The 161,761-nt window shown below is 63.8% G+C and carries 159 protein-coding genes and 1 pseudogene (1 of these 160 cut by a window edge); 89 read left to right on the top strand and 71 right to left on the bottom strand.

Features of this window, described 5'->3' with window-relative positions; translation table 11 throughout:
* Nucleotides 1-258: hypothetical protein (locus V0R59_RS10490; RefSeq protein WP_330073010.1), on the top strand; the 258-nt coding region annotated here is incomplete at its 5' end.
* Between the two features lie 149 nt (nucleotides 259-407).
* Here the strand turns inward: V0R59_RS10490 and V0R59_RS10485 are convergent.
* Entirely contained in the window at nucleotides 408-1,628 is a 1,221-nt protein-coding gene (locus V0R59_RS10485) for a CaiB/BaiF CoA transferase family protein (RefSeq protein ID WP_330073009.1), read from the bottom strand.
* A gap of 16 nt (nucleotides 1,629-1,644) precedes the next feature.
* Entirely contained in the window at nucleotides 1,645-2,826 is a 1,182-nt protein-coding gene (locus V0R59_RS10480; RefSeq protein ID WP_330073008.1) for an acyl-CoA dehydrogenase, read from the bottom strand.
* Between the two features lie 164 nt (nucleotides 2,827-2,990).
* On the opposite strand from V0R59_RS10480, the gene V0R59_RS10475 reads away from it, so the two are divergent.
* The 10 genes from V0R59_RS10475 (at nucleotide 2,991) to V0R59_RS10430 (ending at nucleotide 12,683) form a co-directional block, all read left to right on the top strand.
* Nucleotides 2,991-3,917 (top strand): LysR family transcriptional regulator, encoded by a 927-nt coding sequence (locus V0R59_RS10475; RefSeq protein ID WP_330073007.1) that lies wholly within the window; start codon nucleotides 2,991-2,993, stop codon nucleotides 3,915-3,917.
* 407 nt (nucleotides 3,918-4,324) lie between these two features.
* Complete coding sequence (locus V0R59_RS10470) at nucleotides 4,325-5,446, top strand: Re/Si-specific NAD(P)(+) transhydrogenase subunit alpha (protein WP_330073006.1); 1,122 nt, start codon at nucleotides 4,325-4,327, stop codon at nucleotides 5,444-5,446.
* A 10-nt stretch (nucleotides 5,447-5,456) separates the two neighbouring features.
* Nucleotides 5,457-5,774 carry an NAD(P) transhydrogenase subunit alpha gene (locus V0R59_RS10465; RefSeq protein ID WP_009403440.1) on the top strand — a complete coding sequence of 106 codons (318 nt, stop codon included), beginning with the start codon at nucleotides 5,457-5,459 and terminating at the stop codon, nucleotides 5,772-5,774.
* A gap of 2 nt (nucleotides 5,775-5,776) precedes the next feature.
* Complete coding sequence (locus V0R59_RS10460; protein WP_330073005.1) at nucleotides 5,777-7,213, top strand: NAD(P)(+) transhydrogenase (Re/Si-specific) subunit beta; 1,437 nt, start codon at nucleotides 5,777-5,779, stop codon at nucleotides 7,211-7,213.
* A gap of 178 nt (nucleotides 7,214-7,391) precedes the next feature.
* Entirely contained in the window at nucleotides 7,392-8,885 is a 1,494-nt protein-coding gene (locus tag V0R59_RS10455) for an acetyl-CoA hydrolase/transferase family protein (protein ID WP_330073004.1), read from the top strand.
* A 335-nt stretch (nucleotides 8,886-9,220) separates the two neighbouring features.
* Nucleotides 9,221-9,436, top strand: coding sequence for a DUF1127 domain-containing protein (locus V0R59_RS10450; protein ID WP_330073003.1), 216 nt, complete (start codon nucleotides 9,221-9,223; stop codon nucleotides 9,434-9,436).
* Nucleotides 9,437-9,666: 230 nt separating this feature from the next.
* Complete coding sequence (locus V0R59_RS10445; RefSeq protein ID WP_330073002.1) at nucleotides 9,667-9,984, top strand: DUF2388 domain-containing protein; 318 nt, start codon at nucleotides 9,667-9,669, stop codon at nucleotides 9,982-9,984.
* Between the two features lie 103 nt (nucleotides 9,985-10,087).
* On the top strand, nucleotides 10,088-10,378 hold the full coding sequence (locus tag V0R59_RS10440; RefSeq protein WP_330073001.1) for a DUF2388 domain-containing protein: 291 nt from the start codon (nucleotides 10,088-10,090) through the stop codon (nucleotides 10,376-10,378).
* Between the two features lie 29 nt (nucleotides 10,379-10,407).
* Nucleotides 10,408-10,728 (top strand): DUF2388 domain-containing protein, encoded by a 321-nt coding sequence (locus V0R59_RS10435; RefSeq protein ID WP_042127693.1) that lies wholly within the window; start codon nucleotides 10,408-10,410, stop codon nucleotides 10,726-10,728.
* On the top strand, nucleotides 10,725-12,683 hold the full coding sequence (locus V0R59_RS10430; protein WP_330073000.1) for a DUF7844 domain-containing protein: 1,959 nt from the start codon (nucleotides 10,725-10,727) through the stop codon (nucleotides 12,681-12,683). The genes V0R59_RS10435 and V0R59_RS10430 overlap by 4 nt, the downstream gene beginning before the upstream one ends.
* 2 nt (nucleotides 12,684-12,685) lie before the next feature.
* Here the strand turns inward: V0R59_RS10430 and V0R59_RS10425 are convergent, their stop codons facing one another.
* Nucleotides 12,686-13,087, bottom strand: a complete 402-nt coding sequence (locus V0R59_RS10425; RefSeq protein WP_330072999.1) for a GFA family protein — start codon at nucleotides 13,085-13,087, stop codon at nucleotides 12,686-12,688.
* 326 nt (nucleotides 13,088-13,413) lie between these two features.
* Between V0R59_RS10425 and V0R59_RS10420 the strand changes: the two genes are divergently transcribed.
* The 9 genes from V0R59_RS10420 to V0R59_RS10380 all read left to right on the top strand — a co-directional run bounded on the left by V0R59_RS10420 (nucleotide 13,414) and on the right by V0R59_RS10380 (nucleotide 23,493).
* Nucleotides 13,414-14,721: a CitMHS family transporter gene (locus tag V0R59_RS10420; RefSeq protein WP_330072998.1), complete on the top strand. Its 1,308-nt coding sequence runs from the start codon at nucleotides 13,414-13,416 to the stop codon at nucleotides 14,719-14,721.
* A gap of 68 nt (nucleotides 14,722-14,789) precedes the next feature.
* The gene (locus tag V0R59_RS10415) at nucleotides 14,790-15,566 is read left to right on the top strand and encodes a TerC family protein (RefSeq protein ID WP_330072997.1); all 777 of its coding nucleotides are present in this window, start codon (nucleotides 14,790-14,792) and stop codon (nucleotides 15,564-15,566) included.
* A gap of 193 nt (nucleotides 15,567-15,759) precedes the next feature.
* Nucleotides 15,760-17,418 carry a Na/Pi cotransporter family protein gene (locus V0R59_RS10410; RefSeq protein ID WP_330072996.1) on the top strand — a complete coding sequence of 553 codons (1,659 nt, stop codon included), beginning with the start codon at nucleotides 15,760-15,762 and terminating at the stop codon, nucleotides 17,416-17,418.
* 37 nt (nucleotides 17,419-17,455) lie between these two features.
* The gene (locus V0R59_RS10405; RefSeq protein ID WP_330072995.1) at nucleotides 17,456-18,829 is read left to right on the top strand and encodes a M16 family metallopeptidase; all 1,374 of its coding nucleotides are present in this window, start codon (nucleotides 17,456-17,458) and stop codon (nucleotides 18,827-18,829) included.
* Nucleotides 18,830-18,911: 82 nt separating this feature from the next.
* Complete coding sequence (locus tag V0R59_RS10400) at nucleotides 18,912-19,931, top strand: DUF5924 family protein (protein ID WP_330072994.1); 1,020 nt, start codon at nucleotides 18,912-18,914, stop codon at nucleotides 19,929-19,931.
* A 53-nt stretch (nucleotides 19,932-19,984) separates the two neighbouring features.
* Nucleotides 19,985-21,127: an ABC transporter permease gene (locus V0R59_RS10395; RefSeq protein ID WP_330072993.1), complete on the top strand. Its 1,143-nt coding sequence runs from the start codon at nucleotides 19,985-19,987 to the stop codon at nucleotides 21,125-21,127.
* Entirely contained in the window at nucleotides 21,124-21,918 is a 795-nt protein-coding gene (locus tag V0R59_RS10390; RefSeq protein WP_330072992.1) for an ABC transporter ATP-binding protein, read from the top strand. The genes V0R59_RS10395 and V0R59_RS10390 overlap by 4 nt, the downstream gene beginning before the upstream one ends.
* A gap of 1 nt (nucleotide 21,919) precedes the next feature.
* Complete coding sequence (locus V0R59_RS10385) at nucleotides 21,920-22,858, top strand: MlaD family protein (protein ID WP_330072991.1); 939 nt, start codon at nucleotides 21,920-21,922, stop codon at nucleotides 22,856-22,858.
* Entirely contained in the window at nucleotides 22,855-23,493 is a 639-nt protein-coding gene (locus V0R59_RS10380; RefSeq protein WP_330072990.1) for an ABC-type transport auxiliary lipoprotein family protein, read from the top strand. Before V0R59_RS10385 ends, V0R59_RS10380 begins: the two co-directional genes overlap by 4 nt.
* Here V0R59_RS10380 and V0R59_RS10375 read toward each other — a convergent pair.
* From V0R59_RS10375 to V0R59_RS10355, 5 genes are all read right to left on the bottom strand, one after another.
* A complete protein-coding gene (locus V0R59_RS10375) occupies nucleotides 23,475-24,704 on the bottom strand; it encodes a nucleoside recognition domain-containing protein (protein ID WP_330072989.1) in 1,230 nt (409 codons plus the stop codon). The two genes, V0R59_RS10380 and V0R59_RS10375, sit on opposite strands and share 19 nt — an antisense overlap.
* A gap of 177 nt (nucleotides 24,705-24,881) precedes the next feature.
* Nucleotides 24,882-26,213, bottom strand: a complete 1,332-nt coding sequence (gene gltP, locus V0R59_RS10370; RefSeq protein WP_330072988.1) for a glutamate/aspartate:proton symporter GltP — start codon at nucleotides 26,211-26,213, stop codon at nucleotides 24,882-24,884.
* 724 nt (nucleotides 26,214-26,937) lie between these two features.
* Nucleotides 26,938-27,408, bottom strand: coding sequence for an inhibitor of vertebrate lysozyme family protein (locus tag V0R59_RS10365; RefSeq protein WP_330072987.1), 471 nt, complete (start codon nucleotides 27,406-27,408; stop codon nucleotides 26,938-26,940).
* Between the two features lie 4 nt (nucleotides 27,409-27,412).
* On the bottom strand, nucleotides 27,413-27,577 hold the full coding sequence (locus tag V0R59_RS10360) for a DUF1328 domain-containing protein (RefSeq protein WP_042127667.1): 165 nt from the start codon (nucleotides 27,575-27,577) through the stop codon (nucleotides 27,413-27,415).
* A gap of 39 nt (nucleotides 27,578-27,616) precedes the next feature.
* On the bottom strand, nucleotides 27,617-27,889 hold the full coding sequence (locus tag V0R59_RS10355; protein ID WP_330072986.1) for a hypothetical protein: 273 nt from the start codon (nucleotides 27,887-27,889) through the stop codon (nucleotides 27,617-27,619).
* Between the two features lie 324 nt (nucleotides 27,890-28,213).
* Here V0R59_RS10355 and algB point away from each other — a divergent pair, with 324 nt between their 5' ends.
* Together algB and V0R59_RS10345 are read left to right on the top strand one after the other, a co-directional pair.
* Entirely contained in the window at nucleotides 28,214-29,560 is a 1,347-nt protein-coding gene (gene algB / locus V0R59_RS10350) for a sigma-54-dependent response regulator transcription factor AlgB (RefSeq protein ID WP_330072985.1), read from the top strand.
* A complete protein-coding gene (locus tag V0R59_RS10345) occupies nucleotides 29,557-31,344 on the top strand; it encodes an ATP-binding protein (RefSeq protein WP_330072984.1) in 1,788 nt (595 codons plus the stop codon). Before algB ends, V0R59_RS10345 begins: the two co-directional genes overlap by 4 nt.
* Here V0R59_RS10345 and V0R59_RS10340 read toward each other — a convergent pair whose 3' ends face one another.
* The 7 genes from V0R59_RS10340 to V0R59_RS10310 all read right to left on the bottom strand — a co-directional run bounded on the left by V0R59_RS10340 (nucleotide 31,345) and on the right by V0R59_RS10310 (nucleotide 38,502).
* Entirely contained in the window at nucleotides 31,345-32,964 is a 1,620-nt protein-coding gene (locus tag V0R59_RS10340; RefSeq protein ID WP_330072983.1) for an EAL domain-containing protein, read from the bottom strand.
* Nucleotides 32,965-33,037: 73 nt separating this feature from the next.
* A complete protein-coding gene (locus V0R59_RS10335) occupies nucleotides 33,038-33,823 on the bottom strand; it encodes an N-acetylmuramoyl-L-alanine amidase (protein ID WP_330072982.1) in 786 nt (261 codons plus the stop codon).
* Between the two features lie 55 nt (nucleotides 33,824-33,878).
* Nucleotides 33,879-35,861 carry a GGDEF domain-containing protein gene (locus V0R59_RS10330; RefSeq protein ID WP_330072981.1) on the bottom strand — a complete coding sequence of 661 codons (1,983 nt, stop codon included), beginning with the start codon at nucleotides 35,859-35,861 and terminating at the stop codon, nucleotides 33,879-33,881.
* A 15-nt stretch (nucleotides 35,862-35,876) separates the two neighbouring features.
* The gene (locus V0R59_RS10325; protein WP_330072980.1) at nucleotides 35,877-36,731 is read right to left on the bottom strand and encodes an endonuclease/exonuclease/phosphatase family protein; all 855 of its coding nucleotides are present in this window, start codon (nucleotides 36,729-36,731) and stop codon (nucleotides 35,877-35,879) included.
* Nucleotides 36,732-36,743: 12 nt separating this feature from the next.
* Nucleotides 36,744-37,373 (bottom strand): thiol:disulfide interchange protein DsbA, encoded by a 630-nt coding sequence (gene dsbA / locus V0R59_RS10320; protein WP_330072979.1) that lies wholly within the window; start codon nucleotides 37,371-37,373, stop codon nucleotides 36,744-36,746.
* 174 nt (nucleotides 37,374-37,547) lie between these two features.
* Complete coding sequence (locus tag V0R59_RS10315) at nucleotides 37,548-38,165, bottom strand: c-type cytochrome (RefSeq protein ID WP_330072978.1); 618 nt, start codon at nucleotides 38,163-38,165, stop codon at nucleotides 37,548-37,550.
* A 46-nt stretch (nucleotides 38,166-38,211) separates the two neighbouring features.
* The gene (locus tag V0R59_RS10310; protein WP_330072977.1) at nucleotides 38,212-38,502 is read right to left on the bottom strand and encodes a c-type cytochrome; all 291 of its coding nucleotides are present in this window, start codon (nucleotides 38,500-38,502) and stop codon (nucleotides 38,212-38,214) included.
* A 192-nt stretch (nucleotides 38,503-38,694) separates the two neighbouring features.
* Between V0R59_RS10310 and yihA the strand changes: the two genes are divergently transcribed.
* Entirely contained in the window at nucleotides 38,695-39,327 is a 633-nt protein-coding gene (gene yihA, locus V0R59_RS10305) for a ribosome biogenesis GTP-binding protein YihA/YsxC (protein ID WP_330072976.1), read from the top strand.
* Nucleotides 39,328-39,619: 292 nt separating this feature from the next.
* Here yihA and polA read toward each other — a convergent pair whose 3' ends face one another.
* Nucleotides 39,620-42,433: a DNA polymerase I gene (polA, locus tag V0R59_RS10300; protein WP_330072975.1), complete on the bottom strand. Its 2,814-nt coding sequence runs from the start codon at nucleotides 42,431-42,433 to the stop codon at nucleotides 39,620-39,622.
* Between the two features lie 74 nt (nucleotides 42,434-42,507).
* Here polA and V0R59_RS10295 point away from each other — a divergent pair, with 74 nt between their 5' ends.
* Together V0R59_RS10295 and V0R59_RS10290 are read left to right on the top strand one after the other, a co-directional pair.
* The gene (locus tag V0R59_RS10295; RefSeq protein ID WP_330072974.1) at nucleotides 42,508-42,795 is read left to right on the top strand and encodes a DUF2782 domain-containing protein; all 288 of its coding nucleotides are present in this window, start codon (nucleotides 42,508-42,510) and stop codon (nucleotides 42,793-42,795) included.
* Nucleotides 42,796-42,858: 63 nt separating this feature from the next.
* A complete protein-coding gene (locus V0R59_RS10290; protein ID WP_330072973.1) occupies nucleotides 42,859-43,809 on the top strand; it encodes a homoserine kinase in 951 nt (316 codons plus the stop codon).
* Between the two features lie 94 nt (nucleotides 43,810-43,903).
* Here the strand turns inward: V0R59_RS10290 and V0R59_RS10285 are convergent, their stop codons facing one another.
* A complete protein-coding gene (locus V0R59_RS10285; RefSeq protein WP_330072972.1) occupies nucleotides 43,904-44,833 on the bottom strand; it encodes a zinc ABC transporter substrate-binding protein in 930 nt (309 codons plus the stop codon).
* A gap of 66 nt (nucleotides 44,834-44,899) precedes the next feature.
* Here V0R59_RS10285 and zur point away from each other — a divergent pair, with 66 nt between their 5' ends.
* From zur to V0R59_RS10265, 4 genes are all read left to right on the top strand, one after another.
* Nucleotides 44,900-45,382 carry a zinc uptake transcriptional repressor Zur gene (gene zur, locus V0R59_RS10280; RefSeq protein WP_330072971.1) on the top strand — a complete coding sequence of 161 codons (483 nt, stop codon included), beginning with the start codon at nucleotides 44,900-44,902 and terminating at the stop codon, nucleotides 45,380-45,382.
* Nucleotides 45,382-46,149, top strand: a complete 768-nt coding sequence (znuC, locus tag V0R59_RS10275) for a zinc ABC transporter ATP-binding protein ZnuC (protein WP_330072970.1) — start codon at nucleotides 45,382-45,384, stop codon at nucleotides 46,147-46,149. Before zur ends, znuC begins: the two co-directional genes overlap by 1 nt.
* Nucleotides 46,142-46,924 (top strand): zinc ABC transporter permease subunit ZnuB, encoded by a 783-nt coding sequence (znuB, locus tag V0R59_RS10270; protein ID WP_330072969.1) that lies wholly within the window; start codon nucleotides 46,142-46,144, stop codon nucleotides 46,922-46,924. The genes znuC and znuB overlap by 8 nt, the downstream gene beginning before the upstream one ends.
* Nucleotides 46,925-47,046: 122 nt before the next feature.
* Nucleotides 47,047-47,766, top strand: coding sequence for a PA5502 family lipoprotein (locus V0R59_RS10265; RefSeq protein ID WP_330072968.1), 720 nt, complete (start codon nucleotides 47,047-47,049; stop codon nucleotides 47,764-47,766).
* Nucleotides 47,767-47,871: 105 nt separating this feature from the next.
* Here V0R59_RS10265 and katE read toward each other — a convergent pair whose 3' ends face one another.
* Nucleotides 47,872-50,010 (bottom strand): catalase HPII, encoded by a 2,139-nt coding sequence (gene katE, locus V0R59_RS10260; RefSeq protein ID WP_330072967.1) that lies wholly within the window; start codon nucleotides 50,008-50,010, stop codon nucleotides 47,872-47,874.
* 225 nt (nucleotides 50,011-50,235) lie between these two features.
* On the opposite strand from katE, the gene V0R59_RS10255 reads away from it, so the two are divergent.
* Genes V0R59_RS10255 through V0R59_RS10245 form a run of 3 tightly spaced genes read left to right on the top strand, consistent with a single transcriptional unit; the run spans nucleotide 50,236 to nucleotide 52,744 of the window.
* Nucleotides 50,236-51,243: a methionine ABC transporter ATP-binding protein gene (locus V0R59_RS10255; RefSeq protein WP_330072966.1), complete on the top strand. Its 1,008-nt coding sequence runs from the start codon at nucleotides 50,236-50,238 to the stop codon at nucleotides 51,241-51,243.
* The gene (locus V0R59_RS10250; protein WP_330072965.1) at nucleotides 51,243-51,914 is read left to right on the top strand and encodes a methionine ABC transporter permease; all 672 of its coding nucleotides are present in this window, start codon (nucleotides 51,243-51,245) and stop codon (nucleotides 51,912-51,914) included. The genes V0R59_RS10255 and V0R59_RS10250 overlap by 1 nt, the downstream gene beginning before the upstream one ends.
* Nucleotides 51,915-51,970: 56 nt before the next feature.
* A complete protein-coding gene (locus V0R59_RS10245) occupies nucleotides 51,971-52,744 on the top strand; it encodes a MetQ/NlpA family ABC transporter substrate-binding protein (protein WP_330072964.1) in 774 nt (257 codons plus the stop codon).
* 126 nt (nucleotides 52,745-52,870) lie between these two features.
* Here V0R59_RS10245 and V0R59_RS10240 read toward each other — a convergent pair whose 3' ends face one another.
* The 5 genes from V0R59_RS10240 to V0R59_RS10220 are packed head-to-tail and all read right to left on the bottom strand — an operon-like array spanning nucleotide 52,871 to nucleotide 56,781.
* Nucleotides 52,871-53,503, bottom strand: coding sequence for an SCO family protein (locus V0R59_RS10240; protein WP_330072963.1), 633 nt, complete (start codon nucleotides 53,501-53,503; stop codon nucleotides 52,871-52,873).
* A complete protein-coding gene (cyoE, locus tag V0R59_RS10235) occupies nucleotides 53,500-54,399 on the bottom strand; it encodes a heme o synthase (protein WP_330072962.1) in 900 nt (299 codons plus the stop codon). Before cyoE ends, V0R59_RS10240 begins: the two co-directional genes overlap by 4 nt.
* Nucleotides 54,384-55,466 (bottom strand): COX15/CtaA family protein, encoded by a 1,083-nt coding sequence (locus tag V0R59_RS10230; protein WP_330072961.1) that lies wholly within the window; start codon nucleotides 55,464-55,466, stop codon nucleotides 54,384-54,386. Before V0R59_RS10230 ends, cyoE begins: the two co-directional genes overlap by 16 nt.
* 9 nt (nucleotides 55,467-55,475) lie before the next feature.
* On the bottom strand, nucleotides 55,476-56,069 hold the full coding sequence (locus V0R59_RS10225; protein ID WP_330072960.1) for a hypothetical protein: 594 nt from the start codon (nucleotides 56,067-56,069) through the stop codon (nucleotides 55,476-55,478).
* The gene (locus V0R59_RS10220) at nucleotides 56,035-56,781 is read right to left on the bottom strand and encodes an SURF1 family protein (protein ID WP_330072959.1); all 747 of its coding nucleotides are present in this window, start codon (nucleotides 56,779-56,781) and stop codon (nucleotides 56,035-56,037) included. The genes V0R59_RS10225 and V0R59_RS10220 overlap by 35 nt, the downstream gene beginning before the upstream one ends.
* A gap of 60 nt (nucleotides 56,782-56,841) precedes the next feature.
* On the opposite strand from V0R59_RS10220, the gene V0R59_RS10215 reads away from it, so the two are divergent.
* Nucleotides 56,842-57,045 (top strand): twin transmembrane helix small protein, encoded by a 204-nt coding sequence (locus tag V0R59_RS10215; RefSeq protein ID WP_330072958.1) that lies wholly within the window; start codon nucleotides 56,842-56,844, stop codon nucleotides 57,043-57,045.
* Nucleotides 57,046-57,054: 9 nt separating this feature from the next.
* Here V0R59_RS10215 and V0R59_RS10210 read toward each other — a convergent pair whose 3' ends face one another.
* Genes V0R59_RS10210 through coxB form a run of 4 tightly spaced genes read right to left on the bottom strand, consistent with a single transcriptional unit; the run spans nucleotide 57,055 to nucleotide 61,282 of the window.
* On the bottom strand, nucleotides 57,055-57,942 hold the full coding sequence (locus V0R59_RS10210) for a cytochrome c oxidase subunit 3 (RefSeq protein WP_330072957.1): 888 nt from the start codon (nucleotides 57,940-57,942) through the stop codon (nucleotides 57,055-57,057).
* Between the two features lie 12 nt (nucleotides 57,943-57,954).
* On the bottom strand, nucleotides 57,955-58,524 hold the full coding sequence (locus V0R59_RS10205; RefSeq protein ID WP_330072956.1) for a cytochrome c oxidase assembly protein: 570 nt from the start codon (nucleotides 58,522-58,524) through the stop codon (nucleotides 57,955-57,957).
* 15 nt (nucleotides 58,525-58,539) lie between these two features.
* On the bottom strand, nucleotides 58,540-60,132 hold the full coding sequence (ctaD, locus tag V0R59_RS10200; protein ID WP_330072955.1) for a cytochrome c oxidase subunit I: 1,593 nt from the start codon (nucleotides 60,130-60,132) through the stop codon (nucleotides 58,540-58,542).
* Between the two features lie 22 nt (nucleotides 60,133-60,154).
* Entirely contained in the window at nucleotides 60,155-61,282 is a 1,128-nt protein-coding gene (gene coxB / locus V0R59_RS10195) for a cytochrome c oxidase subunit II (protein WP_330072954.1), read from the bottom strand.
* 368 nt (nucleotides 61,283-61,650) lie between these two features.
* Between coxB and V0R59_RS10190 the strand changes: the two genes are divergently transcribed.
* A complete protein-coding gene (locus V0R59_RS10190) occupies nucleotides 61,651-62,304 on the top strand; it encodes a hypothetical protein (RefSeq protein ID WP_330072953.1) in 654 nt (217 codons plus the stop codon).
* A 132-nt stretch (nucleotides 62,305-62,436) separates the two neighbouring features.
* Here V0R59_RS10190 and V0R59_RS10185 read toward each other — a convergent pair whose 3' ends face one another.
* The 6 genes from V0R59_RS10185 to V0R59_RS10160 all read right to left on the bottom strand — a co-directional run bounded on the left by V0R59_RS10185 (nucleotide 62,437) and on the right by V0R59_RS10160 (nucleotide 70,327).
* On the bottom strand, nucleotides 62,437-64,869 hold the full coding sequence (locus tag V0R59_RS10185; protein WP_330072952.1) for a TonB-dependent siderophore receptor: 2,433 nt from the start codon (nucleotides 64,867-64,869) through the stop codon (nucleotides 62,437-62,439).
* Nucleotides 64,870-64,962: 93 nt separating this feature from the next.
* Nucleotides 64,963-65,931, bottom strand: a complete 969-nt coding sequence (locus V0R59_RS10180) for a FecR domain-containing protein (protein ID WP_330072951.1) — start codon at nucleotides 65,929-65,931, stop codon at nucleotides 64,963-64,965.
* A gap of 4 nt (nucleotides 65,932-65,935) precedes the next feature.
* Complete coding sequence (locus tag V0R59_RS10175) at nucleotides 65,936-66,445, bottom strand: sigma-70 family RNA polymerase sigma factor (RefSeq protein ID WP_330072950.1); 510 nt, start codon at nucleotides 66,443-66,445, stop codon at nucleotides 65,936-65,938.
* A gap of 116 nt (nucleotides 66,446-66,561) precedes the next feature.
* Nucleotides 66,562-68,094, bottom strand: coding sequence for a SulP family inorganic anion transporter (locus V0R59_RS10170; RefSeq protein WP_330072949.1), 1,533 nt, complete (start codon nucleotides 68,092-68,094; stop codon nucleotides 66,562-66,564).
* Between the two features lie 205 nt (nucleotides 68,095-68,299).
* Complete coding sequence (locus V0R59_RS10165) at nucleotides 68,300-69,022, bottom strand: carbonic anhydrase (protein ID WP_330072948.1); 723 nt, start codon at nucleotides 69,020-69,022, stop codon at nucleotides 68,300-68,302.
* Nucleotides 69,023-69,268: 246 nt separating this feature from the next.
* Nucleotides 69,269-70,327 (bottom strand): PA0069 family radical SAM protein, encoded by a 1,059-nt coding sequence (locus tag V0R59_RS10160; protein WP_330072947.1) that lies wholly within the window; start codon nucleotides 70,325-70,327, stop codon nucleotides 69,269-69,271.
* 169 nt (nucleotides 70,328-70,496) lie between these two features.
* Here V0R59_RS10160 and V0R59_RS10155 point away from each other — a divergent pair, with 169 nt between their 5' ends.
* Nucleotides 70,497-71,006, top strand: a complete 510-nt coding sequence (locus tag V0R59_RS10155; protein ID WP_330072946.1) for a hypothetical protein — start codon at nucleotides 70,497-70,499, stop codon at nucleotides 71,004-71,006.
* Between the two features lie 46 nt (nucleotides 71,007-71,052).
* On the opposite strand, the gene V0R59_RS10150 is transcribed toward V0R59_RS10155, so the two are convergent.
* Both V0R59_RS10150 and prlC read right to left on the bottom strand, forming a co-directional pair.
* On the bottom strand, nucleotides 71,053-71,319 hold the full coding sequence (locus tag V0R59_RS10150; RefSeq protein WP_330072945.1) for a YheV family putative zinc ribbon protein: 267 nt from the start codon (nucleotides 71,317-71,319) through the stop codon (nucleotides 71,053-71,055).
* Nucleotides 71,316-73,367 (bottom strand): oligopeptidase A, encoded by a 2,052-nt coding sequence (gene prlC / locus V0R59_RS10145; RefSeq protein WP_330072944.1) that lies wholly within the window; start codon nucleotides 73,365-73,367, stop codon nucleotides 71,316-71,318. Before prlC ends, V0R59_RS10150 begins: the two co-directional genes overlap by 4 nt.
* 91 nt (nucleotides 73,368-73,458) lie before the next feature.
* Between prlC and V0R59_RS10140 the strand changes: the two genes are divergently transcribed.
* Both V0R59_RS10140 and V0R59_RS10135 read left to right on the top strand, forming a co-directional pair.
* Nucleotides 73,459-74,007 carry a gamma carbonic anhydrase family protein gene (locus V0R59_RS10140; protein ID WP_330072943.1) on the top strand — a complete coding sequence of 183 codons (549 nt, stop codon included), beginning with the start codon at nucleotides 73,459-73,461 and terminating at the stop codon, nucleotides 74,005-74,007.
* A gap of 26 nt (nucleotides 74,008-74,033) precedes the next feature.
* On the top strand, nucleotides 74,034-74,684 hold the full coding sequence (locus tag V0R59_RS10135) for an HAD family hydrolase (protein ID WP_330072942.1): 651 nt from the start codon (nucleotides 74,034-74,036) through the stop codon (nucleotides 74,682-74,684).
* A gap of 44 nt (nucleotides 74,685-74,728) precedes the next feature.
* On the opposite strand, the gene V0R59_RS10130 is transcribed toward V0R59_RS10135, so the two are convergent.
* Nucleotides 74,729-75,829, bottom strand: coding sequence for an aminopeptidase (locus V0R59_RS10130; protein WP_330073018.1), 1,101 nt, complete (start codon nucleotides 75,827-75,829; stop codon nucleotides 74,729-74,731).
* A gap of 82 nt (nucleotides 75,830-75,911) precedes the next feature.
* Between V0R59_RS10130 and V0R59_RS10125 the strand changes: the two genes are divergently transcribed.
* Nucleotides 75,912-76,325, top strand: coding sequence for a PA0061/PA0062 family lipoprotein (locus V0R59_RS10125; protein ID WP_330072941.1), 414 nt, complete (start codon nucleotides 75,912-75,914; stop codon nucleotides 76,323-76,325).
* A 56-nt stretch (nucleotides 76,326-76,381) separates the two neighbouring features.
* Entirely contained in the window at nucleotides 76,382-76,795 is a 414-nt protein-coding gene (locus tag V0R59_RS10120) for a PA0061/PA0062 family lipoprotein (RefSeq protein WP_330072940.1), read from the top strand.
* Between the two features lies 1 nt (nucleotide 76,796).
* On the opposite strand, the gene V0R59_RS10115 is transcribed toward V0R59_RS10120, so the two are convergent.
* Nucleotides 76,797-77,030, bottom strand: coding sequence for a DUF1161 domain-containing protein (locus V0R59_RS10115; RefSeq protein ID WP_330072939.1), 234 nt, complete (start codon nucleotides 77,028-77,030; stop codon nucleotides 76,797-76,799).
* 81 nt (nucleotides 77,031-77,111) lie between these two features.
* Entirely contained in the window at nucleotides 77,112-77,537 is a 426-nt protein-coding gene (locus tag V0R59_RS10110) for an OsmC family protein (protein ID WP_330072938.1), read from the bottom strand.
* Between the two features lie 172 nt (nucleotides 77,538-77,709).
* Here V0R59_RS10110 and V0R59_RS10105 point away from each other — a divergent pair, with 172 nt between their 5' ends.
* Nucleotides 77,710-78,714, top strand: coding sequence for an LLM class flavin-dependent oxidoreductase (locus V0R59_RS10105; protein ID WP_330072937.1), 1,005 nt, complete (start codon nucleotides 77,710-77,712; stop codon nucleotides 78,712-78,714).
* A 197-nt stretch (nucleotides 78,715-78,911) separates the two neighbouring features.
* Here V0R59_RS10105 and V0R59_RS10100 read toward each other — a convergent pair whose 3' ends face one another.
* Together V0R59_RS10100 and V0R59_RS10095 are read right to left on the bottom strand one after the other, a co-directional pair.
* Entirely contained in the window at nucleotides 78,912-79,130 is a 219-nt protein-coding gene (locus V0R59_RS10100) for a DUF1161 domain-containing protein (protein WP_330072936.1), read from the bottom strand.
* An 82-nt stretch (nucleotides 79,131-79,212) separates the two neighbouring features.
* Nucleotides 79,213-79,428: a dodecin gene (locus V0R59_RS10095; RefSeq protein WP_042121737.1), complete on the bottom strand. Its 216-nt coding sequence runs from the start codon at nucleotides 79,426-79,428 to the stop codon at nucleotides 79,213-79,215.
* A gap of 158 nt (nucleotides 79,429-79,586) precedes the next feature.
* On the opposite strand from V0R59_RS10095, the gene V0R59_RS10090 reads away from it, so the two are divergent.
* Nucleotides 79,587-79,913 (top strand): DUF883 family protein, encoded by a 327-nt coding sequence (locus tag V0R59_RS10090; protein WP_330072935.1) that lies wholly within the window; start codon nucleotides 79,587-79,589, stop codon nucleotides 79,911-79,913.
* Here V0R59_RS10090 and V0R59_RS10085 read toward each other — a convergent pair.
* Nucleotides 79,886-80,806: a LysR family transcriptional regulator gene (locus tag V0R59_RS10085; protein ID WP_330072934.1), complete on the bottom strand. Its 921-nt coding sequence runs from the start codon at nucleotides 80,804-80,806 to the stop codon at nucleotides 79,886-79,888. The genes V0R59_RS10090 and V0R59_RS10085 overlap by 28 nt on opposite strands.
* A 110-nt stretch (nucleotides 80,807-80,916) precedes the next feature.
* Here V0R59_RS10085 and trpB point away from each other — a divergent pair, with 110 nt between their 5' ends.
* Nucleotides 80,917-82,143, top strand: a complete 1,227-nt coding sequence (gene trpB, locus V0R59_RS10080) for a tryptophan synthase subunit beta (RefSeq protein WP_330072933.1) — start codon at nucleotides 80,917-80,919, stop codon at nucleotides 82,141-82,143.
* Nucleotides 82,140-82,952 carry a tryptophan synthase subunit alpha gene (trpA, locus tag V0R59_RS10075; protein ID WP_330072932.1) on the top strand — a complete coding sequence of 271 codons (813 nt, stop codon included), beginning with the start codon at nucleotides 82,140-82,142 and terminating at the stop codon, nucleotides 82,950-82,952. Before trpB ends, trpA begins: the two co-directional genes overlap by 4 nt.
* Nucleotides 82,953-83,069: 117 nt before the next feature.
* Here the strand turns inward: trpA and V0R59_RS10070 are convergent, their stop codons facing one another.
* The gene (locus V0R59_RS10070) at nucleotides 83,070-83,399 is read right to left on the bottom strand and encodes a DOPA 4,5-dioxygenase family protein (protein WP_330072931.1); all 330 of its coding nucleotides are present in this window, start codon (nucleotides 83,397-83,399) and stop codon (nucleotides 83,070-83,072) included.
* 38 nt (nucleotides 83,400-83,437) lie between these two features.
* Complete coding sequence (locus V0R59_RS10065; RefSeq protein ID WP_330072930.1) at nucleotides 83,438-84,352, bottom strand: choline sulfate utilization transcriptional regulator; 915 nt, start codon at nucleotides 84,350-84,352, stop codon at nucleotides 83,438-83,440.
* A 114-nt stretch (nucleotides 84,353-84,466) separates the two neighbouring features.
* On the opposite strand from V0R59_RS10065, the gene betC reads away from it, so the two are divergent.
* The 3 genes from betC (at nucleotide 84,467) to V0R59_RS10050 (ending at nucleotide 88,562) form a co-directional block, all read left to right on the top strand.
* Nucleotides 84,467-85,978, top strand: coding sequence for a choline-sulfatase (betC, locus tag V0R59_RS10060; RefSeq protein ID WP_330072929.1), 1,512 nt, complete (start codon nucleotides 84,467-84,469; stop codon nucleotides 85,976-85,978).
* Nucleotides 85,979-85,995: 17 nt separating this feature from the next.
* A complete protein-coding gene (choX, locus tag V0R59_RS10055; protein WP_330072928.1) occupies nucleotides 85,996-86,919 on the top strand; it encodes a choline ABC transporter substrate-binding protein in 924 nt (307 codons plus the stop codon).
* A 71-nt stretch (nucleotides 86,920-86,990) separates the two neighbouring features.
* Nucleotides 86,991-88,562, top strand: a complete 1,572-nt coding sequence (locus tag V0R59_RS10050) for a SulP family inorganic anion transporter (protein WP_330072927.1) — start codon at nucleotides 86,991-86,993, stop codon at nucleotides 88,560-88,562.
* A gap of 180 nt (nucleotides 88,563-88,742) precedes the next feature.
* On the opposite strand, the gene aroE is transcribed toward V0R59_RS10050, so the two are convergent.
* Together aroE and hemF are read right to left on the bottom strand one after the other, a co-directional pair.
* Nucleotides 88,743-89,567, bottom strand: a complete 825-nt coding sequence (gene aroE / locus V0R59_RS10045; protein ID WP_330072926.1) for a shikimate dehydrogenase — start codon at nucleotides 89,565-89,567, stop codon at nucleotides 88,743-88,745.
* Nucleotides 89,568-89,607: 40 nt separating this feature from the next.
* The gene (gene hemF / locus V0R59_RS10040) at nucleotides 89,608-90,534 is read right to left on the bottom strand and encodes an oxygen-dependent coproporphyrinogen oxidase (protein WP_330072925.1); all 927 of its coding nucleotides are present in this window, start codon (nucleotides 90,532-90,534) and stop codon (nucleotides 89,608-89,610) included.
* A 134-nt stretch (nucleotides 90,535-90,668) separates the two neighbouring features.
* Here hemF and V0R59_RS10035 point away from each other — a divergent pair, with 134 nt between their 5' ends.
* Entirely contained in the window at nucleotides 90,669-91,646 is a 978-nt protein-coding gene (locus V0R59_RS10035; protein ID WP_330072924.1) for an NADPH:quinone reductase, read from the top strand.
* Nucleotides 91,647-91,752: 106 nt separating this feature from the next.
* Here V0R59_RS10035 and V0R59_RS10030 read toward each other — a convergent pair whose 3' ends face one another.
* Both V0R59_RS10030 and dprA read right to left on the bottom strand, forming a co-directional pair.
* A complete protein-coding gene (locus V0R59_RS10030; RefSeq protein WP_330072923.1) occupies nucleotides 91,753-92,310 on the bottom strand; it encodes an L-threonylcarbamoyladenylate synthase in 558 nt (185 codons plus the stop codon).
* Nucleotides 92,311-92,349: 39 nt separating this feature from the next.
* Nucleotides 92,350-93,447, bottom strand: a complete 1,098-nt coding sequence (dprA, locus tag V0R59_RS10025) for a DNA-processing protein DprA (protein WP_330072922.1) — start codon at nucleotides 93,445-93,447, stop codon at nucleotides 92,350-92,352.
* A gap of 207 nt (nucleotides 93,448-93,654) precedes the next feature.
* Between dprA and def the strand changes: the two genes are divergently transcribed.
* From def to V0R59_RS10000, 5 genes are read left to right on the top strand one after another with little or no spacing between them, the layout of a single operon-like run.
* The gene (gene def / locus V0R59_RS10020) at nucleotides 93,655-94,161 is read left to right on the top strand and encodes a peptide deformylase (protein WP_330072921.1); all 507 of its coding nucleotides are present in this window, start codon (nucleotides 93,655-93,657) and stop codon (nucleotides 94,159-94,161) included.
* A 58-nt stretch (nucleotides 94,162-94,219) separates the two neighbouring features.
* The gene (fmt, locus tag V0R59_RS10015) at nucleotides 94,220-95,152 is read left to right on the top strand and encodes a methionyl-tRNA formyltransferase (RefSeq protein WP_330072920.1); all 933 of its coding nucleotides are present in this window, start codon (nucleotides 94,220-94,222) and stop codon (nucleotides 95,150-95,152) included.
* Nucleotides 95,149-96,459 carry a 16S rRNA (cytosine(967)-C(5))-methyltransferase RsmB gene (gene rsmB, locus V0R59_RS10010; protein WP_330072919.1) on the top strand — a complete coding sequence of 437 codons (1,311 nt, stop codon included), beginning with the start codon at nucleotides 95,149-95,151 and terminating at the stop codon, nucleotides 96,457-96,459. The genes fmt and rsmB overlap by 4 nt, the downstream gene beginning before the upstream one ends.
* Nucleotides 96,460-96,484: 25 nt before the next feature.
* Nucleotides 96,485-97,858 (top strand): Trk system potassium transporter TrkA, encoded by a 1,374-nt coding sequence (trkA, locus tag V0R59_RS10005; RefSeq protein ID WP_330072918.1) that lies wholly within the window; start codon nucleotides 96,485-96,487, stop codon nucleotides 97,856-97,858.
* Between the two features lie 13 nt (nucleotides 97,859-97,871).
* On the top strand, nucleotides 97,872-98,186 hold the full coding sequence (locus V0R59_RS10000; RefSeq protein WP_330072917.1) for a hypothetical protein: 315 nt from the start codon (nucleotides 97,872-97,874) through the stop codon (nucleotides 98,184-98,186).
* Between the two features lie 118 nt (nucleotides 98,187-98,304).
* On the opposite strand, the gene V0R59_RS09995 is transcribed toward V0R59_RS10000, so the two are convergent.
* Nucleotides 98,305-99,192: a lysophospholipid acyltransferase gene (locus V0R59_RS09995; protein ID WP_330072916.1), complete on the bottom strand. Its 888-nt coding sequence runs from the start codon at nucleotides 99,190-99,192 to the stop codon at nucleotides 98,305-98,307.
* 39 nt (nucleotides 99,193-99,231) lie between these two features.
* Nucleotides 99,232-99,783 carry a DNA-3-methyladenine glycosylase I gene (locus tag V0R59_RS09990; protein WP_330072915.1) on the bottom strand — a complete coding sequence of 184 codons (552 nt, stop codon included), beginning with the start codon at nucleotides 99,781-99,783 and terminating at the stop codon, nucleotides 99,232-99,234.
* A gap of 82 nt (nucleotides 99,784-99,865) precedes the next feature.
* Here V0R59_RS09990 and glyQ point away from each other — a divergent pair, with 82 nt between their 5' ends.
* The 4 genes from glyQ to V0R59_RS09970 all read left to right on the top strand — a co-directional run bounded on the left by glyQ (nucleotide 99,866) and on the right by V0R59_RS09970 (nucleotide 104,238).
* The gene (gene glyQ / locus V0R59_RS09985) at nucleotides 99,866-100,813 is read left to right on the top strand and encodes a glycine--tRNA ligase subunit alpha (protein WP_330072914.1); all 948 of its coding nucleotides are present in this window, start codon (nucleotides 99,866-99,868) and stop codon (nucleotides 100,811-100,813) included.
* Nucleotides 100,810-102,864 (top strand): glycine--tRNA ligase subunit beta, encoded by a 2,055-nt coding sequence (gene glyS, locus V0R59_RS09980; protein ID WP_330072913.1) that lies wholly within the window; start codon nucleotides 100,810-100,812, stop codon nucleotides 102,862-102,864. The genes glyQ and glyS overlap by 4 nt, the downstream gene beginning before the upstream one ends.
* A gap of 3 nt (nucleotides 102,865-102,867) precedes the next feature.
* Nucleotides 102,868-103,401 carry a D-glycero-beta-D-manno-heptose 1,7-bisphosphate 7-phosphatase gene (gene gmhB / locus V0R59_RS09975; protein ID WP_330072912.1) on the top strand — a complete coding sequence of 178 codons (534 nt, stop codon included), beginning with the start codon at nucleotides 102,868-102,870 and terminating at the stop codon, nucleotides 103,399-103,401.
* A 63-nt stretch (nucleotides 103,402-103,464) separates the two neighbouring features.
* On the top strand, nucleotides 103,465-104,238 hold the full coding sequence (locus V0R59_RS09970) for a lysophospholipid acyltransferase family protein (RefSeq protein ID WP_330072911.1): 774 nt from the start codon (nucleotides 103,465-103,467) through the stop codon (nucleotides 104,236-104,238).
* Nucleotides 104,239-104,412: 174 nt separating this feature from the next.
* Here the strand turns inward: V0R59_RS09970 and V0R59_RS09965 are convergent, their stop codons facing one another.
* Together V0R59_RS09965 and V0R59_RS09960 are read right to left on the bottom strand one after the other, a co-directional pair.
* Nucleotides 104,413-106,035, bottom strand: coding sequence for an MFS transporter (locus V0R59_RS09965; protein ID WP_330072910.1), 1,623 nt, complete (start codon nucleotides 106,033-106,035; stop codon nucleotides 104,413-104,415).
* 106 nt (nucleotides 106,036-106,141) lie between these two features.
* Nucleotides 106,142-107,791 (bottom strand): GMC family oxidoreductase, encoded by a 1,650-nt coding sequence (locus tag V0R59_RS09960; protein ID WP_330072909.1) that lies wholly within the window; start codon nucleotides 107,789-107,791, stop codon nucleotides 106,142-106,144.
* A 138-nt stretch (nucleotides 107,792-107,929) separates the two neighbouring features.
* Between V0R59_RS09960 and V0R59_RS09955 the strand changes: the two genes are divergently transcribed.
* The gene (locus V0R59_RS09955) at nucleotides 107,930-108,817 is read left to right on the top strand and encodes a LysR family transcriptional regulator (RefSeq protein WP_330072908.1); all 888 of its coding nucleotides are present in this window, start codon (nucleotides 107,930-107,932) and stop codon (nucleotides 108,815-108,817) included.
* Here V0R59_RS09955 and V0R59_RS09950 read toward each other — a convergent pair.
* Genes V0R59_RS09950 through V0R59_RS09940 form a run of 3 tightly spaced genes read right to left on the bottom strand, consistent with a single transcriptional unit; the run spans nucleotide 108,803 to nucleotide 111,816 of the window.
* Nucleotides 108,803-109,624, bottom strand: a complete 822-nt coding sequence (locus tag V0R59_RS09950; RefSeq protein WP_330072907.1) for a sulfite exporter TauE/SafE family protein — start codon at nucleotides 109,622-109,624, stop codon at nucleotides 108,803-108,805. The two genes, V0R59_RS09955 and V0R59_RS09950, sit on opposite strands and share 15 nt — an antisense overlap.
* On the bottom strand, nucleotides 109,621-110,892 hold the full coding sequence (locus tag V0R59_RS09945; RefSeq protein ID WP_330072906.1) for an NAD(P)/FAD-dependent oxidoreductase: 1,272 nt from the start codon (nucleotides 110,890-110,892) through the stop codon (nucleotides 109,621-109,623). Before V0R59_RS09945 ends, V0R59_RS09950 begins: the two co-directional genes overlap by 4 nt.
* A gap of 39 nt (nucleotides 110,893-110,931) precedes the next feature.
* Nucleotides 110,932-111,816 carry an MBL fold metallo-hydrolase gene (locus V0R59_RS09940; RefSeq protein WP_330072905.1) on the bottom strand — a complete coding sequence of 295 codons (885 nt, stop codon included), beginning with the start codon at nucleotides 111,814-111,816 and terminating at the stop codon, nucleotides 110,932-110,934.
* A 243-nt stretch (nucleotides 111,817-112,059) separates the two neighbouring features.
* Between V0R59_RS09940 and V0R59_RS09935 the strand changes: the two genes are divergently transcribed.
* The gene (locus V0R59_RS09935) at nucleotides 112,060-113,349 is read left to right on the top strand and encodes a sigma-54 interaction domain-containing protein (RefSeq protein WP_330072904.1); all 1,290 of its coding nucleotides are present in this window, start codon (nucleotides 112,060-112,062) and stop codon (nucleotides 113,347-113,349) included.
* A gap of 89 nt (nucleotides 113,350-113,438) precedes the next feature.
* Here the strand turns inward: V0R59_RS09935 and gyrB are convergent, their stop codons facing one another.
* The 4 genes from gyrB to dnaA are packed head-to-tail and all read right to left on the bottom strand — an operon-like array spanning nucleotide 113,439 to nucleotide 119,667.
* Nucleotides 113,439-115,856 carry a DNA topoisomerase (ATP-hydrolyzing) subunit B gene (gene gyrB / locus V0R59_RS09930; protein ID WP_330072903.1) on the bottom strand — a complete coding sequence of 806 codons (2,418 nt, stop codon included), beginning with the start codon at nucleotides 115,854-115,856 and terminating at the stop codon, nucleotides 113,439-113,441.
* Between the two features lie 4 nt (nucleotides 115,857-115,860).
* Entirely contained in the window at nucleotides 115,861-116,964 is a 1,104-nt protein-coding gene (recF, locus tag V0R59_RS09925; RefSeq protein ID WP_330072902.1) for a DNA replication/repair protein RecF, read from the bottom strand.
* 19 nt (nucleotides 116,965-116,983) lie between these two features.
* Nucleotides 116,984-118,087: a DNA polymerase III subunit beta gene (gene dnaN / locus V0R59_RS09920; protein WP_042121660.1), complete on the bottom strand. Its 1,104-nt coding sequence runs from the start codon at nucleotides 118,085-118,087 to the stop codon at nucleotides 116,984-116,986.
* A gap of 35 nt (nucleotides 118,088-118,122) precedes the next feature.
* Nucleotides 118,123-119,667, bottom strand: a complete 1,545-nt coding sequence (dnaA, locus tag V0R59_RS09915; protein ID WP_330072901.1) for a chromosomal replication initiator protein DnaA — start codon at nucleotides 119,665-119,667, stop codon at nucleotides 118,123-118,125.
* A 600-nt stretch (nucleotides 119,668-120,267) separates the two neighbouring features.
* Here dnaA and rpmH point away from each other — a divergent pair.
* The 22 genes from rpmH to V0R59_RS09805 all read left to right on the top strand — a co-directional run bounded on the left by rpmH (nucleotide 120,268) and on the right by V0R59_RS09805 (nucleotide 141,399).
* Entirely contained in the window at nucleotides 120,268-120,402 is a 135-nt protein-coding gene (gene rpmH, locus V0R59_RS09910) for a 50S ribosomal protein L34 (protein WP_002551315.1), read from the top strand.
* Between the two features lie 13 nt (nucleotides 120,403-120,415).
* Complete coding sequence (rnpA, locus tag V0R59_RS09905) at nucleotides 120,416-120,820, top strand: ribonuclease P protein component (RefSeq protein ID WP_167335838.1); 405 nt, start codon at nucleotides 120,416-120,418, stop codon at nucleotides 120,818-120,820.
* Nucleotides 120,813-121,058 (top strand): membrane protein insertion efficiency factor YidD, encoded by a 246-nt coding sequence (gene yidD, locus V0R59_RS09900; RefSeq protein WP_009402541.1) that lies wholly within the window; start codon nucleotides 120,813-120,815, stop codon nucleotides 121,056-121,058. Before rnpA ends, yidD begins: the two co-directional genes overlap by 8 nt.
* A 2-nt stretch (nucleotides 121,059-121,060) precedes the next feature.
* Nucleotides 121,061-122,734 (top strand): membrane protein insertase YidC, encoded by a 1,674-nt coding sequence (gene yidC / locus V0R59_RS09895; protein WP_330072900.1) that lies wholly within the window; start codon nucleotides 121,061-121,063, stop codon nucleotides 122,732-122,734.
* A gap of 81 nt (nucleotides 122,735-122,815) precedes the next feature.
* Nucleotides 122,816-124,186: a tRNA uridine-5-carboxymethylaminomethyl(34) synthesis GTPase MnmE gene (gene mnmE / locus V0R59_RS09890; protein ID WP_330072899.1), complete on the top strand. Its 1,371-nt coding sequence runs from the start codon at nucleotides 122,816-122,818 to the stop codon at nucleotides 124,184-124,186.
* A 519-nt stretch (nucleotides 124,187-124,705) separates the two neighbouring features.
* A complete protein-coding gene (mnmG, locus tag V0R59_RS09885; RefSeq protein WP_330072898.1) occupies nucleotides 124,706-126,598 on the top strand; it encodes a tRNA uridine-5-carboxymethylaminomethyl(34) synthesis enzyme MnmG in 1,893 nt (630 codons plus the stop codon).
* A complete protein-coding gene (gene rsmG, locus V0R59_RS09880) occupies nucleotides 126,595-127,239 on the top strand; it encodes a 16S rRNA (guanine(527)-N(7))-methyltransferase RsmG (protein WP_330072897.1) in 645 nt (214 codons plus the stop codon). Before mnmG ends, rsmG begins: the two co-directional genes overlap by 4 nt.
* Nucleotides 127,240-127,257: 18 nt before the next feature.
* A complete protein-coding gene (locus tag V0R59_RS09875) occupies nucleotides 127,258-128,049 on the top strand; it encodes a ParA family protein (RefSeq protein ID WP_330072896.1) in 792 nt (263 codons plus the stop codon).
* 9 nt (nucleotides 128,050-128,058) lie between these two features.
* On the top strand, nucleotides 128,059-128,931 hold the full coding sequence (locus V0R59_RS09870; protein ID WP_330072895.1) for a ParB/RepB/Spo0J family partition protein: 873 nt from the start codon (nucleotides 128,059-128,061) through the stop codon (nucleotides 128,929-128,931).
* Nucleotides 128,932-129,080: 149 nt separating this feature from the next.
* A complete protein-coding gene (locus V0R59_RS09865) occupies nucleotides 129,081-129,488 on the top strand; it encodes a F0F1 ATP synthase subunit I (protein WP_009402534.1) in 408 nt (135 codons plus the stop codon).
* 16 nt (nucleotides 129,489-129,504) lie between these two features.
* A complete protein-coding gene (gene atpB / locus V0R59_RS09860; protein WP_330072894.1) occupies nucleotides 129,505-130,374 on the top strand; it encodes a F0F1 ATP synthase subunit A in 870 nt (289 codons plus the stop codon).
* Between the two features lie 145 nt (nucleotides 130,375-130,519).
* Nucleotides 130,520-130,777 carry a F0F1 ATP synthase subunit C gene (gene atpE / locus V0R59_RS09855; RefSeq protein WP_003097235.1) on the top strand — a complete coding sequence of 86 codons (258 nt, stop codon included), beginning with the start codon at nucleotides 130,520-130,522 and terminating at the stop codon, nucleotides 130,775-130,777.
* 57 nt (nucleotides 130,778-130,834) lie between these two features.
* Nucleotides 130,835-131,305, top strand: coding sequence for a F0F1 ATP synthase subunit B (locus V0R59_RS09850; protein WP_028942553.1), 471 nt, complete (start codon nucleotides 130,835-130,837; stop codon nucleotides 131,303-131,305).
* Nucleotides 131,306-131,317: 12 nt separating this feature from the next.
* A complete protein-coding gene (locus V0R59_RS09845) occupies nucleotides 131,318-131,854 on the top strand; it encodes a F0F1 ATP synthase subunit delta (protein ID WP_330072893.1) in 537 nt (178 codons plus the stop codon).
* A 21-nt stretch (nucleotides 131,855-131,875) separates the two neighbouring features.
* Complete coding sequence (atpA, locus tag V0R59_RS09840) at nucleotides 131,876-133,420, top strand: F0F1 ATP synthase subunit alpha (protein WP_330072892.1); 1,545 nt, start codon at nucleotides 131,876-131,878, stop codon at nucleotides 133,418-133,420.
* Between the two features lie 50 nt (nucleotides 133,421-133,470).
* Nucleotides 133,471-134,331: a F0F1 ATP synthase subunit gamma gene (atpG, locus tag V0R59_RS09835; protein ID WP_330072891.1), complete on the top strand. Its 861-nt coding sequence runs from the start codon at nucleotides 133,471-133,473 to the stop codon at nucleotides 134,329-134,331.
* A 27-nt stretch (nucleotides 134,332-134,358) separates the two neighbouring features.
* Nucleotides 134,359-135,735 carry a F0F1 ATP synthase subunit beta gene (gene atpD / locus V0R59_RS09830; protein WP_330072890.1) on the top strand — a complete coding sequence of 459 codons (1,377 nt, stop codon included), beginning with the start codon at nucleotides 134,359-134,361 and terminating at the stop codon, nucleotides 135,733-135,735.
* A 44-nt stretch (nucleotides 135,736-135,779) separates the two neighbouring features.
* Nucleotides 135,780-136,199: a F0F1 ATP synthase subunit epsilon gene (locus V0R59_RS09825; RefSeq protein WP_330072889.1), complete on the top strand. Its 420-nt coding sequence runs from the start codon at nucleotides 135,780-135,782 to the stop codon at nucleotides 136,197-136,199.
* A gap of 112 nt (nucleotides 136,200-136,311) precedes the next feature.
* Complete coding sequence (glmU, locus tag V0R59_RS09820) at nucleotides 136,312-137,679, top strand: bifunctional UDP-N-acetylglucosamine diphosphorylase/glucosamine-1-phosphate N-acetyltransferase GlmU (RefSeq protein ID WP_330072888.1); 1,368 nt, start codon at nucleotides 136,312-136,314, stop codon at nucleotides 137,677-137,679.
* A 187-nt stretch (nucleotides 137,680-137,866) separates the two neighbouring features.
* Nucleotides 137,867-138,643, top strand: a complete 777-nt coding sequence (locus tag V0R59_RS09815) for a DeoR/GlpR family DNA-binding transcription regulator (protein WP_330072887.1) — start codon at nucleotides 137,867-137,869, stop codon at nucleotides 138,641-138,643.
* Between the two features lie 3 nt (nucleotides 138,644-138,646).
* Complete coding sequence (gene glmS / locus V0R59_RS09810) at nucleotides 138,647-140,482, top strand: glutamine--fructose-6-phosphate transaminase (isomerizing) (protein WP_330072886.1); 1,836 nt, start codon at nucleotides 138,647-138,649, stop codon at nucleotides 140,480-140,482.
* A 371-nt stretch (nucleotides 140,483-140,853) separates the two neighbouring features.
* Complete coding sequence (locus tag V0R59_RS09805; RefSeq protein WP_330072885.1) at nucleotides 140,854-141,399, top strand: hypothetical protein; 546 nt, start codon at nucleotides 140,854-140,856, stop codon at nucleotides 141,397-141,399.
* A gap of 263 nt (nucleotides 141,400-141,662) precedes the next feature.
* On the opposite strand, the gene V0R59_RS09800 is transcribed toward V0R59_RS09805, so the two are convergent.
* From V0R59_RS09800 to V0R59_RS09785, 4 genes are all read right to left on the bottom strand, one after another.
* Nucleotides 141,663-142,079: a DoxX family protein gene (locus V0R59_RS09800; protein ID WP_330072884.1), complete on the bottom strand. Its 417-nt coding sequence runs from the start codon at nucleotides 142,077-142,079 to the stop codon at nucleotides 141,663-141,665.
* A 39-nt stretch (nucleotides 142,080-142,118) separates the two neighbouring features.
* On the bottom strand, nucleotides 142,119-142,742 hold the full coding sequence (locus tag V0R59_RS09795; RefSeq protein WP_330072883.1) for a DedA family protein: 624 nt from the start codon (nucleotides 142,740-142,742) through the stop codon (nucleotides 142,119-142,121).
* 33 nt (nucleotides 142,743-142,775) lie between these two features.
* Nucleotides 142,776-144,365, bottom strand: a complete 1,590-nt coding sequence (locus tag V0R59_RS09790) for an MFS transporter (RefSeq protein WP_330072882.1) — start codon at nucleotides 144,363-144,365, stop codon at nucleotides 142,776-142,778.
* Between the two features lie 105 nt (nucleotides 144,366-144,470).
* On the bottom strand, nucleotides 144,471-144,701 hold the full coding sequence (locus V0R59_RS09785; RefSeq protein ID WP_330072881.1) for a hypothetical protein: 231 nt from the start codon (nucleotides 144,699-144,701) through the stop codon (nucleotides 144,471-144,473).
* 101 nt (nucleotides 144,702-144,802) lie between these two features.
* Here V0R59_RS09785 and V0R59_RS31880 point away from each other — a divergent pair.
* A pseudogene (locus tag V0R59_RS31880) lies at nucleotides 144,803-145,915 on the top strand (cache domain-containing sensor histidine kinase); the annotation flags it as partial.
* 87 nt (nucleotides 145,916-146,002) lie between these two features.
* Complete coding sequence (locus V0R59_RS31875) at nucleotides 146,003-146,770, top strand: methyl-accepting chemotaxis protein (RefSeq protein WP_375547338.1); 768 nt, start codon at nucleotides 146,003-146,005, stop codon at nucleotides 146,768-146,770.
* A 105-nt stretch (nucleotides 146,771-146,875) separates the two neighbouring features.
* On the opposite strand, the gene lpdA is transcribed toward V0R59_RS31875, so the two are convergent.
* On the bottom strand, nucleotides 146,876-148,276 hold the full coding sequence (gene lpdA, locus V0R59_RS09775) for a dihydrolipoyl dehydrogenase (RefSeq protein ID WP_330072879.1): 1,401 nt from the start codon (nucleotides 148,274-148,276) through the stop codon (nucleotides 146,876-146,878).
* Nucleotides 148,277-148,488: 212 nt separating this feature from the next.
* On the opposite strand from lpdA, the gene cfaB reads away from it, so the two are divergent.
* A complete protein-coding gene (cfaB, locus tag V0R59_RS09770) occupies nucleotides 148,489-149,673 on the top strand; it encodes a C17 cyclopropane fatty acid synthase CfaB (RefSeq protein ID WP_330072878.1) in 1,185 nt (394 codons plus the stop codon).
* A 1-nt stretch (nucleotide 149,674) separates the two neighbouring features.
* On the opposite strand, the gene cls is transcribed toward cfaB, so the two are convergent.
* A complete protein-coding gene (gene cls / locus V0R59_RS09765; RefSeq protein WP_330072877.1) occupies nucleotides 149,675-151,114 on the bottom strand; it encodes a cardiolipin synthase in 1,440 nt (479 codons plus the stop codon).
* Nucleotides 151,115-151,243: 129 nt separating this feature from the next.
* Between cls and V0R59_RS09760 the strand changes: the two genes are divergently transcribed.
* Entirely contained in the window at nucleotides 151,244-151,771 is a 528-nt protein-coding gene (locus V0R59_RS09760; RefSeq protein WP_330072876.1) for a DUF3617 domain-containing protein, read from the top strand.
* Here the strand turns inward: V0R59_RS09760 and V0R59_RS09755 are convergent.
* From V0R59_RS09755 to V0R59_RS09745, 3 genes are all read right to left on the bottom strand, one after another.
* Nucleotides 151,768-152,328: a gamma carbonic anhydrase family protein gene (locus V0R59_RS09755; protein ID WP_330072875.1), complete on the bottom strand. Its 561-nt coding sequence runs from the start codon at nucleotides 152,326-152,328 to the stop codon at nucleotides 151,768-151,770. The genes V0R59_RS09760 and V0R59_RS09755 overlap by 4 nt on opposite strands.
* Nucleotides 152,329-152,346: 18 nt before the next feature.
* On the bottom strand, nucleotides 152,347-153,234 hold the full coding sequence (folE2, locus tag V0R59_RS09750; protein WP_330072874.1) for a GTP cyclohydrolase FolE2: 888 nt from the start codon (nucleotides 153,232-153,234) through the stop codon (nucleotides 152,347-152,349).
* 75 nt (nucleotides 153,235-153,309) lie between these two features.
* Entirely contained in the window at nucleotides 153,310-153,693 is a 384-nt protein-coding gene (locus V0R59_RS09745) for a glutamine synthetase (RefSeq protein ID WP_330072873.1), read from the bottom strand.
* A gap of 126 nt (nucleotides 153,694-153,819) precedes the next feature.
* Here V0R59_RS09745 and zigA point away from each other — a divergent pair, with 126 nt between their 5' ends.
* Genes zigA through V0R59_RS09730 form a run of 3 tightly spaced genes read left to right on the top strand, consistent with a single transcriptional unit; the run spans nucleotide 153,820 to nucleotide 156,688 of the window.
* Nucleotides 153,820-155,031: a zinc metallochaperone GTPase ZigA gene (zigA, locus tag V0R59_RS09740; RefSeq protein ID WP_330072872.1), complete on the top strand. Its 1,212-nt coding sequence runs from the start codon at nucleotides 153,820-153,822 to the stop codon at nucleotides 155,029-155,031.
* Nucleotides 155,031-155,666 carry a DUF1826 domain-containing protein gene (locus V0R59_RS09735; RefSeq protein ID WP_330072871.1) on the top strand — a complete coding sequence of 212 codons (636 nt, stop codon included), beginning with the start codon at nucleotides 155,031-155,033 and terminating at the stop codon, nucleotides 155,664-155,666. The genes zigA and V0R59_RS09735 overlap by 1 nt, the downstream gene beginning before the upstream one ends.
* Nucleotides 155,667-155,710: 44 nt before the next feature.
* The gene (locus V0R59_RS09730) at nucleotides 155,711-156,688 is read left to right on the top strand and encodes a CobW family GTP-binding protein (protein WP_330072870.1); all 978 of its coding nucleotides are present in this window, start codon (nucleotides 155,711-155,713) and stop codon (nucleotides 156,686-156,688) included.
* Here the strand turns inward: V0R59_RS09730 and V0R59_RS09725 are convergent.
* Nucleotides 156,682-157,074 (bottom strand): DUF3301 domain-containing protein, encoded by a 393-nt coding sequence (locus tag V0R59_RS09725; RefSeq protein WP_330072869.1) that lies wholly within the window; start codon nucleotides 157,072-157,074, stop codon nucleotides 156,682-156,684. The two genes, V0R59_RS09730 and V0R59_RS09725, sit on opposite strands and share 7 nt — an antisense overlap.
* 116 nt (nucleotides 157,075-157,190) lie before the next feature.
* Here V0R59_RS09725 and pdxY point away from each other — a divergent pair, with 116 nt between their 5' ends.
* Complete coding sequence (gene pdxY / locus V0R59_RS09720) at nucleotides 157,191-158,057, top strand: pyridoxal kinase PdxY (protein WP_330072868.1); 867 nt, start codon at nucleotides 157,191-157,193, stop codon at nucleotides 158,055-158,057.
* Between the two features lie 23 nt (nucleotides 158,058-158,080).
* Here pdxY and V0R59_RS09715 read toward each other — a convergent pair whose 3' ends face one another.
* Nucleotides 158,081-158,572, bottom strand: a complete 492-nt coding sequence (locus V0R59_RS09715) for an acyl-CoA thioesterase (RefSeq protein ID WP_330072867.1) — start codon at nucleotides 158,570-158,572, stop codon at nucleotides 158,081-158,083.
* A gap of 318 nt (nucleotides 158,573-158,890) precedes the next feature.
* Here V0R59_RS09715 and V0R59_RS09710 point away from each other — a divergent pair, with 318 nt between their 5' ends.
* On the top strand, nucleotides 158,891-160,651 hold the full coding sequence (locus V0R59_RS09710; protein ID WP_330072866.1) for a cation:proton antiporter: 1,761 nt from the start codon (nucleotides 158,891-158,893) through the stop codon (nucleotides 160,649-160,651).
* On the opposite strand, the gene V0R59_RS09705 is transcribed toward V0R59_RS09710, so the two are convergent.
* Both V0R59_RS09705 and V0R59_RS09700 read right to left on the bottom strand, forming a co-directional pair.
* Entirely contained in the window at nucleotides 160,645-161,457 is an 813-nt protein-coding gene (locus V0R59_RS09705; RefSeq protein WP_330072865.1) for an alpha/beta hydrolase, read from the bottom strand. The two genes, V0R59_RS09710 and V0R59_RS09705, sit on opposite strands and share 7 nt — an antisense overlap.
* A 166-nt stretch (nucleotides 161,458-161,623) precedes the next feature.
* A protein-coding gene (locus V0R59_RS09700) for an SMI1/KNR4 family protein (protein ID WP_330072864.1) crosses the window boundary here: on the bottom strand, nucleotides 161,624-161,761 show its 3' portion. The gene runs 270 nt beyond the window's last position; 138 of the gene's 408 nt are visible here — the last part of the coding sequence; the start codon falls outside the window, past its right edge; its stop codon occupies nucleotides 161,624-161,626.

Raw genomic sequence — 161,761 nt, 5'->3', positions numbered from 1 at the left:
CTTGATTCGATTGTTAAAGAGCGTTTGGCGAAGCGTTTCGCTTCAACCGAGGCGCGCATTCTACGCTTTCCTCTAAGTCTGTCAAGCGTTTATTTTGAAGTTTTTCAGAATTTCTCGTTCAACTTCAAACACTTGACTCGCTGCGATCTCTCGTTAGCGGGAGGCGAATTCTACAGCGTTACAACCTGCTGTCAACTGCCTTTTTCAACCGCCTTCGTAAACGACCGAAGCACTTCCGATACCACCTGGAACGCCTAACTCGTTGATATTCAAGGAGTTTTCCGTTTCGACTGCGCCGGAAGTGGGGCGAAGTATAGACAGATAAAACGGGGCGTCAAGCACTAATTTGAAATTGATTCAAATCAGTGCCGACGCCCCGTTTGCCTCTATATAAGAGAAGCGATCCTTCAGAGCACCCCAGCCTCGCGCAGTCGCTGGATATCCTCCACCGCCAGGCCCAGCACCCCACCGAGGACCTGCTCGGTATGCTCGCCGAGCAGCGGCGGTGCATTGCGGTACTCCACCGGCGTAGCGGACAACCGGATCGGACTGGCCACCTGCGGCACACTGCCTGCCAGCGGATGAGCGATATCGATCGCCAACCCACGCGCCTTCACCTGTGGATCAGCGAACATCTGCGCCAGATCGTTGATCGGCCCGCACGGTACACCCGCCTGCTCCAACTGGCTGACCCACTCGGCCGTGGTCTTGAACACAGTAGCCTGGCGAATCAGCGGAATAAGCTCGGCACGATTGGCCACCCGCAGCTTGTTGGTCGCAAAGCGCGGGTCATCCGCCCACTGTGGCTGGCCCGCCACCTCGGCGAACTTGCGGAATTGCCCGTCATTACCCACGGTCAGGATGAAATCCCCATCCGCAGTCGGAAAGTCCTGATAAGGCACGATGTTCGGATGCGCATTGCCCAGCCGACGCGGTGCATTGCCAGTGGTGAGGTAGTTCATCGCCTGGTTGGCCAGGCAAGCCACCTGAACATCCAGTAACGCCATGTCGATATGCTGCCCGCCACCATGCTGGTCGCGATGGGCGAGGGCAGCCAGGATAGCCACCGTGGAATACAGCCCGGTAAGAATGTCGGTCAGTGCAACACCGACCTTCACCGGCCCGGCACCTTCATCACCCTCGGGACGGCCTGTCAGGCTCATCAGCCCGCCCAGGCCCTGGATCATGAAGTCGTAACCCGCACGCTTGGCGTAGGGCCCGGTCTGACCGAAACCGGTAATGGAGCAATAGATCAGATTCGGATTGATCTGACGCAGGCTTTCGTAGTCCAGCCCGTAGGCTGCCAGCCCGCCGACCTTGAAGTTCTCGATCACCACGTCCGACTTCGCCGCCAGCTCGCGCACCAGGCGCTGGCCTTCGGCCTGGGTGAAGTCGATGGTTACCGAGCGCTTGTTGCGATTGGCAGACAGATAGTAGGCCGCCTCGCTGGTGTTCTCGCCCTTGGCATCCTTGAGGAAGGGCGGGCCCCAGGCGCGGGTATCGTCCCCGCTGCCCGGCCGCTCGACCTTGATGACCTCCGCCCCCAGATCCGCAAGGATCTGGCCGGACCATGGCCCGGCCAGTACCCGCGACAGATCCAGGACCCGCAAATGAGAAAGCGCGCCCATGGACTGTTCCTCTCTATTAATAGAAGGCCTGGATGCCGGTCTGTGCACGACCGAGGATCAGCGCATGCACGTCATGGGTGCCCTCGTAGGTGTTGACCACTTCGAGGTTGACCAGATGACGGGCCACACCGAACTCGTCGGAGATGCCGTTGCCGCCCAGCATGTCCCGCGCCATGCGCGCGATATCCAGGGCCTTGCCGCAGGAGTTGCGCTTCATGATGGAGGTGATCTCCACCGCAGCAGTGCCTTCGTCCTTCATCCGGCCCAGGCGCAGGCAGCCCTGCAGGGCCAGGGTGATCTCGGTCTGCATGTCGGCCAGCTTCTTCTGGATCAGCTGGTTGGCAGCCAACGGGCGACCGAACTGCTGGCGATCCAGGGTGTACTGCCGCGCAGTGTGCCAGCAGGCTTCGGCGGCACCCAGGGCACCCCAGGAAATGCCGTAGCGCGCCGAGTTCAGGCAGGTGAACGGGCCTTTCAGACCCCGCACATCCGGGAAGATGTTCTCTTCCGGCACGAACACGTTGTCCATGACGATCTCGCCGGTGATCGATGCACGCAGGCCGACCTTGCCATGGATCGCCGGGGCGCTCAGGCCCTGCCAGCCTTTCTCCAGGACAAAGCCGCGGATATCGCCGGCATCATCCTTGGCCCAAACCACGAACACGTCGGCGATCGGGCTGTTGGTGATCCACATCTTGCTGCCGCTCAGGCGATAGCCGCCGTCGACCTTCTTCGCCCGGGTGATCATCGAGCCCGGGTCGGAACCATGGTTCGGCTCGGTCAGGCCGAAGCAGCCGATCCACTCGCCACTGGCCAGCTTCGGCAGGTACTTCTGCTTCTGCGCTTCGGTACCGAATTCGTTGATCGGCACCATCACCAGCGAAGACTGCACGCTCATCATCGAGCGGTAGCCCGAGTCGATGCGCTCCACTTCACGGGCGATCAGGCCGTAGCACACGTAGTTCAGACCGCTGCCACCGTATTGCTCGGGGATGGTCGCACCAAGCAGGCCGACTTCGCCCATCTCGCGGAAGATCGCCGGATCGGTCTGCTCGTGACGGAAGGCTTCCAGAACACGTGGCGCGAGCTTGTCCTGGGCGAACTGGAAAGCGCTGTCACGCACCATGCGCTCTTCTTCAGTGAGCTGCTGATCGAGCAGCAGCGGGTCGATCCAGTTGAAGCTTGCTTTGCCGGCCATGAGCGAATCCTCGAATGGGGAAGTGGGATGTTTTTCTCGTGCATTGATCCTAGGCCCGAACGGGGAGGGCGACAAACGAGGATTGCGCAAGATCTTGTGATAATTTCTCACTCCGTTAGGGCCATTAAGGCCATTTTCACGATTGATTAGTGAGGTTGATGGATATGCGGCGCAAGATCCCCAGCACCACGGCCCTGGTCTGCTTCGAGGCCGCGGCTCGCCACGAGAGCTTTACCAAGGCAGCGCAGGAACTGTCCCTGACCCAGGGCGCCGTCTGTCGGCAGATTGGCGGGCTTGAGGAGTTCCTCAACGTCGAACTGTTTCGCCGCTCGCGGCGCGGGGTGAAGCTCACCGAAGCCGGCCTCTCCTACAGCCGGCGCGTGGCTACGCAACTGGATGCGGTAGAGCGCGACACCCTTTCGGTGATGGGCCAGCAGGGCGCCAATGTCATCGAGCTGGCGGTGGTGCCGACCTTCGGTACCCAATGGCTGCTACCGCGCCTGAAGCATTTCCAGCAGCGCCACCCGGAGGTCACGGTCAACCTGACCAACCGCACCCGTCCGTTCCTCTTCGCCGATACCCACTTCGATGCCGCGATCTACTTCGGCGACGCCGACTGGTCCGGTACACAATCCCACCGGCTGATGGGAGAAAACCCGGTCCCCGTGTGCAGCCCGGCCCTGCTTGAACGACACGCCACACTCAACCCGCACGCCATCGCCCAGCTTCCGCTGTTGCAGCAGACCACCCGGCCCTACGCCTGGCGGCAATGGTTCGACAGCCTGGACATGAATGTCGCCCGCGACATGACAGGGCCGCGCTATGAACTATTCTCGATGTTGGCTCAGGCAGCCATGCACGACATGGGTATAGCACTGATCCCGCCGTTCCTGATCCAGCGCGAACTGGCAGAAGGGCGCCTGGTCATCGCCAACTCCCACGCCTTGTCGAGCATCAAGGCCTACTACCTGATGATCCCGGAACGGAAGGTCGAATCAGCGTCCTTGCGGGCTTTTCGTGATTGGCTGGTCAGCGAGGCACAGCGCTATGCCGCGGCCCACAAGGACGAAACGGGATTGCTGACCCAGTAGTCAATTATTTTCAACACCTACAGATATAAGTAAATGTCGCTTTGGCGACAACTGTTTCACTTGCCCGCAAAACACTGCCAAACCCCTTTATTTGCAAGGTTTTCCCCGCCTCAAAGCGACCTTTTTCGTCTCATCCGCGAAAATTGTCAGAAAATTTTTAATTTTTATCTTAATGTCGCTAAAGCCCGTGTTTGACGGGGTCTGGCCGTTTCGGTGCGACATGCGGTCACAGGGTGACTTGTAGTTTGTTTACAGTTTCCAATCAGAACCCATTGATACGACTAAAGATCGCTTGCAAAATGCCGCGCCCCGCCTGATTTCAGACGGGATCGTGCTGATCGGCCGCCCCAGACGCACCATCCGCAGTGCGCTGGCTCAACAAAAAAAGATCACGCAGGAGAAATGACGTGCACATTGGTGTTCCTCTCGAAACGCAGACGGGCGAAACACGGGTCGCTGCCACTCCCGAAACCATCAAGAAACTGGTGGGCCAGGGTCATCAGGTCACCGTCCAGCGCGGAGCCGGCGTCAACGCCAGCATCCCGGACAGTGCCTATGAAGCAGCCGGCGCCGTACTTGGAAGCGCCGCCGATGCGTTTGGCGCGCAGCTGGTGCTGAAGGTTGTGGCGCCCAACGACAGCGAACTGGGCCAGATCAAGAACGGCACCGTGCTCGCGGGCATGCTCAACCCGTTCAACAACGACCTCATTGCCAAGATGGCCGAATGCGGCATCACCGCCTTCGCCCTCGAAGCCGCGCCACGCACTTCCCGGGCCCAGAGCCTGGACGTGCTGTCCTCGCAGGCCAACATTGCCGGCTACAAGGCCGTGTTGCTCGCCGCTCACCACTATCCGCGCTTCATGCCGATGCTGATGACTGCCGCCGGTACGGTGAAAGCCGCCCGCGTGCTGATCCTCGGTGCCGGTGTGGCTGGCTTGCAGGCCATCGCCACGGCCAAGCGCCTGGGCGCGGTGATCGAGGCCTCGGACGTGCGTCCGGCGGTGAAGGAGCAGATCGAATCCCTCGGTGCCAAGTTCATCGATGTGCCGTACGAGACCGACGAGGAGCGCGAGTGTGCCCAAGGCGTCGGCGGTTATGCCCGACCAATGCCGGCAAGCTGGATGCAACGCCAGGCGCTGGCCGTGCACGAGCGCGCCAAGCAGGCGGATATCGTCATCACCACCGCGCTGATCCCGGGCCGCAAGGCACCGACCCTGCTCAGCGCGGAAACCGTAGCGCAGATGAAACCCGGCTCGGTGGTCATCGACCTGGCCGCAGCCCAGGGCGGCAACTGTCCGCTGACCGTGGCGGACCAGGTCGTCGTCGAGAACGGCGTGACCATCGTCGGCCCGACCAACCTGCCGGCCCAGGTCGGCGCGGACGCCTCGGCGCTGTACGCCCGCAACCTGCTGGACTTCATGAAGCTGCTGTTCGACAAGGACGGCGCCCTGACCATCAACCTCGAAGACGACATCGTCGCCGCGTGCCTGATGTGCCGCGACGGCCAGGTCATCCGCAAGAACGGATAAGGAGCAGGCAATGGAAGACATGCTGATTTCCCACGGCGTCTATAACCTGATCATCTTCGTGCTGGCGATCTACGTCGGCTACCACGTGGTCTGGAACGTCACCCCTGCGCTGCACACTCCCCTGATGGCGGTGACCAACGCCATCTCCGCCATCGTCATCGTCGGCGCCATGCTCGCCGCGGCCCTGACCGTCACCCCGCTGGGCAAGGTCATGGGCACCCTCGCGGTCGCCCTGGCGGCGGTCAACGTGTTCGGTGGATTCCTCGTCACCCGGCGCATGCTGGAGATGTTCAAGAAGAAAGCCGCGAAGGCTGAGGGGCAGAAGTAAAAATGAGCATGAACCTGGTAACGCTTCTCTACCTGGTGGCGTCGGTCTGCTTCATCCAGGCCCTGAAAGGCCTGTCGCACCCGACCACCTCCCGCCGCGGCAACCTGTTCGGCATGCTCGGCATGGCCCTGGCGGTGGTCACCACCGTCGGCCTGATCTACAAGCTTGGCGCCGAACTCGCCACTGACGGCATCGCCTACGTGATCGTCGGCCTGCTGATCGGCGGCAGCGCCGGCGCGATCATGGCCAAGCGCGTGGAAATGACCAAGATGCCGGAGCTGGTGGCGTTCATGCACAGCATGATCGGCCTGGCTGCGGTGTTCATCGCCATCGCGGCAGTGGTCGAGCCACAGTCCCTGGGCATCGTCAGCGCCATCAGCGACCCGATCCCGACCGGCAACCGTCTGGAACTGTTCCTTGGAGCGGCCATCGGTGCGATCACCTTCTCCGGTTCGGTCATCGCCTTCGGCAAGCTCTCGGGCAAGTACAAGTTCCGTCTGTTCCAGGGCGCGCCAGTGCAGTTCGCCGGGCAGCACAAGCTCAACCTGGTGCTGGGCCTGACCACCATCGGCCTCGGCCTGGTGTTCACCTTCACCGGCAACTACACCGCCTTCGTGGTGATGCTGGCCCTGGCCTTCGTCATGGGCGTGCTGATCATCATCCCGATCGGCGGCGCCGACATGCCGGTGGTGGTTTCGATGCTCAACAGCTACTCGGGCTGGGCGGCTGCCGGTATCGGCTTCTCGCTGAACAACTCGATGCTGATCATCGCCGGCTCCCTGGTAGGTTCGTCCGGTGCGATCCTCTCGTACATCATGTGCAAGGCGATGAACCGTTCGTTCTTCAACGTGATCCTCGGCGGCTTCGGTGGCGATACCGATGCCGGCGCGGCGACCGGCTCGAAGGAACAGCGCCCAGTGAAGTCCGGCTCCGCCGACGACGCCACCTTCCTGCTGAGCAATGCCGACACCGTGATCATCGTTCCTGGCTACGGCCTGGCAGTGGCTCGTGCCCAGCATGCGCTGAAGGAACTGACCGAGAAACTGACCCACGCCGGCGTCACCGTGAAGTACGCGATCCACCCAGTGGCAGGGCGCATGCCCGGCCATATGAACGTGCTCCTGGCCGAGGCCGAAGTGCCGTATGACCAGGTGTTCGAGATGGAAGACATCAACTCCGAGTTCGGCCAGGCCGACGTGGTCCTGGTGCTCGGCGCCAACGACGTGGTCAACCCGGCGGCGAAGAACGATCCGAAGTCGCCGATCGCCGGCATGCCGATCCTCGAAGCCTTCAAGGCCAAGACCATCATCGTCAACAAGCGCTCGATGGCCAGCGGCTATGCCGGCCTGGACAACGAACTGTTCTACCTCGACAAGACCATGATGGTCTTCGGCGATGCCAAGAAGGTCATCGAGGACATGGTCAAGGCAGTGGAATAAGGCTGTTTTCCCGCTGTGACAATAAGCCCCGGTTCGGCAACGACCGGGGCTTTTTCATGCCCGCCGCGCCGACGGAAGGCTCTATTTCAGGGGCTTACATACGACCTTGGTCGCGGGACGAGTTTTCGCGAAAGCAATAGACTGCGCACCTAGCTTCAGTAGCCCGAGATAACAATCCATGTACCGTGATCGTATTCGCTTGTCCTCGCTGCACAGTAAAGTCATGAGCGCGGCCGACGCCGCCGGCCTGATCCAGGATGGCATGACCGTTGGCATGAGCGGCTTCACCCGCGCCGGTGAAGCCAAGGCCGTTCCTCACGCCCTCGCCGAGCGGGCCAAGCAGTCGCCGCTGAAGATCAGCCTGATGACCGGTGCCAGCCTGGGCAACGACCTGGACAAGGAACTGACCGAGGCCGGCGTACTGGCCCGGCGCATGCCTTTCCAGGTGGACAGCACCCTGCGCAAGGCGATCAACGACGGCAAGGTGATGTTCATCGACCAGCACCTGTCGGAAACCGTCGAGCAACTGCGCAACGCGCAGCTCAAGCTGCCGGACATCGCGGTCATCGAAGCGGTGGCGATCACGGAACAAGGCCATATCGTGCCGACCACCTCCGTGGGCAACTCGGCGAGCTTCGCCATCTTCGCCAAGCAGGTGATCATCGAGATCAACATGGCGCACAACGCCAACCTCGAAGGCCTGCACGACATCTATATCCCGACCTACCGTCCGACCCGTACGCCGATCCCGCTGGTGAAGGTCGACGACCGCATCGGCAGCACCGCGATCCCGATCGACCCGGCGAAGATCGTCGGCATCGTCATCACCGAGCAGCCGGACTCGCCGTCCACCGTGCTGCCGCCGGACGACGAGACCCAGGGCATCGCCAACCACCTGATCAACTTCTTTAAAGAAGAAGTGGCGGCGGGGCGCATGACCAACAAGCTGGGCCCGCTGCAGGCCGGCATCGGCAGCATCGCCAACGCGGTCATGTGTGGCCTGATCGAATCGCCGTTCGAAGACCTGACGATGTACTCCGAAGTGCTGCAGGACTCGACCTTCGACCTGATCGACGCTGGCAAGCTGGGCTTTGCCTCGGGCAGTTCCATCACCCTGTCGAGCCGGCGCAACGCCGATGTGTTCGGCAACCTGGAGCGCTACAAGGACAAGCTGGTGCTGCGTCCGCAGGAAATCTCCAACCACCCTGAAGTGGTGCGGCGCCTGGGCATCATCGGCATCAACACCGCCCTGGAGTTCGACCTGTACGGCAACGTCAACTCCACCCACGTCTGCGGCACGCGGATGATGAACGGCATCGGCGGCTCCGGCGACTTCGCCCGCAACGCCCACCTGGCCATCTTCGTCACCAAGTCGATCGCCAAGGGCGGCGCGATTTCCAGCGTGGTGCCGATGGTCAGCCACGTCGACCATACCGAGCATGACGTCGACATCCTGGTCACCGAGCAGGGCCTGGCTGACCTCCGTGGCCTGGCGCCGCGGGAGCGGGCACGGGTGATCATCGACAACTGTGTGCACCCGGATTACCGCGATGCGCTGAATGACTACTTCACTCGCGCCTGCGAGCGGGGTGGACATACCCCGCATATCCTGCGCGAAGCGCTGGCGTGGCACGAGAACCTGGAAGAGACCGGGCGGATGCTGGCGGTCTGAGTCCCTCCTGAAAAGCCGGGGGCCTGCTTCGCAGGCCTTCGCAACAGGTCAGCAAAACAGTTTGCGGCCATCATCAATCGAAAACTGTTCTACTGTACCGGTAAAAATCCCCCTATTTTCCGCCCCACACCCCATCCCACACTTAAAAACGCACCATATTGGCGCAGACCAGTACAGTTACGTCCATTTCGAGTGCAACAGCGCCCTTAAACAGTTAACTGGACCATCACAATGTTGGTGAACTGTATCTACTGTTATGGACGGCACAGGAGGATCATTAGCACCAGTCAAGTTAATCACTCCTCAATGCCGCCATAAGCGGAAGGATGCACATCATGGAACGTACCCTCAGTTCCGGTCTGGTTTTCGAAAGCAACGTTGAACAATCCAAGGCTTCCCTGCCTCTGCGCCTGCTGGCCAACCTGGTCCTGTGGCAGCGCCGCATCTCCAGCCGCCACCAACTGGCTCGCCTGGATGCCCGCCTGCTGGCCGACGCCGGTATCAGCGAAGCACAACGCTACGAAGAGCTGAGCAAGCCTTTCTGGCGTTAATGCAAGGCCCGCCGGCCACGGCCGGCACCGAATTCCGAAAAACCCGTCGCAGGTGACTGCTGACGGGTTTTTTCGTTCTGGAAGGCGCGAAATAGAGCGCTCGCCTTGAATACCAGTACAGTTTCAGAAAATACAAAAACAACCTTAACAGTTGAACTAAAGAGCGTTTCGCTTGTTACGTGTTACGCTTTTTTCAACCGCCTGATCGTCCCACCCCGAGGAAATCGACCATGAACCGCACCCGCCTGCTTGGCGCCGCCCTGTTGCTGGCCCTGGCGTCCAGCGCCCATGCCACCAGCTTCGTCGTCACCACCGACGCCGTCGTTGGCGCAGTTGCTGCATCCACCGATGCCACCTCCGACGTGACCTCGTCGTTCCGCGACGACAAGGTCGTGCGTGCTGCCCGTGACGACGCGGCCAGCTTCGTTGCCAGCCGCGGCGATATCCGCGGTGTGAAACTTGAAAGCGCCTTCGCCCATATCCGCCAGCAACTGCCGACCCTGCAAGCCAGCGACGCGCAACTGGCCCAGGCGATCCTGGCTATCTGACGTACCGGCAACAGCCTGCAAAACAGCCGGGCCAAGCGCTCTGGCCCGGGGTGATGCATTGGGATAGCCTTGGCCGTTTCGTTGGCAAGGCAACCGTTTCCCCATGCGTTATCTGATCCTGCTGTTTGCACTACTCGGGTCCGGGACTGCCCTGGCGTTCGACATGACCACCGCCACCAGCGTCATCAGTGGCTACGCCACCAGCCAGGTGACCAGCGCCCCCTTCGACCGCAAATGGGTGCGGGCCGCCCGGGATGACGCCGCCGCCTTCGTCGCCAGCGATGGTCTGGTCCGCGGTGCACGACTGGAGTCGGTGATGCGCCGGCTGCACCAGGAAAACCCCGATCTTCATGCTGGCGACCTTGAACTGGCGCAGGCAATTCTCGTCCAATAAGCACACCTGTTTTTCCCCGGAGAAGTTCCATGCGTAACCCGCTGATCGCCGCCACCCTCGGCTTCCTCCTGCTGGCCGACGTGGCCCAGGCGCACACCCTGGTGGCTACCAGCAACATCATCGTCCGCGCCTTCGGTCGCTCGATCGATTTCACCTCCGACACCACCACCTCGATCCGTGACTCGAAAGTCGTCCGCGAAGCCCGTGACGACGCCGCCAGCTTCGTCGCCAGCAACGGCGATATCCGTGGTGCCCAGCTGGAAGCCGCCTTCGACACCCTGCGTCAGCGCGTGCCTGAAGCACGCCAAGCCAGCGACCAGGTCCTGGCCGAAGCCATTCTCGCCCTGTGAAGTCACTGCGTGCCTGGCTGCTGGGCGGCGTATTCGCGCTGCTCAGCCTGCCCGCCCTGGCCGACCTGCAACTGCGCTTGCAAGACGACGGCCTGAGCGCGGCACAGCGCCAGGCCAGCCAGGCATTGCTCGATGAGGCCCTGCAGAAGCTTCCCCCCAGTTTCAAGACCCATCTGGACCGCACCGTGGTGGTCAGCTGGAGCGACAGCATGCCCGAGGACGTATACGGCCAGGCCTCGCTGCTCTCCACGCTGCAACTCAACCGCCGCCTGCTGCCAGGCCTGACCGACGGCAGCGCCGCCACGCAGCAGACCGGCCGCCCCCATGGCACCGTGCGCGAGGAATTGCTCGCCACCGTCCTCCATGAAACCACCCATATCTACGACCGCGCCCGCCTGTGGCCCGCCGACCAGCGCCGCCTGATCGTCCAGTGCCGGCGCCAGCAGGAGACCCAGGGCAAGGTCGGCCTGCGCGATGAATGCCGTGGCCAGCCGGAACGCCGCTTCACCCTCAGCGACGACCCACGTTTTCTCGATCTTGCCGGCTGGCCGCAATACGTCGGGCGCCGCGGCGAACGCGAGCAGGACAATCACCAGGACGTACGCACCCCGGATAGTTACGAACTGAGCAGCCCCAAGGAGTTCGTCGCGGTCAACATGGAGTACTTCCTCCTCGACCCCAGCTACGCCTGCCGCCGTCCGGCGCTGCATGCCTACCTGAGCCAGCATTTCGGCTGGAGCCCGACGCATCCGCCATGCGAAACAGCCTTGCCCTACCTGAATGCGGGGAATGACTTCGCCAAGCAGCCCCTCGGCCAGATCGATCCTGAGCGGGTCTATTCCGTGGACTACCTGCTGGCCGAGGCCAACCAGAATTGGGTCAGCCGCTGGGGCCACAGCATGCTGCGCCTGGTGATCTGTGCCCCGGGCCGTCCGCGTGGTCCGGATTGCCGCCTGGACCTGGACCAGCACCTGGTGCTGTCGTACCGAGCCTTCGTCAATGACGTGCAGCTGTCCAGTTGGGACGGCCTGGTCGGTGCCTATCCGTCCCGGCTGTTCGTGTTGCCCCTGGGCCAGGTCATCGACGAATACACCAAGACCGAGCTGCGCAGCCTGTCCTCGGTGCCACTGAAGCTGTCCCGCGCCGAGCTGGAAAACCTGGTGCGCCAGGCCCTGGAAATGCACTGGAGCTACGACGGCAACTACTACTTCCTGTCCAACAACTGCGCGGTGGAAACCCTCAAGCTGCTGCGCGCAGGCACCGCCAACCCGCAGCTGACCAGCCTCGACAACATCATGCCCAACGGCCTGCTGGAAGTGCTCAAGGGCCGCGGCCTGGCCGACACCAGCGTGCTCGACGACCCGCGCGAGGCCTTGCGCCTGGGCTACCGCTTCGATTCCTACCGCGACCGCTTCGAGGCGATGTTCAAGGTCCTCAAGCAGCAGTTGCCGATTCCCCAGGACAGCGTCGAAGCCTGGCTGGAGCAGAGCGCCGAGCAACGCCGCGCGTGGTTCGACCACGCCGACCTGCGCACCAGCGCCGCCATGCTGTTGCTGGAACAGGCCGCGCTGCGCCGACAACTGCTGCTGGCCCAGGACGAGGTCAAGCAGCGTTACCTGAGCGGCCGCGCACGTAGCGACGGTGGCGTCGACAAGGCCAACCAGACCTTGCAGCAGATCCTCGCCAACAGTGGTTTCCTCAGCAAACCGGCGGAATTGCTGGGGCAGGGCGGATATGGCTTGCCCCAGGCGGACGAGCGGCGCGAGCTGGAGGACAGCAGCAGCAAGCGCCAGGCCCAGTTGCAGAGCTTGAGCGCTGATCTCGACAAGGAAGCCCGGGCCCTGCTGGGGCCGGAGCGCGATGCGCAGATCCGTGCGGTAGAGGCCAACACCAAGCTGATCGGCGACCACCTGCGCGCCCTGCACAAGGCAGCCGGCGGTCTGGAACTGCCCTGAGCTCAGAGCGTCTCGTGGGGCTCGCCGGGCAGGTGTTCGTCCAGGTGCAGCCAGGGCAGGCGGCTTTCGGTCCAGATATGCCGGTCGGGGCGGACAGAGGCCGGGTCATCCAGGGTCGCAATGGTGATATCGATGGTTTCCGGGCTCAGATCTGTGGTCAGGGCCAGATGGGCGCCGCAGCGACTGCAGAAATAGCGCACGCAACTGGCGGACGAGTCGTAGCGCTGCGGTGTGCCGGCCAGCCACTGGAAGGCGGAGCAGGGCACCGTGGCCCAGGTAATCACCAGGCCGCCCGAGACCTTGCGGCAGATCGAGCAGTGGCAGTGGGCGACATCCGTCAACGGACCCTCGACCCGATAGCGCAGGGCACCGCAGTGGCAGCCGCCTTGCTGGGATTGGCTCATGTGTTCGGCACTCCTTTCGCTGGGTTCTTCAGGGCGACACGCCCCGAGAGATCAAAAAACAACCACCCGTCAGCTTTCAGCCCTCGAAAGCTGGCTGAAAGCTTAGCCCCTTAGCATCGCCTCACCACCGGCATAGCGACCGGCGTGCCAGGGCATCCCGAAATCGATGGAGCCCGGCCTGATCAACAAAAACAATGGTGATTCTGATGTCCTTCCGTACCTACCTGCGCCCGCAATTCCCCTCGCTACTCCAGCCCCGGCGATCCACTCGCCACTGATCCGTCCGTCACGTCCCCGTCCCGACGCACCACGCCTGGAGTACTCCCATGCTGACCTTCCTCGGCTTCGCCATGGTCATCACCTTCATGTACCTGATCATGACCAAGCGCCTGTCGGCCTTGATCGCGCTGATCCTGGTACCGATCCTGTTCGCCCTGTTCGGCGGCTTCTCCGCCAAGATCGGCCCGATGATGCTGGAAGGCATCAGCAAGCTCGCGCCAACCGGCGTCATGCTGATGTTCGCCATCCTCTACTTCGCCCTGATGATCGACTCCGGCCTGTTCGACCCGGCCGTGCGCAAGATCCTCAAGCTGGTCAAGGGCGACCCGCTGAAAGTCTCGGTCGGCACCGCCGTGCTGGCCCTGGTCGTCTCCCTCGACGGTGACGGCGCCACTACCTACATGATCTGCTGCGCCGCCATGCTGCCGCTGTACAGCCGCCTGGGCATGAGCCCGCGGATCATGGCCGGCCTGATCATCCTCGCCGGCGGGGTGATGAACATGACCCCCTGGGGCGGCCCGACCGCCCGCGCCGCCAGCGCCCTGCACGTCGACCCGTCGGACATCTTCGTGCCGATGATCCCGGCCATGCTGGCCGGCGTCGTGGCCATCCTCGCGATCGCCTACATGTATGGCAAGCGTGAGCGCGCCCGCCTTGGCGAACTGCACCTGCCGGGTGACGAGATCGACCACAGCGAGATCACCGTGTCCCAGTACCCGGATGCTCGCCGTCCCAAGCTGCTGTGGTTCAACGGCGCCCTGACCGCTGCCCTGATGGTCGCGCTGATCGCCGGCCTGCTGCCGCTGCCGGTGCTGTTCATGATCGCCTTCAGCATCGCGATGATCGTCAACTACCCGTGCCTGCAGCAGCAGAAGGACCGCATCGCCGCCCACGCCGGCAGCGTGCTGGCCGTGACCGGGCTGATCTTCGCCGCCGGCATCTTCACCGGCATCCTCTCCGGCACCGGCATGGTCGAGGCCATGTCCAAGAGCCTGCTGGCGGTGATTCCGGATGCACTGGGCCCGTACCTGGCGGTGATCACGGCGATCGTGAGCATGCCGTTCACCTTCTTCATGTCCAACGATGCCTTCTACTACGGCGTCCTGCCGGTGCTCTCGGAAGCCGCCAGCCACTATGGCATCTCGCCAGTGGAGATGGCCCGCGCCTCGATCGTCGGCCAGCCGGTGCACCTGCTCAGTCCGCTGGTGCCGTCCACCTACCTGCTGGTCGCCCTGGCCGGTATCGAGTTCGGCGACCACCAGCGCTTCACGCTGAAATGGGCAGTGCTAGTCTGCGTGTGCATAATGTTCGCCGCGCTGCTCATGGGAATTTTCCCGCTGTTCAGCAGCCTGTAACAACAGAACCACCCAACCCGTTCGCGCGCTGATCCAGCGCGCGACGTCTTACGCTCGAAGGAACAAACATGGAATGGCTGACCAGCCCGGAAATCTGGGTTGCCTTTTTCACCCTGACCGCACTCGAAATCGTGCTCGGGATCGACAACATCATCATGATCTCGATCCTGGTCAGCCGCATGCCCAAGCACATGCAGCAACGCACACGGATCTTCGGCCTGGCCCTGGCCATGGTCACGCGGATCATGCTGCTGCTCTCCATCACCTGGGTCATGCGCCTCACCGACGACCTGTTCCACGTGTTCGGCCAGGGCATTTCCGGGCGTGACCTGATCCTGTTCTTCGGCGGCCTGTTCCTGCTGTGGAAAAGCTCCCAGGAGATCTACCACGGCCTCGAAGGCGAGGACGAAAGCAACGACGAGCCAGGGTCGGGCAAGGGTGGCAAGTTCTTCTACACCATCATCCAGATCGCCATCATCGACATCGTGTTCTCCCTCGACTCGGTGATCACCGCGGTGGGCATGGTTTCCCACGTGCCGGTGATGATCGCCGCGATCATCGTCGCCGTGCTGGTGATGATGCTCTGCGCCAAGGCCATCAGCGACTTCATCGAGAAGCACCCGTCGCTGAAGATGCTCGCGCTGTCGTTCCTGATCGTGGTGGGTACCGTGCTGATCGCCGAAGCCTTCGAAGTCCATGTGCCGAAAGGCTATGTCTACTTCGCCATGGCCTTCTCCCTGGCCGTGGAGGCGATCAACATCCGCATGCGCACCGCCATGGCGAAGAAGCGTGACCAGGAACCGAGCGAGCCGGTGAAACTTCGCAAGGACATCCCGGGTCAGTAATACTGGCCATTCGCTGAATCAAGGCCCCTCTCGGGGCCTTTTTTCATTGTGCGTCAGTGACAAACCCGCTGGCGCCAAGGCTTCTGGCGGACTAAAGCTTAAAGGGAGCACTGGAAACAACCGCCGTCTTCACGGCCAGGCTCCAAGCGTCATTCATTCGCCCCGCTGGGGCACGGAAAACAGGGGGCCCAGCATGCTGACCCTGCTCAATCTACTGTCAGCCGTCGCCCTGCTGATCTGGGGCACACACATCGTCCGTACCGGCGTACTGCGGGTCTACGGTTCCAACCTGCGCCGCGTCATCAGCCAGAACATGGCACGCAAGCCGCTGGCGTTCGTCGCCGGCATCCTCGTCACGGCCCTGGTGCAAAGCAGCAACGCCACGGCGATGCTGGTGACCTCGTTCGTCGGCCAGGGCCTGATGGCGCTGACCCCGGCCCTGGCCGTCATGCTCGGCGCCGATGTCGGTACCGCGCTGATGTCGCGGGTGCTGACCCTCGACCTGTCGTGGCTGTCGCCGTTGCTGATCTTCCTCGGGGTGATCTTCTTCCTCTCGCGCAAGCAGACCCGCGCCGGCCAACTCGGCCGCGTGGGCATCGGCCTGGGCCTGATCATCCTCGCCCTGCAGTTGATCGTCGCCGCGGCCGAGCCGATCACCAAGGCCCATGGGGTGAAGGTGCTGTTCGCCTCGCTGACCGGCGATATCCTCCTCGATGCCCTGGTCGGCGCCCTGTTCGCAATGATTTCCTACTCCAGCCTGGCGGCGGTGCTGCTGACCGCGACCCTGGCCGGTGCCGAGGTGATCAGCCTGCCGGTGGCCATCGGCCTGGTGATCGGCGCCAACATCGGCAGCGGCCTGCTGGCCTTCATCAGCACCAGCATGCGCAACAGCGCCGGGCGCCAGGTCGCCTTGGGCAGCCTGTTGTACAAGCTGATCGGCCTGCTGGTGACCATTCCCCTGCTGCATCCGCTGGTGGAGTGGATGGACAGCCTGAACTTCCGCCCCGCCGAGCTGGTGATCGGCTTCCACCTGCTCTACAACAGCCTGCGCTGCCTGACCCTGCTGCCGACCGTCAACCTCATGTCGCGGGTCTGCACCTGGCTGCTGCCGGAGCGCCCGGACACCAACGGCCACACCACCCCGCGCCACCTCGATCCCGCCGCGCTCGCCACGCCCAGCCTGGCCCTGGCCAACGCGGTCCGCGAGACCCTGCGCCTGGGAGATCTGGTGGACAGCATGCTGGAGTCCATGCACGGCGTGCTGCGTGGCACCCAGACCACCGTCACCCAGGAGATGCGCAGTCTCGGCGACGACGTCGAAGCACTCTACAACGCGATCAAGCTGTACCTGGCGCAGATGCCCCGGGAAGACCTCAGCGAGCAGGACAGCCAGCGCTGGGCCGAGATCATCGAACTGGCACTGAACCTGAAGATGGCCAGCGACCTGATCGAACGCATGCTGCGCAAGATCCAGCAGCAGAAGACCTCGCAGCGTCGCGAGTTTTCCGAGGTCGGCCTGGAAGAACTGACCGGTCTGCACGCCCAGTTGCTGGCCAACCTGCGCCTCGGCCTGTCGGTGTTCCTCAGCGCCGATCCGGAAAGCGCGCGCCAGTTGCTGCGGGAAAAGCGCCGCTTCCGTGCCCAGGAGCGGCGCCTGGCCCATGCCCATGTCAGCCGCCTGCAACGCAAGGTGGTACAAAGCATCGAGACCAGCGCCCTGCACCTGGAGCTGATCGCCGACATGAAAAGATTGAATTCATTGTTCTGTAGCAGTGCCTATGTGGTACTCGGTGGTCGTGAAACGGGTGGGCTGCTGATCGACAGCGTGCCGGATGAAATCCACTCGCCGTGACCCCGTGCCGCCTCGAACCGGTTCAAGGAAGTTCTTCATGCGTTGCCTGATCTTCGTCTGCCTGTTGCTGGGTTGCGCTCCCGGCTTTGCCCTCGATCGCAACCAGGTCGAGGGCTACCTGCTGCCCAACGGCCTGCAGGTGCTGCTCAAGCCGGGCTATGAGCGCGACCATGTGTCGATCCGCCTGGTGGTGGGCATCGGCTTCGACGACTTTGCCTGCGAGCAGAAGGAACTGCCGCACCTGCTCGAACACCTGTTGTTCAGCGGCATCGACGACAGCGGCGAGGGCGGCCTGGAAAAACGCATACAGGCTCTCGGGGGCGAGTGGAACGCCTACACCAGCAGCGCCGACACCACGTTCGTCATCGAGGCGCCGGCCCGCAACCAGCGTAAGGTCCTCGACCTGCTGCTGGCGATCATCCGCCAGACCCAGATCGATGACGATGACCTGGAGTTGTCCAAACGCATCGTCGAGCGCGAGGACGGCGGGCATTATTCGCACCTGCAACGCTGGCTCGACCGCCAGGACCTCGGCCAGCGCTCCAGCGACCAGTTGGCGGTGGAACTGGGCCTGAAGTGCGCCGAGCGCTCCAGCGTCGAGGACATGACCGTGGCGCAGGTGGAAGAGGTGCGCCGGAACTGGTACGCGTCGAACAACATGACTCTGATCGTGGTCGGCGGCCTGGACAAGCTGTTGCCGGCCTACCTGGAGCGGAGCTGGGGCGAACTGGAGCCGGTGGAGCCCGTCGACCGCCGGGCATTGGACGGCGTCACCCACCAGGCCGAGCCCAATCGCACGCTGATCCGCGGCGTGCTGGGCAACGGCGCGCGGCTGAGCTGGAAGTTCCTGGAGCCGGTGCTGGACAACGAGCACGATGAAACCCTGGAGCTGTTGCAGCGCTACCTGGACTGGGCACTGTATGACGAGTTGCGCCTCAAGCATGGCCTGTCCTATGGGCCCTGGAGCCAGCGCGAGAGCTTCGGCGACAGCGGCATGCTCAGCCTCAATGCCGACCTGGAGCGGGATCAGGTGGAAGAGGCGGAGGAAGTGATCGAGGCCATGCTCCAGCGCCTGCGCAAGGACGGGCTGGATCCGCAGACCTTCGAGCGGATCAAGGCCGCCGCCGTCGCCCGCGAGGCCTGGACCACCCAGGGCAACAGTGCGCTGGCCGATTACTACTGGGGGGCGCTGAACGGCTATGCCGACGGGCGCTTCGTCGATCCGGCGCAGCGCCTGCGGGGGGTGAGCCTGGAAGAGGCGAACCAGGCGATGCGGGAGCTGTTCAAGGAGGCCGGATGGGTGAGGGTGGAGAAGCCGCTGCTCGGGTATGACGAACTGTTCTGGATGGCGGTGCTGGGCTTGCTGCTGGTGGTGATCGGTGGGGGGATCTGGTATCGGCGCAGGACGTGATTCCTGGGCTGCGCCCCTCACAGGCCCGGTCAATCCAAGGTATCCTTGTAACCGTATTTTTCAGACCTTGCGAACACCCCAAATGCCCATCTACATCCAGCGCATCATCGAACTGATCAAGCGCTATCCCGGGGTCATCGCACTCGGTGGCTTCGTCTCCGGCATCGGCAGCTTCATCCTCGTCGACCGCCAGGAAAGCCTGGCCAGCTGGGTCGCCATCCTGATGCTGGTGAGCTGGGTCTGGCTGATGCTGGAAAACACCTTCACCGAGCTCTTCAGCCGTACCTTCAAGCGCGAGATCCCGCAGCCGCTGCTGCGCTACGCGACGCAGATGATCCACCAGGAAAGCCTGTTCTTCGTCCTGCCGTTCTTCTTCGTCACCACCACCTGGAACAGCGGCCAGCTGATCTTCACCGGCCTGCTCGGTGCCGCCGGCCTGGTGTCGATCATCGACCCGCTGTACTACAAGTGGGTGGCACCGCGACGCTGGCTGTTCATGGCCCTGCACACCCTGACCCTGTTCGCGGCGATGCTCACCGCGCTGCCGATCATCCTCCACCTGACCACCGCGGAAAGCTTCAAGCTGGCTCTCGGGGTGGCCATGCTGCTGTCCTTCCCGAGCCTGGCCAGCAGCTTCCCGATCAACCACTGGCGCCGTGGCGTAGCCCTGGTGCTGGTGACCCTGGCGGTCGGCGGCGCCGGCTGGCTGCTGCGCTCCTGGGTGCCGCCGGCGACCCTGTGGATGACCGAAGTGGCGATCAGCACCCAGGTGCAGAACCGCACCCCCGGAGACAGCCTCAAGGAAGTGCCGGCCAGCCAGATCCGCAGCGCCGGGCTCTACGCCTATACCGCGATCAAGGCGCCGCGCGGGCTGAACGAGCGGATCTATCACGTCTGGCAGTTCAACGGCAAAGAGGTGGACCGCATCGCCCTGGACATCAACGGCGGGCGCAAGGAAGGCTACCGCGCCTGGACCCACAAGCAGGTGTTCCCCGGCAACCCGGTGGGCCGCTGGCAGGTGCGGGTGTTGACCGAGGATGGCCAGGTCATCGGTGTGCTGCGCTTCCGGGTCGTGGACGACAGTCAAGCGCCTGCAAATTAGTGGCGCTATGCTGTCGGGCGGCGCACTGAGGCGCCCATGGACGAACGGAGCCTATGACCAGCATTCCCAGCCCCGCCAGCGCCATCCTCGACACCAGTAGCAGCCCGCCCTGCCTGCGGCTCAGCGGCGACTGGACCCTGGCCAACTACGCCAGCCTCAAGCACAGCGCCAGCGCCCTCGCTGGCCAGTTCGGCGAGAACGCTGCGGTAGACCTCAGCCAGCTCGGCAAGCTCGACACCGCCGGCGCCTCCTTGCTGGTCGAGCTGCTCGGCCCGCAGCGCCTGAAACAGCTGGAAGCCGACAGCCCGCTCGCCGAAGCCAGCCGCCACCTGCTGCACAGCGTGCAGTGGTCGCTCAAAGAATTCTGCATCCCGCCGCGCCACCCCGAGATTCCCGTCCTCACCCAACTGCTTGCCCGTATCGGCGCCGCGGTGGACACCCTCTATCAGGACAGCCGGCAACTGCTCGGTTTCATCGGCCTGATCATCGCCACCCTGGTCACCCGAGCCTTCCAGCCGAAACGCTGGCGCATCACCCCGGTGGTCGCCCATATCGAACAGACCGGCCTCGATGCCGCGCCCATCGTCGCCCTGCTGACCTTCCTGGTGGGCGCGGTGGTGGCGTTTCTCGGGGCCACGGTGCTGGCCAGCTTCGGCGCCAGCATCTTCACCGTGGACCTGGTGGCGTTCTCCTTCCTGCGGGAATTCGGCGTGCTGCTCACCGCGATCCTCATGGCCGGCCGTACCGCCAGTGCCTTTACCGCACAGATCGGCTCGATGAAGGCCAACGAGGAAATCGACGCGATCCGCACCCTCGGCCTCGACCCGGTGGAAATGCTGGTGATCCCGCGGGTGCTGGCGCTGCTGATCGCCCTGCCATTGCTGACCTTCCTCGCCATGCTCTGCGGCATCGTCGGCGGCGGGGTGGTCTGCGCGCTGTCGCTGGATATCTCGCCGGCCATGTTCCTGTCGCTGCTGGAAAGCGATATCGGCGTGCAGCACTTCCTCGTCGGCCTGCTCAAGGCACCGTTCTTCGCCTTCCTGATCGCCGCCATCGGCTGCCTGGAGGGCTTCAAGGTCAGCGGCAGCGCCGAATCCGTCGGCGCCCACACCACCTCGGCAGTGGTCCAGTCGATCTTCGTGGTGATCATGCTCGACGCCGTGGCCGCGCTGTTCTTCATGGAGATGGGCTGGTGAACGACGACAACCGCGAAAAGGTCATCGAGGTGCGTGGCCTGTGCAACCGCTTCGGCCCGCAGAGCGTGCACGAGAACCTCAACCTCGACCTGTACCGCGGCGAGATCCTCTCCGTGGTGGGCGGCTCGGGCAGCGGCAAGTCGGTGCTGCTGCGCAGCATCGTCGGCCTGCGCCGGCCCAACGAGGGCCAGGTGCGGGTGTTCGGCGAGGACCTGTCCAGCGCCGACGACCAGCAGCGCTCGCTGATCGAACGGCGCTTCGGCGTGCTGTTCCAGAAGGGCGCGCTGTTTTCATCGCTGACCGTCACCGAGAACGTCGCCCTGCCGCTGATCGAGCACGCCGCCCTGTCCCGCGACGACGCCGAGCACCTGGCCGGGGTCAAGCTGGCCCTGGCCGGCCTGCCGCAGTCGGCCGCGGACAAGTTTCCCGCCTCGCTGTCCGGCGGCATGATCAAGCGCGCCGCCCTGGCCCGCGCCCTGGCCCTGGACCCGGACATCCTGTTCCTCGACGAACCCACTGCCGGCCTCGACCCCATCGGCGCCGCGGCATTCGACCAGTTGATCCTGACCCTGCGCGACGCCCTGGGCCTGAGCGTGTTCCTGATCACCCACGACCTGGACACCCTCTACACCATCAGCGACCGCGTCGCCGTACTGGCGCAGAAGAAGGTGCTGGTGGCCGCGCCGATCGAACAGGTGGCGGAAACCGACGACCCGTGGATCCACGAGTATTTCCATGGCCCTCGTGGCCGGGCGGCCTACACGGCTGCGAAAGCGCTGAAGGAGAAGTGAGATGGAAACCCGCGCACATCATGTGCTGATCGGCATGGTCACCGTGCTGGTGGTGGCCGGCGCCATGCTCTTCGGCCTGTGGCTGGCCAAGTCCAGCGTCGACTCGACGTTCAAGGACTACGAGGTGGTGTTCAACGAGGCGGTCACCGGCCTGTCCCGCGGCAGCGCCGTGCAGTACAGCGGGATCAAGGTCGGCGACGTGATGAGCCTGCGCCTCGACCCCAGCGACCCGCGCCGGGTACTGGCGCATATCCGCCTCAACGCCGACACCCCGGTCAAGCAGGACACCCAGGCCAAGCTGACCCTCACCGGCGTCACCGGCACCTCGCTGATCCAGCTCAGCGGCGGCACCCCGGACAGCCCGCCGCTGGTGGGCAAGGGTGGCCAGTTGCCGGTGATCATCGCCTCGCCGTCGCCGATCGCTCGCCTGCTGACCAACAGCAGCGACCTGGTAACCAACATCAACCTGCTGCTGCACAACGCCAACCGCCTGTTCTCCGAGGAAAACGTCGACCGCCTGGGCACGACCCTGGCCAACCTGGAACAGACCACCGGTGCCGTCGCCGGACAGCGCGAGGACATCAGCATGGCCATCAAGCAGTTGTCGACCCTCGGCAAGCAGGCCGGCGCCGCCATGGAGCAAACCAGCGAACTGATGCGCAACGCCAACCAGTTGCTCGGCAGCCGCGGCCCGCAGATTGCGCAGAGCGCCGACGAGGCCATGAAGTCCCTGGCACAGAGCACCGCGACCCTCAATGCCCTGCTGGAGAGCAACCGCGATGCCCTGGATAGTGGAGCACAGGGTTTCCGCGACCTGTCCCCGGCACTGCGCGAACTGCGCGACACCCTCAACTCGCTCAAGGCCATTTCCCGTCGCCTTGAGGCCAACCCCAGCGGCTACCTGCTTGGCCGTGACCAAAGCAAGGAGTTCGAGCCATGAGCCTCGCCAGCCGACTGTCCCTGGCCCTGTTGATCAGCCTGAGCAGCGCCTGCTCGATCCTGCCCCAGGCGGAAAACGCCGATGTCTACCGCCTGCCGGCCGCCACCACGGCCGCCTCGACTGGCGCGCCGGTGAGCTGGTCGCTGCGGGTGAACAAGCCGATCACCAGCGATGCCCTGAACGTGCCGCGCATTGCCGTGGTCCCGCAGGGCAACGTGCTCAGCAGCTACAAGGGCGCGCGCTGGACCGATCCGGCGCCGGCCTTGCTGCGCAACCGTCTCCTCGATGGTTTCCAGCGTGACGGCCGGGTGCCGCGGCTGAGCGCCGACGACAGCAACCTGCAGTCCGATTTCGAGTTGGTGGGCGAGTTGCAGGCGTTCCAGAGCGAATACACGGCGGCAGGCATCGACGTGGTGGTGCGTCTCGATGCACGGCTGGTGGACGGGCGCAGCCAGCGCATGATCGCCAGCCGCATCTTCGAGGTGCGCCAGCCCCAGCCTGACAAGAGCGTGGCGGCGGTGGTCGCCGGCCTCGGCCAGGCGACCGACCGGCTGACCGCGCAGCTGCTGGACTGGACCCTGGGCCAGGGCAACCAGTACCAGCAGGCGCTACGCAATCAGGCGAAGAACCAGTAGCAGACGCCGATGGCGCCCAGCACCCCGGCCAGCTCGGCGAGCAGGGCACAGCCCACGGCATGGCGGGTGCGCTGGATGCCGACGGCGCCGAAGTACACCGCCAGCACGTAGAAGGTGGTTTCGGTGCTGCCCTGCACCGTGGCCGCGACCAGGGCCGGGAAACTGTCGACGCCGTGGGTCTGCATGGTCTCGATCAGCATGGCCCGCGCCGCGCTGCCGGAGAACGGCTTGACCATGGCGGTGGGCAGGGCGTCGACGAAGCGGGTGTCCCAGCCCAGCCATTCCACCGTATGACGGATGCCGTCGAGGCCGAACTCCAGGGCACCGGAGGCACGCAGCACGCCCACCGCGCAGAGCATCGCCACCAGGTACGGCAGCAGGTTCTTCGCCACGTCGAAGCCTTCCTTGGCGCCCTCGACGAAGGTTTCGTACACCTTGACCTTCTTCAGCGCCCCGACCAGCAGGAACAGCATGATCAGGCCGAAGAGGGTCAGGTTGCCGAGGATCGACGACAGGCTGGCCAGGGCGGCGGCGGACATGCTCGCCAGCAAGGCCATGAAGCCGCCGAGCAGCAGCGCGCCGGGCACCAGGTAGGCGAGCACCACCGGGTCCCACAGGCGCAGGCGCTGGACGATGGCGACCGAGAGCAGGCCGACCAGGGTCGAGCAACTGGTGGCAAGCAGGATCGGCAGGAACACCAGGGTCGGGTCCATCGCACCTTGCTGGGCGCGGTACATGAAGATGGTCACCGGCAGCAGGGTCAGGGACGAGGCGTTGAGCACCAGGAAGAGAATCTGCGCATTGCTCGCCGTGGTGGGGCTGGGGTTGAGCTCCTGCAGCGCGCGCATCGCCTTGAGGCCGATGGGCGTGGCGGCGTTGTCCAGGCCCAGGCCGTTGGCAGCGAAGTTCAGGGTGATCAGGCCGAGGGCCGGGTGGCCAGGTGGCACTTCCGGCATCAGGCGGCGGAACAGCGGGCCGAGGACCTTGGCCAGCCATTCGACGATGCCGGCCTGCTCGGCGATCTTCAGGAAGCCCAGCCACAGGGTCAGGGTGCCGAACAGCAGGACCATGACTTCGACCGAGAGCTTGGCCATGGCGAAGATGCTTTCCACCATCGCCGCGAAGATCCCCGCGTTACCCCCTACCAGCCATTGCCCCAGCGCCGAAATGGCCGCTACCACGAAGAAACCAAGCCACAGGCCGTTGAGCATCCGAATGTCCCCTTGAAGATGGGCTGAATGATAGCGGTCTGATCGAGTGTTGTGTTGGGGCTGATGACCGCATGCACCGCTGGACCTGTGGGAGCTGGCTTGCCAGCGATGAGGCCCTGATAGACAACGAAAAAGCCCCGACAGTGCGGGGCTTCTTCATTCAGCGAGGGACAGGACTCAGGAATTGACGGTCTTGCCTTCGGCAACCGCTTCCTTGCTGCGCCAGTGCGGCAGCGAGTTCCAGTACTTCTGGCCTTTCTCGGCGTCGTACATGCCTTCCCAACGGGCGATCACCAGTACCGCCAGGGCGTTGCCGATCACGTTCAGCGCGGTACGCGCCATGTCCATGATGCGGTCGACACCGGCGATGAAGGCCAGGCCTTCCAGCGGGATGCCCACGCTGCCCAGGGTCGCCAGCAGGACCACGAAGGACACGCCCGGCACGCCGGCGATACCCTTGGAGGTGACCATCAGGGTGAGGACCAGCAGCAACTGCTGGCTGATCGACAGGTCGATGCCGTACAGCTGGGCGATGAAGATCGCCGCGATGCTCTGGTACAGGGTCGAGCCGTCGAGGTTGAACGAGTAGCCGGTCGGCACCACGAAGCTGCAGATGGCCTTCGGCGCACCGTAGGCTTCCATCTTCTCGATGACCCGCGGCAGCACGGTCTCGGAGCTGGCGGTGGAGTAGGCCAGGACCAGTTCGTCCTTGAAGATGCGCATCAGCTTGATGATCGAGAAGCCGAACAGGCGCGCCACCAGGCCCAGCACCATGAAGGCGAAGAAGGCGATGGCGAAGTACACCAGCAGCACCAGCTTGGCCAGCGGCAGCAGCGAGGCGAAGCCGAAGTTGGCGACGGTCACGGCGATCAGGGCGAACACGCCGATCGGGGCGTAGTTCATGATCATGTGGGTGACCTTGAACATGGCCTCGGAAACACCCTGGAAGGTCTTCACCAGCGGATCGCGGATGTCCGCGTTGAGGCTCGACAGGCCCAGGCCGAACAGCACCGAGAAGAAGATGATCGGCAACATTTCACCGCGCATCAGCGCCGCGAAGATGTTCGACGGGATCAGGTTGAGGATGGTCTCGATGAACGCGTGCTCATGCTGCACCTCGGCCGCAGTGGCCTGGTACTTGGAGATATCCACGGTGCCCAGGGTGCTCATGTCGATGCCGGCGCCCGGGTGGAACAGGTTGGCCAGGACCAGGCCGACCACGATGGCGATGGTGGTGACGATCTCGAAGTAGATGATGGTCTTGAGGCCGATACTGCCAAGTTTCTTCGCGTCGCCCACCCCGGCGATACCCACGATCAGCGACGAAATCACGATCGGGATGACGATCATCTTGATCAGGCGAATGAAGATGTCACCGGCCGGCTGCAGGACGTTGCTGATCCACCATGCCTTTTCTGCACTGAAATGATTCAGCAGCGCGCCGATGGCGATACCCAGCATCAGACCGATGAGGATCTGCCAGGCGAGGCTCAGTTTTGCCTTCTTCATGTCATTACCTTCTTGTTCAAGTGGACACGGGCATTGCGCTGTAACCGTTGTTCCAGAGCTGTTAAAAGCTTTTCCGGAAGCTTCTTCGGCGACAGCCAACGACACCGCGGAGGGTCGTCGCGAGCGAACGGATACGAACGCCGGCTGGCGAAAAAAGGCGCAACTATTCAGGGGGGAAGGGGCCAGGTCTAATGCCGGAAACGAGTAGCCCATGCCGAATCGGCATGACTTTTTCGTCGAAAAAAGGGCGTCTCACGGGGTTTTGAAGCAGGCGTTCGGAATTCCGAATAGGACCAATCCGCCATATTTCGGCAGATTCACAAGGTAATCATTCCGATGAAAATGTCAGTGTTCGACAATCCGAATGGTCGGAAAACGACCTCCTGAGCGTCAGAAAAAAGACAAAAAAAATTGTCGGACGGACGAGCGGGTGACCGATTTGCCATCTGTCGGACCGGATGACGGAGGGAGATGCTGCCGGGGCAGCCCATTCAGGTCGTCCCGTTCCAGGACATCCCGACAGACCCGCACCCGGCATTGCGTTACCTGACCCGGCCCTCGACGGAGGCACTCCTTGTACCCCTAGGCCCCTCCGATCCTGCAACAATCAGAGCGGCCCGGCCCCTTGGTCATGCGACCACCTTCCTCGGGCGGCCGCAGCATGGAAGCCTGAACGGCAGAAAAGTTCAGCTTCCGCTAGAGCACCGATGCGCCCGGCGGCGCCTCAGTACCAGTTCGGATCACGTTTGAGCTGCTCCTTGAGCATGGCCTGCATGCCTTCGTCGGGCTTGCCGATCCAGCGATAGTCGGCGTGCCGGGTCGGCGACTTGTCGGCTGGCAGCCCTTCGGGCACCTCCACCAACATGCCGTAGGCCTTGTCCTTGTCCCAGCTGAAAGCCACGATCAGGCGCTTGTTCAGGCATTTTCCGGCGCTTTCGCAGACCGGTCCTACCAGATACTTGTCGCCATCTTCCTCGACCGCAGACATCTGCTGCTCGGAGACGCCGTTCAGATTGATCACCCACTCCGGCAAGCGTTCCTCTTTCTTGACCACGTCCTGCCAGGTTTCCCGATACTCGGGGTCCGAGCCGAGCAGTTCGCTGGCCCGGACCTGGCCGTCATTGGCCGCCATTGCCGCCGAACCGCCACCCAGCAACAGGGCGACGGCCAGGGCGTTGCGTATCACGCCTTTCATTGACTCAGCCTCGACCGCGACGACCAAAGAAGAAGGAAGCCACGAACAGCACCAGGAAGATAATGAAGAGGATCTTCGCGATACCGGTAGCGGCGCCGGCGATACCACCGAAGCCCAGCACGGCAGCGACAATGGCGATGATCAGGAAGGTGATGGCCCAACTCAACATGGTGATTCTCCTTCTGTTTTGGAAAAGGTCCGCACTCGTCTAGAACACCCAGCGTTCAGCCGGCGCGGTTTCCTGCGCACTGGCGGCTGGCAGCGCCCGGGAGCGCATGACGGGAGCGGTTGGCAGCGGCATGGCGCGGCTTTCATGAATGCGCGCGACCTGGGTAGCGAGCTGGCTGTCGACCTGATGCGCTTGCCAGGCGTGATGCAATTGCCCGACAACCAGGGTCAACAGCAACGCCAGGACGAAAAACAGCGCCTGACGCAAATGGTGTGGCGATATAAGCACCAGGGCGGCGGGGGTACGTTTCATGTGCCGGGCTCCTCTTGCTGCATCTTGTTATGACCTGGAAGGGTCATTGCAGCCTGCATGCCAGCCTTTAACGATTGGATTTATCGTTATAAATCAATAACTTATACGAACACGGAAAACCCGATGGGGCGCATCCTGCACGATGCACCTTCGTGCGGTCGTGCGTTTTGCATGACCGGCGACGGTTTTTCCGCGTCAAAAACCCCGACAGACGGTCGAGAACCGCGAGCTAGCATGCAAGGGAAGGAATGAATCAGAATCGACCATGCAACTTGCCCGATTTTTCCGACACTAACCAAGATAATTCCTAAGGAGCGCAGGAAAATGGAGTCAGCCCCAGACCCTCAAGGCCGCATTCTGCTGGTGGACGACGAGTCCGCCATTTTGCGTACCTTCCGTTATTGCCTGGAGGATGAGGGCTATACCGTCGCCACCGCGAACAGCGCGGCCCAGGCCGAGACCCTGCTGCAGCGGCAGGTGTTCGACCTGTGCTTCCTCGACCTGCGCCTGGGCGAGGACAACGGTCTCGACGTACTGGCGCAGATGCGCATCCTGGCACCGTGGATGCGTGTGGTGATCGTCACCGCCCACTCCGCCGTGGATACCGCGGTGGATGCGATCCAGGCCGGTGCCGCCGATTACCTGGTCAAGCCCTGCAGCCCCGACCAGTTGCGCCTGGCCACCGCCAAGCAGCTGGAAGTGCGCCAGCTCTCGGCGCGCCTGGAAGCCCTGGAAGGCGAAGTGCGCAAGCCCAAGGACGGCCTGGACTCCCACAGCCCGGCCATGATGGTGGTGCTGGAAACCGCACGGCAGGTCGCGACCACGGATGCCAACATCCTCATCCTCGGCGAATCCGGTACCGGTAAAGGCGAGCTGGCCCGCGCCATCCATGGCTGGAGCAAGCGCGCGCGCAAGGCCTGCGTGACCATCAACTGCCCGTCGCTGACCGCCGAGCTGATGGAAAGCGAGCTGTTCGGCCATAGCCGCGGCGCCTTCACCGGGGCCAGCGAAAGCACCCTCGGCCGGGTCAACCAGGCCGACGGCGGCACCCTGTTCCTCGACGAGATCGGCGACTTCCCGCTGACCCTGCAGCCCAAGCTGCTGCGCTTCATCCAGGACAAGGAATACGAGCGGGTCGGCGATCCGGTGACCCGCCGCGCCGACGTGCGCATCCTCGCCGCGACCAACCTCAACCTGGAAGACATGGTCCGCGACGGCCGCTTCCGCGAAGACCTGCTCTATCGCCTGAACGTCATCACCCTGCACCTGCCGCCGCTGCGCGAACGCAGCGAGGACATCCTGACCCTGGCGGAGCGCTTCCTCGCCCGCTTCGTCAAGGAGTATTCGCGGCCGGCCCGGGCGTTCAGCGACGAGGCCCGCGCGGCGCTGCTCAACTACCGCTGGCCGGGCAACATCCGCGAGCTGCGCAATGTCATCGAGCGCGCCAGCATCATCTGCCCGCAGGAGAAGGTGGAGATCAGCCACCTGGGCATGGCCGAGCAACCGACCAGCAACGCCCCGCGCATTGGCGCGGCGCTGAGCCTGGATGAACTGGAGCGCGCGCACATCGGCGCGGTGCTGGCCACCAGCGACACGCTTGACCAGGCCGCCAAGACCCTCGGTATCGACGCCTCGACCCTGTACCGCAAGCGCAAGCAGTACAACCTATGAAGTGGGCGATGAAGCTGCGGACACGGCTCTTCCTCAGCATTTCGGCGCTGATCACCGTGGCCCTGCTTGGCCTGTTGCTGAGCCTGGTCAGCGTGCAGCAGATGGCCAGCTCGCAGCAGACGCTGATCCGCAACAATGCCTTGGTTCTCGACCTGGGCCTGAAGCTGCGGCAGAACCTCAGCGACCAGCTGACCCAGATACTCGACGACGGCGCCGACCCGAAGATCCTCGCCGGGCTGCAAACGCAGTTCCAGCAACTGCTCGACGAGGGGTTGCAACAGGAGCAAGAGACTGCGGGCAGCGACGACTTCTCCCGGGCTAACAACGAGTTCCAGCGGTTCCTCGAAAGCCTGCGCGAAACCCGCAACCCGGCCCTCAGCCTGAGTGTCGACGAGCCGCTGGGCCAGGCCTTCAGCACGCTGCGTGGAACCCTGATCGACTCGCACAAGCAGGCGGTGGAACAGATCCGCAGCGCCGAGAAGGTCTCGCGGGATCGCGCGGTGCTGATGTCCGGGGTGCTCGGGCTGGTGGGCCTGGCGGTGCTGGCCCTCGGCTTTCTCACCGCCCATGGCATCGCCCGGCGCTTCGGCCAGCCGATCGAAGCCCTGGCCAGCGCCGCCGACCAGGTCGGCCTGGGCAATTTCGACGTGACCCTGCCGGTGACCTCGGCCCTGGAAATCAACCAGCTGACCAAGCGCTTCGGCCTGATGGCCGAGGCGCTGCGCGAGCACCAGGCGACCAACGTCGATGAACTGCTGGCCGGCCAGCAGCGCTTGCAGGCGGTGCTCGACAGCATCGACGACGGCCTGCTGATCATCGACCGCCAGGGCCGCCTGGAACACCTCAACCCGGTAGCCCAGCGCCAACTGGGCTGGGACGACTCGCGGACAGGCAACCGTCTCGGCGAGGCCCTGCAACGCCCGGAACTGGACCAACAACTGCACCTGGTCCTGCGCGGCGGCAGCCTGGAGCGGGTGCCGGAAGACCTGCACCTGGAGATCGACAAGGAAACCCGCGTCCTCACCTACAGCCTGACCCCGGTGTGTCGCCCGGACGGGCAGATCCTCGGCGCGGTCATGGTGCTGCACGACGTCACCGAGCAGCGCGCCTTCGAGCGGGTACGCAGCGAATTCGTCCTGCGCGCCTCCCATGAGCTGCGCACGCCGGTCACGGGCATGCACATGGCCTTCGGCCTGCTGCGCGAACGGGTCAGGTTTCCCGAGCAATCCCGCGAAGGCGACCTGCTGGACACCATCGGCGAGGAAATGCAGCGCCTGACCCAGTTGATCAACGACCTGCTCAACTTCTCCCGTTACCAGAGCGGCCAGCAGAAGCTCGACCGCAGCGTCTGCGCCCTCGACGACCTGCTCGAACGCGCGCGCACCCGGCATGCCGATGCTGCGGCCGCCAAGCAGATCGACCTGCAGCTGGAACTGGGCACGCCGCTGCCGCGGATCCAGGCAGATATCGCCCAGCTCGACCGGGTCCTCGACAACCTGCTGGACAACGCCATCCGCCATACCGGCAGCAACGGCCGCATCCGTCTGCAAGCGCGGCGCCATGGCGAGCGGGTGATCGTCAGCGTCGAGGACAGTGGCGAGGGTATCGCCTACAGCCAGCAGGGACGCATCTTCGAACCGTTCGTCCAGGTCGGACGCAAGAAAGGCGGGGCGGGGTTGGGGCTGGCGTTGTGCAAGGAAATCGTGCAACTGCACGGTGGGCGCATGGGCGTGTATTCGCGACCGGAACATGGCACCCAGTTCTACATGGCGCTGCCAGTCTGATCACGCCTCGTCATCGATCCGCCGCGGCCCGCGTCGTCGGCCGAGGGTGATCAGCTCGACGAACTGCCGGGCATTCAGCGGGTGGGCGAACAGCCAGCCCTGGCCATAGTTGACCCCTTCGCTATTGAGCAGCAGGGCCTGGTCTTCATATTCGATGCCTTCGGCAATCACCCGCAATTGCAGGGCGTGGGCCATGCGGATGATATGCGGGGCCACGCCGCTGCTGGCGGCGTCATGGCCGAGGGCGTCGATGAAGGCCTTGTCGATCTTCAGGCAATCCACCGGCAGGGTCTGCAGGTAGGCCAGGCTGCAATAGCCGGTGCCGAAATCGTCGATCAGCACCTGGTGGCCCACCGCACGCAGCGCCTGGAGGTTGTCCCGGGCCACCACCACATCGATCAGCCCACGCTCCGTGACCTCGAAGGCGATCTGGCTGGCCGCCACATGATGGGTCGCCAGCAGCCGCGCGGCGACCCGGCCGATACGCGGCACCATGACGTCGCAGGCCGCCAGGTTGACGGAGATGTACAGCTGCGGATTGGCCCGCAGCAGCTGGCCCAGCTGATCGAACACGCGCTGCAGGACGAAGTCGGTGATCTGGCGGATCTGCCCGGTGTTTTCGGCCAGCGGGATGAACAGCTCGGGGCTGGTCAGCGTGCCGTCCGGTCGTCGCCAGCGCACCAGGGCTTCGGCGCCGACGCAGCGGCGGCTGTTCAGTTCGAAGATCGGCTGGTAGAGCACCTGCAATTCGCCACGGCGCAACGCCCCCTGCAATTCCGAACTCATCGAACGGCTCTGCCGCACCAGTTGCAGCACTGCCCAGCCGATGCACCAGGCCAGCAGCAGGCTGCCCGGGAACAGCAGCCAGAGCACGCCGTTGAGCTTCAGCGGCTGAGCACTGCGGGGAGCAATCAGCACCAACTGATAATCCGGGGAGCGGGTTGGCATGCGATAGAGCAGGCGATCCGGCAGTTCGATCAGCGCATCGTTGCTCGCGGGTGGCCAGTTGATACCCTCCGGCGGCCATTGTTGCAGCGCACCCAATACCGGTACGGCACGAGTCCCGCGGTCGAGCACCACCAGCAGGCTGCCGCCGGCGGGCAGGTCGACGACGTCGGTCAGGTGGCCGCGCGAGGTGGAAACGCGGAAAGGGCCACGGCCAAGGATCAGGGCGGCGCGGTTGTCGTCCGGTTCGGTGCTGGTGTTCAGCCAGTAGGAGTAGGTGGGGCCGCGTATATCCGGCGGTGGCAGGGATTCGAAGGTACGGTCGCCGAGGCGGCTGGAGCAGGTCTGCTGATCGTCCGTGTACGCCGTCTCGTAGACGAAGCGGTTATTGAAGGCCACCTGTTGCAGGGTCGAGATCATTTCGAAGCTGCAACCGCGTATCGACTGTGCCTGCAGCTGATCGACGCTCTGGCGCAACTGCCCGAAGATCTGCTCCAGGCGCTCCAGGAAGCGCTCGCCGCGGGCGTTCATCTGCTCGCTTTCGTTGACCTGCACCTGGTGCATCGCCACGCCGAGACTGCCTAGCAAAAGCAAAATGGCGCTCGCCGAGGCTGCCAGCGTTGCCAGGAGCCAGGGTCGATATAACAGGCCGCGCAGCAGCAAGGCAGGTGACATCGGAAATATCCCGTTGAATACCTGAGGTATAGCAATTTCCGGGGAAGTCAGCCTGGCCGTTGGCCGGAAAGCCCTAGCGCATGTTGTTGAGCACCTGCAGCATCGCGGCCGTCTGCGCATCCGGCTGCCCATCGAAACGCTGCGGGCGGAAGCGCATCTGGAACGCCGCGATCACATGCCGGGTGGCAACATCGAATTCACCGGTCTGCGGCACCGCATAGCCAAACCGCGCCAGCTGCTGCTGGTACCAGGTCGCGCTCGGCGGATTGACCGCGAAGCGCGCCTGCTGCGGTGCCACCGCCCGCGCGTCCGGCCAGATGCCCAAGCCTTCGTCGGCCAGGCGCTTCCACGGGAACATCGGCCCCGGATCGAGCTTGCGCAGTGGTGCGATATCGCTGTGGCCGATGATGTGCCGCGGCTGGATGTTGTTGCGCTTGGCTATGTCCTTGAGCAGCAGGATCAGCGACTGCACCTGCGCCTCGCTGTACGGATGCCAGACCCGCCCGGTCGGGGTGTCGGTGTAGCCGGGATTGACGATCTCGATACCGATCGACGTCGAGTTCAGCCAGGTCCGGCCCTCCCACTGGCTTTCACCGGCGTGCCAGGCACGGCGGCTTTCATCGACCAGCTGGTAGACGGTGGCGTCGCGATCGTCGCCGATCAGGTAGTGGCTGCTGACTTCGCCGTGGGTCAGCAGGGCCAGCGACCGCTCCAGCGAGGCGTTGGTGTAGTGCAGGATGACGAACTGGACACGGCTGTCCTGGTTGACCGAGGTATGGCTGCGGTCCACCCGCAATTGCGGGCCACTGGTGCAGCCAGCGAGAAGAGCGAGCAGGAGGAGGGAGAAAAACGCTTTCATGAAGAGGGGGCGACGCCTGGGAAATCTGTAATGCAAAAGCATAACGTACCTCAGGTCAGGCCGCGCCCCCCTGTTCGACGCGGTTGCGGCCCAGGTGCTTGGCCCGGTACAGGGCTTCGTCGGCGCGCTTGAGCACCGCGTCGCTGCGCTCGCCGGAGCGGAACGCGGTGACGCCCACCGACAGGGTGATGGTGACCCGCTCGCCCTTGAAGTGGAACGGACAGGCTTCCACCGCCGCGCGCAGGCTCTCCGCCAACTGTAGACCACCGGCCAGCGGCGTCTGCGGAATCAGCAGGACGAATTCCTCGCCGCCGAAGCGGGCGATGAAGTCCCGGGCGCGCAGGCGCTTGCGCAGTTCGTTGGCGACGATCTTCAACACCTTGTCGCCGGCCAGGTGGCCGTAGCTGTCGTTGATGCGCTTGAAGTGATCGAGGTCGAGGATGGCCATCAGCAGGTGGCCGCCTTTCTCCGACCACTCGGCTATTTCCAGGTCGAGGCGCTCGGACCAGGCGGCGCGGTTGGGCAGACCGGTGAGCGGATCGACCAGGGCCTTCTGCCGCTGCTCTTCGAGGTGCTCGCGGTAACCCTGGGCTTCCTGTTCCATATGCGCAACCCGCTCGGACAGGCCCTTGAGGCGCGTGGCCATCTCCTGTTCGCGCTTGTCGCGCTGGTGCTGGTGTTCGTCCATGGTGCCGAGCAGGCCTTCGAGGCGGCCTTCCAGTACATGCTTGAGGCTGTCCAGGTCGGCCGCGCCCTGCACGCTGCTGTGCAGGCCATCGACCTGTTCGCGCAACTGGCTGTTCAGGTCGCGTTCGGCGGACTGGTTGTCGGCGTGGCCTTCGCTGGCCTCCTGCAGATGGCTCTGGAACGACTCCAGGCGCTCGTTGAGCTGTTGCAGGTAGGCTTCGAATTCATGCTGGCCGCTGTCGGTGATCGCCAGCATCAGCACCGCCAGGTCATCCAGCACCGGCAGCAGTTCGTACCAGTTCAGGCCGTGCTCCAGACGCTCGCGCATCGACTCGGCCTGGGGCCGGTGGCGCTCGGGCAGGCTGAGGTCGTCGAGCAGTCCGAGCAGGGTGTTCTCGATATGATCAGCGACCGAACTGTAGGTCGGCTCGGTGCCGTCCGGCAGGGAATAGAGCAGCTCTTCCGGAGTCATTTCCGGTTCGCGGGAATCAGTAGCCTCGGGCTCTGGCGCGGGGGTTTCAGCGACAGGCTCGATAACTGCGTCAGCAACCACGGGCTGCGCTTGCACTTCCACCTGAGGCTCAGGTTCAGCGACCGCCGCCACGGCTTCGACCGCAACGGGCTCCTCGACCACCGGCTGGACCAGCACCATCGGTTCGGCTTCGACCAGGGCCGGACCCGCACGCGGAGGCTCCGGCTCTTCCGGCAGCGGTGACGACGGGCTCAACTCGTCCACATCGGCGATCGGCAGCACCTCGGGCTTGCGCGCCACGGCAGGTTCCGCCGGCTCTACCGCGGTGTTTTCCGCGACAGGCTCGGCCACGCCATCACGACCACCGAACAGGCGTTGCAGGAAACCCGGCTTGTTGTGTTCCTCAGGGTGGGTAAGCGCACCGAGGGCTTCGCCCTGCAGCTTGCTCAGCTCGCTCAGCAGCAACGGTACTTCCCGCGACTGGCCGGCGCGGGTTTCCACCTGCTTGCCAAGCTTCTTCAAGGGCCGCCGGACTTCGCTGGGCAGGGACAGCACCTGCAGCTGGTTGACCAGCGACGTCAGCGCGGTGGTCACCTGGGTCACGCGGGTGGCGCGACGCTGCTCGGAGTCGAGCACGGCTTTTTCAAGGCGGGGGATCAGGCCGGCGAGGGCGGCGTCCATGTTGTCGGTGCGGATGACGTCGCGCATTTCCTTCATGCACTCGTCCACCACGCGATCGCTGCCTTCCGCGGCCAGGGTGCTGCGCACGAGACCGCGACGCAGCAAGTCGAGCCGGGCCTCCCAACGGCGCTCCAGCTTTTCCTGCTGTTCGATGCTCTTGAGGTACTTCTCTTTCCAGCGCTCTGCTTCGTCGCTCATGCCCGGACCCGCGGACTAACGCAAAACCGGAAGCGTATCCACAGTCAGTGCATCAGGCAAACGAATCTCAACCGCGACCGGTAAATGATCGGAAATCGGCTGGGAAAGGACTTCGACGCGTTCCAGCGTCAAGCTCGGGCTGAGCAGGATGTGATCCAGGCAGCGTTGTGGACGCCAGCTGGGGAAGGTCGCCTCGACCTGCGGCGCAATCAGGCCGAGGTCGCGCAGGGGAGAGTGTTGCAGCAGATCGGTGGCGTGGGTGTTCATGTCGCCCATCAGCACCTGGTGACGGTAACCGCCGATCAGTTCGCGGATATAGGCCAGTTGCCGGGCGCGGGTCTTGGAACCCAGGGCGAGGTGCATCATCACCACCACCAGGGCGTCCTCGCCCTCGCCGAAACGCACCAGGATCGCCCCGCGTCCGGCCGGGCCGGGCAGCGGGTGATCCTCCAGCAACTGCGGCTTCAGGCGACTGAGCACACCATTGCTGTGCTGGGCGAAACGCCCGAGGTTGCGGTTGAGCTGCTGGTACCAGTAGGGAAAGGCACCAAGGTGGGCCAGGTGCTCGACCTGGTTGACGTAGCCCGAGCGCAGGCTGCCGCCATCGGCTTCCTGCAAGGCCACCAGGTCGAAATCGTTGAGCAGCTGGCCGATCTTCTGCAGGTTGCCGGAGCGTCCGGTGTGCGGCAGCAGGTGCTGCCAGCTGCGGGTCACGTAGTGCCGGTAGCGCTCGGTGCTGATCCCGACCTGGATGTTGAAGCTGAGCAGGCGCAGGCGACCGTCCCGTGGCAGGTTGTCGTCGCCCAGATGATGCTCGTTGACCCGTGGATCACACAGGCCAACGACCCGCTCGCTTCTCCAGCGTGCCATGGCGATCGCCGCTTACTTAGCGGCGCGCTCCTTGGCGATCAGCTGGTCAGCCACGTTCAGCACGGCTTCCGGACCGCCGGCGGTGCCCAGGTCGAAGCGGTACTTGCCGTTGACCACCATGCTCGGCACGCCGGTGATTTCATACTTCTTCGCCAGTTCCTTGGCCTGGTTGACCTGGCCCTTGATGGCGAAGGAGTTGAAGGTGGCGAGGAACTTGTCCTTGTCCACGCCCTGGGTGGCGAGGAAGTCAGCCATGTCCTGCGGGTCGGTCAGGCGCTTGCGCTGGTTCTGGATGGCATCGAAGACCGCGGCGTGGACGCTGTGCTCGACGCCCATGGCTTCGAGGGTCAGGAACATCTGGCCGTGAGCATCCCACGGGCCGCCGAACATGGCGGGCACGCGCTTGAAGTTGACGTCGGCAGGCAGCTTGTCGATCCACGGGTTGATGGTCGGTTCGAAGTGGTAGCAGTGCGGGCAGCCATACCAGAACAGCTCGACGACCTCGATCTTGCCTGGCTGGGACACCGGCACCGGGTTGCTCAGCTCGATATATTCCTTGCCCGCTACCGGCTCCGCAGCCTGGGCGGTCATACCGAAGACGCTGGCGGCCACCAGCGCGGCGCTGAGAATCAGATTACGCATGCTTCACTCCTGAGCAGTCTTTGAGTCGCCCCTTGAACGACGTGTCTTCTGACAGGCCAAGGCGGGTTCGAGTTCGTAAGTGTAACGGCAGAAACAATAAAAAAGGGCGGCCGAAGCCACCCTTTTCATGTTCCAGACGCGTCATTAACGCAGCGTTAACGTAGCGCCCGAGGATCAGTGCAGACCCTGGATGTAGCTGGCCAGTGCCTGGATGTCCTTGTTGCTCAGCTTGGAAGCGATGGTGCGCATGGTGGTGGCGTCGCCGTCGTTGGTGCGATCGCCTTCGCGGAAGTCGGTCAGTTGCTTGGTGATGTACTGCGCATGCTGGCCACCCAGGTGCGGGAAGCCGGCAGCGGCCAGGCCAGCACCATTTGGCGAGTGGCAACCGGTGCAGGCTGGAAGGCCTTTGGACAGGTCGCCGCCGTTGAACAGCGCACGGCCATGCTCGACCAGCTTCGGATCGGCGGCACCGACGCTGCCTTTCTGGGTGGCGAAGTAGGCGGCGATATCGGCGAAGTCCTGGTCATTGAGGTTGGTCAGCAGACCGGTCATTTCCAGGACGGTGCGCTTGCCAGACTTGATGTCGTTCAGTTGCTTGACCAGGTAACGCTCGCCCTGGCCGGCCAGTTTCGGGAAGTTCGGAGCCAGGCTGTTGCCGTCGGGATTGTGACAAGCGCCACAAACCGCCGTTTTCGCCTGACCGGCAGTAGCATCGCCAACGATAGTGCCAGCGGCATTGGCGCCGCCTGTAACGCCCAGGGTCAACAGCAGACTCACGATAAGTTTGTTCATCAGCTAATCCAACTACGGCTAAGGGTGAAAGAGTTATGTATCGGGTCTACTGGCTCATCCAATGGATGATTGCCTGGTAGTCCTCGGCACTGCAGTCCATGCACAATCCACGCGGCGGCATAGCCTTGAAACCCTGGGTTACATGCCCGACCAATATCTCCATACCCTGCGCCAGCCTTGGCTCCCAGGCTGCACGGTCGCCCGCTTTCGGCGCCTGTGGCAGCTGCCCGGCGTGACAGGCCGCACACGTGCGGTTGTACAACGCCTCGGGATCCTGTGTAGCCTGAGCGCTGGAAAACGGTATCAAGACACCGATTGCAAGCAGCCATTTCGTCATCGAACGACCCTTCAGGGTTGGGGACTCATTGCGTTCTGTCGCGCAAGCTTTAAAGTCTGGGCCCCCGTGCACATCGTCCTACGCTGGGATAATGCGCACACAAAATCTAGGGCATTATATACTCCAGTTGCCGAAACGGAAACGACACACCCTGCCGCACCCACCCCGGGCAACGCTCACCTCGGACATCCCATGCAAGTCAAAAACCCCATCCTCGGACTTTGCCAGACGGCAAAATTCGCCCTCAGTGCCGCCAAGGTCGACCAGTGTCCACCTGACGAAGGCTACGAAGTCGCCTTCGCCGGTCGCTCGAACGCCGGCAAGTCCAGCGCCCTCAACACCCTGACCCACGCCAGCCTGGCGCGCACCTCGAAAACCCCGGGTCGGACTCAGTTGTTGAACTTCTTCAGTCTGGACGACGATCGGCGTCTGGTCGACCTGCCGGGCTACGGATATGCAAAAGTGCCGATCCCGCTCAAGCAGCACTGGCAGCGCCACCTGGAGGCGTACCTGGGCAGCCGCGAGGCGTTGAAGGGCCTGATCCTGATGATGGACGTGCGCCATCCCATGACCGACTTCGACAAGATGATGCTCGACTGGTCCAAGGCCAGCGGCATGCCGATGCACATCCTGCTGACCAAGGCCGACAAGCTGACCTTCGGCGCGGCCAAGAACACGCTGCTCAAGGTGCAGTCGGAAATCCGCAAGGGGTGGGGCGACAGCATCACCATCCAGCTGTTCTCGGCACCGAAGCGCCAGGGCCTGGAAGAGGCCTACGGCGTGCTCGCGCGCTGGCTGGAACTGGCTGACAAGCTCGCGGAATAAGGGCTGCCCGGTAAATTCCGGGCAAAAAAAACCCCGGACTTCGTATGGGGAGGGGGAAGTTCGGGGTTCAAGTTCCGAACCGCTAGGGCGGGGTCCGGATATCTGCCAACACTTAACACAACATAGGAGCATTGAAGGGCTTCACCAGCCATTCAGTACCTCTGAGTGTCGATTCACCGGATTAGTTCCGGGCATGTAGAAACTATTTGCGATAAGTAGGAAACCTCTTAATGCCCGATAAATTCCGTCGGGCATTGTCTGCGACCTTATGTCGCAACATTTCCCCGCATGATCAGTGCGCTTCGTCCCAGTTCGAGCCAACTCCAACGTCCACCACCAGCGGAACATCCAGTTGCGCGGCGTTGCTCATGTGCGGGCGAATTTCCTCGCGAACCTGCTCGATGAGGTCTTCGCGCACTTCCAACACCAGTTCGTCGTGCACCTGGAGGATCACCCGGGCATCCAGGCCGGAGCTTTCCAGCCAGTTGTCCACCGCCACCATGGCGCGCTTGATGATGTCTGCCGCAGTGCCCTGCATCGGCGCGTTGATCGCCGTGCGCTCGGCGCCGGCACGCTCCATCGGCCGGCTGGAGTTGATCGCCGGCAGGTACAGCCGACGGCCGAACAGGGTTTCCACGAAGCCTTGCTCGGCGGCCTGCTTGCGGGTGCTGTCCATGTACTCGCGCACACCCGGGTAGCGAGCAAAGTAGGCATCGATGTAAGCCTTGGCCTGCTTGGTCTCGACACCGATGTCCTTGCCCAGCTTCTTCGCGCCCATGCCATAGATCAGACCGAAGTTGATCGCCTTGGCACTGCGCCGCTGGTCGGAAGTCACTTCGTCCAATGCAACGTTGAAGACTTCGGCGGCGGTGGCGGTGTGGACGTCCAGGCCGTCACGGAAGGCGTTCATCAGCCCTTCATCGCGGGACAGGTGGGCCATGATGCGCAGCTCGATCTGCGAATAGTCCGCCGCCAGCAGCTTGTAGCCCTTCGGCGCGATGAACGCCTGGCGGATGCGCCGGCCTTCGGCGGTACGTGCCGGGATGTTCTGCAGGTTCGGGTCACTGGACGACAGGCGACCGGTGGCGGCCACCGCCTGGCCGTAGGAGGTATGGATGCGCTGGGTACGCGGGTTGATCTGCTCCGGCAGGCGATCGGTGTAGGTGCTTTTCAGCTTGCTCAGCGAGCGGTACTGCATCAGCACTCGTGGCAGCGGATAGCCTTCCTCGGCCAGTTCGTCGAGAACCTCCTCGGCGGTGGACGGCTGGCCCTTGGCAGTCTTCTTCAATACCGGCAGGCCGAACTTGTCGTAGAGGATCGCTCCCAACTGGCGCGGCGAGCCCAGGTTGAACGGCTCGCCGGCCAGCTCGATGGCCTCGCGTTCCAGTTCGGCCATCTTGTCGCCCAGCTCCTGGCTCTGGATCTTCAGCAGTTCCGGGTCGACCAGCGCGCCCTGGCGCTCGATGCGCGCCAGCACCGGGACCAGTGGCATCTCGATGTCGGTCACCACGCTGGCCAGGGTCGGGATGGCCTGCAACTGCGGGAACAGGGTCTGGTGCAGGCGCAGGGTCACGTCGGCGTCTTCGGCTGCGTAGGGGCCGGCCTTGTCCAGGTGGATCTTGTCGAAGGTCACCTGCTTGGCACCCTTGCCGGCGATGTCCTCGAACTTCACCGTGGTGTAGTCGAGGTACTTCTTCGCCAGGCTGTCCATGTCATGGCGGATCGCCGTGGAGTTGAGCACGTAGGATTCGAGCATGGTGTCGAACGCCACGCCGCGCACAGTGATGCCGTTGGCCTGGTCGCCATCGATGGCGCAGTTGGCGAGGATGTTCATGTCGAACTTGGCGTGCTGGCCGACCTTGAGCTTGCCCGGGTCTTCCAGCAGCGGTTTCAGGGCCTTCAGCACCGCATTGCGGTCCAGCTGCGGCGGGGCGTCCGGGTAGCTGTGGGTCAGCGGGATATAAGCTGCCTCGAAGGCCTTCACCGCGAAGGACACGCCCACCAGCTGCGCCTGCTGCGCATCGATGCCGGTGGTCTCGGTGTCGAAGGCGAACAGCGGGGCGTCCTTGAGCTTCTGCAGCCAGGCGTCGAAGCGGGCCTGGTCGAGGATGGTCTCGTAGACCGGCTCCACCGGCACTTCCACTTCGGCAACCACCACCGCGTCATCGCCAACCACGGCCACGGTCAGGTCCAGTTCCGCCACCGGCGCCGGTTGGGTGGCACGGCGGGCTTCGCGTTCCAGCTCGCCGATCCAGCCCTTGAACTCCAGCTCGGTGTAGAGCTCCAGCAACTTGTCGTGATCCGGCTGGCCCAGGTGCAGGTCATCCAGGCCGACCTCCAGCTCGACATCGCACTTGATGGTCGCCAGCTGGTAGGAGAGGAACGCCATTTCCTTGCTTTCCAGGAGCTTGGCCGGCAGGGTCTTGGCGCCGCGGATCGGCAGGGTCGGAACGATGTCGAGGTTGTCGTACAGCTCTTTCAGGCCGCCATTCACGCCGACCAGCAGGCCGACTGCAGTCTTCTCGCCGACGCCCTTGACCCCGGGGATGTTGTCGGCGGTATCGCCCATCAGCGCCAGCAGGTCGATGATCTGCTCCGGAGCGACACCGAATTTCCCTTTTACGCCTTCGATATCCAGCACGGTTCCGGTCATGGTGTTGACCAGCGTAACGTGCTCGTCCACCAGTTGGGCCATGTCCTTGTCGCCAGTGGAAACCACTACCGGGCGCGCTGCGGCGGCGCTGCTGCGGGCCAGGGTGCCGATCACGTCGTCAGCCTCGACGCCTTCCACGCACAGCAGCGGGAAGCCGAGGGCGCGCACGGCGGCGTGCAGCGGCTCGATCTGCACGCGCATGTCGTCGGGCATGCTCGGGCGGTTGGCCTTGTAGTCGGCGAACATCTCGTCGCGGAAGGTTCCGCCCTTGGCGTCGAAGACCACGGCGAAGGGGCTGTCCGGGTACTGCTTGCGCAGGCTCCTGAGCATGTTCAGCACACCCTTGATCGCACCGGACGGCATGCCCTTGGAAGTGGTCAGCGGCGGCAGCGCGTGGAAGGCACGGTAGAGGTACGAAGAACCGTCCACCAGGACGAGGGGGGTTTGGCTCATGAGCGGAATCAACCTTTTCGACGGGCCCGGCGCTAGAATGTCCGGATCATTGACGACAAAGGGACAAGGTTATCATGGGTACACTCAATCGCCTGTTGTTGCTCGGTCTGCTGGTCGGTACGCCTGTCGCGGCCCTGGCGGCGGACGACGCGCCCTCTGCCGAGCCGGAAGTAACCATTCGCCAGGAAGGTGACAAAACCATCCAGGAGTACCGTCAGAACGGTTTCCTGTATGCCATCAAGGTCACACCGAAGAACGGCAAGCCGTACTTCCTGGTGCGCGCCGATGGTACCGACGCCAATTTCATCCGGTCCGACCAGCCCGACATGCTGATTCCCTCGTGGAAGATCTTCGAGTGGTGATGCGGACCCTTAACATCCACCCGGCACGTCGCGACGACGTGCCTGCATGAGCCGTTTTTGACCATGTCTGTGTTCACCCCCCTGACCCGGCCCGAGCTGGAAACCTTTCTGGCCCCCTATGGACTGGGTCGCCTGCTGGACTTCCAGGGCATCGCCGCCGGTACCGAGAACAGCAACTTCTTCATCAGCCTCGAACAGGGGGAGTTCGTGCTGACACTGGTGGAACGCGGGCCGATCCAGGACCTGCCGTTCTTCATCGAACTGCTCGACGTGCTCCACGAAGCCGACCTGCCGGTGCCGTACGCGCTGCGCGCCACCGACGGCGTGGCCCTGCGCGAGCTGGCCGGCAAGCCGGCGCTGCTGCAACCGCGCCTGGCCGGCAAGCACCCCAAGGCGCCGAACGCCCAGCATTGCGTGCAGATCGCCGAGTTCATGGCGCACCTGCACCTGGCGACCCGCGACAAGGTGCTGGAACGCAAGACCGACCGCGGCCTGGACTGGATGCTGGAAGCCGGCAACGAGCTGATGGCCAGGTTGAATGCAGGGCAGCAGGCGCTGCTCAAGGGCAGCCTGGAGGAGATCGCCGCCAATCATGCGCGGATCATGGCGTTGCCACGGGCCAACGTGCATGCCGACCTGTTCCGCGACAACACCATGTTCGAAGGCACCCACCTGACCGGGGTGATCGACTTCTACAACGCCTGTTCCGGGCCGATGCTGTACGACCTGGCGATTACCCTGAACGACTGGTGCTGTGATGACGCCGGGCAGATCGACGGGACGCGGGCGCGCGCGTTCCTCGGTGCCTATGCGGCGTTGCGGCCGTTCACGGCGGCGGAAGCGGAGCTGTGGCCGGTGATGCTGCGGGTGGCGTGCGTACGGTTCTGGTTGTCGCGGTTGATCGCGGCCGAATCGTTCGCCGGGATGGACGTGATGATTCACGATCCGGCGGAGTTCGAGGTGCGCTTGAAAGCCCGTCAGGACGTGAGCCTGGCACTTCCGTTCGCCCTGTAAATACTGTGGGAGCGGGTTCACCCGCGATTACGGTGGTGAACCCACTATCGCAATCGCGGCTGAAGCCGCTCCCACAGGGTCCGCGTCGTGGCCTTTACAGGCTTTCCAGGCACCCCGCCAAACCGTTGCCCAGGTTATCCAGCAACGTCTCATAGCCATTGGCGTCCACCGGCAGAGTCCCGCCCAGCGCATCCAGCTCTGCCAGCTTCACCGGCAAGCCCGCAGTCAGCGTCTCGGCCAGCCTTGGCCGCAATGGCGGCTCGCTGAACACGCAGGTCTTGCCCACTTCCTGCAGGCGCTTGCGCATGGCAGCCACGTGCTGGGCCCCCGGCTGTACCTCCGAAGCCACACTGAAGACGCCCGTGTGCTGCACGCCATAGGCCGACTCGAAATAGTCGAACGCTTCGTGGAAGACGAAATACGGCTTGCCCGCCACACCTGCCATGCGCGCTTTCAGGCGCTGGTCCAAGGCGTCGAGACGGGCGTCGAAGGCCTTCAGGTTGCTCTGGTAGCGCGCCGCGTTGGCCGGATCGGCCGCGCTCAGGTCGCTGGCCATGCGCGCGGCGATCACCCGGGCATTGACCGTGGACAGCCACAGGTGCGCATCGAGGCTGCCGGGACGGTGGTCATGATCGTGCTCGTCGGCATCGTCACCGTGTTCTTCATGGGAATGGCTGTCCTCGCCGAAGTGACGCAGCTTCATGCCCGGCAGGCCCTGCACCGCCACCGTCAGCTTGTTGCGGCTGCCCACCACACGGGGCAGGAAGCCCTCCATGTCCGGACCGATCCAGTACAGCAGGTCGACCTCCGCCACGCGCCGTACGTCGGACGGCCGCAGCGCGTAGTGGTGCGGCGAAGCCCCCGGCGGCAGCAGCACTTCCGGCTTGCCGACACCGTCCTGGACCGCCGCGGCAATCAGCTGCAGCGGCTGGATGCTGGTCAGTACCCGGACCTCGGCCTGGGCCGGGGACAACACGGCCAGGGTTGAGACAAAAGCGACAAAAAGGGCAAAAAATCGGGACACGGTGAGCACTCACTGATGCAAGAACAGGTAACATAATAACGTCTCCGTCCAGAACCGTCGCCGCCCATGCCGAATACTCCCCTGGCCAATCGTCCCCACGACCATTCCCACTGCGTCCACACCGCCCTGGCCGAGGCCGATGCCCTGTGCGCACGCCAGGGGCTGCGTCTGACCGCCCTGCGCCGGCGTGTGCTGGAGCTGGTCTGGCAGAGCCACAAGCCGCTGGGCGCCTACGACATCCTCGCCGTGCTGAGCGAACAGGACGGCCGCCGCGCCGCGCCGCCGACCGTCTATCGGGCGCTGGATTTCCTCCTGGAAAACAGCCTGGTGCACCGCATCGCCTCGCTCAACGCCTTCATCGGCTGCAGCCACCCGGAGCACGCGCACCAGGGCCAGTTCCTGATCTGCCGCAACTGCCACGTGGCCATCGAACTGGAACAGCCGGCGATCAGCAACGCCATCGTGGCCAGCGCCAACGACGTCGGTTTCAGCGTCGAGGCGCAGACCGTCGAAGTGGTCGGACTCTGCGGCAACTGCCGGAGCGCGTGATGAGCAATGCCTTGATCCGCCTGCAACAGGTGGGCGTCGCCATTTCCGGGCAGACCATCCTCGACAGCATCGACCTGACCGTCGAGCCCGGGCAGATCGTCACCCTGATCGGCCCCAACGGCGCTGGCAAGACCACCCTGGTGCGCGCCGTGCTCGGCCTGCTCAAGCCGGGCAGCGGCAGCGTCTGGCGCAAGCCGAAGCTGCGCATCGGCTACATGCCGCAGAAGCTCCAGGTGGACGCCACCCTGCCGCTCTCGGTGCTGCGCTTCCTGCGCCTGGTTCCCGGCGTGGACCGTGCAGCGGCGTTGTCCGCGCTGGAGGAAGTCGGCGCCGAGCAAGTGATCGACAGCCCGATCCAGACCATCTCCGGCGGCGAGATGCAGCGCGTGCTGCTGGCCCGCGCCTTGCTGCGCGAGCCCGAGCTGCTGGTACTGGACGAACCGGTGCAGGGCGTCGACGTCGCCGGCCAGGCCGAGCTGTACAGCCTGATCACCCGCCTGCGCGACCGCCACGGTTGCGGCGTGCTGATGGTCTCCCACGACCTGCACCTGGTGATGAGCACCACCGACCAGGTGGTCTGCCTCAATCGTCACGTCTGCTGTTCCGGGCACCCGGAGCAGGTCAGCGGCGACCCGGCCTTCGTCGAGCTGTTCGGCAACAACGCGCCGAGTCTGGCGATCTATCACCACCATCACGACCACAGCCACGACCTGCACGGCTCGGTGGTCGCCCCGCATGTCCACGGAGAAAACTGCAAGCATGGCTGATTTCCTGCTCTACGCCCTGCTCGCAGGCCTGGCCCTGGCCCTGGTCGCCGGCCCGCTCGGCTCCTTCGTGGTCTGGCGGCGCATGGCCTATTTCGGCGACACCCTGTCCCATGCCGCGCTGCTCGGCGTGGCCCTCGGCTTCATGCTCGACATCAGCCCGGCGCTGGCGGTGACCGTCGGCTGCCTGTTGCTGGCGATCCTCCTGGTGACCCTGCAGCAGCGCCAACCGCTGGCCTCGGACACCCTGCTCGGCATCCTTGCGCCGAGCACCCTGTCCCTCGGCCTGGTGGTGCTGAGCTTCATGCACGACGTGCGCATCGACCTGATGGCCTACCTGTTCGGCGACCTGCTGGCGATCAGCCCGGGGGACCTGGCCTGGATCCTCGGCGGCAGCGCTGCGGTGCTGTTGCTGATGGTCGCCCTGTGGCGACCGCTGCTGGCGGTCACAGTGCACGAGGAACTGGCGCGGGTCGAAGGCCTGCCGGTGGCCGGGCTGCGCCTGGCGCTGATGCTGCTGATCGCCGTGGTGATCGCCGTGGCGATGAAGATCGTCGGCGTGCTGCTGATCACCTCGCTGCTGATCATTCCCGCCGCCGCCGCCCAGCGCCACGCCCGCTCGCCGGAACAGATGGCCCTGGGCGCCAGCCTCATCGGTGTGGCCGCGGTCTGTGGCGGCCTGGCCATGTCCTGGTTCAAGGACACCCCCGCCGGCCCTTCCATCGTGGTGTGTGCCGCGGTGCTATTCTTGCTGAGCCTGGCCCTGCCCAAGCGCTGATTGCCCCCCGGGCACCTCCCGCACGGGGGTGCCCGCCGCCTGAATCCAGGAAGGAGTGATGTTCCCGCCCACGGACTGGGTGTAGACTTGCTCGTTTTTCGCGCAAATAGAGAGTCGTAGGAATGAAGCCGTTCGCCTCCCGTTATCTGCTCCTTGCCGCGTTTTCCCTGATTCTGTCCGCCTGCGCCAGCAAGCCGGTGGAAAGCCCGGTCGTGCCCGCCACGCCGGACGCCTGGCAGCAATTGCAGCAGAGCATCGCCAGCAATGAGCTGGCCACCGCCGAGGACCAGTTGGCCACGCTCCAGGCGCAAGCGCCGGACGACAGCCGCCTGGAGCAGTACCAGCGGCAGTTGGCCGAGGCCTATCTGCAACGTAGCCAGATCGTGCTGCAGAAGGGTGATGTGAACGCCGCGGCCACCGCCCTGAGCCGCGCCCGCGCGCTGATGCCCAAGGCACCGGCGCTGACCGGCGGGGTCAATGGTGCGATCGCCCAGGCGCGCAAGGCCGAGCTGGAACGGGCCGAAGCGGCACTGAAGGCGGCCGAGGCCAAGCCGAAAGCCAAGGTGATCGATCCGACCGCGCCAAGTACAGTGATCGCCCTGGAGATTGGTGATATCGGCAAGTTGCGTCGCCAGCTCGACGATATCGCCAGCGACGTGGTGAATTACCAATGCGAGGTGGTCTTCCAGGTGCCGCGTACGGCCGACTACCCGTGGTTGTCGACCTTGCTGGCCAAGCGAGTCGACAAACGCGACCCGTCCTTCGACTTGCAACAGCGCCATGAAATCCACCGCAGCCAACCGGCGCAGGTGGTGCTGACACCGAAGCGCAGCGACCAGTAATCTCGAACAGCACGCGTCCCCCTGTAGGAGCGGGTTCACCCGCGATTGCGGTAGTGGATTCACCCTTGCAATCGCGGGTAAACCCGCTCCCACAGGGGACGGTGATCAGGCCGGAATAGCCTTGGCCGCCGCCTCCCGCGCCCACACCCGATGCATGCCGATGGCCTTGACGAAGGCCTTGTAGGTCTTCGCATCGCTGCCTGCGAGCAAGCCGGCATCGGCCTTCAGCCGGAGCTCGTCGAACCAGGCCTTGGCGTCCTTGTCGCCGGCCAGTGGCTTGAGGTGCTTGTAGGCTTCAAGGACGAAGTGCACCGCCGTCCCGTCGGCCTTGAGCGCATCCACCACGCCCTTGCCGCCCGCCACCCACACGGCATCGAACGCCACGGAAGGCAACCCTTCCATCGAGGCATCCACCGCCAGGCTCTTGCCATCCGCTGTCTTCACCGGCGCGGACGTAGGGCCAAGCACCTTGATCTGCAGACTCTCGGCTTCCAGCGCCTTGGTCAGCTTGTCGGCCAGGGCGCCATCGACACCATCCGCCACCAGCAGCGCCACCTTGCGGCCTTTCACGCCTTCGCCCGGATGATTCAGCTGGCTCAGCGCCGGCGAAGCCTTCAGCGACAGCTTCGGCACCTCCACCGTCCCGGCCTTCGGCGCCGGCAGGCCCAGGTTGGCCGCCACCTTGGCAGCCAGGTCGAGGTCGATGTTGGCGAGGATCTCGTTCACCTCGCGCACCCGGATATGCTCGCGCTCCACCTTGCCCAGCTCGAAGCTGTAGGCGTTGACGATATGCTGCTGCTCGTTGGGGCTCATGCTGTGGAAGAACAGCCGCGCCTGGGAGAAGTGATCGGCGAACGACGGGCTGCGCTCGCGGATCTTGTGCGCGTCGATCCGCTCCTGATACGACTCGAAACCGCCATCCCGCGCCGCCGGAGGGGTTTCCTTCGGCCAGCCACCGTCGATGGAGTTGGGCTCGTAGGCGGCCCGACCCTTGTCCAGGGTGACCCGGTGCATGGCATCACGCTGGCCGTTGTGGTTCGGCGCCAGCGGGCGGTTGATCGGGATCTCGTGGAAGTTCGGCCCACCGAGACGGCTGATCTGCGTGTCGGTGTAGGAGAACAGGCGGCCCTGCAGCAGCGGGTCGTTGGTGAAATCGATGCCGGGCACGATATGCCCCGGGCAGAAGGCGACCTGCTCGACCTCGGCAAAGAAGTTGTCCGGGTTGCGATTGAGCACCATCTTGCCCAGCGGCGTTACCGGCACCAGTTCCTCGGGAATGATCTTGGTCGGGTCGAGCAGGTCGAACTCGAACTTGTGCTCGTCCGCCTCCGGGACAATCTGTACGCCCAGTTCCCATTCCGGATAGTTGCCGGTCTCGATGGCTTCCCAGAGGTCGCGGCGGTGGTAGTCGGTGTCCTTGCCGGCGAGCTTCTGCGCTTCATCCCACAGCAGCGACAGCACGCCCTGCTTCGGCTTCCAGTGGAACTTGACGAAGCTGGCCACGCCCTCGGCGTTGATCAGGCGGAAGGTATGCACGCCGAAGCCTTCCATGGTCCGCAGGCTTTTCGGGATGGCCCGGTCGGACATGGCCCAGATGACCATGTGCGCCGATTCCGGCACCAACGAGACGAAATCCCAGAAAGTGTCATGGGCCGAACCGCCGGTGGGGATCTCGTTGTGCGGCTCGGGCTTCACCGCGTGGACGAAATCGGGAAACTTGATCGCGTCCTGGATGAAGAACACCGGCATGTTGTTGCCCACCAGGTCGAAGTTGCCTTCGTCGGTGAAGAACTTCACGGCAAAGCCACGCACGTCGCGCACCGTGTCGCCGGAGCCGCGCGGCCCCTGCACGGTGGAAAAACGCACGAACACCGGAGTGATCTTCTCCGGGTCCTGGAGAAAGCCGGCCTTGGTCAGCTCGGCGTGGTTGCCGTAGGACTGGAAGTAGCCGTGGGCGCCGGTGCCGCGGGCATGGACGATGCGCTCCGGGATGCGCTCATGGTCAAAATGCGTGATCTTCTCGCGCATGATGAAGTCTTCCAGCAGCGACGGGCCGCGGGCACCGGCCTTCAGGCTGTTCTGGTTGTCGGCGATCTTCACGCCCTGGTTGGTGCGCAGGGCCTGGCCGGTGGCATCGCTGCGCACCGACTCCAGGCTCTGCAGCTTGGCATTGGTGTTGGCCCGGTCGGGCGTGCGGGTTCCGGCGAGCTGGCTTTCCTTGGGCGCGTCTTTCTTGCTGGGCATGGCGTACGGTCCTCATCGGTTCATCACGTGTCGCCCGTTGCGGGCTGTTTTGCTAGTGACTGAGGCGACTTCGCCGACGTTCCATCGGATTGACCACTGATCGCGTTATGCCGGCGGCATTGGTCGATTACGAAATAAATGCTAAGAACCTCTAAGCGAACAGGCTAAAATGCGCGACCGGCTAACCGCTGATCCCATTCCCATGCGCCCCACAAGGTTCGCTACGTGATCGAGTTCCAACAAGTCCACAAGACCTACCGCGTCGGCGGTAGGGATATCCCCGCGCTGCACCCCACCAGCCTGAGCATCGAGAACGGCCAGGTGTTCGGCCTGATCGGCCACTCGGGTGCCGGCAAAAGCACCCTGCTGCGCCTGATCAACCGCCTGGAAGCGCCCAGCGGCGGCAAGATCATCGTCGACGGCGAAGACGTCACCGCGTTCGACGCCAGCCACCTGCGCCGTTTCCGCCAGCAGGTCGGGATGATCTTCCAGCACTTCAACCTCCTGGCCTCGAAGACCGTTGCCGACAACGTCGGCCTGCCGCTGACCCTGGCCGGCGAGCTGTCGCGCAAGGAAATCGACGCGCGGGTCGCCGAGCTGCTGCAGCGCGTCGGCCTGTCCGAGCATGCGAAGAAGTACCCGGCGCAACTGTCCGGCGGCCAGAAGCAGCGCGTCGGCATCGCCCGCGCCCTGTCGACCCGGCCGAAGATCCTGCTGTGCGACGAGGCCACCAGCGCCCTCGACCCGCAGACCACCGGCCAGGTCCTGCAACTGCTGGCGGAGATCAACCGCGAGCTGAACCTGACCATCGTGCTCATCACCCATGAAATGGACGTGATCCGCCGCGTCTGCGACCGCGTCGCCGTGATGGATGCCGGGCGCATCGTCGAGCAGGGCCCGGTAGCGGACGTGTTCCTGCACCCGCAGCACCCGACCACCCGGCGTTTTGTCCAGGAAGACGAGCAGGTCGACGAAGCCGAGCAGCGCGACGACTTCGCCCACGTGCCAGGCCGCATCGTGCGCCTGACCTTCCAGGGCGACGCCACCTACGCGCCGCTGCTGGGCACCGTGGCCCGCGAGACCGGCGTCGACTACAGCATCCTTGCCGGCCGCATCGACCGCATCAAGGACACCCCCTATGGGCAATTGACCCTGGCCGTCACCGGCGGCGACATGGAAGCGGCCTTCGCCCGCTTCACCGCGGCTGACGTTCATATGGAGGTACTGCGCTGATGGACGCCCTGAGTTTCTTCGCCAACGTCGACTGGTCCGAGATCTGGCTGGCCACCGGCGACACCTTCATCATGCTGTTCGGCTCGCTGTTCTTCACCGTGCTGTTGGGCCTGCCGCTGGGCGTGCTGCTGTTCATGTTCGGCCCGCGGCAGATGTTCGAGCAGAAGGGCATCTATGCCGTGCTGTCGCTGGTGGTGAACATCCTGCGCTCGCTGCCGTTCATCATCCTGCTGATCGTGATGATCCCGATCACCGTACTGATCACCGGCACCTCCCTGGGCGTTGCCGGGGCCATCCCGCCGCTGGTGGTGGGGGCCACGCCGTTCTTCGCACGCCTGGTGGAAACCGCGCTGCGCGAGGTGGACCGCGGCATCATCGAGGCGACCCAGTCCATGGGCGCCAGCACCCGGCAGATCATCGTCAACGCACTGCTGCCGGAAGCGCGGCCGGGCATCTTCGCCGCCATCACCGTCACCGCCATCACCCTGGTGTCCTACACCGCCATGGCCGGCGTGGTGGGCGCCGGCGGTCTCGGCGACCTGGCGATCCGCTTCGGCTACCAGCGTTTCCAGACCGACGTGATGATCGTCACCGTGGTCCTGCTGCTGATCCTGGTTCAAGTTCTGCAGAGCGTCGGCGACAAACTGGTGGTGCACTTTTCCCGTAAATGAAGGGTCGGCGTGACCGACACACCGGGGGCCGAGCGGTCCCCTCAAGGAGTGATGGAATGAAGAAACTGCTTGCTGCTGTCGCCGCCTTCGCGGCCATTTCCGCCAATGCTGCGGAAACCCTGAGCGTCGCCGCCACTGCGGTGCCGCACGCCGAGATCCTCGAATTCGTCAAGCCGACCCTGGCCAAGGAAGGCGTGGACCTGAAGATCAAGGTCTTCACCGACTACATCCAGCCGAACGTGCAGGTTGCGGAAAAGCGCCTGGACGCCAACTTCTTCCAGCACCAGCCGTACCTGGATGAGTTCAACAAGGGCAAGGGCACTAACCTTGTGAGCGTGGCCGGCGTGCACGTCGAGCCGCTGGGCGCCTACTCCACCAAGTTCAAGAAGCTGGACGAAGTGCCCTCGGGCGCCAACGTGGTGATCCCCAACGACGCCACCAACGGCGGGCGTGCCCTGCTGCTGCTGCAGAAGGCCGGCCTGATCAAGCTGAAGGACGCCGCGAACATCCTGTCGACGCCGAAGGACATCGCCGAGAACCCGAAGAACCTGAAGATCCGCGAACTGGAAGCCGCCACCCTGCCACGCGTGCTGACCCAGGTCGACCTGGCGCTGATCAACACCAACTACGCGCTGGAAGCCAAGCTGAACCCGGAGAAGGACGCACTGATCATCGAAGGTGCCGACTCGCCTTACGTGAACATCCTGGTGGCCCGTCCGGACAACAAGGACTCGGACGCGCTGAAGAAACTGGTCGGTGCCTTGCACTCGCCTGAGGTGAAGCAGTTCATCCAGGAGAAGTACAAAGGCGCGGTGCTGCCGGCGTTCTGAAACACTCCGCCAAGCAACTGTGGGAGCGGGTTTACCCGCGATTACGATAGTGAATTCACCGACGTAATCGCGGCGGTCCGGCGTCCCGGTAAACCCGCTCCCACAGGTTCATCTGCTCCAGGCAACTCAATCCCGCTTCACCAACCCCGGCAATTGCGCCACCAGCTTCTGGTTGTTGAACGGCGCCCGAATGAACCCCCGCTGCGCCCCGTCCGGCCCGATGATCGCCAGGTTGCCGCTGTGATCCACGGTATACCCCGGCTTGCTGGTATCCGCCGGAATGAACGGAATGCTCAGGGCATTGGCCAGCTTCTGCGTGTTCTCCAGCGAGCCGGTCAGGCCGCGGAAATCCTTGTCGAAATAGCCCAGGTACTGCTTCAGCTGAGTCGGCGTGTCGCGGTTCGGGTCGACGCTCACCAGCACCACCTGCATGCGCTCCACCGCCTCTTTCGGCAACTCGCTCTTCACCTGGCGCAGTTGCGCGAGGGTGGTCGGGCAGATGTCCGGGCAGAAGGTGTAGCCGAAGAACACCAGCGACCACTTGCCCTTCAACTGATCGACCTTGACCGGCTGGCCGTCCGCGTCGGTCATTTCCAGGTCGGGCACCGAGCGGCTCTGCGGCAGGAGGATGATACCGGCATCGATCAGCTCGGCCGGGTTGCCCTGGCTGCGGCCGCTGAGCACCTTGTTGATGGTAAGCCCGAGAATCAATGCGACCAGGGCGACGAGGATAAAGACGGTTTTCTGGGTTCGAGTCATAGATTCAGCAGTAAGTAGTGGTCTACGAGCAGCGCGATGAAGAGCAGGAACAGGTACCAGACAGAGTACTTGAAGGTCTTGATCGCAGCGTGCGGCCGAGCGTCACGGTACAACACCCAGGCCCACTGCAGGAAGCGCAGCCCCAGGAGCACGGCGCAGGCGAGATAGAGCGGCCCACTCATATGGATGGCGAACGGCAGCAGGCTCACCGCAAGCAATACAAAGGTGTAGAGCAGGATGTGCACCTTGGTGTAGTGCTCGCCGTGGGTCACCGGCAGCATGGGGATGTCCGCCTTGGCGTACTCGGCCTTGCGGTGGATGGCCAGGGCCCAGAAGTGTGGCGGGGTCCAGGCGAAGATGATCAGCACCAGCAGCAGCGGCTCGGCACTCAGGTGCCCGCTGACCGCCACCCAGCCGAGCAGCGGCGGCGCTGCCCCGGCCAGGCCGCCGATCACGATGTTCTGCGGCGTGGCGCGCTTGAGAAAGCCGGTGTAGACCACCGCGTAGCCCAGCAACGAGGCCAGGGTCAGCCAGGCCGTGAGCGGGTTGGTGAAGGCCAGCAGCAGCGCCATTCCGGCCAGCGCCAGCAGCAGGGCGAACAGCAGGGCCGGCAGCGGCGCGACCCGCCCTTCGGCCAGCGGGCGCTTGTGGGTGCGCGCCATCAGGGCGTCGATGCGCCGGTCCACCACGTGGTTCACCGCCGCCGCCGCGCCGGCGCAGCAGCCGATGCCGAGGTTGCCGAACAGCAACACGGTCCACGGCACCCCGGCGCGGGTGGCGAGGAACATGCCCACCAGCGAGGTGATCAGCATCAGCACCACCACCTTGGGCTTGGTCAGTTCCAGGTAGTCACGCCAGCCGGCGCGGGCCTGGCTTTCGCTCAGAAGCGCTGCCATGGATTGTCTCCGAGATAGTGGACGTCACCCGCCAGGCGCAGCGGGGTGAGGCGCCAGCCGATGCTGACGCGCCGCGCCCGCGGTTGCATGGCCAGGCGCGTGCGGTAGTTGACCAGGACCATGGTCAGCAGCAACCCGGCGCCCCCGGCGTTGTGCGCCACGGCCACCGCCAGCGGCAGGTGGAACAGCACGTTGCTGATGCCCAGGCCGACCTGCAGCAGCAACGCCGCGACCACCAGCTTCGCCAGGCGGCGCAGGCCGACCCGGTGCAGTTGCCAGGCCAGGGTCAGCAGCACGCAGGTGACGATCAGCGCGCCGAGGCGGTGGGTGATATGGATCGCGGTGCGGGCCTCGCTGTCGAGCTGGCCGCCCAGGTAGTTGGGGCCGATGTGCTGGGTCAGGTGGAAACCGTTGGCGAAGTCCGCGTTCGGCCACCACTCGCCGTGGCAGGTGGGCAGGTCGATGCAGGCCACCGCCGCATAGTTGGCGCTGACCCACCCGCCCAGGGCGATCTGGCCGATCACCAGCGCCAGCGCCAGCGCCGCCAGCCGCCGCAACCGGCGTGGCAGCCCGGGCAACGGCATATAGGCGCGGGACAGGCGCAGGCTGAGCAGGAACAGCAGGCTCAAGGTGGCGAAACCGCCCAGCAGATGGGCCGTCACCACCTGCGGCCACAGCTGCAGGGTGACGGTCCACATGCCGAACGCCGCCTGCATGAACACCACGCCCAGCACCAGCAATGGCAGGCGATAGGGTTGGCCGTCACGGCCATGGCGACGCAGCGCCTGCACCGCCAACATGGCGATCACCAGGCCCAGGGTGCCGGCAAAATAGCGGTGCACCATCTCGTTGCGGCCCTTGTGCGCTTCCACTGGCGAATCGGGGAAGTGCAGCTCGGCATGGGCCAGTTGCGCCTCGGTCTTGGGCACGCTGATGAAGCCGTAGCAACCGGGCCAGTCCGGGCAACCCAGGCCGGCGTGGGTCAGGCGGGTATAGGCGCCGAGCAGCACCACCAGCAGCGCCAGCCCGGTGGCGAACACGGCAAGGCGATATCCAGGTCGGGTCATGGTGCGCTCCTAACCGATATTGGACAGCTTGAGCAGGTGGCGGAGGTCGTTGAGCACGTCCTTGCCCTTGACCCGCGCGTCATAGCGCAGCACCAGGTTGCCGTGGGGGTCGACGATCCACAGCTGCGCCTCGCTGCGGTTGGGGGCCAGGGCGCCATAGCGCGTGGCGTCCAGCGGGTAGCGCTGCAACTGCGGGTATTCGCTTTCCAGCTTGCCGAGGTAGGCGCCGCTTACCGGCTCGACACTGGCCAGGGCATGGCTGGCGCGGCTGGCATCGCGGCCCAGGCCGATATTGAGCTGCCGTGCCAGGTAGACCAGTTGCTGGCAGTCCACCGCGCACTCCTTCGGCGCGCTGACCAGCAGTTGCCAGCGCGCGTCCTCGGCCTGCACGCCGAGGTCGGCGAGGGTCTTGCCGTCGCCGATCATCTCGCCGTGGTAGCTGCGCCCGTCCGGCACCCAGAACTGCAGCTTGTACATGCCGGTGGCGAGCATCATCGGCCCGATCACCACCAGCAGGATGAGGATCAGTTGCAGGCGTCCCTTGGCCCGGCTGCGCGGGGCCTTGCCGTCAGACATGTCGAGTGGTCCCGTGGCGACTCCCATGGTCTTTCTCCTTTTTATTGTGTCGATGCCAGCCGAAGTACAGGTAAAGCGCGATCAGGGCCGTCGCCAGGGCGAACCACTGCACGGCGTAGCCCAGGTGTTTTTCCGGACCGAGGGCGACCAGCGGCCAGTCCACCCGGTAGGCGGCCGGGCCCGGTTCCAGGCGCAGCTCGTGGGCGTAGCCATCGCGGGCCAGTTGTTCCCAGAGATGCGCCGGCTCGGCGCTGTTGAGCAGGCGGGGGAAATCGCCGCTGGGCGCATCGGCGCGCAGCAGGAAGCTGGCGCCGGGGGCGATGTAGATCCAGGCGCTGAGATCGAGGGCCTGTTGTGGGGTGTCGAAGCTCACCGGTACGCGGCGGTCCGGCCACGGCAGCCAGCCGCGGTTGACCAGCCACCAGCGGCCGCTGGGCTCGTCGAGGAAGGGTTGCAGCAGTTCGACACCAGCCTGGCCGTCGCGCATGCGGCTATCCAGCAGCAGGCTATGCTCGCCATCGAAATGGCCGCGCAGATGGACGCGGCGATAGGCCGGGTCAGGCTGTTCCAGCAACTGTCCGGCAGGCACCGGCGTCTCGACCTCGCGCTCGGCGTAGACCTCCAGCAGCGCCCGCTTCTGATCGGCACGACCGAGCTGCCAGAAACCCAGGCCGACCAGCACCGGCAGCAGCGCCAGCACCACCAGGGTCGGCACCAGGCCGGGCCGAAAGGGTCTCATCGGGCCCCCGCGGGGGCTGTCGCTATACTGAAAGGCATCACGTCCCCCGGAGTTGTCGCCATGCTCAAAGCCGCGATCGTTGTCATGTTGCTGGCTACCATCGCCAGCCTGTTCAGCGGCCTGGTGTTCCTGGTCAAGGACGACGGGCACTCCACGCGCCTGCTCAAAGCCCTGACCATCCGTGTCTGCCTGGCCGCCGTGACCCTCGGCCTGATCACCTGGGGTTTCGTCAGCGGCCAACTGGTGTCCCACGCGCCCTGGTAAGCCCTCCCGTCACAGCACGTAGACGAAGATGAACAGCCCCACCCAGACCACATCGACGAAGTGCCAGTACCAGCTGGCCGCCTCGAAGCCGAAGTGCTTGTCCGCGTTGAAGTGCCCCTTGAGGATGCGCATCAGCATCACGAAGAGAATCAGGGTGCCCATGGTCACGTGCGCGCCGTGGAAGCCGGTGAGCATGAAGAAGGTCGCACCGTAGATCCCCGAACCCAGGGTCAGGCCCAGCTGGGTGTAGGCCTCGTGGTACTCGTAGGCCTGGAGGACGAGGAAGGCGATGCCGAGGACCACGGTCAGCGCCAGCCAGAACTTGAGCGGGCCGCGATGATCCTTGCGCAGGGCATGGTGGGCGATGGTGATGGTCACGCTGGAACTGACCAGCAGGATGGTGTTGATCAGCGGCAGGTGCCAGGGGTCGATGACCTCCTTGGGCGGCGGGAACAGTTTCGGATCCGGGGTGTGCAGCAGCGGCCAGGCGAACTGGAAGTTCGGCCACAGCATGTGCGTCACGCCCTTCGCCCCTTCGCCGCCAAGCCAGGGCCCGGACAGGTGCCGCACGTAGAACAGCGCGCCGAAGAAGGCGATGAAGAACATCACCTCGGAAAAGATGAACCACGACATGCCCCAGCGGAACGAACGATCCATCTGCGGGCTGTAGAGGCCGGCGTGGCTTTCCTTGATCACCGCGCCGAACCAGCCGAACAGCATGTAGGCCAGGCAAAGCGCGCCGACGAAGAAGATCAGCGGCCCGTGGGAATCCGGATGCCCGGCCTTCATGTCGTTGAACCAGGTGCCGAGGCCGAACACCGTGATGAACATGCCGATGGTGGCGATGATCGGCCACTTGCTTTGCGCCGGTACGTAGTAGTGCTCGTGAGAGGCCATGGATTGTTCTCCTTATCGGGCGCTCTGCGGGGTCGTGCTGGCCACGTGGGCGACCGGCGGTTGGCGAGCGGTGATATCGAACAGCGTGTAGGCAAGGGTCAGGTGTTTCACATCCTTGGGCAGGTCGCGGTCGACGATGAAGCGCACCGGCATCTCGATGCGCTCACCCGGCTGCAGCACCTGCTGGCTGAAGCAGAAGCATTCGGTCTTGTGGAAGTACGCCGCCGCCTCGGCCGGTGAAATGCTGGGGATGGCCTGGGCGGTCATGGGTTTGTCGGTCGGGTTGTGGGCGACGAAGATCATCTGGTTCACCGCCCCCGGGTTGACGTCGATCTGGTCGGCGGTGGAATAGAAGTCCCAGACCATGTCGATGGCGTTGGTGGACAGGAACTGCACCTTCACCGAACGCTGCGGGTCGACCACCTGCGTGCCCTGGTACTGGCCACCGGTCTTGCCGTTGATGCCGAAGGCGCGGCACATCACGTCGTAGATCGGCACCAGGGCGAAGCCGAAGGCGAACATCACCACCGCCAGCAGCAGCAGGCGACTGACCAGGCGCTTGATCGAGATGCCCTCGCTCATGTCCGCGGCCCTCCTTTATTTCACGTCCGGCGGCGTCTGGAAGGTGTGGTAGGGCGCCGGCGACGGCACAGTCCACTCCAGGCCATCGGCGCCGTCCCACGGCTTGGCCGGCGCAGGCGCGCCGCCACGGATGCACTTGATGACGATGAACAGGAACAGCAACTGCGTGGTGCCGAACATGAAGGCGCCGATGGAACTGATCATGTTGAAGTCGGCGAACTGCAGGTTGTAGTCGGGGATGCGCCGCGGCATGCCGGCCAGGCCGACGAAGTGCATGGGGAAGAAGGCCATGTTCATGCCGACGAAGGACAGCCAGAAATGCAGCTTGCCCAGGGTTTCGTCGTACATGTGCCCGGTCCACTTCGGCAGCCAGTAGTAGGCCGAGGCGAAGATGCCGAAGATCGCTCCCGGCACCAGCACGTAGTGGAAGTGGGCGACCACGAAGTAGGTGTCGTGATACTGGAAGTCCGCCGGGGCGATGGCCAGCATCAGCCCGGAGAAGCCGCCGATGGTGAACAGGATGACGAAGGCGATGGCGAACAGCATCGGCGTCTCGAAGGTCAGCGAGCCTTCCCACATGGTGCTCACCCAGTTGAACACCTTCACCCCGGTGGGCACGGCGATCAGCATGGTGGCGTACATGAAGAACAGCTCGCCCACCACCGGAATGCCGACCACGAACATATGGTGGGCCCAGACGATGAACGAGAGGAAGGCGATCGCCCCGGTGGCGTAGACCATCGAGGTGTAGCCGAACAGCGGCTTGCGCGAGAACGCCGGGATGATCGAGCTGACCGCGCCGAAGGCGGGCAGGATCATGATGTACACCTCGGGGTGGCCGAAGAACCAGAACACATGCTGGAACAGCACCGGGTCACCGCCGCCGGCCGCACTGAAGAAGCTGGTGCCGAAGTGGATGTCCATCAGCATCATGGTTACCACGCCGGCCAGCACCGGCATCACCGCGATCAGCAGGAACGCGGTGATCAACCAGGTCCAGACGAACAGCGGCATCTTCATCAGGGTCATGCCCGGGGCGCGCAGGTTGAGGATGGTGGCGATCACGTTGATCGCGCCCATGATCGAGCTGATGCCCATCAGGTGGATGGCGAAGATGAAGAAGGTCACGCTCTGCGGCGCGTAGGTGGTGGAGAGCGGGGCGTAGAAGGTCCAGCCGAAGTTCGGTCCGCCGCCCGGCATGAACAGGGTCGAGACCAGCAGCCCGAATGCGGCGGGCAGCAGCCAGAAGCTGAAGTTGTTCATCCGTGGCAGGGCCATGTCCGGCGCGCCGATCATCAGCGGGATCATCCAGTTGGCCAGGCCGACGAAGGCCGGCATCACCGCGCCGAAGACCATCACCAGGCCGTGCATGGTGGTCATCTGGTTGAAGAATTCCGGCTGGACGATCTGCAGGCCGGGCTGGAACAGCTCGGCGCGGATCACCATGGCGAAGGAGCCGCCCAGCAGGAAGGCGCAGAAGGCGAACCACAGGTACATCGAGCCGATGTCCTTGTGGTTGGTGGTCAGCACCCAGCGCATCAGGCCCTTGGCCGGGCCGTGGGCGTGGTCATGCCCGGCATGACCGTGGTCGTCGATCACTGTGCTCATGTCCTGTCTCCTGAAAACCGGCTCATTTGCTTTCCGCCTGTTTGATCGCCAGCACGTCTTTCGGCGTGACCATGTCGCCCTTGTTGTTGCCCCAGGCGTTGCGTTCGTAGGTGACCACCGCAGCGATGTCGACTTCCGAGAGTTGCTTGCCGAAAGCGGCCATGGCGGTGCCGGGCTTGCCGTGGAACACGATGCTCAGGTGATCTTCCTTGGGACCGGTGGCGATCTTCGAGCCCTTGAGCGCAGGGAACATCGGCGGCAGGCCCTGGCCTTCGGCCTGGTGACAGGCCACGCAAGTGGTGTGGTAGACCTTGTCGCCGCGCTCCACCAGTTCCTGCAGGGTCCATTCCTTGCTGGTCAGCTCCTTGAGCTTGGCCGCCTCGGCCTTGCGCTCGCCGAGCCAGGCGTCGTAGTCCTCTTTCGATTTCACCTCGACCACCACCGGCATGAAGCCGTGGTCCTTGCCGCACAGTTCGGTGCACTGGCCGCGGTAGATGCCGGGTTTCTCGACGCGGGTCCAGGCTTCGTTGACGAAGCCGGGGATGGCGTCGCGCTTGACCGCGAAGGCCGGTACCCACCAGGAATGGATGACGTCGGCGGCGGTGACCAGGAAGCGCACCTTGGCGCCCACCGGCAGTACCAGCGGCTGGTCGACTTCGAGCAGGTAGTGTTCGTCCTTGGGCGCCTTGCCGTGGATCTGCTCGGCAGGGGTCGCCAGGTTGCTGAAGAACTCGACGTCCTGGCCCAGGTATTTGTAATGCCACTTCCATTGGTAGCCGGTGACCTGGATATCGACGTCCGACTCACTGGCGTCGTAGATCTCGATCAGCGTCTTGGTCGCCGGGATGGCCATGGCCACCAGGATCAGGAAGGGCACCACGGTCCACATGATCTCGACCCAGGTGTGCTCGTGGAAATGCGCGGGCTGCTGGCCGGTGGAGCGGCGGTGGATGATCATCGACCAGAACATCGCGCCGAATACCACGAGGCCGATCACCACGCAGATCCAGAAGATGGTCATGTGCAAGTCGAACACGGCGTTGCTGACGACGGTCGCCCCTGGTGCCATGTTCACCGTCCAGGCGGCGTGCGCCGGGGTGAATAGCGACCACAGCAGGAGGCCCATCCAGACATGTGGATGTCGCATCATTGCGGGTTCCCCTTATCGTTCTTGTTATCCCGGAGGCGGGGCCTGCGGTTGGGGGCACGGCGTCAAGACTGCGGACTTTGACGACGGCCCCCCGCTGCACTTCAGGCGGGCCTCATCAGCCAAAACTCACTCACAGCGGAGTATAGACAGGGGTCCGGACCACGCAATGCGCTCTCTGAAATCGTCCATCGGGCGCTAATCCATCGGCCCGGAACGCTGTAAGACATTGACTTATAACGGTGATGGCACTTCGATATAACCCTGGTGCGCGAATGGGCATAAGGGTTATGAGAAATGAGTATTAGCGCACAGAAAAACTTGGCTAACTTAGTGTCTTCCGTTTGTCATTGCTTGTCCCTGGAGTTGTCATGAACATTGCCGCATTGCGCGAGCAGATTACCCGAGCCCAACAACACGAATCCGAAACCGGCCAACTGCAACAACAGCTCATCCATCAGTTGCCACACCTTCATCCGTTGATCCAACTACCCGAGCAGGACGCCCAGGGGGCGTTGAACCGCTTCGTCAACGCCTACATCGACCAGGTCCCGGAAATGCTCGAAGCGGCCAATGCGGTTGCCCGCGAGGCGGGAATCGAGTCGCAGATCAAGCCGGTGCTGAAGATCGCCGAGGAATATTTCATCACCCCGCCGCAGATCATGAATGGCCATGTCGGCCTGGATTGCCTGCTGGACGAAGCCTACCTGGCCCATCGCCTGGTGGAAGAAGTGAACGACCTGTACATCAAGCATTTCCAGCAGCCGCTGATCCCCCTGGACACTACGGTTGCCAACCTGATCGCCCACCAGTTGATCGGCGAGGAGTTCGCCAACCAGCTGGATGAAGTGGTGCATCACTCACTGGACAACATGCTCGACGACGAGAGCTTCGCCCTGGAGTCGGTGGAAGCGTATCGCGAGAAACTCAGCAGCCCGACCACCGGTGCTGCCTGGAAGCGCTGGCCTTGCCTGTCCCGCCAACTGGGCGTGGGGCTGGAACTGAGCCAGCAACAGACCGCCTGAGAACAAGCTCCGCTAACCCTGTGGGAGCGGGTTCACCCGCGAATGCGTCAGTGGATTCACCACCGCAATCGCGGGTAAACCCGCTCCCACACAGTTCATTCCCTCCGGCTCGATGATCGCTGAGCGTCAGGCTCACCAGTTGTAACTGACCGTCCCCATCACCGTCCGCTCTTCACCCCAGTAGCAACGCCCGGCGTTGTTGCAGCCCGCCACATACTCCTGGTCGAACAGGTTGCGCGCGTTGACCTCGGCCGACCAATGCGCATCCAGCTGGTAACCCACCGCCGCATCCACCAGGGTCACGTCACCGGTGTCCAGCTTGCCGTACAGCGACGGGCTGGTGTACGCGAAGGTACTGTCGAAGTGCCGCACGCCGGCACTCAGGCGCAGCCCCTTGAGCTGGCCATCGAGGAAGCGGTAGCTGCTCCACAGCGATGCCTGGTTGCGTGGCACGCCGGTGACCTGGTGGTCTTCCAGCAGCGAACCCGCCACGTCCTTGGTCACCCGCGAGTCGGTGTAGGTGTAGGCCGCCGTGACGTTGATGTTCTCGGTGATGTCGCTGTTCAGCTCCAGCTCCACGCCCTTGGCCCGGCTGCGCCCGATGTTGCGGTAGTTGCCGGTGGTGCTGTCGAGCAGCGAGTCGTCCTTCTTGCGCAGGTCGTAGACCGACGCGCTGATCAGCGTGTTCCAGCCCTTGGGCTCGTACTTCACGCCCACCTCATACTGCTCGCTCAGGGTCGGGTCGAGCGGCCCGGACGCATTGGAGACCTGCTGGATGGGGTTGTACGCGGTCGAGTAGCTGACATACGGCGAGACCCCGTTGTCGAACTGGTACATCAGGCCGGTCTGCCAGGTGAACTGACCATCCCAGTAATCGAGATCGGCGGCGGCGTTGAGGGTGCCGCGACGGTTGCGGAACTCGCTGTTGACCCGGTCGTAGCGCCCGCCCAGCAGCATCACCCAGTTGTCCAGGCGCGTCTGGATCTGGCTGTAGACGCCGTACATGGTCTGCTCCAGCAGGGCATCCTGGACCCGCGTCGAGGTCACCGGATCGCCGGTATACACCGGGTTGAACACGTTCACCGTGCCGCCGAAGCCGGCATTCCAGTCCTGGTTGAACGAGGTGCGGTCCAGGCTTGCACCCACCAGCAGGGTGTTCTCCAGTGCGCCGACGTTGAAGTGACCTTCGACCTGGTTATCCAGCGAGTAGGCGATGGACTTGTTGTAGCGGTCGTAGGCGGTGTTGTTGACGTTGGTACCGAAACCGCCGTTGTTCAGGTTGCCCGGCCAGATTTCCTGGCGATCGATGCGCGACTGCATGTAGCGCGAGTTCTGCCGGTACTGCCAGTCGTCGTTGAACTGGTGATGGAACTCGTAGCCGAGGGTCCAGACTTCGCGCTTGAAGTTGTCCCAGTCCGGGTTGCCCAGCAGCGCGTGCTTGCTGATCTTGCCGTTGGGGTTGTTCAGCAGCGTGCCGGCGGCTGGGTAGCCCAGTTCCATCAGGGTGCGATCGCGCTGGTAGGTGGCCAGCAGGGTCAGGTCGTTCTGCTCGTCGAAGTTCAGGGTCAGCGACGGCGCGATGTACAAGCGGTCGTCCGGCTGGTGATCGACCTGGGTGTCCGACTTGCGGCCGAGCAACACCAGGCGGCCGAGCACATTGCCGTTGTCGCTCAAGGGGCCGGAGACATCGATGCCCAGCTGACGCCGGTCGTTGGAGCCGTAGCTCAGTTGCACCTCGCCACGGGATTGCGCGGTCGGCCGCTTGCTGACCAGGTTGACCACGCCGCCCGGGGCGTTTTCGCCGTAGAGGATCGAGGTCGGGCCGCGGAACACTTCGATGCGCTCCAGGCCATAGGGCTCGCTGGTGGTGTCGTAGCGGTTGCCCTGCACCCGCAGGCCGTCACGCAGCAGGCCATAGCCGTAGTCGGTGGCGTTGAAGCCACGGATGAAGAACAGGTCGCCAGCCCCGCCGTCACCGGCGGCGAACGGCGGGGCGAAGATACCCGGCACGTAGCCCAGCACTTCGGTCAGGCTCTGGGACTTCTGGTCTTCCATGCGCTGGCGGGTCACCACCGAGACCGAGCGCGGCGTATCGGCCAGCGCGGTGCTGGTCTTGCTCGCGGTAGCCGAGTGGGTGGCGCGGTAGCCCTTGTCATCCTGGCCATAGCTGCTGGCCAGGCCCTGGCCATTGATGGCGGTCGCCTCCAGTTGCACGGCATCGCCTGGCGGCGCGGGTTGCAGCACATAGCCTCCGGCCCCCTGGGGCACGGCCACCAGCCCGGAGCCACCGAGCAACAACGCCAATGCCTGTTCGACGCTGTACTGGCCGTCCAGACCGGCGCTGCGCTTGCCATTCGCCAGGCTGTCGCTGCCGGCCAGGTAGATCCCGGCCTGGCTGCTGAAGTCGTTGAGCACGCTGCTCAGGCTGCCCGCAGGCACGTGGAAGGTCTGCACCCGGGCGCTGGTCTGGGCGGCCTGGACGGCGGCGGGCAGCAGGGCCAGTGGAGCAAAGCTGAGGATGGTCATCGGCACGAGGGCCAACACGCAGGAGCGGGGCGACGACATGGCAGTCCCTGTTGTGTTCATGCGGTAAGTGGGAGGGTTCTGCTGATGAACCGGGCGACGGCGAAAAAGGGGAACCGCACGCTGAAAAAAATTTCAGGCCGGTTCCACCGTCACCCACCAGTCGGTCAGACGCTTGATCCGCACCGGCAGCGCCGCTTCCAGCAGGCGCAGGGCATGGTCCGTATCGTCGAGGGGGAAGGTGCCCATCACCGCAAGACGGGCAACATCCGGGTGCAGGCCGAGGTGGCCGGAACGATAGCGGCCCAGGGTGTCGACCAGGTCCTGCAGCGGCATGGCCTCGGCGCTCAGGCGGTTGCGCACCCAGGATTCGCCGGAGGCCTGCGCGGGCGCGGCCGCCGAGATCGCCAGGGCGCTGAAGTCGACCCGCTGGCCTGCCTCGATCAGCGCCTGTGCGCCATTGCGGCTGAACAGCTCGACCTGGCCCTGGTAGACGTTGAGCCGGGCGTTGCCGTCGGCGAAGCGCAGGCCCATGCGCAGCGGCGTGGCGGCGATCTGCAGCACTCCCGCAGCGGTTTCCACCCGCAGTGGCCGGGGTTCCTTGATCGTCGACTGCAGGAGCATTTCGCCGAAATGCAGGTCGAGCAGACGTTCGCGGTGGTCGAAACGGGTATCCACCGCCGTGCGCGCGCCGAGCCACAGGGTGCTGCCATCGGCCAGGGCGACCTCGCGGTTTTCCCCGGTTGCGGTATGCAGGTCGGCGGTCCAGCCGTTGCGCGAGGCGGCCTGCCAGCCGCCCAGGCCGGCCATCGAACCGACCGCCAGCAGCAACAGCGATTTCACCGTCTGGCGTCGGCTCAGGCGCGCCGGCGCGCGCTCGCGCAGCGCCCGGCCAGCCCGCTCGCCTTCGCTGCGCAGCGGCGCGAAGCGCTCGCCGACTCGCTCCATGTAGCGCCATGCCGCCTGGTGTTCGGCATGCTGGTCGAACCACGATTGCCACTGCTCGCGGACGCTGCCCTGGTCGCCTTCTTCGAGCAAGCGCACGTACCACTGGGCCGCGTGTTCGAGGCTGGCATGGCTGAGTTTTTCCTGGCTGGCTCGCATCGCTTCACTCCACCAGCAGGCCGTCGAGCTCGGCTTCGAGTACGGCGCAATGGAGGAAAGCCTGGGCCATGTACTTCTTCACCATGCGCTCGCTGACGTCGAGGCGCCCGGCGATCTCGGCATAGGTGATGCCCTCGACCTGGGCCATGAGAAACGCCTCGCGGACATTGCCCGGCAGGCGCCGCAGCATGGCATCGACTTCCACCAGGGTTTCCAGGATCAGCGCCGTGTGTTCGGCGGAAGGCACGCAGGCTTCAGGCTGTGCCGCGACGCTTTCCCGCCAGGCCCGCTCGATCTCGGCATGCCGCCAGTGGTCGATGCACAGGCCCTTGGCGATGCGCGCCAGGTACGAGCGCTCGCCGGTCTGGCTGTCGAACTCGACAGGCCGGCGCAGCACGCGCAGGAAGGTGTCATGCAGCAGGTCGGCGGCATCCCAGCCATTGCCCAGGCGGCGGCGCAGGAACAGCAGCAGCCAGGGAGAGTGTCGAACGTAGAGGGTCTGGGAGGAAGACATGGACGATCCGCGCGGGAAGGATGCAAATGGTATTGATTCTTGATAGTAGGTGAGTGATGGCACCGCCTGCAATGCGCGCGTTATGCAGGCCGGTGCCATTGGTCGTCACGCGGGCGTCAGGTTCCCAGTCCCACGGTGGTGCGAACCCGGCCTTCGACCCGCCGTTTCAGGCGCCGCGACTCGATCACCAGGCGCGAGCCGTTCCCCGCGTTCGCCCGGCCCCAGTCTTCCAGCAACTCAAGGCAGGCATGGTCGATGTAGCTCAGGTTGGCCAGCGGCACATGCAGGGTGGTGCCCGGTGGAATGCCGTCCAGCGCCTGGGTCAGGGCCGGCACCTTGAGGAAGGTGGCGGCACCGCTCAGGCGCAGTTCCATATGCCCCTTGCGCGGCAGGCTGCTGACGCTGATCTTCAGCCGCGCCGCCTTCAGCGCCAGCTTCACCAGGGTCAGGGCGAAGCCCAGCAGCACGCCGGTCAGCAGGTCGGTGAAAACGATCGCCAGGGCCGTCGCCGCATAGACGAACATCGGCATGCGGCCATAGCGTCCCAGGCCGCGGAACGCCTTCAGGTCCACCAGCTTGACCCCTGTGAAGACCAGCACGCCCGCCAGGCTCGCCACCGGGATCTGCTGCAGCACGCTGCCCAGCAAGACTACGAAGGCCATCAGCCACGCACCATGGAAGATCGCCGACATTCGCGTCTTCGCACCCGCCTGCACGTTGGCCGAGCTGCGCACGATCACCCCGGTCATCGGCAGCGCCCCGAGCACACCGCAGACCATGTTGCCCACGCCTTGCGCCGACAGTTCGCGGTCGAAGTCGGAGCGCTGGCCGCTGTGCATGCGGTCCACCGCGGCGGCCGAGAGCAGGGTTTCGGCACTGGCGATGAACGCCAGGGCGAAGGCCGCCACCAGCAAGGTCGGGTCCGCCAGGGCCATCAGGTCGGCGGGACGCAGCCAGTCGATGGCGTCACTGAGGTTGGCCGGCACTTCGACACGATTCACCGGCAAGGCCAGGGCGATGCTCAGCAGGGTCATGGCGCTGACCCCGAGCAAGGCACCCGGCACGAAGCGCAGGCGCTGCGGCTTGAAGCGTTCCCAGGCCCACATCACCGCGATGGTGCCCAGGCCGAGCGCGCCCGCCTGCCAGCCGTTGCCGGCGGACTCCAACGGCAGCGCCTGGCCAATGACGGCGGGGAAACCGAGCAGGTTTTCCAGGCCCGAGGGCAGCGGCGAGCTGTCGAACATCACATGCACCTGGGACAGCACGATCAGCACGCCGATACCGGCGAGCATGCCGTAGACCACCGCCGGTGCCGTGACCCGGAACCAGCAGCCGAGGCGAAAGCGCCCCGCCAGCAATTGCAGCAACCCCGCCAGCAGCAGGATCGGCCCGAGCATGGCCATGCCATGCTGGCGCACCAGTTCGAAGACCAGCACCGCCAGCCCCGCCGCCGGACCGCTGACCTGCAATGGCGAGCCGGCCAGCCAGCCCACCAGCAGGCCGCCGACGATCCCCGTGATCAGCCCCTTGGCCGGCGGCATGCCGGAGGCGATGGCGATCCCCATGCACAGCGGCAGCGCCACCAGGAATACCACCATCGAAGCCAACAGATCCCGCGGCAGCGCCGCTTTGAAATGCGTCATGTTCATCCTGTTCTCCTGTTCTTCCCGGCCCGTTCCTCGGCCGCATTTACGCAGGCGTCGACGTGCCGCCCGATTCCCGGGCAGCCGAAAGCCGCCGACACTGCGGCAAGACATCAACACGTTTTCGAAGGCAGCCGACGCCCGTCCACTGGGCCGCGATCAGCGGCCAGTGGTGGGTCGTTCAGCGATGTTCAGGTGTCGCGAAAAAGGCTTAGAAACGGCCTTTGGGGGTAGCGCTTGGAATCGGCTGGCCGCGGGTCAGCGGCAGGAAGGCGTCGCTTTCGGCGTCGTAGGCGGAGATTTCGCTGGTCTCGATGTTGTAGATCCAGCCGTGGATATACAACTGACCGGCCGCCAGGCGCGAGGCCACCGACGGGTGGGTGCGCAGGTGGTGCAGCTGGGCGATGACGTTCTCGCGGGTCAGGACCTGCATGTTTTCATGCTCGGTGCCGCACTGGCAGTTGTCCTCGACCACGGTACGGGCCACTTCGGCGTGACGCAGCCAGGCCTTGACCGTCGGCATCTTCTCCAGGGTGTGCGGGTTGAGTACCGCGCGCATCGCGCCGCAGTCGGAGTGACCGCAGATGATGATGTGGTGCACGCCCAGGGCCATCACCGCGTACTCGATTGCCGTCGACACACCGCCGTTCATCTGACCGTAGGGCGGGACCACGTTGCCCACGTTACGGGTGACGAACAGGTCGCCGGGCGAGCTCTGGGTAATCAGTTCGGGAACGATCCGCGAGTCGGCGCAGGTAATGAACATGGCCCGCGGGGTCTGCGCGGTGGCCAGTTTCTTGAACAGCTCTTCCTGTTGCGGGAAGACTTCGTGATGGAAATGCAGGAAGCCATCGACGATATGTTTCAGGGCGCCATCGGCAGTCTCGGCTTCAGTCGTAGCCGGGCCGGTCGGAGAGGGTTCCTTGTTCGACATGATGCATCCTCTTTGACAGGTTCGAAGGTAAGTCCATTTTACCGGGTTGGATTCAGACAGGCTTACGTCACTTGGATTACAGATGTAGTCAACAAATCACATTTCTTGCCAGCTGAATTCTTACGCTACGTGGCGAAACTTAACTGAAACTGAATTGCGGACGCTCTAGAACGGGCGTTCCAGAAGTATTGGGCGGGCTTTCCATAGTATCAAAAAAACATTAATCGCCAATGGCCATTATTGTTTTTACAACAACGACAGCTGCCCGCCGGGCGGACAGAACGCCGTGCAATCCAGCGAATATCCACCTCGACGGTTGAGGCCATGACGTCGGATTGCCTTGTCGAAACGTTGCGCCAGCAGGTCGGCGAACACGCCCTCGCCGCGCATCCGTGCACCGAAGCGGCTGTCGTAGAGCTCACCGCCACGGCTTTGCCGGATCAGGCTGAGGACGTGGTCGGCACGCTGCGGGTAGTGGTCGCGCAACCATTGCTCGAACAGCGGCGCCACCTCCAGCGGCAGGCGCAGCAGCATGTAGGCGGCGCTCAGGGCGCCGGCCTCGCTGGCGGCTTCGAGCAGGCGTTCCAGTTCACTGTCGTTGATCATCGGGATCATCGGCGAACACAGCACCCCCACCGGGATCCCCGCCCCACGCATGACCCGGATCGCCCGCAGGCGGGCCTTCGGCGCCGCCGCACGCGGCTCCAGGGTGCGCTTGAGCTCGTCGTCGAGGGTGGTCAGGCTGATCATCACCGAGACCAGGCGCTGCTTCGCCAGCTCGGCGAGCAGGTCGAGGTCGCGCAGGATCAGGGAACCCTTGGTGACGATGGTCACCGGATGGCGGTAGCGCAGCAGCACTTCCAGCAGGCGGCGGGTCAGTTGCTGCTCGCGCTCGATGGGCTGGTACGGGTCGGTGTTGGAACCGAGGTTGATCGGCGCGCAGACGTAGCCCGGCTTGGACAGCTGCTGTTCCAGCACGGCGGCGGCGTTGGTCTTGGCGATCAGTTTGGTCTCGAAGTCGAGGCCCGGCGACAGGTCCCAGTAGGCATGGCTGGGCCGCGCGTAGCAGTAGATGCAGCCGTGCTCGCAGCCGCGGTAGGGGTTGATGGAGCGGTCGAAGGGCAGGTCGGGCGAGTTGTTGCGGGTGATGATGGTCTTGGCGGTCTCGATGCGGATCTCGGTGCCCTGGGTCATCGGCACTTCCTGGTACCAGCCGTCGTCCTCGGCCACCGAACGGTTGGGGGCGAAGCGATTGTGCGGGTTGTGGGCGGTGCCGCGTCCGCGGACCGGGGTGGGTGCAGTCATGCCGGCAGGCCTCGATACTGTTTATTTATACAGTATCAGCTTTATGCTCGGCGTCCAGTCGTTCCTGCCGGGCGGTGGCGCAACCTGATATTTCTGCCAGTTGTGCGAATTCCGACCAGGCACGACGCTGACAGCGCACATTCGCTCATTGCCGCTGGAGGCCTTGAAAATGACCGAAATCTACAAGGAACTCATCAAGAACGGTGATTTCGCCACCGGTAATCTCGATGGCTGGACAATCATCACTGAAAGCGATTTCTCGGTAATGGAGTATGAACCCGGCAAGAACTGCGCGGTGTTGCAATCCTTCACCGTTTCCCACGATGGCCTGCGGCAGGTGGTCTATGGAAAGCCGGGAATCTACGAGGTGTCCTTCCTGCATCGCACCACCGACAAGGCGGGCCAACCGGTGGATATAGGCACCCTGAATGGCGCCGGAATCATCTGGACCACCAGTGAAGGGATGGAATCCAAGACGCTGCTACTCGTTTCCGGGATGGAGTGGAGAAATGCGTTTCTGCGGTTCGAGGTACCGAAAGTGGAATCCCTGGTGAGATTCCACTTTGGCATCAGTAATATCGACAACAGCTTTCGCGCGGCCCTGCGCGACGACAGCCGGTTCGAGAATATCGAGTCGCCGATTGCCGTTGCCAACGTCAGCTTTCGAATGATCCTGTGAGTCAGGCAAGGGCCGTTCGGCATGTTTCACCGGACGGCCCCGAACCTCATTCCGAAGGCTTCTTCAGCTTCGGATTGGGGAAGAACTGCACCGTCTGCACCGCAGGTTTCGCCGCCTTCGGCTGCTCCTGGTTGACCCGCGTCCCCAGCTCCTTCGGTACCGACAGGCCCTGCTCGTTGAGGGTGTCGGAGAAGCCGCAGTTGACGCACTCGCGATGCGGCACGCCATCGACGCTCCACATCTTCAGCTTGTCCGGCTGGCTGCACGCCGGGCATACCGCCCCGGCGATGAAGCGTTTTGGGGTCGTGCTCATGCCGCCAGGTCCTCGCTCAGGCCACTGTGGCGCAGCAGCGCGTCGATGGACGGCTCGCGACCGCGGAAGTCGACGAACAGCAGCATCGGCTCCTGCGAACCACCCCGGGCCAGGATCGCCTCGCGGAAGGCGCGGCCGGTCTCGGCGTTGAGCACGCCTTCTTCCTCGAAGCGCGAGAACGCATCGGCGGACAGCACTTCAGCCCACTTGTAGCTGTAGTAACCGGCCGCGTATCCGCCGGCGAAGATGTGCGCGAAACTGTTGGGGAAGCGGTTGTACGCCGGTGGACGCATGACCGAGACCTCGTCGCGCACGCCTTCGAGCACTTCCAGCACGCTGCGGCCGTCGCCATGGCGGGCATGCAGTTCGAAGTCGAACAGGGAGAACTCCAGCTGGCGGACCATCATCAGGCCGGACTGGAAGTTCTTCGCCGCCAGCATCTTCTCCAGCAGGTCCTGCGGCAGCGGCTCGCCGCTTTCGTAGTGGCCGGAGATCAGCGCCAGGCCTTCCGGCTCCCAGCACCAGTTCTCCATGAACTGGCTCGGCAGCTCCACCGCATCCCAGGCCACGCCGTTGATGCCGGACACGCCGGCATGCTCGATACGGGTCAGCAGGTGGTGCAGGCCGTGGCCGAATTCGTGGAACAGGGTGGTCACTTCATCGTGGGTCAGCAGGGCCGGCTTGCCTGGCGCGGCCGGGGTGAAGTTGCACACCAGGTTGGCCACCGGGCTCTGCAGCGCGCCGCCGGCGGTGCGGCGACGGTCGCGGGCGCCGTCCATCCAGGCACCGCCACGCTTGTTGGCGCGGGCGTAGAGGTCGAAGAAGAAGCGTCCGACGTGCTGGCCGTTCTCCTTGATCTCGAACAGGCGCACGTCCGGGTGCCAGGTGTCGAAGCCCTTCTGCTCGGCGATCTCGATGCCGTACAGGCGCTGGACGATGGCGAACAGGCCGGACAGCACCTTGTCGATCGGGAAGTAAGCGCGCAGGGTTTCCTGGGACACGCTGTAGCGCTGTTCGCGCAGCTTCTCGCCGTAGAAACCGCTGTCCCAGCTTTGCAGGTCGGCGCAGCCTTGTTCGGCGGCGTAGGCCTTGAGCTGGGCCAGGTCCTGGACAGCGTAGGGTTTGCTGCGCTGCGCCAGGTTGCGCAGGAAGCCCAGCACCTGGTCGCTGGATTCGGCCATCTTGGTCGCCAGGCTCAGCTCGGCGAAGTTGGCGAAGCCCAGCAGCCCGGCGAGCTCCTGGCGCAGGTCGAGGATGTCGTGCATCACCGGGCCGTTGTCGAACTGGCCGGCATTCGGGCCCTGGTCGGAGGCGCGGGTGCAGTAGGCGGCATAGACCTCTTCGCGCAGGGCGCGGTCTTGCGCGTAGGTCATCACCGCGTAGTAGCTGGGGAATTCCAGGCTGATCAGCCAGCCGTCGAGGCCCTTGGCCTGGGCGGCGGCGGCCATCTGCGCCTTGGCCGAGTCGGTCAGGCCGGCGAGGGCGGCTTCGTCGGTGACGTGCTTGGTCCAGGCCTGGGTGGCGTCGAGCAGCTGGTTGGAGAAGCGGCTGCCCAGCTCGGACAGCTTGCTCTGCACTTCGGCATAGCGCTTCTGCTGCTCCGGCGGCAGGTCGATACCCGACAGGCGGAAGTCGCGCAGGGCGTGTTCGAGGATGGTCTTTTGCGCCACGTCGAAGCCGGCGGCCTCGGGGCTGGCGGCCAGCGCCTCGTAGGCCTGGAACAGCTCGCGGTTCTGGCCGATTTCGGTGGAGTAGGCGCTCAGGGCCGGCAGGCAGGCCTCGTAGGCCTCGCGCAGTTCGGCGCTGTTGCACACGGCGTTGAGGTGGCTGACCGGGCTCCAGGCCGCGCCGAGGCGGTCGTTGAGCTCGTCCATGGCCAGGACCAGGCCGGCCCAGCTGGGGTTCTGGCCCTGGTCCTTGAGGATCGTGTCGATGGCTTTGCGGTTGTCGGCCAGGATCTGTTCGATCGCCGGCAACACATGCTCGGCGCGGATAGCCGAGAAGGGCGGCAGGTCATAGGACTGCAGAAGCGGGTTGTTCGCACTCACGGTTGGACACCTTGGCAGAAGAAACACCGGGCCATCTTAATTACAATCGCCGTCGCCCGCAGCTAATTAGCCTTAGAGAGGTTTCCTGTTCATGGCCATTCGCACCTATCAGCAGCACACGCCGAAGCTCGGCGAACGCGCCTTCGTCGACCGCAGCGCGGTGGTCATCGGCGATGTCGAGATCGGCGACGACAGCTCGGTCTGGCCGCTGACGGTGATCCGCGGCGACATGCACCGCATCCGCATCGGCGCACGGACCAGCGTGCAGGACGCCAGCGTGCTGCACATCACCCACGCCGGCCCGTTCAACCCCGACGGCTTCCCGCTGCTGATCGGCGACGACGTGACCATCGGCCACAAGGTCATGCTCCACGGCTGCACCCTGGGCAACCGCATCCTGGTGGGGATGGGCAGCACGATCATGGACGGCGCGGTGGTCGAGGACGAAGTGATCATCGGCGCCGGCAGCCTGGTGCCGCCTGGCAAGCGCCTGGAAAGCGGCTTCCTCTACGTCGGCAGCCCGGTGAAGCAGGCGCGGCCGCTGACCGACAAGGAGCGCGCGTTCTTCCCCTACAGCGCCGCCAACTACGTGCGCCTCAAGGACCAGCACCTGGCCGAAGGCTACGACCGGCCCGAGTGACGAATTCCACTTTTTGCGAGACCGACATGCACCAGCAGAACATCCTCTTCGACCTCGACGGCACCCTGACCGACCCGCGCGAAGGCATCACCCGTTCCATCCAGTACGCCCTGGCCAAGCTGGGCATCGACGAGCCCGACCTGGCCCGCCTGGAACACTTCATCGGCCCGCCGCTGCTGCAGGCCTTCATGCAGTTCTACAGCTTCGACGAAGCCAAGGCCTGGGACGCGGTGAATTTCTACCGGGAGCGCTTCAAGGTCACCGGCCTGTATGAAAACCGCGTGTTCGACGGCGTCGGCGATCTGCTGAGCGAACTGCAAGGGCAGGGGCGCACGCTCTATATCGCCACGTCCAAGCCCTGGGTGTTCGCCCGGGAAATTGCCCGGCATTTCGATTTCGCCCGGCATTTCAAGGTGATCTACGGCAGCGAGCTGGACGGCACGCGGACCAACAAGGTCGAGCTGATCGGGCATCTGCTGGCCGAAGAGGGCCTGGACCCGGCGCAGACCCTGATGATCGGCGACCGCAAGCACGACCTGATCGGTGCGCGCAGCAATGGGCTGGAAGCGGTGGCCGTGGGATACGGGTTCGGTAGCCGGGAAGAGCTGGAAGCAGAAACACCGGCTTATCACTACGAGACGCTGGCGCAGATGCATCAGGCCTTTCTGCGGTCTTGAGGGTCTCATCGCTGGCAAGCCAGCTCCCAGTTACTGTACAGGTCTCAAGGTCTGTGCTGACCCTGTGGGAGCTGGCTTGCCAGCGATGCTTTTTTAAGAAGGGCCTGGCGCTGATCGGTGGGCAACCGGCCGACGTCCTCGACCCGCCGATAGAACCGCTCCCAATCCCCGCCCACCTCGGCAAACAACGCCGCAAACGCGGGCACCCACTGGTCATACAGCCCGAACGGCAGCAGCCTGGCGTTGTTCATCGGCGCATTGATCCAGGCATCGAAACGACCGACGCCGCCCCACTCGCTATCCCGTAGCTGCCGGTATTCCCGGCGCATCCGCTCGAACTCCGCCTGCTTCCCCGCCCGCATCTCCTCGACGGACAGCGGCCTCGCATACAACGCCTTGAGCCGCTCCCGCGTCGCCAGCACCAAGGCGATGAACTGGGCCCGCTGCTTGCCAGCATCCGCCGCCTGCGCCGGCAAGCCTCGGAATGCCCGCCACTGCCGTGTGCCTTCCTGCTCGACGAAGGTGGCGAAGGACTCGTTGAACGCCGTGTCGTCCTTGACGTAGAAGCGCTGGTGCGCCAGCTCGTGGAAGATCACCGTGGCCAGGCGCTCGTCGCCCCAGCCGACCATGGAATTGAGGATCGGATCGTCGAACCAGCCCAGGGTCGAATAGGCCTCAACCCCGCCGATATACACGTCCATCCCCTCCAGCTTGCGCAGCGCCGCCTCGCCACGGGCGCCACCCTGGCTGTAGTAGCCGCGATAGGCCACGCAGCCGGCGATGGGGAAGCAGTGGGTGAGGGGATCGAGGGAAAGCTCAGGCGTGGCGAACACATTCCACACCACGTAGGGCCGGCCGATATCGGCATACACCCGGTAGCTGCGGTTGTCCGGCAGCTTGAGGTGCTCGCTGGCGAACACCCGGGCCTTCTGCGACCGCTGCAGATGACTGCGCAAGGTGGCATCGGTGGCCGGGTCGGCAATCACCTGTTCCACCGGCGTGCGCGCCCGCAGCAGCTGCAACTGGCCTTCGCCGAGCTGGCTGTAGTAGCCGAGGCTGCTGCAACCGTTCAGCAGGCCAAGCAGGAGTACGGGAACCAACACCCTGAAAACGCGGTCGAGTGCCCCGGAGCTTGAGCGCAGCAGAAGAAGAATTCGAATCATGCGTGGGGTGGTCTCGCTCAAGTCCTTTCGCCTCAAGACTATCCTGCCCGCCCGGAGTTTTGCCATGCGAACGATGCTCGCTGCCAGCACCCTGCTGGCGCTCGCCGGTTGTGCCGGCCTGCCCGATCCGGACCCGTCCCAGGCCTGGGTCGATCTCGCCCCTGGCCAGGACCAGACCCTGCATGCCGTCGAAGTCGACGACCGCGCCTGGGCCGACAAGCGCTATTTCCAGGTGCCCCCGGGCAACCACCAGCTCACCGTGCGCTACCTGTTCCCGGTCGATCCCAGCAATATCGGCCCGGTCAGCGAGCCGCTGTGGCGCGATTGCCAGCTCAACCTGAAGTTCGCCGACTTCAGTGCCGGCCAGCGCTACCGCCTGGAAACCGGCACCATCGGCTTCCGCCCCTGGGCAAAACTCTATGACGAACAGAGCAAGCTGGTGGGACGCGGCTTGCCGGCTGGCTGCCAGCGCACCTGATGGCCACTAATGGCGCTATGCTTGGGCTTTATATCGCCTGCCTGCGGAGACCCCTCATGCGCCAGCCAGCGATGTTGCTCGCTTTCAGTACCCTGGGCGCCTGTGCCAGCCCGATGCCCCCGGTCGACCAGAAACAGGCCTGGGTCGATTTCTACACCATCACCCCCGGCAAGCTGGTGATGGCCGAATCCCTCGACGGCAAGCGCCTGCAAGACGGCCGATTCTTCCAGGTGACGCCGGGCAAGCACGAGCTGGTGGTGCGTTTCGACTACGAACTGCAGACAGGCACCGGCTTCAACACCGACCCGACCGAGCGCACCTGCTACCTGACGGTGGAGTACGACGGCTTCAAGGCCGGCCAGCGCTACCGCCTGGAAGCCCGGGCCGTGGCCAACCAGCCCAACGCCCGGCTATACGACGCCGAACGGCGGGTGCTGGCCGAGGACCGGCTGACCCACTGCATCCCGTGAGTCAACGGTCGTTGCGCTGGTAGATGATCTTCCTGGTGCCACCGTCACAGCTGCCCACGACCATGTTCTGGTCGTGGACTTCGCTGTTGGGCACGATTTCCAGGGTGTAGGACGTCACCCCGCGGGCCTGGATCTTCGCTTCGATTTCAGCCTTCAATTCCTCGCACGGCTTGGGTGCGGCAAAGGCATTGACCGCCAGCAGCGAAGCCAGGACAGCAATTGCACTACGGATCATGAGCAGTTTCCTCGTGGCAAGAGAACTTCAGCCAACGAACGTTGGACCGAAGGAGCATGCCATGGTTCTGCTACCCACCGCTCACGACTGAAGCGTGGCGTCCAGGCTGATCTTCGCGTTGAGCACTTTCGATACCGGGCAGCCGGCCTTGGCCTTGTTGGCCAGTTCCTGGAACTGCTGATCGCTGGCGCCCGGCACCTTGGCCTTGAGGATCAGGTGCACGGCGGTGATGGCGAAGCCGTCGGGCTGCTTGTCCAGCGTCACTTCGGCGGTGGTGTCGATGCTGTCCGGCTTGAACCCGGCCTCGCCGAGGATCATCGACAACGCCATGGAGAAACAGCCAGCGTGGGCGGCGCCGATCAGTTCTTCCGGATTGCTGCCCGGCGTGCCTTCGAAACGCGTGTTGAAGCCATAGGGGATCTGCTTGAGCGCGCCGCTCTCGGTGGAAATATGGCCCTTGCCGTCCTTCAGACCGCCTTCCCAGTGCGCCGATGCTGTCTTTTTCATGATGCCTCCTCGGGTTGCCGGCGCGGTTGGCGCCGTTACTGATTTCAGAGGCCCGGCCTGCGGGCAAGTTCAGCCGGTTTGTCGCCCCGGGGATTGATTCCCCGGCAAGTGCCCCCACAGAAGCAACATCAGGCTGCCCATCCCGGCGGCTTTGTCTTGCCCTGGAGACTCCATGAAGCGACTCACGGACATCAAGATTTCCACCCTCGACCTGGTGCCGGTGCGCCAGGATGGCGGCCCGGCGCAGGCCCTGCGCAACTCGCTGGACCTGGCCCGGCACGCCGAGCGCTTCGGCTACCACCGTTTCTGGGTGGCCGAGCACCACAACATGGACGGCATCGCCAGCTCGGCCACCTCGGTGCTGCTGGGCTACCTGGCCGCAGGCACCTCGACCATCCGCCTCGGCTCGGGTGGCGTGATGCTGCCCAACCATGCGCCGCTGGTGATCGCCGAGCAGTTCGGCACCCTTGCCAGCCTGTATCCCGGCCGCATCGAGCTCGGACTCGGTCGCGCCCCCGGCTCAGACCAGATGACCGCCCGCGCCCTGCGCCGCGAGCGTTCCGGCAGCGCCGACGATTTCCCGGACGACGTCCTCGAACTGATGCGCTACCTCGGCCCGCGCACGCCTGATCAAAAAGTGATCGCCGTGCCCGGGCATGGCACCGAGGTGCCGATCTGGCTGCTCGGTTCCAGCCTGTTCAGTGCCCAGCTGGCCGGGCAGCTGGGCTTGCCCTACGCCTTCGCCTCGCACTTCGCGCCGCGCTTCATGCATGAGGCGATCCGCGTCTACCGCAACCACTTCAAGCCGTCGGCGGTGCTCGATGCGCCCTATGTGATGCTCGGGGTGCCGATGGTGGTGGCGGATACCGACGAGCAGGCGGAATACCTGGCGACCTCGGTGTACCAGCGCATCCTGGCGCTGATGCGCGGCCAGAGCCTGATGCAGAAGCCACCGGTGGAAAGCATGAACGGGCTGTGGCTGCCCCATGAGCGGGACGCGGTGGGGGATTTCCTCGGCCTGGCGATGATCGGCAGTCCGGCGAAGGTGAAGGCCAAGCTGGAAGTGTTGCTGGAGCAGACCGGGGCGGATGAGCTGATCTTCACCTCCGACCTGTATGAGCACGCGGACCGGATCCGCTCCTATGAGCTGATGGCGCAGACCGTACTCGGCAGCTAAGGGGCGGCGCGGACATTGTGGGAGCGGGGTGACCCCCGCGTACGGTATTGTAATAAACAGTGCCAAAGCCGGGGGAACCCCGGCCCCAAGGGCGGGGGGGCGGGTACTTTGTGGGTGGGGTTTCACCCGGTTTTACTTTAGTGAATTCACCATGGCAATCGCGGGTGAACCCGCTCCCACAGGGGATGGCGTCGTTCTTACCCGCGCTTGTAGACGATCTCCTTGGTCCCCGCCTCACAAGTGCCCACGACGTTTCCGCCCGCCCCCTTGCTGACGATCTCCAGCGAATAATTCTTCACCCCCTTGGCATCCAGCTTCGCCGCGATCTCGCTCTTCAACTCTTCACACGGCTTGCCCGCCGCGAACGCGCCACCGGCCAGGCCCATCAACGCTACCGCCAGAATCACCTGCTTCATTGATCGCTCTCCTTGTTGGACCAAAACGACAAAGGCCCCGAGTCCCCCTCGAAGCCCCTGCCCATGTAACCCGTCAATCATTTCAACTGTTGGCGATGCGGAACCCGACTTTCAGGGTCACCTGGAAATGCGCCGCCTTGTTGTCGCGGATATGCCCGCGGGTATCCACCACCTCGAACCATTCCAGGTGCTTGATGCTCTTGCCGGCTTCGGCCAGGGCATTGTTGATGGCGTCCTCGATGCTGGTGGGGGACGAGCCGACAAGCTCGATCTTCTTGTAGGTGTGATGATCGGACATCGCTGTTCTCCTTCTGGAATGTGCGCATTGAGCCTAGCAGCGCCGGGCCGTTTTACCTCTGAGATCGCCACGACGCAGAACGTTCGATCGCACTGCACTTTCCTGGCGGCCCGGAGTCGGAACCTACACACCTCACTCAACCCTGAAGGAGAGTCACCATGGCCAATAGCTCGCTACGCAAAGCCTCGCTGCAAAGCATGGAAGCGGAAATCGAAAGCCTGCTGAAATCCCTGGAGAGCCTGAAAGACGATGCCTCGGACGAATCGCGCAAGACCCTCAAGGCCCTGCGCGGCAGCGCCGAGAACGCCCTGCGCCATTCTCGGGAACTGCTCGGCGATGCGTACGAAGAGGTGAAGACCCGTACCCGCGAGACCGGTCTTGCCACCCGCGACTATGCCCAGCAACACCCCTGGACCACCGCCGGCGTGGTCATCGGCGCCCTCGGCCTGCTGGCCGCCTACCTGATGTGCAAGCGCGGCGACTGATCGCCCTGTTGCGCCAGCTCTGCGCGCAACCATCCCGCCAACTGCTCGGCGCGCCCATCCGCGGCGCGTCGTGGCACCCACAGCGCCAATGACGCCTCGGTCGGGCTGAAGCCCCAGGGCGCGGCCAGGCGGCCGCTGCGCAGGTCGTCGGCCACCAGCGGCCGTGGCGCGATCGCCACGCCAAGGCCGGCTCCCGCCGCTTCCAGCAAGTAGTACAGATGCTCGAACGCCTGTCCGTAGCGCAAGGCGCCGGGCTCGATGCCCTGTTGTCGCGCCCAGTCCGGCCAGGCCTGGGGCCGCGAGGTGGTGTGCAGCAGCGCTTCGTCGAGCAGGGCGCTGGCCGGTTTGTCACGCAGCCGCTCGAACCCGGCGAAATGCGGACTGAGCACCGGCCCCACGCACTCCTGCGCCAGCACATGCACCGCCATGTCCGCCGGCCAGGGCGGCTCGGCGAACACCAGCAGCGCATCCAGCCCCGGGCGGCGTGGGTCAAGATCGCCCTCGCCGGCGGACAGGTGCAGGCGCAGGTCCGGCAGATCAGCCTTCAGGCGTCCCAGACGCGGAATGAACCAGCGCGCCAGCAGGCTCCCCGAACAGCCAAGGACGAACGGCGCCTCCGCACCGCTCTGGCTCAGCTCGGCGCAGACCGCGCGCAGGCGCTCGAAGGCCTCGCCACTGACCTCCCGCAGGCGCAGGCCGGCATCTGTGAGTTTGAGGCCGCGCCCGTCCTTGACGAACAGGCTGACCCCGAGATGTTCCTCCAGCACCTTCAACTGCCGGCTGACCGCGCCGTGGGTCACGTGCAGTTGCTCGGCCGCCTGGCTGACGCTGCCCAGGCGGGCGGCGGCCTCGAAGGCGCGAAGGGCATTCAGCGGTGGCAGTTCCCTGGACATGACGTGTGAGTTTTCCTGACAGGTTGCGGCGATCTTATCGGTTTTCAGCAGGACGTGTCGTGGTTAGAGTAGGACCATTGTCAGCACAATCCTTCTTGACGGAGCGACCCATGACCCAGTCCAACCTTCGCAGCGGCCCCGACGCCAACGGCCTGTTCGGTGCCTTTGGTGGCCGCTACGTCGCCGAAACCCTGATGCCACTGGTCCTCGACCTGGCCCGTGAATACGAAGCGGCCAAGGCCGACCCGGAATTCCTCGAACAACTGGCGTACTTCCAGCGCGACTATATCGGCCGCCCCAACCCGCTGTACTTCGCCGAACGCCTGACCGAGCACTGCGGCGGCGCGAAGATCTTCTTCAAGCGTGAAGAACTGAACCACACCGGCGCGCACAAGGTGAACAACTGCATCGGCCAGGTCCTGCTGGCCAAGCGCATGGGCAAGAAGCGCCTGATCGCCGAGACCGGCGCCGGCATGCACGGCGTGGCCACCGCCACCGTCGCCGCGCGCTTCGGCCTGCCTTGCGTGATCTACATGGGCGCCACCGACATCGAGCGCCAGCAAGCCAACGTGTTCCGCATGAAGCTGCTGGGCGCCGAGATCGTCCCGGTCACCGCCGGCACCGGCACCCTCAAGGACGCGATGAACGAAGCCCTGCGCGACTGGGTGACCAACGTCGACGACACCTTCTACCTGATCGGCACCGTGGCCGGCCCGCACCCGTATCCGGCGATGGTCCGCGACTTCCAGTCGATCATCGGCAAGGAAACCCGCGCCCAGCTGCACGAGAAGGAAGGCCGCCTGCCGGACAGCCTGGTCGCCTGCGTCGGCGGTGGCTCCAACGCCATGGGCCTGTTCCACGACTTCCTCGATGACACCAGCGTGCAGATCATCGGCGTCGAAGCCGGCGGCCATGGCGTCGACACCGACAAGCACGCGGCCAGCCTCAACGGCGGCGTACCGGGCGTGCTGCACGGCAACCGCACCTACCTGCTGCAGGACGCCGACGGCCAGATCACCGACGCCCACTCGATTTCCGCCGGCCTCGACTACCCGGGCATCGGCCCGGAACACGCCTGGTTGCACGAGATCAAGCGCGTCGAATACGTGAGCATCACCGACGACGAAGCCCTGGGCGCGTTCCACACCTGCTGCCGCCTGGAAGGCATCATCCCGGCGCTGGAAAGCTCCCACGCCCTGGCCGAAGCCATCAAGCGCGCGCCGACCCTGCCCAAGGATCACCTGATGGTGGTGTGCCTGTCCGGGCGCGGCGACAAAGACATGCAAACCGTAATGAGCCATATGGCCGCGACCGCAGAGCAGGAGAAGCAGGCATGAGCCGTCTCGAACAACGTTTTTCCGAGCTGAAGCAGGAAGGCCGCGCCGCCCTGGTGACTTTCATCACCGCCGGCGACCCGGGCTACGACGCCTCCCTGAAGATCCTCAAGGGCCTGCCGGCGGCGGGTGCCGACGTGATCGAGCTGGGCATGCCGTTCACCGACCCGATGGCCGACGGCGTGGCGATCCAGCTGGCGACCCTGCGCGCCCTGGATGCTGGCCAGACCCTGGCCAAGACCCTGCAGATGGTTCGCGAATTCCGTGTGGATAACCAGACCACGCCGATCGTGCTGATGGGCTACTACAACCCGATCCATCGCTTTGGCGTGGAGAAGTTCGTGGCCGAGGCCAATGAAGCGGGCGTCGATGGCCTGATCATCGTCGACCTGCCGCCGGAGCACGATGCCGAGCTGGCGACCCCGGCCCAGGCCGCGGGCATCGACTTCATCCGCCTGACCACCCCGACCACCGACGACGCGCGTCTGCCGCGAGTGCTGGAGCGCAGTTCGGGCTTCGTCTACTACGTGTCGGTGGCCGGAGTGACCGGTGCCGGTTCGGCGACCACCGAGCACGTGACCGAAGCCGTGGCGCGTCTGCGCCGGCACACCGATCTGCCGGTGAGCGTTGGTTTCGGCATCCGTACGCCGGAGCAGGCCGCGGCGATCGCCCGGTTGGCGGAAGGCGTGGTGGTGGGGTCGGCGCTGGTGGACAAGATCGCTACCGCCGCAAGCCCCGAGCAGGCTGTGGATAACGTCCTGGCGCTGTGCTCGGCGCTGGCCGAAGGCGTGCGGGGTGCGCGCAAATCTTAAGAGCCCCGCGGACCCTGTGGGAGCTGGCTTGCCAGCGATGACTGTGGTGAATTCACCATTGCAATCGCTGGCAAGCCAGCTCCCACAGGTTTTCACAGGCCTCAAACTTTCAGCAGATCACTCGAAGATCGACAGATCCAGCGGCCTGATATCCCCCATCCAGATCGCATGATCCCGGTGATCCGCAAGCTCATCCCCGGTCAGCGGATGCAGGAACACCACCAACCCCCTCCGATACAGCGCCAGCCATGGCAACACCACCCCGATCAACTCCGACCCGAAGGCCAGCTGGCAGCTCCAGTCCGGATGCGGTCCCACCGGCTTTCGGTGCAGGCGGCCCATGGTCACCGGAAACAGCTTGGCCGTCTCCTCGCACAACTCCCGCGCCTGCTCGAACGTGCTCTCGTCGTAATAAACGTGGGCGTGATAGCCCTTGATCCTTTCCACGCCTGACTCCTGAAGTCGATAACTCGCTGCGCCGCAGTCTATACGAGCTGCCCGGCCTGTTCTTCCACCAACCACGTGACGAATCGTTCGATCAGTACGTTGCGCCGCTTACGCGGAGGACGTACTACGTAGTATCCCTTGCTGGAACGAATTGATGCATTCAGCGGCCGGCACAGCAGGCCCTGGTCGAGCAAGGCGTCGACCAGGTAGCGCCAGCCGATGGCCACGCCTTGCCCGGCGATCGCGGCCTGGATCAGCAGGGTGTAGTTGTCGAAACGCAGCGGCCCGGAGGTCGGCGGGCTGGCCAGGCCCAGCTCGCGAAATACCCCGCTCCAGTCGAACCAGCGGCTCGCCGACTCGCCACGCAGGTGCAGCAACGGCAGTTCGGCCAGGCTTTCCGCTGCCAGCGGAACAGGCTTTTGCTCCAGCAAACGCGGGCTGCAAACCGGAAAAACCTCTTCATCGAACAGCCACTGCGCCTCGCCCTGACGAAAGCGCCCGTCGCCGAACAGCACTGCCACGTCGATGTCCGGGCGCAGCATGCCGTGGCTGCGCTCGCTGGTGACCAGGCTCACGTCGACCCGCGGATTGGCCTGGTGAAAGCGCTGCAAACGCGGCATCAGCCAGTACGCGGCAAAGGCGAAATCGGTGGCCACCCGCAGCACTTCATGCTGGCCGCGTCCGGCCACCTGGGACACGCCATCGTCGAGATTGAGCATGCCCATGTGTACTTGCTCGTACAGCAGTACACCGGCCTCGGTCAGCTCTATTCCGCGGTAGATACGGTCGAACAGACGCGCGCCGAGTTGCTCTTCGAGGCGCTTGATCTGCTGGCTGACCGCCGGCTGGGTGGTACCCAGCTCGACCGCCGCCGCCGTGAAACTGTGGTGCCGCGCTGCGGCCTCGAACACCCGCAGCACGTCCAGGGACATCGCGCCCAATGCTTCAAACATAAGCTCAGCTAATCCTAGTCATTGTCGTCCACGGGCTTTACCCGGTATCGGTTGAAGAACAGGCTTGTCCACAGCCGTATCCCATAATGCCTGACGATGGAATGCCGTGATCTCATGAAACGCAAGAACATCCTCTTCATCATGGCCGACCAGATGGCCGCGCCGCTGCTGCCGATCTACGCAGCGTCACCGATCCGCATGCCCCACCTGAGCCGCCTGGCCGCCGAGGCCGTGGTCTTCGATTCCGCCTACTGCAACAGCCCGCTGTGCGCGCCGTCGCGCTTCACCCTGGTCAGCGGCCAGTTGCCGAGCAAGATCGGCGCCTACGACAACGCCGCCGATTTCCCGGCCGACATTCCCACCTACGCCCATTACCTGCGCCGCCTCGGCTACCGCACGGCGCTGTCGGGCAAGATGCACTTCTGCGGCCCGGACCAGTTGCACGGCTATGAGGAACGCCTGACCAGCGACATCTACCCGGCCGACTACGGCTGGGCGGTGAACTGGGATGCGCCGGACGAGCGCCCGAGCTGGTACCACAACATGTCCTCGGTGCTGCAGGCCGGCCCTTGCGTGCGCACCAACCAGCTGGATTTCGACGAAGAGGTGGTGTTCAAGGCCCGCCAGTACCTCTACGACCATGTTCGCGAGGGCGGCGAGCGGCCGTTCTGCCTTACCGTGTCGATGACCCACCCCCACGATCCGTACACCATTCCCAAGGCGTTCTGGGATCTCTACAGCGACGACGAAATCCCGACGCCACGGGTGCCCTTCGCCCAGCACGAGCTGGACCCGCATTCCCGGCGCCTGCTCAAGGTCTACGACCTGTGGGACAAGCCGCTGCCTGTGGATAAGGTCCGCGACGCCCGCCGCGCCTACTTCGGCGCATGCAGCTACATCGACGACAACATCGGCAAGCTGCTGCAGACCCTGGAAGAAACCCACCTCGCCGAAGACACCCTCATCGTCTTCTCCGGCGACCACGGCGACATGCTTGGCGAGCGCGGGCTCTGGTACAAGATGCACTGGTTCGAGATGTCTGCCCGGGTGCCGCTGCTGGTCCACGCACCGGGGCAGTTCGCGGCGAAACGGGTCGCCGCCTCGGTGTCCACCTGCGACCTGCTGCCGACCCTGGTGGAACTGGCCGGCGGCACGCTCGAAGCCGACCTGCCGCTGGACGGCCGCTCGCTGCTCGGCCACCTGAACGGAGAGGGCGGGCATGACGAGGTGATCGGCGAGTACATGGCCGAAGGCACCATCAGCCCGCTGATGATGATTCGCCGCGGCGCGTACAAGTTCATCTACAGCGAGGACGATCCCTGCCTGCTCTACGATGTCGAGGCCGACCCGCAGGAACTCGACAACCTCGCCGAGCGTCCACGGCATGCCGAACTGGTCGCGGTCCTGCTCGCCGAGTGCCGCCAGCGCTGGAACATCCCGCTGTTGCGCGAACAGGTGCTCGCCAGCCAGCGCCGTCGCCGCTTCGTCGCCGGGGCGCTGGCCACCGGCACGCTGAAGAGCTGGGACCACCAGCCCATGGTCGATGCCAGCCAGCAGTACATGCGCAACCACATCGATCTCGACGATCTCGAACGCAAGGCACGTTATCCACAACCAGGCCGTTAACCATCCGAGGACGGAGCATGAAAGGGTTATCCACACGCGTTGCTGCTGTTGTATTTACCCTCGTTGCCGGCGCCGTGCAGGCCGACGACAACAAGTGCGATACGGTGAAAATGGCCGATCCGGGCTGGAGCGACATCGCCGCCACCAACGCGGTCGCGCGCTTCCTGCTGGAAGGCGCGGGCTACCAGGCCAAGGTCGACGCGCTGGCCGTGCCGATCATCTACGGCGGCCTCAAGGACGGCCTGGTGGACGCCTTCCTCGGCAACTGGATGCCGGCGCAACAGGGCTTCCACGACAAGTTCGTCGCCAGCGGCGAGGTCGACAGCCTGGCGCGTAACCTCCAGGGCACCGAGTTCACCCTGGCCGTGCCGGAGTACGTGTGGGAATCGGGGATCAAGGATTTCGCCGACCTGCAAAAGCGTGCCGGCGAATTCGACAAGAAGATCTACGGCATCGGCTCGGGCGCCCCGGCCAACCTGTCGTTGCAGTCGATCATCGACAAGAACGACTTCAACCTCGGCGGCTGGAAGCTGGTGGAGTCCAGCGAGCAGGCGATGCTGGCCCAGGTGCAGCGGGCGGTGAAACGTGACAAGCCGATCGTATTCCTCGGCTGGACCCCGCACCCGATGAACGTGCAGTTGAAGATGCGCTACCTCACCGGCGGCGAGCAGTGGTTCGGCAGCAGCGGCAGCGTCCACACCCTGACCCGCAAGGGTTATGCACAGGCCTGTCCGAACCCGGCGAAGCTGCTGGCCAATCTGAATTTCACCCTGGACATGGAAAACACCATCATGGCCAACGTTGTGGATAACAAGGTCAGCTACGACGAAGCGGCCAAGGCCTGGATCCGCGCCAACCCCGGCGTGCTGGAGGGCTGGTTGCAAGGGGTGACCACCCGCGACGGCGGCGATGCCCTGGCGGCGGTGAAAGCCAGACTCTGAACGCATCCGGCTTGCAGCCACAAGCCGGAGCCGCCACCCTGACAGGCTTCCACCGGAGATAGAACGCGCCCATGGCCTGGCCCGACCGCCACCGACTATTGCCTTTTCTGCGCTGGCTGCCCCAGCAGACGCGCGGCAGCGTACGCCGCGACCTGCTGGTGGGCCTCAGCGGCGCGATCCTGGCCCTGCCGCAATCCATCGCCTACGCCCTGATCGCCGGCCTGCCGGCCGAGTACGGGCTGTACGCCGCCATCGTCCCGGTGCTGATCGCCTGCCTGTGGGGTTCGTCCTGGCACCTGATCTGCGGACCGACTGCCGCCATCTCCATCGTCCTCTATGCCGCCGTCAGCCCCATGGCCGTGCCGGGCAGCGGCGACTACGTCACCCTGATCCTCCTGCTGACCTTCCTCGGCGGCGTGTTCCAGTGGCTGCTGGGCATGCTGCGCTTCGGCGCGCTGGTGAACTTCGTCTCCCATTCGGTGGTGCTCGGCTTCACCTGCGGGGCGGCGGTGGTCATCGCCCTCGGCCAGCTACCGAGCCTGATGGGCCTCGACCTGGAGAGCCAGGCCACCGCGTTGAGGACCCTGGAAAGCCTGCTGGCCCACGCCGGCGAGCTCGACTGGCCGTCGCTGCTACTGGGCCTCGGCACGCTGCTCGCCGGCATCACGATCAAGCTGCTGCGCCCGCGTTGGCCGGCCCTGTTGATAAGTCTGCTGGGGGCGACCTTGCTGGTGCTGTTCTGGCCGGCGATGTTCGGCCATGTGGCCCTGGTGCCGGCCTTCACCGGCAAGCTGCCGCCACTGAGCCCGTTGCCGCTGTGGGACCTGGAAATGGTCCTGCGCCTGCTGCCCGGAGCCGTGGCGGTGGGCATGCTCGGGCTGGTCACCAGCCTGTCGATCGCCCGCTCGCTGTCGATCCGCTCCGAACAACTGATCGACGCCAACCAGGAGATCCGTGCCCAGGGCCTGTCGAACATGGTCGGTGCGTGGTTCTCTGGCTATCTGTCGTCGGGCTCATTCACCCGCTCCGGGTTGAGCTACGACGCCGGGGCGCAATCACCCCTGGCCGGAGTGTTCTCCGCCCTGTGGGTGGCGCTGTTCGCCGTGGCCGGCGCGCAGCTCATCGCGCATATCCCGATCCCGGCCATGGCCGGCAGCATCCTGCTGATCTGCTGGGGGCTGGTGGATCACCGGGCAATCCGCGCGCTGTACCGGGTCAGCCGGCCAGAGTTCGTGGTGATGACCCTGACCTTCTGCGCCACCCTGTTGCTGGAATTGCAGACCGCGATCTATGCCGGGGTGCTGGCGTCGCTGTTCTTCTACCTCAAGCGCACCTCGCAGCCGCGGGTGCAGCAGGCACGGGAAGGCGAGGCGGATGTGCTGCGGGTCGGCGGCTCGATCTTCTTCGGCGCCAGCCACTACCTCCAGGTGCGCCTGCAACGCTGCCAGGCGGCGCAGGTGGTGATCGACGCGCGGCAGATCAACTTCATCGACTACTCCGGGGTGGAGATGCTGCACCAGGAAGCGCGGCGCCTACGTCGGCAGGGCGGGGGGCTGACCCTGCGCCGGGCGCGACCGCAGGTGGTGGAGGAATTGCAGAAGCTGGAAGGGGTGGAGAAGTGCCCGATCACGTTCGAGGAGTGATGTCCGGGTGTTGCACATGCGGATTGCCTGTACTGATCTGACAGCGCAGCCTGCCGCTATTTCTGCGGCATGCAGAGGACCTGTGGGAGCGGGTTTACCCGCGATTACGGTAGCGAATTCACCGACGCCATCGTGGCGGTCCGGCGTTCCGGTGAACCCGCTCCTACAGGGTTCTCAGGATCAAGCGCGCGCCAATTGCCTGCGCAACTCCGCCAACACGGGCGCCGTATCCGGGCGCACACCGCGCCAGATGAAGAACGCTTCCGCCGCCTGCTCCGCCAGCATCCCCAACCCGTCCAGCACCTTGCCCGCGCCATGCTCGGCGGCCCAGATGCAGAACGGCGTCGGCTCCTTGCCGTACATCATGTCGTAGCACACCGTCTGGCCCGGGACGATCAGACCTGGGTCGATGGGCGGCAGCTCGCCGGCGAGGCTGGCCGAGGTGGCGTTGATGATCAGGTCCACCGGCTCTTTCAGCCAGTTGAAACCACTGGCGGCCACCGGGCCGAGGTCGGCGAACTCGCGGGCCAGTTGCTCGGCCTTTTCCACGGTGCGGTTGGCGATCACCAGCGACGCCGGACTGTGCGCCAGCAGCGGCTCCAGCACGCCACGCACCGCACCACCGGCACCCAGCAGGAGGATGCGCTTGCCGGTCAGTTCCACCCCGGCATTCACGGTGAGATCACGGACCAGGCCAGCACCATCGGTGTTGTCGCCCTGCAGGCGACCATCGTCCAGACGGGTGAGGGTGTTCACCGCCCCGGCGCGCCGGGCGCGGGGGGTGAGGCTGTCGACCAGGCGGAAGGCTTCTTCCTTGAACGGCACGGTGACGTTGGCGCCCAGGCCCTGCTTGAAGAAGCCCTGGGCGCAGGCGCTGAAGTCGTCCAGCGGGGCCAGCAGGGTGTCGTATTCCAGCTCTTCGCCCGTCTGGGCGGCAAACAGCCGGTGGATCAACGGCGACTTGCTGTGGCCGATCGGATTGCCGAATACAACATACTGGTCCATTCACGCGCTTCCTGGGTCAGACGGGGTGAGCACAATGGGCTCAGTGTACGGCCTTGTCCAGACCGAGCCAGTCGCGATCCTGCAGGAAATACTCGGTCAGGCGCGCTTCGGCACTGCCCGGTTGCGGCTTCCAGTCGTAGCCCCAGCGCACCTGCGGCGGCAGCGACATGAGGATCGACTCGGTACGCCCGCCGGACTGCAGGCCGAACAGGGTGCCGCGGTCGTAGACCAGGTTGAACTCGACGTAGCGGCCACGGCGGAATTCCTGGAATTCACGCTGCTCGGCGGTGTACGCCTCAGCCTTGCGGCGCTGGACGATGGGCAGGTAGGCGTCGATGTAGGCATCGCCGATGGCCCGGATGAAGGCGAAGCAGGTGTCGAAGTCCCAGTCGTTCAGGTCATCGAAGAACAGGCCACCGATACCGCGTGGCTCGCCACGGTGCTTGAGGTGGAAGTAGCGGTCGCACCAGGCCTTGTAGCGCGGGTAGACATCGGCACCGAACGGCGCGCAGGCCTGCTCGGCGACCCGGTGCCAGTGAATGCAGTCTTCCTCGTTGCCGTAGTACGGGGTCAGGTCGAAGCCGCCGCCGAACCACCACACCGCTTCCTCGCCTTCCTTCTCGGCGATGAAGAAACGCACGTTGGCGTGGGAGGTCGGCACGTGGGGGTTGTGCGGGTGGATCACCAGCGACACGCCGAGGGCCTCGAAGCCGCGGCCGGCCAGTTCCGGACGGTGGGCGCTGGCGGACGGCGGCAAGCCGCTGCCGAAGACGTGGGAGAAGTTGACGCCGCCTTTCTCGATGACCTTGCCGTCACCGATCACCCGGGTCCGTCCGCCGCCACCGGCTTCGCGGGTCCAGGCGTCCTCGACGAAACGTGCGCCGCCGTCTTCGTTTTCCAGGGCGGCGCAAATCCGGTCTTGCAGGTCGAGCAGGTAGGCTTTCACGGCCTCGGTGCGGCTAGTCATCAGGTCACCTTGAAGCGGGCTTGGCGGAAAATTCGGCGCACAGCATACCACCGTGCATGTGCCCCCCGGTGTTGACGGCGGTCAAGCAAAAGGCGTCCGATAGACCCTTTCCCCGATGTCCAAGGAGAGTGCAGATGGCCAAGCGTATCCAGTTCAGCCAGCATGGCGGCCCCGAAGTCCTGAGCCTGGTGGAGTTCGAGCCCAAGGCCCCCGCAGCGGGCAATGTCCGCGTGCGCAACCATGCCATCGGGCTGAACTTCATCGACACCTATTTCCGCAGCGGCCTTTATGCGCCGCCAGCGCTGCCGTCGGGCCTGGGCACCGAAGGCGCCGGGGTGGTCGAGGCGGTGGGCGAGGGCGTGACCCGCTTCAAGGTGGGCGACCGCGTGGCCTATGCCGGCGGCCCGCTGGGCGCGTACAGCGAGGTGCATGAACTGCCGGCGGCCAACCTGGTGTCGCTGCCGCAGAGCATCAGTTTCGAGGAAGCGGCGGCGGTGATGCTCAAGGGCCTGACCGTGCAGTACCTGCTGCGCCAGACCTACGACGTGCAGCCGGGCGAGATCATCCTGTTCCATGCGGCGGCGGGTGGGGTCGGGTCGCTGGCCTGCCAGTGGGCCAAGGCCCTGGGTGCGAAGCTGATCGGTACCGTGAGTTCGGCGGAGAAAGCCGAGCGCGCCAAGGCGCTGGGTGCTTGGGCGACCATCGAATACAGCCATGAGGATGTGGCCAAGCGCGTGCTGGAACTGACCGACGGCAAGAAATGCAAGGTGGTGTATGACGGCGTGGGGCAGGACACCTGGCTGACTTCGCTGGACTGCCTGGCGCCGCGCGGGCTGATGGTCAGCTTCGGCAATGCGTCGGGTGCGGTGAGCGGGGTGAACCTGGGGATCCTGGCGCAGAAGGGCTCGCTGTATGTGACCCGGCCAACCCTGGCGAGCTATGCCAATAACGCGGAAAACACCCAGAAGATGGCCGACGAGCTGTTCGCGCTGATTGCCAGCGGCAAGGTCAAGGTGGATATCCAGCAGCGTTATCCACTGGCCGAGGCGGCCAGGGCGCAGACCGAGCTGTCGGCGCGGCGGACGGTGGGGTCGACTGTTCTTATCCCCTGATTTTTGCTTTGGATCTGATGGCCTCATCGCGGGTGAACCCGCTCCTACAGGGATCGTATTGTGGGAGCGGGTTTACCCGCGATGAGGCCATCAGCCACACCGAGAATCAGCCTGCCCGAACGACATCCCCGGTCACCAGGTCGCGAATCACACTCGGATTCTTCCTGCCACCCAGCGCCCCGCCCAGCACCATGTCCAACTGACCATGGAAATACTGTTCCACCCGCAGCCGGCTCTTCGCCGCCGGACGCCCGGCCGGGTTGGCCGAGGTGGACACCAGCGGCCCCACCAGCGAACACAGGTCGCGCACCAGCGGATGATCGCTGACCCGCAGCGCCACGGTGTCGTGCACGCCGGTGATCCATTCCGGCAGCATCCCTTGGTGCGGCACCAGCCAGGTATTCGGCCCCGGCCAGGTGCTGGCCATGCGGTCGAGCCAGAGATCGGGGAAGTCCTCGAAGAGGAAGTCGAACTGGCGGATGTTGTCGGCGATCAGGATCAGGCCCTTGTTCACCGAGCGCGACTTGAGCGCCAGAAGGCGATCCACCGCCTCTTCGTTCCATGGGTCACAGCCCAGGCCCCAGACCGCTTCGGTCGGATAGGCGATCACCGCTCCGGCCCGGATTTCCCGCGCGGCTTGTTGCGCACGCCAACTGTTCACCATTTTCGTTTCACTCCGCTTCAAGGCTGATGCGCAGTTTACTTAGGCAGGGCGGGCAAACCAACGTCCCGCTTGATTGCAGACCAGCCCGTCCAGTTCCAGCTCGGTCAATGCCGCCAGCACCTTGGCCAATGGCTGGCCGCTACTGAGAGCGAGACCTTCGCTGGTCTGCGGTGCGGCGAGCAGCAAGGCGACCAACGGGTGGGCGGGTTTATCCACAGGCACCGGGGAGAGATTCTGCCAGCCGCGCACGCTTTCGAGGATCTGCTCGATGCTCTCCACCAGCAGCGCACCGTCGCGGATCAGCTGGTGGCAGCCCTTGGCCCCGGGATGGTGGATCGAGCCGGGGATGGCGTACACCTCGCGGCCCTGCTCCGCCGCCAGTTTCGCGGTGATCAGCGAACCGCTGGCCAAACTGGCTTCCACCACCAGCACGCCCAGCGAGAGCCCGCTGATGATCCGGTTGCGTCGCGGAAAATTGCCCGGCAATGGACCGGCGCCCAGAGGAAACTCGGAAACCAGCGCGCTGCCCTTCTCCAGCATGCTCCGTGCCAGCGTGCGGTGTCGCTGTGGATAAAGTTTTTCCAGCCCGCTGCCAAGCACGCCGATGGTCGCTCCGCCGGCATCGATCGCGGCCTGGTGCGCGGCACCGTCGATACCCAGGGCAAGACCGCTGGTGATGACGAAACCGGCCTTCGCCAGGCTGCGGGAAAACCCTGCTGCGGTACCCAATGCAGGTGGCGTGGCCCGGCGGCTGCCGATGATCGCCAACTGGGGTTTATCCACAAGCGCAGCGTTGCCGGCCACGAACAGCAGGGGCGGCGGGTCGGGGATTTCGGCGAGCAGGGCCGGGTAGGCGGGGTCGTCCCACATCAGCAAATGCTGGGCGGGATGCTCTAGCCAGCGCATCGCCGCTGTAGCGCCATCCCTCACCGTGGCGCTGCGCCGGGCATCGCAGGCTGCCTGCGGCATCCCCAGCGCCAGCCACGCCGAAGCCGGGGCACTGAGTGCCGCCGAAGCGCTGGCGAATGCCTGGATCAGTTTCTGGAAGCGCTGCGGGCCGATCTCGGGCAACTGCTGCAAACGCAGGCGTGCCTCCAGTTCAGCGGGCGGGCAGGCGGGAAATTCAGCGCAAGACATAAGACCATCCTTGATCTTCAGGTGAGCCTCCACCTTTTAAAACCTGTGGATAACTCTGTTGATAATGCTTTGACAACTCTCATCCGCAGAGCCGTCGACAGCCGGTTTTTCAACCCTAGCCGACCTTTTCACAGGTGCCGAACGCGGCGATTACCTTTATTATGTGCGTTCATGTTTGTCACATCGCACAGTGCAGCTCATACGCCTATGGCCATTCTGAACATCCTCGAATTCCCGGACTCGCGCCTTCGCACCATCGCCAAACCGGTGACGGAAGTCGACGACGCCATCCGCCAGTTGGTGGATGACATGTTCGAAACCATGTACGAAGCCCCCGGCATCGGCCTCGCCGCCACCCAGGTCAACGTGCACAAGCGCGTGGTGGTCATGGACCTCAGCGAAGATCGCAGCGAGCCGCGGGTGTTCATCAACCCCGAGCTGGAAGAGCTGACCCGCGACATGGGCCAGTACCAGGAAGGCTGCCTGTCGGTCCCGGGGTTCTACGAGAACGTCGACCGTCCGCTGCAGGTCCGGGTCAAGGCCCTGGACCGCGACGGCAAACCGTTCGAACTGATCGCCGAAGGCCTGCTCGCCGTGTGCATCCAGCACGAGTGCGACCACCTCAACGGCAAGCTGTTCGTCGACTACCTGTCGAACCTCAAACGCGACCGCATCAAGAAGAAGCTGGAAAAGCAGCACCGCCAGCAAGCTTGATCCCCCTCATTCCAGAAGGCTTGCTCCGGCAAGCCTTTTTCTTTTAAGCGAGAACTGCATGCGCATCGTCTTTGCGGGCACCCCCGAGTTCGCCGCCGAACACCTCAAGGCGCTGCTGGCCAGCCAGCACGAAATCATCGCCGTCTACACCCAACCGGACCGTCCGGCCGGGCGCGGGCAGAAGCTGATGCCGAGCCCGGTCAAGCAGCTGGCTGTGGATAACGGCATCCCGGTGCTGCAACCGCCGACCCTGCGCAACCCCGATGCCCAGGCCGAACTGGCCGCGCTGCAGCCGGATCTGATGGTGGTGGTGGCCTACGGCCTGATCCTGCCGCAGGTGGTGCTGGATATCCCCAGACACGGCTGCATCAACAGCCACGCCTCGCTGCTGCCACGCTGGCGCGGTGCTGCACCTATCCAGCGCGCGGTGCAGGCGGGCGATGCCGAGAGCGGCGTGACCGTAATGCGCATGGAAGCCGGCCTGGATACCGGCCCGATGCTGCTCAAGGTGAGCACGCCGATCAGCGCCGAGGATACCGGCGGCAGCCTGCACGACCGCCTCGCCGAACTCGGCCCGCCGGCGGTGCTGGAAGCCATCGCCGGTCTCGACGCCGGCACCCTGCAAGGCGAAGTGCAGGACGACGCCCTCGCGACTTATGCACACAAGCTGAACAAGGACGAAGCGCGCATCGACTGGAGCCGTCCCGCCGTCGAGCTGGAGCGTCTGGTGCGTGCCTTCAATCCTTGGCCGATCTGCCACAGCACCCTCGGCGGCGAAGCCCTGAAGGTGCTGGCCGCGACCCTCGCCGAAGGCCAGGGCGCGCCGGGTGAAATCGTCTCGGCGAGCAAGGACGGCCTGATCGTCGCTTGCGGCGAAGGCGCGCTGTGCCTGACCCGACTGCAACTGCCCGGCGGCAAGGCGCTGAACTTCAGCGACCTGTTCAACAGCCGCCGCGAGAAATTCACCCCCGGCACGGTGCTCGGCCAATGAACCCGCGTCTGGCCGCCGCCCGTGCCCTGGCCGCCGTGCTCAGCGGCAAGGCCTCGCTGAACAGTTCGCTGCCGACGCAGCTGGACAAGGTCGAAGCCCGCGACCGCGGCCTCACCCAGGACCTCGCCTTCGGCACCGCGCGCTGGCAGCCACGCCTGTCGGCCCTGGCCGAGCGCCTGTTGCAGAAGCCGTTCAAGGCCGCCGACGCCGACGTCCAGGCGCTGCTGCTGGTGGGCCTGTACCAGCTGTTCTACACCCGCGTCCCGGAACACGCCGCCATCGGCGAGACCGTGGGCTGCGCCGACAAGCTGAAGAAACCATGGGCCAAGGGCCTGCTCAATGCCGTGCTGCGCCGCGCCCAGCGCGAGGGCAACGACCTGCTGGCCGAGATGGAACGCGACCCGGTGGTGCGTACCGCCCACCCACGCTGGCTGCAGAAGTCGCTGAAAGCCTTCTGGCCGGAGCAGTGGGAAGCCATCTGCGCCGCCAACAACGCCCATCCGCCGATGATCCTGCGGGTCAACCGCCGCCATCACAGCCGCGAGGCCTACCTCGACCTGCTGCGTGAAGCCGGCATCGAAGCCGCGCCCTGCCAGTTCAGCCGCGACGGCATCCTCCTCGCCGAAGCCTGCGACGTGCGCAACCTGCCAGGCTTCGAGCAGGGCTGGATCAGCGTCCAGGACGAAGCCGCGCAACTGGCCGCCGACCTGCTGGAACTGGCCCCCGGCCAACGCGTGCTCGACGCCTGCTGCGCCCCCGGCGGCAAGACCTGCCACCTGCTGGAAGCCGAGCCGAAGCTGGCCGGCGTGGTCGCCATCGACCTGGAAGCCAAGCGCCTGACCCGGGTGCGCGAGAACCTCGACCGCCTCGGCCTCGACGCCCAGCTGATCGCCTGCGACGCCCGCGATACCGCGAGCTGGTGGGACGGCAAGGGCTTCCAGCGCATCCTTCTCGACGCACCGTGCTCGGCCACCGGCGTCATCCGCCGTCACCCGGACATCAAGCTGACCCGCCAGGCCGACGATATCGCCGCCCTCGCCGGTCTCCAGGGCGAGTTGCTCGACGCCCTGTGGCCGACCCTGGAAGTGGGCGGCATGCTGCTCTACGCCACCTGCTCGACCCTGCCCACGGAAAACACCGAGGTGATCGCGGCCTTCCTCGCCCGCACCCCCGGCGCCCGTGAGCTGGACCTGGCCACCGACGCCGGCATCCGCCAGCCCCACGGTCGCCAACTGCTCGCCCAGGAAGGCGGCCACGACGGTTTCTACTACGCCAAGCTGATCAAGATCGCCGCCGCGCGCGGCTAACAGGAAATAGGGAAGGGGACAGCGGATGAAGATCATCATCCTTGGCGCGGGGCAGGTCGGCGGCACGCTGGCCGAACACCTGGCCAGCGAAGCCAACGACATCACCGTGGTGGACACCGATGGTGACCGTCTGCGTGACCTGGGCGACCGCCTCGACATCCGCACCGTCCAGGGCCGTGGCTCGTTCCCGACCATCCTGCGCCAGGCCGGCGCCGACGATGCCGACATGCTGGTGGCGGTGACCAACAGCGACGAAACCAACATGGTCGCCTGCCAGGTCGCCCACACCCTGTTCCATACCCCGACCAAGATCGCCCGGGTGCGCGAGTCGGCCTACCTGACCCGCGCCGGCCTGTTCGACAACGAAGCCATCCCGGTGGACGTGCTGATCAGCCCGGAACAGGTGGTGACCCATTACATCAAGCGCCTGATCGAACACCCCGGCGCCCTGCAGGTGATCGACTTCGCCGAGGGCAAGGCCCAGCTGGTGGCGGTCAAGGCCTACTACGGCGGGCCGCTGGTGGGTCAGCAACTGCGGCAGATCCGTGCGCACATGCCCAACGTGGATACCCGGGTGGCGGCGATCTTCCGCCGCGACCGGCCGATCCTGCCCCAGGGCGACACGGTGATCGAGGCCGACGACGAAGTCTTCTTCATCGCCGCCAAGGCCCATATCCGTGCGGTGATGGGCGAACTGCGCCGCCTCGACGAGACCAACAAGCGCGTGGTCATCGCCGGTGGCGGGCAGATCGGCGAGCGCCTGGCCGAGGCCATCGAAAGCCGCTACCAGGTGAAGATCATCGAGATGAGCCCGGCGCGCTGCCGCTATCTCTCGGACACCCTCGACAGCACCGTGGTGCTGCAAGGCAGCGCCTCGGACCGCGACCTGCTGCTGGAAGAGAACATCGCCGATGCCGACATCTTCCTGGCCCTGACCAACGACGACGAGGCCAACATCATGTCGTCGCTGCTGGCCAAGCGCCTGGGCGCGCGCAAGGTGATGACCATCATCAACAACCCGGCCTATGTCGACCTGGTCCAGGGTGGCGAGATCGATATCGCCATCAGCCCGCAGCTGGCGACCATCGGCACCCTGCTGGCCCACGTGCGCCGCGGCGATATCGTCAGCGTGCACTCGCTGCGCCGCGGCGCGGCGGAAGCGATCGAAGCCATTGCCCATGGCGACTCGAAGTCGAGCAAGGTGGTGGGCAAGGCCATCGAGGACATCAACCTGCCACCAGGCACCACCATCGGCGCGATCATCCGCGACGAGGAAGTGCTGATCGCCCACGACGACACGGTGATCCAGAGCGGCGACCACGTGATCCTCTTCGTTGTGGATAAAAAGTACATCCGCGATGTGGAGAAGCTGTTCCACGTCGGCCTGACGTTCTTCTGACAGGAGTGGCGTAATGCGCGAATCGCTGGAAAAGATGCTGGCCAAGGGTGTGGATAACGCCCTGTTGCGGTTTGGCCTGGGCAAGTCTTGGCTGGATGAGGGGAATGGTGCGGAGGCGGCGCTGCACCTGGCGCGCTGCGTGGAACTGGACCCTACGTACTCGGCGGCGTGGAAGCTGCTGGGCAAGGCCTGGGTGGCGGCTGGGGATAACCTGGCGGCCCGTCAGGCCTGGGAACAAGGGATTGCAGCGGCGCAGGCCCATGGCGACAAGCAGGCCGAGAAGGAAATGGCGGTGTTTCTGAAGAAGCTGGACAAAGCCGGAAGCTGATTCACCACGGACCCTGTAGGAGCGGGTTCACCGGGACGCCGGACCGCCGCGATTGCGTCGGTGAATCCGCCACCGCAATCGCGGGTGAACCCGCTCCTACAGGGTCCGCGTACTGCCTCTAATACCAGCGAGCTTCCCCTGCCGGGCGCTTCTTGAAGCGCTTCATGCTCCACATGTACTGGCTCGGATAGGCCCGCACATACTTTTCCACAACCTGGCTCATGGCCGCCGCCGACGTCTCGGTATCGGTGCTGTACATCGCTTCCGGCGCCGCTTCGAGGATCACCTTGAAGCCACTGCCATCGGGCAGGCGCAGCGCATGCAGGAACACCCCCACCGCCTTGCCACCGGCCAGCATGTTCGGCACGAACTTGCTGGTCAGCGCCTTCGTCCCGAGGAACGGCACGAAGATCCCCGCCGATTCCGCCGGCTCCGGATCCGCCGGAATGCCCACCTGGCCACCCTTGCGCACCTCCTTGATGATGCTGAGGATGCCTTCCTTGGTCGACGGCGCCACACGGTTGCCCAGTTGCACGCGCTGCTCACGCAGCAGGTCGTCCACCGCCTTCAGCTTCGGCGGGCGGTAGAAGATGATCGGTTTGCACTGGCTGCAATAGAAGTGGTTGAGCACTTCCCAGTTGCCCAGGTGGCTGGTGATGCCGACCACACCCTTGCCCGAGGCCAGCGCATCCTTCAGCACGTCGAGGCCTTCGACCTCGCGCACCAGGTCGATGGAACGCTGCGCCGGCCAGATCCAGGCACAGGCACTTTCGGTGAAGGACTTGCCGATATCCATCAGCGTGCGCCCCACCAGCTTCTCGCGTTCGACCGGGTCCATCTCCGGGAAGCACTTGGCCAGGTTGATGCGCACCACTTCGCGCGAGCTGTTCGGGACTTTCCACATGATCCAGCCGATGGCCGCGCCGACGCGCTGCACCGCGCCCCACGGCAGCTTGGCAAAGAGTCGCAACGCCCCGACCATCAAGGCGCCCTTGAATTTATCCACAGGCAGGTTCCTCCGTTCACAAGCCGGGCATTGTAACCGTCAGCGCAGCAAGGCGGCGTATCGATCGCAATCGGTGGTGTGGTCCATGACCATGCCGGTGGCCTGCATGAAGGCGTAGCAGATGGTCGGGCCGACGAAGGTGAAGCCGGCTTTCTGCAGCGCCTTGCTCATGGCCTTGGCTTCATCGGTGACCGCTGGCACCTGGTCGCGGGCGGTGAAGTGGTTGACCCTGGGCGCACCACCAACGAAGGACCACAGCCAGGTCGCCGGGTCTTCCAGCGCCAGCCAGGCCCGCGCATTGCGCCGTGCGGCATTGAGCTTGAGACGGTTGCGGATGATGCCGGGATCGAGCATGCGCTCTTCGATTTCCTCGTCGCTCATCTGCGCCAGCCGGTGGGGATCGAAGCCGAACATGACCTCGCGATAACGCGCGCGTTTCTTCAACACGGTGATCCACGACAGGCCGGCCTGGAACCCTTCCAGCAGAAGCATCTCAAAGAGCTGCCCCGGGTCGCGCTGCGGCGTTCCCCACTCCTCATCGTGATAAGCCTGGTACAGCGGATCGTCGGTACACCAAAAGCAACGTGGCATAAAGCACCATGGGTAGAGGCCGGGGCGAATCGGGTTATACTCCCGCTCTTTATATTCGCAGCCCTAGAAACAGGTGAATTTCGTGAGCCAGCCTACGCCAGCCGTGCGTACCTTCCAAGACTTGATCCTCGCGCTCCAGCAGTACTGGGCCGAGCAAGGTTGTGTGGTGCTTCAGCCCTACGATATGGAAGTGGGCGCCGGCACTTTTCATACCGCCACGTTTCTGCGCGCCGTAGGCCCTGAAACCTGGAACGCCGCCTATGTCCAGCCAAGCCGCCGTCCGGGCGATGGCCGCTACGGCGAAAACCCCAACCGCCTGCAGCACTACTACCAGTTCCAGGTGGTCCTGAAGCCGAACCCTTCGAACTTCCAGGAGCTGTACCTGGGCTCGCTGAAGGCCATCGGCCTGGATCCGCTGGTCCACGACATCCGTTTCGTCGAGGACAACTGGGAATCGCCGACCCTCGGCGCCTGGGGCCTGGGTTGGGAAATCTGGCTCAACGGCATGGAAGTCACCCAGTTCACCTACTTCCAGCAGGTCGGCGGCATCGAATGCCTGCCGGTCACCGGCGAAATCACCTACGGTCTCGAACGCCTGGCCATGTACCTGCAGGGCGTCGACTCGGTGTATGACCTGGTCTGGACCGACGGTCCGTTCGGCAAGGTCACCTACGGCGACGTGTTCCACCAGAACGAAGTGGAGCAGTCGACCTACAACTTCGAGCACGCCAACGTCGAGAAACTGTTCGAACTGTTCGACTTCTACGAAAGCGAAGCGAACCGCCTGATCGAACTGGAACTGCCGCTGCCGACCTACGAAATGGTCCTCAAGGCCTCGCACACCTTCAACCTGCTGGACGCCCGCCGCGCCATCTCGGTGACCGAGCGCCAGCGCTACATCCTGCGCGTGCGCACCCTGGCCCGGGCGGTTGCCCAGAGCTACCTGCAGGCCCGTGCCCGCCTCGGCTTCCCGATGGCGACCCCCGAATTGCGTGACGAAGTGTTGGCCAAGCTGGAGGCTGCGGAATGAGTGCTCAAGATTTCCTGGTAGAACTGGGCACCGAAGAACTGCCACCCAAAGCCCTCGCCAGCCTCGGCGACGCCTTCCTCGCCGGCATTGAAAAAGGCCTGCAGGCCGCCGGCCTGAACTACAGCGACAAGACCGTCTACGCCGCGCCGCGCCGCCTGGCTGTGCTGATCCGCAACCTGGACACCCAGCAGCCAGACCGCAGCATCAACGTCGACGGCCCGCCCCGCCAGGCCGCCTTCGATGCCGAAGGCAACCCGACCCAGGCCGCCCTGGGCTTCGCCAAGAAGTGCGGCGTCGAGCTGTCGGAGATCGACCAGAGCGGTCCGAAACTGCGCTTCTCCCAGCACATCCCGGGCAAGGCTACCGCCAGCCTGCTGCCGACCATCGTCGAGGACTCGCTGAACGACCTGCCGATTCCCAAGCGCATGCGCTGGGGCGCGCGCAAGGAAGAGTTCGTGCGTCCGACCCAGTGGCTGGTGATGCTGTTCGGTGACGAGGTGGTCGACTGCACCATCCTCGCCCAGCAGGCCGGTCGCGAATCCCGCGGCCACCGCTTCCACCACCCGGAAAACGTGCGCATCAGCGCCCCGGCCAACTACCAGGAAGACCTGCGCAAGGCCTACGTCCTGGCCGACTTCGCCGAACGTCGCGAGCTGATCAGCAAGCGCACCGCCGAACTGGCCCTGCAGCAGGAAGGCACCGCGATCGTGCCGCCGGCGCTGCTGGACGAAGTGACCGCGCTGGTCGAGTGGCCGGTGCCGCTGGTCTGCTCGTTCGAGGAACGTTTCCTCGAAGTACCGCAGGAAGCCCTGATCACCACCATGCAGGACAACCAGAAGTACTTCTGCCTGCTGGACGTCGACGGCAAGCTGCTGCCGCGCTTCATCACCGTGGCCAACGTCGAGAGCCGCGATCCGAAGCAGATCATCGAAGGCAACGAGAAAGTAGTGCGTCCGCGCCTGACCGACGCCGAGTTCTTCTTCAAGCAGGACAAGAAGCAGCCGCTGGAAAGCTTCAACGAGCGCCTGCAGAACGTGGTGTTCCAGGCCCAGCTGGGCAGCGTCTTCGACAAGGCCGAGCGCGTAGCCAAGCTGGCCGCGTTCATCGCCGGCAAGATCGGCGGCGACGCCACCCGCGCCGCGCGCGCGGGCCTGCTGTCGAAATGCGACCTGGCCACCGAGATGGTTGGCGAATTCCCTGAAATGCAGGGCGTCGCCGGCTACTACTACGCCCTCAACGACGGCGAGCCGGAAGACGTCGCCCTGGCGCTGAACGAGCAGTACATGCCGCGCGGTGCCGGCGCCGAACTGCCGTCGACCCTGACCGGCGCGGCCGTGGCCATCGCCGACAAGCTCGACACCCTGGTCGGCATCTTCGGCATCGGCATGCTGCCCACCGGCAGCAAGGACCCGTACGCCCTGCGTCGCGCCGCCCTGGGCGTGCTGCGCATCCTGATCGAGAAGCAACTGGACCTCGACCTGACCGAGGCGGTGGAGTTCGCCGTCAAGCAGTTCGGCGCCAAGGTCAAGGCCGCCGGCCTGGCCGAGCAGGTGCTGGAGTTCATCTTCGATCGCCTGCGTGCACGCTACGAAGACGAAGGCATCGACGTCGCCACCTACCTGTCGGTACGTGCCCTGAAGCCGGGTTCCGCCCTGGACTTCGACCAGCGCGTGCAGGCCGTGCAGTCGTTCCGCAAGCTGCCGGAAGCCGCCGCCCTGGCTGCGGTGAACAAGCGCGTGTCGAACCTGCTGGGCAAGGCCGAAGGCACCATCGCCAGCCACGTCGAGCCGAAGTACTTCGACAACGCCAACGAGTTCTCCCTGTACTCGGCGATCCAACAGGCCGACCAGGCCGTGCAGCCGATGGCCGCGCAGCGCCAGTACACCGAGTCGCTGGCTCGCCTGGCCGCCCTGCGTGAGCCGGTGGACGCGTTCTTCGAAGCGGTGATGGTCAATGCCGAGGACGCCAACGTGCGTGCCAACCGTTACGCCCTGCTCAGCCGCCTGCGCGGCCTGTTCCTGGGCGTGGCCGACATCTCGCTGCTGGGGTAAGCCTTGAAACTGCTGATTCTCGATCGTGACGGAGTGATCAACCAGGACTCCGACGCCTACATCAAGTCGCTGGACGAATGGATTCCGATTCCCGGCTCGATCGAGGCCATCGCGCAGTTGAGCCAGGCGGGCTGGACGGTGGCGGTCGCCACCAACCAGTCCGGCATCGCCCGCGGCTATTACCCGCTGTCGACCCTCGACGCCATGCACGCGCGCCTGCGCGAGCTGGTGGCCGGGCTCGGCGGCGAGGTCGGCCTGATCGTCCACTGCCCGCACGGGCCGGACGATGGCTGCGATTGCCGCAAGCCCAAGCCGGGGATGCTGCGGCAGATCGCCGGACACTACGGCGTCGGCCTGACCGGCGTGTGGTTCGTCGGTGACAGTCCGGGTGACCTGGAGGCCGCGAAGGCCGTCGATGCACAACCGGTCCTGGTGCGCACCGGCAAGGGCGAAAAGACCCTCGCCAAAGGCGTGCCGCCGGATACACTGGTTTTCGACGACCTGGCCACCCTCGCCAGAGAACTTATCCACAAATAGCGCGCCCGCCTCATGGGCGCGTTCTTGCTAAGGCGGGTGCTCCCCGCAACGGTACAAGCCGCTATGTCGATCCTGCAGGCGATCAGAATTGCACTCTTCTATGTGCTGCTGGGGACCAGTGCGCTGCTCTGGTGCTCGCTGAGTTTCTTTGTCGCGCCTTTCCTGCCTTTCCGTATCCGTTATCGCTTCATCAACGTGTACTGGTGCCGTTTCGCACTGGTGCTGGTGCGGCTGTTCCTCGGCATCAAGGTCAAGGTGACCGGCGCCGAGCACATCCCCGAGCGCCCCTGCGTGATCGTGTCGAACCACCAGAGCACCTGGGAGACCTTCTTCCTCTCCGCCTATTTCCAGCCCTTGAGCCAGGTGCTCAAGCGCGAATTGCTGTACGTGCCGTTCTTCGGCTGGGCGATGGCCATGCTGCGGCCCATCGCCATCGACCGCGACAACCCCAAGGTCGCCCTCAAGCAGGTCGCCAGCAAGGGCGACAAGTTGCTCAAGGAACACACCTGGGTGCTGATCTTCCCGGAAGGCACCCGCGTGCCCTTCGGCCAGATCGGCAAGTTCTCCCGCAGCGGCGCGGCGCTGGCGGTAAACGCCGAGCTGCCGGTCCTACCGATCGCCCACAACGCCGGCAAGTACTGGCCGAAGGAAGGCTGGGGCAAGCGCGCCGGCACCATCGAGGTGGTAATTGGCGAACCGATGTGGGCTGAGGGCAGTGGTCCACGGGCCATTGCGGAGCTCAACGATCGCGCCGCCGCGTGGAACGAAAAGACCCAGCGCGAGATGGGTTCGCTGCCGGCGCAACCGGCGTCGAGCGAAACCTCGTCGGTAGCCTGAGCGTTCTGTGGATAACTTGTTGACAATATTTGGATCACTCGCGAAAAACAGCGCTAAGTAGTTAATTCATATACATATTTCTGTGTATGACTGCTTCATGTAAATCGTGCATAAGTTTTTTCGCGGAATAAAAAAACCGGCGGTTACGCCGGTTTTTTTGTGCCCGGATTTTCTTCAGACCTTGTCGATATCCACATCGCGGGTTTCTTTCAGGCAGAACAGCCCGACCACCAGGCTGACCCCGGTGATCAGCACTGGATACCAGAGCCCGTAGAAGATATCGCCGGTGTACACCACCAGGGCGAACGACACCGTGGGCAGGAAGCCACCGAACCAGCCGTTGCCGATGTGATAGGGCAGGGACATCGAGGTGTAGCGGATGCGGGTCGGGAACAGTTCGACCATGACGGCGGCCAGCGGGCCGTAGGTCATGGTGGCGATAAGGATCATCACCACGATCAGCAGCACCACCATCGGCTGGTTGACGTTGGCAGCATCGGCCTTGGCTGGGTAGCCGGCCTTCTCGATGGCCGCCCGCATGGCCGCCTCGTCGAAGCCGTCGATGCGCTGCTCGCCGATGGTCACCGCCACCGCGCTGCCGGCCGGCAGCGACTGCGAGCTGTACGGCAGGCCCTGCTTGACCAGGAAGGTCTTGACCTTGTCGCACGGACTGTCGAAACGGGCTTTACCCACAGGGTCGAACTGGAAGGTACAGGCGGCCGGATCGGCCATCACCACGATGGGCGACTGCCGGCTGGCAGCGTCGATCTGCGGGTTGGCGTAATGGCTGAGGGCCTTGAACAGCGGGAAGTACAGCACGGTGGCCAGGAGCAGGCCGAGCATCAGGATCGGCTTGCGCCCGATGCGGTCCGACAGCCAGCCGAAGAAGACGAAGAACGGCGCGCCGATCACCACGCTGATGATCAGCAGGGTGTTGGCCTGGGCCGGGTCCATCTTGAGCATCTGGGTCATGAAGAACAGCACGTAGAACTGCGCGGTGTAGAAGGTCACCGCCTGCCCGGCGTTGATGCTGAACAGCGCGGTGAGCACCACCTTGAGGTTCGGCCAGGAGGTGAACGACTCGCGGATCGGCGACTTGCTGACCTTGCCCTGGGCCTTCATTTTCACGAAGGCCGGCGATTCATGCATGCTCATGCGGATCCAGGTGGAGATCGCCAGCAGCACGATGGACAGCAGGAAGGGCAGGCGCCAGCCCCAGGTCTCGAACTGGTCGCCGCTGATGTAGCGGCTACCCAGCACCACGAGCAGCGAAAGAAGCAGGCCGAGGGTCGCGGTGGACTGGATGAAGCCGGTGTGGAAACCGCGCTTGCCGGGCGGTGCGTGTTCCGCCACGTAAGTGGCCGCACCGCCGTACTCACCGCCCAGGGCCAGGCCCTGGAGCATGCGCAGCACCACCAGGATGATCGGCGCGGCGATGCCGATGCTGGCGTAGGTGGGCAGCAGGCCGACGGCGAAGGTCGACAGGCCCATGAGGACGATGGTCACCAGGAACGTGTACTTGCGGCCGATCATGTCGCCCAGGCGGCCGAACACCAGCGCGCCGAAGGGACGGACCAGGAAGCCGGCGGCGAACGCCATCAGCGCGAAGATGAACGCCGTGGTGTCGTTGACCCCGGCGAAGAACTGCTTGCTGATGACGGCGGCCAGGGCCCCGTAGAGAAAAAAGTCATACCACTCGAAAACTGTCCCGAGGGATGACGCGAAAATGATCTTGCGCTCTTCGCGGCGGCTGCCTGCCGTCGCGGTCGCGCCCTGTTGCTGGAGGGTGTCCGACATCGTGCTGTCCTCTCGGCCCCTTGTGGGGGCACAGTGATTATTGTTGTTGTCCACTGTCGACACCGGTCGACTGCTGCCGGTGTCACTGTTGCGCGCCGCCCCGGGTTCAGGGCGTCGTTATCGTTGCTCGGTCACTGCGGTTGCCGACGGCCTCATGGCCCTGGCGGATGAGCTGCGCGGCCTTCTCCGCGATCATCAAGGTGGGGGAACAGGTATTGCCGGACACGATGTTCGGCATGATCGAGGCATCCGCGACCCGCAGGCCGGGGACGCCGTGCACGCGCAGCTGCGCATCCACCACATCCAGCGGACCGCTGCCCATGCGGCAGGTTCCGGCGGGGTGGAAGATGGTGGTGCCGATCGCGCCGGCGGCCTTCTGCAGTTCTTCCTCGCTGTTCAGCGCCGCGCCGGGCAGGTATTCCCGTGGCGAGAACGGCGCAAGGGCAGGGGAGCCGACGATGGCGCGGGTGATGCGGATGGCCTGGGCGGCGACCTTGAGGTCCTGCGCATCGCTGAGGTAATTGGGGTCGATCACCGGCGCCACCGACGGATCGGCAGAGCGGATATCCACACGCCCGCGGCTGACCGGACGCAGGTTGCACACCGAAGCGGTGAACGCGGCGAAGCGATGCAGCGGCTCGCCGAAGCGGTCGAGGGACAGCGGCTGCACGTGGTACTGCAGGTTCGGCGAGGCGTGTTCCGGGCCGGAGCGGACGAAAGCACCCAACTGGCTCGGCGCCATCGCCAGCGGACCGCTGCGGTCGTAGAGATAGCGCAGGCCCATGCCCATCTTGCCGAACAGGCTGTTGGCGACCTGGTTGAGGGTGCGAACGTTGTCCACCTGGTAGATCAGGCGCAGTTGCAGGTGGTCCTGCAGGTTGCCGCCGACGCCCGGCAGTTCGTGCTGCACACCGATGCCGAGACGCTCCAGCAGCGGCCGCGGGCCGATACCGGAACGCTGGAGGATGCCCGGCGAGCCTACGGAGCCGGCGCACAGGAGGATCTCCCGGCGCGCGGCGAACGCTTGCCACTGACCTTGCCGGCGTCCCCTTACCGCCACTGCGCGGCCGCTCTCCAGCACCACGCGGTCGACTTCGACGCCGGTCAGCACATCGAGGTTGGGGCGGTTGGCGATCGGCCGCAGGAAGGCCTTGGACGCGTTCCAGCGCACCCCGGCCTTCTGGTTGACCTGGAAATATCCACAACCCTGGTTGTCGCCACCGTTGAAGTCGTCGACGCTGGCGATGCCCTGCTGCGCCGCCGCCTCGCGGAAGGCATCGAGGATCGCCCAAGAGTAGCGTTGCTGCTCAACCCGCCATTCACCCTCGCCGCCATGGAATTCCGCGCTGCCGGCAAAGTGCCGTTCGCTGGCCTTGAACAGCGGCAGCACGTCCTTCCAGGCCCAGCCGGCATTGCCTTCTTCAGCCCAGCGATCGTAGTCGCCGGACTGACCGCGCATGTAGATCATGCCGTTGATCGACGAGCAGCCCCCCAGCACCTTGCCTCGCGGATAGCCCAGGCTGCGCCCGTTGAGACCGGGCTGGTTCTCGGTCTTGAAGCACCAGTCGGTGCGCGGGTTGCCGATGCAGTAGAGGTAACCCACCGGGATGTGAATCCAGGGATAGTTGTCGCGCCCACCCGCTTCGAGCAGGGCGACACGGCAGGACGGATCGGCGGACAGGCGGTTGGCCAGAAGGCAACCGGCAGGGCCGGCACCGACGATGACGTAGTCGTAGGACGGATCGGCTGATGGCATTTCACACCTCGCGCCTGATTTTTATTCTTGTCTTCCTCCAGTGTTGTTGATTACTTTCGAGATGAAAACGAGAGATTTCACTCAACCGCTGTGCGTTTTAACGCAACGCCGGCACCACCAGTGATCAACGGGAACAGCATGTTCGACTGGAATGATCTGCGGTTTTTTCTCGAACTCCAGCGCAGCGGGCGCCTGCTCACCGCCGCCAAGCGCCTCAATACCACCCACAGCACCGTGGCCCGGCATATCGAGAATATCGAGCAGAGCCTGGGCACCGCGCTGTTCGTCCAGCATGCCCAGGGCTATGAGCTGACACCATCCGGGCAGGCCCTGCTCAAGCACGCGGAGGCGATGGAGAACGTCGCACTGCTGGCGCAGGAAGAGATCACCCAGGCAATCGCGCCACTGGGCAAGATCCGCCTCGGCGTGACCGAGGGCATCGGCATCGTCTTTTTCACCCCGCGTCTGAGCGGGCTGTTCGAACGCTACCCGGGACTGGAAGTGGAACTGGTGGCGGTGCCGCGCTTCGTCAGCATCATCAACCGCGAGGCGGAAATCAGCATTCACCTGGAACGGCCCAACGCCGACCTGCTGATCACCCGCAAGCTCACCGACTACCGCCTGGCGCTCTACGCCAGCCGCGACTATCTGGCCCGGGCGCCGGCGCTGAACAGCCGCGAGGACCTGGCCCGGCACAGCTGGATCGGCTATGTCGACGACCTGTTGTTCAGCCAGGAGCTGCTGTTCCTGCACAGCTTCTGCCGCGCGCCGAACGTGGTGTTCCGCAGCACCAGCGTGATCGCCCAGCAGTATGCCGCGCGGGCGGGGCTGGGCATCGCCGTGCTCCCCAACTACATGGCCCGCCACGACCCCGATCTGGTGCGCATCCTGCCCAGCGAGACGATCCAGCGCAGCTACTGGATCAGCACCCGCCGCGAGCTGCACAAGTCGGTGCGCCTGCGGGTGGTCTGGGACTACCTGCTGGCGCTGTGCGCGGAGGAACAGGCCGAGCTACTGGCCGAGTAGGGTGTTGCCCGCCAGCAGCAATGCCGCGCCGATGCCGACCACGGCGAAGGCCTGCTGCAGGCGTGGCCCGGCCAGATGGCGGGCGACCTGGCGGCCACCGAGCAGACCGACCAGGGCGCCGATGGCAAAGGGTGCACCGACCGCCCAGTGCATCACGCCACTGAGGCTGGCAGTCAGCACGCTGCCGGTGGAGACCAGGGCGATCACCGCCAGCGACGTCGCCACCATGCTCTTCATGTCCAGGTTGGTGTAGCGACCCAGCGCGGGAATGATGACGAAGCCGCCACCCACCCCGAGCAAGCCCGACAGCAAGCCGCTGAGCATGCCGGTGACGGCCAGGGCGCGGGCGCAGGGCAGGGTCCAGCGCAGTCGCCCCTGCAGCGGGTTGAGCACGCAGGGTTGCAGCTTGCGGTTGGCACAGGGCGACTCTCCGCGCAGCTCGCGGCGAGCCTTGAGGAACATGCGCGAGCAGGCGTAGACCAGCACCACGGAAAAGCCTAGCGCCAGCGGTGCGTTAGGTAGGCGATGCGCCAACCACAGGCCGAACGGAGCCATCACCAGGCCGAGCGCGGCGATAAAGAACGCCGCGCGATAACGCACCAGGCCTTGGCGCCAGCCGAGGATCGCACCGACCGCGGCTGCCAGTCCTACCGCCAGCAAGCCGATCGGTGCCGCCTCGACCATGCTCAAGCCAAGGCCGAACACCAGCAGCGGCACGGCCAGGATCCCACCGCCAGCGCCCGTCAGCGCCAGAATCAGGCCGACGATGGCACCCAGCCCGCCGCCCAGCAGATCGTGATCCATCACGAGCGCGCCTCTTGCACCGGCTTGGCCAGCCATTCACGGCCCTTGAGCATTCCGCGCCAGTACAGCGGCGGCAGTACCCGCGCCTTCAGCCACCAGGCCAGGCGCGTTGCCTTGCGACCATCCAGCAGCCAGGCGGGGAAGCTGGGCGCCAGCTTGCCGCCGTAGGTGAACTCGGCGAGGACGATCTTGCCGCGGGCCACGGTCAGCGGACAGGAGCCATAGCCGTCATAGGCCATGACCTTCGACAAGCGACCCAGGGCCGCCAGCACGTTGTTCGCCACCACTGGGGCCTGCTTGCGCGCGGCGGCGGCGGTCTTGGCGTTGCCGGTGTTGAGCACGTCACCCAGGCCATGGATGTTGGCGAAGGTACGGTGACGCAGGGTCGACGGGTCGACATCCAGCCAGCCCCCGGTATCGGCCAGCGGGCTGTTGCGGATCACCTCGGGCGCCACTTGGGGCGGCACCACATGCAGCATGTCGAAAGGCTCCACCACGGTCTCCGCAGTGCCATCGGGCAATGTACGGATAAAGGTGGCGCGCTGGTTCGGTCCGTCGACGGCTACCAGGCGGTGGACGTAGTTGAGCTCGATGGCGTAGCGGTCGACATACTCCATCAGCGCCGGCACATAGTCGGCGACGCCGAACAGCACCGCGCCGGCATTGAAGAAGCGAGCTCGGACCGGGCCGATCCGGCCATTGCTCAGCCAGTGGTCGCAGGACAGGTACATGGCCTTCTGCGGTGCACCCGCACACTTGATCGGCATGGGTGGCTGGGTGAACAGGGCGCGGCCTTCGCGCAGGTTCTGCACAAGCTCCCAGGTGTAGGGCGCCAGGTCGTAGCGGTAGTTGGACGTGACGCCATTGCGCCCGAGGGTTTCTTCCAGGCCCTCGACGGCGCTCCAGTCGAGCTTCAGGCCGGGGCAGACAATCAGCTGTTGATAACTCATCCGGCGGCCATCCGTGAGGATCACCCGTTGCGCCTCGGGATCGAAGCTGCTGACTGCGGCCTTGATCCAGCGCACCCCGGCGGGAATGGTAGAGGCCATGGTGCGGGCGGTGCTGGCAGCCTTGAAAATACCGCCGCCGACCATGGTCCAGCCGGGTTGGTAGTAGTGCACGTCGGCAGGGTCGACTAGGGCGATGTCCAACGAGCGATCACGCGCCAGCAGGCTGGAGGCGACGGCGATCCCGGCGGCACCGGCGCCGATGACGAGCACGGCATGGTGATCCGCCTCGCGGCGGCTGGCAGAGGAGGAGGCAGCAGGCATGGGGTACATCCTTTCTAATAATGATTGGGGTGCGGCGACTCAGAGGGCGTTGAGCGGGATCTTCAGGTAGCTCACGCCATTGTCCTCGGGCTCGGGAAACTGGCCGCTGCGCATGTTGATCTGCACCGCCGGCAGCATCAGCACCGGCATTTCCAGGGTGGCATCGCGGGCCTGGCGCATGGTGACGAAGGCGTCTTCGCTGATGCCTTCGCGGATGTGGATGTTGCTGGCGCGCTGTTCTTCCACAGTGGTCATGTAGCGCAGCTCGCGACCACCGGGCAGGTAGTCGTGGCACATGAACAGGCGGGTCCGGGCGGGCAGGGCGAGGATGCGCTGGATGGAGCGGAACAGGGTGCGGGCATCGGCACCGGGGAAGTCACAGCGGGCGGTGCCGTAGTCGGGCATGAACAGGGTGTCGCCGACGAAGGCGATGGTCTCGCCTGCACTTTCGATCAGGTAGGTCATGCACGCCGGCGTATGGCCGGGGGTGTTCCAGGCGCGGGCGCGAAGGTTGCCAATGGCGAAGGTGCTTTCGTCATCCAGCAGCACATCGAACTGGCTGCCATCGCGGGCGAAACCGGGGCCGGCGTTGAACAGGCTGCCGAAGGTCTTCTGCACCTGGGTGATCCGGCTACCGATCGCCAGTTGCCCGCCAAGCGCCTGCTTCAGGTAGGCCGCGGCGGACAGGTGATCGGCATGCACGTGGGTTTCCAGTATCCACTGCACGCTGGCGCCGAGGTCACGCACCCGGGCGATCAGGCGGTCGGCGCTGCTGGTATCGGTGCGACCGGACTTGGGATCGTAGTCGAGGACGCTGTCGATCAGGGCGCAGTGCCGGCTCTGGTTGTCCATCACCAGGTAGCTGATGGTCCAGGTCACGCTGTCGAACAGCGCTTCCACATAGAGGTTGCCGCCAATGATCATGTGCCCATTCTCCGGGGTTCAGGCTGGCGCCTTGCACGCAGGCGCGCCAATCAGTCGTTGCCGGTGTTTTTCAAGATGCATGCCACTGCCGTTGTGCTTGAAAGCGCCCGGCTTCATTGAGTCTGGCTCATCTGGCAGACAACGACTGCCGTGGCAGATGGCAGGTCGCTGGCAGACCTTGGCAGTCTTTGGCAGTGCCCGGGTCTTCGGTTAAGCTCGCGGCACGTTCTGCCAGGTGTAGCCATGACCCCGATCTCCCACCCCGCCATCCAGGCGCTGGTGTCCTATCTCGAACACGACCCGCAACCCTCGATCGTGCTCGACACCGACTACAACATCCTTGCCGCCAATGGCGCCTATCAACGGCAGTTCGGCGAAGGAGCGGTGGGTGCCAAGTGTCATCGCGTCTCTCATCACTACGCCGTGCCCTGCGATCAGGCGGGGGAGGTCTGCCCGATGCGCAAGGCGCGGGAGAGCCGGGTCGCCGAGCGCATGTTGCATGTGCATCACACGCCGCGAGGACCGGAACATGTGGATGTGGAACTGCGGCCGATCCTCGATGAGCACGGGCTGGTGATCGCCTTCGTCGAACGGATGAACCGCATCACCATGGCTTCCGCGCAGCCGCAGCAAAATGGACTGGTGGGGCGCTCCGCAGCGTTCAAGATCGCACTGGAAGGGTTGCAGCGCGCGGCACCCGCGCAGATTCCAGTATTGCTGCAAGGCGAATCGGGTACAGGCAAGGAGCTGTTCGCCCGCGCTCTGCATCTGGGCAGTCCGCGCGCCGAGGGTCCGTTGGTGGTGGTGGACTGTACCGGGCTGACCGAGTCGCTGTTCGAAAGCGAGTTGTTCGGCTACGAGAAGGGCGCCTTCACCGGCGCTCTGCAACGCAAGACCGGCCTGGCAGAAGCAGCACATGGCGGAACGCTGTTCCTCGATGAGATCGGCGAGGTGCCGCTGGCGATGCAGGTCAAGTTGCTGCGCCTGATCGAGTCGGGGAGTTTCCGTCCGGTGGGCAGCCTGCGTACCGTCCACTCCGATTTCCGTCTGGTCTGTGCCACCCACAAGCCCCTTCGCGAGATGGCGACGGCGGGGACGTTCCGCGAAGACCTCTACTACCGCATCAGCGGCTTCCCCATTCGTTTGCCGTCGTTGAGGGAACGGACGGAGGATCTGCCGCTGCTGATCGAGACCCTGCTACAACGCATCGCCGGCTCCGCTGCACCGCAGGTCGACAAGCAGGCGTTGAACCTGCTGCAGACCTATAGCTTCCCGGGCAATATCCGCGAGTTGCGCAATATCCTCGAACGGGCTCGACTATTTGCCGATGACGGTGTTATCCGGGTGCAGCACTTGCCGCCGGAGATTGTCGGGGAGGGCGCCAGCGTTGCGCAGCGGCGAGGGGGACAAGACGAGCGCGGCCGCTTGGCCCATGCACTGGAAAGCTTCGAAGGATCGCGTAGCGACTTGGCGAAACACCTTGGCCTGAGTGAGCGCACCCTCTATCGGCGCTTGAAGGAACTCGGCCTTTAGTGTTTCACGTGGAACATCTTTAAAAACGCCCCAATAAAAAAGGCCAACCCTTCGCAGGATTGGCCTTTTTGTCGAGCGGGAATCCCGGATCAGAAATCCAGGTTAGCCACCGACAGGGCATTGCTTTCGATGAACTCGCGGCGAGGTTCCACCGCGTCGCCCATCAGGGTGTTGAAGATTTGATCGGCAGCGATCGCGTCTTCGATGGTGACCTTGAGCATGCGACGCACGGTCGGGTCCATGGTGGTTTCCCACAGCTGGTCCGGGTTCATCTCGCCAAGACCTTTGTATCGCTGGATGGTGTGACGCTTGGTGCTTTCCGTCATCAGCCAGTCGAGGCCTTCCTTGAACTCGTTGATCGCCTTCTTGCGCTCACCACGCTGGACGTAGGCACCGTCTTCCAGCAGCGAAGCGAGCTGCGCGCCGAGAGCTGTGACGGTGCGGTAGTCGTTGCTGCCAAAGAAGTCGCGGTTGAAGGTGACGTAGCTGGCCAGGCCGTGGGAAGTGATTTCCACTTCCGGCAGCCAGACATTGCGCTCGCGATCTTCACGCAGACTGGCCTTGTACAGCAGGCCGGACTTCTCGCTGACGCTCAGACGCTCCTGGAACTTGCCCAGCCATTCCTGCATCTTGCCGTGGTCGGACAGTTGCTCCAGGGAAACCGCTGGCAGGTACAGCAGGTGCTCGGTCAGTTCCTGTGGATAAAGACGCGACAGACGCTTGAGGGTCTTCATCACCGAACGGAACTCGTTGACCAGGCTCTCAAGGGCGGGGCCAGAAATCGCCGGGGCCGACTCGCTCAGGTACAGGGCCGCGTCTTCGAGGGCCGACTGGGTCATGTATTCCTCCATGGCCTCGTCGTCCTTGATGTACTGCTCCTGCTTGCCTTTCTTGACCTTGTACAGCGGCGGCTGGGCGATGTAGATGTAGCCGCGCTCGATCAGTTCAGGCAACTGACGGAAGAAGAAGGTCAGCAGCAGGGTACGGATGTGCGAACCGTCGACGTCAGCATCGGTCATGATGATGATGTTGTGATAGCGCAGCTTCTCGATGTTGTACTCTTCGCGACCGATACCGCAGCCCAGCGCGGTGATCAGGGTGCCGACTTCCTGCGACGAGATCATCTTGTCGAAGCGGGCTTTCTCGACGTTGAGGATCTTGCCCTTCAACGGCAGGATCGCCTGGGTCTTGCGGTTACGGCCTTGCTTGGCCGAGCCACCCGCAGAGTCACCCTCCACCAGGTACAGTTCGGACAGGGCAGGGTCTTTCTCCTGGCAGTCCGCCAGTTTGCCCGGCAGGCCCGCGATATCCAGGGCGCCTTTGCGACGGGTCATTTCTCGCGCTTTACGTGCTGCTTCACGGGCACGGGCAGCGTCGATCATCTTGCCGACAACGGCCTTGGCTTCGTTCGGGTTTTCCAGGAGGAAGTCGGAGAAGTACTTGCCCATCTCCTGTTCCACTGCGGTCTTCACCTCGGAGGAAACCAGCTTGTCCTTGGTCTGCGAGCTGAACTTCGGATCAGGTACCTTGACCGAGATAATTGCGGTCAAGCCTTCACGGGCATCGTCACCGGTGGTCGCGACCTTGTTCTTCTTGGCCAGACCTTCCTGTTCGATGTAGTTGTTCAGGTTACGGGTCAGCGCCGAACGGAAGCCCACCAGGTGGGTACCACCATCGCGCTGCGGAATGTTGTTGGTGAAGCACAGCAGGTTTTCGTTGAAGCTGTCGTTCCACTGCAGGGCAATCTCGACGCCCACGCCATCGTCACGCTGGACGCTGAAGTGGAACACCTGGTTCACCGCGGTCTTGTTGGTGTTCAGGTATTCAACGAAGGCACGCAGGCCACCTTCGTAACGGAAGAATTCGTCCTTGCCGCTGCGCTCGTCCTTCAGCAGGATGCCGACACCGGAATTGAGGAAGGACAGTTCGCGAATCCGCTTGGCCAGGATGTCCCAGCTGAAGTGGATGTTCTTGAAGGTTTCTGCCGAAGGCTTGAAGTGAATCTGGGTACCGGTGGTTTCGCTTTCGCCAACGATCTTCATCGGGGCTTGCGGGACACCGTGGACGTAGACCTGCTCCCAGATCTTGCCACTGCGGCGAACGGTCAGGGTCAGTTCTTCGGAGAGGGCGTTTACAACCGAAACACCTACGCCGTGCAGACCGCCGGAAACCTTGTAGGAGTTGTCGTCGAATTTACCGCCGGCGTGGAGAACGGTCATGATGACCTCTGCCGCGGAAACCCCTTCTTCTTTGTGCACATCGACCGGAATGCCGCGACCGTTGTCGCGCACGGTGATGGATTCGTCAGGGTGAATGATTACGGTGATGTCGTCGCAATGGCCGGCGAGGGCTTCGTCGATCGAGTTGTCGACCACCTCGAACACCATGTGGTGCAGGCCGCTACCATCATCGGTGTCGCCAATGTACATACCGGGACGTTTGCGTACGGCATCAAGCCCTTTCAGCACCTTGATGCTGGAGGAGTCGTACGTTTGATTTTCGCTCATGCCTTCACTCCCGATGGTCGTGGGTCTGGGTGATACGGCCCTGTTCCACGTGGAACAGAGCAACTGGCGTATCCGTGTGCCAGCCTTCCCTCAGTAATTCGTAATCTACACAGGTGATAAACACCTGGCAGCGTAAGTCTTCCAGCAAGCGGCAAAGTGCACGACGGTGCTGCTCGTCCAGCTCGGACGGCAGGTCATCCACCAGGTAAATACACTGACCGCGGCGCGCCTGGCTGACCAGGTGTCCTTGGGCGATACGCAGTGCGCAGACCACCAGCTTCTGCTGACCGCGGGACAAGATGTCCGCGGCATTGTTGGCGCCCAGTCGAAGGCGCAAATCCGCACGCTGCGGACCAGCTTGGGTATGTCCCATCTGCTGGTCGCGTTGAAGAGAGGCCGCGAGCACATCATTCAGCTCCCGGTCCTTGTCCCACCCTCGGTAATAACTGAGGGTCAGTCCTTCGAGCTCCAGCAGTTCGCCAAGAATCTGCTCGAAGACAGGCTTCAACGCTTTGATGTAATTACGGCGATACTCGTCAATTTCTGCACTGGCCAGGCACAATTCCCGGTCCCAGGCCGCTTGGGAAATAGCGTCGAGTGTACCATGCCGGAGCCATGAGTTTCGCTGCCGAAGCGCCTTCTGCAGCCGTTGCCAGGTTCCCATGAAACGAGGTTCCACGTGGAACACTCCCCAATCGAGGAACTGTCGACGGATCTTCGGCGCGCCTTCCAGCAGGCGAAAACTGTCCGGATTGATCAGTTGCAACGGCAGGATTTCCGCCAGTTGCGCGGTACCGCGGGCGTTCTGCCCGTCGATTCGAATGGAGAAATCGCCCTGGCGTTCCCGCGAAACACCGAGGTTGCTGCTGGCGCCATCGCCCAACGCCACTTGGCCAAAGACCGTGCAGGTGGGTTGCTCGTACTGAATCACCGGATTCAGGCGCGTGCTACGGAAGGAACGCGCCAACCCCAACAGATGAATGGCTTCCAGCACGCTGGTTTTGCCACTGCCATTGGCACCGTAGAGGATGTTGATGCGCGGGGAGGGAGAGAAGGTCACCGGGTGCAGGTTGCGCACCGCGGTGACAGAGACACGACTGAGGGACATCTAGAATTGTCTGGAAAAATTACAGACGCATCGGCATGACGACATAGGAGGAATCGTCATTGCCCGCTTCCTGCAGCAGCGCACTGCTGTTGGAGTCGGACAGGATCAGACGAACCTGCTCAGTGGTCATGACGCCCAGCACGTCCAGCAGATAGCTGACGTTGAAGCCGATTTCCAGCGAACCGCCGTTATAGTCGACGCTGATTTCTTCTTCCGCTTCTTCCTGTTCCGGGTTGTTGGCCTGGATCTTCAACTGGCCGGCGGCCAATTGCAGACGGATACCACGGTACTTCTCGTTCGACAGGATGGCGGTACGGCTGAACGCTTCACGCAGTGCCTGGCGATCACCCAGTACCAGCTTGTCGCCGCCCTTCGGCAGAACGCGCTCGTAGTCGGGGAACTTGCCGTCCACCAGCTTCGAAGTGAAGGTGAACTCGCCGGTGGTCGCACGAATGTGGTGCTGGCCGAGAACGATGCTGACGGTGCCGTCCGGCTCGGTGAGCAGACGCGCCAGTTCCAGGATACCTTTGCGCGGCACGATGACCTGATGGCGGTCAGCCTGGCCAATGTCGGCGCTCATCGAGCACATGGCCAGGCGGTGGCCGTCGGTAGCGACCGCGCGCAGCGTACCTGTGGATACTTCCAGCAGCATGCCGTTCAGGTAGTAGCGCACGTCCTGCTGGGCCATGGCGAAGCTGGTGCGCTCGATCAGGCGACGCAGGCGGCTCTGCTCAAGGGTGCAGGTCAGCGAACCCGGGCCTTCTTCCACGGTCGGGAAGTCATTGGCTGGCAGGGTCGACAGGGTGAAGCGGCTGCGACCGGCCTTTACCAAGAGCTTCTGCTCGTCGACCTTGATGTCGATCAGCGCGTCGTTCGGCAGGCTCTTGCAGATATCCATCAGCTTGCGCGCAGGTACGGTGATCTCGCCCGGCTCGGCAGGCTCTTCCAGCTGGACGCGGCCAACCAGTTCCACTTCCAGGTCGGTACCGGTCAGCGACAGCTGCTGACCCTGGACCACCAGGAGCACGTTGGACAATACCGGCAAGGTCTGGCGGCGCTCGACGACGCCTGCGACCAGTTGCAGGGGTTTCAACAGGGCTTCGCGTTGAATGGTGAAATGCATGGTCTAGTCCCTTGCCTTAAATAGCTGCGCTGACATCAGGTCGTCAGGGTACGCAGCAGGTTCTTGTAATCCTCGCGGATATCCGCGTCGGATTCCTTGAGTTCGTTGATCTTGCGGCAGGCGTGCAGCACGGTGGTGTGGTCACGGCCGCCGAATACGTCGCCGATTTCCGGCAGACTGTGGTTGGTCAGTTCCTTGGACAAGGCCATGGCCACCTGACGCGGACGGGCCACCGAGCGCGAACGACGCTTGGACAGCAGATCGGAAATCTTGATCTTGTAGTACTCGGCGACGGTGCGCTGGATGTTATCCACACTCACCAGCTTGTCCTGCAGCGCCAGCAGGTCCTTCAGCGATTCACGAATCAGCTCGATGGTGATGTCGCGGCCCATGAAGTGCGAGTGAGCGATCACCCGCTTCAGTGCGCCTTCGAGTTCGCGGACGTTGGAACGGATGCGCTGGGCGATGAAGAACGCCGCGTCGTGCGGCAGCTCGACCTTGGCCTGGTCGGCCTTCTTCATCAGGATCGCCACGCGGGTTTCCAGCTCCGGCGGCTCGACCGCGACGGTCAGGCCCCAGCCGAAACGCGACTTCAGCCGCTCTTCCAGGCCTTCGATTTCCTTCGGATAACGGTCGCTGGTGAGGATCACCTGCTGGCCGCCTTCGAGCAGGGCGTTGAAGGTGTGGAAAAACTCTTCCTGGGAACGTTCCTTGCGGGCGAAGAACTGGATGTCGTCGATCAGCAGGGCATCCACCGAGCGGTAGAAGCGCTTGAACTCGTTGATCGCGTTCAGCTGCAGCGCCTTGACCATGTCGGCGACGAAGCGCTCGGAGTGCAGGTAGACGACCTTGGCGTTCGGATTCTTCTTGAGCAGGTGGTTACCCACAGCATGCATCAAGTGGGTTTTACCCAAGCCGACGCCGCCGTACAGGAACAGCGGGTTGTAGCCGTGCTTCGGGTTGTCCGCTACCTGCCAGGCCGCAGCGCGGGCCAACTGGTTGGATTTACCTTCGACGAAGTTCTCGAAGGTGAAGGTGCGGTTCAGGTAGCTGGTGTGCTTGAGCGCGCCTTCGACCTGTACGGTCCGCTGCTCGGTACGGCCATTGGCGGCGACCGGTGCGCTGGCGGGGGCATCGCCGCCCATGGCATCGAAGCTGTCCCGCGAAGGAGCCACTTCCACTTGCGCCTCTGCAACCGCAGCCACCGGCGCAGCGCTGACCGGCTCGCTCGGTGCTGACGGCTTGGCCTGGGCTGCCTGTGCCGCGGCCTGTGCTTGGGACGCGGCTACGGCGGCGGCCAGCGGTGCATTCGGCGCTGCGCGCGGTGCCGAGCTGCGACGGCTGCCTATTAACAAGGAAAGCACGGGCACGGAACCGTTGCCGTGTTCGCCGAGCAGTTCGAGCAAGCGGCCCAGGTATTTTTCATTGACCCAGTCGAGCACGAAGCGGTTGGGCGCGTAGACGCGCAACTCGTCGCCTTCGGCTTCGACTTGTAGCGGACGGATCCAGGTATTGAATTGCTGGGTAGGCAGTTCGTCGCGCAGAAGCTCCACGCACTGCTGCCAAAGTTCCACTGACACGGATATCCCCTGAATGTGTAAGCCGGTGAGGGCCGGTGAGGCAAAAACAAGCCGCCATTGTACCGGGCACCCGTCCACTTATCCACACGCGGGATGCCCAAGAGAGGCGATAAATCAGTCGTTTACTGACCAAAATGCACTTCTGCCCATGTGAATAAGCTCTGTGGATAACCGCCCATGAGCGCTATGCACAACCCTGGGCTCAACCCTGTGGAAAACTCGCCTGTTGATAAGTACCCTTTTTATCCACTGCTTTTCCGCTGCCGCGGCACAGGCAAGACACCGTTTCCAGACAGACTTACAAATCTCTGTACATAACGTAAAACGTGGCTTTCCGAGATCTATCCACAGAAAATGTCGAGCTAAGATCTATAAGTTCTTCAGAAAAGCTTTAAATACCTCTTCTCTTTTTTTCTATGTTTAACCGCGATGACCCTGACGAACCCACCCGGACCTGAAGAGAAGGCGGCTTCGCTGCCTGTCGCTCTCTATAAGGAAAAGCTGGTTGGAAATTGACCTATGGACTTGCTTTCTCTAGAATCGCCGGTCTCTTAAAACGGGGGCCATTCCGGCCCGTTGTCACGAACCAGGTAACACGCCATGAAACGTACTTTCCAACCAAGCACCATCAAGCGCGCTCGCACTCACGGTTTCCGTGCTCGTATGGCCACCAAGAACGGCCGTGCCGTACTGTCCCGCCGTCGTGCCAAAGGCCGTAAGCGCCTGGCAGTTTGATTTTTCGGCACAGGTGGTGAGTCAGGACTTCAGTCGGGAAAAACGTCTACTGACACCCCGACACTTCAAAGCGGTCTTTGACTCTCCATCAGGCAAGGTGCCCGGCAAGAGTCTCTTGCTCCTTGCCCGCGAGAACGGCCTCGATCATCCCCGCCTGGGCCTGGTGATCGGCAAGAAGGCAGTCAAGCTTTCCGTTCAGCGAAATCGCTTGAAGCGTTTGATGCGCGATTCGTTTCGTCGCCACCAGGAATTGCTGGCTGGCTGGGACATTGTGATCGTCGCGCGCAAAGGCCTTGGCGATGTAGAAAACCCGGAATTGCACCAACATTTTGGCAAGCTCTGGAAGCGCCTCGCTCGTAGTCGCCCATCTCCAGAGGTCAAGACCGAATCTGTAGGGGTGGACCGTCCAGATGCGTAAACTGGCACTCGTTCCGATCCAGTTTTACCGTTATGCCATCAGCCCTTTGATGGCCAGTCATTGCCGTTTCTACCCAAGTTGCTCCTGCTATGCGTACGAAGCCATCGAAACACATGGCCTTTTGCGTGGCGGGTGGCTGACCGTTCGTCGCCTGGGTCGTTGTCATCCCTGGAACGCAGGCGGCTTTGATCCGGTCCCGCCAGTTCCATCTTCCCGTACTTCTTCGATAGCCGAGTAATCATGGATATTAAACGCACGATCCTGATCGCCGCCCTGGCAATCGTGTCCTATGTCATGGTCCTCAAGTGGAACCAGGACTACGGCCAGGCTGCCCTGCCGACTCAGAATGCTGCCTCCAGCACCATCGCGCCGTCCCTCCCGGACAGCCCGACCGCCGGCAACACCAATGCGGACGTCCCGACCGTCAACGCCGAAGGCCAGCCAGTGGCACCGGCACCGGTGGCTGTCAGCAAGGATCTGATCAGGGTCAAGAGCGATGTGCTCGATCTGGCTATCGACCCAACCGGTGGCGACATCGTCCAGCTGACCCTGCCGAAGTACCCCCGCCGCCAGGACCATCCGGACATTCCATTCCAGTTGTTCGACAACGGCAACGAGCGTGTCTACCTGGCCCAGAGCGGTCTGATCGGCAGCAATGGCATCGACCGTTCGAGCGGCCGTCCGCTGTATTCCGCCGAGCAGAAGAGCTATCAACTGGCCGATGGCCAGGACCAGCTGGTCGTCGACCTGAAGTTCAGCCAGGACGGTGTCAACTACATCAAGCGTTTCACCCTGAAGCGTGGCGAGTACGACCTGAAGGTCAGCTACCTGATCGACAACCAGAGCGGCCAGCCGTGGACCGGCAACATGTACGGCCAGCTGAAGCGTGATGCCAGCTCCGATCCGTCCTCGTCGACCGCCACCGGTACCGCCACTTACTTGGGTGCCGCCCTGTGGACAAGTTCCGAGCCCTACAAGAAAGTGTCCATGAAGGACATGGACAAGGGTCAGTTGAACGAAACCGTGACCGGTGGCTGGGTCGCCTGGCTGCAGCACTACTTCGTGACTGCGTGGATTCCTGAAAAATCCGGCAACAATCAGGTCACCACCCTCAAGGACGCCCAAGGCAACTACGTGATCCGCTTCATCGGCCCGGCAACCAACGTTGCCGCCGGTGCCCAAGGCGAGATCAGCAGCACCCTGTACGCCGGTCCGAAGATCCAGAGCCACCTGAAAGAGTTGTCCCCAGGCCTGGAACTGACCGTCGACTACGGCTTCCTGTGGTTCATCGCCCAGCCGATCTTCTGGCTGCTGCAACATATCCACAGCCTGCTCGGCAACTGGGGCTGGTCGATCATCGTCCTGACCATGCTGATCAAGGGCCTGTTCTTCCCGCTGTCTGCCGCCAGCTACAAGTCGATGGCGCGCATGCGTGCCGTGGCGCCGCGCCTGGCCCAGCTGAAAGAGCAGTTCGGTGACGATCGCCAGAAGATGTCCCAGGCGATGATGGAGCTGTACAAGAAAGAGAAGATCAACCCGCTGGGCGGCTGCCTGCCGATCCTGGTACAGATGCCGGTCTTCCTCTCGCTGTACTGGGTACTTCTGGAAAGCGTGGAAATGCGCCAGGCCCCATGGATGTTCTGGATCACCGACCTGTCGATCAAGGATCCGTTCTTCATCCTGCCGATCATCATGGGCGCGACCATGTTCATCCAACAGCAACTGAACCCGACTCCGCCGGATCCAATGCAGGCCAAGGTGATGAAGCTGATGCCGATCATCTTCACCTTCTTCTTCCTGTGGTTCCCGGCCGGTCTGGTGCTGTACTGGGTTGTGAACAACTGCCTGTCCATCGCGCAGCAGTGGTACATCACCCGCAAGATCGAGGCCGCTACCAAGAAGGCCGCAGCCTGACGGATTAGCCAGCTAATCTGTGGATAAACGCCCCACTCGTGGGGCGTTTTGCTATCTGACGTTTTTGTTCGAGGCCATCACATGAATTCCCGCCGCGAAACCATCACCGCCATCGCCACCGCCCAAGGCCGTGGCGGGGTCGGCATTGTGCGTATCTCCGGGCCGCTGGCGAGCCAGGCCGGGCAAGCCATCACCGGCCGCAACCTGACACCGCGGCACGCCCACTACGGCCCGTTCCGCAGTGACGACGGGCTGGTTCTCGATGAAGGCATCGCCTTGTTCTTCCCGGGCCCGAACTCGTTTACCGGCGAGGATGTCCTGGAACTGCAGGGCCATGGCGGTCCGGTGGTTCTCGACATGCTCCTGCAGCGCTGTGTACAACTCGGTTGCCGCCTGGCGCGGCCGGGGGAATTCAGCGAACGCGCGTTCCTCAACGACAAGCTCGATCTTGCCCAGGCCGAGGCCATCGCCGACCTGATCGAAGCCAGCTCGGCGCAGGCCGCGCGCAATGCCTTGCGCTCGCTACAGGGCGAGTTTTCCCGCCGTGTGGATAACCTCACCGAGCGCCTGATCAGCCTGCGTATCTACGTGGAAGCGGCCATCGACTTCCCCGAGGAAGAAATCGACTTCCTCGCCGACGGTCACGTACTGGGCATGCTCGACGGCGTGCGCGACGACCTGGCCGCCGTAATGCGCGAAGCCGGGCAGGGCGCGTTGTTGCGCGACGGCATGACGGTGGTCATCGCCGGGCGGCCGAATGCCGGCAAATCGAGCCTGCTGAACATGCTCGCCGGCCGCGAGGCGGCGATCGTTACCGATATCGCCGGCACCACCCGGGACATCCTCCGCGAACATATCCACATCGACGGCATGCCGTTGCACGTCGTCGACACCGCTGGCCTGCGCGACACCGAAGACCATGTGGAAAAGATCGGCGTGGAACGCGCGCTGAAGGCGATCAGCGAGGCGGACCGGGTCCTGCTGGTGGTGGATGCCACAGCGCCGGAGGCCAGCGATCCGTTTGCCCTGTGGCCGGAGTTCCTCGATCAGCGCCCTCGTCCGGACAAAGTCACCCTGATCCGCAACAAGGCCGACCTCACCGGGGAATCCATCGGCATGGAACAAAGCGAGGATGGCCACGTCACCATCACCCTCAGCGCCAAGGCGCCGGACATGGGCCTGGACCTGCTGCGCGAGCACCTGAAAGCCTGCATGGGTTATGAACAGACCGCGGAAAGCGGCTTCAGCGCCCGTCGGCGTCACCTTGAAGCCCTGCGCCAGGCCAGCGCCAGCCTCGAACATGGTCGTGAACAGCTCACCCTGGCCGGCGCCGGCGAACTGCTGGCCGAGGATCTGCGCCAGGCGCAGCAGGCTTTGGGTGAAATCACCGGCGCATTCAGTTCCGACGACCTCCTGGGTCGCATCTTCTCCAGCTTCTGCATCGGCAAGTAAGCATTCTTATCCACAACCGGGCCTGACCTGACAGGCTCGGTTGTCACATCCCGCATCACTTCTCCCTTTTCCACAGACGAAAGCTCCGGCATGGCTCCGGGGCATTCGCCTGTCCGCTCGTCCACAAACTGAAGAATAAGCCCTGTGGAAAACCCGCCTCCAGGTCCGTTGATAACTGGCCTTCAGGGCTGGAGATAAATCCGCCTGTGGGTAAACGGCAATTTAATCCACAGGTTCAAGGCGCTTATCCATAACTCTCATGCTCACTGGATAACAGGGTTATGATTCTCTGTACACAGCGTGAAATATGGGCTGTAGCAGCTTATCCACAGATCGGGAGGGCACTAAGAATAAACATAAAAACAAAGCTTTTATAAATCTTCCTTTCGTTATTTCTATTGCCGGCCATTCATCCACAGGCTGGTTAAATTTTGTGCAAAAGGTTCCTTTAGGAGGGCGGAATTCCCTATACTTGCCAGCTATCCCTTTTTAATTCCCGAAACAGGCACGAGGTGCGTGGTGGATTTCCCTTCCCGTTTTGAAGTGATCGTCATCGGCGGCGGCCATGCCGGTACCGAGGCTGCGCTTGCATCAGCACGCATGGGCGTGAAAACCCTGCTGCTGACCCATAACGTGGAAACCCTCGGGCACATGAGCTGCAACCCGGCCATCGGTGGCATCGGCAAGAGCCATCTGGTCAAGGAAATCGATGCGCTCGGCGGCGCAATGGCGCTGGCCACCGACAAGAGCGGCATCCAGTTCCGCGTGTTGAACAACCGCAAGGGTCCGGCCGTGCGCGCTACCCGCGCCCAGGCCGACCGCGCCATCTACAAGGCGGTGGTCCGCGAGATCCTGGAAAACCAGCCCAACCTGTGGATATTCCAGCAGTCCTGCGACGACCTGATCGTCGAACAGGACCAGGTCCGCGGTGTGGTCACCCAGATGGGCCTGCGTTTCTTCGCCGACTCCGTGGTCCTGACCACAGGGACTTTCCTGGCCGGACTTATCCACATCGGTCTGCAGAACTATTCCGGCGGCCGTGCCGGCGATCCGCCGGCGATCGCCCTGGCACACCGCCTGCGTGAACTGCCGCTGCGCGTCGGTCGCCTGAAGACCGGTACGCCACCGCGTATCGATGGGCGTTCGGTGGATTTCTCGGTGATGTCAGAGCAGCCAGGCGATACACCGATCCCGGTGATGTCGTTCATGGGCTCGAAAGAGATGCACCCGCGCCAGGTCAGCTGCTGGATTACCCACACCAATGCGCGGACCCACGAGATCATTGCCTCCAACCTGGATCGCTCGCCGATGTACTCCGGCGTGATCGAGGGCATCGGCCCGCGTTACTGCCCGTCGATCGAGGACAAGATCCATCGCTTCGCCGACAAGGAAAGCCACCAGGTGTTCATCGAGCCGGAAGGCCTGACCACCCATGAGCTGTATCCGAACGGGATATCCACATCCCTGCCGTTCGATGTGCAGTTGCAGATCGTCCGTTCGATCCGCGGCATGGAGAACGCCCATATCGTTCGCCCGGGCTACGCCATCGAGTACGACTACTTCGATCCGCGCGACCTGAAGTACAGCCTGGAAACCAAGGTGATCGGCGGCCTGTTCTTCGCCGGCCAGATCAACGGCACCACCGGTTACGAAGAAGCCGGCGCCCAGGGCCTGCTCGCCGGGACCAACGCCGCGCTGCGCGCGCAGGGTCGCGAAAGCTGGTGCCCGCGGCGCGACGAGGCGTACATCGGCGTGCTGGTCGACGACCTGATCACCCTCGGCACCCAGGAGCCGTACCGCATGTTCACCTCGCGCGCCGAATACCGGCTGATCCTGCGCGAGGACAACGCCGACCTGCGCCTGACCGAGAAAGGTCGCGAACTGGGCCTGGTGGATGACGAGCGCTGGGCGGCCTTCAGCGCCAAGCGCGAAGGTATCGAGCGTGAGGAACAGCGCCTGAAATCCACCTGGGTGCGCCCGGGTACCGAGCAGGGCAACGCGGTTGCCGAACGTTTCGGCACCCCGCTGGCCCACGAGTACAACCTGCTCAACCTGTTGAGCCGGCCGGAAATCGACTACGCCGGCCTGGTGGAAGTGACCGGTGGCAGCGATGCCAGCGAACAGGTCGCCGAACAGGTCGAGATCAAGACCAAATACGCCGGCTACATCGACCGGCAACAGGAAGAAATCGCTCGCCTGCGCGCCAGCGAAGATACCCGCCTGCCGGACGACATCGACTACGCTTCGATCTCCGGCCTGTCCAAGGAAATCCAGGGCAAGCTCGGCCAGACCCGGCCGGAGACCCTGGGCCAGGCGTCGCGTATTCCCGGTGTGACCCCCGCGGCGATCTCCCTGTTGTTGATCCACCTGAAAAAACGCGGCGCTGGCCGCGGTCTGGAGCAAACCGCTTGAGTTCACTGGTCACTGCAAAACACGCTGAAGAGTTGTCCACAGGTGCGCGCCAGCTCGGTCTGGAGCTGAGTGTCGCGCAACAGGAACAGCTGCTGGCCTACCTGGCCCTGCTGATCAAATGGAACAAGGCCTACAACCTCACCGCCGTGCGCGATCCGGACGAGATGGTGTCCCGTCACCTGCTGGACAGCCTGAGCGTGATGGAATTCATCCACAGCCCGCGCTGGCTCGATGTCGGCAGCGGCGGTGGCATGCCCGGTATTCCATTGTCTATCCTGCATCCGGACAAACAGGTCACGGTGCTGGACAGCAACGGCAAGAAAACCCGTTTCCTGACCCAGGTGAAACTGGAGCTGAAACTGGACAACCTGACGGTTATCCACAAGCGGGTGGAAGAGTTCCAGCCTGCGCAGCCGTTCACCGGGATCATCTCCCGTGCTTTCAGCAGCATGGAAAACTTCACCAGCTGGACGCGGCACCTGGGAGACTCCCAGACACAGTGGCTGGCAATGAAAGGACTGCATCCGGCCGATGAGCTGGTAGCATTGCCGGCAGATTTCAAAGTGGATAGCGAGCAGGCCCTGACCGTACCCGGTTGCCAAGGCCAGCGCCATCTGCTGATACTGCGCCGCACGGCATGACTGGGAACACAAGCAAGAATGGCTAAGGTATTCGCGATCGCGAACCAGAAGGGGGGTGTGGGTAAAACCACGACCTGTATCAATCTCGCGGCATCGCTGGTTGCGACCAAGCGCCGCGTGCTGTTGATCGACCTCGATCCGCAGGGCAACGCCACCATGGGCAGTGGTGTGGATAAACATGTCCTGGAACATTCGGTCTACGATCTGCTGATCGGTGAATGCGACCTGGCCCAGGCCATGCACATCTCCGAGCACGGCGGTTATCAACTGCTGCCAGCCAACCGCGACCTGACCGCCGCCGAGGTGGTCCTGCTGGAAATGCAGATGAAGGAAAGTCGCCTGCGCAATGCGCTGGCGCCGATCCGCGAGAGTTACGACTACATCCTCATCGACTGCCCGCCTTCGCTGTCGATGCTGACCCTCAATGCGCTGGTTGCCTCGGATGGCGTGATCATCCCGATGCAGTGCGAGTACTACGCACTGGAAGGTCTCAGCGACCTTGTGGATAACATCAAGCGCATCGCCGCCCGCCTGAACCCGGAGCTGAAGATCGAAGGCCTGCTGCGGACCATGTACGATCCGCGCCTGAGCCTGAACAACGATGTCTCGGTGCAGCTCAAGGAACACTTCGGCGAGCAGCTCTACGACACCGTGATCCCGCGCAACATCCGTCTGGCCGAGGCACCGAGTTTCGGCATGCCGGCACTGGCCTATGACAAGCAATCACGCGGCGCCCTGGCCTACCTGGCCCTGGCTGGCGAACTGCATCGCCGCCAGCGCCGTCAAACTCGCACTGCACAGACAACTTAAGGAATCCGCATGGCCGTCAAGAAACGGGGTCTCGGACGTGGGTTGGATGCACTGTTGAGTGGTCCGACCGTCAGCGCGCTCGAAGAGCAGGCTGTAAAGGTCGACAAGAAAGAACTGCAACACCTGCCCGTGGAGCTGATCCAGCGCGGCAAGTACCAGCCGCGTCGGGACATGGACCCGCAGGCGCTGGAAGAACTGGCGCAATCGATCAAGGGCCAGGGCGTCATGCAGCCCATTGTGGTGCGCCCGATCGCGGATGACCGCTACGAGATCATCGCCGGTGAGCGCCGCTGGCGCGCGACCCAGCTGGCTGGCCTGGACACCATACCGGCCATGGTCCGCGATGTGCCCGACGAAGCCGCCATCGCCATGGCGCTGATCGAGAACATCCAGCGCGAGGACCTCAATCCGGTCGAGGAAGCCATCGCCCTGCAGCGACTGCAGACCGAATTCCAGCTGACCCAGCAACAGGTCGCCGATGCCGTCGGCAAGTCGCGGGTCACCGTGGCCAACCTGCTGCGCCTGATCTCCCTTCCGGACGTGATCAAGACCATGCTGTCCCATGGTGATCTGGAGATGGGGCATGCCCGGGCGCTGCTCGGATTGCCCGAAGAACAGCAGGTGGACGGGGCGCGACACGTTGTCGCACGCGGTCTTACCGTCCGTCAGACCGAGGCGCTGGTTCGCCAGTGGCTCAGCGACAAACCTGAGCCGGTCGAAGCAAGCAAACCTGATCCGGACATTACCCGTCTGGAACAGCGTTTGGCAGAGCGTTTGGGGTCTTCCGTGCAGATTCGCCACGGTAACAAAGGCAAGGGCCAACTGGTTATTCGCTACAACTCGTTAGATGAGTTGCAGGGCGTCCTTGCTCACATCCGCTGAAACAATTCCCTTTGTAGCGCGCAGTCGGAAATCACTACCCGGCAGTTGAATAGGGGTTAAACCGCCCCTATACTCTGCGCGCATTTTGTCGGCACAAATTATGCCAAGTCATAGTTGACTGGTTGGCCGACTTCAGGGGAGCAGTTTTGATGGAAACCCGCACGCCAAACCGCCTGCCTTTCCATCGCTGGGCGGTTTTCCCGGTACTGCTGGCCCAATGTGTCGTGTTTCTGTTGGCAGCTTTGGCTTTGTGGCAGTGGCGCGGGACAGTCAGCGGATATTCAGGCCTCTGCGGAGGGCTGATCGCCTGGCTACCGAACGTGTATTTCGCCTGGAAGGCCTTTCGTTTTACCGGGGCCAGGGCAGCGCAAGCCATCGTCAAGTCGTTCTACGCAGGCGAGGCGGGCAAATTGATTTTGACGGCGGTGCTGTTCGCACTGACGTTCGCAGGAGTGAAGCCATTGGCGCCATTAGCAGTATTCGGCGTCTTCTTGCTGACCCAACTGGTCAGCTGGTTCGCGCCCCTGCTGATGAAAACAAGACTTTCGAGACCTTAGGGCGTTTGAGGCAAACATGGCAGAAACAACGGCTTCGGGCTATATCCAGCACCACTTGCAGAACCTGACCTTCGGTCAACTTCCAGACGGCGGCTGGGGCTTTGCCCACTCCGCAGCAGAAGCCAAGGCGATGGGCTTCTGGGCGTTCCACGTGGACACCCTGGGTTGGTCGTTCGGCCTGGGCCTGATCTTCATCCTCCTGTTCCGCGCGGCGGCGAAAAAAGCGACTTCCGGCCTGCCCGGCGGCCTGCAGAACTTCGTCGAAGTACTGGTCGAGTTCGTCCATGGCAGCGTGAAGGATTCCTTCCACGGCCGTAGCAACGTCATCGCCCCGCTGGCCCTGACCATCTTCGTCTGGGTGTTCCTGATGAACGCCATCGACCTGGTGCCGGTGGACTGGATTCCTCAGCTGGCGGTATGGATCTCCGGTGATCACCACATCCCGTTCCGTGCCGTGTCCACCACCGACCCGAACGCGACCCTGGCCATGGCCTTCTGCGTGTTCGCCCTGATCATCTTCTACAGCATCAAGGTCAAGGGCCTGGGCGGCTTCCTCGGCGAACTGACCCTGCATCCGTTCGGCAGCAAGAACATCTTCGTGCAGATCCTGCTGATCCCGGTCAACTTCCTGCTGGAATTCGTGACCCTGATCGCCAAGCCGATCTCCCTGGCCCTGCGTCTGTTCGGCAACATGTACGCCGGCGAGCTGGTGTTCATCCTGATCGCGGTCATGTTCGGCGCCGGCCTGCTGTGGCTCAGCGGCCTGGGCGTGGTGCTGCAATGGGCGTGGGCGGTGTTCCACATCCTGATCATCACCCTGCAAGCATTCATCTTCATGATGCTCACCATCGTCTACCTGTCGATGGCGCACGAAGATAACCATTAAGACCGCCTGGCGTGTCTGATGACCCTCTTGTCGGTTTGAGAGGGGGTCGAAAAAGTCCGCAAGGGCATCGTTGTACCAAACGATTTTGTTTTACCGCTTCAAACTAAAAAACCTAACCAATACGACGTAAAAGTCGGGAGGAAAGATGGAAACTGTAGTTGGTCTTACCGCTATCGCTGTTGCTCTGCTGATCGGCCTGGGTGCTCTGGGTACCGCCATTGGTTTCGGCCTGCTGGGCGGCAAGTTCCTGGAAGGCGCTGCTCGCCAGCCAGAGATGGTTCCAATGCTGCAAGTTAAAATGTTCATCGTTGCCGGTCTGCTCGACGCCGTAACCATGATCGGTGTTGGTATCGCTCTGTTCTTCACCTTCGCGAACCCCTTCGTTGGTCAAATCGCTGGCTAATCACTCGATTTTTCGAGTGGTTGGATGTGATGGACAAAGACCGAGCGAGGTGTTGGCGTGAACATTAATGCAACCCTGATTGGCCAGTCTGTTGCCTTCTTCATCTTTGTGCTGTTCTGCATGAAGTTCGTGTGGCCTCCGGTCATCGCGGCTCTGCAAGAGCGTCAAAAGAAGATCGCGGACGGACTGGACGCTGCCAACCGAGCAGCTCGCGACCTGGAGCTGGCCCAAGACAAAGCGGGTCAGCAACTGCGCGAAGCGAAAGCTCAGGCAGCCGAAATCATTGAGCAAGCCAAGAAGCGCGGTGCGCAGATCGTCGAGGAGGCCCGTGATCAGGCCCGCGTCGAAGCTGACCGTGTGAAGGCCCAGGCTCAAGCCGAGATCGAGCAGGAAATTAACAGCGTCAAAGACGCGCTGCGCGCCCAAGTGGGTAGCCTGGCCGTTGGCGGTGCTGAAAAGATCCTTGGCGCCACTATCGATCAAAACGCGCATGCGGAGCTGGTTAACAAACTGGCCGCTGAAATTTAAGCGAGGGCGATCATGGCAGAACTGACCACGTTGGCCCGACCTTACGCTAAGGCTGCCTTCGAGCACGCCCAGGCCCATCAGCAACTGGCCAATTGGTCAGCCATGCTCGGCCTGGCTGCTGCGGTGTCGCAAGACGACACCATGCAGCGCCTGCTCAAGGCCCCGCGACTGACGAGCGCACAGAAGGCCACCACGTTTATCGACGTGTGTGGTGACAAGTTCGACGCGCAAGCACGCAATTTCATCCACACCGCCGCGGAAAACGGCCGTCTCCTGCTTCTGCCGGAGATTGCTGCGCAGTTCGAGCTGTACAAGGCCGAACTGGAAAAATCCGTGGACGTGGAAGTCACCAGTGCTTTTGCGTTGAACCAAGAACAGCAAGACAAACTCGCCAAGGTTCTCAGTGCACGGCTCAGCCGGGAAGTGCGCCTGCATGCGACGGAAGACGCCTCCCTTATCGGTGGTGTCGTGATCCGCGCCGGCGACCTGGTAATCGATGGCTCGGTTCGCGGCAAGCTCGCGAAACTGGCCGAAGCATTGAAATCTTGAGTTTGAAGGGGCAGCAGAGCAATGCAGCAACTCAATCCTTCCGAAATTAGTGAAATCATCAAGGGCCGCATCGAGTCTCTCGACGTCGGCTCCCAAGCCCGCAACGAAGGTACTGTCGTCAGCGTTTCTGACGGCATCGTGCGGATTCACGGTCTGGCCGACGTCATGTACGGCGAAATGATCGAGTTTCCAGGCGGCGTCTACGGTATGGCCCTCAACCTGGAGCAAGACTCCGTTGGTGCGGTAGTACTGGGCGCCTACGACACCCTCGCCGAAGGCATGAGCGCCAAGTGCACCGGCCGCATCCTCGAAGTTCCTGTTGGTAAGGAACTGCTGGGTCGCGTCGTCGACGCACTGGGCAACCCGATCGACGGCAAAGGTCCGCTGAACAACACCGAGACCGACGCGGTCGAGAAAGTTGCTCCAGGCGTGATCTGGCGTAAGTCGGTAGACCAGCCTGTACAGACTGGCTACAAATCCGTCGACGCCATGATCCCTGTCGGCCGTGGCCAGCGCGAGCTGATCATCGGTGACCGTCAGATCGGCAAGACCGCCATGGCCATCGACGCCATCATCAACCAGAAAGACTCCGGTATTTTCTGCGTTTATGTCGCTGTCGGCCAGAAGCGTTCCACCGTTGCCAACATCGTTCGCAAGCTGGAAGAAAACGGCGCCCTGGCCAACACCATCGTGGTCGTTGCCAGTGCCTCGGAATCCGCCGCACTGCAATTCCTGGCGCCATACGCCGGTTGCACCATGGGCGAGTTCTTCCGTGACCGCGGTGAAGACGCGCTGATCGTCTACGATGACCTGTCCAAGCAGGCCGTTGCCTACCGTCAGATCTCCCTGCTGCTGCGCCGTCCACCAGGACGTGAAGCGTACCCAGGTGACGTGTTCTATCTCCACTCCCGTCTGCTGGAGCGTGCATCGCGCGTTTCCGAAGAGTACGTCGAGAAGTTCACCAACGGTGCTGTAACTGGCAAGACCGGTTCCCTGACCGCACTGCCGATCATCGAAACCCAGGCTGGCGACGTTTCCGCGTTCGTTCCGACCAACGTGATCTCGATCACCGACGGTCAGATCTTCCTGGAATCGGCCATGTTCAACTCGGGTATCCGCCCTGCAGTGAACGCCGGTGTTTCGGTATCCCGTGTGGGTGGTGCCGCTCAGACCAAGATCATCAAGAAGCTGTCCGGTGGCATCCGTACCGCTCTGGCTCAGTACCGTGAACTGGCTGCATTCGCCCAGTTCGCTTCTGACCTGGACGAAGCCACCCGCAAGCAACTCGAGCACGGTCAACGTGTTACCGAGCTGATGAAGCAGAAGCAATACGCTCCTATGTCCATCGCTGACATGGCGCTGTCGCTGTATGCCGCTGAGCGTGGGTTCCTGACCGACGTTGAAATCGCCAAGATCGGCAGCTTCGAACAAGCTCTGATCGCTTACTTCAACCGTGATCACGCCGACCTGATGGCGAAGATCAACGTGAAGGGTGACTTCAACGACGAAATCGACGCTGGCATCAAGGCCGGTATCGAGAAGTTCAAGGCCACCCAAACCTGGTAAGCCGCAGCGGGGGCTTTGCGGCCCCCGCTTGCTAACCTGATAGGTGTTACATGGCAGGCGCAAAAGAGATTCGCAGTAAGATTGCGAGCATCAAAAGCACGCAAAAAATTACCAGCGCCATGGAAAAAGTGGCGGTCAGCAAAATGCGCAAGGCTCAAATGCGCATGGCTGCTAGCCGTCCCTACGCGGAGCGCATCCGCCAGGTGATTGGTCATCTGGCCAACGCCAACCCGGAATACCGCCACCCGTTCATGATCGACCGCCCTGTGAAGCGCGCCGGTTATATCGTGGTGAGCAGTGACCGTGGTCTGTGCGGTGGCTTGAACACCAACCTGTTCAAGGCCCTGGTCAAGGACATGTCGGTAAACCGCGAACAAGGCGTCGAAATCGATCTGTGCGTAATCGGCAGCAAGGGTGCGGCTTTCTTCCGCAACTTCGGCGGCAACGTCGTCGCTGCAATCAGCCACCTGGGCGAAGAGCCGTCGATCAATGATCTGATCGGCAGCGTCAAGGTCATGCTGGACGCTTACCTGGATGGTCGTATCGATCGTCTGTCGGTGGTATCGAACAAGTTCGTGAACACCATGACGCAAACCCCAACGGTCGAGCAGTTGATTCCGTTGGTTGCAACCCCGGATCAAGAACTCAAGCACCACTGGGACTACCTCTACGAACCTGACGCCAAAGAGCTGCTGGACGGCCTGATGGTGCGTTACGTGGAGTCGCAGGTCTACCAGGCGGTGGTCGAGAACAACGCAGCTGAACAAGCTGCCCGGATGATCGCAATGAAGAACGCCACCGACAACGCCGGTGACCTGATCAGCGAATTGCAGCTGATCTACAACAAGGCGCGTCAGGCTGCGATCACCCAAGAGATCTCGGAAATCGTCGGCGGCGCTGCCGCGGTTTAACGGTTCAAATATTCAGAGGATCCAGCTATGAGTAGCGGACGTATCGTTCAAATCATCGGCGCCGTCATCGACGTGGAATTTCCACGTGACGTCGTGCCGAATGTCTACAGCGCGCTGAAAGTTCAAGGCGCGGAAACCACTCTGGAAGTTCAGCAGCAGCTGGGCGACGGCATCGTCCGTACCATCGCGATGGGCTCGACCGAAGGCCTGAAGCGCGGTCTGGACGTGGTCGACACCAAGGCTCCTATCTCCGTACCGGTCGGTAAAGCGACCCTGGGCCGGATCATGGACGTCCTCGGCAACCCGATCGACGAAGCTGGCCCGATCGGCGAAGAAGAGCGCTGGGGTATCCACCGCGCCGCTCCTTCCTTCGCTGACCAGGCAGGCGGCAACGACCTGCTGGAAACCGGCATCAAGGTTATCGACCTGGTCTGCCCGTTCGCCAAGGGCGGTAAAGTCGGTCTGTTCGGTGGTGCCGGTGTCGGCAAGACCGTAAACATGATGGAACTGATCCGTAACATCGCCATCGAGCACAGCGGTTACTCCGTGTTCGCCGGTGTGGGTGAGCGTACTCGTGAGGGTAACGACTTCTACCACGAGATGAAGGACTCCAACGTTCTCGACAAGGTAGCGCTGGTCTACGGTCAGATGAACGAGCCACCAGGAAACCGTCTGCGCGTAGCGCTGACCGGCCTGACCATGGCCGAGAAGTTCCGTGACGAAGGTAACGACGTTCTGCTGTTCGTCGACAACATCTATCGTTACACCCTGGCCGGTACCGAAGTATCCGCACTGCTGGGCCGTATGCCTTCGGCAGTAGGCTACCAGCCGACCCTGGCTGAAGAGATGGGCGTTCTGCAAGAGCGCATCACCTCCACCAAGGAAGGTTCGATCACCTCGATCCAGGCCGTATACGTACCTGCGGACGACCTGACCGACCCGTCGCCAGCGACCACCTTCGCCCACCTTGACGCCACCGTCGTTCTGTCCCGTGACATCGCTTCCCTGGGTATCTACCCAGCGGTAGACCCACTGGACTCGACCTCCCGTCAGCTGGACCCGCTGGTGATCGGCACCGAGCACTACGAGACCGCTCGTGGCGTTCAGTATGTTCTGCAGCGCTACAAAGAGCTGAAGGACATCATCGCGATCCTGGGTATGGACGAGCTGTCCGAGACCGACAAGCAACTGGTTGCCCGTGCTCGTAAGATCCAGCGCTTCCTGTCTCAGCCGTTCTTCGTGGCAGAAGTCTTCACCGGTTCTCCAGGCAAATACGTTTCCCTGAAAGACACCATCGCTGGCTTCAGCGGCATCCTCAAAGGTGACTACGACCACCTGCCAGAACAAGCGTTCTACATGGTCGGCAGCATCGACGAAGCGATCGAGAAAGCCAAGAAACTGTAATCCCGGCGCCCCGCAAGGGGCGCTAATCAGGTCGAGGCAAGCAAATGGCTATGACAGTCCATTGCGATATCGTCAGCGCGGAAGGAGAAATCTTCTCCGGTCTGGTCGAGATGTTGGTTGCTCACGGCAACCTGGGTGATCTTGGTATCGCTCCAGGCCACGCCCCGCTGATCACCAATCTCAAACCGGGTCCGATCACGCTGACCAAGCAGGGCGGCTCGCAGGAGATCTTCTACATCTCCGGTGGCTTCCTTGAGGTCCAGCCGAACATGGTCAAGGTTCTCGCCGATACCGTGCAACGCGCTGGTGACCTGGATGAAGCTCAGGCGCAGGAAGCAGTGAAAGCTGCTGAAAATGCCCTGAACACCAAAGGCGCGGATTTCGATTATTCGGCCGCCGCCGCACGTCTGGCCGAGGCCGCCGCCCAGCTGCGTACCGTCCAGCAACTTCGCAAGGGCCGTTGATTCGGTCACCTGCGAAGCGATTGAGTTAAAGGGTAGCCTCGGCTACCCTTTTTCTTTTTCCGCGTTTTTCTCCCGGTCACAGTGCTGACCACCCAGGATTGGTAGCCAGTCAATGTCTCTCGATATCGTCATTCTCGCTGCGGGCCAAGGCACACGTATGCGTTCCGCCTTGCCCAAGGTGCTCCACCCGGTCGCCGGCAACTCCATGCTGGGTCATGTTATCCACAGCGCCCGCCAGCTCCAGCCACAGGGCATCCATGTGGTGATCGGCCATGGCGCCGACCTGGTGCGTGAACGTCTGGCTGCGGACGATCTGAATTTCGTGCTTCAGGACAAACAGCTCGGTACCGGCCATGCCGTCGCCCAGGCCCTGCCGGCGCTGAGTGCCAACACCGTGCTGATTCTCTACGGCGATGTACCGCTGATCGAAGTCGAGACCCTGCAGCGTCTGCTGGCCAAGGTCAACGACCAGCAGCTTGGCCTGCTCACCGTGACCCTCGACGACCCGACCGGCTACGGCCGTATCGTCCGCGATGCCGCCGGCAAGGTCACCGCCATCGTCGAGCACAAGGACGCCACCGATGCGCAGAAGGCCATCCGCGAAGGCAACACCGGCATTCTGGCCGTCCCGGGTGCACGCCTGGCCGAATGGCTGGGGCGCCTGTCCAACGACAATGCCCAGGGCGAGTACTACCTGACCGACGTCATTGCAATGGCCGTATCCGATGGTCTGATCGTCGCTACCGAGCAGCCCCTGAACCCAATGGAAGTGCAGGGTGCCAACGACCGCCGCCAGCTGGCAGAGCTGGAGCGTCACTATCAGTTCCGCGCAGCCCGTCGCCTGATGGCCCAAGGCGTAACCCTGCGTGATCCGGCCCGCTTCGATGTGCGTGGCGAGGTCACGGTCGGTCGCGACGTGCTGATCGACATCAACGTGATTCTCGAAGGCACGGTGGTCATCGAGGACGACGTGCAGATCGGGCCGAACTGCGTGATCAAGAACAGCACCCTGCGCAAGGGCGTGGTGGTCAAGGCCAACAGCCACCTGGAAGGCGCGGTAATGGGCGAGGGCAGTGATGCGGGTCCGTTCGCCCGCCTGCGTCCGGGCAGCGTGCTGGAAGCTCGTGCCCATGTGGGTAACTTCGTCGAACTGAAGAATGCCCATATGGGTGAAGGCGCCAAGGCCGGTCACCTGACCTACCTGGGCGACGCCGAGATCGGCGCGCGCACCAACATCGGTGCCGGCACCATCACCTGCAACTACGATGGCGCCAACAAGTTCAAGACCATCCTCGGCGAGGACGTGTTCATCGGCTCCAACAACTCTCTGGTCGCCCCTGTGGATATCCAGTCCGGCGCCACCACTGCCGCCGGCTCGACCATCAATCAGGATGTCGCGCAGGGCCAACTGGCCGTGGCGCGTGCGCGCCAGCGCAATATCGATGGCTGGAAGCGCCCGGAGAAGATCAAGAAGAACTGATCTATCCACAGTCCTGGAAAAGGCCGGCCTGCCCTGTGCATGAGTCGGCCTTTTTCATTTCTGTCTTGCCGTGTGGATAAGAACAAAATGTTATCCACATCGCCTTTCATCGAATTCGCCCTTGACCAAATGAAAGCTTTAGGTTTTGATTTGCGCCAATATCTTTCGAATCGAAACTTAAACACGAATGTCGAAACGAAACACGCCCCAACGCCGCCATAACATCCTCGCTTTGCTCAATGAACAGGGTGAAGTGAGCGTGGACGAGCTGGCCAGGCGTTTCGAAACGTCCGAAGTGACCATCCGCAAGGATCTCTCCGCTCTGGAAACCAATGGCCTGTTGCTGCGCCGCTATGGTGGCGCGGTGACCATGCCGCAGGAGCTGATCGCCGACCAGGCCCAGCCAGTTTCCCTGTACAAGAAGGCCATTGCCCGCGCTGCGGTCTCGCGGATTCGCGAGCATGCGCGGATCATCATCGACAGTGGCAGCACCACTGCCGCAATGATTCCCGAACTGGGCCAGCAGCCTGGCCTGGTGGTGATGACCAACTCGCTGAATGTCGCCCGCGCCCTCAGCGAACTGGAGCACGAGCCGGTGCTGCTGATGACCGGTGGTACCTGGGACCCGCATTCCGAGTCCTTCCAGGGCCAGGTCGCCGAGCAGGTGCTACGGTCTTACGACTTCGACCAGTTGTTCATCGGTGCCGATGGCATCGACCTGGTCCGTGGCACCACCACCTTCAACGAGCTGCTCGGACTGAGCCGGGTCATGGCCGAGGTTGCCCGGGAAGTGATCGTGATGGTCGAGTCGGACAAGGTTGGGCGCAAGATTCCCAACCTGGAGCTGCCGTGGAGCAGCGTGAATACCCTGATTACCGATGAGCGCCTGCCCCGCGAGGCACGCGAACAGATTGAAGCCCGCGGCATCAACGTGATTTGTGCCGCTATCAGCCAGGAGCATTGATTTATGTGTGGAATCGTTGGAGCTGTTGCCGAGCGCAATATCACAGCCATTCTGATCGAAGGCCTGAAGCGCCTTGAATACCGCGGCTACGACAGCGCGGGCCTGGCGCTCTTCACCCAGCAGGGCACCCTGGAGCGCCGCCGTCGCATCGGCAAGGTCAGCGAACTGCAGGCCGCCGTCGCTGCCGACCCGCTGACTGGCCAGCTGGGCATCGCCCACACCCGCTGGGCCACCCATGGCGCACCGACCGAGCACAATGCCCACCCGCATTTCTCCGGCAACCAGTTGGCGGTGGTGCACAACGGCATCATCGAGAACCACGAAGTCCTGCGTGAGAACCTCAAGTCCCTGGGCTATGTGTTCAGCTCGGAGACCGACACCGAGGTGATCGTGCACCTGCTGGACCACACCCTGAAGACCATCCCCGACCTGGCCGACGCCCTGAAGGCGGTGGTCAAGCAACTGCATGGTGCCTACGGCCTGGCCGTGATCAGCGCCAAGCAGCCTGATCGCCTGGTTGCCGCGCGCAGTGGCAGCCCGCTGGTGATCGGCCTGGGCCTGGGCGAGAACTTCCTGGCGTCCGACCAACTGGCCCTGCGCCAGGTCACCGACCGCTTCATGTACCTGGAAGAAGGCGATATCGCCGAGATCCGTCGTGAGCAGGTGAATATCTGGGACGCCAGCGGTGCCCCGGTACAACGTGAAACCGTGCAGTATCACGAAGGCGCCGAAGCCGCCGACAAGGGCGCCTATCGCCACTTCATGCTCAAGGAGATCCACGAGCAGCCGACCGTGGTCCAGCGCACCCTGGAAGGTCGTCTGGGCGCAGACCACGTCATGGTCCAGGCTTTCGGTCCGAAAGCCGCCGAGCTGTTCGCCAAGGTGCGCAACGTCCAGATCGTCGCCTGCGGTACCAGCTACCACGCCGGCATGGTCGCTCGTTACTGGCTTGAAGAGCTGGCCGGTATCCCTTGCCAGGTCGAGGTGGCAAGCGAATTCCGCTACCGCAAGGTAGTGGTGCAGCCGGACACCCTGTTCGTCTCCATCTCCCAGTCCGGCGAGACCGCCGACACCCTGGCCGCCCTGCGTAACGCCAAGGAGCTGGGCTTCCTCGGCAGCCTGGCGATCTGCAACGTCGGTATCAGCTCGTTGGTGCGCGAATCCGACCTGACCCTGCTGACCCTGGCGGGTCCTGAAATCGGCGTTGCCTCGACCAAGGCCTTCACCACTCAACTGGTATCGCTGATGCTGCTGACCCTGGCCTTGGGCCAGGTGCGCGGCACCCTGGGCGCCGGCGTCGAAGCCGAGCTGGTGGAACAACTGCGCCGCCTGCCGGTGCGCCTGGGCGAAGCCCTGGCGATGGACGCCACCGTCGAGAAGATTTCCGAGCTGTTCGCCGACAAGCACCACACCCTGTTCCTCGGTCGTGGCGCGCAGTTCCCGGTGGCGATGGAAGGTGCCCTGAAGCTCAAGGAAATTTCCTACATCCACGCCGAAGCCTACCCGGCGGGTGAGCTGAAGCATGGTCCGCTGGCGCTGGTCGACGACGACATGCCGGTGGTGACCGTGGCGCCGAACAACGAACTGCTGGAAAAGCTCAAGTCCAACCTGCAGGAAGTCCGCGCCCGCGGCGGTCAACTGGTGGTCTTCGCCGACGAGCAGGCCAGCATGAGCAATGGCGAAGGCACCCATGTCATCGCCATGCCGCATATCGCCGATGCGCTGGCGCCGATCCTGTACACCATTCCGCTGCAGTTGCTGTCGTACTACGTGGCCGTGCTCAAGGGCACCGATGTGGACCAGCCGCGGAACCTGGCGAAATCGGTGACGGTCGAGTAAGCGTCGATCTGCGCATGCCGGAGTGGTTTTGAAGATTAAAAACTGTCGCAGCACTCGGTGAGCCGTTCTAAGGCTCACCGAGCCACCAGCGTTGTTCGTTTGCTGCCTGTTTGGCAAACCGCCAACCTCAGCTCCCTCATCTCGTTTTTGATACGAGCAATTCATATCAATCAGTGCTCGCCAGAGCGCCGCCAACATCCCCTCAGATCCAACAACGGGGTCAACAGGCTGCCACTGCGACCTTTCATCAGATCCCGACCGGGAATATTACGAGGCACACATGGGAGTTTGGGGAGATACTTTTTCGAGTGATGGCATTAAGCTATCTGGCACTTGACCATCATGGTATTTAACAGGATTTGAATTTATCTATGGGTCGTTCCTTTGCTTGGCTCCTTCCGTTGTGCCTGGTGGCTGTTTCTGGTGCGGGTTGTTCTTCTCATAAAGGCCTGCCGCCAGCCAAACCCAAGCCGGTTGTACTGACGGCAGACGACCACCATGCGAAGGTTATTTTCAGAATGCTCAGCACCGGATCTCAGGTGAGCTTCAGCGCTGGGCCCGTGGGGAATTTGAAGAGCGTAGGGGTTGTTTACAACGATTCCCTGGAGCAACAGATGCCGACGTTTTTCCGAGGGTTATATAAGGGACTGGCCCATGGGCTCTATCGTGCCCGGCCGTTCCGTGAGACGTTGGTGCCGGCGGATCAGTTGACAGTGGTGGAGGGCATTGCGAACTGGCGCAATGATCGCGGGACCTCGTACAGCCTGGAAAAGTGCGGGCCGTTGTCGCGCAGCTTTCTGCCGAAAGCGAACAAAACCTACCTGGTGGAGTTTGATTTGCAGGGGCTCTCGGTGTGTAGCGAGAAGGTTTATGACGTGACGGTGGAAGGGCAGAAGGAGTTGGTTTTACTGAAATGACCGACGCGCAAAATACGGAGGTCTTGATCAGCCGCCTGGCTTTTTCATTCCTGGTGTGAGTTTGTGGGTGAGGGTGTTGCTTGGTGTTGCCTATCTCGCGCTCTGAGACGCGCAGAACGGCAGAAGCGTCAAAGCTCTGCCGCGCAGGCTCCCAGATTTTCAACAGACAGATCATGAAAGTATTCGAAAATACCGTGTTAGAGCATGGCGGCAGTTTTAATTCTCTCAATTCAGGAGAGATCCGCCTCTCCGGCATTCGCCCCTCACCGTAATGACTTCGGCAGCCTGACGACCCAATCCCCCGGCCCTGTAATGGCCAACCCCGCATACAGCACGGCAAACAGCCAGGCAAACTGCGCCTCTCCCAGCGTCCACTCGGGATGCACCACCACCAGCGCCACACCGAGTACTGCCAGTACCGGCAGGCACGCCAGTCGGGCAAACACGCCCAGGATCAGCAACAGCGGACAAACCACCTCCGCAAACACCGCCCTCGCCAGGGTCAGTGTCGCCCCCAGCCCAAACGGGTCCTCGATTCGCTGCAGCTCGACGCTCCAGTCGAGCAGCTTCGGCAGGCCATGGATCTGCAGCAGTAGCACCGCCGCCGAAACCCGCAGGAACAGCAGGCCGAGTGGCAGCGAGAGGCCTGCCCAGATTTTTCTGATGCGTTGGATGTCCATTCGATGAGTCCTTGTTTCGAGAAGTGGAAGTGTCGATAGCTACCGGCAGAGCGGACGCCCCATGGCATGCCTCAGCGCTGAAGGCGCTACCCGCAAGACCAGCAGGGTCAGGACTGCAACTCCCAGGGTCACCAGGCCGAGTTCCAGGTACTCCTTCAGGCTGTCGAAGGCATGGAGGATCGCTTCGCCGAAGCCGGCGCCCAGGGCGAGCGCACTGCCGCTCCAGAGCATCGAACCCAGCAGGCTGCAGGCTACGAAGTGCGTCCTGGCCATGCCGATCTGCCCCGCCAGCAAGGTGGAAACCGCGCCCGCTCCGGGGATGAACCTGGCGAAGACCAGCACCACCGGCCCATGCCGCAGGTAGGCTTTTCGCCCCTGGGCCAGGGCGGTACTCATCCTTGGCGAGCTGCGCTCGATCCGGCGGGTGAGGGCGTCGCCGAAGCGCGCGCCCAGGCAGAACCAGAGGCTGTCGGCCAGCAGGCAGCAGAGCATCGCCAGCGCGACGATCAGCGCGGGGTCCGGCGAGCCCTGCTCGCTGGCGAAGGCTCCCGCCAGCACCAGCGAGGGGTAGGACGGCAGCGGCAGGCCGAGCTGGTCGCCGAATACGTTCAGCGCGAGCAGTGACAACGGATGATTGGTTGCGAAGCTCTCGACGGGGCCCATGGCGACACCTCTGGCAAAAGGATGAAAGCAGGTTCAGTGGGAGTGCCGTTCAGCCAGCAGGTGACGAATCCGCACCGGCACACCGTCGGTCTGGAACGCCCTGGCCCGGGCCTCGATCTTCAGTTCGCCACGGGTTACCCGATGGTGATGGCGCAGGTGTTCGAGCCAGGATTCCTCGAAGAAGAACTCTTGCCACACGGCAGGCTCGGCACTGTCCTGCATCAGCCCCCAGGACAAGGCGCCATTGCGCTTGCGCATCGCCTCCAGGTCACGGGCGACCTCAAGGAAGGCCTGGGCCTGGTCGGGATGGATGTGGTACTCGACGGTCACCATGACCGGGCCGCGCTCCTGGTCCTGGTCGGCGCTGAGCAGCGGCGTCGGCCAGTGCAGTGAAGGTGCCAGTTCCTCGGCTTCGGTCTCGGGCAACGCAACCTTGCAGGTGACGAGCGTCCCGGCGGCCAGCCCGGCTGCGGCGAGCAGCAGGCTCAGGGTGATGGAGGCGTGGCTGGCGATGCTGCCCCAGAGCAGGCCGCCACCGGCCATGGCGCCGAAGAACACCAGGATGTACACCGACAGCGCCCGTGCCCTGACCCAGGCCGGCACCGCAGTCTGGGCGGCGACCTGCATGTTGGAGAGCACGGCGATCCAGGCCGCGCCGCTGAGCAGCATCGCCGGCATCAGCACGTAGAAGTTGCGCACCGAAGCCAGCACCAGCAGGAACACCGCGTAGACGAGGCTGGCGAGCATGACCAGGCGATCCCGGCTGATGCGTTCCCGCAGGCGTGGCAGAAGAGTCGCACCGGCGACGGCACCGATGCCGATCGCCGCGAGCAGCATGCCGAAGTCGGCGGCCGTGCCCTGCATTTCACCGCGCACGATCAGTGGCAGCAGCGACGTCCCGGCGCTGGCGAACAGGAAGAAGGCGAGGGCGCGAACCAGTACGGCCTGCAGCGGCCGGGAGCTGCGGGCAAAGCGCAAGCCGGTGCGCATGGCGCCGAGGAAGCGTTCTGCAGGAAGCAGTGGTTCCTTCACTTCGCGTTTCCAGGTGAACAGCACGAGGATGACGCCGGCGAAGGAGATGGCGTTGAGGGCGAAGGTCAGCCACGGACCGACCAGGCTCACCACCAGGCCCGCCAGCGCCGGCCCGATCGCCCTCGATACGTTGATGCCGACACTGGAAATCGCCACGGCGTTGGGCAGGTCTTCCTTGCCCACCAGCTCCGGCGTGAGCGCGCTCCAGGCGGGCATCATCAAGGCGGTGCCGATGCCTAGCGCCAGGGTGAGGACCAACAGCAGGGGCACGTTCATCAGGCCCAGCAGGGTCAGGCTGGCCAGGGTCACGGCCACCGCCGACATCCACAACTGCACCAGCAGCAGGTAGCGGCGCTTGTCGACGATGTCGGCCGCCGCGCCGGCCGGCAGGGCCAGGAAGAACATCGGCAGCGAGCCCGCGACCTGGATCAGCGCCACGTGCAACGGATTGGTGGACAGCGTGGTCATCAGCCAGCCGGCGCCGACCTCGTGCATCCAGGTGCCGATGTTGGATGCGATGGTCGCGATCCACAGCATGCGGAAGGTGGTGTTGCGCAGGGGGCTCCAGGCACCTGATGTCGATGTGGTCATTCCGTTGTCGCCTTTGAGAGGAAGTCTTGGTCCAGGGGGGGCCCCGGCGTTATGTCTCCCACTCTACTGTCGCTATTGGCGTGCAAAAATAGCGGTTATGTGGAATTACTGTCCCTTAAAGGGTGACAATAATTCCTTGCCCGGGTCTTTTTCCTTTTTTCTCAAGCCGTTGCGCGTCGCAACCGCCGCGCTGCGAACGGCATCCAGCAGAAACGATCTGGCCTGCAACAGCAGTGAAAACAGACAAGAATCTGTCCTGTCCATGCGATCAGTTTTGCCCGAAACCCCGTAAATTCGGGGCTCAAAGGCGATCCGGGTGTCTTGCGCCGGAAACATCAAATTGCCATTCTCCGACTTGCTGAAACGTCCAGCAGAGCGGTTTTCCCGCCCTCGGCCGGCATGCAGCAGATCCCAAAGCCCCCTGAGTCCGTGAACTCATGGCACGTCGTATCGGAAGCCAACGCATGAATATAAAAACAAAGCTGACGTGTGCATTCGGCGTTCTCGCCGTCATCCCGGTGGCGCTGATCGCCTGCCTGGTGGTCTACAACCTCAACGAACAAGCCCGCGATGGCTTCGTGGATACCTCTGGCCGGGAGATCCGGCAGATCGACAACACGGTCAACGTCTTCCTCGATTCCATCGCGCAGAACGTCGCGCAATGGGCCGACGATCCGCAGGTCGTCAATGCCAGGGACCTGAAGGTCTACATCGGCGAAAACGCGCCGAGCACGCCACTGCCGGAAGGCAGCCGCCAGCTTCTGGAACGCTTTACCCGCTACGCCAAGGCGCATCCGACGACGGCCTTCGTGTCCTTCGCGCGCAACGATGACGGCAGCTATGTGGCCTGGCCCGATGAGCCGGGCCTGAAGAACTACGAACCGCGCAAGCGCCCCTGGTACCAGTTGGGCATGGCTAATCCCGGCAAGGTCATGCGCACCAGCGCCTACCTATGGGGCAACCAGCCGCTGATCTGCACCGTGCGCACGGTCCACGGCGCCAACGGCGAGGTGATCGGGGTGATGGGCACCGACGTGTCCCTTGAGCAACTGGCCGGTTTCATCGGCAAGACCAAGCTGGGCGAAAGCGGCTACCTGATGCTGGTGGAGGACACCGGCGCGGTGCTGGTGGACCCGAGCAATCCGAACAACGCCTTCAAGCAGCTCAAGGATCTTGGCGGCGACTACGCGCAATTGGCCGCCACCAGCAAGGGCCTGGTCGAGGTCGAGCTGGGCGGCAAGCGCTACATGGCCAATGTCTGGACTTCGCCGACCCTGGGCTGGCGCTTCATCGGCCTGATCGAGAAAAGCGAAGTCATGGCCGGAGTCACCAGCCTGACCTGGACCATCGTCGTCATCGCGCTGGTCCTGGCGGTACTGTTCGCGGCGCTCGGCGCGGCCTTCGCCAACGTGATCATCAAGCCTATCAATGGCGTTTCCGGCAGCCTGGAGGACATAGCCCAGGGCGAGGGCGACCTGACCCGCTCGCTGCCGATCCATGGCAATGACGAAACGGCGACCCTGGCGGGCTGGTTCAACCAGTTCCTGGAACGCATCCGCGCGCTGGTGCAGCGCATCGGCCATGCCTCGGCCGACCTGCAGACCGCCTCGGAAACCAACAGCCAGGTCGCCTCGAACATGGGCGATGCCACCGGGCGTCAGCGTCAGGCGGTGGAACTGGTGTCGACGGCGTTCAACGAAATGGTCGCCACGGCCAACGAAGTGGCGAAGTCCTGCAGCCAGGCAGCGACCTCGGCCGACGCGGGGCAGCGTCAGGTCAGCACTGGCCAGCAGCAGATCGAACAGGCCACCAGCAGCGTCGCCCGCCTCAGCGAGAACCTGCTGCAGGCCACCGAGGCCATGCAGGAGCTGGAGCGCGAGAGCCAGGACATCAACACGATTCTCGGCACCATCCGCTCGATTGCCGAGCAGACCAACCTGCTGGCGCTGAACGCGGCGATCGAAGCGGCGCGGGCCGGAGAGCAGGGACGTGGTTTCGCCGTGGTAGCCGATGAAGTGCGGGCGCTGGCCAAGCGTACCGCCGACTCGACCGGTGAGATCGATGGCTTGCTCGGTGGTCTGGCACGGCGGGCGCAGGATGTCACCCAGCAGATGCGCAGCAGCCTGGACATGTCGCAACAAAGCGTCGACAGCATTCGCGAGGCGCGGGACAGCTTCGAGGGGATTCGTGCGTCGGTGGACGAGATCCGCGACCAGAGCACGCAGATCGCCACGGCGGCCGAAGAACAGCACCAGGTGGCCGAGGACATCAACCAGCACATCATCCAGATCCAGGCGGATGCGCAGTTGATCGAGGAACTGGCCGGATCGGCACAGGCGGATTCGCGGCAGTTGAATGAGTTGTCGAAGGAGTTCAGGAGCCTGGTTTCGCGGTTCAGGACCTGACAAGCCTGGCGCGGACTCTGTGGGAGCGGGTTCACCCGCGATTACGGTTGGGGATTCACCCCAGCTATCGCGGGTGAACCCGCTCCCACAAGGTATCCGGCGCCTTTAGATCTGCATCGCCTTCCCATCCACATTCATCGCCGCCTGGCGCAACGCCTCGGAGCGGGTCGGGTGTGGGTGGCAGATCAACGCGATGTCTTCCGCCGAGGCGGAGAACTCCATCGCCACGCAGTACTCGCCGATCATCTCGCTGACACTCGGCCCGACCAGATGCACGCCCAGCACCTCGTCGGTGTTGGCATCGGCGATGACCTTGGCGAAGCCTTCGGTCTCATGGTTGATCTTGGCCCGGCTGTTGGCCAGGAACGGGAACTTGCCGACCTTGTAGGCGCGGCCTTCGGCCTTCAACTGTTCTTCGGTCTTGCCCACGGTGGCCAGCTCCGGCTTGGTGTAGATCACGCCCGGGATCAGGCCGTAGTTCACCTCGTGCGGCTTGCCGTGGATCAGCTCGATGCAAGCGATACCTTCATCCTCGGCCTTGTGCGCCAGCATCGGGCCGGAAGTGACGTCGCCGATTACCCAGACGCCCGGCACGCTGGTGCGGTGGCCCTGGTTCTCCAGCATGCCGCGCTTGTCGGTGTTCAGGCCGACGCTTTCCAGGCCCAGGCCCTGGGTATAGGGACGGCGACCGATCGCCACCAGCACGTAGTCCGCCTGCAGGGTCTGTGCTTCACCGCCGGCGGCAGGCTCCAGGGTCAGGCTGACGCTGTCGGCGGACGGCGTGGCCTGGGTCACCTTGCTGCCCAGCTTGAAGCTCATGCCTTGCTTGGCCAGGGAACGTTGCAGGGTCTTGGCGGTTTCCTCGTCGATGCCGGGGCAGATGCGGTCGAGGTATTCGATCACGGTCACCTTGGCACCCAGACGGCGCCATACCGAACCCAGCTCCAGGCCGATCACGCCGGCACCGATCACCACCAGGTGCTTGGGCACCTCGGGCAGCGCCAGGGCGCCGGTGGAGTCGATGATGCGCTGGTTGTCGATGGTCACGCCGGGCAGGGGCGTGGGTTCGGAACCGGTGGCGATGACGATGTCCTTGGCCTGGTACTCGGTGACGTTGCCCTGGTCGTCGCTGACCTTGACCTTGCCGACGCCGTCCAGCTTGCCCCAGCCCTTGATCCAGTCGACCTTGTTCTTGCGGAACAGGAACTCGATGCCCTTGGTCAGGCCGGTCACGCTTTCATCCTTCTGCTTCATCATCTGCGCCAGGTTCAGGCTCGGCTTGACCTCGATGCCCAGGTGACCCAGCTCGCCACTGGCAGCCGCCTCGTACAGCTCCGAGGCATGCAGCAGCGCCTTGGACGGCATGCAGCCGACATTCAGGCAGGTGCCGCCCAGGGTCGAACGGCCTTCCACGCAGGCCACGCTCAGGCCCAGCTGGCCGGCGCGGATGGCGGCGTTGTAGCCGCCGGGACCGCCGCCGATGATGATGACGTCGTAGCTTTTCATTGTTGTGCTCCCGGATGAAGAATCGACAGTGGCGCCAAGGGTAATCGCTCGATTCGGAGATTGTATACAATTCAAGCGTCTAGTTTGTGCAAAATATGCTGGCGGGAAACCCTTGATAGCACTCAACTATCGTCGCGATAGCCGGCCCGTGCGCAACTATGAACTACCCTGTTTCGGTGACGTCCGTATGTATAAATGGGGAGGCTCAGTTCATGCTCGTGCAACTTCCACCTGTTTTGCAAAGCCTGCATCTTCCGCTCCGTCTGCGTCTCTGGGACGGCCATGAGTTCGATCTGGGCCCACAACCCCAGGTCACCATCATGATCAAGGACCCGAGCATGATCAGCCAGCTGACCCACCCGGGCCTGGACGAACTGGGTTCGGCGTTCGTCGAGGGCAAGCTGGACCTGGAAGGCACCATGAGTGAGGTCATCCGTATCTGCGATGAACTGAGCGAAGCCCTGCTCAAGGACGAAGAGGAGTCGCTGCCGGTACGCAGCGAGCACGACAAGGCCACCGACGCAGCCGCCATTTCCTACCATTACGACCTTTCCAACGCGTTCTACCAGTTGTGGCTGGATCGCGACATGGCCTACTCCTGCGCGTACTTCAAGAGCGCAGACGACAGCCTCGACCAGGCCCAGCAGAACAAGTTCGACCACCTGTGCCGCAAGCTGCGCCTGCAGAAGGGCGACTACCTGCTGGATGTCGGTTGTGGCTGGGGCGGCCTGGCACGGTTCGCCGCGCGCGAGTATGGCGCCCGGGTCTTCGGTATCACCCTGAGCAAGGAGCAGCTCGCCCTTGGTCGCGAGCGGGTGGCGGCGGAGGGCCTGGATAAACAGGTCGAGTTGCAGATCCTCGACTATCGCGACCTGCCGCAGGACGGTCGTTTCGACAAGGTCGTCAGCGTCGGCATGTTCGAGCACGTCGGCCACGCCAACCTCGAACTGTATTCCCAGCGTCTGTTCGGCGCGGTGCGCGAGGGTGGTCTGGTGATGAACCACGGCATCACCGCCAAGCACACCGATGGCCGTCCGGTGGGGCGCGGGGCTGGCAACTTCATCGAGCGCTATGTCTTTCCCCACGGCGAGCTGCCGCATCTGTCGATGATCAGCGCTGCCATCAGCGAGGTGGGGTTGGAGGTGGTGGACGTGGAAAGCCTGCGCCTGCACTACGCGCGGACCCTGAAGATCTGGAGCGACAACCTCGAATCCCGGCTCGCCGAAGCCGCGACCATGGTCCCGGAGAAGGCGTTGCGCATCTGGCGCCTGTACCTCGCGGGATGCTCCTATGCCTTCTCCCGCGGCTGGATCAACCTGCACCAGATCCTCGCCGTCAAACCCCACGCCGATGGCAGCCACGACCTGCCGCTGACCCGCGAAGACCTCTATCGCTGATTCAGAGAATCGGCGAGATCAGGCGCGCGATACGCATCCCCAGCTGTTGCAGGCGGTGCGTGTCGCGGCTGTCTTCCGGGGTGATTTCCCGTGACTGCTCGAAGTCATTGACCAGCATGGTTTCCACTGTGGCCGCGAAGCCCGGGTCGATGGTCACCAGGGTGATTTCGAAGTTCAGGCGGAACGAACGGTTGTCCAGGTTGGCGCTACCGATGGCGGCGACATCGTCGTCCACCAGCATCACCTTCTGGTGCAGGAAGCCGGGCTGGTAGCGGAACATGCGCACCCCGGCGCGCACGGCCTCGAAGGCGAACAGGCTGGAAGCGGCGTAGACCACCCGATGGTCCGGACGCGAGGGGATCAGGATGCGCACATCCACGCCACGCATCACCGCCAGGCGCAGCGAGGCGAACACCGCCTCGTCGGGGATGAAGTACGGGCTGGTTATCCACACCCGGTGCTGGGCCGCCTGGATGGCATCGACGAAGAACAGCGAACAGGTTTCCTGCGGATCGGCCGGGCCGCTGGCCAAGACCTGGCAGAGCAAGCCGTTCTCCGGATAGGTTTCCGGGAGGATCAGCGGCGGCAGGGCGCGGGCGGCCCAGTACCAGTCTTCGGCGAAGGACTCCTGCAGGCAAGCCAGCACCGGGCCGGTGACCTGCACATGGGTGTCGCGCCAGGGCGACAGGCCTGGATTGCTCCCCAGGTATTCGTCGCCGACGTTGTGCCCACCGAGGAAACCCTGGACGCCATCTACCACCACGATCTTGCGGTGATTGCGGAAGTTGACCTGGAAGCGGTTGAACCAGCCGCGACGAGTGGCGAAGGCGCGAATCTCCACGCCGCCGTCGCGCAGGGTCTGGCTGTAGCGGGCGGGCAGGGCGTGGCTACCGACGCTGTCGTAGAGCACGTAGATCTTCACGCCATCGGCCGCTTTCTTCAGTAGCAGGGCCTGCAGGCGCCGGCCGAGCTGGTCGTCATGGATGATGAAGAACTGCACCAGCACCGTGTCGCGCGCTTGCTCGATGGCCTGGAAGATCGCCTCGAAGGTAGCGTGGCCATCCACCAGCAAGCGCACCCGGTTGTTCGCCAGGCAGGGCATGCGTCCGAGCTTGGGCAGGGCGCGCAGTCCGGCATAAGCGGGCGAGTTGCTGGCCGCCAGGGCTTCCTCGACCCAAGGGCGCCAGTTCAGGTCGGCCATGGCGACGTGCATTTCCTGGTTGGCCTGGCGGCGTGCCTGGATGTAGGCGTCGAAGGTGCGGCTGCCGAAGACCAGGTAGGGAATCAGGGTCAGGTAGGGCATGAACAGCAGCGACAAGGCCCACGCGATGGAGCCTTGGGCGGTACGCACGGTGAGCACCGCGTGCACGGCGGCGAGTGCACCGATGAAATGGGTCGCACCGATGAGGTAACCGAAGAACTGGAGGCTGTGGTAGTCCATACACATCCTGTGCGATCCGCCAATCGAGCCCCTAACAGACCACGATCCCGGCTAGTCTTGCAACCCAGGGGGCTTTTCGAAGTCCAAGCAACAGTCCGGCACAGGGCCGGAAATTTCAGGAGTCACAAGATGAACATTCGTGTGTCGGCGCTGGCGCTGCTGGTTGGCCTGTCGAGTCCCTTGGTCCAGGCGCAGATGCTGCAACCGGGGTTGTGGGAGCTGACCACCAGCAACATGCAGGTGGATGGCAAGCCACTGCCCGACATGGAGTTCATGCTCGGCCAGTTGAAGAACCTGCCGCCCGAGCAGCGGGCGATGATGGAAGGCGTACTGGCCAAGCAAGGCATCACCGTGGCCGGCAAGGGCGTGCGCTCCTGCCTGACCCCGGAGCAGGTGAAGACCGACGATATCCCGCTGCAGGATCCGCAGTCGGGCTGTACCCAGCGCATCACCGAGCGCAACGGCAAGACCTGGAAGTTCGAGTTCAGCTGCCCGAAAGCCCAGGGTACCGGTCAGGCGCACTTCCTCAGCGACCGTGAATTCACCACCACGGTGCAAGGCACCTTCAATGCCAGCGGGGTTCAGCAGCAGGGCAGCATGAACACCCGGGCGGTGTGGCTGGGGGCAAACTGCGGGACCGTGAAGCCACGCAGCTAGAACTCGTTCTGCAGCGCCTTGTAGCCCTTCACTAGATCGATATTGGTGTGGGCGACGTCTTCGGAGAACTCCGAGGCGCTGACACTCACGGGCGGGAACTGCGCCAGGTCGGTAGCCGGGCCGATGCGGGTGGTGGAGGGTACGTAGAAGTTCTCCGGCAGGTCGCGACCATCCACCACCGAATTGTGCCGCACCACGCTGCCGTCGCCGACCACGCAGTTGAACAGCACGCTGTTGAAGCCGATGAACACCCGGTTGCCCACGGTGCAGGGGCCATGGACGATGGAGCGGTGGGCGATGGAGGTGAACTCGCCGATGGTCACTGCGGCCCCTGACTTGGAATGGATCACCACGCCGTCCTGGATATTCGAGTTGCAGCCGATGACGATCGGCTGCATCGAGCCGGTCTCGTCAACCTCGTCGGCGCGGATCACCGCGTAGGGGCCCACGAACACATTCTCTCCAATCACCACCTTGCCGCAGATGATGGCGGTGTGGTCCACGTACGCGGATTCGGCTATTACCGGCAGGTCGCCGGTCGGGTTCTTGCGGATCATCGAAGCATCTCCGTTCGGTTACCAGTTCCACTGGCTCTGGGCGACAGCGTCATGGGCGTGCAGGCTCTCTGCATGTTCCACGCGCAGCTGGAAGCCAGCCACGGCAGGTAGCTCTCGCACTGCCAGGTTCAGGCGCCGGGCGGCGTCTTCGCAGAACATCAGGTTCTGTCCATTGGCCAGGGCGAACGCCTGTTCGTCGGCGCGTTTCACGGCCGTCTGCACGGCGGTGCCCAAGGCGGCCTCGGCCTGATCGATCAGTTCCCGGATCGGTAGCGCGTTGCACTCCTTCCTCAAGCGTATGCGCAGTTTCGCGGTGCTGCGCTGGCTGTGCGGGGTCGCAACGATGCCCTTCGGGCTGCCGAGCCAGCTCAGGACCCCTTCATGAGTCAGGCCGCGATTGCCGAAGTCGGTCAGGAACTGCTGCTGAATCAATTGCCTGGCAAGGGCAGCGGAACATGGGCAGGTCGACGAATAGATCACATCCACCAATAGTTCCACGTGGAACACTTCGTCGGAGAGCCGGGCTTCGAGTACCAGTGGGTAGCGTTTGAAGCCGGATTCCGAACTGACCAGGGCTGGCCGCTCCAGCAGTACGTCAAAGCGCAAGGTGAGGTGGGCGCTGGTGGACAGGCCCTGGTGGCTATCGAGGAACTGGCCGAGTACGCGGCGGATCAGGGATACCGACAGCGCCTCATCCTTGAACGCTGCCAGCGCCAGGTACAGGCGCGACATATGGATGCCGCGGGAGGTGCCATCGCTCAGGTCCACGCCAGCATCGGCGGTGGCGTGGAGGATGTGCTGGTCGAGGCGGATCGGCAGGGCGATGCCGCACATGCCGACCCAGTCCAGCGGCAGGGATTGCCCGCTGGCCTGGGCGGCGATATCGGGGAGGGTCAGGGTGGTCATGGTGCGAACCATCGAGTAGAAGTTCGCAATACGTTACATTATAACAATTCGATTGCCAGCACTTTTTCCTCGACCTCACTCGCAACCAGTCAGGCGGTTGCAGCGCAGGCTGAAGCGCTGGCTGCTGGAACTGGAGATGCGGTTCAGCGTGGTCCAGCCTACCCGACGGCTGTAGCCGACCCAGGCTTCGCCATCGCTGGCCAGGCCTGTGTGGAAGGTCAGCTGGCCGTAGCGGCTGCTGGTCTGTGCCCAGCGGCGCTGGCTCGGCGCGTCGTAGCCGCGGAGGTAGATGGTCGAGCCTTGGGTCTGCACGCTGTAGTAGCTGCCTTGGTGGTCGGCACAGGCCAGCAGGTTGGCGCTGCGCGTGCAGTTGGCGAGTTCGATGCGCGGTACCGCCGCCTGGGCGCTGCCGACAGCGCAGAACACGGTTATCCACAGCAGGGTTTGCAGTGACTTCATGAAGATCCTTTCACCGTCGGGCGGATGACGGTGGATGGGCGGTTGGCTAAATTGCATTGTTATAATATAACATTTAAGGCAAGCATCGCTCGAATGCACTTTGCCGCCCTGATGAGGAACTGCGCCATGCCCGATCGTCTTCCCGTAACCGTGCTGTCCGGCTTTCTTGGTGCCGGCAAGAGCACCGTGCTCAACCATGTGCTGCGCAACCGCGACAACCTGCGGGTGGCGGTGATAGTCAACGACATGAGCGTGATCAATATCGACGCCACCGAGGTGCAGCGCAATGTCAGCCTCAACCGCACCGAAGAAAAACTGGTGGAGATGAGCAACGGCTGCATCTGTTGCACCCTGCGCGAGGACCTGCTGGAAGAGGTCGGCCGCCTGGCCGCCGAAGGCCGTTTCGACTATCTGCTGATCGAATCCACCGGCATCGCCGAACCGCTGCCGGTGGCCGAGACCTTCACCTTCCGCGATGAACAGGGCCGCAGCCTGGCGGAGATGGCCCGGCTCGACACCATGGTCACCGTCGTCGACGGCCTGAACTTCCTGCACGACTACCAGGCCGCCGAAAGCCTCGCCTCCCGCGGCGAGACCCTGGGTGAAGACGATGAGCGCTCGATCAGCGACCTGCTGATCGACCAGGTGGAATTCGCCGATGTCATCCTCCTCAGCAAGATCGACCTGATCAGCAGCCACGAGCGCGAAGAGCTGACCGCCATCCTGCGCCGGCTCAACGCCCACGCGCGGATCGTGCCGATGGTCATGGGGCAGGTCGACCTCAAGGCCATCCTCGACACCGGCCTGTTCGACTTCGAGCGCGCCGCCAGCGCCCCGGGGTGGTTGCAGGAACTGCGCGGCGAGCATGTGCCGGAAACCGAGGAGTACGGTATCGCCGCCAGCGTCTGGCAGGCCCGCCGGCCGCTGCATCCGCAACGTTTCTTCGACTTTATCCACAGGCCCTGGGCGAACGGCCGGCTGCTGCGTTCCAAGGGGTTCTTCTGGCTCGCCAGCAAGTACCAGGAAGCCGGCAGCTGGTCCCAGGCCGGCGGCATGATGCGCCATGGCTTCGCCGGGCGCTGGTGGCGTTTCGTGCCCAAGGCGCACTGGCCGCAGGACCCGCAGGGCACTGCGGCGATCCTTGAACAATGGGACCCGGAGTGCGGCGACTGCCGGCAGGAGCTGGTATTCATCGGCCAGCATATCGACGTGGAACGTCTGCATGCCGAGCTGGATGCCTGCCTGCTCGACGACGAGGAAATGGCCCTGGGCGCCGCGAACTGGCGGCGCCTGCCGGACCCGTTCGGTGCCTGGCATGACCAGGAGGAGGTGGCCTGATGCTGGTCGCTGAAGCGTTGGTACCGGTGCGCCAGGTGTTTGGAGAAACGCCCGGCGTACTCACCGAAGTCTTGCAGGATGGCGTCAACCTGGCGGTCTGGCAGCGCCGCCTGCCAGCGCATATCGAGGACTTCGCCCGCCTGCTGCTGTCGCTCGACGAGCCGCTGGCGGATGCGCGCACTCTGGAGATTGGAAAGGATGGCGAGGTGCCGCCGCTGAAGGGGATCGCCAGCGCCTACGCCGATCTCGCCGGCTATGAAGGCTTCATCGCTGACCTTGGCTGGCTGGTCGGCGCCTATGCCTGCCTGCTCGATGCGCGTAGCGTCGGGTTGCGCCTGCGGGTGCTGGAAAGCGCCATGTGCCCACGTTTCCATGTCGACCATGTTCCGCTGCGGCTGATCAGCACCTACGCGGGGCCGGCCAGCGAGTGGCTGGAGGAAGACGTGGTCGATCGTCGGCGGCTGGCCCAGGAGGAGGTCGACCCTGTGCATATCCGCCAACTGAGCTGTGGCGACGTGGCATTGCTGAAGGGCGAGAAATGGCTGGGCAACGAAGGGTGTGGGCTTGTGCACCGCTCGCCGTCTGTGGATAAAGGCAACCGCCGCCTGATCCTGACCCTTGACTGGCTGGCCTGAGTCCGGAGCATAGTGGCGAAGATTTCCGCTGGAACGGCCCACTCATGTTGCAGAACATTCCGACTCACCTGATCGCCGGCCCTTTGGGTGCCGGCAAGACCAGCCTGATCCGCCATCTTCTCGGCCAGCGTCCGAGCAACGAGCGCTGGGCGGTTCTGATCAACGAATTCGGGCAGATTGGCCTGGATGCAGCGCTGCTCAATACCGACGATGACGGAGTGAGCATGGGCGAGGTGGCCGGTGGCTGCCTGTGCTGCGTGAATGGCGCGCCGTTCCAGGTAGGCCTGGGGCGCCTGTTGCGCAGGGCGCGGCCCGACCGCCTGTTCATCGAGCCGTCCGGACTGGGCCACCCGGCGGAATTGCTGGCGCAGTTGCGGCTGCCACCGTGGCGCGGCGTGCTGGCGGTGCAGCCCTCGGTAATGGTGCTCGATGCGCAGGCGCTGGCCAGCGGTGCGGTACTGCCGCAGGCGCAGGCCCAAGCCTTGGCGAGCGCCGGGCTGCTGGTCTTGAACAAGGCCGGCATTGTGGATGAGCGACAGCGCCTGTGGATAAGCTCTCGGCTGCCGCCGGCCGCGCTGCGTTGGGTCGATCATGGCGGCATCGAGCTGGCCGATCTGCCCAAGGCTGCCGAGGAGCAAGTGGATAACTCGCCTGTGGATAACGTTATTCCGGACGGAAAAGCCCAGGTCGCCGCCTTGTGGACCGACCCGACACGGCCTCTGTGCAGTTATCAACAGGCCGCAGACGGCTGGAGCATTGGCTGGCGATTTCATCCACAGCAGCGTCTCGACCTTGCGCGTCTTCAGGTGTTGATCGAGGGGCTGGAGTGGCAACGGGCCAAGATGGTGGTACACGGCGCGCAGGGTTGGCGTTCAGCCAATGCCCTGGACGGGCAGGCGCTGGCCTGGGAGGAGAGTGCCTGGCGCAAGGATTCGCGGATCGAGCTGATTTTCTCCGGGCCCCAGGATCATGCGGCACTTGAGAGGGCAATGCTCGACTGCCGCCTGCCTGTGGATCACTGACGCCAGCGGTTGTGTTCCTGGCGCCACTGCTTCATTTCAATGACATTGTCGCCGTGCACCGGCGTCTTGATCTCGAACGGGTAGGGCGCCAGTTCGATCTGCACGCTGTGGGCGCCGAACTGGGTGACGGTGCCCGGGTGGCGCTGCTCGCCGGTCACGGTGAATTCGAAGTTGTAGATCCGTGCCAGGCGCTTGCGGCCATTGGCATCGCGGACGAAGGCGATCTTCTTCAGCGCGACGGCGCCGTCGAGCAGTTCGAGGTCGAGCTTGGCGCAATGCTGCTTGACCCGGTCCAGGGCCTTTTCCCGCAATCCATGGTTGTGCCACAGCCAGGCTGCCGCCGTGGCCAGGACCATCAACACCAGGATGTTTTCGAGGGTAACCATCTACACATGCTCCAACGAGGTGTGCCAGCTTAACTGCCACCACGGTCTGTCGTACAGGTGGCGTTTGGCGCCATACTGCGCCCCTTGTTTGTCATTCATTGGTTTGGACGTCCCGCATGAAACGCACACCGCACCTGCTTGCGATCCAGTCTCACGTCGTGTTTGGCCATGCCGGCAACAGCGCCGCGGTGTTCCCGATGCAGCGGGTCGGGGTGAATGTCTGGCCACTCAATACCGTGCAGTTCTCCAATCACACTCAGTATGGTCAGTGGACCGGGGAAGTGCTTGCGCCAGCGCAAATTCCCGCGTTGGTGGAAGGGATTAGCAATATCGGTGAGTTGGGCAATTGCGACGCAGTTCTATCCGGCTACCTGGGCAGCGCCGCCCAGGGCCGGGCGATCCTCAGCGTGGTGCAGCGGATCAAGCAGGCCAATCCGCGGGCGCTGTACCTGTGCGACCCGGTGATGGGGCATCCGGAGAAGGGTTGCATCGTGCCGGCCGAAGTCAGCGACTTCCTCCTGGAGGAAGCGGTGGCGGCGGCGGACCTGCTGTGCCCGAACCAGCTGGAGCTGGACAGCTTTGCCGGACGTCGCGCGCAGTCGCTGGAGGATTGCGTCGGCATGGCGAGGGAACTGCTGGTGCGCGGGCCGAAGGCGGTGCTGGTGAAGCACCTGGCCTATCCCGGCAAAAGCGCCGACGACTTCGAAATGCTGCTGGTGACGGCGGAGGGTAGCTGGCATCTGCAGCGGCCGCTGCTGGCGTTTCCGCGCCAGCCCGTGGGTGTCGGCGACCTGACCGCCGGGTTGTTCCTGGCGCGGTTGCTGCTGGGGGACGAGCTGGTGGCGGCGTTCGAATTCACGGCGGCGGCAGTACATGAGGTGCTGCTGGAGACCCAGGCCTGCGGCAGCTACGAGCTGGAAGTGGTGCGGGCGCAGGACCGGATCGTGCACCCGCGGCTGCGTTTCGAAGCACGCAAGTTGTAACGACCTGGCTCCTGTGTGGCCTGTCAGATCGTGTCCGTCTCGGTCTTCAATTCCTGATACCGCTTTTCCAGCTCCTGCCGGATCAAGCGCCGCTGCTTGCCCTGCAGGAACCGCCGTTTCTCTTCGCTGGTCTGCGGCTGGCGCGGGGGCACCGGCACCGGCTTGCGATCGTCGTCTACCGCGACCATGGTGAAGAAGCAGCTGTTGCTGTGGCGCACCGAGCGCTCGCGGATGTTCTCGGTCACCACCTTGATCCCCACCTCCATCGAGGTGTTGCCGGTGTAGTTGACCGAAGCCAGGAAGGTCACCAGTTCGCCGACATGCACCGGCTCGCGGAACACCACCTGGTCCACCGACAGGGTCACCACATAGCGCCCGGCATAGCGGCTGGCGCAGGCGTAGGCCACTTCATCGAGGTACTTCAGCAGGGTGCCGCCGTGGACATTGCCGGAGAAGTTGGCCATGTCCGGGGTCATCAGGACGGTCATCGACAGTTGGGCGTTTCCGGGTTCCATAGTCTGCTCACGGTGAGATTGCGCTAAGGCGGGGCGGCGCGGTCTGGGCGCTTCTTCCCCTTGTGTACTGCCATCTTGAAACGGGACGCTGACAGCCTGGCTGCCGTCACGTGTTTCACGCCATTGGCGGCGATGAAAGTGCCGATCTGTTTCTACATATTGCACGGCCATTTTGCACGTGGCGTGAATGTTAACCTGCGGGCAGGGCTCATTACCGAGGCCATTTCCTACATTTAAAACTGAAATTTCCGCAGCTCTATCAGACCTGACGGTCGGGCTGTGCTTTGTTCTTCGTCATGGAGATAAGGAGCGTCCGCCGTGCATGCCATCAGCTTTATCCAGGATCTGGCGGTCATCATGCTGGTGGCCGGCGTGGTCACCATCCTCTTCCACCGCCTCAAGCAGCCGGTGGTCCTCGGCTACATCGTCGCCGGCTTCATCATCGGCCCGCACACCCCGCCCTTCGGCCTGATCCACGACGAAGACACCATCAAGACCCTCGCCGAACTCGGGGTGATCTTCCTGATGTTCTGCCTGGGCCTGGAGTTCAGCCTTGGCAAACTGTTCAAGGTGGGCGCCACGGCCTTCATCGCCGCCTTCCTGGAAATCGTCCTGATGATCTGGATCGGCTTCGAGATCGGTCGCTGGTTCGGCTGGAGCACCATGGACTCGCTGTTCCTCGGCGCTATCCTGGCGATTTCCTCGACCACCATCATCGTCAAGGCCCTCAACGACCTGAAGATGAAGAACGAGCGCTTCGCCCAGCTGATCTTCGGCGTGCTGATCGTCGAGGACATCCTCGGCATCGGCATCATCGCCCTGCTGTCGGGTATCGCCGTGAGCGGCACGGTCAGCTCCGGCGAAGTGTTCTCCACGGTGGGCAAGCTGTCGCTGTTCATGATCGTCGCGCTGGTGGTGGGCATCCTCCTGGTGCCGCGCCTGCTGGCCTACGTGGCGAAATTCGAGAGCAACGAAATGCTCCTGATCACCGTGCTCGGCCTGTGCTTCGGCTTCTGCCTGCTGGTGGTCAAGCTGGAATACAGCATGGTCCTCGGCGCCTTCCTGATCGGCGCGATCATGGCCGAGTCGCGGCAATTGATGAAGATCGAGCGGTTGATCGAACCGGTGCGCGACATGTTCAGCGCGATCTTCTTCGTCGCCATCGGCCTGATGATCGACCCGTCCGTGCTGGTGGAGTACATCTGGCCCATCGTGGTGATCACCATCGCCGTGGTGCTGGGCAAGATGTTGTCGTGCGGCATGGGCGCCTTCATCGCCGGCAATGACGGACGCACCTCGCTGCGGGTCGGGATGGGCCTTTCACAGATTGGCGAGTTTTCCTTCATCATTGCCGCGCTGGGCATGACCCTGCAGGTCACCAGCGACTTCCTTTATCCGGTGGCCGTGGCTGTCTCGGCCATCACCACGCTGCTGACGCCGTACCTGATCCGCGCCGCCGACCCGCTGTCGCTGAAGCTGGCCAAGGTGGTACCCGGCCGCCTGTCACGGGTGCTGTCGCTGTACGGCGAGTGGCTGCGCAGCATCCAGCCGCAGGGCGAGGGGGCCATGCTGGCGGCGATGATCCGCCGCATCCTGCTGCAGGTGGGGGTCAACCTGGCGCTGGTGGTGGCGATCTTCTTCAGTGGCGGCTATTTCGCCACCCGGATCGGCGCCTACCTGAGTGACTGGATCACCGACGTCGGCCAGCAGAAGGCGCTGATCTGGGGCCTGGCGTTGTTGCTGTCGCTGCCGTTCCTGATTGCCGCGTATCGCAAGCTCAAGGCGTTGTCGATGCTGCTGGCGGAGATGGGGGTCAAGCCGGAAATGGCCGGGCGTCATACCCAGCGGGTCCGCCGAGTGATTGCCGAGGTGATTCCGTTGCTCTCGTTGCTGGTGATCTTCCTGCTGCTGTCCGCGCTGTCGGCGAGCATCCTGCCGACCAGCGAGCTGCTATTGCTGATCGCCGTGGTGGCGGCCGGTGTGGTGGCGCTGCTCTGGCGCTGGTTCATCCGCGTGCATACGCGCATGCAGATCGCCTTGCTGGAAACCCTGGAAAACCAGAAGGAACACCATCACTGAGGCGTGCAACGCACCGGCTTGTGCCGCCACTGTGCCCAGGCCTCGGCCCAGCCGTTGGCATGGTCGACGCCTGGCAGCCTTACCACTTCCAGACAATCCGCCGGGCCGAGGGTGCGACGGTAGTGCTGGTACAGGATGGGCGGCACGGTGCGGTCTTCGAAACCGATGAAATGTCGCTGGGTCACGTGGCGCAGGCGTTCGGCGCGGTCCAGTGGCTCCAGCGAGCCGCGCAGGGGCGTCAGGTCGAGCGACTGCGCCCACTGCCGCGGGCTGAGGTTGCCCGCCAGGGTCTGCACCACGGCGATATCGTTACGCTGCGCGGCGAGCAGCAAGGCCAGCGCGGCGCCTCCGGAGTAGCCGATCAGCTCGAAATCCCGATTGCCGTATTGCTCGCGGACCTGGTTCAGAGCCTGGTCGAGGCTGTCGAGCACGGCCTGGCCGAAGCGCTGGTCGGTCCAGACCTGCGGATTGCAGGCCGGGGCGCTGACGAACTGGCACGGACGGGCGAGGTAGAGGCTGGGCTGCGGATCGGCGACGGCCAGACGAGCCATGAGCAGGGTGCGCGGACTGGGGTCCAGGCTCGGTTGTGACGCCGTGGCCCAGGCGTGGCCATCGCCCTCGAGGTAGATGCGCAGGCGAGCGCTGCCGGGTTTGCTCGCGGGGACGCTCATGGCCAGCGGGAAGGACAGGGTTGGCTGGATGACGACCTGGTGGGCGTTCTGGCTGCTGAGTGCCTGGAGCTGGGTCAGGGGGGACTGGCAACCGCAGAGCACGAGCATGGCCAGGGGCAGCAGGTAACGTAGCATCCGGGCGTTCATACCTTGTAGGCGCTGTGCAGCGAAAAAGGCTTCTTGTGCGAGCGGGACGTATGTCCGAGGGGATGGAGCGGTAGCGACCCGCCACGCACAGGAAGGCGTGGCGATTCTACGAAGATTGATGGCTCTAGGCCATGATTTTCCCAACCGAAATGATTCAGCTTTCCAGCCAGACGTCCCGCGCCCAGTGCCAGACCGACTCCCAGCTTTCCTCGGTGACTATTTCTTCCTCGCCGGACCACAGCACCACGGTGCCGTCTTCCTCGACGCAGTAGTAGTCGTCGCCGTCCTGGCA

Origin of the sequence: Pseudomonas ulcerans (assembly GCF_036324125.1) — a bacterium.
GTDB lineage: Bacteria > Pseudomonadota > Gammaproteobacteria > Pseudomonadales > Pseudomonadaceae > Aquipseudomonas > Aquipseudomonas ulcerans.
This window is presented reverse-complemented; position numbering and strand designations above follow the sequence as displayed.

Coding starts and splice junctions, on each gene's coding strand:
- V0R59_RS10485 (WP_330073009.1), bottom strand. CDS start 1,628: ATGGGCGCGCTTTCTCATTTGCGGGTCCTGGATCTGTCGCGGGTACTG.
- V0R59_RS10480 (WP_330073008.1), bottom strand. CDS start 2,826: ATGGCCGGCAAAGCAAGCTTCAACTGGATCGACCCGCTGCTGCTCGAT.
- V0R59_RS10475 (WP_330073007.1), top strand. CDS start 2,991: ATGCGGCGCAAGATCCCCAGCACCACGGCCCTGGTCTGCTTCGAGGCC.
- V0R59_RS10465 (WP_009403440.1), top strand. CDS start 5,457: ATGGAAGACATGCTGATTTCCCACGGCGTCTATAACCTGATCATCTTC.
- V0R59_RS10460 (WP_330073005.1), top strand. CDS start 5,777: ATGAGCATGAACCTGGTAACGCTTCTCTACCTGGTGGCGTCGGTCTGC.
- V0R59_RS10455 (WP_330073004.1), top strand. CDS start 7,392: ATGTACCGTGATCGTATTCGCTTGTCCTCGCTGCACAGTAAAGTCATG.
- V0R59_RS10450 (WP_330073003.1), top strand. CDS start 9,221: ATGGAACGTACCCTCAGTTCCGGTCTGGTTTTCGAAAGCAACGTTGAA.
- V0R59_RS10445 (WP_330073002.1), top strand. CDS start 9,667: ATGAACCGCACCCGCCTGCTTGGCGCCGCCCTGTTGCTGGCCCTGGCG.
- V0R59_RS10440 (WP_330073001.1), top strand. CDS start 10,088: ATGCGTTATCTGATCCTGCTGTTTGCACTACTCGGGTCCGGGACTGCC.
- V0R59_RS10435 (WP_042127693.1), top strand. CDS start 10,408: ATGCGTAACCCGCTGATCGCCGCCACCCTCGGCTTCCTCCTGCTGGCC.
- V0R59_RS10425 (WP_330072999.1), bottom strand. CDS start 13,087: ATGAGCCAATCCCAGCAAGGCGGCTGCCACTGCGGTGCCCTGCGCTAT.
- V0R59_RS10420 (WP_330072998.1), top strand. CDS start 13,414: ATGCTGACCTTCCTCGGCTTCGCCATGGTCATCACCTTCATGTACCTG.
- V0R59_RS10415 (WP_330072997.1), top strand. CDS start 14,790: ATGGAATGGCTGACCAGCCCGGAAATCTGGGTTGCCTTTTTCACCCTG.
- V0R59_RS10410 (WP_330072996.1), top strand. CDS start 15,760: ATGCTGACCCTGCTCAATCTACTGTCAGCCGTCGCCCTGCTGATCTGG.
- V0R59_RS10405 (WP_330072995.1), top strand. CDS start 17,456: ATGCGTTGCCTGATCTTCGTCTGCCTGTTGCTGGGTTGCGCTCCCGGC.
- V0R59_RS10400 (WP_330072994.1), top strand. CDS start 18,912: ATGCCCATCTACATCCAGCGCATCATCGAACTGATCAAGCGCTATCCC.
- V0R59_RS10395 (WP_330072993.1), top strand. CDS start 19,985: ATGACCAGCATTCCCAGCCCCGCCAGCGCCATCCTCGACACCAGTAGC.
- V0R59_RS10385 (WP_330072991.1), top strand. CDS start 21,920: ATGGAAACCCGCGCACATCATGTGCTGATCGGCATGGTCACCGTGCTG.
- V0R59_RS10380 (WP_330072990.1), top strand. CDS start 22,855: ATGAGCCTCGCCAGCCGACTGTCCCTGGCCCTGTTGATCAGCCTGAGC.
- V0R59_RS10375 (WP_330072989.1), bottom strand. CDS start 24,704: ATGCTCAACGGCCTGTGGCTTGGTTTCTTCGTGGTAGCGGCCATTTCG.
- gltP (WP_330072988.1), bottom strand. CDS start 26,213: ATGAAGAAGGCAAAACTGAGCCTCGCCTGGCAGATCCTCATCGGTCTG.
- V0R59_RS10365 (WP_330072987.1), bottom strand. CDS start 27,408: ATGAAAGGCGTGATACGCAACGCCCTGGCCGTCGCCCTGTTGCTGGGT.
- V0R59_RS10360 (WP_042127667.1), bottom strand. CDS start 27,577: ATGTTGAGTTGGGCCATCACCTTCCTGATCATCGCCATTGTCGCTGCC.
- V0R59_RS10355 (WP_330072986.1), bottom strand. CDS start 27,889: ATGAAACGTACCCCCGCCGCCCTGGTGCTTATATCGCCACACCATTTG.
- algB (WP_330072985.1), top strand. CDS start 28,214: ATGGAGTCAGCCCCAGACCCTCAAGGCCGCATTCTGCTGGTGGACGAC.
- V0R59_RS10345 (WP_330072984.1), top strand. CDS start 29,557: ATGAAGTGGGCGATGAAGCTGCGGACACGGCTCTTCCTCAGCATTTCG.
- V0R59_RS10340 (WP_330072983.1), bottom strand. CDS start 32,964: ATGTCACCTGCCTTGCTGCTGCGCGGCCTGTTATATCGACCCTGGCTC.
- V0R59_RS10335 (WP_330072982.1), bottom strand. CDS start 33,823: ATGAAAGCGTTTTTCTCCCTCCTCCTGCTCGCTCTTCTCGCTGGCTGC.
- V0R59_RS10330 (WP_330072981.1), bottom strand. CDS start 35,861: ATGAGCGACGAAGCAGAGCGCTGGAAAGAGAAGTACCTCAAGAGCATC.
- V0R59_RS10325 (WP_330072980.1), bottom strand. CDS start 36,731: ATGGCACGCTGGAGAAGCGAGCGGGTCGTTGGCCTGTGTGATCCACGG.
- dsbA (WP_330072979.1), bottom strand. CDS start 37,373: ATGCGTAATCTGATTCTCAGCGCCGCGCTGGTGGCCGCCAGCGTCTTC.
- V0R59_RS10315 (WP_330072978.1), bottom strand. CDS start 38,165: ATGAACAAACTTATCGTGAGTCTGCTGTTGACCCTGGGCGTTACAGGC.
- V0R59_RS10310 (WP_330072977.1), bottom strand. CDS start 38,502: ATGACGAAATGGCTGCTTGCAATCGGTGTCTTGATACCGTTTTCCAGC.
- yihA (WP_330072976.1), top strand. CDS start 38,695: ATGCAAGTCAAAAACCCCATCCTCGGACTTTGCCAGACGGCAAAATTC.
- polA (WP_330072975.1), bottom strand. CDS start 42,433: ATGAGCCAAACCCCCCTCGTCCTGGTGGACGGTTCTTCGTACCTCTAC.
- V0R59_RS10295 (WP_330072974.1), top strand. CDS start 42,508: ATGGGTACACTCAATCGCCTGTTGTTGCTCGGTCTGCTGGTCGGTACG.
- V0R59_RS10290 (WP_330072973.1), top strand. CDS start 42,859: ATGTCTGTGTTCACCCCCCTGACCCGGCCCGAGCTGGAAACCTTTCTG.
- zur (WP_330072971.1), top strand. CDS start 44,900: ATGCCGAATACTCCCCTGGCCAATCGTCCCCACGACCATTCCCACTGC.
- znuC (WP_330072970.1), top strand. CDS start 45,382: ATGAGCAATGCCTTGATCCGCCTGCAACAGGTGGGCGTCGCCATTTCC.
- znuB (WP_330072969.1), top strand. CDS start 46,142: ATGGCTGATTTCCTGCTCTACGCCCTGCTCGCAGGCCTGGCCCTGGCC.
- V0R59_RS10265 (WP_330072968.1), top strand. CDS start 47,047: ATGAAGCCGTTCGCCTCCCGTTATCTGCTCCTTGCCGCGTTTTCCCTG.
- katE (WP_330072967.1), bottom strand. CDS start 50,010: ATGCCCAGCAAGAAAGACGCGCCCAAGGAAAGCCAGCTCGCCGGAACC.
- V0R59_RS10250 (WP_330072965.1), top strand. CDS start 51,243: ATGGACGCCCTGAGTTTCTTCGCCAACGTCGACTGGTCCGAGATCTGG.
- V0R59_RS10245 (WP_330072964.1), top strand. CDS start 51,971: ATGAAGAAACTGCTTGCTGCTGTCGCCGCCTTCGCGGCCATTTCCGCC.
- V0R59_RS10240 (WP_330072963.1), bottom strand. CDS start 53,503: ATGACTCGAACCCAGAAAACCGTCTTTATCCTCGTCGCCCTGGTCGCA.
- cyoE (WP_330072962.1), bottom strand. CDS start 54,399: ATGGCAGCGCTTCTGAGCGAAAGCCAGGCCCGCGCCGGCTGGCGTGAC.
- V0R59_RS10230 (WP_330072961.1), bottom strand. CDS start 55,466: ATGACCCGACCTGGATATCGCCTTGCCGTGTTCGCCACCGGGCTGGCG.
- V0R59_RS10225 (WP_330072960.1), bottom strand. CDS start 56,069: ATGGGAGTCGCCACGGGACCACTCGACATGTCTGACGGCAAGGCCCCG.
- V0R59_RS10220 (WP_330072959.1), bottom strand. CDS start 56,781: ATGAGACCCTTTCGGCCCGGCCTGGTGCCGACCCTGGTGGTGCTGGCG.
- V0R59_RS10215 (WP_330072958.1), top strand. CDS start 56,842: ATGCTCAAAGCCGCGATCGTTGTCATGTTGCTGGCTACCATCGCCAGC.
- V0R59_RS10210 (WP_330072957.1), bottom strand. CDS start 57,942: ATGGCCTCTCACGAGCACTACTACGTACCGGCGCAAAGCAAGTGGCCG.
- V0R59_RS10205 (WP_330072956.1), bottom strand. CDS start 58,524: ATGAGCGAGGGCATCTCGATCAAGCGCCTGGTCAGTCGCCTGCTGCTG.
- ctaD (WP_330072955.1), bottom strand. CDS start 60,132: ATGAGCACAGTGATCGACGACCACGGTCATGCCGGGCATGACCACGCC.
- coxB (WP_330072954.1), bottom strand. CDS start 61,282: ATGATGCGACATCCACATGTCTGGATGGGCCTCCTGCTGTGGTCGCTA.
- V0R59_RS10190 (WP_330072953.1), top strand. CDS start 61,651: ATGAACATTGCCGCATTGCGCGAGCAGATTACCCGAGCCCAACAACAC.
- V0R59_RS10185 (WP_330072952.1), bottom strand. CDS start 64,869: ATGTCGTCGCCCCGCTCCTGCGTGTTGGCCCTCGTGCCGATGACCATC.
- V0R59_RS10180 (WP_330072951.1), bottom strand. CDS start 65,931: ATGCGAGCCAGCCAGGAAAAACTCAGCCATGCCAGCCTCGAACACGCG.
- V0R59_RS10175 (WP_330072950.1), bottom strand. CDS start 66,445: ATGTCTTCCTCCCAGACCCTCTACGTTCGACACTCTCCCTGGCTGCTG.
- V0R59_RS10170 (WP_330072949.1), bottom strand. CDS start 68,094: ATGAACATGACGCATTTCAAAGCGGCGCTGCCGCGGGATCTGTTGGCT.
- V0R59_RS10165 (WP_330072948.1), bottom strand. CDS start 69,022: ATGTCGAACAAGGAACCCTCTCCGACCGGCCCGGCTACGACTGAAGCC.
- V0R59_RS10160 (WP_330072947.1), bottom strand. CDS start 70,327: ATGACTGCACCCACCCCGGTCCGCGGACGCGGCACCGCCCACAACCCG.
- V0R59_RS10155 (WP_330072946.1), top strand. CDS start 70,497: ATGACCGAAATCTACAAGGAACTCATCAAGAACGGTGATTTCGCCACC.
- V0R59_RS10150 (WP_330072945.1), bottom strand. CDS start 71,319: ATGAGCACGACCCCAAAACGCTTCATCGCCGGGGCGGTATGCCCGGCG.
- V0R59_RS10140 (WP_330072943.1), top strand. CDS start 73,459: ATGGCCATTCGCACCTATCAGCAGCACACGCCGAAGCTCGGCGAACGC.
- V0R59_RS10135 (WP_330072942.1), top strand. CDS start 74,034: ATGCACCAGCAGAACATCCTCTTCGACCTCGACGGCACCCTGACCGAC.
- V0R59_RS10125 (WP_330072941.1), top strand. CDS start 75,912: ATGCGAACGATGCTCGCTGCCAGCACCCTGCTGGCGCTCGCCGGTTGT.
- V0R59_RS10120 (WP_330072940.1), top strand. CDS start 76,382: ATGCGCCAGCCAGCGATGTTGCTCGCTTTCAGTACCCTGGGCGCCTGT.
- V0R59_RS10115 (WP_330072939.1), bottom strand. CDS start 77,030: ATGATCCGTAGTGCAATTGCTGTCCTGGCTTCGCTGCTGGCGGTCAAT.
- V0R59_RS10110 (WP_330072938.1), bottom strand. CDS start 77,537: ATGAAAAAGACAGCATCGGCGCACTGGGAAGGCGGTCTGAAGGACGGC.
- V0R59_RS10105 (WP_330072937.1), top strand. CDS start 77,710: ATGAAGCGACTCACGGACATCAAGATTTCCACCCTCGACCTGGTGCCG.
- V0R59_RS10100 (WP_330072936.1), bottom strand. CDS start 79,130: ATGAAGCAGGTGATTCTGGCGGTAGCGTTGATGGGCCTGGCCGGTGGC.
- V0R59_RS10095 (WP_042121737.1), bottom strand. CDS start 79,428: ATGTCCGATCATCACACCTACAAGAAGATCGAGCTTGTCGGCTCGTCC.
- V0R59_RS10090 (WP_330072935.1), top strand. CDS start 79,587: ATGGCCAATAGCTCGCTACGCAAAGCCTCGCTGCAAAGCATGGAAGCG.
- V0R59_RS10085 (WP_330072934.1), bottom strand. CDS start 80,806: ATGTCCAGGGAACTGCCACCGCTGAATGCCCTTCGCGCCTTCGAGGCC.
- trpB (WP_330072933.1), top strand. CDS start 80,917: ATGACCCAGTCCAACCTTCGCAGCGGCCCCGACGCCAACGGCCTGTTC.
- trpA (WP_330072932.1), top strand. CDS start 82,140: ATGAGCCGTCTCGAACAACGTTTTTCCGAGCTGAAGCAGGAAGGCCGC.
- V0R59_RS10065 (WP_330072930.1), bottom strand. CDS start 84,352: ATGTTTGAAGCATTGGGCGCGATGTCCCTGGACGTGCTGCGGGTGTTC.
- betC (WP_330072929.1), top strand. CDS start 84,467: ATGAAACGCAAGAACATCCTCTTCATCATGGCCGACCAGATGGCCGCG.
- choX (WP_330072928.1), top strand. CDS start 85,996: ATGAAAGGGTTATCCACACGCGTTGCTGCTGTTGTATTTACCCTCGTT.
- V0R59_RS10050 (WP_330072927.1), top strand. CDS start 86,991: ATGGCCTGGCCCGACCGCCACCGACTATTGCCTTTTCTGCGCTGGCTG.
- aroE (WP_330072926.1), bottom strand. CDS start 89,567: ATGGACCAGTATGTTGTATTCGGCAATCCGATCGGCCACAGCAAGTCG.
- hemF (WP_330072925.1), bottom strand. CDS start 90,534: ATGACTAGCCGCACCGAGGCCGTGAAAGCCTACCTGCTCGACCTGCAA.
- V0R59_RS10035 (WP_330072924.1), top strand. CDS start 90,669: ATGGCCAAGCGTATCCAGTTCAGCCAGCATGGCGGCCCCGAAGTCCTG.
- V0R59_RS10030 (WP_330072923.1), bottom strand. CDS start 92,310: ATGGTGAACAGTTGGCGTGCGCAACAAGCCGCGCGGGAAATCCGGGCC.
- dprA (WP_330072922.1), bottom strand. CDS start 93,447: ATGTCTTGCGCTGAATTTCCCGCCTGCCCGCCCGCTGAACTGGAGGCA.
- def (WP_330072921.1), top strand. CDS start 93,655: ATGGCCATTCTGAACATCCTCGAATTCCCGGACTCGCGCCTTCGCACC.
- fmt (WP_330072920.1), top strand. CDS start 94,220: ATGCGCATCGTCTTTGCGGGCACCCCCGAGTTCGCCGCCGAACACCTC.
- rsmB (WP_330072919.1), top strand. CDS start 95,149: ATGAACCCGCGTCTGGCCGCCGCCCGTGCCCTGGCCGCCGTGCTCAGC.
- trkA (WP_330072918.1), top strand. CDS start 96,485: ATGAAGATCATCATCCTTGGCGCGGGGCAGGTCGGCGGCACGCTGGCC.
- V0R59_RS10000 (WP_330072917.1), top strand. CDS start 97,872: ATGCGCGAATCGCTGGAAAAGATGCTGGCCAAGGGTGTGGATAACGCC.
- V0R59_RS09990 (WP_330072915.1), bottom strand. CDS start 99,783: ATGCCACGTTGCTTTTGGTGTACCGACGATCCGCTGTACCAGGCTTAT.
- glyS (WP_330072913.1), top strand. CDS start 100,810: ATGAGTGCTCAAGATTTCCTGGTAGAACTGGGCACCGAAGAACTGCCA.
- V0R59_RS09970 (WP_330072911.1), top strand. CDS start 103,465: ATGTCGATCCTGCAGGCGATCAGAATTGCACTCTTCTATGTGCTGCTG.
- V0R59_RS09965 (WP_330072910.1), bottom strand. CDS start 106,035: ATGTCGGACACCCTCCAGCAACAGGGCGCGACCGCGACGGCAGGCAGC.
- V0R59_RS09960 (WP_330072909.1), bottom strand. CDS start 107,791: ATGCCATCAGCCGATCCGTCCTACGACTACGTCATCGTCGGTGCCGGC.
- V0R59_RS09955 (WP_330072908.1), top strand. CDS start 107,930: ATGTTCGACTGGAATGATCTGCGGTTTTTTCTCGAACTCCAGCGCAGC.
- V0R59_RS09945 (WP_330072906.1), bottom strand. CDS start 110,892: ATGCCTGCTGCCTCCTCCTCTGCCAGCCGCCGCGAGGCGGATCACCAT.
- V0R59_RS09940 (WP_330072905.1), bottom strand. CDS start 111,816: ATGATCATTGGCGGCAACCTCTATGTGGAAGCGCTGTTCGACAGCGTG.
- V0R59_RS09935 (WP_330072904.1), top strand. CDS start 112,060: ATGACCCCGATCTCCCACCCCGCCATCCAGGCGCTGGTGTCCTATCTC.
- gyrB (WP_330072903.1), bottom strand. CDS start 115,856: ATGAGCGAAAATCAAACGTACGACTCCTCCAGCATCAAGGTGCTGAAA.
- recF (WP_330072902.1), bottom strand. CDS start 116,964: ATGTCCCTCAGTCGTGTCTCTGTCACCGCGGTGCGCAACCTGCACCCG.
- dnaN (WP_042121660.1), bottom strand. CDS start 118,087: ATGCATTTCACCATTCAACGCGAAGCCCTGTTGAAACCCCTGCAACTG.
- rpmH (WP_002551315.1), top strand. CDS start 120,268: ATGAAACGTACTTTCCAACCAAGCACCATCAAGCGCGCTCGCACTCAC.
- yidD (WP_009402541.1), top strand. CDS start 120,813: ATGCGTAAACTGGCACTCGTTCCGATCCAGTTTTACCGTTATGCCATC.
- yidC (WP_330072900.1), top strand. CDS start 121,061: ATGGATATTAAACGCACGATCCTGATCGCCGCCCTGGCAATCGTGTCC.
- mnmE (WP_330072899.1), top strand. CDS start 122,816: ATGAATTCCCGCCGCGAAACCATCACCGCCATCGCCACCGCCCAAGGC.
- V0R59_RS09875 (WP_330072896.1), top strand. CDS start 127,258: ATGGCTAAGGTATTCGCGATCGCGAACCAGAAGGGGGGTGTGGGTAAA.
- V0R59_RS09870 (WP_330072895.1), top strand. CDS start 128,059: ATGGCCGTCAAGAAACGGGGTCTCGGACGTGGGTTGGATGCACTGTTG.
- V0R59_RS09865 (WP_009402534.1), top strand. CDS start 129,081: ATGGAAACCCGCACGCCAAACCGCCTGCCTTTCCATCGCTGGGCGGTT.
- atpB (WP_330072894.1), top strand. CDS start 129,505: ATGGCAGAAACAACGGCTTCGGGCTATATCCAGCACCACTTGCAGAAC.
- atpE (WP_003097235.1), top strand. CDS start 130,520: ATGGAAACTGTAGTTGGTCTTACCGCTATCGCTGTTGCTCTGCTGATC.
- V0R59_RS09845 (WP_330072893.1), top strand. CDS start 131,318: ATGGCAGAACTGACCACGTTGGCCCGACCTTACGCTAAGGCTGCCTTC.
- atpA (WP_330072892.1), top strand. CDS start 131,876: ATGCAGCAACTCAATCCTTCCGAAATTAGTGAAATCATCAAGGGCCGC.
- atpG (WP_330072891.1), top strand. CDS start 133,471: ATGGCAGGCGCAAAAGAGATTCGCAGTAAGATTGCGAGCATCAAAAGC.
- atpD (WP_330072890.1), top strand. CDS start 134,359: ATGAGTAGCGGACGTATCGTTCAAATCATCGGCGCCGTCATCGACGTG.
- V0R59_RS09825 (WP_330072889.1), top strand. CDS start 135,780: ATGGCTATGACAGTCCATTGCGATATCGTCAGCGCGGAAGGAGAAATC.
- glmU (WP_330072888.1), top strand. CDS start 136,312: ATGTCTCTCGATATCGTCATTCTCGCTGCGGGCCAAGGCACACGTATG.
- V0R59_RS09815 (WP_330072887.1), top strand. CDS start 137,867: ATGTCGAAACGAAACACGCCCCAACGCCGCCATAACATCCTCGCTTTG.
- glmS (WP_330072886.1), top strand. CDS start 138,647: ATGTGTGGAATCGTTGGAGCTGTTGCCGAGCGCAATATCACAGCCATT.
- V0R59_RS09805 (WP_330072885.1), top strand. CDS start 140,854: ATGGGTCGTTCCTTTGCTTGGCTCCTTCCGTTGTGCCTGGTGGCTGTT.
- V0R59_RS09800 (WP_330072884.1), bottom strand. CDS start 142,079: ATGGACATCCAACGCATCAGAAAAATCTGGGCAGGCCTCTCGCTGCCA.
- V0R59_RS09795 (WP_330072883.1), bottom strand. CDS start 142,742: ATGGGCCCCGTCGAGAGCTTCGCAACCAATCATCCGTTGTCACTGCTC.
- V0R59_RS09790 (WP_330072882.1), bottom strand. CDS start 144,365: ATGACCACATCGACATCAGGTGCCTGGAGCCCCCTGCGCAACACCACC.
- V0R59_RS09785 (WP_330072881.1), bottom strand. CDS start 144,701: ATGTTTCCGGCGCAAGACACCCGGATCGCCTTTGAGCCCCGAATTTAC.
- V0R59_RS31875 (WP_375547338.1), top strand. CDS start 146,003: ATGGGCGATGCCACCGGGCGTCAGCGTCAGGCGGTGGAACTGGTGTCG.
- lpdA (WP_330072879.1), bottom strand. CDS start 148,276: ATGAAAAGCTACGACGTCATCATCATCGGCGGCGGTCCCGGCGGCTAC.
- cfaB (WP_330072878.1), top strand. CDS start 148,489: ATGCTCGTGCAACTTCCACCTGTTTTGCAAAGCCTGCATCTTCCGCTC.
- cls (WP_330072877.1), bottom strand. CDS start 151,114: ATGGACTACCACAGCCTCCAGTTCTTCGGTTACCTCATCGGTGCGACC.
- V0R59_RS09760 (WP_330072876.1), top strand. CDS start 151,244: ATGAACATTCGTGTGTCGGCGCTGGCGCTGCTGGTTGGCCTGTCGAGT.
- V0R59_RS09755 (WP_330072875.1), bottom strand. CDS start 152,328: ATGATCCGCAAGAACCCGACCGGCGACCTGCCGGTAATAGCCGAATCC.
- folE2 (WP_330072874.1), bottom strand. CDS start 153,234: ATGACCACCCTGACCCTCCCCGATATCGCCGCCCAGGCCAGCGGGCAA.
- V0R59_RS09745 (WP_330072873.1), bottom strand. CDS start 153,693: ATGAAGTCACTGCAAACCCTGCTGTGGATAACCGTGTTCTGCGCTGTC.
- zigA (WP_330072872.1), top strand. CDS start 153,820: ATGCCCGATCGTCTTCCCGTAACCGTGCTGTCCGGCTTTCTTGGTGCC.
- V0R59_RS09735 (WP_330072871.1), top strand. CDS start 155,031: ATGCTGGTCGCTGAAGCGTTGGTACCGGTGCGCCAGGTGTTTGGAGAA.
- V0R59_RS09730 (WP_330072870.1), top strand. CDS start 155,711: ATGTTGCAGAACATTCCGACTCACCTGATCGCCGGCCCTTTGGGTGCC.
- V0R59_RS09725 (WP_330072869.1), bottom strand. CDS start 157,074: ATGGTTACCCTCGAAAACATCCTGGTGTTGATGGTCCTGGCCACGGCG.
- pdxY (WP_330072868.1), top strand. CDS start 157,191: ATGAAACGCACACCGCACCTGCTTGCGATCCAGTCTCACGTCGTGTTT.
- V0R59_RS09715 (WP_330072867.1), bottom strand. CDS start 158,572: ATGGAACCCGGAAACGCCCAACTGTCGATGACCGTCCTGATGACCCCG.
- V0R59_RS09705 (WP_330072865.1), bottom strand. CDS start 161,457: ATGCTACGTTACCTGCTGCCCCTGGCCATGCTCGTGCTCTGCGGTTGC.